This window comes from Arthrobacter liuii (assembly GCF_014639275.1).
GTDB classification, from domain to species: Bacteria; Actinomycetota; Actinomycetes; order Actinomycetales; family Micrococcaceae; genus Arthrobacter; species Arthrobacter liuii.
In genome coordinates this window covers 113,124-338,718 of sequence record NZ_BMFW01000002.1, presented here as the reverse complement: position 1 = coordinate 338,718, position 225,595 = coordinate 113,124, and the positions used below count along the sequence as shown (strand labels likewise).

217 protein-coding genes, 5 pseudogenes and 1 riboswitch (1 of these 223 running past the window's edge) are annotated in these 225,595 nt (G+C 65.2%); of the genes and pseudogenes, 117 read left to right on the top strand and 105 right to left on the bottom strand.

Annotated elements, in window-relative coordinates:
• Positions 1-29 carry the 5' portion of an MFS transporter gene (locus IEW19_RS03570; protein WP_229748301.1) on the bottom strand. It extends 1,240 nt beyond the left edge of the window, so 29 of the gene's 1,269 nt are visible here — the first part of the coding sequence; the start codon lies at positions 27-29; its stop codon lies beyond the left edge, outside the window.
• Positions 13-1,290 (bottom strand): putative lipid II flippase FtsW, encoded by a 1,278-nt coding sequence (gene ftsW / locus IEW19_RS03565; protein ID WP_229748300.1) that lies wholly within the window; start codon positions 1,288-1,290, stop codon positions 13-15. The genes IEW19_RS03570 and ftsW (IEW19_RS03565) overlap by 17 nt, the downstream gene beginning before the upstream one ends.
• Positions 1,291-1,491: 201 nt before the next feature.
• Here ftsW (IEW19_RS03565) and IEW19_RS03560 point away from each other — a divergent pair, with 201 nt between their 5' ends.
• Positions 1,492-3,030 (top strand): LCP family protein, encoded by a 1,539-nt coding sequence (locus IEW19_RS03560; RefSeq protein ID WP_188570296.1) that lies wholly within the window; start codon positions 1,492-1,494, stop codon positions 3,028-3,030.
• Between the two features lie 54 nt (positions 3,031-3,084).
• Here IEW19_RS03560 and IEW19_RS03555 read toward each other — a convergent pair whose 3' ends face one another.
• Positions 3,085-4,239, bottom strand: coding sequence for an acyltransferase family protein (locus tag IEW19_RS03555; RefSeq protein ID WP_229748299.1), 1,155 nt, complete (start codon positions 4,237-4,239; stop codon positions 3,085-3,087).
• Positions 4,240-4,406: 167 nt separating this feature from the next.
• Here IEW19_RS03555 and IEW19_RS03550 point away from each other — a divergent pair, with 167 nt between their 5' ends.
• The 3 genes and pseudogenes from IEW19_RS03550 to IEW19_RS24170 all read left to right on the top strand — a co-directional run.
• Positions 4,407-5,144, top strand: coding sequence for a GAF and ANTAR domain-containing protein (locus IEW19_RS03550; protein ID WP_188570294.1), 738 nt, complete (start codon positions 4,407-4,409; stop codon positions 5,142-5,144).
• Positions 5,145-5,808: 664 nt separating this feature from the next.
• Positions 5,809-6,366, top strand: a complete 558-nt coding sequence (locus IEW19_RS03545; protein ID WP_188570293.1) for an ABC transporter substrate-binding protein — start codon at positions 5,809-5,811, stop codon at positions 6,364-6,366.
• Between the two features lie 61 nt (positions 6,367-6,427).
• Positions 6,428-6,505: pseudogene (locus IEW19_RS24170) on the top strand (VOC family protein); the annotation flags it as partial.
• A 20-nt stretch (positions 6,506-6,525) separates the two neighbouring features.
• Here IEW19_RS24170 and IEW19_RS03540 read toward each other — a convergent pair.
• The 3 genes from IEW19_RS03540 to IEW19_RS03530 form a co-directional block, all read right to left on the bottom strand.
• Complete coding sequence (locus IEW19_RS03540) at positions 6,526-7,977, bottom strand: FAD-dependent monooxygenase (protein WP_188570292.1); 1,452 nt, start codon at positions 7,975-7,977, stop codon at positions 6,526-6,528.
• 355 nt (positions 7,978-8,332) lie between these two features.
• Entirely contained in the window at positions 8,333-9,937 is a 1,605-nt protein-coding gene (locus IEW19_RS03535) for an MDR family MFS transporter (protein ID WP_188570291.1), read from the bottom strand.
• On the bottom strand, positions 9,934-10,560 hold the full coding sequence (locus IEW19_RS03530) for a TetR/AcrR family transcriptional regulator (protein ID WP_188570290.1): 627 nt from the start codon (positions 10,558-10,560) through the stop codon (positions 9,934-9,936). Before IEW19_RS03530 ends, IEW19_RS03535 begins: the two co-directional genes overlap by 4 nt.
• 129 nt (positions 10,561-10,689) lie before the next feature.
• Here IEW19_RS03530 and IEW19_RS03525 point away from each other — a divergent pair, with 129 nt between their 5' ends.
• From IEW19_RS03525 to IEW19_RS03500, 6 genes are all read left to right on the top strand, one after another.
• Complete coding sequence (locus IEW19_RS03525; RefSeq protein ID WP_188570289.1) at positions 10,690-11,226, top strand: SRPBCC family protein; 537 nt, start codon at positions 10,690-10,692, stop codon at positions 11,224-11,226.
• Positions 11,227-11,237: 11 nt separating this feature from the next.
• Complete coding sequence (locus IEW19_RS03520; RefSeq protein ID WP_188570392.1) at positions 11,238-15,200, top strand: Pls/PosA family non-ribosomal peptide synthetase; 3,963 nt, start codon at positions 11,238-11,240, stop codon at positions 15,198-15,200.
• Entirely contained in the window at positions 15,197-16,618 is a 1,422-nt protein-coding gene (locus IEW19_RS03515; RefSeq protein WP_373283555.1) for a M1 family metallopeptidase, read from the top strand. Before IEW19_RS03520 ends, IEW19_RS03515 begins: the two co-directional genes overlap by 4 nt.
• Positions 16,582-17,322: a 4'-phosphopantetheinyl transferase family protein gene (locus IEW19_RS03510; protein WP_188570287.1), complete on the top strand. Its 741-nt coding sequence runs from the start codon at positions 16,582-16,584 to the stop codon at positions 17,320-17,322. The genes IEW19_RS03515 and IEW19_RS03510 overlap by 37 nt, the downstream gene beginning before the upstream one ends.
• An 87-nt stretch (positions 17,323-17,409) precedes the next feature.
• Positions 17,410-17,811: a GntR family transcriptional regulator gene (locus IEW19_RS03505; RefSeq protein WP_229748298.1), complete on the top strand. Its 402-nt coding sequence runs from the start codon at positions 17,410-17,412 to the stop codon at positions 17,809-17,811.
• On the top strand, positions 17,808-18,890 hold the full coding sequence (locus tag IEW19_RS03500; RefSeq protein ID WP_188570286.1) for a DUF1648 domain-containing protein: 1,083 nt from the start codon (positions 17,808-17,810) through the stop codon (positions 18,888-18,890). Before IEW19_RS03505 ends, IEW19_RS03500 begins: the two co-directional genes overlap by 4 nt.
• A gap of 17 nt (positions 18,891-18,907) precedes the next feature.
• Here IEW19_RS03500 and IEW19_RS03495 read toward each other — a convergent pair whose 3' ends face one another.
• From IEW19_RS03495 to IEW19_RS03485, 3 genes are read right to left on the bottom strand one after another with little or no spacing between them, the layout of a single operon-like run.
• On the bottom strand, positions 18,908-20,461 hold the full coding sequence (locus IEW19_RS03495; RefSeq protein WP_188570285.1) for a dihydrolipoamide acetyltransferase family protein: 1,554 nt from the start codon (positions 20,459-20,461) through the stop codon (positions 18,908-18,910).
• A 4-nt stretch (positions 20,462-20,465) separates the two neighbouring features.
• Positions 20,466-21,587: an alpha-ketoacid dehydrogenase subunit beta gene (locus IEW19_RS03490; protein ID WP_188570284.1), complete on the bottom strand. Its 1,122-nt coding sequence runs from the start codon at positions 21,585-21,587 to the stop codon at positions 20,466-20,468.
• Positions 21,584-22,813 (bottom strand): thiamine pyrophosphate-dependent dehydrogenase E1 component subunit alpha, encoded by a 1,230-nt coding sequence (locus tag IEW19_RS03485; protein ID WP_188570283.1) that lies wholly within the window; start codon positions 22,811-22,813, stop codon positions 21,584-21,586. The genes IEW19_RS03490 and IEW19_RS03485 overlap by 4 nt, the downstream gene beginning before the upstream one ends.
• Before the next feature lie 160 nt (positions 22,814-22,973).
• Here IEW19_RS03485 and IEW19_RS03480 point away from each other — a divergent pair, with 160 nt between their 5' ends.
• Positions 22,974-23,435 (top strand): Lrp/AsnC family transcriptional regulator, encoded by a 462-nt coding sequence (locus tag IEW19_RS03480; protein WP_188570390.1) that lies wholly within the window; start codon positions 22,974-22,976, stop codon positions 23,433-23,435.
• 152 nt (positions 23,436-23,587) lie between these two features.
• Here the strand turns inward: IEW19_RS03480 and IEW19_RS24080 are convergent, their stop codons facing one another.
• Together IEW19_RS24080 and IEW19_RS03470 are read right to left on the bottom strand one after the other, a co-directional pair.
• Entirely contained in the window at positions 23,588-25,423 is a 1,836-nt protein-coding gene (locus IEW19_RS24080) for a PKD domain-containing protein (protein WP_188570282.1), read from the bottom strand.
• A 469-nt stretch (positions 25,424-25,892) separates the two neighbouring features.
• Complete coding sequence (locus tag IEW19_RS03470; protein ID WP_229748297.1) at positions 25,893-26,831, bottom strand: alkaline phosphatase family protein; 939 nt, start codon at positions 26,829-26,831, stop codon at positions 25,893-25,895.
• A gap of 1,630 nt (positions 26,832-28,461) precedes the next feature.
• Here IEW19_RS03470 and IEW19_RS03465 point away from each other — a divergent pair.
• From IEW19_RS03465 to IEW19_RS03420, 10 genes and pseudogenes are all read left to right on the top strand, one after another.
• A pseudogene (locus tag IEW19_RS03465) lies at positions 28,462-28,614 on the top strand (Lrp/AsnC ligand binding domain-containing protein); the annotation flags it as partial.
• A gap of 137 nt (positions 28,615-28,751) precedes the next feature.
• Positions 28,752-29,570 (top strand): DUF2382 domain-containing protein, encoded by an 819-nt coding sequence (locus tag IEW19_RS03460; RefSeq protein ID WP_188570280.1) that lies wholly within the window; start codon positions 28,752-28,754, stop codon positions 29,568-29,570.
• Between the two features lie 863 nt (positions 29,571-30,433).
• Positions 30,434-30,877 carry a hypothetical protein gene (locus IEW19_RS03455; RefSeq protein ID WP_308419969.1) on the top strand — a complete coding sequence of 148 codons (444 nt, stop codon included), beginning with the start codon at positions 30,434-30,436 and terminating at the stop codon, positions 30,875-30,877.
• A gap of 78 nt (positions 30,878-30,955) precedes the next feature.
• Positions 30,956-32,092, top strand: a complete 1,137-nt coding sequence (locus tag IEW19_RS03450) for a COG1470 family protein (protein ID WP_188570278.1) — start codon at positions 30,956-30,958, stop codon at positions 32,090-32,092.
• 1 nt (position 32,093) lies between these two features.
• The gene (locus IEW19_RS03445; protein WP_188570277.1) at positions 32,094-32,597 is read left to right on the top strand and encodes a hypothetical protein; all 504 of its coding nucleotides are present in this window, start codon (positions 32,094-32,096) and stop codon (positions 32,595-32,597) included.
• A complete protein-coding gene (locus tag IEW19_RS03440; protein ID WP_188570276.1) occupies positions 32,594-34,690 on the top strand; it encodes a beta strand repeat-containing protein in 2,097 nt (698 codons plus the stop codon). The genes IEW19_RS03445 and IEW19_RS03440 overlap by 4 nt, the downstream gene beginning before the upstream one ends.
• Positions 34,691-34,845: 155 nt before the next feature.
• On the top strand, positions 34,846-35,244 hold the full coding sequence (locus tag IEW19_RS03435) for a nuclear transport factor 2 family protein (RefSeq protein ID WP_188570275.1): 399 nt from the start codon (positions 34,846-34,848) through the stop codon (positions 35,242-35,244).
• Between the two features lie 168 nt (positions 35,245-35,412).
• Positions 35,413-35,619, top strand: a complete 207-nt coding sequence (locus IEW19_RS03430) for a hypothetical protein (RefSeq protein WP_188570274.1) — start codon at positions 35,413-35,415, stop codon at positions 35,617-35,619.
• A 155-nt stretch (positions 35,620-35,774) separates the two neighbouring features.
• The gene (locus tag IEW19_RS03425) at positions 35,775-36,542 is read left to right on the top strand and encodes a VOC family protein (RefSeq protein ID WP_188570273.1); all 768 of its coding nucleotides are present in this window, start codon (positions 35,775-35,777) and stop codon (positions 36,540-36,542) included.
• Positions 36,543-36,652: 110 nt separating this feature from the next.
• On the top strand, positions 36,653-37,567 hold the full coding sequence (locus IEW19_RS03420; RefSeq protein WP_188570272.1) for a DMT family transporter: 915 nt from the start codon (positions 36,653-36,655) through the stop codon (positions 37,565-37,567).
• Positions 37,568-37,592: 25 nt separating this feature from the next.
• On the opposite strand, the gene IEW19_RS03415 is transcribed toward IEW19_RS03420, so the two are convergent.
• The gene (locus IEW19_RS03415) at positions 37,593-38,105 is read right to left on the bottom strand and encodes a hemerythrin domain-containing protein (protein ID WP_188570271.1); all 513 of its coding nucleotides are present in this window, start codon (positions 38,103-38,105) and stop codon (positions 37,593-37,595) included.
• A gap of 298 nt (positions 38,106-38,403) precedes the next feature.
• On the opposite strand from IEW19_RS03415, the gene IEW19_RS03410 reads away from it, so the two are divergent.
• The 3 genes from IEW19_RS03410 to IEW19_RS03400 all read left to right on the top strand — a co-directional run bounded on the left by IEW19_RS03410 (position 38,404) and on the right by IEW19_RS03400 (position 40,640).
• Positions 38,404-39,171: a mechanosensitive ion channel family protein gene (locus IEW19_RS03410; protein ID WP_229748296.1), complete on the top strand. Its 768-nt coding sequence runs from the start codon at positions 38,404-38,406 to the stop codon at positions 39,169-39,171.
• A 342-nt stretch (positions 39,172-39,513) separates the two neighbouring features.
• Positions 39,514-40,188, top strand: a complete 675-nt coding sequence (locus IEW19_RS03405; RefSeq protein WP_188570270.1) for a DUF1345 domain-containing protein — start codon at positions 39,514-39,516, stop codon at positions 40,186-40,188.
• Positions 40,189-40,271: 83 nt separating this feature from the next.
• Positions 40,272-40,640 (top strand): twin-arginine translocase TatA/TatE family subunit, encoded by a 369-nt coding sequence (locus IEW19_RS03400; RefSeq protein WP_188570269.1) that lies wholly within the window; start codon positions 40,272-40,274, stop codon positions 40,638-40,640.
• A 28-nt stretch (positions 40,641-40,668) separates the two neighbouring features.
• Here the strand turns inward: IEW19_RS03400 and ftsW (IEW19_RS03395) are convergent, their stop codons facing one another.
• Positions 40,669-41,925: a putative lipid II flippase FtsW gene (gene ftsW / locus IEW19_RS03395; RefSeq protein ID WP_188570268.1), complete on the bottom strand. Its 1,257-nt coding sequence runs from the start codon at positions 41,923-41,925 to the stop codon at positions 40,669-40,671.
• Between the two features lie 307 nt (positions 41,926-42,232).
• Between ftsW (IEW19_RS03395) and IEW19_RS03390 the strand changes: the two genes are divergently transcribed.
• From IEW19_RS03390 to IEW19_RS03380, 3 genes are all read left to right on the top strand, one after another.
• On the top strand, positions 42,233-43,603 hold the full coding sequence (locus tag IEW19_RS03390; protein WP_188570267.1) for an FtsW/RodA/SpoVE family cell cycle protein: 1,371 nt from the start codon (positions 42,233-42,235) through the stop codon (positions 43,601-43,603).
• A gap of 190 nt (positions 43,604-43,793) precedes the next feature.
• Positions 43,794-43,963, top strand: a riboswitch (M-box (ykoK) riboswitch).
• 239 nt (positions 43,964-44,202) lie between these two features.
• A complete protein-coding gene (locus IEW19_RS03385) occupies positions 44,203-45,849 on the top strand; it encodes an Nramp family divalent metal transporter (protein ID WP_188570266.1) in 1,647 nt (548 codons plus the stop codon).
• Positions 45,850-45,921: 72 nt separating this feature from the next.
• The gene (locus IEW19_RS03380; RefSeq protein ID WP_188570265.1) at positions 45,922-47,220 is read left to right on the top strand and encodes a magnesium transporter MgtE N-terminal domain-containing protein; all 1,299 of its coding nucleotides are present in this window, start codon (positions 45,922-45,924) and stop codon (positions 47,218-47,220) included.
• Between the two features lie 70 nt (positions 47,221-47,290).
• Here IEW19_RS03380 and IEW19_RS03375 read toward each other — a convergent pair whose 3' ends face one another.
• On the bottom strand, positions 47,291-48,565 hold the full coding sequence (locus IEW19_RS03375) for a PKD domain-containing protein (RefSeq protein WP_229748295.1): 1,275 nt from the start codon (positions 48,563-48,565) through the stop codon (positions 47,291-47,293).
• Positions 48,566-49,366: 801 nt separating this feature from the next.
• On the opposite strand from IEW19_RS03375, the gene IEW19_RS03370 reads away from it, so the two are divergent.
• The 4 genes and pseudogenes from IEW19_RS03370 to IEW19_RS03355 all read left to right on the top strand — a co-directional run bounded on the left by IEW19_RS03370 (position 49,367) and on the right by IEW19_RS03355 (position 52,700).
• Positions 49,367-50,431, top strand: a complete 1,065-nt coding sequence (locus tag IEW19_RS03370; protein WP_188570263.1) for a sodium:calcium antiporter — start codon at positions 49,367-49,369, stop codon at positions 50,429-50,431.
• Positions 50,432-50,689: 258 nt separating this feature from the next.
• Positions 50,690-50,986 (top strand): annotated as a pseudogene (locus IEW19_RS23335) (FtsW/RodA/SpoVE family cell cycle protein); the annotation flags it as partial.
• A gap of 172 nt (positions 50,987-51,158) precedes the next feature.
• Positions 51,159-51,650 (top strand): ElyC/SanA/YdcF family protein, encoded by a 492-nt coding sequence (locus tag IEW19_RS03360; RefSeq protein WP_188570262.1) that lies wholly within the window; start codon positions 51,159-51,161, stop codon positions 51,648-51,650.
• Between the two features lie 126 nt (positions 51,651-51,776).
• Positions 51,777-52,700, top strand: a complete 924-nt coding sequence (locus IEW19_RS03355; protein ID WP_188570388.1) for an undecaprenyl-diphosphate phosphatase — start codon at positions 51,777-51,779, stop codon at positions 52,698-52,700.
• Between the two features lie 13 nt (positions 52,701-52,713).
• Here the strand turns inward: IEW19_RS03355 and IEW19_RS03350 are convergent, their stop codons facing one another.
• Positions 52,714-53,232, bottom strand: a complete 519-nt coding sequence (locus IEW19_RS03350; protein ID WP_188570261.1) for a hypothetical protein — start codon at positions 53,230-53,232, stop codon at positions 52,714-52,716.
• Between the two features lie 176 nt (positions 53,233-53,408).
• Between IEW19_RS03350 and IEW19_RS03345 the strand changes: the two genes are divergently transcribed.
• Positions 53,409-54,119 carry a response regulator transcription factor gene (locus IEW19_RS03345; RefSeq protein ID WP_188570260.1) on the top strand — a complete coding sequence of 237 codons (711 nt, stop codon included), beginning with the start codon at positions 53,409-53,411 and terminating at the stop codon, positions 54,117-54,119.
• Positions 54,116-55,621 carry a sensor histidine kinase gene (locus IEW19_RS03340; protein ID WP_188570259.1) on the top strand — a complete coding sequence of 502 codons (1,506 nt, stop codon included), beginning with the start codon at positions 54,116-54,118 and terminating at the stop codon, positions 55,619-55,621. The genes IEW19_RS03345 and IEW19_RS03340 overlap by 4 nt, the downstream gene beginning before the upstream one ends.
• A gap of 10 nt (positions 55,622-55,631) precedes the next feature.
• On the opposite strand, the gene IEW19_RS03335 is transcribed toward IEW19_RS03340, so the two are convergent.
• Entirely contained in the window at positions 55,632-56,156 is a 525-nt protein-coding gene (locus tag IEW19_RS03335; RefSeq protein WP_188570258.1) for a DUF2127 domain-containing protein, read from the bottom strand.
• 52 nt (positions 56,157-56,208) lie between these two features.
• On the bottom strand, positions 56,209-58,419 hold the full coding sequence (locus IEW19_RS03330) for a transglycosylase domain-containing protein (RefSeq protein WP_188570257.1): 2,211 nt from the start codon (positions 58,417-58,419) through the stop codon (positions 56,209-56,211).
• A gap of 207 nt (positions 58,420-58,626) precedes the next feature.
• Here IEW19_RS03330 and IEW19_RS03325 point away from each other — a divergent pair, with 207 nt between their 5' ends.
• A complete protein-coding gene (locus IEW19_RS03325) occupies positions 58,627-59,352 on the top strand; it encodes a hypothetical protein (protein ID WP_188570256.1) in 726 nt (241 codons plus the stop codon).
• A 493-nt stretch (positions 59,353-59,845) separates the two neighbouring features.
• Here the strand turns inward: IEW19_RS03325 and IEW19_RS03320 are convergent, their stop codons facing one another.
• The 4 genes from IEW19_RS03320 to IEW19_RS03305 all read right to left on the bottom strand — a co-directional run bounded on the left by IEW19_RS03320 (position 59,846) and on the right by IEW19_RS03305 (position 63,055).
• On the bottom strand, positions 59,846-60,715 hold the full coding sequence (locus IEW19_RS03320; protein ID WP_188570255.1) for a class II glutamine amidotransferase: 870 nt from the start codon (positions 60,713-60,715) through the stop codon (positions 59,846-59,848).
• Between the two features lie 17 nt (positions 60,716-60,732).
• Positions 60,733-62,133 (bottom strand): glutamate decarboxylase, encoded by a 1,401-nt coding sequence (gad, locus tag IEW19_RS03315; RefSeq protein ID WP_188570254.1) that lies wholly within the window; start codon positions 62,131-62,133, stop codon positions 60,733-60,735.
• 269 nt (positions 62,134-62,402) lie between these two features.
• Positions 62,403-62,543: a hypothetical protein gene (locus IEW19_RS03310; RefSeq protein WP_188570253.1), complete on the bottom strand. Its 141-nt coding sequence runs from the start codon at positions 62,541-62,543 to the stop codon at positions 62,403-62,405.
• Between the two features lie 146 nt (positions 62,544-62,689).
• Entirely contained in the window at positions 62,690-63,055 is a 366-nt protein-coding gene (locus tag IEW19_RS03305; RefSeq protein WP_229748294.1) for a hypothetical protein, read from the bottom strand.
• 174 nt (positions 63,056-63,229) lie between these two features.
• On the opposite strand from IEW19_RS03305, the gene IEW19_RS03300 reads away from it, so the two are divergent.
• From IEW19_RS03300 to IEW19_RS03275, 6 genes are all read left to right on the top strand, one after another.
• The gene (locus tag IEW19_RS03300) at positions 63,230-63,919 is read left to right on the top strand and encodes a TetR/AcrR family transcriptional regulator C-terminal domain-containing protein (protein ID WP_188570252.1); all 690 of its coding nucleotides are present in this window, start codon (positions 63,230-63,232) and stop codon (positions 63,917-63,919) included.
• 244 nt (positions 63,920-64,163) lie between these two features.
• Positions 64,164-64,805, top strand: a complete 642-nt coding sequence (locus IEW19_RS03295) for a TetR/AcrR family transcriptional regulator (protein ID WP_188570251.1) — start codon at positions 64,164-64,166, stop codon at positions 64,803-64,805.
• Positions 64,806-64,904: 99 nt separating this feature from the next.
• Positions 64,905-65,186, top strand: coding sequence for a hypothetical protein (locus IEW19_RS03290; protein ID WP_188570250.1), 282 nt, complete (start codon positions 64,905-64,907; stop codon positions 65,184-65,186).
• Positions 65,187-65,298: 112 nt separating this feature from the next.
• Entirely contained in the window at positions 65,299-65,499 is a 201-nt protein-coding gene (locus IEW19_RS03285) for a hypothetical protein (protein WP_188570249.1), read from the top strand.
• Positions 65,500-65,630: 131 nt separating this feature from the next.
• On the top strand, positions 65,631-66,080 hold the full coding sequence (locus IEW19_RS03280) for a MarR family winged helix-turn-helix transcriptional regulator (RefSeq protein WP_308419968.1): 450 nt from the start codon (positions 65,631-65,633) through the stop codon (positions 66,078-66,080).
• A 143-nt stretch (positions 66,081-66,223) separates the two neighbouring features.
• Positions 66,224-66,460: a hypothetical protein gene (locus IEW19_RS03275; RefSeq protein WP_229748293.1), complete on the top strand. Its 237-nt coding sequence runs from the start codon at positions 66,224-66,226 to the stop codon at positions 66,458-66,460.
• Positions 66,461-66,552: 92 nt separating this feature from the next.
• Here the strand turns inward: IEW19_RS03275 and IEW19_RS03270 are convergent, their stop codons facing one another.
• Positions 66,553-67,110 carry a hypothetical protein gene (locus tag IEW19_RS03270; protein ID WP_229748292.1) on the bottom strand — a complete coding sequence of 186 codons (558 nt, stop codon included), beginning with the start codon at positions 67,108-67,110 and terminating at the stop codon, positions 66,553-66,555.
• Between the two features lie 240 nt (positions 67,111-67,350).
• On the opposite strand from IEW19_RS03270, the gene IEW19_RS03265 reads away from it, so the two are divergent.
• Positions 67,351-68,190, top strand: a complete 840-nt coding sequence (locus IEW19_RS03265) for a COG4705 family protein (RefSeq protein WP_188570247.1) — start codon at positions 67,351-67,353, stop codon at positions 68,188-68,190.
• A gap of 224 nt (positions 68,191-68,414) precedes the next feature.
• Here IEW19_RS03265 and IEW19_RS03260 read toward each other — a convergent pair whose 3' ends face one another.
• The gene (locus IEW19_RS03260) at positions 68,415-68,858 is read right to left on the bottom strand and encodes a hypothetical protein (RefSeq protein ID WP_229748291.1); all 444 of its coding nucleotides are present in this window, start codon (positions 68,856-68,858) and stop codon (positions 68,415-68,417) included.
• A 303-nt stretch (positions 68,859-69,161) separates the two neighbouring features.
• On the opposite strand from IEW19_RS03260, the gene IEW19_RS03255 reads away from it, so the two are divergent.
• From IEW19_RS03255 to IEW19_RS03225, 7 genes are all read left to right on the top strand, one after another.
• The gene (locus tag IEW19_RS03255; protein ID WP_188570245.1) at positions 69,162-69,767 is read left to right on the top strand and encodes a TasA family protein; all 606 of its coding nucleotides are present in this window, start codon (positions 69,162-69,164) and stop codon (positions 69,765-69,767) included.
• 45 nt (positions 69,768-69,812) lie between these two features.
• Entirely contained in the window at positions 69,813-70,454 is a 642-nt protein-coding gene (locus tag IEW19_RS03250; RefSeq protein WP_188570244.1) for a signal peptidase I, read from the top strand.
• On the top strand, positions 70,451-70,798 hold the full coding sequence (locus IEW19_RS03245; RefSeq protein ID WP_188570243.1) for an Hpt domain-containing protein: 348 nt from the start codon (positions 70,451-70,453) through the stop codon (positions 70,796-70,798). The genes IEW19_RS03250 and IEW19_RS03245 overlap by 4 nt, the downstream gene beginning before the upstream one ends.
• A 126-nt stretch (positions 70,799-70,924) precedes the next feature.
• Entirely contained in the window at positions 70,925-71,641 is a 717-nt protein-coding gene (locus IEW19_RS03240; RefSeq protein WP_188570242.1) for a DUF4397 domain-containing protein, read from the top strand.
• Positions 71,642-71,829: 188 nt separating this feature from the next.
• Positions 71,830-72,402: an RNA polymerase sigma factor gene (locus IEW19_RS03235; protein WP_188570241.1), complete on the top strand. Its 573-nt coding sequence runs from the start codon at positions 71,830-71,832 to the stop codon at positions 72,400-72,402.
• Complete coding sequence (locus IEW19_RS03230) at positions 72,389-73,204, top strand: anti-sigma factor (RefSeq protein ID WP_188570240.1); 816 nt, start codon at positions 72,389-72,391, stop codon at positions 73,202-73,204. The genes IEW19_RS03235 and IEW19_RS03230 overlap by 14 nt, the downstream gene beginning before the upstream one ends.
• Before the next feature lie 39 nt (positions 73,205-73,243).
• Positions 73,244-73,891, top strand: coding sequence for an alpha-hydroxy acid oxidase (locus IEW19_RS03225; RefSeq protein ID WP_188570239.1), 648 nt, complete (start codon positions 73,244-73,246; stop codon positions 73,889-73,891).
• A gap of 116 nt (positions 73,892-74,007) precedes the next feature.
• Here the strand turns inward: IEW19_RS03225 and IEW19_RS03220 are convergent, their stop codons facing one another.
• The 7 genes from IEW19_RS03220 to IEW19_RS03190 all read right to left on the bottom strand — a co-directional run bounded on the left by IEW19_RS03220 (position 74,008) and on the right by IEW19_RS03190 (position 78,783).
• Positions 74,008-74,214, bottom strand: a complete 207-nt coding sequence (locus IEW19_RS03220; RefSeq protein WP_229748290.1) for a hypothetical protein — start codon at positions 74,212-74,214, stop codon at positions 74,008-74,010.
• A gap of 87 nt (positions 74,215-74,301) precedes the next feature.
• Entirely contained in the window at positions 74,302-75,558 is a 1,257-nt protein-coding gene (locus IEW19_RS03215) for a MinD/ParA family ATP-binding protein (protein WP_229748289.1), read from the bottom strand.
• A 343-nt stretch (positions 75,559-75,901) separates the two neighbouring features.
• The gene (locus IEW19_RS03210) at positions 75,902-76,054 is read right to left on the bottom strand and encodes a hypothetical protein (RefSeq protein ID WP_188570237.1); all 153 of its coding nucleotides are present in this window, start codon (positions 76,052-76,054) and stop codon (positions 75,902-75,904) included.
• A gap of 528 nt (positions 76,055-76,582) precedes the next feature.
• Positions 76,583-77,269 (bottom strand): hypothetical protein, encoded by a 687-nt coding sequence (locus IEW19_RS03205; protein ID WP_188570236.1) that lies wholly within the window; start codon positions 77,267-77,269, stop codon positions 76,583-76,585.
• Positions 77,247-77,630: a hypothetical protein gene (locus tag IEW19_RS03200; RefSeq protein ID WP_188570235.1), complete on the bottom strand. Its 384-nt coding sequence runs from the start codon at positions 77,628-77,630 to the stop codon at positions 77,247-77,249. The genes IEW19_RS03205 and IEW19_RS03200 overlap by 23 nt, the downstream gene beginning before the upstream one ends.
• A 131-nt stretch (positions 77,631-77,761) precedes the next feature.
• The gene (locus IEW19_RS03195) at positions 77,762-77,905 is read right to left on the bottom strand and encodes a hypothetical protein (RefSeq protein ID WP_188570234.1); all 144 of its coding nucleotides are present in this window, start codon (positions 77,903-77,905) and stop codon (positions 77,762-77,764) included.
• A gap of 50 nt (positions 77,906-77,955) precedes the next feature.
• On the bottom strand, positions 77,956-78,783 hold the full coding sequence (locus IEW19_RS03190) for an MBL fold metallo-hydrolase (RefSeq protein ID WP_188570233.1): 828 nt from the start codon (positions 78,781-78,783) through the stop codon (positions 77,956-77,958).
• A 1,415-nt stretch (positions 78,784-80,198) separates the two neighbouring features.
• Here IEW19_RS03190 and IEW19_RS03185 point away from each other — a divergent pair.
• A complete protein-coding gene (locus IEW19_RS03185) occupies positions 80,199-81,710 on the top strand; it encodes a tyrosine-protein kinase domain-containing protein (RefSeq protein WP_444541729.1) in 1,512 nt (503 codons plus the stop codon).
• Between the two features lie 242 nt (positions 81,711-81,952).
• Here IEW19_RS03185 and IEW19_RS24380 read toward each other — a convergent pair.
• From IEW19_RS24380 to IEW19_RS03145, 8 genes and pseudogenes are all read right to left on the bottom strand, one after another.
• Positions 81,953-83,246 (bottom strand): annotated as a pseudogene (locus IEW19_RS24380) (ISL3 family transposase).
• Between the two features lie 477 nt (positions 83,247-83,723).
• Positions 83,724-84,665: a glycosyltransferase gene (locus IEW19_RS03175; RefSeq protein ID WP_188570231.1), complete on the bottom strand. Its 942-nt coding sequence runs from the start codon at positions 84,663-84,665 to the stop codon at positions 83,724-83,726.
• Positions 84,662-85,945 carry an O-antigen ligase family protein gene (locus tag IEW19_RS03170; RefSeq protein WP_188570230.1) on the bottom strand — a complete coding sequence of 428 codons (1,284 nt, stop codon included), beginning with the start codon at positions 85,943-85,945 and terminating at the stop codon, positions 84,662-84,664. The genes IEW19_RS03175 and IEW19_RS03170 overlap by 4 nt, the downstream gene beginning before the upstream one ends.
• A 62-nt stretch (positions 85,946-86,007) precedes the next feature.
• Entirely contained in the window at positions 86,008-87,393 is a 1,386-nt protein-coding gene (locus IEW19_RS03165; RefSeq protein WP_188570229.1) for a glycosyltransferase, read from the bottom strand.
• The gene (locus IEW19_RS03160; RefSeq protein WP_188570228.1) at positions 87,390-88,340 is read right to left on the bottom strand and encodes a glycosyltransferase family 2 protein; all 951 of its coding nucleotides are present in this window, start codon (positions 88,338-88,340) and stop codon (positions 87,390-87,392) included. The genes IEW19_RS03165 and IEW19_RS03160 overlap by 4 nt, the downstream gene beginning before the upstream one ends.
• A complete protein-coding gene (locus tag IEW19_RS24075; RefSeq protein ID WP_308419967.1) occupies positions 88,327-89,028 on the bottom strand; it encodes an acyltransferase in 702 nt (233 codons plus the stop codon). Before IEW19_RS24075 ends, IEW19_RS03160 begins: the two co-directional genes overlap by 14 nt.
• Complete coding sequence (locus IEW19_RS03150; protein WP_188570227.1) at positions 89,029-90,138, bottom strand: glycosyltransferase family 4 protein; 1,110 nt, start codon at positions 90,136-90,138, stop codon at positions 89,029-89,031.
• Positions 90,135-91,244 (bottom strand): glycosyltransferase, encoded by a 1,110-nt coding sequence (locus IEW19_RS03145; RefSeq protein ID WP_188570226.1) that lies wholly within the window; start codon positions 91,242-91,244, stop codon positions 90,135-90,137. The genes IEW19_RS03150 and IEW19_RS03145 overlap by 4 nt, the downstream gene beginning before the upstream one ends.
• Before the next feature lie 1,934 nt (positions 91,245-93,178).
• On the opposite strand from IEW19_RS03145, the gene IEW19_RS03140 reads away from it, so the two are divergent.
• The 4 genes from IEW19_RS03140 to IEW19_RS03125 all read left to right on the top strand — a co-directional run bounded on the left by IEW19_RS03140 (position 93,179) and on the right by IEW19_RS03125 (position 97,952).
• Positions 93,179-94,564, top strand: a complete 1,386-nt coding sequence (locus IEW19_RS03140) for a sugar transferase (protein ID WP_188570225.1) — start codon at positions 93,179-93,181, stop codon at positions 94,562-94,564.
• Between the two features lie 49 nt (positions 94,565-94,613).
• A complete protein-coding gene (locus IEW19_RS03135; protein WP_188570224.1) occupies positions 94,614-96,494 on the top strand; it encodes a DUF4012 domain-containing protein in 1,881 nt (626 codons plus the stop codon).
• Between the two features lie 173 nt (positions 96,495-96,667).
• Positions 96,668-97,246 carry an LPXTG cell wall anchor domain-containing protein gene (locus IEW19_RS03130; protein WP_188570223.1) on the top strand — a complete coding sequence of 193 codons (579 nt, stop codon included), beginning with the start codon at positions 96,668-96,670 and terminating at the stop codon, positions 97,244-97,246.
• A gap of 304 nt (positions 97,247-97,550) precedes the next feature.
• Positions 97,551-97,952: a VanZ family protein gene (locus IEW19_RS03125; protein WP_229748287.1), complete on the top strand. Its 402-nt coding sequence runs from the start codon at positions 97,551-97,553 to the stop codon at positions 97,950-97,952.
• Between the two features lie 10 nt (positions 97,953-97,962).
• On the opposite strand, the gene galU is transcribed toward IEW19_RS03125, so the two are convergent.
• The 8 genes from galU to IEW19_RS03085 all read right to left on the bottom strand — a co-directional run bounded on the left by galU (position 97,963) and on the right by IEW19_RS03085 (position 104,066).
• A complete protein-coding gene (gene galU / locus IEW19_RS03120; protein WP_188570221.1) occupies positions 97,963-98,853 on the bottom strand; it encodes a UTP--glucose-1-phosphate uridylyltransferase GalU in 891 nt (296 codons plus the stop codon).
• Between the two features lie 9 nt (positions 98,854-98,862).
• Positions 98,863-99,672: an enoyl-CoA hydratase/isomerase family protein gene (locus tag IEW19_RS03115; RefSeq protein WP_188570220.1), complete on the bottom strand. Its 810-nt coding sequence runs from the start codon at positions 99,670-99,672 to the stop codon at positions 98,863-98,865.
• A 30-nt stretch (positions 99,673-99,702) separates the two neighbouring features.
• Positions 99,703-100,929, bottom strand: coding sequence for a 1,2-phenylacetyl-CoA epoxidase subunit PaaE (gene paaE / locus IEW19_RS03110; RefSeq protein ID WP_188570219.1), 1,227 nt, complete (start codon positions 100,927-100,929; stop codon positions 99,703-99,705).
• Between the two features lie 9 nt (positions 100,930-100,938).
• Entirely contained in the window at positions 100,939-101,472 is a 534-nt protein-coding gene (gene paaD / locus IEW19_RS03105; RefSeq protein ID WP_308419966.1) for a 1,2-phenylacetyl-CoA epoxidase subunit PaaD, read from the bottom strand.
• Positions 101,469-102,329, bottom strand: coding sequence for a 1,2-phenylacetyl-CoA epoxidase subunit PaaC (gene paaC / locus IEW19_RS03100; RefSeq protein WP_188570218.1), 861 nt, complete (start codon positions 102,327-102,329; stop codon positions 101,469-101,471). Before paaC ends, paaD begins: the two co-directional genes overlap by 4 nt.
• On the bottom strand, positions 102,326-102,634 hold the full coding sequence (gene paaB, locus IEW19_RS03095; RefSeq protein WP_188570217.1) for a 1,2-phenylacetyl-CoA epoxidase subunit PaaB: 309 nt from the start codon (positions 102,632-102,634) through the stop codon (positions 102,326-102,328). Before paaB ends, paaC begins: the two co-directional genes overlap by 4 nt.
• On the bottom strand, positions 102,631-103,626 hold the full coding sequence (gene paaA, locus IEW19_RS03090) for a 1,2-phenylacetyl-CoA epoxidase subunit PaaA (protein ID WP_188570216.1): 996 nt from the start codon (positions 103,624-103,626) through the stop codon (positions 102,631-102,633). Before paaA ends, paaB begins: the two co-directional genes overlap by 4 nt.
• Positions 103,627-103,829: 203 nt before the next feature.
• Positions 103,830-104,066 carry a hypothetical protein gene (locus IEW19_RS03085; RefSeq protein WP_188570215.1) on the bottom strand — a complete coding sequence of 79 codons (237 nt, stop codon included), beginning with the start codon at positions 104,064-104,066 and terminating at the stop codon, positions 103,830-103,832.
• A gap of 138 nt (positions 104,067-104,204) precedes the next feature.
• Here IEW19_RS03085 and IEW19_RS03080 point away from each other — a divergent pair, with 138 nt between their 5' ends.
• From IEW19_RS03080 to IEW19_RS03030, 11 genes are all read left to right on the top strand, one after another.
• Positions 104,205-104,420, top strand: coding sequence for a hypothetical protein (locus IEW19_RS03080; protein WP_188570214.1), 216 nt, complete (start codon positions 104,205-104,207; stop codon positions 104,418-104,420).
• Between the two features lie 81 nt (positions 104,421-104,501).
• Positions 104,502-105,263 (top strand): phosphatase PAP2 family protein, encoded by a 762-nt coding sequence (locus IEW19_RS03075; protein WP_188570213.1) that lies wholly within the window; start codon positions 104,502-104,504, stop codon positions 105,261-105,263.
• Positions 105,264-105,274: 11 nt separating this feature from the next.
• A complete protein-coding gene (locus IEW19_RS03070) occupies positions 105,275-106,069 on the top strand; it encodes a DedA family protein (RefSeq protein WP_188570212.1) in 795 nt (264 codons plus the stop codon).
• 5 nt (positions 106,070-106,074) lie between these two features.
• Complete coding sequence (locus IEW19_RS03065; RefSeq protein WP_188570211.1) at positions 106,075-106,749, top strand: response regulator transcription factor; 675 nt, start codon at positions 106,075-106,077, stop codon at positions 106,747-106,749.
• Entirely contained in the window at positions 106,746-107,756 is a 1,011-nt protein-coding gene (locus IEW19_RS03060; protein ID WP_188570210.1) for a sensor histidine kinase, read from the top strand. The genes IEW19_RS03065 and IEW19_RS03060 overlap by 4 nt, the downstream gene beginning before the upstream one ends.
• A 133-nt stretch (positions 107,757-107,889) precedes the next feature.
• Complete coding sequence (locus IEW19_RS03055; RefSeq protein ID WP_188570381.1) at positions 107,890-108,324, top strand: VOC family protein; 435 nt, start codon at positions 107,890-107,892, stop codon at positions 108,322-108,324.
• 5 nt (positions 108,325-108,329) lie between these two features.
• Entirely contained in the window at positions 108,330-108,971 is a 642-nt protein-coding gene (locus IEW19_RS03050; RefSeq protein ID WP_188570209.1) for a winged helix-turn-helix transcriptional regulator, read from the top strand.
• Positions 108,972-109,034: 63 nt separating this feature from the next.
• Entirely contained in the window at positions 109,035-109,850 is an 816-nt protein-coding gene (locus tag IEW19_RS03045; protein ID WP_188570208.1) for an alpha/beta fold hydrolase, read from the top strand.
• 220 nt (positions 109,851-110,070) lie between these two features.
• On the top strand, positions 110,071-111,204 hold the full coding sequence (locus IEW19_RS03040) for an alkaline phosphatase family protein (RefSeq protein ID WP_188570207.1): 1,134 nt from the start codon (positions 110,071-110,073) through the stop codon (positions 111,202-111,204).
• Positions 111,205-111,235: 31 nt separating this feature from the next.
• On the top strand, positions 111,236-112,816 hold the full coding sequence (locus IEW19_RS03035; RefSeq protein WP_188570206.1) for a S53 family peptidase: 1,581 nt from the start codon (positions 111,236-111,238) through the stop codon (positions 112,814-112,816).
• A 141-nt stretch (positions 112,817-112,957) separates the two neighbouring features.
• Entirely contained in the window at positions 112,958-113,329 is a 372-nt protein-coding gene (locus IEW19_RS03030) for a DUF7793 family protein (protein WP_188570205.1), read from the top strand.
• 34 nt (positions 113,330-113,363) lie between these two features.
• Here the strand turns inward: IEW19_RS03030 and IEW19_RS03025 are convergent, their stop codons facing one another.
• Positions 113,364-114,242, bottom strand: coding sequence for a helix-turn-helix transcriptional regulator (locus IEW19_RS03025; protein WP_188570204.1), 879 nt, complete (start codon positions 114,240-114,242; stop codon positions 113,364-113,366).
• Between the two features lie 92 nt (positions 114,243-114,334).
• On the opposite strand from IEW19_RS03025, the gene IEW19_RS03020 reads away from it, so the two are divergent.
• Genes IEW19_RS03020 through IEW19_RS03010 form a run of 3 tightly spaced genes read left to right on the top strand, consistent with a single transcriptional unit; the run spans position 114,335 to position 117,130 of the window.
• Positions 114,335-115,216, top strand: coding sequence for an aldo/keto reductase (locus IEW19_RS03020; protein WP_188570380.1), 882 nt, complete (start codon positions 114,335-114,337; stop codon positions 115,214-115,216).
• Positions 115,217-115,227: 11 nt separating this feature from the next.
• On the top strand, positions 115,228-116,256 hold the full coding sequence (locus tag IEW19_RS03015; protein WP_188570203.1) for an aldo/keto reductase: 1,029 nt from the start codon (positions 115,228-115,230) through the stop codon (positions 116,254-116,256).
• 43 nt (positions 116,257-116,299) lie between these two features.
• Positions 116,300-117,130, top strand: a complete 831-nt coding sequence (locus IEW19_RS03010) for an oxidoreductase (protein ID WP_188570202.1) — start codon at positions 116,300-116,302, stop codon at positions 117,128-117,130.
• A gap of 131 nt (positions 117,131-117,261) precedes the next feature.
• On the opposite strand, the gene IEW19_RS03005 is transcribed toward IEW19_RS03010, so the two are convergent.
• Entirely contained in the window at positions 117,262-120,162 is a 2,901-nt protein-coding gene (locus IEW19_RS03005) for an alkaline phosphatase family protein (RefSeq protein ID WP_229748286.1), read from the bottom strand.
• 221 nt (positions 120,163-120,383) lie between these two features.
• On the opposite strand from IEW19_RS03005, the gene IEW19_RS03000 reads away from it, so the two are divergent.
• Together IEW19_RS03000 and map are read left to right on the top strand one after the other, a co-directional pair.
• Complete coding sequence (locus IEW19_RS03000) at positions 120,384-120,815, top strand: hypothetical protein (protein WP_188570201.1); 432 nt, start codon at positions 120,384-120,386, stop codon at positions 120,813-120,815.
• A gap of 209 nt (positions 120,816-121,024) precedes the next feature.
• A complete protein-coding gene (gene map / locus IEW19_RS02995) occupies positions 121,025-121,798 on the top strand; it encodes a type I methionyl aminopeptidase (protein ID WP_188570200.1) in 774 nt (257 codons plus the stop codon).
• A gap of 28 nt (positions 121,799-121,826) precedes the next feature.
• On the opposite strand, the gene IEW19_RS02990 is transcribed toward map, so the two are convergent.
• Together IEW19_RS02990 and IEW19_RS02985 are read right to left on the bottom strand one after the other, a co-directional pair.
• The gene (locus tag IEW19_RS02990; RefSeq protein ID WP_188570199.1) at positions 121,827-122,195 is read right to left on the bottom strand and encodes a hypothetical protein; all 369 of its coding nucleotides are present in this window, start codon (positions 122,193-122,195) and stop codon (positions 121,827-121,829) included.
• 87 nt (positions 122,196-122,282) lie between these two features.
• Positions 122,283-122,801, bottom strand: a complete 519-nt coding sequence (locus IEW19_RS02985) for a GNAT family N-acetyltransferase (protein WP_188570198.1) — start codon at positions 122,799-122,801, stop codon at positions 122,283-122,285.
• Positions 122,802-123,040: 239 nt separating this feature from the next.
• On the opposite strand from IEW19_RS02985, the gene IEW19_RS02980 reads away from it, so the two are divergent.
• Entirely contained in the window at positions 123,041-123,436 is a 396-nt protein-coding gene (locus IEW19_RS02980) for a hypothetical protein (RefSeq protein ID WP_188570197.1), read from the top strand.
• On the opposite strand, the gene IEW19_RS02975 is transcribed toward IEW19_RS02980, so the two are convergent.
• From IEW19_RS02975 to IEW19_RS02940, 8 genes are all read right to left on the bottom strand, one after another.
• A complete protein-coding gene (locus IEW19_RS02975; RefSeq protein ID WP_188570196.1) occupies positions 123,405-125,381 on the bottom strand; it encodes an APC family permease in 1,977 nt (658 codons plus the stop codon). The two genes, IEW19_RS02980 and IEW19_RS02975, sit on opposite strands and share 32 nt — an antisense overlap.
• A 142-nt stretch (positions 125,382-125,523) precedes the next feature.
• The gene (locus IEW19_RS02970) at positions 125,524-126,207 is read right to left on the bottom strand and encodes a response regulator (protein WP_188570195.1); all 684 of its coding nucleotides are present in this window, start codon (positions 126,205-126,207) and stop codon (positions 125,524-125,526) included.
• Complete coding sequence (locus tag IEW19_RS02965) at positions 126,204-128,771, bottom strand: DUF4118 domain-containing protein (RefSeq protein WP_188570194.1); 2,568 nt, start codon at positions 128,769-128,771, stop codon at positions 126,204-126,206. Before IEW19_RS02965 ends, IEW19_RS02970 begins: the two co-directional genes overlap by 4 nt.
• Before the next feature lie 130 nt (positions 128,772-128,901).
• Complete coding sequence (locus IEW19_RS02960; RefSeq protein ID WP_188570193.1) at positions 128,902-129,336, bottom strand: arsenate-mycothiol transferase ArsC; 435 nt, start codon at positions 129,334-129,336, stop codon at positions 128,902-128,904.
• Between the two features lie 22 nt (positions 129,337-129,358).
• Positions 129,359-130,765 (bottom strand): FAD-dependent oxidoreductase, encoded by a 1,407-nt coding sequence (locus IEW19_RS02955; protein WP_188570192.1) that lies wholly within the window; start codon positions 130,763-130,765, stop codon positions 129,359-129,361.
• Between the two features lie 21 nt (positions 130,766-130,786).
• Positions 130,787-131,764, bottom strand: a complete 978-nt coding sequence (gene trxB / locus IEW19_RS02950; protein WP_188570191.1) for a thioredoxin-disulfide reductase — start codon at positions 131,762-131,764, stop codon at positions 130,787-130,789.
• A gap of 23 nt (positions 131,765-131,787) precedes the next feature.
• The gene (locus IEW19_RS02945; protein WP_188570190.1) at positions 131,788-132,222 is read right to left on the bottom strand and encodes an arsenate reductase ArsC; all 435 of its coding nucleotides are present in this window, start codon (positions 132,220-132,222) and stop codon (positions 131,788-131,790) included.
• 207 nt (positions 132,223-132,429) lie between these two features.
• Positions 132,430-133,101 (bottom strand): arsenate reductase/protein-tyrosine-phosphatase family protein, encoded by a 672-nt coding sequence (locus IEW19_RS02940; protein WP_188570189.1) that lies wholly within the window; start codon positions 133,099-133,101, stop codon positions 132,430-132,432.
• A 46-nt stretch (positions 133,102-133,147) separates the two neighbouring features.
• On the opposite strand from IEW19_RS02940, the gene IEW19_RS02935 reads away from it, so the two are divergent.
• From IEW19_RS02935 to IEW19_RS02925, 3 genes are all read left to right on the top strand, one after another.
• Positions 133,148-133,888, top strand: coding sequence for an aquaporin (locus IEW19_RS02935; RefSeq protein ID WP_188570188.1), 741 nt, complete (start codon positions 133,148-133,150; stop codon positions 133,886-133,888).
• A 57-nt stretch (positions 133,889-133,945) separates the two neighbouring features.
• On the top strand, positions 133,946-134,296 hold the full coding sequence (locus IEW19_RS02930; RefSeq protein ID WP_188570187.1) for an ArsR/SmtB family transcription factor: 351 nt from the start codon (positions 133,946-133,948) through the stop codon (positions 134,294-134,296).
• Between the two features lie 80 nt (positions 134,297-134,376).
• Positions 134,377-135,123, top strand: coding sequence for an ABC transporter permease (locus IEW19_RS02925; protein ID WP_188570186.1), 747 nt, complete (start codon positions 134,377-134,379; stop codon positions 135,121-135,123).
• Positions 135,124-135,151: 28 nt separating this feature from the next.
• Here the strand turns inward: IEW19_RS02925 and IEW19_RS02920 are convergent, their stop codons facing one another.
• Complete coding sequence (locus tag IEW19_RS02920) at positions 135,152-135,697, bottom strand: YceI family protein (RefSeq protein WP_188570185.1); 546 nt, start codon at positions 135,695-135,697, stop codon at positions 135,152-135,154.
• A 160-nt stretch (positions 135,698-135,857) separates the two neighbouring features.
• On the opposite strand from IEW19_RS02920, the gene IEW19_RS02915 reads away from it, so the two are divergent.
• Together IEW19_RS02915 and IEW19_RS02910 are read left to right on the top strand one after the other, a co-directional pair.
• On the top strand, positions 135,858-136,286 hold the full coding sequence (locus IEW19_RS02915; protein WP_229748285.1) for a hypothetical protein: 429 nt from the start codon (positions 135,858-135,860) through the stop codon (positions 136,284-136,286).
• 43 nt (positions 136,287-136,329) lie between these two features.
• Entirely contained in the window at positions 136,330-137,076 is a 747-nt protein-coding gene (locus IEW19_RS02910) for a CDP-alcohol phosphatidyltransferase family protein (RefSeq protein ID WP_188570184.1), read from the top strand.
• Between the two features lie 60 nt (positions 137,077-137,136).
• On the opposite strand, the gene IEW19_RS02905 is transcribed toward IEW19_RS02910, so the two are convergent.
• The 5 genes from IEW19_RS02905 to IEW19_RS02885 form a co-directional block, all read right to left on the bottom strand.
• A complete protein-coding gene (locus IEW19_RS02905; protein ID WP_188570183.1) occupies positions 137,137-138,534 on the bottom strand; it encodes a DUF2252 domain-containing protein in 1,398 nt (465 codons plus the stop codon).
• 227 nt (positions 138,535-138,761) lie between these two features.
• Positions 138,762-139,439: a haloacid dehalogenase type II gene (locus tag IEW19_RS02900; protein WP_188570182.1), complete on the bottom strand. Its 678-nt coding sequence runs from the start codon at positions 139,437-139,439 to the stop codon at positions 138,762-138,764.
• Between the two features lie 47 nt (positions 139,440-139,486).
• Complete coding sequence (locus IEW19_RS02895) at positions 139,487-140,095, bottom strand: flavodoxin family protein (protein ID WP_188570181.1); 609 nt, start codon at positions 140,093-140,095, stop codon at positions 139,487-139,489.
• Positions 140,096-140,272: 177 nt separating this feature from the next.
• Complete coding sequence (locus IEW19_RS02890) at positions 140,273-140,674, bottom strand: DUF302 domain-containing protein (RefSeq protein ID WP_188570180.1); 402 nt, start codon at positions 140,672-140,674, stop codon at positions 140,273-140,275.
• Between the two features lie 37 nt (positions 140,675-140,711).
• The gene (locus IEW19_RS02885) at positions 140,712-140,969 is read right to left on the bottom strand and encodes a metal-sensitive transcriptional regulator (protein ID WP_043452296.1); all 258 of its coding nucleotides are present in this window, start codon (positions 140,967-140,969) and stop codon (positions 140,712-140,714) included.
• Positions 140,970-141,094: 125 nt separating this feature from the next.
• On the opposite strand from IEW19_RS02885, the gene IEW19_RS02880 reads away from it, so the two are divergent.
• The 8 genes from IEW19_RS02880 to IEW19_RS02845 all read left to right on the top strand — a co-directional run bounded on the left by IEW19_RS02880 (position 141,095) and on the right by IEW19_RS02845 (position 146,879).
• Positions 141,095-141,703 (top strand): rhodanese-like domain-containing protein, encoded by a 609-nt coding sequence (locus IEW19_RS02880; protein WP_188570179.1) that lies wholly within the window; start codon positions 141,095-141,097, stop codon positions 141,701-141,703.
• A complete protein-coding gene (locus tag IEW19_RS02875; RefSeq protein WP_188570178.1) occupies positions 141,700-142,458 on the top strand; it encodes a sulfite exporter TauE/SafE family protein in 759 nt (252 codons plus the stop codon). Before IEW19_RS02880 ends, IEW19_RS02875 begins: the two co-directional genes overlap by 4 nt.
• A 20-nt stretch (positions 142,459-142,478) precedes the next feature.
• Positions 142,479-142,820, top strand: a complete 342-nt coding sequence (locus IEW19_RS02870; protein WP_188570177.1) for a rhodanese-like domain-containing protein — start codon at positions 142,479-142,481, stop codon at positions 142,818-142,820.
• 45 nt (positions 142,821-142,865) lie between these two features.
• The gene (locus IEW19_RS02865; protein WP_188570176.1) at positions 142,866-143,162 is read left to right on the top strand and encodes a rhodanese-like domain-containing protein; all 297 of its coding nucleotides are present in this window, start codon (positions 142,866-142,868) and stop codon (positions 143,160-143,162) included.
• A gap of 51 nt (positions 143,163-143,213) precedes the next feature.
• Positions 143,214-143,576 (top strand): thioredoxin, encoded by a 363-nt coding sequence (gene trxA / locus IEW19_RS02860; protein WP_188570175.1) that lies wholly within the window; start codon positions 143,214-143,216, stop codon positions 143,574-143,576.
• 4 nt (positions 143,577-143,580) lie between these two features.
• Positions 143,581-143,994 (top strand): rhodanese-like domain-containing protein, encoded by a 414-nt coding sequence (locus tag IEW19_RS02855; RefSeq protein WP_188570174.1) that lies wholly within the window; start codon positions 143,581-143,583, stop codon positions 143,992-143,994.
• A gap of 90 nt (positions 143,995-144,084) precedes the next feature.
• Entirely contained in the window at positions 144,085-145,485 is a 1,401-nt protein-coding gene (locus tag IEW19_RS02850) for an MBL fold metallo-hydrolase (protein WP_188570173.1), read from the top strand.
• A 116-nt stretch (positions 145,486-145,601) separates the two neighbouring features.
• Complete coding sequence (locus tag IEW19_RS02845; RefSeq protein ID WP_188570172.1) at positions 145,602-146,879, top strand: MFS transporter; 1,278 nt, start codon at positions 145,602-145,604, stop codon at positions 146,877-146,879.
• A gap of 17 nt (positions 146,880-146,896) precedes the next feature.
• On the opposite strand, the gene IEW19_RS23310 is transcribed toward IEW19_RS02845, so the two are convergent.
• From IEW19_RS23310 to IEW19_RS02795, 10 genes are read right to left on the bottom strand one after another with little or no spacing between them, the layout of a single operon-like run.
• On the bottom strand, positions 146,897-147,106 hold the full coding sequence (locus tag IEW19_RS23310; RefSeq protein WP_229748283.1) for a hypothetical protein: 210 nt from the start codon (positions 147,104-147,106) through the stop codon (positions 146,897-146,899).
• Entirely contained in the window at positions 147,103-147,345 is a 243-nt protein-coding gene (locus IEW19_RS02835) for an acyl carrier protein (protein ID WP_188570171.1), read from the bottom strand. Before IEW19_RS02835 ends, IEW19_RS23310 begins: the two co-directional genes overlap by 4 nt.
• A gap of 25 nt (positions 147,346-147,370) precedes the next feature.
• Positions 147,371-148,852, bottom strand: coding sequence for a dihydrolipoamide acetyltransferase family protein (locus IEW19_RS02830; protein ID WP_188570170.1), 1,482 nt, complete (start codon positions 148,850-148,852; stop codon positions 147,371-147,373).
• Positions 148,845-149,837: an alpha-ketoacid dehydrogenase subunit beta gene (locus tag IEW19_RS02825; protein WP_188570169.1), complete on the bottom strand. Its 993-nt coding sequence runs from the start codon at positions 149,835-149,837 to the stop codon at positions 148,845-148,847. Before IEW19_RS02825 ends, IEW19_RS02830 begins: the two co-directional genes overlap by 8 nt.
• Positions 149,834-150,898 (bottom strand): pyruvate dehydrogenase (acetyl-transferring) E1 component subunit alpha, encoded by a 1,065-nt coding sequence (gene pdhA / locus IEW19_RS02820; protein ID WP_229748282.1) that lies wholly within the window; start codon positions 150,896-150,898, stop codon positions 149,834-149,836. Before pdhA ends, IEW19_RS02825 begins: the two co-directional genes overlap by 4 nt.
• The gene (gene acsA / locus IEW19_RS02815; RefSeq protein ID WP_188570168.1) at positions 150,895-152,748 is read right to left on the bottom strand and encodes an acetate--CoA ligase; all 1,854 of its coding nucleotides are present in this window, start codon (positions 152,746-152,748) and stop codon (positions 150,895-150,897) included. The genes pdhA and acsA overlap by 4 nt, the downstream gene beginning before the upstream one ends.
• Before the next feature lie 19 nt (positions 152,749-152,767).
• Positions 152,768-154,111 carry an erythromycin esterase family protein gene (locus IEW19_RS02810; RefSeq protein ID WP_229748281.1) on the bottom strand — a complete coding sequence of 448 codons (1,344 nt, stop codon included), beginning with the start codon at positions 154,109-154,111 and terminating at the stop codon, positions 152,768-152,770.
• The gene (locus IEW19_RS02805; RefSeq protein ID WP_188570167.1) at positions 154,108-155,448 is read right to left on the bottom strand and encodes a phosphoribosyltransferase family protein; all 1,341 of its coding nucleotides are present in this window, start codon (positions 155,446-155,448) and stop codon (positions 154,108-154,110) included. The genes IEW19_RS02810 and IEW19_RS02805 overlap by 4 nt, the downstream gene beginning before the upstream one ends.
• Positions 155,449-155,453: 5 nt before the next feature.
• Positions 155,454-155,801, bottom strand: a complete 348-nt coding sequence (locus tag IEW19_RS02800; protein ID WP_188570166.1) for a CU044_2847 family protein — start codon at positions 155,799-155,801, stop codon at positions 155,454-155,456.
• Positions 155,802-155,816: 15 nt separating this feature from the next.
• On the bottom strand, positions 155,817-156,173 hold the full coding sequence (locus IEW19_RS02795; protein WP_188570165.1) for an SPW repeat domain-containing protein: 357 nt from the start codon (positions 156,171-156,173) through the stop codon (positions 155,817-155,819).
• Positions 156,174-156,637: 464 nt separating this feature from the next.
• Between IEW19_RS02795 and IEW19_RS02790 the strand changes: the two genes are divergently transcribed.
• A complete protein-coding gene (locus IEW19_RS02790) occupies positions 156,638-157,405 on the top strand; it encodes an alkaline phosphatase family protein (RefSeq protein WP_229748280.1) in 768 nt (255 codons plus the stop codon).
• A gap of 1 nt (position 157,406) precedes the next feature.
• The gene (locus tag IEW19_RS02785; RefSeq protein ID WP_188570164.1) at positions 157,407-159,131 is read left to right on the top strand and encodes an alkaline phosphatase family protein; all 1,725 of its coding nucleotides are present in this window, start codon (positions 157,407-157,409) and stop codon (positions 159,129-159,131) included.
• Between the two features lie 63 nt (positions 159,132-159,194).
• On the opposite strand, the gene IEW19_RS02780 is transcribed toward IEW19_RS02785, so the two are convergent.
• Positions 159,195-160,703 carry an FAD-binding oxidoreductase gene (locus tag IEW19_RS02780; RefSeq protein WP_188570163.1) on the bottom strand — a complete coding sequence of 503 codons (1,509 nt, stop codon included), beginning with the start codon at positions 160,701-160,703 and terminating at the stop codon, positions 159,195-159,197.
• Positions 160,704-160,836: 133 nt separating this feature from the next.
• Positions 160,837-161,988, bottom strand: coding sequence for a carboxylate-amine ligase (locus tag IEW19_RS02775; RefSeq protein WP_188570162.1), 1,152 nt, complete (start codon positions 161,986-161,988; stop codon positions 160,837-160,839).
• Between the two features lie 279 nt (positions 161,989-162,267).
• Here IEW19_RS02775 and IEW19_RS02770 point away from each other — a divergent pair, with 279 nt between their 5' ends.
• On the top strand, positions 162,268-162,525 hold the full coding sequence (locus IEW19_RS02770; protein WP_188570161.1) for a hypothetical protein: 258 nt from the start codon (positions 162,268-162,270) through the stop codon (positions 162,523-162,525).
• A gap of 140 nt (positions 162,526-162,665) precedes the next feature.
• Here the strand turns inward: IEW19_RS02770 and IEW19_RS02765 are convergent, their stop codons facing one another.
• The 5 genes from IEW19_RS02765 to IEW19_RS02745 all read right to left on the bottom strand — a co-directional run bounded on the left by IEW19_RS02765 (position 162,666) and on the right by IEW19_RS02745 (position 169,196).
• On the bottom strand, positions 162,666-164,786 hold the full coding sequence (locus IEW19_RS02765) for a beta-galactosidase (RefSeq protein ID WP_188570160.1): 2,121 nt from the start codon (positions 164,784-164,786) through the stop codon (positions 162,666-162,668).
• A 34-nt stretch (positions 164,787-164,820) separates the two neighbouring features.
• Complete coding sequence (locus IEW19_RS02760) at positions 164,821-165,729, bottom strand: carbohydrate ABC transporter permease (RefSeq protein WP_229748279.1); 909 nt, start codon at positions 165,727-165,729, stop codon at positions 164,821-164,823.
• Positions 165,726-166,664: a carbohydrate ABC transporter permease gene (locus IEW19_RS02755; RefSeq protein WP_229748278.1), complete on the bottom strand. Its 939-nt coding sequence runs from the start codon at positions 166,662-166,664 to the stop codon at positions 165,726-165,728. The genes IEW19_RS02760 and IEW19_RS02755 overlap by 4 nt, the downstream gene beginning before the upstream one ends.
• Positions 166,654-167,874 carry an ABC transporter substrate-binding protein gene (locus IEW19_RS02750; protein ID WP_229748277.1) on the bottom strand — a complete coding sequence of 407 codons (1,221 nt, stop codon included), beginning with the start codon at positions 167,872-167,874 and terminating at the stop codon, positions 166,654-166,656. The genes IEW19_RS02755 and IEW19_RS02750 overlap by 11 nt, the downstream gene beginning before the upstream one ends.
• 260 nt (positions 167,875-168,134) lie before the next feature.
• The gene (locus IEW19_RS02745; protein ID WP_188570158.1) at positions 168,135-169,196 is read right to left on the bottom strand and encodes a LacI family DNA-binding transcriptional regulator; all 1,062 of its coding nucleotides are present in this window, start codon (positions 169,194-169,196) and stop codon (positions 168,135-168,137) included.
• Positions 169,197-169,498: 302 nt separating this feature from the next.
• On the opposite strand from IEW19_RS02745, the gene IEW19_RS02740 reads away from it, so the two are divergent.
• The 7 genes from IEW19_RS02740 (at position 169,499) to IEW19_RS02710 (ending at position 177,479) form a co-directional block, all read left to right on the top strand.
• Complete coding sequence (locus IEW19_RS02740; RefSeq protein ID WP_188570157.1) at positions 169,499-170,221, top strand: VIT1/CCC1 transporter family protein; 723 nt, start codon at positions 169,499-169,501, stop codon at positions 170,219-170,221.
• A 225-nt stretch (positions 170,222-170,446) separates the two neighbouring features.
• Positions 170,447-171,304, top strand: coding sequence for an aa3-type cytochrome oxidase subunit II (ctaC, locus tag IEW19_RS02735; RefSeq protein ID WP_188570156.1), 858 nt, complete (start codon positions 170,447-170,449; stop codon positions 171,302-171,304).
• A gap of 14 nt (positions 171,305-171,318) precedes the next feature.
• On the top strand, positions 171,319-173,073 hold the full coding sequence (gene ctaD / locus IEW19_RS02730; protein ID WP_229748276.1) for an aa3-type cytochrome oxidase subunit I: 1,755 nt from the start codon (positions 171,319-171,321) through the stop codon (positions 173,071-173,073).
• A gap of 229 nt (positions 173,074-173,302) precedes the next feature.
• Positions 173,303-174,358, top strand: coding sequence for an iron ABC transporter substrate-binding protein (locus IEW19_RS02725; protein WP_188570155.1), 1,056 nt, complete (start codon positions 173,303-173,305; stop codon positions 174,356-174,358).
• 4 nt (positions 174,359-174,362) lie between these two features.
• Positions 174,363-175,952, top strand: coding sequence for an ABC transporter permease (locus IEW19_RS02720; RefSeq protein WP_188570154.1), 1,590 nt, complete (start codon positions 174,363-174,365; stop codon positions 175,950-175,952).
• Complete coding sequence (locus IEW19_RS02715; RefSeq protein WP_188570153.1) at positions 175,949-177,106, top strand: ABC transporter ATP-binding protein; 1,158 nt, start codon at positions 175,949-175,951, stop codon at positions 177,104-177,106. Before IEW19_RS02720 ends, IEW19_RS02715 begins: the two co-directional genes overlap by 4 nt.
• A gap of 109 nt (positions 177,107-177,215) precedes the next feature.
• On the top strand, positions 177,216-177,479 hold the full coding sequence (locus IEW19_RS02710; RefSeq protein WP_188570152.1) for a hypothetical protein: 264 nt from the start codon (positions 177,216-177,218) through the stop codon (positions 177,477-177,479).
• A gap of 18 nt (positions 177,480-177,497) precedes the next feature.
• Here the strand turns inward: IEW19_RS02710 and nhaA are convergent, their stop codons facing one another.
• Positions 177,498-178,850 (bottom strand): Na+/H+ antiporter NhaA, encoded by a 1,353-nt coding sequence (gene nhaA, locus IEW19_RS02705; protein ID WP_188570151.1) that lies wholly within the window; start codon positions 178,848-178,850, stop codon positions 177,498-177,500.
• Between the two features lie 229 nt (positions 178,851-179,079).
• Between nhaA and IEW19_RS02700 the strand changes: the two genes are divergently transcribed.
• Genes IEW19_RS02700 through IEW19_RS02690 form a run of 3 tightly spaced genes read left to right on the top strand, consistent with a single transcriptional unit; the run spans position 179,080 to position 181,278 of the window.
• Positions 179,080-179,853 carry a CHRD domain-containing protein gene (locus IEW19_RS02700; protein ID WP_188570150.1) on the top strand — a complete coding sequence of 258 codons (774 nt, stop codon included), beginning with the start codon at positions 179,080-179,082 and terminating at the stop codon, positions 179,851-179,853.
• Between the two features lie 25 nt (positions 179,854-179,878).
• Positions 179,879-180,595, top strand: a complete 717-nt coding sequence (locus IEW19_RS02695) for a class F sortase (RefSeq protein WP_188570149.1) — start codon at positions 179,879-179,881, stop codon at positions 180,593-180,595.
• Between the two features lie 53 nt (positions 180,596-180,648).
• Positions 180,649-181,278: a hypothetical protein gene (locus IEW19_RS02690; protein ID WP_188570148.1), complete on the top strand. Its 630-nt coding sequence runs from the start codon at positions 180,649-180,651 to the stop codon at positions 181,276-181,278.
• 6 nt (positions 181,279-181,284) lie between these two features.
• Here IEW19_RS02690 and IEW19_RS02685 read toward each other — a convergent pair whose 3' ends face one another.
• Positions 181,285-181,962, bottom strand: coding sequence for a PAS and ANTAR domain-containing protein (locus IEW19_RS02685; protein ID WP_188570147.1), 678 nt, complete (start codon positions 181,960-181,962; stop codon positions 181,285-181,287).
• A gap of 435 nt (positions 181,963-182,397) precedes the next feature.
• Here IEW19_RS02685 and IEW19_RS02680 point away from each other — a divergent pair, with 435 nt between their 5' ends.
• The 7 genes from IEW19_RS02680 (at position 182,398) to IEW19_RS02650 (ending at position 189,675) form a co-directional block, all read left to right on the top strand.
• Positions 182,398-184,545: a heavy metal translocating P-type ATPase gene (locus IEW19_RS02680; protein WP_188570146.1), complete on the top strand. Its 2,148-nt coding sequence runs from the start codon at positions 182,398-182,400 to the stop codon at positions 184,543-184,545.
• A 32-nt stretch (positions 184,546-184,577) separates the two neighbouring features.
• Positions 184,578-185,045 carry a hypothetical protein gene (locus IEW19_RS02675; protein WP_188570145.1) on the top strand — a complete coding sequence of 156 codons (468 nt, stop codon included), beginning with the start codon at positions 184,578-184,580 and terminating at the stop codon, positions 185,043-185,045.
• Between the two features lie 55 nt (positions 185,046-185,100).
• Positions 185,101-185,715 (top strand): DUF305 domain-containing protein, encoded by a 615-nt coding sequence (locus tag IEW19_RS02670; RefSeq protein WP_188570144.1) that lies wholly within the window; start codon positions 185,101-185,103, stop codon positions 185,713-185,715.
• A 141-nt stretch (positions 185,716-185,856) separates the two neighbouring features.
• Positions 185,857-186,552 (top strand): arsenate reductase/protein-tyrosine-phosphatase family protein, encoded by a 696-nt coding sequence (locus IEW19_RS02665; protein WP_188570143.1) that lies wholly within the window; start codon positions 185,857-185,859, stop codon positions 186,550-186,552.
• Positions 186,553-186,689: 137 nt separating this feature from the next.
• Positions 186,690-187,805: an LCP family protein gene (locus tag IEW19_RS02660; protein WP_188570142.1), complete on the top strand. Its 1,116-nt coding sequence runs from the start codon at positions 186,690-186,692 to the stop codon at positions 187,803-187,805.
• Between the two features lie 144 nt (positions 187,806-187,949).
• Positions 187,950-188,756, top strand: coding sequence for a histidine phosphatase family protein (locus IEW19_RS02655; protein ID WP_229748275.1), 807 nt, complete (start codon positions 187,950-187,952; stop codon positions 188,754-188,756).
• Positions 188,725-189,675, top strand: a complete 951-nt coding sequence (locus IEW19_RS02650) for an ADP-dependent NAD(P)H-hydrate dehydratase (protein ID WP_188570141.1) — start codon at positions 188,725-188,727, stop codon at positions 189,673-189,675. The genes IEW19_RS02655 and IEW19_RS02650 overlap by 32 nt, the downstream gene beginning before the upstream one ends.
• A gap of 201 nt (positions 189,676-189,876) precedes the next feature.
• On the opposite strand, the gene IEW19_RS02645 is transcribed toward IEW19_RS02650, so the two are convergent.
• From IEW19_RS02645 to IEW19_RS02630, 4 genes are all read right to left on the bottom strand, one after another.
• Complete coding sequence (locus IEW19_RS02645) at positions 189,877-190,299, bottom strand: Hsp20/alpha crystallin family protein (protein ID WP_188570140.1); 423 nt, start codon at positions 190,297-190,299, stop codon at positions 189,877-189,879.
• Positions 190,300-190,538: 239 nt separating this feature from the next.
• Complete coding sequence (locus tag IEW19_RS02640) at positions 190,539-190,736, bottom strand: hypothetical protein (protein ID WP_188570139.1); 198 nt, start codon at positions 190,734-190,736, stop codon at positions 190,539-190,541.
• A 92-nt stretch (positions 190,737-190,828) separates the two neighbouring features.
• The gene (locus IEW19_RS02635; RefSeq protein ID WP_188570138.1) at positions 190,829-192,439 is read right to left on the bottom strand and encodes an FAD-dependent monooxygenase; all 1,611 of its coding nucleotides are present in this window, start codon (positions 192,437-192,439) and stop codon (positions 190,829-190,831) included.
• A 13-nt stretch (positions 192,440-192,452) separates the two neighbouring features.
• Complete coding sequence (locus IEW19_RS02630) at positions 192,453-193,016, bottom strand: hypothetical protein (RefSeq protein ID WP_188570137.1); 564 nt, start codon at positions 193,014-193,016, stop codon at positions 192,453-192,455.
• 146 nt (positions 193,017-193,162) lie between these two features.
• Between IEW19_RS02630 and IEW19_RS02625 the strand changes: the two genes are divergently transcribed.
• Both IEW19_RS02625 and IEW19_RS24165 read left to right on the top strand, forming a co-directional pair.
• The gene (locus tag IEW19_RS02625) at positions 193,163-195,379 is read left to right on the top strand and encodes a S9 family peptidase (protein ID WP_188570136.1); all 2,217 of its coding nucleotides are present in this window, start codon (positions 193,163-193,165) and stop codon (positions 195,377-195,379) included.
• Positions 195,295-195,552 (top strand): annotated as a pseudogene (locus IEW19_RS24165) (alpha/beta fold hydrolase); the annotation flags it as partial. The gene IEW19_RS02625 and the pseudogene IEW19_RS24165, both read left to right, overlap by 85 nt.
• A 76-nt stretch (positions 195,553-195,628) precedes the next feature.
• On the opposite strand, the gene IEW19_RS23305 reads toward IEW19_RS24165, so the two are convergent.
• Entirely contained in the window at positions 195,629-195,775 is a 147-nt protein-coding gene (locus IEW19_RS23305) for a hypothetical protein (protein ID WP_229748274.1), read from the bottom strand.
• Positions 195,776-195,834: 59 nt separating this feature from the next.
• Here IEW19_RS23305 and IEW19_RS02615 point away from each other — a divergent pair, with 59 nt between their 5' ends.
• Positions 195,835-196,041, top strand: coding sequence for a hypervirulence associated TUDOR domain-containing protein (locus tag IEW19_RS02615; protein WP_188570135.1), 207 nt, complete (start codon positions 195,835-195,837; stop codon positions 196,039-196,041).
• A 4-nt stretch (positions 196,042-196,045) separates the two neighbouring features.
• A complete protein-coding gene (locus IEW19_RS02610) occupies positions 196,046-197,242 on the top strand; it encodes an NAD(P)/FAD-dependent oxidoreductase (RefSeq protein WP_188570134.1) in 1,197 nt (398 codons plus the stop codon).
• Positions 197,243-197,244: 2 nt separating this feature from the next.
• Here IEW19_RS02610 and IEW19_RS02605 read toward each other — a convergent pair whose 3' ends face one another.
• Both IEW19_RS02605 and IEW19_RS02600 read right to left on the bottom strand, forming a co-directional pair.
• Positions 197,245-197,805, bottom strand: coding sequence for a GNAT family N-acetyltransferase (locus IEW19_RS02605; RefSeq protein ID WP_188570133.1), 561 nt, complete (start codon positions 197,803-197,805; stop codon positions 197,245-197,247).
• 5 nt (positions 197,806-197,810) lie between these two features.
• Positions 197,811-198,971, bottom strand: coding sequence for an acetate kinase (locus IEW19_RS02600; protein ID WP_188570132.1), 1,161 nt, complete (start codon positions 198,969-198,971; stop codon positions 197,811-197,813).
• 138 nt (positions 198,972-199,109) lie between these two features.
• On the opposite strand from IEW19_RS02600, the gene IEW19_RS02595 reads away from it, so the two are divergent.
• On the top strand, positions 199,110-199,400 hold the full coding sequence (locus IEW19_RS02595; RefSeq protein WP_188570131.1) for a hypothetical protein: 291 nt from the start codon (positions 199,110-199,112) through the stop codon (positions 199,398-199,400).
• Positions 199,401-199,462: 62 nt separating this feature from the next.
• Here the strand turns inward: IEW19_RS02595 and IEW19_RS02590 are convergent, their stop codons facing one another.
• The 4 genes from IEW19_RS02590 to IEW19_RS02575 form a co-directional block, all read right to left on the bottom strand.
• The gene (locus tag IEW19_RS02590; protein WP_188570130.1) at positions 199,463-200,677 is read right to left on the bottom strand and encodes a fumarylacetoacetate hydrolase family protein; all 1,215 of its coding nucleotides are present in this window, start codon (positions 200,675-200,677) and stop codon (positions 199,463-199,465) included.
• On the bottom strand, positions 200,674-202,179 hold the full coding sequence (locus IEW19_RS02585) for an aldehyde dehydrogenase (NADP(+)) (protein WP_188570129.1): 1,506 nt from the start codon (positions 202,177-202,179) through the stop codon (positions 200,674-200,676). The genes IEW19_RS02590 and IEW19_RS02585 overlap by 4 nt, the downstream gene beginning before the upstream one ends.
• Positions 202,176-203,522, bottom strand: a complete 1,347-nt coding sequence (locus IEW19_RS02580) for an L-fuconate dehydratase (protein ID WP_188570128.1) — start codon at positions 203,520-203,522, stop codon at positions 202,176-202,178. The genes IEW19_RS02585 and IEW19_RS02580 overlap by 4 nt, the downstream gene beginning before the upstream one ends.
• Before the next feature lie 170 nt (positions 203,523-203,692).
• A complete protein-coding gene (locus IEW19_RS02575) occupies positions 203,693-204,418 on the bottom strand; it encodes a GntR family transcriptional regulator (RefSeq protein ID WP_229748273.1) in 726 nt (241 codons plus the stop codon).
• A gap of 254 nt (positions 204,419-204,672) precedes the next feature.
• On the opposite strand from IEW19_RS02575, the gene IEW19_RS02570 reads away from it, so the two are divergent.
• Positions 204,673-206,004 carry an MFS transporter gene (locus tag IEW19_RS02570; RefSeq protein WP_188570127.1) on the top strand — a complete coding sequence of 444 codons (1,332 nt, stop codon included), beginning with the start codon at positions 204,673-204,675 and terminating at the stop codon, positions 206,002-206,004.
• An 80-nt stretch (positions 206,005-206,084) separates the two neighbouring features.
• Here the strand turns inward: IEW19_RS02570 and pta are convergent, their stop codons facing one another.
• Complete coding sequence (gene pta, locus IEW19_RS02565) at positions 206,085-208,214, bottom strand: phosphate acetyltransferase (protein WP_188570126.1); 2,130 nt, start codon at positions 208,212-208,214, stop codon at positions 206,085-206,087.
• Between the two features lie 339 nt (positions 208,215-208,553).
• Here pta and IEW19_RS02560 point away from each other — a divergent pair, with 339 nt between their 5' ends.
• The 4 genes from IEW19_RS02560 to IEW19_RS02545 all read left to right on the top strand — a co-directional run bounded on the left by IEW19_RS02560 (position 208,554) and on the right by IEW19_RS02545 (position 211,537).
• Entirely contained in the window at positions 208,554-209,024 is a 471-nt protein-coding gene (locus tag IEW19_RS02560; RefSeq protein ID WP_188570125.1) for a hotdog fold thioesterase, read from the top strand.
• Between the two features lie 7 nt (positions 209,025-209,031).
• The gene (gene paaK, locus IEW19_RS02555; protein WP_188570124.1) at positions 209,032-210,384 is read left to right on the top strand and encodes a phenylacetate--CoA ligase PaaK; all 1,353 of its coding nucleotides are present in this window, start codon (positions 209,032-209,034) and stop codon (positions 210,382-210,384) included.
• 137 nt (positions 210,385-210,521) lie between these two features.
• A complete protein-coding gene (locus IEW19_RS02550; protein ID WP_188570123.1) occupies positions 210,522-211,127 on the top strand; it encodes a TetR/AcrR family transcriptional regulator in 606 nt (201 codons plus the stop codon).
• Between the two features lie 104 nt (positions 211,128-211,231).
• Positions 211,232-211,537, top strand: a complete 306-nt coding sequence (locus IEW19_RS02545; RefSeq protein ID WP_188570122.1) for a hypothetical protein — start codon at positions 211,232-211,234, stop codon at positions 211,535-211,537.
• Positions 211,538-211,646: 109 nt separating this feature from the next.
• On the opposite strand, the gene IEW19_RS02540 is transcribed toward IEW19_RS02545, so the two are convergent.
• Both IEW19_RS02540 and paaZ read right to left on the bottom strand, forming a co-directional pair.
• The gene (locus tag IEW19_RS02540; RefSeq protein WP_229748272.1) at positions 211,647-212,042 is read right to left on the bottom strand and encodes a VOC family protein; all 396 of its coding nucleotides are present in this window, start codon (positions 212,040-212,042) and stop codon (positions 211,647-211,649) included.
• 211 nt (positions 212,043-212,253) lie between these two features.
• The gene (gene paaZ / locus IEW19_RS02535) at positions 212,254-214,365 is read right to left on the bottom strand and encodes a phenylacetic acid degradation bifunctional protein PaaZ (RefSeq protein WP_188570120.1); all 2,112 of its coding nucleotides are present in this window, start codon (positions 214,363-214,365) and stop codon (positions 212,254-212,256) included.
• Between the two features lie 144 nt (positions 214,366-214,509).
• On the opposite strand from paaZ, the gene IEW19_RS02530 reads away from it, so the two are divergent.
• On the top strand, positions 214,510-214,953 hold the full coding sequence (locus tag IEW19_RS02530) for a PaaI family thioesterase (RefSeq protein WP_188570119.1): 444 nt from the start codon (positions 214,510-214,512) through the stop codon (positions 214,951-214,953).
• A gap of 3 nt (positions 214,954-214,956) precedes the next feature.
• Here IEW19_RS02530 and IEW19_RS02525 read toward each other — a convergent pair whose 3' ends face one another.
• Positions 214,957-217,566 carry a S1 family peptidase gene (locus tag IEW19_RS02525; protein ID WP_229748271.1) on the bottom strand — a complete coding sequence of 870 codons (2,610 nt, stop codon included), beginning with the start codon at positions 217,564-217,566 and terminating at the stop codon, positions 214,957-214,959.
• Positions 217,567-217,622: 56 nt separating this feature from the next.
• Positions 217,623-218,354 carry a tyrosine-protein phosphatase gene (locus IEW19_RS02520; protein ID WP_188570118.1) on the bottom strand — a complete coding sequence of 244 codons (732 nt, stop codon included), beginning with the start codon at positions 218,352-218,354 and terminating at the stop codon, positions 217,623-217,625.
• A gap of 147 nt (positions 218,355-218,501) precedes the next feature.
• Here IEW19_RS02520 and IEW19_RS02515 point away from each other — a divergent pair, with 147 nt between their 5' ends.
• Positions 218,502-219,356 carry an SGNH/GDSL hydrolase family protein gene (locus IEW19_RS02515; RefSeq protein WP_188570117.1) on the top strand — a complete coding sequence of 285 codons (855 nt, stop codon included), beginning with the start codon at positions 218,502-218,504 and terminating at the stop codon, positions 219,354-219,356.
• Position 219,357: 1 nt separating this feature from the next.
• Here IEW19_RS02515 and IEW19_RS02510 read toward each other — a convergent pair whose 3' ends face one another.
• On the bottom strand, positions 219,358-219,975 hold the full coding sequence (locus tag IEW19_RS02510) for a GNAT family N-acetyltransferase (protein WP_188570116.1): 618 nt from the start codon (positions 219,973-219,975) through the stop codon (positions 219,358-219,360).
• Between the two features lie 74 nt (positions 219,976-220,049).
• Here IEW19_RS02510 and IEW19_RS02505 point away from each other — a divergent pair, with 74 nt between their 5' ends.
• Positions 220,050-220,283 (top strand): DUF6480 family protein, encoded by a 234-nt coding sequence (locus IEW19_RS02505; RefSeq protein ID WP_188570115.1) that lies wholly within the window; start codon positions 220,050-220,052, stop codon positions 220,281-220,283.
• Between the two features lie 6 nt (positions 220,284-220,289).
• Here the strand turns inward: IEW19_RS02505 and IEW19_RS02500 are convergent, their stop codons facing one another.
• From IEW19_RS02500 to IEW19_RS02485, 4 genes are all read right to left on the bottom strand, one after another.
• Positions 220,290-221,165: a 3-hydroxyacyl-CoA dehydrogenase family protein gene (locus IEW19_RS02500; RefSeq protein ID WP_188570114.1), complete on the bottom strand. Its 876-nt coding sequence runs from the start codon at positions 221,163-221,165 to the stop codon at positions 220,290-220,292.
• A gap of 3 nt (positions 221,166-221,168) precedes the next feature.
• On the bottom strand, positions 221,169-221,978 hold the full coding sequence (locus tag IEW19_RS02495; RefSeq protein WP_188570113.1) for an enoyl-CoA hydratase/isomerase family protein: 810 nt from the start codon (positions 221,976-221,978) through the stop codon (positions 221,169-221,171).
• On the bottom strand, positions 221,978-223,204 hold the full coding sequence (locus IEW19_RS02490; RefSeq protein ID WP_188570112.1) for a thiolase family protein: 1,227 nt from the start codon (positions 223,202-223,204) through the stop codon (positions 221,978-221,980). Before IEW19_RS02490 ends, IEW19_RS02495 begins: the two co-directional genes overlap by 1 nt.
• Positions 223,205-223,323: 119 nt before the next feature.
• A complete protein-coding gene (locus tag IEW19_RS02485) occupies positions 223,324-223,998 on the bottom strand; it encodes a pentapeptide repeat-containing protein (protein ID WP_188570111.1) in 675 nt (224 codons plus the stop codon).
• A 131-nt stretch (positions 223,999-224,129) separates the two neighbouring features.
• Between IEW19_RS02485 and IEW19_RS02480 the strand changes: the two genes are divergently transcribed.
• Positions 224,130-224,306, top strand: a complete 177-nt coding sequence (locus IEW19_RS02480; protein ID WP_188570110.1) for a CsbD family protein — start codon at positions 224,130-224,132, stop codon at positions 224,304-224,306.
• A 181-nt stretch (positions 224,307-224,487) separates the two neighbouring features.
• Here the strand turns inward: IEW19_RS02480 and IEW19_RS02475 are convergent, their stop codons facing one another.
• Positions 224,488-225,501 (bottom strand): DNA polymerase IV, encoded by a 1,014-nt coding sequence (locus IEW19_RS02475; protein ID WP_444541730.1) that lies wholly within the window; start codon positions 225,499-225,501, stop codon positions 224,488-224,490.
• Between the last annotated feature and the right edge of the window lie 94 nt (positions 225,502-225,595).

The window sequence follows — 225,595 nt, the reverse complement described above, 5'->3', positions numbered from 1 at the left end:
GCCCCGCCGGAGCTACCGCTGGTTCGCATACTCCGGGACCTGCTTCACACCGGGAGAAGGGCGGCCTTTGGCACGGAACCGGGAGGCGCCACGGGAGCGGACCGGCTCCGGGATCAGCCCCTCGGGACGCGTCACCGCCAGGATCACCCCGATGCCGGCCAGGGAGGAGACCATGGCCGAGCCGCCATAGGAGATGAACGGCAGCGGCACGCCGATCACCGGCAGCAGTCCGCTGACCATGGCGATGTTGATGAACGCCTGCCCCAGGATCCAGGTGATCACGCTGCAGGCCACGATCCGCGAGAAGGTGTCCGTGGTGCGGGCGATGGTCTTGAACACTGCAATGGCCAGGATGGCGAACAAGCCCAGCACCAGCAGCGAGCCGGCCAGGCCGAGTTCCTCGCCGAGGATGGAAAAGATGAAGTCGTTATGGGCTTCCGGGATCCAGTTCCACTTCTGCCGGCTCTGCCCCAGACCCACGCCGAACCAGCCGCCGGAGGCCAGGGCGTAGGCGCCGTGCTGCGCCTGGTACCCCATGCCCTGCGCATCCTCGTCCGACCCCATGCCCAGCCAGGAGAAGATCCGCCCCATCCGGTTGCCGCTGGTGGCCGCGAGCAGCAGGGCCGCCACCACGCAGATCAGCCCCGCCACGGAGAACACCTTCATCCGCACGCCGCCGTAGAACATGGTGGCCGCAACGATCATCATGATGATCATGGTGGTGCCAAGGTCGTGGCCCAGCGCCACGATGAGCATGATCAGGCCGCCGGCGGGCCCCAGCGGGACCACCGCATGCTTCCACTTCCCCAGGAGGGCCTGTTTCCGGTCCAGGATGGCGGCGGCCCAGACAATCAGCGCGAGTTTGGCGAACTCGGACGGCTGCGCGGTGAAACCACCCACGCTCAGCCAGTTCCGGTTGCCGTTCACGGACATTCCCAGCGGCGTGAACACCAGCACCAGGGCAACCAGGGAGCCGATCAGCAGCGGCCAGCCCAGCCACCGGATGCGCCGCACTGGCATCCGCGCCAGCACCAGCATGATCACCACGCCTGCCACGGTCCACATGGCCTGCTTCAGGGGAAGATCGTACGGATTGTTTCCCGCCGCGATGGACTCCACGGACGACGCCGAGGCCACCTCCACGAGTCCGATCGCCGAGAGCGTGAGCACCACCGCCAGGATCAGCGGCCGGAGGCTGCCCGGGGGGTCATCCTCCAGCCATACCGCCAGTTTGGCCAACCCGCGCCGGCCAGGACGGCCCGTCCCGCGCTGCTTTTGTCCTGTATCCATCTGTCCATTCCTCAGCCTGCGCACCGGGGGTTTCCCAGGTCCGGGCCCGTCTCCGGGACGGGTTCCGCCGAGAAGAAAGAGTACGCCCCCGCACGCCGTCGCGGACGATGGCCGGGCCGTAGACACGGCGGTTCAAGGCGAATTGCCAGCTTGGGCCTGTAGCGTAGCGGGGACCTGTCCCCTTCCGAAGGTTATTTTGTCGTGTTCGGTTCCAAAAAATTCCGCGGCCCGGAACAGGAAGCTTCCAACTCCGCTGCGTACCCCGGCCAGGGCGAGCTGTACGCCGCCAGTTCGCGCCGCCGTCGGCCTTTCCGCAGCGCCCCGCGCTGGATGAAAGCAGCGGTTGCCGTTGTCGCAGTCCTTCTCCTTGGCGTCCTGGCGTTCGGCGGCTATTGGGCCTGGCGCCTCCAGTCCAACATCAGCACCGCGGCGCTGAGTGCGGGTGGTGAGCGGACCGAGGGTGCGGTCAATGACAGCACAGACCGGTTGCAGATCCTGGTGCTGGGCTCGGACACCAGGAGCGGTAACAACGGCCAGTACGGCAGCGCGGACGATTCCTCCGGCTACGGACAGTCGGATGTGATGATGCTGGTAGACATCTCGGCGGACAACAAGCACGTCAACGTGGTGAGCTTGCCCCGTGACCTCCTGGTGAATATTCCGGCCTGCACCGACTCGAAGACCGGGCAGAAGTTTCCCGCGCAACAGGGTGCCATGATCAACAGTGCCATGGCCCAGGCAGGGATTGGTTGTGCAGTGGATACCGTTAACAAGCTCACTGGCCTGGAGGTCGACCACTTCATGATGGCCGATTTCAACGCCGTCAAGGAATTGTCAAACGCAGTGGGCGGGGTGGATGTTTGCGTCAGCGACGCTGTTAACGATCCCGACTCCGGGCTGCACCTGCCCGCCGGCACCTCCCAGGTGCAGGGCGAACAAGCGCTGGCGTTCCTGCGCACCCGGCATGGTTTCGCCAACGGCGGGGACCTGGGCCGGATCAAGGCCCAGCAGGGGTTCCTCGCCTCGCTGACCCGCAAACTCAAGTCGGAGGGAACCCTCGGCAACCCGCAGAAGGTACTGACCATCGCCGATACGGTCACCAAGAACCTGACCGTGGATTCGGGGCTGTCCTCCGTACCGTCGCTGCTGACCATTGCCAACCGGCTGAAGAACATCGATCCGGCGAGCGTCAACTTCATCACCACTCCCACCGTCCCGGCACCGCAGGACCCCAACAGGCTGGTCCTGGACGAGCCGGCGGCGTCCAACTTCTTCGCTGCACTGCGCAGCAACCCGGACCTGAGCCAGCCGGCCACCGCAGCCCCCACCCAGGCACCCGCGACACCCGCGGCGCCGGCCTATGACAAGGCGCTGCAGCCGGTATCCATTGCCAACGGCACCGGCGTGACGGGCCGCAGCAACGCCATCGCAGGCCTGCTCTCCGACGCGGGCTTCACCAAGGTGACCAAGCTGCAGGCCCAGGCACAGAGCCAGACCATGGTGTACTACTCCGCCGGGTTCCAGGACGTCGCCGCGGACGTGGCCGCCCTGTTCGGCCTGCCCGCCGCCAGTGTCCAGAAAGTGGCGAACATCCAGGGCGTGCAGCTGTACGCCGGCGCGGACTTTGCCACCGGCACCAAGCCCGCCGCGCCGCCGTCGTCCGCTGACTCCTCAGGGAGCGTGGTGGCCCAGACCGGCAGCGACCAGACCTGCGAGGCCACCAACACGGCCGGGCGCTAGCGCTCACGGCTTCTGGTGGGCATCACTCTGCCGCACTGGTGATCGCAGGCACTTTTAGCCCGCTGAAGCCGATACCTGCGCCGTTGACCGTTCCTGAGCTGAAGGCACGACGGCGGGCTCCAGCTTCCTGTTCGCCCATTGCCGGAGCGGCCGCTCAACAAAGCGGAAGGACGCGTACGCGAGCACGACGGTGAGGGCTGCGGCCAACGCGATGCGGAGCGGCAGTGCCGGGACCAGGGGCATCAGCAGCAGATAGACCGGCAGGTGCCAGAGGTACATGCCGTAGGACAGGTCGCGGCCCGGGCGGGCCAGCCACGGGTGGCTGAGGATGCGTGACAGGAACCCGGCAGGCTGGAGGACCAGCGAGCCGATGAGCACGGCGGCCAGCAGCGCGAGCGCGGTGGGGCCCGCCGTCCAGAACGTGTTGAACCAGGCCCCGGGAGTGTCTGGCTCCTTCAGGAGGAACAGCGCCACCGCCAACGCGATGCCGGCAAGCGGTGCGCCCCACCGGGCGACCGACACCAGAGCATTGTGCAGCCGTGAGCCCTGGCGCACCGCGGTAAACAGCAGGGCGAGCGCGCAGCCGATCAGCAGTTCATCGGCCCGGGTGTCCGGCCCATTGTAGATCCGGTCCAGCGGTTCGCCCGCGGTGACCAGCAGGAACCGGTTCAGCACGAAGGCGGCGGCCAAGGCAACGGTGGCGAAGGCTGCCGTGCGGACCTTCCAGAACCGGAGCATCACCAGCAGGAGCAGCGGCCACACCAGGTAGAACTGTTCCTCCACGGCCAGGGTCCAGGTGGGGCCGAGGGTTTCGCCGGCGATCGAGTCGCCGAACATGCCAAAGTGCGCCAGGTTCATCACGTAGGCGGCGGCGGGAAGGACGAAGCCCGCCTGGCCGCCCCAGCCTGAGGCAGGGAAGAAGAGGCCGACGGCGACGATCACCGCGCAGAGCGCCAGGAGGCCCGGCCAGAGCCGGGCCAGGCGCTTGGCGTAGAAGATGCCCAAGTGGAGCCTGCCGGTGGCAATCCGTTCCTTCATGATCAGCAGCGTGATCACGAAGCCGCTCAGCGTGAAGAACACGTCCACGCCAATGGAGCCGCCCGGCATCGACTCGGTGGCCGTATGGAAGAAGAACACACCCGCCACGGCGATGGTCCGGAGCCCGTCCAAGGCGTGCTTGCGTCCGGCGATGAGCCCTGTTCCCGGCACTGCCGGGCCTCCTGGCGCTGACAAATTTTCACTGCTTGACCTCAAAACCACTAAGCAAGCATATATAACGTTTCCATAACTGCGCTGGGTGGAAGCTGGGCTAAGGCTGGCAGCGGGGCAAATAATCACGCCTTGTGGCTGGCTGCCTCCGCTTCTAGATTGAACACATGGTGGACCAAGACACGACAGAGGACTTTGAAAAGATTGTCGACCTGATCGCCGGCACCCAGGACATCAAATCCGTGCTGGACGGCCTCACCGAGTTTGCGGCTGAGGCCATGACCGGCGCCACCGGAGTCCCGATTGAGTGTGCGGTGACGCTGCACCGCCGCAAGCGCACGGCCACCATCGGCGGCAGCAGCGGCAGGGCCGTGGTGCTGGACCGGATTGAACAAACCTTGGGCGACGGCCCTTGTGTAGAGGCGCTGGAAAGCGGCGTTCCCGTCCTACTCGGGGACGTGTCATCCGACCGGCGATGGCCGGAATACCGCAACGCCCTCACGGCTGCAGGCATCGCGGGCGCCCTGGGCATCCCCATGAAATTGGATGACGACGCCGGCGCGGTCCTGGATTTCTTCGCTCCCCTCAGCGGACGCTTCAACGAGCAGGCCGTGTCCGACGGGGTCAGGTTCGCCGAAATGGCCGGAAAGGCGCTGCGGCTCGCCGTCCGGATCGCGTCAGCGGAACAGCGCGCCGAGGACCTGAGGGCTGCGATGGACACCAGGACAGTGATTGACCTGGCTTGCGGGATCATCATGGCCCAGAACAATTGCAGCAAGGACGCCGCTTTCGCACTGCTCCGCAGTGCCTCCAACACCCGGAACCAAAAGCTCAACGAGATTGCCGAAGCGTTGGTGAACCGCTTTTCAGGGCCTGGGGACGCCGCGGCCCACTTCGAAGACTGACGATCGAAGACCGGCCCGGGAGCCAGCCACGCTGCTGGCTCCCGGAGGATAAGACGGGGATGTGGCCCACCCCCAAACTGATCTACCCAGGCCACATCCTCGTCAGCATTGAGGACGGTTGCCTGCCCAGGAATGGCTCACCATAGGCCCGGCCTTAGCGGCGGAGCGGGGGAATTTGGGTCGGTTCCTTAGACAGCAACAGAGGGGCCGTCTGCCTGACCACGGACCAGCATAACAAACCCCCGCCGCCGGCAATAGGGGCTAATTCCGCAATCTTTGCCCAGACTCCCCTGATTAATGCATCCGTGGCGGCAGATGCATTAATTATCAAGTGGCCGGAACGCGTTGCTGCGACCTTTGTCCCCTTGATGGCAGCCATGCCGCGATGAACTTCCGGGACATAATTTACCTGACTTCCCATTGACCATCAGTATGCTTATCAATATCGTGGGGGTGGACAGGAAACAGTGCCGAGGCTGGTGCTGGGGGTTTCCTGGACAGGCGCAAAACGCCGTAAGAAGGAGTGCCTTTCCGGCCCCCTCGGGCTCTTCGCCCCTTTCGCGGGCGACAACCACATATCCAACAGAACACTGTGCCCTTTCAATGGTGGAGGGCAAGCCCGCTCCCACAACAGCTGGGGTCGGGCCGCTTCAGGAGGAAATAAATGCGTACAAAAATCACTGCATCCTTGGCAACCTTGGCCCTTTCCGGGGCTTTTCTGGCCGGAGTTGCGGCTCCATCCAATGCCGCAACACCGACGGCCGCTCCCACAGCCGCTGCCACCCAGGCACCGAGGGCTACCGTTTCACCGGTCACCATCAACCAGGTCCTGAGCAATGGGAGCACCCTGGCTGGTACCTTCACCCCCACCAGCTTTGTTAATCAGAACGGTACCCTGACAGCCCTTGGAACCTTCACCGGTACGCTGACGTCCGCGACGGGTACCGTCACCCAAATCACCAATGCAGCCACTTCTGCGGGTATCACCCAAGCCGCGGCGAACGGGTCATGCAAGATCCTTGACCTGACACTTGGGCCGCTGCATCTGGACCTGCTTGGCCTCGTTGTTGACCTGAACCAAGTGCATCTGACCGTCACCGCCCAGCAGGGCCCCGGGAACCTCCTCGGAAACCTGCTCTGCAGCGTTGCCAACCTCCTCAACAATGGCGTTCCCGGACTGAACGGCCTCGCCAACCTCCTCAACCAGCTTCTGGGCCTCTAGACACAGGACGCAGAGTCCGGAACCCCCGCAGGTCCGCCGCCCTGTCCAATGGGCGGCGGACCTCTCCCTCAGCGGCGACGACGAAGCCGAACTGCGGGGCTACTGGGACAAGCTGTCCGACGGCGGCACCGCGGCGGTCCGGCCACGCTCAGCGAGTATTTACCGGCCGGCCCCGCCGCACCAGGTCTCGAGGGCTCCGGCAAGCCCGTCGGCTGTGCCTTCACCGACCCATGCGACGTAGCCGTCGGGCCGGACCAGGGCTGCCGTCGGTGCAGCAACCCGGCCCAGCACGGGAAGCTGCCACGCGCCGTCGTACGTTGCCGCGACATGCCGCACCCGGGCGGCCCACGCACGGACGTCCAGCGCCGCACCACCGAATTCCAGGAGAATGGGCCGCGCCTGGTGCAGTAGCTCGTACACCCGCGCCGGGCCATCAGCACCCATGATGTCCAGGTCCGGCATGCGCCGTCCCAGGAGCGGATGCCCCGTGCCGAGCGGGTAGGCGACGTCCAGCCCGGTGACCAGCCCCGCTATGGGCGCACCCGCACCGTCGACGCGGAGCACCTCGTCCAGCAGGTCGCGCAGTGCCTCCTGGCGGGGGTCTGCCTTCTGGAAGAGGGACTGCGCCATGGTGTACTTGAGCGCCCGCTCCCCCGCCGGGTGGCGCTCGGCGTGGTAGGTGTCCAGCAGGTCCTCCCCGGAGATGCCCCGCACCACCTGCCCCAGCTTCCAGCCCAGGTTGACGGCATCCTGCACCCCGAGCCCGATGCCAAGCCCGCCCGTGGGTGAGTGGACATGCGCGGCGTCACCGGCCAGCAGCACCCGTCCCTTCCGGTAGGTCTCCGCCTGCCGTGTGGCGTTGGTGAAACGCGACAGCCAGATGGGGCTGTGCACGCCGAAGTCCGTCCCGAACACGTCGGCCAAAGCCTGCCGCAGGTCCTCTAGGGTGGGCTCCTTGGCAGGGCCCAGGGAGGCTTCGGTCACCACCACCCGGACCACGCCGTCGCCCATCGGGTACAGCCCGTGGATGCCGCGCGCATCCACCTTCCCCTGTTGGACGGGCTCCCCCGCCACCTTCACTTCAGCGATCAGGCTGCTGCGGGTCGCGTCCGGGCCCACCATCGGGATGCCGGCCGAGCGCCGCACCACGCTGCGCCCGCCGTCGGCGCCCACGAGGTACCTGGCCCGCACTGGACCGCCGGACGCGAGCTGAACGTCCACGCCGCCGTCGTCCGCTGAAACGCCGGTGACCTCCACGCCGCGCCGGATCTTCACATCCAGCTCCTCCACCCATTCAAGCAGCAGCTGCTCGATGTGGTTCTGGAACAGCGCCAGCGTGTACGGATGGCGTGTGGGCAGGCTGCCCAGGTCCAGCTGGGTGCTGCCGAACGATGCCGTCTGCAGCGTCTTTCCCTCGGCGAGGAACCGTTCAGCAATACCCCTCTGGTCCAGCAGCTCGATGGTGCGTGAATGGATTCCGCCGCCGCGCGAGCCCGCCAGCTCCTGCGACTCCCGCCGCTCAAGGACCACGGCGTCCACCCCCGCCAGCCGCAACTCCCCCGCCAGCACCAGCCCGGTGGGCCCGCTCCCCACAATCACCACATCATGCATACCTACCCGCTCCCCTTCCTCTTCGAGCGCCAGTATGCGGTACCCCCGGGGCATTGCCGCAAGGCCCGGGCTGCGCGGTAACTTGGAAATGGAAGGAATGCCTGAAGTGCAGGGATTTCGGGCGACGCTTCCGAGGCGCAAAGGGGAAGCCCCTCCTAGGAGGGGCTTTCAACGTAGTGGTCAATTGTCTTCTGGTAACGGTCAGTGGTGATGCACTCCCCCTTCCCGGACGCCCCCCGGCGCCCATCCGGACTATGACACGAATCACTTTAATGACTCGAGCCCGCACAGTAAAGGGCAATTTACAAAAATTGACAACGTGACGGCGGCACGGGGCCGCCGTCGCACCTGCGGGCTACCGGGATGCGGCCGGCGCCTCGTCGTCGGCAGCGATGAGGATGTTGCCTTCGCTGATGGACTCGGACAGGACATCGTGCTCCACGGCGGTGGCCAGCGGCTTCTCCTTGACGAAGAACAGCACCGCGGCGGCGATCAGCGCCAGCGGGACCATCCAGATGAAGATGGGGGTCAGGGCGTCGTTGTAGGAGGAGATGATGATGTCCTTGATCTGCGCGGGCAGCTTGTTGACCAGGGCCGGCGTCAGCGAGTTGGACCCGCCCTGCGCGCCCCCGCCGGTGGCGGCGGCAGGCATGCGCTCGGTGAGCAGCTGGGCAAGGCGGCTGGCGAACAGGCTTCCCACCACGGCCGAGCCCAGGGTGGCGCCGATCTGGCGGAAGAAGTTGTTGGACGCCGTCGCCGTGCCCACTTCACGCAGCGGGAAGGAGTTCTGCACCACCAGCACCAGGATCTGCATGCTGAGGCCCAGCCCCAGGCCCATGACCGCGAGGTACGCGCAGATCTCCCACAGCGGCTGGCCGGGCTTCAGGGTGGAGAGCAGCACCAGGGCCACCGCCACCAGCAGCGATCCGGCAATCGGCATCCACTTGTAGCGGCCGGTGCGGCTGACCAGCTGGCCGGAGCCCACGGAGGCCACCAGGAGGGCGCCCATCATGGGGATCATCAGCAGACCGGATTCGGTGGCGTTCACGCTGAAGGCCATCTGCAGGTACGTGGGCAGGTAGCCGATGGCACCGAACATGGCCACGCCGATCAGCAGGCCCGCGAACGTGGACAGATTGAAGTTCAGGTCCTTGAACAGGTGCAGCGGGATGATGGGCTCGGCGGTGCGGCGCTCCACCAGGACGAAGGCCACGGCGCTCACCACGGTGCCCGCGATCAGCGCAATGATGATCGGGTCGGACCACTCGTACTTGCTGCCGCCCCAGGTGGCGAAGAGCACCAGGCAGGTGGTGGCGACGGCCATCAGCACCATGCCGCCCAGGTCCAGCTTGGGCTTGCCGGCGTGCTTGGGGAGCTTGAGGAAGAATGCAGCACCGGCAAGGGCCAGCAGCCCCAGCGGGATGTTGATCCAGAAGACCCAGCGCCAGCCGGGGCCTTCGGTGAACCAGCCACCCAGGAGCGGGCCGGCCACGGAGGCGATGGCGAAGACGCCGCCCATCATGCCCATGTATTTGCCGCGCTCCCGGGGCGGGACGACGTCGGCAATGACTGCCTGCGACAGGATCATCAGGCCGCCGCCGCCCAGGCCCTGGATGACGCGGGCGGCGATCAGGACGCCCATGTCGTTGGCGAGCGCGCCCACCACGGAGCCGGCCATGAACAGCAGGATCGCTGCGATCAGCAGGGATTTACGCCCCATCAGGTCACCAAGCTTGCCGTAGATGGGCATGCTGATGGTGGAGGTGAGGATGAACGCGGTGATCACCCAGAGCATGTCGCTGACGCCGTGGAGTTCACCCACGATGGTGGGCAGCGCAGTGCTGAGGACCGTCTGGTTCAGGGCGGAGAGGAGCATCGAGAGCATCAGGCCCACGAAAAGAAGCACGATGTGCTGCTTCTGCGGGGCCTGCGCCGTTTCGGGCGAAGGGGCCGTGGTCATGAGAGTTTCCTTTGCAAGTGATGAAAAAGCGCCACAGCGGGCGCGAGGTCTTCGGGGGTCATGCCCGATGCGGGGTCGAAATCTGCGGCCTGCGCCGTGAACTTGGCGGGCACCGATGCGAGCATCACCAGCATCCGCGCGGTCTCCTCGGCGCTGAAGCCTTCAGCACTGGAAGCCCAGTACGGATCAGCGGCGAGATGGTCAACCACGGCCTGGCGCACCAGCGCTTCGGCCTTCACCATGACCTCCAGCTGGCGCGCGAACAGGTGCGGATACCGCTTCAGGAGCTGGCGGCGCCTGGCCGTGTTTGTCCCGCCCAGGGCGGAACGGGCGACGGCGACAAGCAGCAGGGTGGCCTGCCCCAGGAGATCTTCCGCGCCAGTGAGCTTCGCGGCCTCACTGGGGTCAAGCACCGGTTCGTGGAGGCCCAGGACGGCGTCCTCCTTGGCGGGGAAATAGTTGAAGAACGTCCGGGGCGAAACCCCTGCACTCTCGGCGATTGCTTCCACCGTGGCGTGCTCAAGGCCGCGCTGCTGCGCAAGGGACGCAGCAGCCTCATGGATGGCGGACCAGGTTTCGGCCTTTTTGCGCTCGCGCAGCGAAGGCGAAGAAGTGGGGGGCATGTGTAATATTTTTGCACAGCTGCACACTTTGCACAACTGCAGATTTGTCATCCCGCATGGGCGAAGATCACAGGTCCCGGGAGCCCATTTAAAGTGACGCCTCCCTCGCCTACGCAATAACCTGAGAGTATGCATTCTTTCGAGGCGGAGGCCCTCATCCTTGCCGGGACACCCACGGTGTGGGACATCCTGACCGACGCCGGCAACTATGCGGTGTGGGAGTCCGGGATTGTTGCTGCCCACGGCGACATGGTCTCCGGCGGAAGGATCCGCGTCCAAACGCGGGAACGCAGCAGGAAGAGCCTTTCCGTCCTGGTCGGATTGAGCGAAGGGAAGTCCATGACCTGGACCTACGGGCTGCCGCTGCGACTGGCACGGGTGGTCCGGACGTTCACGCTCACCGACTACTCAGGGGTCACATACCTGGCGGTCAAGGAAAAGGTCACCGGTCCCTTGCGGCGGCTGGTTCACAAATCCGGACCCGACGCCAGTGAAGCCCTGGCTGATTTCGTGGAGGCCGTCAGGTTCCGTGCGGAGTTGCTCAGCTTTCATCTCGACGGCGGAGTTTTTCCTGCCGCGGCACCCACTGGCACAAGCCAACGGCACGGCCGGCAAGCGCCGCCGTTCACCGTCCGTTCACTGCAGCAGAGTAACTTCGGCCGGTGAATGTTTCTGATCTGCCGGAATCGGCTGCAAAAGAGGAAACCGTCGCGGTAGGCCCCAGCGGGGAGCACCTCCCCCAGCTGGCAGGTGCCGCGAAGGCAGCCCCGCCGCGTACCTTGGTGCAGGTCTTTGAGGAAACGGCCCGGCAGTTCCCTGACGCTTCCGCCCTCGACGACGGCAGGGTGTCCCTGAGCTATGCCGACCTGCACGCCGCGGCCAAGGAGTATGCCCGCCGCCTGCACAGGGACGGGATCGGGGCCGGTGACAAGGTGGGGATCCGCATCCCGTCCGGCACCAATGAGCTCTATATCGCCATCCTCGCCACGCTGCTGGTGGGGGCAGCCTACGTGCCGGTTGATGCGGACGACCCGGAAGAGCGGGCCAGCCTGGTCTTCGAAGAAGCCGGCGTCGCGGCCATTCTCCGCGCCGGGGAAATCGCCACCCTTCCAGGCAGGACCGCGCCCTTCCCAAGCCCCCGGCAGCCCGGCGTCGACGATGATGCGTGGGTGATTTTCACCTCCGGTTCCACCGGCAAGCCCAAGGGCGTGGCGGTGACGCACCGGTCGGCCGCCGCGTTCGTGGACGCCGAGGCGCGGTTGTTCCTTCCGGCGAATCCGGTGAACACGTCGGACCGGGTCCTGGCCGGCCTGTCCGTGGCATTCGATGCCTCATGTGAGGAGATGTGGCTGGCCTGGCGGAACGGCGCATGCCTGGTGCCCGCTCCGCGGTCGCTGGTCCGGACCGGCATGGACCTGGGACCGTGGCTGATCACGAACGGGATCACGGTGGTCTCCACCGTTCCCACCCTGGCCGGGCTGTGGCCCGCCGAATCGCTGGAGGCGGTCAGGCTGCTGATCTTCGGCGGCGAAGCCTGCCCGCCCGAGCTGGCAGCACGGCTCGCCGTGGACGAACGCGAAGTCTGGAACACCTACGGCCCCACCGAGGCGACCGTCGTTGCCTGCGCCGCCCGGATGGACGGAACCGGGCCGGTGCGGATCGGACTGCCCCTGGACGGGTGGGACCTCGCCGTCGTCGATGCTGCGGGAATCCCCGTGGACGAAGGGCAGGTGGGGGAGCTGATCATCGGCGGTGTTGGCCTCGCCAGGTACCTGGACCCAGCCAAGGACGCAGAAAAGTACGCGCCCATGGACACCCTGGGCTGGGACCGCGCCTACCGCAGCGGTGACCTGGTGCGCTACGAGCTCGAAGGCCTGCTCTTCATGGGCCGCGCCGATGAGCAGGTGAAACTCGGCGGGCGGCGGATCGAGCTCGGCGAAATCGACGCAGCCCTGCAGTCCCTGCCCGGCATCCAGGGCGCGGCTGCCGCAGTCCAGGGCGCCGCCGGCGGGAACCAGGTCCTGGTGGGCTACCTGGTGCCCGCACCCGGGACCTCCCCCGACCTGGACAAGGCGCGGAACCTGCTGGCAGCCCAACTCCCCGCGGCCCTCATTCCACTCCTGACCGTCCTGGACGGCCTTCCGGTGAAGACCAGCGGCAAGGTGGACAGGCATGCCCTGCCGTGGCCGCTGGCGCCCGCGGACACAGGCGAATCCGTGGTGCCGGACCTGGACGTCCAGTCTACGTGGATCGTCCAGCAGTGGGCGGACGTCCTGGGCACTCCCCCGGACAGCCTGGACGCCGATTTCTTCGCCTACGGCGGCAGCAGCCTGGCCGCGGCCCGGCTGGTATCGGCCCTCCGGGTGCGCTACCCCACCATCACCGTGGCGGACGTCTACGCACGTCCGCGGGTGGCCGCCCTGATCGAACTCGCCAAACTTTCAGCGCCCGACGGCGGCGCGGCGGCTTCCGCGCCCACGGAACGTTCCGTGCGCCCGACGGCCCGCAAATCCCAGGTCTTCCAGATCCTCGCCGGCCTGCCGCTGCACGTGCTGGTGGCCATGCGCTGGCTGACCTACCTCATGGCCATCAACAACCTCCTGGCCGCCTGGGGTGTGCTGAGCTCCGCCCCCACCGTTTCCTGGTGGTGGGTGCTGGCGTCCTGGCTCGTGTTCGTCAGCCCGCTGGGCCGGATGGCAATCTCCGTCGCGGCGGCGCGCCTGCTGCTCCGGAGGGTTGTGCCGGGCAGCTATCCACGCTCCGGGAGGGTGCACCTGCGGCTGTGGCTGTCGGAACAGATCGCTGACCTTTCCGGGGCCATCAGCCTTGCCGGAGCACCCTGGGTTCCCTACTACGCGCGGGCCTTGGGCGCCAAGGTGGGCAAGGACGTTGACCTTCACTCCGTCCCGCCCGTGACCGGCATGCTCAGCCTGGGCAGCGGCTGCTCAGTTGAACCCGAGGTGGATCTTTCGGGCTGGTGGGTGGATGGCGACCTGGTCCATATCGGCCACGTCCGGGTGGGCGCGGGCGCCACTGTCGGTTCCCGCAGCACCCTGATGCCGGGCGCGAGGATCGGTGCCGGGGCAGAGGTGTTGCCCGGTTCGGCGGTCCTGGGGAAGGTCAAGGCGAACCAGCGTTTCGCGGGCTCACCTGCCGAGCGCCTGGGCAAAGCCCAGCAGGACTGGCCGGCCAGGCCGCCGGCGGGCCTGAAGGCGGTGCTGTCCTTTGGCCTCTACGCGCTGGCCGCGGCCTTGCTGTCGCTGATCCCCTTCGTGTCCGCCGCACTTGGCGCCCTGCCCGTGATCGCCGCCGTACGGGGACACGGGTCCCTGTCCTCGGGCGGCGTGTCGCTGCTGTGGGCGGTGCCGGCCGCGGCCGCGCTCTGGTTCCTGTCCAACATGGTCCTGACGGCCGCCGTCGTGCGCCTGCTCGGTCTGGGACTCAAGGAAGGCCACTACCGCGTGCGCAGCTTTACCGGCTGGCGGGTGTGGGCCACGGAACGGGTCCTGGATATGGCCCGGGACCTGCTCTTTCCCCTGTACGCGAGCCTGTTCACCCCTGTCTGGCTGCGGCTGCTGGGCGCCAAGGTTGGCCGGAACGTGGAGGCGTCCACCGTTCTGCTGCTGCCCTCCATGACCACGGTGGGGGACGGGGCGTTCCTGGCCGATGACACCATGATTGCCTCGTACGAGCTCGGGGGCGGGTGGATGAGGATCGCACCCGCGAAGATCGGCAAGCGGGCGTTTTTGGGCAACTCAGGCATGACGGGGGCGGGCCGCAGCGTGCCCAAGAACTCCCTGGTTGCCGTCCTATCGGCCACCCCGGCGAAGGCGAAGTCCGGGACGTCCTGGCTGGGGAGCCCGCCGGTGCGGCTCCGCCGTGCCCGCATGGAGGTGGACCAGAGCCTGACGTACAAGCCTCCCCTGCGGCTCAAGATCTACCGCGCCTGCTGGGAATTGTGCCGGGCGGTACCCGTCGTGCTCACGGCGGCCATCGCCGTCGGCATCCTCGTGGCCCTTGACTGGATAGCCAGCTACGCCGGGTACGGCATCGCCGCCCTGCTCGGGGCGCCCGTGCTCCTGGCGGCAGGCGGCGTGGCGGCCGCAAGTTCCGTGGCGGCCAAGTGGCTGCTCGTGGGGAAGATCGATGCCAGCGAACACCCCCTGTGGAGTTCATTCATCTGGCGCAATGAGGTGGTGGACACGTTCATTGAAATGGTCACCGCACCCTGGTTCGCCCGGGCAGCCGCGGGGACCCCCGCCCTCGTCTGGTGGCTTCGGGGCCTCGGCGCCAAGATCGGCTCGGGCACCTGGTGCGAAAGTTACTGGCTGCCCGAGGCGGACCTGGTCACGCTCGGCGAAAACTCAACTGTCAACCGGGGCTGCGTGGTCCAGACCCATCTGTTCCACGACCGGGTGATGAGCATCGACACGGTTACGCTTGAAGCGGGGGCAACCATGGGCCCGCATGGAGTGATCCTGCCCGCAGCACGTATCGGGGCCGGCGGCACGGTAGGGCCCGCATCCCTGGTGATGCGCGGCGAAACCGTTCCGGCGGCCAGCTACTGGATCGGAAACCCGGTCAGCCCATGGGCGTCCCCGGCCGCAGCCGTTCCCGCCCGAGAGGCCCAGCTACAGTGACCGCACCCCAGGAGCACCTGCCAGTAGCAATCGCCGGCTCCGGTGCCGCACGTGCCTCCCGCTCCTTGCCGGATCCCTACACCCCGGGCCACGGGTCCGCGGAATACGAGGTGTCCCGCTACGAGCTCTACCTGGACTACCGTGTGTCCTCAAACAGGCTCTCCGGGCATGCGGCCATCACCGCACGCTCCAACGTAAACCTGGGCACGGTGACCCTGAACCTGGCGGGGCTGCGCGTATCGAAAGTCCAGGTGGATGGGCAGCGTGCAGTGAGGTTCAGCCAGCGCGGGAACCTGCTGTTCATCACGCCCGCGCGTCCGCTGCCGGCCGGTACGGAGTTCAACCTGGACATCCGGTACAGCGGTGCGCCCGGTCCCCTGCGCGGCAACTGGGGCGAGGTGGGCTGGGAAGAGCTCACCGACGGGGTCCTCGTGGCAGGTCAGCCCACGGGGGCGCCGTCGTGGTTTCCCTGCAACGACCATCCCAGCCAGAAGGCCAGCTTCGGCTTCACCATCACCACCGAGGCCAATTACAGGGTGGTCTGCAACGGCGTGCTGGTCTCCCGCCACGCCAAGGCCAGCCGCGAAACCTGGGTGTTCGAACAATCCGAACCCATGGCAACCTACCTGGCCACCGTGCAGATCGGCCGCTACGACCTCCGGCCGATCGCCCTCCAGCACCATTCCCCGTCCCACCGCGCGGAAGTCCGGGACGACGGCGGACCCCGCCTGGTCCCGCAGTACGTCGCGGCGCCGCCGGCCCTGATGGTGCCCGCCGCTGCGGCCCTCAACCGCCAGGAGCAAATGATGGAAACCTTCCAGACCTGCTTCGGCCCCTATCCGTTCGCCGGCTACACGGTGGTGGTGGCCGATGATGATCTGGAAATCCCGTTGGAAGCACAGTCCCTTTCCGTTTTCGGCCCCAACCACCTCACCCAGCAGTGGGAGGACCAGCGGCTCATTGCCCATGAACTGGCCCATCAGTGGTTCGGAAATTCCCTGACCGTCACGACCTGGGCCGATATTTGGTTGCAGGAAGGCTTCGCCTGCTATGCCGAATGGATCTGGTCCGAGGCTTCCGGCAGTGCCACCGCCGCGGCCCGGGCCAGGAGCGCCTGGCGCGGACTCTCGGTGCAGCCGCAGGACCTGGTGGTGGGCGATCCCTCGCCGGAATTGATGTTCGATGACCGGGTCTACAAACGGGGTGCCCTGGCCCTCCATGCCCTGCGGCAGGCGGCCGGCGATGAGCTGTTTTTCACTGTCCTGAGAACGTGGACGCACAGCTACCGCTATGGCGGCGTCACCACGGCTGACCTCGTCGTTACCGCCAACGGGATCTGCGCCGGGCTCCCCGGATTCAATGCCGGCACCATCCTGGCCCCATGGCTCTACCAAACCGCGCTCCCGCCGCTGCCCTGATGCCGGCAGAACCCGTGCCGTCGCTGGACGCCATCCGGTTGTCCGGCGTCGACCTCGGCCTGGCGCACCTCCTGGACGCGGCCGAGCTGGACCGGGCCGCAACCTTCCGTTCCCCCGCCCTGCAAAACAGGTTCCTGGCCGGCCGGATTGCACTGCGGCTCCACATCAGCGCGCTGACCGGGGAAGACCCGGGGTCCCTGATTGCGGATTACGCCTGTCCGTCCTGCCGGAACCACGGCGACACGGGACACGGCATCCCCCAATACCGGCTCCCGTCGCATCCCGGCCGCCTCCGCGCCAGCCTCAGCCGGTCCGGGGACTGGTGCCTGCTGGCGGCCAGCCTTGACCAGGACGTCGAGGGTATTGGGGTGGACATCGAAGACGGAACAGCAGCGGACTTTGCCGAGTTCCAGTCCCTGGCGCTGACCGCCAACGAGCGGCGCGAGCTTCACAACGCCCCTCCTGCGCTGGGCGTCAGGCTCCAGACCGGCCTTTGGGTCCGCAAGGAGGCCGTCCTCAAGGCACTCGGCACGGGGCTGGCGCAGGATCCAGTCCTCGTTGATGTGTCCGGCTCCCAACCCGCAGTGCTTGGCCAGCCACCCTTGCCCGGGCTATGGAACCTCGAAGACATCAACCCGGCCAGCGTCGGGCTTCCCGATAACTTCATAGCTTCCCGTGCCGTTCGACGGGCCGCCCGGCTGTAGCGCCCGTGCGGCGGGCGGCGATGCCGCTCCAAACAGCCCTCTTGGCAGGCGCGTTGGTTTGTTCTATAACTAATAGAACAAAGGGAGGTGCGCGCGTTGATCCTCAATGTGGACTTGGCCGGAGCAGTGCCGATCTACCAGCAGATCCGGGACCAGATCGTGGAAGCGATCGCCCACGGCGAATTGGTCGACGGCAGTTCCTTGCCGCCCACCCGCACCCTTGCCGCCGACTTCGGCATCAACTTCCACACTGTCAACAAGGCCTACGACCTCCTCCGCCAGGAAGGCCTGATCCGCCTGAACCGCAAGACCGGGGCCGTGGTGACCGCGGCTGCAGGGGACCAGGGACCCACCGCGGAATGGACCGCCAGGGCCCGCACTCTTCTGGCTGAGGCCGTGGCACGGGGAATACCCGCTGACGACGTGCTGCAGACCTGCCGCACGTTACTCGATTCATTTGGCGCCACGCAGCAGGAGGACATGCCATGACCATTGCCATCATTCTGAGTTTCGTGCTGCTGGGGCTGGTCCTCCTGCTGGCGTTGGTGCTTCCCTCGGTCACGAGCCCCACGGTGCCGTTCGGGGTCCGGGTACCGGCCCGGCATGCGGCCGATCCCGTGGTGCGCGAACAGGCCCGCCTGTACCGGCGGAGGGTCCTGGTTGGCGGGTCCGTCGTCGCCGTGGCCGGCGTGGCCAGCGACGCGCTGACCGGCGAACCGTTGCTGCTGCCCTTGTCTGTACTGGTGCTCGTCGGCCTCTGGTACGGCTGCTTCTTCCTTGCCCACCAGGAAATCCGGGAGGCAAAGACGGCAGGGGGCTGGTTCGAGGGCCTGCACCAGGGCATCGCCGTGGACACCGAGCTGCGGACCAATCCCCCGCGGTTCCCCTGGCTTTGGTTAACGCCGGCGCTGGTCATCATCGCCGCAACGGTGGTTGCTGGAATCCTGATGTACCCAACCATGCCCCAAAACCTCGCCGTGCATTATGGAGCCAGCGGCGCCCCGAACAGGATGGCGGCGAAATCGGTGGGCACTGCTTTCTCACTGGTTTTCGTACAGCTGGGCTTCACGGCCCTGCTCGCGGGGATGGCCGCTGCAATCGTCCACAGCAGGCCGGACATTGACCCGGCGCGCCCAGTGGGCTCGGCGCGCTGGGGGCGGCACTACCTGTTGCTGGGCGCCAAAGTGCTGCTTGGCCTGGTTGCGCTGATCGATCTGGGGATGCTGGGATCGTCGCTGTTGATGTGGACCGGTACCACGACGCGCTGGGCGCCGCTGGTGGTGGTGCTCCCGGTCCTCACTGGCGTAGTGGCAGCCGTCGCGGTCCTGGCCAGGAACAACAGGGACCGCGGCGGGAACGGCGAGGACACCGGCCTGACGCACCGGGACGATGACAAGTACTGGCGCGGCGGCCTGTTCTACATCAACCGGGACGACCCCGCCCTGCTGGTTCCCCGGAGGTTCGGCATTGGTTGGACCCTGAACTTCGGGGACCCGAGGGCAGCGATGCTGCTGGCCGGCGTCGTGGCCCTAATCGGATTGGTGGTCATCCTCCGCTTCGGCGGCTGACCGGTCCACGGGCGGGGCTAGATATCCGCCAGGAGGGCCGTTGGGTTTTCGATGGCGTCCGCCACGAACCGGAGGAAGCCGCCGGCCGTGCCGCCGTCGCAGACCCGGTGGTCGAACGTGAGGGTGAGCTCGGTGACCTTCCGCACTGCCAGTTCGCCGTTGACCACCCACGGCCTGTCGATGATCCGGCCCACCCCCAGGATGGCAACCTCCGGATGGTTGATGATCGCCGCGGAGCCGTCCACGCCGAACACGCCGTAGTTGTTCAGGGTGAACGTGCCGCTGCCCAGCTCCGTGGGGGTCGCCTTTCCTTCGCGTACGACGGCGGTGAGCCGCTTGATCTCCGCATCCAATTCGCGCGCAGAGAGTTTCTCGGCGCCACGGACGGAGGGCACCACCAGGCCGCGGTCGGTCTGCGCGGCGAAGCCCAGGTTGATACCGTCAAACGCGACGATCTCCTGTGACCCGTCCTCAGCCGTTTCAATCCGCGTATTCAGCTCCGGGTACTTCCTCAGGCCGGCCGTGACGAACCGGGCGATGAACGCGAGCAGGCCCGGCACCTCGGCGCCGTTGGCCTTGAGCCCCTCGCGCAGCTCCATCAGCGCGGTGGCATCCACGTCCACCCACACCGTTGCTTCCGGGATCTCCGAGCGGCTGCGGGCCATGTTTGCGGCAACGGCCTTGCGGACGCCGCGGACAGGAGTGCGGGCGGCGATGCCCAGGCCGGTGCGGGAGTCGGTGGTTGCGCCTGCAAGGGTTTCAACCGACGGGCGCTCCGGCGCTTCCACCGAATTGGCTTCGGGTTCCGCCGGAGGTGCTGCCGTCTTCAGCGCAGCCTCCACGTCGCGGCGCATGATCAGTCCGCTGTCGCCGGAGCCGGAGATGTCCCCCAGGTCCACGCCATGCTCGCGCGCCATGCGCCGGACCAGCGGGGAAATCACGGCCCCGAGCTTGCCGGGCACACGCGTGCGCAGGAGGGCCAGGTCGTCCTCGGTCGGCTTGGCCTCGGCAGGGTCAGCCAGGGCGACGGCGGCCTTCGGGACGCGGGTGCGCCGGGCAACGCCATGCCCACCTGGAGTGCCATAACCAATCAAGACGTTTCCAGATCCGGCCTTCTCCTCCTCACGGTACGCTTCCGCCTCAGCCGACGCGGATGATGCCGCCCCGGGAGTGGCATCTAAGGAACCGGACGAGGGACCCGATGCGAGCTTGCGAGCATTGGGAAGTCCGGGGCCGCTGTCGGAGCCGGACGGCATGCTGCTTGCAGCATTGCCGTCCGGCGAAGGGGCGGGGGCGGCATCATCCGCGCCGGCACCGACCCCAGGAGAAAGGGGCGTCACCGAGATCAGCGGGTTCCCCACGTCCAGCGTCTCCCCGGGCTTCCCGTGCAGTTCGGCAACGATGCCGGCATAGGGGGACGGCACCTCCACCGCGGATTTGGCGGTTTCCACCTCGGCGATCGGCTGATCCACCTCAATCGAATCCCCAACAGAGACATGCCAGGATACCAACTCGGCTTCAGTGAGGCCCTCGCCCAGGTCCGGCAACAAAAACACGCGCGTCTCGTTCATAAAATCAGTTCTCCCACTGAAGGTCGTCAACGGCGTCGAGGATGCGGTCCACGCCGGGCAGGTAGTACTTCTCGAGTTTGGGTGCGGGGTACGGGACGTCGAACCCGGTCACGCGGCGGATGGGGGCGGCCAGGTAGTGGAAGCAGCGCTCCTGCACCCTGGCTACGATCTCGGAGGACACGGACGCAAAGCCGTGCGCCTCGGCGATCACCACGGCCCGCCCGGTCTTGCGGACCGACTCGCACACCGTCGCATCATCAAAGGGAACAATGGTCCGCACATCGATGACCTCCAGCGAGCGCCCTTCCAACGCAGCAGCCTCGGCGGCAGCCAAAGCGGTCGGCACGGACGGACCGTAGGCAATCAGCGTCGCGTCGGTCCCGGGACGCGCGACGGCGGCCCGCCCCTCGGAGCCAAGGCCCGCCGTCGTGCCTTCCCCCTGAGCGTCGTGAAGGCGGCGCAGCTCGCCAAGGTCCACCGAGTCCTTGGTCCAGTACATCTTCTTGGGCTCCATGAAGACCACAGGGTCGTCCGAGTCAATGGCCTCGCGGAGCATCCGGTAGCCGTCCGCCACGGTGGCCGGGGTGTAGACCTTCAGGCCGGCGGTATGGGCGTAGTAGGACTCGGAGGAATCGCAGTGGTGCTCCACTCCCCCGATGCCGCCGCCGTACGGGATGCGGATCACCAGGGGCAGCTTCACGGTCCCGCGGGTGCGGTTGTGCATCTTGGCCACGTGGCTGACGATCTGTTCGAACGCCGGGTAGGCGAACGCGTCGAACTGCATCTCGATCACCGGACGCATCCCGTTGATGGCCATGCCCACGGCCATGCCCACGATCCCGGATTCGGCCAGCGGGGTGTCGAAGCAGCGCTGGTCGCCGAAGGTGGCGGTGAGCCCGTCGGTGATGCGGAAGACGCCGCCCAGCATGCCCACGTCCTCGCCGAAGACCAGGACGGAGGAATCGGCCCGCATGGCATCAAACAACGCACTGTTCAACGCCTTGGCCATGGTGACCGGCGGCGGGCCGGCGGCTTCGGCGGATGCTGCGGCGGAGGCGGCGGCCCGGGCGGTGGCGGCGGAAACGTTGCCGTTGGCCTCGGACGAGGTGGTGATGGTGGGGCTCACTTGCCTGCCTCCTTCGAGTCGGTAGATGCTGCGTCACGGGCCAGCTCATCAGCTAAAAACGCCGACTGTTCCCTCAGTTGCGGCGTCGGCGAAGAGAAGACGTGGCGGAAGAGTTCCTGCGGGTCCACCGGCACGTCCTCGCTGAGGCCCTTGCGCAGCTGCGCGGCAACCAACTCGGCGTGCGCAGCGATCCGCGCCTCGCCGTCGTCGTCCAACAACCCCCGGCCGGTGAGATACGTGCGCATCCGGTTGACGGGGTCCTTGGCCCGCCACTCGGCAACCTCGGCGCTTTCCCGGTAGCGGGTGTCGTCGTCGGCGTTGGTGTGGGCCTGCATGCGGTAGGTGTTGGCCTCCACCAGCAGGGGGCCGGAGCCGCCCCGGGCGAGCGCAACGGCGCGGTCCAGGACGGCGAGGAGCGCCACCACGTCGTTGCCGTCCACGCGTTCGCCCGCCATGCCGTAGCCCACGGCCTTGTGCGCCAGCGACGGCGCCACGGACTGGTGCGCCAGCGGCACCGAGATGGCGTACTTGTTGTTCTGGACGAAGAAGATGACGGGCAGGTGGAAGACGGCGGCGAAGTTGAGGGCTTCGTGGAAGTCGCCTTCGCTGGTGGCGCCGTCGCCGCACATGGCCAGCACCACGGTGTCCTCGCCGCGGAGCTTGGCGGCGTGGGCAACACCGACGGCGTGCAGCAGCTGGGTGGTCAGCGGGGTGCACTGGATGCCCACCTTGGCTTCGAGGGGGTCGTAGCCGCCGTGCCAGTCGCCGCGGAAGATGGTCATCACCTGGACGGGGTCCACGCCGCGGGTCATCACGGCGACGGCGTCGCGGTAGGTGGGGAACATCCAGTCGCCGTCGGAGAGGCACAGGGCGGCGGCCACCTGGCAGGCTTCCTGGCCGTGGCTGGAGGGGTAGACGGCCATGCGGCCCTGCCGGACCAGGGCGGAGTTCTGGTCGTTGACGCGGCGGCCGACGACGAGCTGTTCGTACGCAGCCAGCAGTTCCCTGTCGCCGGGCACAGGATATTCGTGGCCGGGCTGGGTGCCCTGCTCGCCCCGGGGCTTGAGCCTGCCTTCCGGGTCCACCATCTGGATCTGGTGCCGGGCGGGGAGCATGTAATCCTCCACCGTGATGCCGAAGTTCTTCACAGCCTCGTTGAGCGCGTTGTCCGGCGCTTCCTGCGGGCTGGTGGTGTCCGGCGCGGTGTGGTCTGCGGAGATCGTCATTGGTCCGTCCTTCGGTAGCCACTATTCGCTCCCAGTATCGTCCTGCAGCAGGTTTCGTATCTACCGGGTGCGCAAATGGTGGAGAAGCCGCTTCAAACTGCCTACTATGGGAGACGATTTGCAACTGTGACGTGGATTACCGATAGGGGCCGTGGACAAAATGCCGGGCAAGGATGCTGCTGCCGAGGTTCCGCTGGACGAGATTGACCGGCGCATCATTGCCGAACTCACGAGGGACGGCCGGATGTCGGTCACCCAGGTGGCCGAGAATGTGCACATCTCCCGGGCGCATGCCTACTCGAGGATCGCGCGGCTGACGGGCGACGGGGTGCTGACCCGGTTCACGGCCTTGGTGGACCCGATCAAGGCCGGCTTGAAGTCCTCGGCCTACGTGACGTTGAAGCTGAAGCAGGATTCCTGGCGCGAACTCCGCGACCAGCTGGGCGCCATCCCGGAGGTGCACCACATCGCACTGGTGGGCGGGGACTTCGACGTGATTCTGCTGGTCCGGGCCGTGGACAACATCGACCTGCGCCGGGTCATCTTCGACCAGCTGCAGTCCATGCCGGGCGTGCTGGATACGCAGACGTTCCTGGTGTTTGAGGATGTGGATACGCGGTAGCCCGGCTGGCCAAGTCTCGAGGTCCTGTCGCCACACCTGGTGACACAGCTAAGGCCGGTTCGCAGTGGTCGGGTTTAGACCAAGCGAACCGGCCGTTAGCCGCGCTGAAGGGGCCTTAAGGTCCGTCAGTGCGTGCTAATCAGAGAGCAGGATTACTTCTGGGTGTATGTGACGGTCGTAGTTCCATTGATGTTGGTGATGCGACCGCCTTGGAAGTCCTGCGCTGTTCCATTGGGCACCGAGTAGACCTCGCTGGTCGGGTAGCCCAGGGCGCCCGTCTCGAAGCCGGTGGACATCCACGCCGCACGGATGGCGCCGTAGGACTCGTGGGTGCCGGACGTCGGTGATGAAACGATGGCACCGCCCTGGTAGTTCTGGTACGAGCCGCCGTTCACCAGACCCGTGACCACTCCGGTGGTCGGGTAGCCCAGGATGCCGCGTTCGAAGCCCAACGCCTGCCACTCGGTTCGGATCGAGCCAACCGACTCATGCGTCCCCGAAGCCGGCGAGGACACAATCGCCCCGCCCTGGTAGTTCTGGTACGAGCCGCCGTTCACAAGGCCCGTAACCACTTCGCTGGTTGGGTATGCGAGAACGCCGCCCTCGAAGCCGAGCTGTGCCCAAACCTGGCGGATGGGTCCAACCGACTCATGCGTACCGGAAGCCGGCGAGGACACAATCGCCCCGCCCTGGTAGTTCTGGTACGAGCCGCCGTTCACCAAACCCTTGACCACTCCGGTCGACGGGTAGCCCAGGATGCCGCGTTCGAAGCCCAACGCCTGCCACTCGGTTCGGATCGAGCCAACCGACTCATGCGTACCGGAAGCCGGCGAGGACACAATCGCCCCGCCCTGGTAGTTCTGGTACGAGCCGCCGTTCACCAGACCCGTGACCACTTCGCTGGTTGGGTATGCGAGAACGCCGCCCTCGAAGCCGAGCTGTGCCCAGACCTGGCGGATGGGACCGAAGGACTCGTGGGCGCCTGTGGCGGGGGCCCAGATGATGGCGCCGCCATCGTAGTTCTGGTACACGCCACCGTTCACCAGGCCACCGACTTCGTCGGTTGCCGGATAGCCCATCAGGCCGTTTTCAAAGGCTAGCGCAGCCCATTCATTGCGGATGGCGCCGCGGGAGACAAACAAGCTGTGCGCCGGCGTCGAGATAATGGCGCCGGACTGGTAGTTGCGGTAATAGCCGCCGTTACGGATCGGCGTCACGTCGCTGGTGGCAGTCCCAAGACCCCACTGGGCGGCCTTGGCGTCCATCGCCAGGGCCAGTGTCTGAACTGTAATGGTCGAGCTCGCGGACTTCGTTGAACCATTGCTGTAAGTAGCGGTCAAGGTGGCGGTGTAAGTCCCGCCGGTGGAGTACGTGTGGGTCGGATTCTGCACCGTGGAGGTCGTGCCGTCGCCGAAGTTCCAGGACCACGAGACCGGAGCGCCCGTTGAGGTGTCCTTGAATGTCACAGACAGCGGCGGGGTTCCCGAGGACGGGGTTGCCGTGAACGAGGCTGCTGCCGCACTCGCCACGCTCTTGACGATCAGGTCGTCAATGTACTCGTCACCCATTTGCTGGTAGTGCTCAGCGCCATTTTGTACCCGCGTCACGGCGGTCGCCGTTATGTTCACCTGAGAATTGGAATAGACCTGAGCCCCGTCAACCCACACCTCTACTGTTGACGTGGCACCGTTGGGGATGAAATGTGTCGCGACGTGGTGCCAGGAATTCAAAGCCACCGTAGAACTCATCAGGCGGGTGGAGTTGTATGTCCCGTCGGGGGCAAGAACCCGCAACCACAGCAGTCCCGAGGCATTGTCGCGATAGATATCAACGTAACGCGTGTTCCCATCGAAGAAACGGAAATATGGGACGTTGTTACCGGAGACACCCTCCACGGTGATGTTGAACCAGCCGTCAGCGTACACCTGCTGGGTTGCTGCCGGCAGCGCGGTTGAAAAGTTTGCCAGGGAACCCGAATCCGCGGTCACGTGCAGATAAGCCGAGCATGCTCCACTGTGAGCCTGCGCGGAGGAAACTGACGCTGTTCCCGTCCCGCTCGTGTTAACAACAAAGCCGTTCAGCGTCCCCGATTCGAAATTGTTGGCCATCACCACGTCGCCGGGAAAGGTGTTGGTTGGGGTGGCCGTTCCGGTCTGGCAAGTGACCGCCTGGGCCGGTGCCGCCAAAACTGAAGAGACCGCAATCAGTGGAACAGCGAACGTTACTGCAGCCCCCAGCGTGCGTATTCTTTTCACTACGAACCTCCGAAAGGTTGCCCTCGAAAGGCGAGATTTCACCCCCGGGGAATTGGATTGTACCGGCCATGCTACGGAGGGCCGCGGTTCGAAGACCCGAGTAGCCACTACCCGAATAAAGGGGTACCGAAGGAGGCCGGCGGGCAGGTGTACTCAGAATTGGCATAAGGTATGCGGCCATCGGGACCCAAAGAGAACCCAATTATGCACCAGAATTGAAGACATCGTTGCCGAAGCAATTTACTCCAGGGGCTCCTGCGTAGCCGAGGCGTGGCAGGGAGAATATGTCTTCGATGCTGGCCAGAAGACTGTAATGGTTATAGGGCGTGGCGGAGGTGGTTCCGCCTTTTGTAAAGGGCGACAGTGTAAGGGCTCCGATCCGGCCCCCGGCAGTTCCACCCACCACGTTTGAGGGCCCGGCGGCGTTGCCCTCGGCTTCATCGAACGTGATGACGAGCATGCCGTCCTGCTGGTACGCCGGGGAGCTCAGGATGACAGGGACCTGTTGCTGGAGCCAAGCGTCAGCGCTTTCGAGGCCACCCGGGCTCCCGTCCACACACGGGGCGTCATGGCCGTCATTGCAGAGATTAGGGCTGATGTAGGAGAGGTTCGGCGTGGTGGCGATGGACGTCAGGTCACTGGCCAGGTTGGAAAAGTTGACCACGTTCTTCCTGCAGTCCGGCGATGACGTGATTGCCTCAAAGTACACGAAGGGGTTATGGCGTGTGGCGTATTGGTCTCCGACTTTGGCACCCTGGTGGTCATCCTTGGAGTCAAGGGCAGGATGTTGGCATGGTGTCCCCATGTCTTCCATGTAGCCTTTCCACGTCTTCCCGGCCGCTGTGAGCTGCCCCGCGACGGTAGGCACGGCCGCGGGGTAGACGCACCCGTTGCCCTGGACCTGCCCGTGTTCTGCCGTTCCCGTCTGCCGGAACGGGGCGTATGTCGGGCAGTCGTGTCGTGTCATGTCGTTCGACGCCTGGCCTGAAATTTGGGCAATGTAATCCGCGGCGGAGTTGTGGGCGGTCCCGTAGTACTCCGAGAGGAGCACGCCCTGGGCACGCAGCGTTTTGGACAGGTACGGCGCTGAAGAGTTGGGTCCCCAGACCTTGTCGTAGCCCTTGTTCTCAAGGTTAATCACAAACACGTGCCCGGGCCTCTTCGAGGCCCCCATCTCCGATGGGGGATGAGAAGTCGGGGAGGCACCGGGTTCGGGAGCCGCAGTGGACGTGCCCGGGCCAGCGGAAGTGCCGGCCCCATCGGACGGTCCAGGACCAGGATTCGGGGATTGACACCCCGTTGCTGCCAGGCTGAGGGCCACGGCCAAATTAAGCCAAAGTACTCCCCGCGTGAAGTGCCGACTCTGAGCGCTTGCGATTTTTCGGCTCATTTTCGTTCCGGCTTTCTCTGTGTCTGGTCCGTCCGATTGTAAAACTGAACCATAGTGCAAGCAGGATTTCCCTGCTGGCCTCCTATGAGTTCTCTGTGGAAGTCCTGGCACTCCCTCTACGGCACCTTAGGCAACCTTTTTGTACGTCGTTGGGGGTTTTGCCAAACTTGCATCGTGGCCTGTTTCGCAGAATTTGCCTCACGAGGTTCAGACAAACACAGGTCAACGGTTCACAGCGCAGAGCACGAAGTCATCCAGCAGATGGTGTCCTCTTTCTCGTTCATGGACGCCTGCAGGACCGAAGCGCAGCGACCTGACCGCGGCCCAACGCGCGGGCAGCAACCGCCCGCGTGGTAGCTTGCTTTCTTCGCGGCCATGCAGCCCCGCAATGGGCTGTCCATGACTTTGATCCCCTTGCACGCGCCGGTCCGTTCACGAACCCACTCAGAGGTTCTTTTCACAAGTCAAGGCGGGCGAATGAGTAGCCTGTGCTCAAATTCCGTCTGGATCTGCTGGATGACGGTGGTGATTGTATTCATCTTCGGCGCTGTGGCCCCGTGGTGATCGGCCTGCCGTAGGCGGCGTCGGCATTGTCTTTGTGACTGTACTTTCGGTACTCTTCGTCATTTGGATCCGGACCGAAAAGACGCTGTACATCCACACCGTGCACACTCGGCGCCGTTAGGTGTTCGACTGGGCGGGTGTGCTGACCACCTTGGCAGTGGGCACTGCCACCCGTCGCCTCACCGCACACGGCCTCGATCTTGGCTATCCTCCGTCGGGAAGCTTATGCGCAGCGGTCACCGCCGTCGCTGCCGTGGCATTTCGGCGGCACCTGTCCGCCTCTATCCCATCATTCTGCTTCGCCTATCCTTACCCGCCTGCTTAAGCGTCCTTCCCGGTTTGGGTGGCCGTGGGCTCCAGACCGCGGCCACATGCGGCAGGGGACCTGGTCAGGTCGGCGTGGGCCTCGCCCTTTGCCTGTCCGTCGTCGTTGCCAGCCAGTCAATCCGGCCCGGAAAGCTCTAACTCCCCAGAGGAGCCAACGGTAGGCTGGGAGCCTCAGTAGTCTTCCCGCGGGGAACGCCTGAATTCGTGATCCCCCGCCTGAACGTCATTTGTCGGCAGCTTGCCACCAGCGTCATCCGTGTCAACCTGTTCACTGCTCACCAAGGGTCGGGAAACCAGTGGAACCACGGACTAATGGCCAGGACTCAACTGTCATCGGAAGATCGACACCACTCCTAGGTAGCGCCCTACGCAGCGTTATTTGTGCTCGTGGACGTAAGAGCGGCGCGTGCCAGGTGTAAGCCAGGAACCCGTCCTTGCAAATTCACATCACCCTTGACACTCAAAGCGCTCGTCCGCCACCTTGGCATGCGCGCTGGTAGGCGGCGACTTCGACACGATCCTGCTGGTCCGTGCAGTGGACAGCATCAGCCTGCGGCGAGTCATCTTCGACCAGCTGCAGACCATGCCCGGCGTGCTGGACACCCAAACGTTCCTGGTGTTCGAGGACGTGGACACGCGATAGTCCGAGGGCGCCGATTCTCCGAGGCCCTCACCTATAGGGGTCCCCAAAGTAGTAAGTATGCTTGCGAATTCATTTGCCTTGTGGTTTAGATGGGTTGGTGGGCATGTTCCAGCGTCGAGAATCCACAAGGAGTACTCATGATCAGCAACGAGCACATCGACCGCCTGCTGTCTGCGCGAGGCCACGTCATCGGCACCAATGGGGAAAAGATCGGCAGCGTCGGCCAGGTCTACACCGACGACGAGACCGGGCAGCCCAACTGGGTCACCGTCAAGACAGGACTTTTCGGCACCCGCGAATCATTCGTGCCGATCCAGGAGGCCAGGGTTGAAGGCGAGGACCTGGCAGTTCCATACACCAAGGACCACGTGAAGGACGCCCCGGGCATCGACCCGGATGGGCATCTGGACCCAGCTGAAGAGGACCGGCTTTACGAGCACTACCGGCTCCACGGCGGCCGCACCTACACCGAAGCCACCACCGGAACGGCTGGCCAAGCCGCCAGCGGAACCGGAACCGGAACCGACTACGACACCACCGGCCGCGGAACTGTCGGCCATGACACGTCCGGCCCCACGACCGACGACGCCATGACACGTTCCGAGGAGCAGTTGAACGTCGGCAAGGAGAGGCAGGAAACCAGCAGGGCCCGGCTGCGCAAGTACGTCACCACTGAAAATGTCACCAAGACCATCACGGTGGAGCGTGAAGAAGTCCGCGTGGAGCGCGAGCCTATCACCGACGCCAACCGCGGCGCCGCCCTCGACGGACCTGCCATCAGCGAAGAGGAACACGAGGTGGTCCTCCACGAAGAGCGCCCCGTGGTGGAAAAGGAAGCCGTCCCGGTGGAGCGGGTCCGGCTGGACAAGGAAACTGTCCGCTACGAGCAGATCGTCAATGAAGAAGTGCGCAAGGAGCACATCGACACCGGCGGAGCAGACGACACCCGCCGCTAGCCCCCGGAAGCAGGCCAAAAGGCCGCCGACGCTACGAACCCCGCCCCCGGAAGTGACCCGCTCCTTCCGGGGGCGTTTCGTGGGAGGACCGGAAGAAAGAATGAATTCAAGCAACTTCACCACCCCTGACGTGCCTGATCCGGCAACTGCGGGCAGCCCTGACAACTACCCCGACGGCCCGGGGCGTGCGCCTGCTCCGGGTCCACGGTGACGGGGCCGCCCGCGGAAAAGCACACGGGGAGGAGTTCCAGGAGCTCATCGGCGCGGCAATGCACCGGTGGCGGCAAGCCCTGGCCCTTCGAGAGAACATTCCGCCGGAAAGGTATATCACGGAGTTCCTGTCCTCCACCGGCTTTGCGGCCAGCGCCAAGGAGTTAAGCCCCGATCTCTTCGCTGGGGTGGAAGGAATATGTGGGTATTGAATCACAGATTAGTACGACGGCGGCGCGCACTTGGGGAACTTTCGGCACCTGTTCCCCGAGGGCAAGAGACGGGGAAAATTCGGCTTCTTGACGTTGCGGATACTCGAAAGCCGGTCGATGTGAGCGCGGCCAAGAGGCTGTCCCAGCAGCGTTTCCCCACCCGTGGGCGCACCACTTGTTTGGTGTAGTGGGGCCTGGATTCCCGCGTGTTCGGTGTATCCCTGCAGGTCAGGCGCCATCGAACGGAACGAGTAGTGGGGCGCTTATCCAGGTGGTCAATTTTTCGAGGCGCCACAAATTCGGGTACCGCTACGTGTTGTTGCGCCCATTTCCGTCCAGCGAATATTGGGCCATCGATCCACCGAAAGGCACCTGGATGGAGCCACCAATGGGGGAACGGGTTCTCACAACACATTCATTAGGAGTCTTTCCATGCGCAAAATGACCAAGAAAAACAAGATCGCCGCTGTCGCCGCTTCCGCCGCTCTGGTCGCAGTCGGCGGCGGCGCGGCTTACGCCTACTGGAGCACGACGGGTTCGGGTAGCGGAGGTGCGGCAGCTGGCACGACGTCCCCTATCACCATCAATGTCACCGTGGCCCCGGGTGTCGCTCCGGGCAGCCCCGTGAACATCAACTACACGGCCACAAACCCTAACACCAGCAGCACGCCAGTGACGCTGGCAAAGCCCGTGGTTACCACCAGCAACGCAAACTGCCTGCCCGGCTGGTTTGTCGCCACCGCTCCCACCGGCACCGCCACCGTTGCTGGAAATGCTGTCAAGACTGACCTGGGCAACGGCACGCTGACTCTCAACGATGACACCGCCGTCGACCAGAACGCCTGCAAGAACGCCACCATCACGGTGACCGTAGCCAGCAACTAGCCAAACGAGCGGGCCGGGGGCGGTGCGAGTCCGTCCCCGGTTTGCCGTCATTTGCACCAAAGAACAAGGGGGCACAAGGTGCACAACCAAGACGGACATCCGCGGCGTCGTACGTGGACCGGCATCAAGGCAGCGGTTGCGGCACTGTTGCTGATGCTGCTGGGCGCGGGGTCGCTGATCGCGGCGGCGAACAATCCGAAACCGGGCATAGCGGTGCAGGTTTCCCCTGCCAGCCAGTCCGTCCAGCAGGGCCAGTCAGCCTCCTACACGGTGGCTGTTACCTCCACCGGCGGCTTCAGCGGGGCCGTCAACCTGGCCACCGCGGGACTGCCGGGAGGAGCAAGCGGTACCTTCACGCCGTCGTCCGTCATCCTCAACCCCGGGTCCACTGCAACCGCCACCCTAAACGCCAGCACCAGCGTGGGCACACCGGCGGGGACCAGTTCACTGACCATCACGGGCACCAGCGGCAAGGTCTCCGGCAGCACCACCGCCGGCCTCACCGTGAACTACAAGATCTCCACCTCCTTTTCGGTAAGCGCCACCCCGGACTCCGTGACCATCCCGCCGGGCGCCACCGCCGTCTACACGCTGCAGCTGAGCCGCAACAACCTCAGTGGCCCCGTCAACTTCAGCGTCATGGGCGGACTGCCGGCCGGTGCCACAGCGTCATTCTCGCCCAGCGCCACCACCGGCAACTCCACCACCCTCCAGGTAGCCACCACCGACGGATCCCCCAAAGGAACATCCAGCCTGTACCTGATGGCAACAGGAAAGGACCCGTCCGGGACGGCACAGTACGCCTACGCGAACGTCCAACTGGTCCTGGATCCCACCATCAAGCAGTTCGCCCTCTCCGGCAACGTCCCCGGCACCCTGTCCCCCGGCACCTCTGCCGGCCTGGATCTGCAGATCAGCAACCCCACCGGTAAGCCACTCTCCCTGACCAACCTGTCCGCAGCCATCGCGGGGGTTACCAGGAGCGCGGACGCCGTGGCCAGGAATCTGCCCTGCTCGTCTGCGGATTTCGCGGTCACCCAGTACCGGGGCTCCTACCCCCTCGCCGTTCCCACCGGGACCAGCTCACTCTCCGGGCTCGGTGTGGCACAGCAGGCCTGGCCGCGGGTGGGCATGCTGGACAGCTCCGCCAACCAGGACGGCTGCAAAGGCGCAGCCCTCCAGCTCACGTATTCAGGATCAGGACAGGGGAACTGAGATGACCACCACCGCAAGGACCTCCCGGCGCGGCCGCGGCATCAAGGCTGCGGCACTGGCAGGGCTCCTGGCCAGCGCCGGCGCCGGAACCGCGTACGCCTACTGGACGGGATCAGGCAGCGGCACCGGGTCCGCAGCCGCCGGCACCATGCAAACCGTCACCATCGACGCCCTGGTTGCCAGCGACAACCTGAAGACAGTCCTCATTCCCGGCGGCAGCGCCGACGTCGTACTCCGCCTGACCAACCCCAACCCCTACCCGGTGCAGGTGTACAGCGTCACCGCCAACGGCTCCGCCACGGCCGACGCCGCACATCCAGGCTGCACCACCACAGGTGTCAGCTTCCGGGGAACCTCAGCCCCGCTGTCCCCCGCAACCTACGTTTCCGCCAACTCGTCAGCACTCATTACCCTCCCGGGAGCGGCCGCCATGGATACCACCTCGCTCGCAGCCTGCCAGGGCGCAACCTTCAGCCTTCCCGTGACGGCGGAGGTCCGGAAATGAGCCTCATGTTCCTGCGCCCATCCCGACGGCTGCCGTGGATTGTCACCGCCCTGTTGCTCCTGCTCGGCACCGGCACCGCCGCGTACGCGTTCTGGGCCGCCACCACCAGCAGCAGCAATGCGGCCGCCGCCGCTGACACGCTCTCGCCCGGTTCCAGGCCTGCGGTCACGGCCGCCAATTCCGGGATGACCGTCAGTTGGGCCGGCGGAACCACTGTGAACGGTCGCTCCGCGACCGGCTACACGGTCACCCGCTATTCCGCGGCCACGGGCGGCACTGGCACTGCGGCCACCGGCGGCTGCGCCGGGACGGTCACCACGCTCGCCTGCACGGAACAGGCTGTGCCCGGCGGCATCTGGTACTACACCGTCACCCCGGCCATCGCTCTCTGGACCGGCACGGAAAGCCCGCGCAGCAGCGGCACCAGCAATGATGCGAGTGCCCCCGTAGCCACCGTTTCGGGTATCTCGCCCGCCCCCAACACCGCGGGCTGGAACAACACCAGCCCGGTTACGGTGACCATCACGGCCGACGACGGCACGTCCGGTTCCGGCGTCGCCTCCATTTCCTACACGGTCGACGGCGGCGGGCAGCAGACGGTGAACGCGGCCGTCGCCACCGTCCCGGTCAGCGGCGACGGAACGCACACAGTGTCCTACTTCGCGACGGACAAGGTGGGCAACGCCGGGTCGCCCCAGAGCCAGACGGTGCGGATTGATACCCAAGCGCCGGCTGCTCCCGCCTTCACAACCGTTCCGACCTATGTAACCCTGGCCACCGTTTCCGGGGTAGCGATCAGCGGCACCGCCGAAGCCGGGACGACGGTTAGCCTGGTGGCCAGCGACAGTGCCGGGCATTCTGTCCCGGCGACCGCTAGCGCCTCCGGAACCGGTGCCTGGTCCGCTACCTTCAACCTCAGCAGTCTGAACGAGGGGACCGTGACGTTCTCTGCCACTGCCACGGACGCCGCCAGCAACGTGGGCGCCGCAAAGACGGCGACGAGCACCAAGGACACTGTGGCTCCGGCCGCGGCGTCTGCCTGGAGCGTGCCGACCTACGTGAACAGCGCCACCGCGGCTTCCATCCGTATCTCCGGGAACGCTGAAGCCGGGGCTACTGTGGCGGTTTCCGCCATGAGCCCGGGGTCCGCCACCGCTGTCACAGGCACGGCCGCTGCCAACGGCGGCTCCTGGTCACTGAACCTGGACCTCAGGTCCCTCAAAGATGGCACGGTCACCTACACGGCCACTGTTACAGATGCGGCGGGCAACACCAGCTCAGCCGCTACTGCCTCAGACACGAAGGACACTACGGCGCCGATCCTGAGCATCACGGCACCGATGTACGCCAGCGGCAGCAGCAAAGTCACTGGCACCACTGAGGCCGGGACTGTAGTGAGCGTGACCGTCCGTGATTCCGCCCTCAACACGGTAACGACTCAGGTAAACCCCACCGGGACGTCGTGGTCAACAACCATGGATATCTCAAGCCTGCGCGACGGCGCCCTGACCTATACGGCGTCCGCTGCCGACGCCGCGGGTAACACCGGAACGGTCACTGCGGGTGGCACCACCACCAAGGACACCACGCTTCCCAGCGTCGTCGATGTGACTGGGCAAAATGGCGTTGGCTCGACTTCCAACTCCCTCGACAAGGGCGACTTTGTCACCATCGAGTTCTCCGAAGCCATGGATCCAGCCAAGTTTTGCGCGGGGTGGTCAGGGGCAGAGCTAAGCGGAACTGCTACGATCGCGGACGGGGGCAACAACGACACCATCAGTTTTACTGCCGGCACCTGTGTGGTACCCGCCGGAAATCTCTACCTGGGTGCGAACTATGTGGGAACCACCCCTGCAGTCTTCGCTGCCAATGGCAACGGCAACGGGGGCACTCCCTCGATCCTGACGCTGGATGCTACGGGCAAGATCCTCACTATTAAGCTGGGTACCTACAGATCGAACTCGGGAAATTTGAGCACGCCTGTCACTCAAGGAATTCCCTCGTATCGCACGGCGGCTGGACCTGCTGACATGGCCGGAAACGCCCTTCCCGCAGGAGTTACCACCAGCGGGAAGACGAAAACCAATTTCTAGGTTCCGGAGATAAGACGCACCCCCACGATGAATCGTCGGGGTGCGTCTTCATTCGCGGAAATGCTGCGTAATGGGCCTCGGGCCCGAACAGGGGAAACATCGAATCGGCAATCCCGGTCTCGCCGCAGGAGGATGGCCAGGACCATACTGTTGACATGGGCGATCGCGACGATTTCCTGGCCTGGGTGCGGACCGAGCTCTGCGCCGCAGAACTGGCCCTCCACAACGGTGATGCCGCCCCGCGCAGGGCGCTCTGGTCCCGCAGGGAACCAGTGAGTGTCTTGGGCGCATGGCGCAGTGCCTTCGGGCAGGAGGAACTGGACGAACTGTTCACGAGCCTTGCCAAGCAGTTCTCCAACTGCACCTCGTACCGGCTCGAGCTTCTTGTCTGCGACGTGGTGGGCGACATGGCATATACGGCCGCGCTGGAACATACCTCAGTGTCGGTCGATGGCGAACCACGCACCTATGTGCTTCGCGCAACACAGGTTTTCCGGCGCGAGGACGGTGCATGGCGGGTTGCCCACCGCCACGGCGATACAGTGGCCGGCTGACTCGTCCAGCGGTCCGTCCTCCGCCAGCCCCCGGTGCCAAGCTGCGCCCACGGCAAAGCAGTTACGGGTCACCGCATCAAAACCAACGCGGAATATCGGCTGGCGTGGTTGAATGGCGAATGTGCCCCACGTCACAATGACGCCCCAAACGAGCACCAGGAGGACAGTATGGCTGGAATCAACTCGAAGTTCGACAAGGAATACATCGACAAGGGCATCGACGACCTCGCGAATGCGCCGGTGGAGGCGCTGAAGGGACTTTCCGAAAGCGACGCCCAGAAGCTCAAGGAAGCCCTAAACATCAAGACGGTCAAGGATCTGGGCACCAACAAGTTTTTCATCTGGGCGCACTCGGTCGCCAAGCTCGCGGAGTAGCCGGCACAGCAGCATGGTGTGGCGTGGTGTCCTCGGACAGCCACCCCATCGAGGGAACCTTCAATTTTGGCCGTGCCGGCGCTGCTCGGCTTTCAGGGCGTGCAGCGTCATGGTGGGCCTTGCCCGGTCCACACCCGCAAACATCAGGAGTTCTCATGCCAAAGCCCGTTATCGCCCCCGGTGATCCCTGCTGGATTGACCTAATGACTTCCGACCCTGGAAAGTCACGGGAATTTTACTCCCGCCTGTTCGGATGGACCTACGAAGAGGGCGACCAGGAGAAATACGGAGGCTACGTTATGGCCTTCGCCAACGGCGCACCCGTAGCAGGAATGATGAAGAACGACGGCCAGTCCGGATATCCGGATGCGTGGACTACGTATCTGCGTGTCGAGGACATCCAGGCAACGGCGGATGCGGCCCTGGCTGCCGGCGGACAGATCCTCATGCCGCCCATGGAAGTTCCGGAGCAGGGCCACATGGCGATGCTCGGGGACGCAGGCGGCGCAGCTGTTGGCGCCTGGCAGTTCGGCGGCCACACCGGATTCCAGGCGAAGGGTGAACCTGGGACCCCCTACTGGCATGAACTCCATACCCGCAGCTACGCGCCGTCCGTAAAGTTCTATCAGGACGTCTTCGGCTGGGATACCGCCGTCATGAGCGATACCGAGGACTTCCGGTACACCACGCTCGGGTCCGGGGATGACGCCCGGGCCGGCATCATGGACGCCTCCTCTTACTTGCCGGAAGGAGTGCCGTCCAACTGGCAGACCTATTTCGCGGTCGAAAACACCGATTCGACCGTTGACATTGCTACGTCCATGGGAGCCCTCGTGGTCCAACCTGCAGAGGACACCCCGTTTGGACGCATCGCAACCCTGACCGATCCCACCGGGGTACTGTTCAAGATCGCACAGCGGTAAGTTCCGGGTCCACGCCCCTGGCGGTGAACGCCAGGGGCGTTCCGGCTTCTTGGCCAGAAACTGGCCCCGTTCCATCGTGGCTTCGGATTCCTGTTGGGTAAGGTCGGAGCATGATCCAGGCCGCCGCCGTGTCCGCTTTGACGTCCTATCACTGGCTGGGTATTCCCATCGCCGCCGTCGGTGCCGTCCTGCTTGCCCTCGGAACCCTGTTCCAGCACCGGGCCGTGGAGGACCAGCCTGCCGCATCCGGGCGCGCCTCCGGCAGCATGGGCGGCGGGCGCCTCCAGGCCCTCCTGCGGAAACCGGTGTGGCTGGCGGGGACCGGAATGCTCGGTGCTGCGATCCTGCTCCAGCTCACCAGCCTCCGGTTCTCGCCCCTGATTGTTGTCCAGCCCATCGGGGCGATCGCCCTGGTTGTCACGACGCTGGTGACCGCGCGAATGACGCGTAGGCCACCGGGACGCCGTGTCCTCACCGCGGTGGGGCTCTGCGTTGGCGGGGTGGGTCTTTTCGTTACCGTGGCGGCGCTGTCCGCGCAGGACGTTGAGATCAGCGACCGGCACCTGGTCACCATCCTCCTCGTGCTCGCCGCCGTGCTGGCCTGCGTTGCCGTGGCCTTTGCCTTATGGCGGCACGGAGCTGGCGCGGTGTTCTTCACGGCCGGCGCCGGCATCCTTTTCGGGTTCGTCGCAGCCCTGGCCAAGACCGTGATCGCCCGGCTGTTCCAGGGCGACTTCGAGTGGCTGTCCCTGACCTGCCTGGCGGGGCTGCTCATCGCGGCCCTGTCCGGCAGCTTCCTGGTCCAGAACGCCCACACCCGCGGGACACCCGAACTCGTGGTGGCCGGCCTGACCGTCATCGACCCACTGGTCGCCGTCACCATCGGGATTACCATCCTGGGCGAGGCCGACTCCGCACCCGCACTGGCAATCGTCCTGTTCCTCGTGTCAGGAGCCATTGCCGTCGCCGGCGTCTTCCTGCTCGCCGGGGTGAAGAAACCGGTGGAGCCAGGGATCGCACGCTGACCCCTGGCTCCATCAGGCCCGGCCCTTATTCGTGCTCGCGGACGTACTCTTCCGGGCTGATGTCCTGGGGCTTGATGCCGTCGGCGTGGGATGACTCGAAAACGGCGAACGACAGGCCCAGGCGGTGGCGCAGCTCCAGGGAAGCGTGCTGACGGAAGTCGGTCAGGCCTTCACGTTCTTCCTCTGCCATGTGATCGCCGTTGGCTTCATTCAGCTTTGTCATCGCCTCCCACCACTCCGGTGAACCTGCCGGGTGTTGCGCAACTTCACCGATGGCGTCCCGGATTTCGTTGTGGTCGTGGATCGCGTCCTCGGTTTCATCCCCCGCGGAATCCTTGCCGCCCGCCCCCGTCCCCAATTCCATCAGCGCCGGGTAGAAGAGTTCCTCTTCTGCTTTGGCGTGCACTTCCAGCAGGATGCGCAGCTGCTTCCACACAGCTTCCAGGTCGGACGGCCCGCACCCGTGCATCTCGTCGAGCAGGGCGAACCGGCGCCGCTGCTCGTGGTGGTCACTCAAAATCACTTCAACGATGTCCATGGTGGTCCTCTCGGCAGGGTAGCTACCCGTCAACACTGGCCCTCAACAGCCCGATTCGCCACCCGGGCAGCCGGGGAGGCCCCGATTCCCAGCGTGTTCCCAGCAGGCACCCGCGGTTGCGCCCGTCGATGGGTGCCGCCCGGATGCTGCCGGTAGCAACGAACTCTCCGTAAAGAATTAGTAAGTACGCTTGCCAAAATAACAGAAGACATGCCTAGAGTTGACCCAGTTGAGGCCGCGCAGGAAGGTCCCAACCGGCGGGCTCCTCTCCCGGTTCCCATATTGAAAGGTTCACACCTTGGACATTCTCGACTCGCTTAAAGCCGGCCTGACAGTGGTGGCAACGTTCATCCCGGCGTTCCTGCTGTTCCTGGTCATCCTCATCGTGGGACTCCTGATTGCCAAAGCGATCTCCAAGGCCCTTTCCAAGGTGTTGCACAAGGTCGGCTTTGACCGCCTGGTCGAACGCGGTGCGCTTAAGAACGCCATGGCGAAATCCTCGCTCGATGCCAGCGACATCATCTCCAAGATCGTTTACTACGCCCTGGTGCTGTTTGTGCTGCAGTTCGCCTTCGGCGTCTTTGGCCCTAACCCGGTCAGCGTGCTGCTGGCTGCCATCATCGCATTCCTGCCGAAGATCGTGGTTGCAATCATCATCGTCATCATCAGCGCCGCGATCGCCGCGGCCGTGAAGACCCTGATCCAAGGCTCCCTCGGCGGCCTTTCCTACGGCAAGGTCCTGGCCAATATCGCCAGCATCTTCATCCTGGGCATCGGCATCATCGCCGCGCTGAACCAAGTGGATATTGCCACCACTGTCACCACCCCGATCCTCATTGCCGTCCTTGCAGCCATTGTCGGCGTCGTGGTGGTTGGTGTGGGCGGCGGCCTTATCAAGCCGATGTCCGCCCGCTGGGAGCAGTACCTGAACCGTGCCGAAGAGGAAGCCCCCAAAATAAAGGCGCACGCACAGTCCGCACCCCCTGCCGCTGAACAGATCAAGGACGCCGCCGGGCAGTACCTCCCCTCGGATGAAACCCACCAGTCCGGCGCACACCAGATCTAACCCAAACGCGCCGGGCTCTGCCTGCTTGATCTTCATCCATTGCCGGCCCGGCACGCCCCGTCCCTGACGGAGCAGGATCGGCACCATCGGCCTAAATCCTCGCCGACGACGAGACCGGCCAGCTTGACCGAGTAACCGTCAAAACCGGCCTGTTCGGGGCCCCGGAATCCGTTGTACCGCTCCAAGGGACGCTGGCCCTTTCGAGCAACTGGGCTCCCGCCCATGGCCTTTGAGTGCCAGGCAACAGCAATCACGGAACAATCTGTTGGACCGGCTTCGAGACCCGGTCAGCGCTGCATACTTCATCCCGTGATGGCGTAATTATCGTGGAAAGATCGTGCTATGGATCCGAATGCTCTACCGGAAGAAAAAGCCGCAGACTACAACTCCCGCTCCCATCATTCCCGTCTGAGGTTGCTGGCGATGCTCTGCATTGGCTTGGTAGTTGCGGCGCTGGTGGGTTCAACCGGGCATTGGGCCTACGCGCCCGCACTGGGCTGGGCTGCGGCCTCGGCTACGTATTTGGCCTGGGTATGGAGCGTCATAGGCCGCATGGGTCCCGACGATACAGCAGCTCACGCCCGCAGAGAGGACCCGGGCCGGGTGTTCTCGGACGTTCTGGTCCTCACGGCAACTGTGGCAAGCTTCGCCGGGGTAGTGCTGATCCTGGTGGACGCCTCTAACGCCCAGGGTTCGGCTAAGGACGCCATCGTCGCCATGGCATTGGGCAGCATCGCCCTGTCCTGGTTCCTGGTCCACACCCTCTACACCCTTAGGTACGCCTCCATCTACTACCGTGACGGAACGGGCGTGGACTTCAACGAAAAGGCCCCGCCCCGGTACGCCGATTTCGCCTACTTGGCCTTCACCGTCGGGATGACCTTCCAAGTCTCCGACACCGACCTGAAAACCGATGCGATCCGCACCACGGCGCTGCGCCAGGCGCTCCTGTCCTACCTCCTCGGCGCCATAGTCCTGGCCACCACCATCAATCTCGTTTCCGGCCTGATCCACTAACCGGGATTCCCGGCGATAAGCGGCGCGGTTGATGACGTAAAACTCCCTGCCAACCACAGCCCCGCCCGCAGTAAAATAATGTGATGTTCGGTATCGACGCCGAAAAACTATTCGTGCTCCTCATCATCGGGGCCCTGGTGCTGGGCCCGGACAAACTGCCTGAATACGCTGCCAAATTTGGCCATCTCGTCCGGGAACTGCGCCGTATGGCCACCGGCGCCCAAGAGCAGCTCCGCCAGGAACTCGGCCCTGAGTTCGAGGACATCGACTGGAACAGGCTCGACCCGCGCCAGTATGATCCCCGCCGGATCATCCGTGACGCGCTTTTGGATGACCCTGCCGACGTCCAGCGGAGTCCCGCCACGAAGAAGACCGCTGCGATGGAGGTTCCGTCCCCGCCGCAGGGGCTTTTGCCTGGGCAAGGCGTCCCCTTTGACTCGGAGGCAACCTAGGAAAACCAGGCTGCCCTTCTTTAGTGTGTCAGCGCTGGGTTCCGGACTTGGCCCGGTTGGGCGAGCGCAGTCGGAATCGCTTGGGTTGGGGAGCGGTTGCCGACGGCGGGGATACCGGCGGCCGGGTGACGGCGAGGATGACGCCCATTCCGGCCAGGGTGGAAACCATGGCGGAGCCGCCGTAGGAGATGAAGGGCAACGGAACACCAATGACCGGTAATAGTCCACTAACCATGGACATGTTGAGGACGGCCTGTCCGATGATCCAGGCAATGATGCTACTGGCCACGATCCGGGAGAACGTGTCCGTATTGCCGGCAATCGTCTTGAAGACGGCGATCGCCAAGACCGCGAACAGTGCGAGGACCAGCAGGGTGCCGGCCAGGCCAAGCTCCTCCCCCAAAATAGTGAAGATGAAGTCGTTGTGCGCCTCTGGTATCCAGTTCCATTTCTGCCGGCTTTGGCCCAGTCCGACGCCAAACCAGCCGCCGGAGGCCAGCGCATAGAGCCCATTTGTGGCCTGGTACCCCACACCCTGGGCATCGTCGCCTGAGCCGGCGCCCAGCCAGCTAAAAATGCGGCCCATGCGGTTGCCGCTGCTGGCGGCCAGCAGCACCGCCGCCACCGCGCAAATAAGTGCTGCCACGGAGAAGACCTTCATCCGTACTCCCCCGAAAAATAAGGTGGCGGCCAGGATCATCATGATGACGAGCGTGGTTCCGAGGTCGTGGCCCAAGGCCACCACTGCCATAATCAAGGCGCCCGCAGGCAGCAGCGGGATCGCTGCGTGCTTCCACTGGCCCAGCAGAACTTGCTTGCGTTCCAGGATTCCCGCTGCCCAGACGATCAGCGCGAGCTTGGCAAACTCGGAGGGCTGGGCGGTGAAGCCACCTACGCCGATCCAGTTCCGGTTGCCATTAACGGTCATGCCAAGCGGGGTGAACACCAGTATCAGGGCGATGACCGCTCCGATGAGCATCGGCCAGCCCAGCTTCCGGATGCGCTCCACCGGGAACCGGGCCAGCACCAGCATGATCACCACACCGGCAATGGTCCACATGCCCTGCTTTATCGGCAGGTCATAGGGATTGATTCCGGCGGCTACAGATTCTACGGACGACGCCGATGCCACCTCTACCAGGCCGATGGCGGACAGGCTTAGGACAGCGGCCAGGATCAGCGGCCGCAGCCGGCCCGGGGAATCGTCCTCAAGCCAGAGGGCCAGCTTCCCCAGGCCCCGCCTGCCGCTCCGGTCCCAGAGAGGCCGCTTCCGCCGAACGTTCATAGTGTCATTCCTCAAACGCGAAGATTTCGGTTCCCCCTGAGCCCTCCCCTTCAGGAGGAACACCGACCCACCGGCCACGGTACGCGGAAGCGCTCACGTGCCCGCGACACCACGCAGAGCTGGCCGGGATTAACAGGCTGCTTGCAGCTTATTTCAGGTATCTACACAGACTGCGCCGGTGAAGTGGATAATGGGTTCTTCCCTGCGGCGCGGCCGTCGCCGGCGGGAACCGCCAGCGCATGCCGGTGCCGCCATCACGTCAACGCATGCTGGTGCCGCCATCACGTCAATACGAAAAGAGCATGCCATGAACGGCGCGCAAACCGGGTTCGCAATCCGGGACCGGAATCTGGAAGCGCTTCTTCTGGTATTGGCGCTGATGACTGGGGCGGGCGCCAGCGCAGTGGTTGCGCTGGACAGGAACCAGCCGCTGAGTCAGGACTTTTGGGTCCAGACCGCCACCCAGACCGTCCTCGCGGCGGCCTTTCACATAGTCCTGCGGCTGCGCGCCCGGTACGCGGACCCGCTGATCCTTCCCATCGTGGTGGCCTTGAACGGGGTTGGAATTGCCGTCATCCAAAGCCTTGACCAGGCCACCGGGAGCGACGCCGGCACGAACCAACTCCGGTGGACCGGGCTTTCGATGCTTCTCGCCGCCGTCGTCCTGTGGTTCCTGAAGGATCACAGGAAACTGGCCCGCTACACCTTCATTTCCCTGGCTGTGAGCGCCATCTTGTTGGTGTTGCCCTTAGTGCCAGGCATTTCTGCTGGCGACATAAACGGTGCCAACGTGTGGATCCGCTTCGGCCCCATGACTTTCCAGCCCGGGGAAATCGCGAAGATCACGCTGGCGGTTTTCTTTGCCGGCTACCTGTCCAGCCACCGGGACCTGATTCTGCTCGCCGGCCGGAAGATTGGCCCTCTGCAGTTCCCGCGGGTGAAGGACCTGGGGCCTATGGTGACCGCGTGGGCCGCCGCTGTGGGACTGTTGGTCTTCCAGCACGATCTCGGCATGTCCATCCTGTTCTTCGGATTGTTCATGGTCATGATCTACGTTGCAACCAGTCGCGTCACGTGGCTCGGCCTCGGTCTGGTCCTGATGGCCGTCGGCATGTATTTCGCCGCCAAAATCTTCCCGCACGTCGCCTTGCGAATCGATGCTTGGCAAAACGCATTCGATCCCGACGTGTACGGGCGTTTCCCCGGCGGAAGCTCCCAGATTGTCCAAGGCCTGTTCGGGATGGCCTCAGGCGGCCTCGTCGGGGAAGGGCTGGGCCTTGGACGACCGGATTTGGTGCCGTTTGCGAACAGCGACATGATCGTGGCCTCATTGGGGGAAGGTCTGGGCTTGATCGGGCTTTTCGCCATCGTGCTGCTGTACCTGATGCTATTCACGCGCGGGTTCCGTGCCGCCCTGGGAACCAGGGACGCGTTCGGAAAACTGCTCGCATGCGGGCTGTCCTTCGGCTTGGCCCTGCAGTGCTTCGTCATCACCGCGGGCGTGACCCGCCTGATTCCGCTCACTGGCCTGACCACTCCTTTTCTCTCGGCCGGAGGGTCATCCCTGCTGGCCAACTGGATTATCGTGGCAGTACTACTGGGCATCAGCCACTCCGCGCGCAGGCCCGAGCCCATAAAGACAAACTCGGGAATCATGGCGGAAACGCCCGCCATGTAACCCTGTCATCGCGGCAATAAATTCCCGCGATTCCGAACGGTAACTGGTGAAGCGATTCTCATGGTCCCTCAATTCCCAGTTGATCCTGGTTCCAGGGGACCGCGGAGCCGGTTACTTTGGTGGTCGCAGTAGTGCGGGACCGGGTTGTTTTGGCGGTTCGGCGCCGGGAGGGTTTATAGTCGTTGTGCAAGGTGCCGTTTGTTAGCTGAGGCTCCTTCACGGATACATGCCAACGACCCCTCCCGTCGAGAGACGCCCCGGGTCAGGACAGGTTTCCCCGGCCTAAGGGGATACCCCGATTGGCTCCCGGTTTTCGGGTTTACGACGTGGAGTGCCAAAGGTCTTACGAGGAGGGGTGCCCGCGGGGTTTTCATCCCCGCGCTCCCTTGCGGCACAGGTTCAGCGCCTGGGAGGTGAGAGCTTGTCATGACAGATAGTCATCATTGTTCCCTCCATTCCACGATTTCTTTCTGATTTCCCCGGGATTCTCGGTCCCCCTCCCCATCTCTTTTCACGCTTCGTGTCCGGTTTCGGTTTATGCCGGGCGCGTTTCCTGTGACTTCTGTGCGCCCGGTAGCCCGGGCAGAAAGCCGGCGACCATGATCAAGCACCATGAGACCAGTAGCAGTGCCCCGCCGGGCGGGGCAGCGTTGGATTCGGCCCATGTGGGCGATATCCACGGCGCATTCGGTTCGATCCGGCTGCACGAGGAGAACGCGCCCAGCGGCTGGCGGGCCCGCGCTAAGACGCTCCTGGCCATTATCGGGCCGGGGCTGATTGTGATGGTCGGGGACAATGATGCCGGCGCATTCGGGACGTATACAGAGGCGGGACAGAACTACGGCACGTCATTGCTGTGGACGCTTCTGCTGCTGGTTCCGGTGCTGTACGTGAACCAGGAAATGGTCCTGCGCCTCGGGGTCGTTTCCGGTGTGGGACACGCCCGGTTGATCCTGGAACGGTTCGGTAAGTTCTGGGGCGCATTCAGCGTCATCGACCTGTTCATCCTCAACGCCCTGACCATTGTGACCGAGTTCATTGGCATCAGCCTGGGCCTTGACTATCTGGGCATCCCCAAGGCCGCGGGCGTGCTCGTGGCCGCCGTGGTGATCATCGGCGCGGCATCCACGGGGTCGTTCAAACGGTTCGAGCGGGTGTGCATGACGCTGGTGGCGGGGTCGTTGGTGCTGGTGCCGGTTATCGTCATGGTCCACCCGGACCTGGGACAGGTTGCCCATGATTTCTTCATTCCGGGCCTGCCCGCGGGGTCGGAGCTGTCGACGGTCACGCTGCTGATCATCGGCATCGTGGGGACGACGATTGCCCCATGGCAGTTGTTCTTCCAGCAGTCCTACGTCATCGACAAACGCATCACCCCCCGGTACATGAAGTACGAGAAAGTCGATCTGTGGCTCGGGATCGTCATCGTGATCATCAGTGCCGGCGCCATCGTGGGCTTCACCGCGGCCACGTTCGCCGGACAACCTGAATTCGGGAACTTCACCGACGCCGGCGGGGTGGCCGACGGCCTGGAAAAGTACGTGGGGAAGGCAGCCGGGGTGCTGTTCGCCGTGGCGTTGATTGACGCCTCCATCATCGGTGCAGCCGCCGTCGGGCTCTCCACCTCCTACGCACTGGGGGACGTGCTTGGGCTGAAGCATTCCCTGCACCGGAAGATCTCCGATGCGAAGGGCTTCTACGCCGTGTTCGCCGGGATCCTGGTCATCTCGGCGGTCATCGTCCTGATCCCGGGGGCTCCGCTGGGGCTTCTGACCGTCGGCGTCCAGGTACTCGCCGGTGTGCTCCTGCCCTCGGCCACGGTGTTCCTGCTGCTGTTGTGCAATGACAAGCAGGTCCTGGGTCCCTGGGTGAACGGCAGGGCCACGAACGTTTTTACCGCGCTCATCATCGCCGTCCTGGTGATCCTCTCCATCGTCCTGACCGCCGGGGTTCTCTTCCCCGATATGGGCGCCGATGTGATCGTGGGTATCCTGGCCACCGGGGCCGGAGCCTGCGTGGTGGGCGGGGCCGGATACCTGCTCTATGCCAGGGCCCGCCCCGGCCGCAACGCAGCACCGGTCGACCGCACCGGGAAACAGGACTGGCGCATGCCTCCCCTGGCACTGCTGACCGCCCCCAAACTCTCCACCGCCCGCCGTTGGGGCCTGACCGTGTTGCGGACCTACCTGCTGATCGCAATGATCCTGGTGATCGTCCGGGTGGTCCAGCTCGCCCTTGGCGGCTGAGCCGCTACAGCGTAAATTCCCCTTACGACGGAATTATCCCCCATCTCGTTTTCCTGAAAGGCACCGCCAAAGATGAGCACGCCCGGCACTACTGGCACCACCGCACCCACGGGAGGACCGGCCCTCAGGCTCTCGGCCCTGCTGCGCCGCCCCGTCCTGGACACCAAAGGCAACCAGATCGGGACCCTGGCCGACGCCATCGTCCGGCTACAGGACGGCGGCTACCCGCGGCTGGCCGGCCTGGTCCTCGCCGTCGGATCAAACCGGGTCTTCGCCCCGCTGGACAACCTCTCCGGGATCGACGTGGACGGGATCCGCCTGCGCACAGCAACACTGGACCTGCGCCCCTTCACCCGGCGCGAGGGCGAGGTCCTGCTCAAGGAAGACGTCCTGGGCCACCGGCTCATCGATACCGACCACACCGCCATGGTCAAGGCGTACGACGTTGAACTGAACATCACGGCCACGGGATGGAGCGCGACGGGCCTGGACGTGCACAAACCGCGCTGGTTCAGCCTCAACCGGGCTCACGACACCCACCCGTTCCTGGACTGGAACCGGTTCCTTCCCCTGATCGGCCACGAAGAATCCAGCAAGACACGCGCCCTCTCCGCCCGGTTCGCCCAACTCAAACCGGCCCAGATCGCGGACCTGATCGAGGACTCCTCAGACAAGGAACAGGATGAACTCCTCGCCCGGGTCCACACCGACCCAGAACTCGAAGCCGACGTGTTCGAAGAACTCGATGAGGACCGCCAGTCAAAAATCCTCAAAGACCGCACTGACGCCGAAGTCGCGGACGTCCTCTCCCACATGAGAGCCGACGACGCCGCGGACGCCGTCATGGACCTCCCGCAGGAACGACGTACGGGCATCCTCACACTCCTCCCCGCCGCGCAGCAGACCAAGGTCATGACACTGCTCGGCTACCATGACGCCACCGCCGGGGGCCTCATGGGCACCGACTTCCTCGCCCTCCCCGGCACCGCCACCATCGCCGAGGCCCTCCAGAGAGTCCGCACCGCCACCACCGAACAACCCGAAGCCCTCACCACCATCTACAGCCTCAACCCGGACGGAACCCTCGCCGGGGTCATCGGCCTGGTCCAGGCACTGCAGGCCGATCCCACGGCCCTGCTCGGGGATACAGCCGACCCGGAACCGGTCAGCGCAACCACCGGGGACGACATCATCGACGTCACCACCACCATGGCCGACTACAACCTCCTCGCGCTCCCCGTCCTGGACGACCACGGCCACATCCTGGGCGTCATCACCGTCGATGACGCCCTCGAAGCCGCCATCCCCCCGGACTGGGCACACCGGGAACCCAACCGAAACACAACCAGCCACCGCTCACCGGAAGACTGAAACGGGAACAAACAATGAAGCCATGCCGCTCAGGCTCAGTGGCGATCTGAGCTCGCCCCATTCGCTGACGTTAGTTCGAAATTTCCACCCGGTCCGCGGCGGCGTAGGTGCCGGTCGCCGAAGGATTCTTGGTTCCTGTTATCCGCACCTTTAGCGTGTGCGTGCCGCTGACCAGAGTGGGGCTGGTGTACAACAGGTTCTGCTCTGACCGTGACGAGGCGTAGGGATCGACCATGGTCTCGGCACCGCCGTCGATGGACACACCCACGATTCCCAGGGCCGAGCTTTTTTCGGCAAAAATTTTGGCCTGCGTGCCACTGCACTGCACTTGGTAACTGGCATTGGTGGCGTTAGCGAAATGGTTGTCGGACTGGTAGGCAGCCGCCGGGTTGCTGACGCTCCAGGAGCCGCTGTAATTGAACTGGTTCAACCCCGTACCAACGGTGGCGTCATTCAGCTCAAGCGGCGTGGACGTGGTGGCTGTCGTGACCGTGACCGTGCCGGTGGCCGACCCTGAACCGGTGCTGTTCGTCGCGGTGAGCTTGGCGGTGTAGGTCCCCGGCGCGGCGTAGCTGTACGTGGGATTCTGGACCGTAGAGGTCCCGCCGTCACCGAAGTCCCACGCCCAGGACGTCGGGGTCCCCGTGGAGGTATCAGTAAAAGAAACGCTCAATGGCGCCGTACCCGACGTCGGGGTAGCCGTGAACGACGCCACCGGAGCAGGGCTGGCCGGTCCAAGTGGCCGGTCCGAGAACCAGTAGGTCTTGGCGACGTCGTCGCTGGCCAGCACCACCAAGCCGGAAGTGCCGTTGACGCCCTGTTTGGTGGTGGTCACGCCGGTGGTGGAGATCGTGGACTGGGTAAAGGCCCCGGTCCCGGGTTTAAACACGAGCAGCAAGTGTTGGGGCAGGGTGGGATCCGAGGACGTGTCGTTAAGGCTGGTCTTTACGGCGGCGAAGACCCGGCCGCTGGGATCAGCCTGCAGCGACTTGAGGTTGAGATGGTCATCGGCCTGCCCTTTGCCACGGATGGCTGGTTGGAAGTTCCACGAGGAAGTTGCCGTCGGAGTGGTGCCGTCATTGTGTGTGGCCCACCAGACGGATCCGGTGAGCTGGTCGCTCCACATGATCCCGATTTTGCTCTTGCTGAAGGCGACAACTGCGGAGATGTCGTCGGGGGCGGGGTGCGGATTGGAGACCGGGATGACGAACGGGCTGGCCCAACTGGTGCCTCCGGGCGCCGAGTCGTTCACATACACGGTGTTGGTAAAGCCACTGGTGGAGTTGCCGGCGACTTGGGTCCACGTGGCCCAGAGGGCGCCAGTGCTGTCTTCGTCAATGGTCATCGATTCACTGCTGTTATTAGTTATGACCGTGGGAAAGCCCGCGTCGAGTGTGTACTTGCCCCCGGCATAGCTGTACCGGTAAAGGTAAGCGGGCTGGCTTGGAGTTAGTCGAGACGCCAACGACGTGGGAAGCAATATACAAATGAGTGCCGTCCCAAAGCGCATCGGCCAGGGTGTTTCCGCGCGCATCGTTCAGTGTTCCGGTATCCACCCAGGTATGCGTTCCCCGGTCGAGCCGGTAAATGTGCCAGCCGCTGCCGGTGGTCCACATATCCGCCCACCAAGAGCCGTCATTCCACCAAAGCTTGCTCTGGGGTTTATCCGAAGTAGGCGGATTTGCAACCCCGGAGTAGGAGATGCTTTGCGTACCGTAGACGGGATCAGCTGAGGCCACGGGGGACCACGCCAAGAACGACCCTGCAACAACCAGGACCGCAAGAACGGACTGGGCTAACCATGTTAGAGAACGCTTAATTTTCACGGAAAGGCTCCTGGGCGCCAACGCCTTGCAAGTTATTTCGTGCTCTTATGCGCGGCACCCAGTCACGCATGCTGATTGCGGTTGTAATGAAGGCCGGCAGGAAGGCCTCATGCCCAGCTGCTTCCACACTGTCCATGATGGTCCTCCCGGCAGGGTAGCTACCCGTCAACGCCGGCCCTCAACAGCCCGATTCGCCATCCGGGCAGACCGGGAGGCCTTGATTCCCAGCGTGTTCCCAGCGTCTGGTCACCGTTTCCACTGAGTCGATGGGTACGTGCTTTCGTAGACGCGGGTGACCACCACCCACGGAAGGGAGAGCCATGGAGTCACTGCCCGTAGCGGTTCTGCTGCTGATTTTCGCCGGAGCCGCAGCGGTGATCTGGGTGGCGGGAATCCACCTCTCAAAACAGACGGACGTCCTTGATGACCGGCTGCACCTGGGGTCGTCCCTGGGCGGCCTGATCCTGCTGGCCATCGCCACCAACCTGCCGGAGATAGCCATCACGGTCAGCGCAGCCGCTTCCAACAACATCGGAGTGGCCGTCGGAAACATCCTGGGCGGCATCGCCATCCAGACGGTGGTGCTGGCCATCCTCGATGTGTTTGGAACCAGGGGCACCGATCCGCTCAGCTACAAGGCAGCCTCGCTGACCCTGGTCATTGAAGCCGTCACTGTCATCGCAGTCCTGGGCGTGGTGATCGCGGGCAGCCAAATGCCGAACTCGCTCGTGGCCTTCCGCCTGACTCCCGCTGCAGTTCTGATTGCGGTGATCTGGGTCCTCGGAATGATCCTCGTCCAACGCTCCCAGAAGGGCCTTCCCTGGCATCAGCAAGGCGATGCCCCGGGCGGCCAGGACCAGCCCCAGGGACACTCCAAGAAGAAAACCGGCGAAAAGACCCGGCACGTCAGCACGGCCAAGTCGGCCCTGATCTTCACCGCCGCGGCCCTTGCAACCTTGGGCGCCGGCGTCGTCCTTGAACGCAGCGGCGACGCGATCGCCGGGCATATCGGCCTGTCCGGGGTCCTCTTCGGCGCCACCTTCCTGGCCCTGGCCACATCCCTGCCCGAAATTTCCACCGGGTTGGCCTCGGTGAAGCAGGGCGACTACAAATTGGCCTTCAGCGACATCTTCGGCGGCAACGCGTTCCTGCCCGTCCTGTTCCTGGTGGCAGTCCTCATCACCGGCAAGCCGGTCCTGCCCCAGGCCCAGGCCACGGACATCTACCTCACCGCCCTGGCCATCCTGCTGACCCTGACCTACCTCCTGGGCCTTCTTTTCCGGCCAAAAAAGAAGCGCCTCGGCATGGGGGCAGACTCGTTGGCGGTGCTGATTCTCTACCTGGTTGGCGTCGCTGGCCTTTTCGCCGTGGCCACCACGTCCTGACGGCGACACGGACCATCAACAGGGTGCCCTCATGGGATTCCGGGTTTTTTTCACAGGTTCCCGGAAGGAGTGGGGAATTGGCCCTTCCCGAGTCCAGGACCAAGTGGGCCGGAGGCCCGGTACCGAGTCGCGACACGAAAAGAGCATTCCATGGGCGGCCAAGTTGGGACCGCACCCGTGAACGGAACGCGGAGGCCCTGCTTCTGGTGCCGGCCCTGGTGATTGGTGGAGGCGCCAGCGTGTGGATCCGGCTCGGTCACCTGGCAGAACGCTTTCGATCCCGGGGTGTACGGGCGTTTCCCCGGAGGAAGCGCCCAGATTGTCCAAGGCCTGTTCGGAATGGCCGCGGGCGGCCTGGTGGGTGAAGGGCTTGGCGCGATCGGGCTTTTCGCCATCGTGTCGCTGTACCTGATTCTGTTCACCCGCGGGTTCCGCGCCGCACTGGGGACCAGGGACGCGTTCGGAAAGCTGCTGGCGTGCGGACTATCGTTCGTCATGGCCGTGCAATGCTTCATCATCATGCCGGAATCCCCTGCGGCCGGGCTGGCCGCCCCGCGGAAGAATGTGTAGCCTCGCATCGGGACCTCACCCGTCAAGGCATACGGAGGCCAACACCATGCACTCGCGGGCGGACGCATTGTCAGAAGGCCCACTGCACCCTCCAGGCCCGGCTGAACGGAAAGGCCTGCAGGCGTTGGGAGGCGCCGCGGTGGTCGGCGCGGCTCTGATGGTTATTTGGATCATGGCCGGGCTCTGGCTCTTTGTCGTTCCCCCTGCCGACCATGCCCGGCGTGCTGACGTGTTGCTGGTCCTCGGGCCGCCTGATGACCGCATGGACTACGCCGAGCAGCTGATGCAACATGGCGATGCTGGAACTTTGGCGGTGTCCTCGCCCGTGGACAATGCCGGGCAATTCACCGCACCCATCTGTAAGGCCGCCACCGCCTACCCCGTCATATGCTTCCACCCCGAGCCGTTCACCACCCAGGGCGAAGCGCGGTCACTCCAGGCGCTTGCCCAGCAGCACAGCTGGCACAGCGCCAATGTGCTCACGGCCCAGTTCCACATCACCAGGGCCCGGGTGATCGTCGCTCGCTGCTACACGGGCGATTTACGGATGCTTGATTACAGCCCGCAGCTGTCGTTGGGGGCATGGGCGTACCAATATGCCTACCAGTCGGCCGCATTCCTGAAGGTCGCAGTGCACCCGGGGTGCTGATACCGCCATCCCACGGGCTCATAGCGGCCGGAATCGGATCAGCCCATCTGGGCAGAAACTGGCCCCAGTTCGCCCTACGTTTTCCTTCCCGCTACCGACACCGGGTAAGGTCACCCCGTGATTAACATGATCCAGGCAGCAATCCTGGGCTTCCTCCAGGGCCTCACCGAGCTTTTTCCCATCTCCAGCCTCGGCCACAGTGTCATACTGCCAAAGTTGTTCGGGTGGAATCTCGACCAGAACTCGGGTGACTTCCTTACGTTCCTCATCGCCACCCACCTGGCCACCGCCATTGTCCTGTTCATCTTCTTCCTCAAAGACTGGATCGAGATTTTCAAGGGACTCGCCCGGTCCGTGCGCGCGAGAAAAATCAGCCCGACGGACACGTACGCAAAGCTCGGCTGGCTCCTCATCGTCGGCACCATCCCGGCCGGAATCCTGGGCCTCGTCCTGGAAAAACCCATCCGTGCGCTGTTCGCCTCCCCCCTCACGGCAGCTGCCTTCCTGGTGGTGAACGGTCTTGTCCTGTTCACCGCCGAACGGCTTCGGCGTCGGGAAACGCAACGGGTTGAGCCGCTCTCAGTTTCGGCGCGCACCAGCCCGCACGGCGCACAGGAACCGCGGGAACCGGCAGCAAACGCTGAAGATTCGGATGCCGGGATCGCGACTGTGCTGTCCTGGAAGCAGGCCCTGGGCATTGGCGCGGCACAGGCAGCGGCACTCGTGCCAGGCATCTCCAGGTCCGGCTCGTCCATGGTTGGAGGCCTGTTGTCCGGGCTGAACAATGAGAACGCGGCCAGGTTCAGTTTCCTGCTCGCTACTCCTGTCATCGGCGCAGCAGCGGTCCTTAAGCTCCCCGAATTGTTCAGCCCGGCGATGGCCGATCAGCGGGGCGTTTTCCTCGTCGGAGCGTTGTGCTCCGCTGTCGCCGCTTGGTTCGCCACCAAGTTCCTCCTCAGGTTCTTCGAGACCAGGACCTTGACGCCGTTCGCCATCTATTGCGTGGTTGGCGGTGGCATCTACTTCGTGGCCATGTTGGTCATGGGATAACCATGCTTACCGGTCAGGGCTTCGCGGGTGTCTGGGCGCCCTTGGCCTGGATGGCTTTCGCTTCCTTTTGGATCTTGTCCCCGTAGCCGCCGTTAAGGGCGTTGTCCTTGATTTTCGCTGCATCGCCGTCGCGGTCGGAGGCCGCCGCTGCTTCCAGGGTCTTCAGGTCCGTCTGCAGGTTTGCGGGGAGCTTGGCGAAAGCCGTGGCGTGGTGAATCAGGACGTAGGCGATCTGGTGGGCCTTGTCTCCGAATCCGTCCCCGGCCTGGATGTCGACCCGGAGCTCGGTTCGGAGGGCGCGGACAAACGGATGAGCGGCAGGGTGCTTCCCGTTGCTGGTTCCGGGAGCTGCCGTCGTACCCGGTGCGGATGCATTGCCGGCGGACGGGGACGGGCTTGGGCTGGCTGCCGATGCTGCCGTTGCCCCAAGGACCGCTCCCCCTGCCAGGACAGCTCCTGCGGCGGCAGCGCCTGCGCGGACCCGCCAGGGACGGGCGCTGCGGTTCCGGGGTGCGGCGGGGGTCGTGTTCATAGTTTTTCTCCTCAAGATTCCGTGCCCCTGGAACGCTTCGAACCAGGGCCTGCACTGTTTTGCTGTTCCTAACTGTCGCCCGGGGAGGTCAGTGCCGTGTTCGGGGAATGTAAGGGGACGGTAAAGTCCCGGCGCCGTCCCGCCGGGCCGGCGCTGCGGTAGCGTTCAATGGATACATGGAACAACCAACGCCTCCCGCTGCGCTGCCGGCCCGCGGGCTGGTGCTGGTGGTTGAGGACGAGCGCGCGATCGCGGACGTGCAGCGGCTCTATCTGAGCAGGGCGGGCTTCGGTGTGCACGTCGAAACGACGGGCGAAGGCGGCCTGGAGCGGGTCCGGAGCCTCAGGCCAGTCGCGATCGTGCTCGACGTCGGGCTTCCGGGCATCGATGGGATCGAATTCTGTCAGCGGCTGCGTGCCCGGAACGACTGGACACCGATCATCTTCGTCACCGCCCGGGACGAGGAAGTGGACATGCTGCTGGGGTTGGAACTGGGTGCCGATGACTACATGACCAAGCCGTTTTCGCCGCGGGAACTGGTCATACGCCTCAAGACGGTTCTCCGCCGCAGCGGCGGAGTCCCGGGCAGCGGCACCCTGCGGGTCGGCTCGGTGGCCCTGGACCCGGAGAACCGCACCGCCAGCGTGGAAGGCGCGCCCGTGGAGTTGACCGCCAGGGAATTCGATGTGCTCGCCTACCTGTTGGCAAGCCCCGGCCGGGTCTTCAGCCGCGAGCAGCTCCTCTCCGCCGTGTGGGGGCAGGCTGACTACTCGGCCGGGCGGACCGTAGACGTGCATATCGCCCAACTGCGGTCCAAGCTCGGCCCGGGCAACCCGATCCGGACCTTGCGCGGCGTCGGATATTCCGCCGACAGTGACCGGGCGTGAAGGCCGGGCCCCTTGAAACGGGCGCGCACCAGGGGCGCACGCGGCGGGAGCCGGGTCAGGCCCTGGTGCTCTGGCTGCGCTCACTGGCTGGACGCATCACCCTGGTCACTGCCGGCGTCGCCATTTTGGCCGTCCTGGTCACCGGAAGCGTCGCTTTTCCGCTGATCCGTTCCGCCGCCGCCACCCAGGCCAGGGAACAACTTTCCCGCCAAGCCGATGCCTTCAGCGCCGCCCCGGTTGCTGCCCAGGCGCTGGACCTGCGCGAACGCCACCTCCTTGGACCGGACAATTACGACCTCTCCACCATCACGCCCGCCGGCGCCGTGACGGGGGCGGCGGCGGTCATCCTCGGTCCGGACGAGGTACACCAAGTGTTCTCCGGGCAAAAGATCTCCCGCACCCTTACCCGGGGAGGCGTCCAGTTCCTGGTGGAAGGCAGGCCCCTCACCCGGGGCGGCGGGATCGTCCTGACCCGGTCGTTGGCGGACGTTAACGCCGCATCAGCCCAGCTCCTTCAACCGACGCTCCTGGCGTTGGCGGCCGGGCTCCTGATCGCCGGGGTGGCCGGGACGCTGCTTGCCCGGCGGCTCTCGGGGCCGCTCGTCAGGACAGCAGCCGCAGCACGGCGGATGGCTGATGGTGAACGGACCGTCCCCCTTGACCCTGCCGGGGTTACCGAGGTCCGCGCCGTGGGAGAAGCCATCAACACCCTGGACCGTGCCTTGCTCGCCAGCGAAAGCAGGCAACGTGAATTCCTGCTCTCCATATCCCATGAGATCCGCACCCCGCTTACCGCGCTGGGCGGATACGCCGAAGCCCTGCAGGACGGACTGATCCCGCCCGAAGACATGGTCCGTGTGGGGCAGACCCTGTCCGACGAAACGGAGCGGCTGGACGGGTTTGTCCGTGACCTGCTGGCACTGGCGCGGCTGGAGGCAGACGATTTCACACTGGATGTCCAACCCGTCGATGTCCCCGCGCTCCTGGAACAGGCACAACGGGCATGGCAGCCGGCAGCGGTGCAGGCCGGCGTGGATCTCATGCTTCAGCTGCCCGCTCCGGCAACCCGGGAACCTTTGTTGGCCACCACCGACGCGCAAAGGCTGCGCCAAATCATCGACGGGCTCATCGGCAACGCCCTGCGCGTCACCCCGTCCGGGACGCCCCTGGTCCTCCGCGTGATCGTCGAAGATCCCGTCCCCTTGCCCGAAGAAGCGCATGGCACCGCCCAGCAGGCCAGTCTGAACAGCATCGTCGCGATCCAGGTGCGGGACAGTGGCCCCGGCCTCACCGCGGAGGACGCCGCCGTCGCCTTCGACCGCGGTGCCCTGGCACGCCGGTACAACGGACAACGCCCCACGGGCAGTGGACTCGGCCTGTCCATAGCAGACCGGCTTGCCCAGCGCATGAACCTCGAGCTCACAGTGGAACCCACCAGCCCAGGCGAAAACGGCGCCTGCTTCTGCATCCGGCTGCCCCGCGCAGCCAGCGTCCGTCCCTGACCCCGCACCCTCAGCGGGAAGACGGGGGCGCCCCCACATCATCCTTCGGCGCACTGCGCTGGGACCGCCGGATCCGGTACTCACGCCACGTAATCCACACGATGAAGATGTCGAATGCGGTGAGGAGCACCATGCCCCAGGTGATGGACACCGAGATCCGGTACAGCTGGTAGGCGATAAAGACGAGCAGGAATGCAATCATCCACGGGTAGGCCCACAGCTTTTCCTTCAGGACCGCCCAGACCAGGACGATTTTCACCACGCCATGCAGCAGGAGATAGACAGCGCCGAACAACGACGCCGACCCCGAAAGGTTGGAGGTCAGGTGCAGCAGGCTGTTGGCCACGAGGTCCCGGGGGTCCTGGGCGAGTTCATGCTGGGTGAGAAAGCGGCCCACCTCGCCGATCTGCGCCGGGGTGACCACCAAAAGGAGGAAGCCGCCGATGAGTTCCAGGACTCCGTCCAGCCCCTTGAGGAGCAGGGAGATACGGAATGTCCTGTCGAGCAGGGCCGTTCCCGATCGCGTCTTTTCCATGGTCATTTCCCTTCCGGACCCTTGCCGTCCCAGCAGTTCGTAGCGCCCTTTATCAGTTGCTCTTGGTCCGTTGCCCGGCGGGGTCGCTGATGAGGTTCTGTGGCGGGGCGTCGAAGTTCCCGTGGTCGTAGAGGCCTACTGCGCCCTGCATGTACTGCGCCCACTGCGGACCGGCGATGAAGGCCCCGTCCACCGCGGGGTAGAACTTGCCGTTGACGGTGACGTTGCGTCCCAACCGGCTCGGGCCGCCATTGAACGGGTCACCGAAGAAGGATGCCGTCGACAGGCCTTTGGTGTAGCCCACCACCCAGGTCTGGTTGTTGTACTCGTTGGTTCCGGTCTTGGCTGCATCCGGGACTCCGAGTTTCTGCGGAATCAGCAGCCCGGAGCCCTTGGTAAGGACGTCCTGCAGGACATTGGTGACGGCCTTGGCGACGTCCGGTTTCAGGGCGCCGTTCTGGCAGGAGGACGTTTGTCCGCCGATCTTCTTGCCCTGGGCGTCGTCCACTTCCGCGATGGCGATGGGAGCACAGTAGGTGCCGTTGGCCGCGAACGTCGCGAACGCGTTCGCCATGGTCAGGGGTGCCACGTTCTGGCTGCCCAGGATGTTTCCCAGCGTTGAGAAGTCGATCTTTTCGTCCTTTCCGCTGCCCAGGTGCAGGCCCATGGCATCTCCGGCGCGCTGGACGTCGCAGAAATCGTTGAGCCCGGCAAGCGAAGCGAAGGTGGCCGTGTTGATCGACTGGTAGATGCCTTCCCGGACCGTCATGGGCCGGTACCAGTTGGGCTCATCGTTCTGCAGGTCCGAGGACTGCGGGACGGTGCTGTCGAACCAGCCCTGGACGGGATGGCATGTTGTTTTCCAGGGGTAGTTGATGCCGTAGCGCCGCTTGGATGCGTCGACGATCTGGTTGGTCGATTTACCCTCGCCAAGCCAGGCCGCGAGGGTGACCGGCTTCATGGTGGAACCGGGCTGCATGCCTCCCACGCCACCAAGGGCGTTCCCGGCCGCGTCACTGCCGTCCACGTTGAAGTTGTAGTCAGAGACGAATCCGGAACCTTCGCCGGGCAGCTTCCGCGAATTCTGTGCCATGGCCAGGACTTTTCCGGTGCCAGGTTCGATGGTTACCAGCGAGGCCCCCCACTTGTCCGGGTTCGCGCCGGCAGTGGCGTCCACCTGGGCCTGGGCTGGTCCCTGCAGGCGCGGGTCCAGGGTGGTCTTGATGGTCAGGCCGCCGGCCATGATCTTCTGGTCACGCTCGTCCTGCGTGGCGCCATAGGCAGGGTCGTTCTCGATCTGATGGATGACGTAGTCGCAAAAGTACTGCGCCTGGGGAGCGTAGGCGCAGCCTTGCTTGGGCGGGTTGACCTTGAGCTGGATGGGGGTTTTCACGGCGTCGTCGTGTTGCTGCTGGTCGATGTAGCCGTGCTGCAGCATCGCATCGAGCACCAGGTCGCGCCGGGTTTTGGCGGCTTCGGGGTGGACGGTGGGATCGTAGAGCGAAGGTCCATTGACAAGGCCGGCGAGCAGCGCACCCTGCGGCAAGGTGAGGTCCTTGGCATCAACGGAGAAGAAGTACTGGCTCGCGGCCTGGATGCCGTACGCGTTGGTGTTGAAACCCACCACGTTCAGGTATCCGGCAAGGATCTGGTCCTTCGAGTATTTCTCTTCCAGGCCGATGGCGAGCTTCATCTCCTGGATCTTCTGGTTCAGGCCCTTCTGTCCGTTAAGCACCACCTGGGCGTCCTTGCCCTGGGCGATCAGGTTTTCGTTGAGCATGTTGGTGACGTACTGCTGGGTCAGCGTCGACGCGCCCTGGTGGCCGCCGGCGGCGTCGGCGGCCAGGGCCCGGAAGATGCCTTCGGGATCAATGCCGCCGTGCTGGTAAAACCGGTAGTCCTCAATGGCAACGATCGCATTCTTGATGTTGGGCGACATCTGGTCAAGGGAAATCCGCGTGCGGTTCTCGTTGAAGAGGGTGGCGATCTGGGACCCATCCGCTGCCAGCACCCGCGTCATTTGCGCCGGGGGCGCGGAGAATACGTCGTTGGGGAGGTTGGTGGTCAGCGCGGTGGATCCGCCCGCCACCACCGTCTCGGTCACGGCTGCCGCCGGCATGATCAGGCCCGCAACAAGGGCCCCGCACACTGCACTGGCGGCAATGAAGCCGGTGAACCTGCCCAGCGTAATTCCCAGTGCACGGAACAGGTTCAGGACACGGGACGCGGTGGATGTGGGTCGGAAAGGAACTTCCTTGGACATGCGCGTGTCTCCGGTTCTGCGTTGTGTACCAGCAGCGGTTGCCTGCCGGGCCAGCCTACTCTTCCGGCGCCGCGCACCACGGGTCGGCACAGCGGGACGAGCATGATTATGGGGCGGCATTCAGCATTTCCCCAGCCTGCGCTCCTAAACTTGACCTGCGCCGGTTCCTGGGTTCGGCGTGCACGCAAACATTTGGAAGGACACAACGTGGCGAAGCCAGCGATTCCGTCAATGAAGACCCGCATCGGCGTCGGAGCGGCAGCCGTCCTGGCCGCCGGTGCCATGGCCGCCGTCGGAGTCGGTGCAGCTTCCGCAACTCCCGGCGCAGCCCCGGCGTCTGCAACCTCAACTGCAGCGGCCGCTAATGCCAAGGCAGCCAAGGGCTCCGGCGGCCTGGAGGCCTTCCTGAGCCTGAAGGCCGACAGCCCGCAGGCGGCAGGGGACCGTGCGGCGAAGGCAGCCACCGCCCTGGTGGACCACCCGCAGCTGTTCGCCAAGCTCCCCGCAAACCTCCAAACGGACGTGACCGCCCTTAAGGATGCCGCCCCGGCTGACCGGGTGAAGGACGCCTACAAGATCAACACGACGGCACTGTCCGGCGGGTACGGCGCCGATATCCAGAAGCGTGCCGACGCGGCGGAGAAGGCCGCCACCAGCCTGGCCGGCCTGCGCCAGGAGCTGCGCACCGCGTTCAGCTCGGGCAACCCCGGGGCCGGGCTCCAGCAGGTGGCCAGCCAGCTGATCGGCCACCCCAAGGTGTTCGGCACGCTCCCGGCAAGCCTCCAGGCGGACCTGACGGCCCTCAAGAACGCCGCCCCGGCTGACCTTGATGCCCAGGCGAACAAGATCAAGGACACCGCGGTCAACGGCGGGTACGGCGCCATGGTCCAGAAGATGGCCCAGGCGCTGGAAAAGAAAGCGCCGGCCGCCTAAGAGGACCAGCTGTTGCGGAACCTGCGGCGACCTTGATGCATTCTTGATCGAATCCGGGCCCGTTCTTGAGGTCCTATCTGCAAAGTGATGCACAAGGGACGGGAACGCAGCCTTAATGCACCTGGGTACTGGGACCCAGTTAACCGCGCCCACGTCGGATAAAACCGATGGTCTCAGACGCCTGGCGGCACCAGCAATGGCGCCGCCAGGCACCTATTCCACATTCCCCACAGACCAGGGGCCGGCGGCGGGGGCCACGGATCAGCGTCGATCCGAAAAAAGCCGCCGGCCCCCACACACGTCAGGAACGGCGGACGACGGCGGCACGCGGCCGCCGCCGAACCCGCCAAGTCGTTCCGTCGTCGCCCATCGCCCCGCTACCCGTCGAGCCGCGTACCCGCATTGATCACCAGGGTAACGGAGTCCGCGTCGTGGGCAGCCTTCATGGGGACCATCCTAGAGAGCTGTCAGGTTCCCATCCGGATGCACGCCCTCAGGACATCTGCGACGCCGCCGCTGACGGTTCCAGGTCGGCCAGCGTAAGGGGGTGGGCGGGTTGGTCCGGGAACGGGAAGGTGCAGGTCACCGCCAGGTCCGGACCGACGTGCACCAGCTCCCCCGGCGCCAGGGGACGCCAACCGGGGTTGTGGTTCATCGGTTCGGTGGCAAACAGGACCGAAGGAAAGACTGACAGTTCGGTGCTTCGGGAGTGGATCCGGTGGCTCCTGGCGTCCAGGGGAGCTGCCGGAGCGGGCTCGGCCGAGGGGTCCCTTTCCAACAGGTACAGCGGGTGGGTTGCCGGGTAGCGGAGCGCCCAGAGGTCCGTCGCCGTCGTCACAATGAGGTTCAGGGCCAGGACGGGCAGCTCGGCGGCGACCCAGCCCACCGCGCGGGCGATCCCCTCCGCCACGTCCCCGCCGGCCCTCCGGCTCTCGGCCGTGATGAGGGCGAAGAGGCGTTCGCTGTCGGTCTGGCCGTGCACCAGTCCCGCCACGCCAAGCTCCTCAAGGCGCCCGTCCAGCCGGTCCAGGCCATGGAAGGCGCCGTTGTGGGCAAACAGCCGGCCGTCCTGCTCGAAGGGGTGGGTGTTCACCAGTGTGTGGGCACCCGTGCTGGCATACCGGACGTGGGCCAGGAAGGTGGTGCTCACCAGCTGCCGCGCTTCGCGGGCGAAGGCGTGGTCCTCCCATGCGGCGAGCGGCCGTTTGGTGACCCGTGCGCCGCCGTCGTCATCAAAGGTCCCGATCCCCGCGCCGTCGGGCTCCCGCCGGCTCTGCTGGGACAGGCTGTACGGGGCGTCCAGCAGCCAGAAGGTGGCGCGGACGGGCCGGGACCCCGCGTGGAGCCCGAACAAGCGGCACATAACGCTCCTAAAAGAGGCTAGTGGTGGAACGCTTCCTTGTGCTTCCCGTCGGGCATGGGCGCCGTCAGGGCGTCCAGGTAGGCAACTTCCTTTTTGAGGTCGGTCAGGAAGCTGGAGGCGAGGTCGCGGGTGAAGCCGTTGCGGACCACGATCCGCTGCACCGTGATCCCGCTGAGCCCTTCCGGCAGGGGGTAGGCCGGGACCAGCCAGCCGTTCATGCGCAGCCGTTCGGAGAGGTGGTGCAGGTCCCAGTTTTGGCTGTGGCCGTCGGTGAGCTGCCAGGCGAAGACGGGGATGTCGGACCCGTCGCTCCAGAGGGTGAAGGCGTCCATGGCGCCGATTTCGTGGGAGAGGTACAGGGCCACGTCGCGGGAGCTTGCCTGCACGGACCTGTAGCCGGCGAAGCCCAGCCGGAGGAACAGGTAGTACTGCAGCAGCACCTGGGCGCCGGGCCGGGAGAAGTTCAGGGCGAAGGTGGGCATGTCCCCGCCCAGGTAGCTGACGTGGAACACCAGGTCCTCCGGCAGGGCTTTTGCGTCCCGCCACACGATCCAACCCAGGCCCGGATACACCAGCCCGTATTTGTGGCCGGACGTGTTGATGGAGGCCACCCTGGGGAGCCGGAAGTCCCACACCAGGTCCGGCTGCAGGAACGGCGCCACCATGGCCCCGGAGGCGCCGTCCACGTGGATGGGGATGTCCAGGCCCGTGCCGTCCTGGATGCGGTCCAGTGCGGCGGAGATCAGCTCCACGGGTTCATAGGCCCCGGTGTAGGTGACGCCCATGATGGCCACCACGCCGATGGTGTTCTCGTCCACGTAGCGCTCCAGCTCATGGCCGTCCAGCGTGGGATGCTCCACTGACACCGGAACGTACCGGGCTTCCACTTCCCAGTAGTTGCAGAACTTCTCCCAGCACACCTGCACGGCGGAACTGAGGACGATGTTGGGCGCGTCCGTAGGCTTCTTGTCAGCCCGACGGCGGTGTTGCCACCGGCGCTTCAGGGCCAGGCCGGCCAGCATGCACGCCTCGGAGGAGCCGATGGTGGAAGTGCCGACGGCCGCCGCCGGGTCCGGGGCGTTCCACAGGTCCGCGAGCATCCGCCAGCAGCGGGTCTCGATCAGCGCGGTCTGCGGGTATTCGTCCTTGTCGATCATGTTCTTGTCGAACGTTTCCGCATAGAGCTGGGAGGCTTCCCGTTCCATCCAGGTCCCCACGAACGTGGCCAGGTTCAGGCGCGAGTTGCCGTCCAGCATTACCTCGTCGTGGACCACCTGGTAGGCGGTGCCCGGCAGGGACTCCCCGTCCGGGATGGTGAAGCGCGGAAAGATGGTGGACTCCCCCGGCCGGCTGAACAACGGGTTCAGCTCCACGTTCGTCTCGGGCTCATGCCGTACGCTCCGGTGTGACCTCGTCATGTCCAGCTCCTTCGCCCGCCGTCGTCCGCAGGCACGCGCCTGCCGCTGCACTTCCGCTGTTCCCAGCACTCCGTATTATTCATGCACAACCTGTACACGGCACCCAGACACGGTAATACGTGGAACACGTTCCGGGGGCGCATCAGCGATCAAGGCCCGGACCGCGGCCCTCAACCAGATCAGAGCCTTCCTCGTATCGGCCCCAGACAAAATCCGAGCGAAATACCGGGCGCTGGCCAGCTCCGCGCCAATGGTGCGGAGATGGTCGTTTAGCTGTTTCCGGTATGGACAAGATTTTCCTGGTCCTCTTCATGGGCCGGGGCGTTAGCCAGGCCATCGGGGGTCAAGTCAAAATCATCAACACCGGTGTCGGTTGTGGCGTGGGCCGGGGTTGGGCTGGTGTCAGTCATGGTTACCCTGCCTTCAGTTCTGGGTGGGCACGGGCGGCGGTTTCCAACGAGGTCCGTATACTGCCCCAAACACCTGCGACACAACGCTTTATCAAAAACGAGGGGGGTCATGGGGCAAAGGCCGGGTAGCTGGCCGGTGCGATGTTTCAGACCAAGGCCGGGTAGCTGGCAAGGATGTAATCGGCGACTGCGGGACATTTCTTCATATGGAGGAATTCCCCTGCGCCGAGCCGCTCCCGCATCGCGGCCCAGAAGTCGTGTTCTGTCTGCGGCTCCTTGCCGGACACGCAGCACCAGCTGGTGTACAGGCCGTAGAGGGTGTCCCGGTCCAGGTGTTTTCCCGGCTCGCGGTCACGGTAGGTGGTTTCCTGAAGGAACTGGTCGAACGGTGTTTGTGCCATCGTGGCTCTTTTCAGCACGTGCAGTTGTCCACCATCAGGCTCGAGGCACCAGAACGCGCGGTCCGTGTGTGCGCGGCGCCCGAGGTGTTCGTTCAGGGTTGGAGCAGTCATCTGTTTCTCCCAAGGTTCACGTGAGCACCCGGACGGCTATGCAAACTTTGGTCCCTTGGCTGACACCATGTCGACAACTAGTCTACAATGTAGACTTTAGGCGTAGAATAGGCCGTAAGCAAGCTTCCATACGGTTTGCCTCCAAGCCTGGTGCAATGAACAGGATGATTTTGCATGGCCAACCCCAAAGGCATTTCCAATAGTCCAAGCTCCAGGAAAGTGCCCCTGAACAGGGACGTCGTTCTTTCCACCGCCCTCGAACTCGTGGACACCGAAGGTTTGGACGGCCTCACCATGCGCAGGCTCGGCCAGGAACTCGAGCGGGACCCTATGAGCCTCTACCGCTACGCCGCCAACCGGGCCGCCCTGCTGGACGGGATCACCGAGTTGGTTCTGAACGAACTCGCCATCTTCGCCGATGATCCAGACTGGCAGGCCCAGCTGCGCCGGATAGCTCACGACCTGCGGCTACTGGCCCTCCGACACCCCAACGTTGTACCCCTGCTGGTCACCAGGCCCCTGTCCACACCTCTGGGCCTGCGCCCGCTGGGCACGCTGCGCCCCCTCGAACAAATCTTGGGACTCTTGATAGGCGCGGGGTTCTCCCCTGCCGACGCTCTTCATGTCTACCGGGCCTACTACGGCTTCCTCTACGGCCACATCCTCAACGAACTCCAGGAATACATCGTTGACCCGGAGGAAAACGTGGCACTCCTCCGGCTCGGACTGCACCGTCTGCCTGTAACGGAATTCCCGACCCTCCGCGCGCTGGGCCCAGTCCTGGCAGACTACGACGGCGACGCTGAGCTTGACCAGGGACTCACCCTCTTGCTCTCAGGCCTCGCCGCGCAGCTCGCCGGGTAAGATCGCTGACGCTGTACCACGGGACTGGGCCGTTATGTGTGCCTACTTCAGCACCCTGATCGGCGGTGGCTTGCATGCCCTGCCACAGCCGAGGCCCCTTCCTTCACTGCACCTTTCCCGGACCCGACCCCTCCGTCTGGCGTGACGGACGGGGTTGACGCGATAGTTCGCAATTTTTTAGTAAGTATCCTTCTATTTCCTGCACCGACTGGTCTGTCTGATTTTCCTGTAGTGTCTGCTTGTGATGGCCCACACATATGACTTGCCGCCCGCCGTCGACGCTGGCGCCTCTGCTCCCGCACGCCTGGTCTCCGGTGGTGCCAGGGAGCGCATCCTGAGTGCCGCCTACGAGCTGTTCCTGCACCGGGGCATCCGCGATGTCGGCATCAATGAGTTGATCTCACGGGCCGGGGTCGCCAAAGCAACCTTCTACGCGCACTTCACGTCAAAGGATGAGCTGGTCGCTGCCTACTTGGAGCGCTGCCACCAGGACATGACAGTCGAAGGGCTAATCGCCGAAACCGGAAGGCGGACCGGGAACCCCACGGGCCGGATAACGGCTATCTTCGATGTCCTGGACGGGTGGTTCCGCCAGGATGACTTCCAAGCCTGCGCCTTCGTCAGCGCCATGCTGGAAATGGGTCCCGCCCACCCCCTCGGTATCGCATCAATCGAGTATCTGGCGCAGGTCCGGGCCTTCATACGGGGCCTGGCCGTGGAGGCCGGCCTTGAACAACCCGACATTTTTGCCCGCTCCTGCCACATCCTGACAAAGGGATCGATCATTTCAGCGGTCGAGGGAGACCGCCAGGCGGCCGTCTTCGCCAAACGCATGGCCGCTTCCCTCATCCGGGACCACGGAGGTGACGCCCCCATGGGCCCCTGACGCATCATCGCCCGCGCACAGTGTTCTCCGATCCCTTGGTTCCAAGATGCTGCGGCCCGCCTATCCACAATTTCGTACAAGGAGCTGGAGCCGTTGCAAATGGAAACCCCGGACTACGCCCGTTTTGTCCAGGAAAGCATTGCCGCCGATACGGTTGATGACCACATACTCACTGAAGACCAGTTCTACGGCGTGTACTTGAGCTGGTGCGCACTGCAAGCACAGGCCCCCGGAGCCTGCGCTTCGTTTTGGGCAGCGATGTCCCAGCAAGGCATCCACGAACGGGGCGCGAACGACCACGGGCGCCTACGGCCGGGGCTTCGAATGATCGGCCCGGCTGCCGTGGACTACATCCTCGCCAGCCAACCAAGCCTGCTCTGACTGAGGGCCCCTGCCACCTCAGGAGCGTGAACCTGACGGGCTCGAGGCCGACTAGAATACTCTCGTTGCGGGTGTCCGATGAAACGGAGTGCCGCCAGTGAAAGGGACACCGATGTCAAACAATCTGCGGATCACCCCTGCCGACCCGTTTCCCGAAGATCTGGAAACACTGAAAGACGAGAAGCTGCAGGTTCTCGACAGCCAAGTCCAACGCCAACTCGACCACGAAATCGTGGCCGACGGTGAGTCTCACCCGGAGACCGACTTCCGCCACCACGAGCTTGATACCGAGTTTGAGCAGCGCGAGAAATAAGCCGCTGCTCGCAGCCCCCGAAGGTCCGATTTATACCGCGGTTTCACAGTTGTCGCAGGGCCCGGTACGTCGGCCCTCCAACGGGCCACCACGTCCAGGCCGCGTGTAGGCCGAAGGTCTATACTCCGCTCATGCCCGACATGAATTCCTGGCCCACCGGCCGCCTCCTATCAACAGCGGCCAGACTCGTGGAACATTCCTGGAATGCGAAACTGGCCGACGCCGGGCTCACCCACGCCGGAGTGATAGCTCTCGATGTTCTATCCAGAGCCGAGGAGCCCATGAGCCAGGCGAAAATTGCCCAAGGGGTCCGTGTTCAGAACCAGACAATGGGAAAGACCTTATCCCGCCTGGAGGCATGGGCCTACATCCGCCGACAGCCCAGCCCGTCTGACCGCAGAAGCCAGGTCGTCTCCATCACCGACCTCGGCGCGCAGGTGATTAGCGAAGCCCGTGAAGTGGACCGCACAATATTGACACGTGCGGCAGGGGACGGAGACAAGCTCCGCAAGGAACTACAAACCATCGTTCACCTGCTCGCCATCGACACCAAGCAAAAACCCGGCAACAGATCTTCCTGAAGGCCCGCCGCTCCCGTACGGAACTTCGCCCATACCAGTGCAGACATCGTTTTACGTCTACGGACCGGACAGCTATCGCAGATATGGTTGTGCTGACGAAGAGTTACCGCACGTCCAACACAAGGAAGCCAAGAGGTGCATGTGTGAACGAGTACGAGGCTTCGCTGGTCATCAAGTCGGGAGCGGAACTGCTCTCCTCGGCTTCATCCGACCCCCGCTCGGATGAAGGCTACGAGGCGGTAAAAGCCAATCTCTCGGAAGCATTGGAGCGGATAGCGGAAGCTCTTGGCAACTTTGAAGCAAGTTCGGGAACGCCGGGCCGTTCAACCGGGTGGGTCCAGGACCTTCGCCGCGTAGCAGACGACTTAGTAAACCGATAGGCCGACATCCTTCTCTCTTGCCCCAACAACGGCAAACGAGGCCGTCGGCCGTGCGCGCGATCAAATCCGAAAATGGGCGCCAACATCATCGATCACGGATGTAGAGCAGCACGGATTGAGGGACGCCGGCCAGACCGGTACGCAGATGCGATGACGGGTTCGAGTTCGTCGATGACGGTTCGGTTACCGGGGAGAACAACATGGGCGAGAAATTCCGATTCGAGCGTGGCAACACCCGCTGTGGCCGCTGCAAGCTTGGCGTCTGTTGCCAGGGCGAAGGCGTGCCAGAACCTGCGGGCGTTCAGTTCCAGTGCTTTGGCTGTAACTTCATGCCCTTGAACCTGTTCAGGTTCACCCCCGGTAGCTGCACTTCCCTGGGACTGCAGCACCGAGACGACAATGCGGAACTGTCTTCCACAGGCCCTGAACGCGAGGGCGTTGAGGTCCCCGCGCTGGCTGAAACGAACCTCCGTCGCACCAAAACCCACAAGCGCACGCTCGATATGTTCGCGTGAAGCTCCAACGCTGAAGGAGTCGCCACGCGTGTAAAAACTCCGGGAATCAATTGCCGTCATCATCCAACTATGCGCCTTCGCACCGTCCCGGTAAGCCTTCAGCGCTTTGTTCACCGACCACTGGCCCTTGGCCAAGGTCACAATGCAAAGAAATCAACACCTGCACAAACGTCGCGGCGTCCGCCAGCCCAGACCTCGCTGGATCAATACCTACCGAGCAGCTTCAATCAGCGGCCCTGATAGACACGGTGCGGGCAGCTGCCGGCGCATCAGCAAGCCGCGTGGCGTCCACCAGCACGTCAAAGTACGACGACGGCGGGCACCGATGGCGCGCTTCTTCAGGTTTCTGCCGGGTGCGTAAGGGACAATCACCGCATGACCGAACCACCACAACAGAACATCGAACCCCACGGCGCCACGTCGGCGGTACTGGACGGCGGCAGCACGACACCGGGGACAAGCACACGGACGGCCGCGCCGGAGCGAACGGCCCTGGCCAAGGTCCCGGAAATCACCGCCTGGTTCTGGGTGGCCAAGGTGCTCACCACCGGGATGGGCGAGACCGCCTCCGATTTCCTGGTCCACCAACTGGACCCGGCCGTGGCGCTGGCCCTCGGGGCCGCCGGCCTGGCCGCTGCACTGGTCCTGCAGTTTGCCGTGCGCCGCTACGTCGCCTGGATCTACTGGCTGGCGGTGGTGATGGTCAGCGTGTTCGGCACCATGGCGGCCGACGCCGTGCATGTGGTCCTGGGCGTGCCGTACGTGGCGTCGGCGGTGTTCTTCCTGGCCGTACTCTCTGCGGTCTTCTTCATCTGGTTCCGGACCGAGAAGACGCTGTCCATTCACAGCGTGGACACCCGGCGCCGTGAGATGTTCTATTGGGCGGCTGTGCTGACCACGTTCGCGCTGGGGACCGCCACCGGCGACATGACCGCGTACAGCCTGGACCTGGGCTACTTCGCGTCAGGGCTCATTTTCGCGGCGGTGATTGGCGTGGCAGCGCTGGCTTACTGGCGCGGCTGGATCGCTGCCATCCCGGCGTTCTGGTTCGCCTACATCCTGACCCGCCCGCTGGGCGCGTCCTTCGCTGACTGGACGGCCGTGGGCGCCGACCGCGGCGGCCTGGGCTGGGGAACGGGACTGGTCACCGTGGGACTTGGGGTCTGCATCGCGGCCGTGACTGCCAGGGAAGCCCTCGGGGGCCGGAAAGCCTGACCGTCAGGCGGCGATACTCCCGGCCAGGGAAATAAGACGTGCCGCCGCCTCATTATTGGGGGGTATGAGGCGGCGGCACTTCAACCAAGGTACCCGTGCAGCACGCTGGATAAGCCGGTAACCGATAGTCAAGCCCCAAACCTTGACGAATTCTTTACACCGGGACACTAAGTGGTCTGCGAGCACTTGGGTTTCGACCAGGGTGAGCGCCTGCCATCTCCCTCTCAGCAAACAACAGTCAAGGGATTGGCGGTGTTGCTCTTCCAGACGTTCGTGGTGCCAGGAACCCGGTACTGGGCCTGAACGTAGTACTTCCAGGTGCCAAGCGCGGGTGACTGGTTGGAGTACCCGGAACTGGCGGGGTCGACGGTGTAACTCGTGCCAGAGGGGTCGGTCACGATAAGTACATAGGCGTTGGCCCGGGGTACCGAGCCAACACTCGACACAGCGATATTCAGCCGGTTTTTGCCCTTACCGCTGCCGCCGCCGGCGCAGCTTGCGGTGATTGATGCGACCGGGGGCTGCAGGACGAGGGCGCTAACCCGGAAACCGGACTGGCCCGATGCCGTAAACGCTGCGTGTGCCGCCGGGACGCCGACGAAAAGCGAAGACAACAGAAGCACCAGCAGCGCGCTGGCTCCCCCTGCATGGTTCCTGCCGGCCCCCACGATGTCCTTTCACCGATCCTGAAGGCCCATGGCCAACACTGCTTTCTACCCTCGCCTATGAATATCAAGAAAGTCTCAAGACCCCGTCTGGTTCGTATCAATCCCCGCGCAAACTCACGGTGATGCGCATCACAATACGGCCCTGACCTGCGCAGATCTTCATTCTTGACTAAATCTTGAGCCTATGCGGGGACACGTCTTGAGGCTCGCCCTGAATGGTGATGCGAGGTCAGGCCAAGCAGTGTGCCTGACCTTCCGCGGCCGGCCCATGTGGTGGGCCTTCACAGAAATGGACCTAAGCAAATGGGCATCATGAAGACCACTTCCGGCAAGATCCTCGCCTCCATCGCACTGGTTGGCACCGCTGCCGCGGTGGCCGGCATGGGCACCTACGGTGGGTTCACCGCCACCACTTCGGCCAGCCAGTCCGTCACCGCCGGCACCGTAAAGATCACCCTCGGCCAGACCACAGCTGACACCCTCAGCCTTCCCGTCGCGGGTCTGCTCCCCGGCGACACCGTCGAAAAGCTCGTTACCCTGACCAACACCGGCAACTCCGACCTTGGCACCGTCACCCTCACCACGGCAGACACCGCAACTCCTGTTTCCGCACTGTCCACCGACGGAACCAACGGCCTGAAGCTGCTCATTGAGAACTGCAGCACAGGCTGGACCGGAGCCGCCGCGCCCTACACCTGCTCCGGCAGCAAGACCACGGTCCTTGGCTCCTCCCCGATCATTGGGGCCAACCGTGCGCTGACCAACCTGACCGCACTCACCAACGGTAAGAACGACAACCTTAAGGTCACCACCACCTTGCCGTCCGCGGCTCCGGATGCTTTCCAGGGCGCCGCCAGCACCATCAGCTTCACCTTCGACGCCACCCAGCGGGCTGCGACGGTCAGGTAAAGAGCCGGCCGCCTGGAACTACTCCCTCAGACCTGAACGCGTGCCATGACTGCACCGCCCATCGCCCGTAAGCCCCATGGTCCGGCCGTCGAGGTCCAGGAAAGCAGTACAGCGTCCGGCTCCGGGCGGCTGGTCCACCTCCTCAGACGGTCCCTGACCGTCATCACGACCACCTTGTTCACCCTGGCTCTGGCCGCATTCCTGGCCCTGGCCATCGGGCCACGCATTTTCGGCTACCACACGCTAACCATGCTTACGGGGTCCATGTCCCCGCTGATCAATCCGGGCGACGTCGTGGTCACCAAGCCGGTTCCGGCCAGCGAGATCAAGGTCGGCGACATAATCACGTACCACATCCCGGTCGAGGACCAGCGGGTCGAAACCCACCGGGTCACCCAGGTGAGCACCAGCCCGGATGGGTCCATCGTCGTGCAGACCAAGGGTGACGCGAACAACGGCATCGACCCGTGGCTGGCCACCCTCAACGCCCCCACGGTGGACCGGCATGCCTTCACCATCCCCTACGTGGGGAACGCCATCCGGGCCATCCGCGAGCCAGTCATCCTGAACACACTCATGTATGGGGCTCCTGCCATCCTGGTCATCGGGGTGCTGAGGAACATCTGGGGCAAGGACCCATGGGCCAAGAAGCCTGAGCAGGCGGAAGCAGGTACACAAAAGGCATGATCGACGGCGTCGACCCCCAGATCATCCAGGACCTTGGCCGGGAGCTGAACAGTCCTCAGCTCGCACTGCGGTTTCTTACAGACTTCCTCGCCATGCTGCCGCCGCGGTTCACCCGCATCCAAACTGCTGTCGCCGCGCAGGACCGCGAGGATGCCATGGACGCCGTCCTCAGCCTCAAAATCACGGCGGCCATGACCGGTGCTTCTGAAATCGAAGCCAGCTGCCTGGCTTTGCAGGCTTCCATTAAGAACGAGGACTTCGCCGTCGCACAGGTGCAGACCCGGCAGTTGGGAGACATCGTGGCACGCCTGAACCAGGCTGCGCGGCCCTTTTCCACGATGTAGGGGTATCCCGCGTTGGGGCCGGTTCAAAAAATTTTGCGCCAGGCTGCATCCGGGCAGGGCATTCGGCCGGTAGTAGGGGTGTAAGCACAACGGCGGCCCCAAGGGGGCCCGAAAAAGGAGTTGGAAATGCGCAAGACACTCACTGCAGCCGCCGGAGCAACCACGCTGCTGGCAGCATTGGCCCTGGCCGCCCCGGCCCAGGCATCAACCTGGCATCACAGCCACGACGAGACGGCAAAACTCTCCGTCCTCCACGGCGTCCCTGGCCTGACCGTGGACGTCTGGGTGGATGGAAAGCTCACCCTGGACAATTTCAAGCCGGGCACCCTGGCCGGCCCTCTGACCGTTCCGGACGGAGACCATAAAATTGCCATCACCGGCGCGGACGCCACCAGCGCCGACAACCCGGTGATCGGCCCCGTTACCGTGGACCTTGAAGCCGGCGGGGACTACACGGCCGTCGCGCACCTGGCCGCTGACGGAACCCCCACGGCCACACTGTTCACCAACGACACAACACCCAGTCCTGACGGAAAGGGAAAGCTGACCGTCCGGCACGTCGCAGCCGCCCCGGCCGTCGACATCCTGGCCGGCGGGACCGCCGTCGTCAAGGACCTCACCAACCCCGACGAGAAGACCCTCACCCTCAAGCAGGGAAGCATCTCCGCCTCGGTGGCAGCGGCGGGAACCACCGCCCCGCTCATCGGGCCCGCCGACGTTAACGTCGCCGAGGGAAAGAACACCATCGTCTACGCCTGGGGCAGCCTGGCTGACAAGACCCTCGGGCTTGCCGTGCAGGTGGTGGACTCCGCCGCACGCGGGCACGACTGCGATGATGACTAATCCCCGGAAGCCCTGAAGAAATCCAGTCCCATCGATTTGTCCCCGGCGAAGCCGTTCAGAGCCCAGCCTCGCCGGGGACAATCACCGGGAACTCCCGCGTCCCTTGGCACCAGCCGACCCTAGCGGACCACATCGGGCAGCGGCATAATAGGCCTCAATCAGGCCTGTTGCCGCTCAAGGAGCACCCGATGGAGGCTGCCGCCAACCACGACTGGGACCCCGGCTTCGACCAGGCGTTTGCGGGCGGGGACGAGGGCGCCCTCGCCGAAGCGTACCGGAGGCTGGGCCCGCTGGTGTACACCCTGGCGCTCAGATCCCTGGGAGACCGAAGCGCCGCGGATGACGTCACCCAGGAAGTCTTCATCCGCGCCTGGAAGTCACGCACCACCTACCGGCCGGAAGCTGCACGGCTGCCCGCCTGGCTGGTGGGGATCACCCGAAATGCCATCAACGACGCACTGTCCGAACGCGCCCGCCAACGCCACCTGGAACAAGCCGCTCTCCATCTGCTCCCGGAGCCGTCCGTGGAACCGGAAGAAGGAAGTGTGGAGGCAGTGGCCGACCGCCTGATCCTTGACGATGAACTGGAACATTTAGGAGACCCGCAACAGTCAATACTGAGGCTGGCGTTCTACGATGACCTGACCCACGATCAGATCTCGTCACGCCTGAACCTGCCGCTCGGAACGGTCAAAAGCCATATCCGGCGCAGCCTCATCCGCTTGCGCACCCGCCTGGAGGTGGAACATGGAACACCTTGACGCGGAACTCCTGAGCCTGATGGCGCTCGGTGAGACAGCAGGCACGGACGCCGACGCAGACCACCTCGCCAACTGCCAGGAATGCGCCGAAACCCTGCGGGGCCTCCAACTGGTCCGGGACATCGCCACCCTCGAGCCCGCCGGCATCAAACTTGAGCAGCCCGGCCCCCAGACCTGGGCGGCGATCCATCAGGCCCTCGGGCTGTCGCCTGCCCTTGCACCGGATCCACTGACCCGGCCGGAGAGCCCAGGCATCAGGCTGGCTGCGGTGGAAACGCCCCCGCAGCCCGGCAACGAACCGGACGCCGCACCCCCTTTCCTGCGGCCTGCAACCAGAGACCGGCGCCGTCCCCGTCCCGGACTCTGGCTGGCGGCCGCCGCCGGCATCCTCCTGGGCACGGCCGCCGGCTGGACCGCGGCCGGCATCACGGGGCAACCGGGCACCCCTGTCCCCGGCCCCACCTCCATCGTCCTCGCCCAAACACCGCTGACCCCATTGCCCGCACACACAGGCAGCGGAGAGGCACAGGTGAGGCAGCTGCCCGACGGAACCCGCCAACTCACCATCCGTCTCAGCGCCGATAAGACCACGGGCTACCAGCAGGTATGGGTCGGCACCAGCGACCTCACCGGAATGGTCAGCCTGGGTGTCCTGGCCGACGGGACCGGCACCTTTACCATCCCCGCCGGGATCGACCTGGCCCAATATCCCATCGTGGACATCTCCGATCAGGCGTACAACGGGAATCCTGCACACTCCGACGACAGCGTCGCCAGGGGAAGGCTCAACTCCAAAACCTGAGGGTCCGGGCAGGCGGCACCAGCAACGCACGGGCTGTCCATGCCGCCGTGCCCGCCGGTGGCGGACTACTTCAACGCCGCCACCCGCCCGGGCTGGCTATGGCGGTGGCTCACCGGCCGGAAGATGACGTACGGGAACTACCAGATCAACGGCCGCCCGCTGCGCATGGACGGGATGAACAACTGGATGGCGTCCAACAAGAACCCGGGCGCCAACTGGGAGGACTTCGCCAAGCTCCGCGCTGAGTGGAAGGGGAACCTGGTGATCAAGGGCATCATGGACGCCGAGGACGCGGCCCGGGCGGTGAACGAGGGGGCGGACGGCATTTTCGTTTCCAACCACGGCGGCCGGCAGTTCGACTCCCAGCCGGCCACCATCGACGTCCTGCCGTCCATCGTCGAGGCTGTGGGCGGCCGGGCGGAGATTTACCTCGACGGCGGCATCCGGCGTGGGCACGACATCGTCAAGGCAGTGGCGCTGGGCGCCAAGGCGACGCTGGCCGGGCATCCCTTCGCGTACGCACTCGCCACCGGAGGGGAGCCGGCGGTTGATCGAGTGATCAGCATCCTCCAGGAGGAGTTGAAGGGAGCCATGGGCTTCGTCGGCAAGTCCGCCGTCGCGGGCCTGGACGCAAGCATTTTCGCGGGGGATGCCCAGACTGCGCCGGCTGAGAGCGTGCCCCTATAAGTCTTCGCAACCACTGTCCAGTAGGAAAGACGCCCGCCCCATTCAGTCAGGGGTGGGCATCTTTTGTCGAGCAATCTCCGGAAGTACGACGGCGGCACGCCCCGGAGCGTGAAACGCTAGTTGATGAGGTAAGAGTCCTCAGGCTCGATCGGACCGGCATGCTTCCTGACGAACGGCAGGGCACCCACCACGGCCTTGACCCCGATCGCAGGGAGCAGCACCGCTGCGGCGGCCACTGACAGGGCTGTGAAGCCAATAATCTCCAACGTCTCGCGCTTCGGCAGGCGGCGAGGTCGGGGCGCACCGTCCATGAGTTCCATCATGGTGACGAGGTTAGGGTTCCGCAGCAGGGATTACCCCGGTATCGGCTACCTGTCTTTGAACCCGGTCACTACTGGGAGAAGGAAAACCTACCGGTACCCGTCCACAATCGCAGCGGCGATCTCCTTGTAGGCACGCCGCGTCTCGGGCTTTAGCGCGTCCAGGGTCACCAGGTCGCCGTCGGCAACGCCACGGTCATGCGGCACGGCGATGAGTTCGCGGCAGATCCCCGCCAGGTGCTCCTCGATCGCGTCCTTGTCCACACGAGAGGACACCTCGTCCTTGTCCGTGATGACTACAACCGCGTTGCGGGCCAGGTCCTCGTAGCCGTGGCTGGCCAGCCAATGAAGTGTGCTGCGGGCCCGCTTGGCACCGGACACCGCATAGCCGGCGGCGATCACCAGGTTGTCGGCCGACTGCAGGATCCCGCTCATCGCGTTGTGGGTCACGCCGGTGCCGCAGTCCGTCAGCACCACCGAGTAGTAGCTGGAGATCAGTCTGCGGATCCTCAGGTACTCTTCGGCCGTCAGCGAGTCAGAGACCTCAGGGTCCTGCTCTCCCGCGATCAGGTGGAGCCGGCCTGCGTGGTGCATGTAACGGGCCAGCGAAGTCAGGGAGTTGATGGACTCGATGTTTTCCAGCAGGTCCGTGATGGTCCGGGGGCTGGACTGCTGGTAGATGCCTTCACCCAAGGCACGCTCCACCAGGTCACCGGAGTCCGGGTTGGCGTCGATGGCACATGGAGCATCGCCACGGTATTCGGCCAAAGTCAGGCCTACGCCCACCGTGGTGGAGGTTTTGCCGATCCCGCCCTTGAGGCTCAGGACGGCCGTGTTGTAGCTGCCCTGGAGCTGGCGTGAGATTCGGCGGCCCAGCTCGTCCTCCTGACGCTGCTTCGGCCCGGGGCCCAGGTTCCACGCGCCGCCGCTCATGTTGTAGAGGGCGCCGCGGATGCCGCCCCGGGGACGCGGCTTCTGCTCCTTGACGAACAAGCCGGGCGAGCCGATGAAGTCCGGCATGGGGCTTTCGTCGATTTCGTCGGCCACGGTGGGCCGACTTCGGCGGAACGCGGGGCCGTCCGGCGGCGGTGCGACGGCTTCCGGGGCATGTCCGCCGGAGGGGCCGCCCGGTACAGGAGCCGGCGCAGCGGCAGGTTCGGAAGCGATGGGCGCCGGTGAAGGATCGGCAGGAGGAGCGAAAGGCTGATGCGGGGGCTGCGCGGGGGAAGGCGCGCGGGAGGGCTTGGTGGCGTCGGCGGCAGCAGCCGCTTCCGCCCAGGAGGAGCGGCGTGATACCGGCTTCCCGGCGTCGCTGGAACTAGATGTATCGGGGGCAACGGCTGGCATGGTTCCTGTCCAGGCATCCTGAACTGAGCCGTCGGCACGACGAAGGTCGCGGCGTCGGCGCAGTTGCGGCTGCCCTGCATCCTCTGCTGGGTCGCCTGCATTCTGATCCGCCGGATGTGGCATGTCTGTCCCCCCGGACGTTCTCGGCAAGCGGTTGTGCGGCACTGGTTCAATCAGTAAGTCTAGGGGGTTCGGTACCAGGCGCTGCCCAGCAGGTCTGGTCAGTGGTGGATGAGGGCGGCTGAAACCACGGCCGCGGTGATCACCAGGAGGACGGCAAGAATGGCGTAGCCCACCCACTTGGGACGGCCTTTATGGGGGTTAATATCGACATACGGCATGGTCAGCGTTGATTGCCTCTGGGTGCGGGCGCGGTAGGGACGGGGATCCGGAGCGCGCGGCGCTTGAGCCTCAGCAGCTGGTACATGATGGCAAAGGGAACCAGCAGGGTACTCAGTAGAGCGGTCAGTGCGAGGGCATAGTCCGAAAACGTCACAGAAGCCTCCATTGGTAAGTAGTCTTTCCGTTCCCCATTTCAATGAACTCAATCACGCGTCAACGCATTTGACAAACGTGTCAACGAATCGGAGGTAACTGTGCCAACCCAGATGCGGGGCCGAACATCCACGATTGCTGCCCATATTGACAGGGGTGGTGCGCCTGAAGGTGCCGAAACAGCCACTCCAAACGGGACTAAAGCCGCAGGTCAAAGCCGATTTAGCCGATTCTCCGCGACAGGCTGGTGCACACGGTGTCAAGCGACGTGACAACGTAGTGACGGAGACCGGCCGCCCCATTGGCTGGCCCGGACCCCTCACACCCGGATCAGGGCTGAAGGAGGCCGCTGGCGACGTCGGGTGCCGACGCCCGGGTCAGAACGCTAGGGGCAGTACGCTGCCCCGCCCCTGGGGAAGCGTTCGAAGCCGGGGTTGATGGAGTTGCCGGTGGAGTCCCAGGTGTTCCGCGGGAAGCAGGTCGGCAGGGCCGGAACAGTCCCCGGCGCCCGGGGCGTCTGAGGTGATGTTCAAGGTGTCGCCGTCATGGGTTTGGGAGCCGAGCAGGTAATCGTTCCAGGGACGGAGAGCGCAGCCTGCCCGTGGTGGGGTGGCGGAGTGGGTGCCGCGAAGCTGGAGGCTGATGGGAGAGAGGGGTCCGCCGAGCTGGGACTGGTTGACGCCCAGGTAGGTTTCCTGGGATCCGTAGCCGGCCAGCCGGATGGCCTGGGCGCCCCGGTCCGTGAAGTTTGTTCGGGCCCGGCGGCGGGGACGGTGGCGGTCATGCCGGTGACGGTGGCGCCGTCCGCCAGGGTGGATTTGGTGTCGGCCAGGGCGCGTGGCGCGGTGCGGAGCCCCTGGCCGGTGCCGGTGGTGGTGAGGGCGGGGCGGCCGGCCTGGGTGCCGAGCGTGGTGCTGGCGGCGCCGTGCGTGCTGCTGATGCTGATGATGCGGGAGCCGGCGGGGAGGGCGGCGGCCTGGGCGTCCACGTCCGACGGCGGCACTAGCTTGAGTGCGGCGTCCGGGTAGCGGTGGGCCAGGTCGGCCGGGACGGGGATGAGGATGGCGGGCACGGAGGGGGCCAGGAATTCGGCCACGGTGGTGGGCGCGGTTTCGGCGCCCTGGGTGGTGAGGCTGATGCTGCTGAGCGTGGCGGTGGACTGGGTGGCGGTGCAGACGTCCCGGACGGCGGGGTCATATTCGAGGGCCAGGACCAACTGGTGGTCGGTGAGGTCTGCCGCGCTGAGGGGGGGCGTCCAGGACGATGGTTCCCTTGGCGGGTGCTTCGAGAAGGGTGCGGCCTTGGGCGCTGACGCGGATGGTGCCGGTGATGCGCGCGGGCTGCAGGCCCTGGGCGACCGGAACGGCGAGCTGTTGGCCTGACTGGCCGGGCATGGCCGAGACGGAGCCCAGGCCGGCGGAGGCGGTGGCCGGGCTGGTGTGGGACGCGGCGGCGTTGTCCGCAGGTACTGCGGCGGGCGCGGCGGCCGCGGCCGTGGCGGTGGCGGGCTGGAATTGGACGGCGGCAAGCAGGGCGCAGGTGAGAACAACGCTCCCTGCCCGGAGACGTGAGAGCATGCCTCCACCTTGGCGGGGCGAACTCAATTTATCCTGCGGTGCGCCCTCAAGGTTGACTCAAGAATGGGTGTTTATGCAGGTCAGGACTGATTTTCGACGCTGTGAGCGCGTTCTGTGGGCGGGTGGCGCGCTCAGCGCTCCACCGCCATCAGGACCACCCCTATGGTGGCAACGGCCAGAGCCGCCAGTGCCACATAAGAGATGTACCGCAGCCTGCGCTGCCGTGCATCCCGCTTCGAATAGCAAACGTCGTAACTTCCCCCGTGCCGGCTCATGCGCTGACCATAAGGAGCAAACCTCAAGATTGCCCGGGAACTGCCGTTTGTTACGAGGCTTCGTGGCTGCTGCGCCGGTTCTCCTGGAGCCGCTTGATGAACCACCGGGACTGCTCAGGGCCGTAGGGCAGGACGGGAATCGCTTTGGTGGCGTCGTTGGGGGTGTCGCGGATGGACTGGCGGGCCTGGCGGACGGCGGTGGTCATGGTGTTGGCCATAGTTTTGACGAACTGGTCGCTGCACGGCCTGCCGTGGCCGGGGATCAGGAATTCGTAACGGTGGCGCAGGGCGGAGATGTGCCGGAGTGCGTCGGCCCATTCCTCGGGGTACGAGTCTTCGAACGAAGGGTGGGCGCCCTGTTCCACCAGGTCACCGACGTAGAGAGTGGTGGCCGTTCCCGCCAGGAGATCACCGTCCGTGTGGCCGCGGCCCAGATAGAAGAGCGTTGCCGTGAGGCCGCCAAGGTCCACCCATACAGGCTGGTCCTTGACGATGGCGTTGGGAACCACGAGTTCGACGTTCTCGCCCTCACCGGCGGCCATCTCAGGCTCAAGCGTTCCAACGTGCCGACGCTGCACGTCACCACGCTGGTCAATCTCGCTTGCACAGTTCTGGTGCGCCCAGAATTCGGTGACGCCGGCTTCGGCGAAGACGGCGTTGCCGAAGAAGTGGTCGTAGTGGGCGTGGGTGTTGACGACCACGAGCGGCAGGTCTGTCTTCTCCCTGACCGCGTCCAGGATCTGGCGTCCCTGGCGGGGTCCGCATCCGGTGTCGATGACCATGGCGCGTTCAGAGCCGACAATCAGGCCCGTGTTCAGCAGGGATCCTTCAGTGACCAGTACATAGTTGTCCATGCCGACTTCGAGCCATTCCGACATTATTTTCGTACCTCCGGCAAAGCAGTGTGCGTCCGTCTGGTGACCGATTGTACCCACTCCGCATAATCCATGCGGAACTGCAAGAGCGATTACGCGGGATTTGCGTCACCCCTGCCTTCGAGATGGAGCCGTCCCGACAACAGGGTCTCCCGATGCCTTCACACGTGCAAAATCCTGCGGACTTGGCAGTTCGAATAGCCATTTGACCGGGATGAATCGACGGAAGGAAGATAGGACAAACCCGACCAGCATAGCCGCCAAGAATACAGCAGGGATCAAGAGATTTATGCCGGTCGTCCCATGAGTTGCACGGACTATTGCCAAGATTATTGGGAAGTGCGCCACATAAAATACAATCGAATTTACGCCCATGAATAGCAGCGGACTCAGAAAGCTCTAATTCGCAATCCTGTTTGCGACTCCAGAAATCCCCACTATACCGCAGATGACAAGGGGAGCATATTGGCCTCGGTGCTCAACGCCAATGCTAATGGAAAGCATTCCCACGACAGTAGACGCAACAAGACAAACCGAAACCACCCACACATTTCCTATAAGGCGTTCAAAAATGCCTTTAGAATGTGCGGCCAAATTCCCCAAGAAAAAATGCGCCCATGTAGAGAAACCGCCTGGTCAAACCATCAGCTTGTGTGTCCACGGAATCGAAGCAAGCAGCATTAATATTGTAAGAATCCAATGAGGCAACTTCCTAAATACCGGCGCTATACAATAGTAACAACCGATAAAGAAGAGGAACCATAGGTAATCGGTGGCTATCCAGGAGCGGGGATTCAGCATTGCCTGGATCCCAGAAAATACGCCTAGAAAAATGGCAGCCCAAATTACGTAGGGCCATCCCACATAACGCAGCTTTCCCACGTAATACCCGTAACGTCCCCTTAGTAAGGGATCGCGGGAGTAGCATCCCAGAAAGGAACATCAGGGTTGGCATGCGAAAGGGCAGGAAGAAAGTGTTCAACTCTGCTATCCATCTCGGCACCCGTAACCGTTCAACGCGGGTATAGCTTGAGCATGCCAAGCAATGACCAACACAATGGCCAGCCCTCGGACAAGGTCCATCCACAGGTATCCGCGGCCGCTTTTCGCATCACGCATGAACTTCCCCCACGGCAAATAGCAGTTAGTTGATCCTACCCGCTGCACGTCCGCCAGCTCGATTGTTGCGTCTGACGCGCTCATCACCTGAACAGATTTGGCGAGTACCCGGCGCATGGGCTTGCGCCCAAGTGCGGCTGCCGGAGCGGGCCCTCCAAGGCCAACCCGAAAGAAACCAGCCTGCCCCCCGCCGGAGTTGGGTGTAACACCCCGTACAATTGTGCCGTCGGCGCCCTACGCGCCCACGTTGCGGGCGATAAGAGCCCATATAGGCTGCTTCAGGGGGCATCGATTTGGATTTGCATGAGTTCTTCCGTATTCTCCAGCGGAACTGGATGCTACTCGTCGGCGGGACTCTTGTTGGGCTGATCGCCGGAGCCGGCGCGTCCGTATTGACTACGCCTACTTACACGTCAAGCACCCAGCTCTTCGTTGCGATACAAAATTCCGGCAGTGTTCAGGAGCTTCAGCAGGGTAACACCTTCAGCCAGGCGCGCGTTCAGTCATATGTCAAAACCATCGCTTCGCCTATGGTCCTGCAGCCAGCCATCGACGAACTTGGTCTCAGCGAGACACCTGAACAGTTAGCAGCGCGTGTAACCGCAGGCACTGACCTCAACACGGTACTTATCAACATATCTGTGAGTGACACGTCACCAAGCAGGGCCGCTGCGATAGCCCGCGCCATTGCGGACAGCCTAGTTCGCGCTGTCGAGAAGCTCGAAAGCCCGAAAGCTGGTGGCGCTTCACCGGTCGGACTCTCAATCATCAAGCCAGCAACGGCAGCATCGAGCCCGTCGGCTCCAAATACAAGACTCAATATAGCGGCCGGACTCGTCGTCGGCCTTGCACTCGGTCTAGGACTCAGCTTCCTGCGAACAACCCTCGATAATAGAATTCGGGGCGAAGAGGATTTCCGGCGGATCAGCCCGATCCCTGTTCTAGGTGGAATCTCATTTGATCAAGAGGCTTCACGCCGGCCCCTTCTGACGCAAGCAGCAGCTCAAAGTCCCAGGGCAGAATCCTTCAGACAACTTAGGACTAACCTTCAGTTTGCCAATGTGTCTGGCCAGGCTCGTACAGTCCTTGTAACATCCTCCCTCCCCGGAGAAGGTAAAAGCACAACCGCCACGAATCTCGCTATTGCATTGGCCCAGTCTGGACAGTCGGTATGCATCGTTGACGCGGACTTGCGTCGACCAATGGTGGCTGAGTACCTAGGTTTGGAACGAAGCGCGGGGCTGACAACGGCGCTTCTCGGTCAAGCCGACGTAGATGACCTGCTTCAGCCATGGGGCGATGACAGCCTTTACGTCCTAACTTCCGGCGTCACTCCCCCTAATCCCAGCGAATTGCTTGGTTCGCAGGCTATGAAGGCGACACTTGCTCGTTTGGAGGGACACTTCGATACTGTCGTTATTGACGCCCCACCTTTGTTGCCGGTTACGGACGCGGCAGTTCTAGCACAATATGTCGGTGGGGTTGTCTTGGTAGTTGGGTCAAAAAAGCTACGAAAGAATGAACTCGAGAAGGCTTTCAAAGCGTTAGAGTTGGTCGACGCAAACCTTCTCGGGGCTGTCCTAAACCGACTGCCCGCAAAAGGTCCAGACGCCTACCGCTACGACTACTACCGCACTGATGCACCCAAACAGAAAAAAAAGTCGTCTGGCCGCCGCACGGTCAACAACTCTAATTTCAGGGACGAGTACATCGATAAGATTGATCACGACGCGTTGCCCGAATTAGAAGATCGTCGGCCCCCGAGCTCATTTCCAAATCGAATCTCGGCCTCAGATCGCTCTCAAAGCTGATAAAGCTTTTACAGTACAATCGGTTGAACGTCATGGATGCGTTTAACCGATTGTGATGTTTTTGACAAGGTTTCCCGTCTGCGGTCGCTCATAGCCGTATGTAACAAGTTCGACTCTATCTACTCCTGCCCCACGCTACTAGGACAGCCGCCCGACACCGTTCCGTCGGGGATCGAAGCATATCGTTGTGCCCCGAAGGGGCTCTTCGCTGTTTGTGGTGAATGGTCTGCTGTGATGAATGTTCATGCCGCTGTTTTGGCGGCACTGCGCAACAGGATAGGCATTTTGTAGTTGCGTGCGTTGGTGAATCCCAGGCCTGTCCTTTTGATGTACTTGATCGCGGTGTTGATGGCTTCCACTTTCGCCGTTGTCGCGCCGGTGACAATCAGGACTTCGATCTCTTTCCACCATCGGCAGATTGTGCGTCAGAGCCGGCTGGTTTCCCGCTGTGCGGATTATTCTGCCAAGGCCTGGAGTCGGTCTTTCGCGGCGGCCGCATCGGCGAGGGATCCGCTAGCGAGCAGGGTCCGCAGCTGTTCTTTGACCAGCCAGGCGGCCTGCAGTTTCCCAGTGGCATCGTCGGTGGCGAACACTGTGCTTAGCCTGTTCCGGGCCCGGTCCGATAGCGTGTCCCCGGCCCGCAGGAGCAGTCGCCGGTTGGCCCAGACCGGATCGATGGAGCGTCCTCGCCGGCCATGCACCTGCTGGGTGAGGCGTTGCCGGACCACGGTGAGCATGTCGTTGCCGAGCTTGACCAGATGAAACGTGTCGACCGAGACCGCGGTGCGTGGCAGCCACATCCGCAGTGCCTTGCGGAAGCCCGCTGACGGGTCGATCACGACGACCTGCACGCCCAGACGCCACTGCAGTGGCCGGGCGAACAGCCATTCTGCGACGCCCTCGCTGTCGCGGCCGTCAACGATCCCGAGCACTTGTCCGGTGTTCAGATCGACAATGGTGGTCATCCAGGGATCGTAGCGCTTCCAGGCCTTCGTGGCCGGGTCACGGAAAACCGCACAGACCGGTAGCGGTGTTCGTCGATCCCGAGCATCCGGGGAGCCAAGGCGAAGAGCCACATTGGGCAGAGTCAGTGCTGCGGAATCCAAGGCCCGCTGCACCAGCCACCAGGAGACACCCGAACGAGGAAGCCGCTTCCGCCGCGGCCCGTCCGGATCCGATGACGGCGGCCACCAGGATGTCGCGGAGTCGGCGGGTGGACCGTGCCCGGCGCGGGATCTGGGCTGTTTCCTGCACGAACGTCCGCCGCGGGCAGAGGTACTCATCGCAGAAGAATCTCCGCTTGGCCCAGACCACTTCGACCGGGCCAGCGATAGGGATGTCGCGCAGACGTTGTGGCCGGCGTGAATGCACCCGAGCGCTGATCACTCCGCAGGACGGGCAGCCGGCCTCGGCCGTGGCTTCGATATTGACCCGCCACTGTCCTAAAGTGAGGACATCAGTATCGGTGGCGCGGCAATCGGGCAGGTTGAAAATGGCGGTGGCAGCATCGGGGTGCGGGGAAGTAGGCTCGATCAAGGCTCGTAGCTCCTGACTCTTGATGAATGCGTAGAGAACATTCATCACAGCAGGGCTACGAGCCCTTCAGCTTTCAAGACACAGAATCCGTTTCACCACGAACCACGGAGAGCCCCTTCACCCACCTCCCGGTAGCGGCGGGATCATAGTACCGCCATCGGCACAGAGACACCGAACCGCTCAGCATCCCGACGCTGCGGTCACCACAATGTACCGGACCACCTGCAGATGCCCTCAATAGGCCGAACACGCTTTAAGGTGGGACACGAGGACCTCCTGGTTTGTGTTGGCTCTCGACAAGCACCACACAACCCACGGAGGTCCTCTTATTGCATCAAATCAATCCGCCTGTCGCTAATCTGCCAAGACGGTATAGTAAGACGCTAATCCGGACCCTGTTCACCTGTTTAAGCGCCAAAGCAGAACAGACAAGCAGAAGCTCTGACGACGAGCCAAAAATTTTGGGTCAAGCAACCTTTACGGATCCAGTGGTCCTCTTAAACCTCTGATTCCATGCCAGATGCCAAGAACCTGGTAGGGTAACTTGCGCCATGAATGGAAATTAGAAAGGTCCCGTGCTAGGCTCCGCATCAGACGAAGCAATAGGGCAACTTTTTTGAGAGCCGCTAACTCTACGTCTCCGAGAAGAAGTAATAAGTTGCGTGATTGGTAAAAACCACGCTTGTGGCTCGCATGAGAATAGACGAAAGTATTTCCCCGACCAGCACTGGCCACTGTGTCGCCCAGTGAGTGCGTCATAAAAGCAGCCGGAATAACAAAACTTTCATAGCCTCGAGCAGCGGCGCGCAAACCCCACTCCAAATCAACGTGATCTATAAAATAATCAGCACGCATTAGTCCGATCTCATTCAATCTCTCAAAGCTCGTCAACGAACCAGAGCTCAACATGAAGGCCACCTCGATCGGAGAATCCCCGACAGGAAGAGAATACTGTCGGAGACGCGACCCTTGCCATCTGAAGATGAGAGACTCCTGAGAACGGGCGTCTGTGATTACCGGCCCAACAGCCGCTACAAGGCGCCCCGAAGCAGATATGGAGACAAAACTATTCAGAAGTGTAGAAATTGCCTCGACACTAATAGCGCTGTCATCATCCAGGAAAAGCGCATACTCATGCCCTTGCTCCCTCGCGCGGAGTATCGCGCGATTCTGCGCTTCACCGATGCCAACATTCCCGTTATTGTATTCGTAAAAAAAACTAAGGTCCTGAGCGAGAGACGTCAGCGACGAGCGAACTTCCATGTCCGTACTATTGTCGGAAACAAATACTGATATCCATGACCGATCCTTGAAAGCTTCGAGGCTGGACCTTAACTTTGAAATTTCCGAGTTGAATGTGACAACAATGATAGCCACACGACTATTTACAGCCGACGGCTCTACACGAATGCTGCTCATCCGAGGACGTCCTTTGGACTAATAGGGTACCGAAATCTCTCTAACGGCTTATGCCCGTCACTTAAACCATGGGATAACGCAGCCTCGCGCCCCGCACTCGATTCTCTCAGCCCGATAAGTCCCCAGTAAAGCCACGGGTAAGCAAACCATATGAGATTTGTCGTCGAAGCGCAAACGAGGACAACAACGTACACCGCCAGAGCGCCAATTTTTCGCTCGGCACCGACGAAGCCGACCAAAAGGATGGCGACAAAAAAGATGAGCCCAATGATTCCAACATCGTACAAAAGAGCCCACCAAACAGAGCTCAGATATGCCGCGCCAACATTTGTTGGATCAACGAGATTATGCTGCGAAAAAGTGTTCATTCCCGAGCCAAAAAACCATCTCCCCGATGCATTTATGTCAGAATAGGCAAGATCATATATCTGAAGACGATAGGCGCCGGTACCCGATTCGGTGTCCATGAGGCTAAAAAATCGATCCACCAGGGGAAGCTGATTATAAACACCAGTCGCTGGCGTGTAGAAACTCAAATACAATCCAGCCGCGGCGATTGGAAAAATTGCGAATATAGTGGCCATCGGACGACCTTTGTATCCGGTCACTACCCACAATGCGAACAGTATAATTAGCGCAATCCAAGCAGCACGTGTACCAGCGAGAATGACGGCCACAACAAGGACTACGGAAGCTTTTCGCGTCCATCTCGGTAGGTCATCACGCCAGTAGTAGAGTACCGCAAGCCATCCGATAATTTGGCTCGCAAAAATGTTGGGTTCAAAAGACACTCCGACAAGTCTTAGATCACTGGAGACACCTATTACCGACTTCGAGGGAAGGCCAGCAAAGACGACTAGACAGAAGCTCAACACACTTACAATACAAAGCAGCATCAAAAACTTGGTTCCAATTAACACTAGTTCAATCTTGATGCTATTCGAAACTGGGCGCACTAAAAGAAATCCCAAGATGCCAGTAGAAATCTGTACCAATACCCAAATACTTTTGTTCGCTTCGGGGGCACGGACAACTGTGACGACAAGCGCGAGAAGAACCCAAGTCACGCTTAGAAGAACGATCATTGCCATAGGGGGCTTAGGCAGCCGTGTTTCACTAGGAAGAATAGGACTCGTAAGCAAACGAACGGTGAGAAAAACTAGTAGCGGTAGACATAGATGCTCCAGACGCACCGAAGCTGGTCCCACCATGAATATCACACCAGTTAGAGACATTCCGGCAAAGTACAGTAACCACAGGCCCTTGAGCTGCTTCGACATCTGGGAACCCTTCCGCGTCGTTTGCCGTGGTCTGCCACTTTTGGCGGTTTCGAGCAAGAAATTCAAGGCTGAGACCACAAACTGTCAGCCAACGCGTTGACCTCTTGGTTTGCGTAGTTCGTTGTAGCAGCACGGACATCACCTTGTCGCACCGCATAGTCCACCAAGGCCAGTTCCAGATCATCAAATCGGGCAGCAGACCAATCGGCGGCACTACCTCGGCCCAGCCTTGCCGCCTGGTGAATTGCCGACGCAAATTCAGTCAGTGGATCAGGGGAGGAAGCATCAACCAGGACACCATGGCCGCCGGCGGCTCGAAGAACTAACGCTGCGCCAGTTCCTTCGAAACACACAACCGGGATGCCTGCAACGGTTGCCTCACCAATTACTCCCACCGCCCCCTCCCGACCAGATGGATGTACGAGCACATCGGACTTACACATGAAGTCCAGGATCACGGAGCGGTCGACAGCTCCATGAAAAACTACCCTGTCAGAAAGACCGAGTCGCCGAACCATATCTCGAAGCGTACGGTCATCTCCCCCAGTTGCGCCCCCAAATACGTTGAGACGAGCTTTGGAAAGAGCAGGTTCACACAGAGCTGCGATGGCCAACTCCGGTCTCTTACGGGGTATCAAATGACCAACGAGCATCAGTTCAAGAATGTCACTCGGCCCGTTTCTCCTGGCTGCGTGGCGCGCGGATAGGATCGTGTCGCGAAGTTCCTCGGGGAGAATGAGGTTAGGAAAGGTGAGTGCTCTAATATTGTGATCGACCAAGTTTTTGCTAAGTTTCCCCTGCTGACTCGTTATCACTAGATCGACACTGGAAGCTAAAACTGGCGCCACGATTGCAGACAATTTATCTCGTAGAGCTTGGATCCAGAACTCCCGGCCTGTACCACGTACGGTTGGATGAACCCTATAAACATCGGCTGCACCATCTGAGCCTACAGGTCCCCAAACCTTAAACGACCCTTTTCCAGCTGCCGTGATTGGCGTTGGCAACATTTCCGTTGCAAAGGTAACGTGGTGCGCAAGTAAAATTTGGGTTCTACGCGCCATTGCGCCAATTGATCTTTTAGCATAGAGAAACCAAAGTAAGTACTCGATCCGGGCCAGAAAATTAATACGAGGCCGCTCTAGCCATCGCAGCCACTGCGGTAATCCTACGGCAGCAACCTCTAGATTCCCATTAAGTTCCAAGGGGAAAGCTCTGCAAATTGCCTGCGCAGACCGACGATTCGTAACCACAACTACTTTTACTTCTCGTCCCGAAACTGCCCTCATTGCGCTGCGGATAAACGTCCACCCGATGGTTGGTTCACTAGGAATATTGGGATCGGCAGCATATGCGCATATTAGGACAACCGGCGGGTTGTCATAATTCTGAACCTTGCGCTGCGACATAATAGATAAGAACGCTTGCCCGAGATTCGTAAAGATCATTTTGACTTAGCCTTCGCGAGAGAAACAGAAAACTTGGCGAAGCGTCTTGATTCATAACTCCAATCATAAGAGTCCGACTCTTTCCTGACTGCCATTCCTTTTATTAGATAGGCCCCGGATCTAGCCATTAGACCTGAGCAAACCACCATCTTCCATGCAACACGTGCAAAGACATTACTAGTAACCGATGAACAGTAGAAATCGAAAAGATTCACAATCCAGTCAGAACGCGTAGAGCGGAGGTGACCGGAACTTCCTCCTACGAGGTGCGTGGCGGCGATATCACGCGCCATCAACACATCTAGACCATTGTTCTTGGCCCTCCAGCAGAACTCAACGTCCTCCGCGTACATGAACCAGCGCTCAGTAAGGCCATTCAGCCTACGCCATTGCGCTGTTGGAATGATCCAAACGGCACCCGTCACCCAATCGACAGACTCGAGAGCATCCAGCTGGTGCTCTAGTAGATAGTGTCCCTCAAAGCGCGGAGAATCAATAATCCGAGAAATGGCAAAATAATGACATAACATTCGCCATACTGTTGGAAAGTGACCTCCGGAACTGATCAGTAGGCGACCCTGGGGTTGGATAATTCGAGGAGCAATGATCGAGGGCGTAGCCCTTGAATCCTGAATTTTCAAAAGCTGTCGCAGCGCAGTCGAGGAAACTATCGCGTCTGGATTCACCAGGGCTAGATTATCACTGCCTGACATAGAAGCCCCAAGATTTACTGCTTTCGCGAAACCAACATTTTCAGAGTTCTGAATGAGGCGAACCTCAGGATAGTTCAAACGAACGAAATCGGCCGTGTCATCCGCAGAGGCATTATCTACAACAATTATTTCAAGTTCCAGGTCCTCGACGGGAGCTAGGGCCTGTAGACATGCCCCAATGACGTCAGCGCTATTATACGTGACAATGACTATGGCTAAGCTAAAGACGGTCACTAGCAGCTCCTGTGCGCATTTTAATAATTTTGGCAGGAACACCGCCGGCTACGGCAAACGCTGGAACGGAGCGTGTGACCACGGATCCTGCCGCAATGATAGCCCCGGTTCCTATTATGACTCCAGGTAGGATCGTACTGCCGGCGCCAACCCAGACATCGTCCTCTATAAAGACGGCCAATCGCGATTCACCCTGCAAACGAATTGGTCTCGCAACATCCTCAAAATTGTGATTTTCAGAGAATATCGAAACGTTGGGACCGAGAAGACAATTGGCTCCAATCTTGACACCCCCACCACCGTGTATGAAGTTATAGGCCCCGATTGAGCTGTTCTCACCTACTACAATGCCTACACCGAGGTTTCGAAGGACACCCGATGCCCGCAGTATTGCGTGGTTATCAAGTGTTACATTCGAGTTGAGGACGATTCCATCAGTTGAGGCCGCGTTTATAGCGACATTGTCAGCAAGGGCGACCCCCGTACCGATCTGCAAAAGTCCGCGCGCGACAATTTTTACACCCGTTCCTTGGAAAGCGCCAGGACGTCCATGCAAAATGGAACGACCCCTTTGGACTAACTTCGACGCGACAAACGCAAAAACAATTGAAAGGTTCAGTCGCGGATCAAGACCCTCACTTGTGCCACGAAGTTTTTTGTAATAGTTATTGATTGCCGTCAATAGCATCTACGAACTCTCTTTCAATTCAGTAAGAATGCGATTCCGTAAGTGGGAAACAACTGCTGTCCACGACCGCAACTTGCTCGCATCGTAAGGAACTCCGCCCTCAGGCGATTTATCCACTAAGCGCTCCATGGCCAGCTTTATTGATTCGATGTTTTCTGGGTTAAAGTATTGACTTGCAACTCCGACCTCTCGAAACGGCGCAATGTCGCTGGCTGCTATCGGGATGCCAAAATACGCAGCCTCAATTATGGGGAGACCAAATCCCTCGTCTAGAGAAGGGAAGATGAAGGCAGTCGCGTGCTCGTATAACCATCGGAGTTGATCATCTTTTACCGCGGTAAGAAAATTTACACCGGGGTGCTGACGAGCGATTTTGCCCGCTAAGCCGTTCGGTTCGCCGATCACGTAGAGATCAAATTCGTCTGAGATTGGGCTGTTTGAGTACGCCTCTATAAGCCGTGCCAAGTTTTTCCTAATATTAAGGCGTCCCACCGTCATCAAATACGGGCGACTAAACATCGGAAGTGCGTTGGGTTCAGAGGCTGTTGCTTCAACTAGCGCATACGGGACAGCAAGACCAATTGCTTCCACTTTACCGTCCAGAGACGGCCACAGAGTTTCTATCCGCTTTTTCTCAGAAGCGGAGGAAGTGAAGATTGCACGGCTTCGAAAGAGCGAAGGTTTTATGAGGCATAAATATAGGCGTTCAAGCATCGAAAACCATTGAGGTTGTGCTTTGTAAATGCCATCATGGAGAAATGTAAACTTTGGCGTAGAGCCAAGTATCCCGCCAAAGTTTTGCGACAAGTATGCATCAAAATGATCTTCATGTGCTTTTGTCGTCAAGACACTCAACGCGTGATTTTTCCCCGATAGGGGCCCACTACGTTGGATGCTCAAATTCTCAACGAAATGCGGCAAGGGTCCGGCGGGCAGCCTGATCGTCAATTCATCTTGAGGGAACGCCTCAGTCCACGCGCGAATGATTCCTTCAAGAACGTTCTTCCCGGAGGGTGGCCCGTCTATTAACCAATGCCCGTCGATGAGAACGCAAAGGCCGCCAAGAGTTTGCACTTCATCGTCCGTTTCTATAAAGCAATTTTCACTCATGACCGCCATCCCTTGAGCGCTGTAATTAGGGATTCCTCGTACTTGGCTAGGACCCCTTCCCATGAGTAATAGTCAATAGCGCGTTCTGCGGTTAGCTTTGAAAGGCGCTCCCTTTCTGAATCATCATTCAGAAGGCGCATTATCGCGCTCGCAATCTCATGCGGATCGCTAGAAGTAAACTGCCCAGTGTCACCCAGAACTTCCCTGTTATAGATCGTGTCAAGCGCCAACGTGGGTGCACCACACATCATCGCCTGCACTAGCGCGGGATTTGTCCCCCCTACACTGTGTCCGTGAAAATATACGCCAGCATTTTGCCACAAGCCGAATAGACGAGCATCGTCACTGACATGTCCTTCCCATCGGACGTTGGGTCGTTCATCGACCAGGGCTTGGGTCTGATTTTCGAGTTCGCCCCCGTAGCCAGAAGAACCTACGATGACAACCTGTACCTCATCTGGCAACAGCTCTACAGCTTTCAAGAACTGAGGTACTGTATTTTCAGGTACGAATCTGGCTACCAAAAGAACGTACTGCCGCTTGAGTAGGCCGTCTCCGGGATCAACGGATGCGGCCTTCGTTCCACCGTACGGGATAAAATCACCGCCTCGATGAAAGTCTCTTTCCCAACGCTCAGAGATCGCTATCGCATCATATACGAGGCGGGTCGCGAAACGCGCGGTGAAGGCCGCGCCGGCTTTGAATACGTTTTTAGCGACACGACCCCATTTTTGTCTATCCCATTCGATCCCGTCAACATTTACAACACTGGGAATACCACGAATCCAAAGCAGGGGTAGCCAGAATCCATTGGCTACATTCATTATCAGCGCAACGTCGTGCTTTCTAACGATTGCATCGACAGTGGCAGTCAGCCCGTGAGACATTGTGCTCAGGGATTTGGTTTCGAGTCCCGGCGTATTTCTGCTTGTAACGAGTTTTTCGCGTGTGGGATCGTCTAAGCGCACAGCACCCGCACGCCCGTATACAGTCACATCCCATCCGTTTCGAGCCAGGTACGGCGCTAGGTGACGAACGGCGGTCTCGAAGCCACCGTAATAACTGGGATAACCCCTCGTGCCAATGATTGCTACTGAACGCCGCATCCGCTTTTCCTTACTCTTCCAATTGCGCGCTTTGAGCACATATTAGGAGAATATCCATGTCGTGACTCCTGAATACAGTGGGTAAAATTCCTGCTCACGTATAGCGCTTCGACTCTTTGACGGTTGTATCTATTTGTTTTTGTAGTAGCCCGCGTTTCGACGGGCATGTCTCATGACCGGCATGGCGGCTTGCCTATTGGTTCGACCTCTACCGGTTATGAGAAAAGTTAGTAGAGCTACTATTTGATATAGAAGTACAGTGACTTCGGCCATAGCCATAGCCATGGCCGCCCCAATGGCCCCCATTGGGGGCACAAGCACGCCCAAGGCAAGCACGCACGTCCCGGCTCCAACAAAAGAACTGATAGCTACGGATTTTGCATCGTTCAAGGCGATAAGACACGCTCCACCTGTACAGCGCGACACGGTCGTAGCTGCAATTGCGACTGCTACTCCTGCGATGAGCATGCTGTCCAGGGAAATGGTTCCGCCGCCCAGCAGGCGTCCCAACACAGGGCCCAGCAGATATAACGCTATGCCAGCGCCTCCGCCAACTGTTATCGCTGCCAAGATAGCGGCGCGAATACGCTGATTGATTGATGAGGAGTCCCGGGCCGCCGGAACCCAACCCTGCATCCAGTTGTGGAGGGGAGTAACAGCCATAGTTACGTAGCGACCCAGTCGCTCGGCGAGTGCATAGACTCCCACCCCTGCGGGAGCGAGCCAAGCGACAGCAAGCGTGGGCAGCGCACCGTACACTGAAGTCGCGATTGCTGTGGCTGACGGGAGCAGTTGCTGTCGGATGGTCAGCAGAGACCATCGAAGAGACCAGACCCAATTAGTCCCGTCGCCGCACCTCCCTGCAGAAGCACGAATCGATATAGCAACGGCCCCGCAACTGAAAAGAAGCTGCACGGCCGCAAACAGTTCCAGAGATCGAGTAGCCCACAGAAGACCCCCGGCAAGGATGCTTCCCAATGCTCTCGGGAGGGTATCCAGAATGAACAGTTGCCTTGGCGACCCGACTCCTACGAAATACCAAACTAGGCCTAACCCAACCGTTGCAACATTTGTCGCCGCCAAAAGCGCGGAAACGGGATACAGTGGCGTCGATATCCAGGCAACGATCGCCGCTACAGGCAAGACCAGGGCGCTTAACCAGAGGCGTGACACGACCGAGTCTGCGACTAATTGCGCCCGTTCGTCCGGCAGAGCTCTGGCTATCAGGGCCGGTCCCGTAATGCCCCACCCCAAGGCTATGAGAACTGCTGCTATCGACCCCACTGACTGTCCTACGGCTATAGCCGACCATCCACCAGCCCCCGACGTTGAGATAACGATGGGTATAACTGCCACGCTCACAGCGGCGGACGTGACCACCGTCGCCGAGTAGCCAGATACCGCGGCGAGAAATCGGCTAGCCCGAGTACGCCGAAAAGACGTGTAAAGAGCCATAGGTCCCCCCTCCTACCTTCCGTCGAGCCAGGATTTGTGCCTGGTGCACGAACCCCAAGCACCAGAGCCTGTTTGACGGTGGTCCCTCACCGGCGAACATCTAGTGCGTTCGTAGGTAGCGTCCAGCAGTTTGAAAGGTGAGAGACCGTGGCCAGAGGCGGCACTGTGCTTTCTGGAAACACGTAGCACCAATGCGAGCCTCTAATAAGATACCTGAATCTGGAGCGCGGACACGCACGGGTGCGCCAGAATGGTCGGAAGCTGGTGGTTCACACTTCGTCCTATGTGCCGTGCCGCAACGTGAAGGCAATAAGATCGGTGCAGTCGCACGTTTTAGTGGCTGTGTCAGTACCTGCCGCCGCCCCCTGTAATCTATGACGCGGGGGTGTCCCTGACAGAAGAACAACTAGGACTGCTTGGGGTAAACATTGGGGATCGGTCCGGAGTGGCGTGCTCGCAGATCAAGAACACTCCGCGTTGTGGACGGGTTTGTTATTGCGTGGGCAATTACTGGGGCGTACGTTTTGAGGTTTGGCTTCGTCACCGACACGGCCGTGCGTGGTGACGAAACAACCTATATCGGGTTGTCCGTAATTCTAGCCATCGCGTGGTGGTCCATGCTTGGTGCTTGGAACAGTAGGGAGAGCAGGATTCTGGGCGCCGGCCCCGATGAGTATAAGAGAGTCGCTGCGGCGTCTCTTTGGCTCTTTGGCTTGATTGCCATATTCTCCTATGTACTGCGCTTCGACACCGCCAGAGGCTACGTTGGAATTGCCCTTCCTGTCGGCCTTAGTGGACTTCTACTGGCCCGGTGGCTCTTCCGTCAGCACATTAATGTTGACCGCGAAACGGGAGGCAGTACCCTGCGTCTCCTAATAGTCGGCGGTCCAGGCGCGATTGCACATTTAGCGGATTCGTTGCACCGGGCCCGGTATTCAGGCTACCTCCCTGTGGCCGGCTATTCTCCTGGAGCTCCCGAAGGTTTCACGGTGGAGGCGCAGTCTGGCCTGGAGATACTAGGCAGACGCCCGGACTCCGAATCTATTCTTGAAGCTATAGACGCCTGCGCGGCCGACGCGGTAGCTGTTTCGGCAGGTGTTCAACTACACCCCCAAATTTTGCGCCACCTCGGATGGGAGCTAGCTGCAAGAAATGTTGGCCTCATAATGGCCCCCGCCCTAACAGACATTGCAGGGCCTCGGATCCATACCCAGCAAGTCGCCGGACTGCCGCTCATTCACGTAACCACGCCGTCACTCGAAGGTGGTCAGCGCGTTGCAAAGCGCCTCTTCGATGTCGTCACTGCCGGACTCTTGGTGGTCGCAACACTTCCTTTGATGGCTCTCATAGCACTTCTGGTGAAATGTAACGATGGGGGACCCGCACTCTTTCGTCAAGAAAGGGTGGGCATAGAGGGCAAGCAATTTAACATGCTCAAGTTCAGGTCAATGGTGGTAGATGCTGAACAACGACTATCGGATCTGAGGGAGCAGAATGAAGCCGCCGGTGTACTGTTCAAGATAAAGAGCGATCCGCGGGTTACGTCTGTGGGTAAAATACTGAGGAAATTCAGCCTGGACGAACTACCCCAACTTTTTAACGTACTGGCAGGATCGATGAGCCTTGTTGGGCCTAGACCGCCTCTCCCGAGCGAGGTCGCCGGGTATGAGAAGGATGTTCGCCGGCGACTCATGGTAAAGCCTGGGTTGACTGGCCTCTGGCAGGTCAGTGGACGCTCTAACCTGTCTTGGCAAGACTCAGTACGATTAGACCTTTATTACGTAGAGAACTGGTCCCTGGCCGGAGACCTACTTATTCTGCTCAAAACGGGCAGGGCTGTAATAAGAAGCACCGGGGCGTATTAGAGACCTTGCTCATGGTTCAAAGTATTGCTCATTAGGGAAGGAACACCTCATGGCGGAATCCGCCCCCCCAAAAGAGAATGATGGGAAGGAAATTAGGGCCGAGATATCCGTCATTAAGATTCCTTCTCGAAAGCGGCGAACCCTAGTAAGTTTATGCTTAGGAATCTTGGTCGTTGGCTCATGCGCGGCCGCCGCAGCCCTGCTTGTCGCTACGGCATCTTCCATCAAGTCAGACTTGCAAGCCGCTGCTGAGATCGTCCCCACGCTGAAGGATGAACTGGTAAGTAACAGGTCTTCTGATGCAACTGCATCCGCGGAATTGCTTCGTATGCATACTTCAGCTGCAAAGGACAAAACCGAGAACCCGCTCTGGATTTTGGCCTCCTCGCTGCCGGGCCTAGGTGAAAACCTCAGTGCGGTTTCAGAAATGGCGAGATCGGCTGACGATGTCGCTAGTTTAGGCCTACTGCCCATAGTCAGAACATTCAACACTCTCGACTGGACCAGCTTGATCCCCGGTGATTCGGGGACGAACCTGCATCAGATCAGGGCTGCCTCATCTAGCGTGTCTTCCGCCTCGGAGACGGTCAGGCTTTCGGCTGAACGCCTCAGCCGGATAGATACCACCAATCTGCTACCTCAAATCGCGCAACCGCTAGAACAAGCCCGGGGCCAACTCAATGACGTGACCAAAACCTTGGGTGTGGCAGCGGACGCAGCTGACCTGGCGCCGGATATGCTCGGCGCTGACGGGGCGAGAAGCTACCTTCTTATGATTCAGAATAATGCAGAAGCTCGAGCATCTGGCGGTATTCCCGGCGCGCTAGCGATCATGACGGTGGATGACGGAAAGCTATCACTTGGAGCTCAAAGTAGTGGAGGCGACGTTGGAATCATGACACCGCCAATCTCTGTGGATCCGCAACAGCAACAAATTTATTCCACCCGCCTGGGTAAGTACATGCAGGATGTAAACCTCACACCCGACTTCCCAACCGCAGCTGCTACCGCTCAAACAATGTGGCAGAGGAAAACTGGGCAGCGAGTTGATGGGGTTATTTCGATTGACCCTGTCGTCCTTAGCTACATCATTCAGTCCACGGGTCCTGTGGCAGTAAATGGCCCAGAGTTGGCATCGGTGAAAGCAGCCGGTCTACCCACTGACCTGACCGGTGACAACGTTGTGCCAACGCTGCTCTCAGACGTGTACGCAAAAATTAGGCAACCACAGCTCCAAGACGCATACTTTGCTGGCGTGGCGAAAGAAGTCTTCTCAGCACTTTCCAGTGGAAAGGGCGAAGCCAAGGGCCTTATCAGCGGCATCACCCGGGGAGCAGAAGAAGGGCGGGTCTTGGTATGGTCAGCCAAAGCATCCGAACAGTCCGTCGTTTCAAAATATGCCATAAGCGGCTCCATCTCGGGCCCAAGTGTGTCTCCCGCCCAGTTTGGCGTCTATTTCAACGACGGGACGGGCGCCAAGATGGACTACTACGTGAAGCGCACCGTCAAGCTCATCAAAGAGTGTCCAGCAGGCGGCTACGAACAGACGACGCTTCGAGTGACCAGCACCAATACGGCGCCCAGCGATGCTGCCATTTCCCTTCCGGCCTATGTCACAGGTGCAGGTGCCTTCGGAGTCGCACCGGGTACGGTACAAACAAATGTCGTCGCCTACGGCCCTGCACAAGCAAACGTGGAATCAGCCACCGTTGACGGCCAGAAGACTCCTTTCGCTCCTTACATCCATGCGAATAGGCCAGTCGGTGTCGTTGCCCAGCAGCTTGCTCCAGGCGAAAGCAAAACGGTGGAGTTCACTTTCGGAAAAATCGTTCAGCACACAGAACCTAACGTGGTTGTTACACCCGGTGTCCAGCCTGTAAAGGACGTTATCCTTCCGACTAAGAACGCGTCCTGCGACCAGGGCCAATGACGGCCACGTTAACACTAAGTAAACCGGCTGGATTGAGGTTGGTTACAAGCGGTAAGGGATGATATGTTCTGTCCGGGATATCTATCCGTAGTTCTGCACTCGGTCTCATGCAGAGGGGACATCTCCCCAAAATCGGGTAATCAAAACTTATAACGTCTCCGGGGGGACAAAACATGAAAAAAACACTCGCTGCGCTTGCGCTTGCAGGCTCTATCGCACTTATCGGTTCCGCGCCTGCCATGGCCACAACCTACCCGGCACTTCCGCCGGCAGCGGGCGTCTCTAACGGCACGGTTGCACCGGGCCAGACCTTCATTTTCACAGCTCAGGGCTTCCTGCCCGGTGAATCCGTCACCATAAGCATCACCCTTGTAACGACTGGTGCTGCAAACACTGGCGGCACCGCTGTCTCGGCCAAGATCCCTGTATTTCAGGCTCCGCAGACTCTGAACGCAACGGCTGACGCCCAGGGCAAGATCTCTGTGCCACTGACCATAAATGAAGCCGGAACCTACTCCATAACCGCCACCGGCAACACTTCCGGTATCAGTGTAGGTCCCGTAGTCGTCAAGGTTGCTGCTTCACTGGCCAACACGGGCAGCGCTCCGCTGGCTAACACGGGCGGCCTGGCTAGCACCGGCGTCGACTCCGGCTTGGTTCTGTGGACCCTGGTAGGCGCTGGCGCACTGGCCGCAGGTGCAACCTCCGTCGTGGTGGTTCGCCGCCGCGCCAAGGCTGAGGTCGCCGCCTAACCGCAGCCCTTCCCAGCACCAACAAAGGTGGGTGCGTCTCCTGAAACGGAGATGCACCCACCTTTTGTATTGCATTATGTGCTAACTAGTAGGGCTACGGGGGGACATTGGCGCAGAACACCACGGGAGTACGACTTTTCGGTTCTCCTCCCCCAGCCACAGGTGCTGGGCTACGCCCTCCTTGTTCTCCTCGCAGCCTGTGCCTTCGCCGTAGCCGTATCTGCCCTTCTGCCGATCTCTTGAGGCCTTTTTGAGATTCCTTTACAATCACCGCCTATGGCAACTTATTCTCACGGCCATAGCAGTGCCTTTGGCTTTTGTCGCCTTCTGGCCGACACCAGTGGACCAGCCGTTCGGCGAACAGCTAGCAAAAGCGCTCAATTTCCTCCAGTTCCATGGGATTCCCCAATGGTTTAACTATAATTTTGTGGAGAAGTCCGCCAACATCGGCCTATTCCTCCCTGTTGGATTCGTAGCGGCCCTAGCCTTTCCAAATACACGATGGTGGCAAATCGGCGCCTTCGGGATGCTCATTTCCGGGTTTATAGAGCTGGGGCAGCTCCTGTTTCTTCACAGCCGCGTTGCAAGCCCGTCAGATGTCATGACGAACACGTCAGGCGCTGTCATCGGGGCGCTCCTGGCAGTCCTGGCCACGCAAAAAGGGAGGCCCGCCGCCTTCCGGCAACGAGCCTCCCAAGAGCAGTAGAGCGTCAGGACTACCCGACGAAGCCCTTCATCCAGGTCTTCAGGTCCTCACCGAACTCCACGCGCTCGGAAGCAAGTGTGATAACAGCCTTGAGGTAGCTCAGCTTGTCTCCGGTGTCATAGCGCCGGCCCTTGAAGACCACACCGTACACGCCGGAGCCTTCGCCCTCGCCGGCTGCAAGGGTCTGCAGGGCGTCGGTCAGCTGGATCTCGTTGCCACGGCCCGGAGCGGTGTTCTCCAGGACGCCGAACACCGAGTGGTGCAGCACGTAGCGGCCAATCACGGCCAGGTTGGACGGTGCGTCAGCGACGGCCGGCTTCTCGACCAGGCTGTTGACGCGGACATAGTCCTCGCCCTCAACCACCGCGATGTCCGCGCAGCCATAGGCGCTGATCTGCGAAGGGTCAACCTCGATCAGGGCGATCACCGAACCGCCGGTCTTCTGCTGCACCTCCATCATGGTGCCCAGCAGGTTCTCGGCCTCATCGATGAGGTCGTCACCCAGGAGCACGGCGAAGGGCTCGTCTCCCACGTGCTGCTGGGCGCAGAGCACAGCGTGGCCCAGGCCCTTGGCCTCACCCTGGCGGACGTAGTGGATGGGGCCCAGGTTGGAAGCGTACTCCACCAGGCCCAGCTTGTCCTTGTCCCCCTTGGCCTCCAGCGCAGCCTCAAGGCCGGGCTCGCGGTCAAAGTGGTCCTCCAGGGCGCGCTTGTTACGGCCCGTGATCATCAGCAGGTCCGAGAGGCCAGCGTCAATCGCTTCCTCCACCACATACTGGATGGCCGGGCGATCAACAACCGGCAACATTTCCTTCGGCATTGCCTTGGTGGCGGGCAGGAAGCGTGTTCCCAATCCGGCAGCAGGAATGACGGCTTTGGTAATAGCTTTCCCCTTAGTCATAGCTGAACCTTACAAATCAGCAGCGGACAAAGGCAATTTTCCGCCCGCGAACTTCGGCTCGCGCTTCTCCTGGAAAGCCCGGAAACCCTCCGCGTAGTCCTCGGTCTTGCAGAGCCGTGCCTGTTCCTCGTTCTCCTCCTGCATGGCCTGCCACAGGCCTAGCCGCTGGTCACGGATGTGCGCCACCAGCTCCTTCGAGGCCACAAAAGCACCCGTGGCGCCGGCAGCAACGCGACCAACAATGGCCCGCGACGACTCCAGCAACGAGTCGGCAGGCATCGCCCGGCTGAACATCCCCTGCGCCACCGCCTCGGCGCCGGAGATCAGGTCCGCCGTGTAGATCAGGTCCAGCGTCCGGTGCATCCCCAGGCGCTCCGTGAAGTACCAGTGCCCGCCCGAATCCAGCGTGGCCCCCAGCTTGGCGAACGGCGAGCCGAACTTCGCGTTCTCCGCCACGTACACCACGTCCGTTGCCAATAGCAGCCCCAGCCCCACGCCCAGGCACGCGCCCTGCGCCGCGGCAAACGTCGGCGCGGGAAAAGAAGCCATCTTCTTCAGCAGCGGCTCCACCAGCCCGCCCAGGTACGCTGCGGCGTCGTCATTCTCCGGGATGACCCCGGCGATGTCCCGGCCCGCGCAGAAGGCCCGGCCCTCTCCCCTCAGCAGCAGCGCCCGGACCTCACCGCGTGAGGCGGCGGCAGCAGCGTCGTCGTACGCCTGGGTTAAATCCCGCAGCGCCTGCTCATCCAGCGAGTTCAGCTTTTGCGGCGCGTCCAGTACGACCTCTGCGACGCCGTTGCTGATGGAAAGGGAAATCATGGGGCTCCTTGGGTGAAGGCCAATAAAGGCTTAGACGTCGAAGTCGACTGTGACTTCCTTGCTGGTGGGGTGGCTCTGGCACGTCAGCACGTAGCCCTTGTCCAGCTCATCCTGCTCCAGCGCGTAGTTCTCGTCCATGGTCACGCTGCCCGTGACCACCTTGGCCCGGCACGTGCCGCACACTCCCCCGGCGCACGCGAACGGCACATCCGGGCGCACCCGCAGCGCCGCGTTGAGGATCGACTCGCGCGCGTGGGTGGGGCTGGCCACCTCGCCCTGCAGGCCGTCCAGCTTGAACGTGATCTTGTACGTCTCCTGGGACTCGTCCACCAGCACGGGACGGCCGGCATGCCCCTCCGGGCGGTCCGGCTTGCCGGACGTGAACAGCTCGAACCGGACGTTCTCCGGCTTCACCCCGCGCTCGGCCAGGGTGTCCCGGCACAGCTGCACCAGCTCGAACGGCCCGCACAGGAACCATTCGTCCACATCGTCAGCGTGCAGGGCGGTGCCCAGCAGCTGCTGCAGCTTCTCCGCATCGATCCTGCCGGACAGCAGCGGCGCGATCCGCTGCTCGCGGCTGAGCACGTGGTGGATGGCCAGCCGCTGCGGGTACTTGTCCTTCAGGTCCGCCAGCTCCTCCAGGAACATCACGTCCATGGCGGCCTTGTTGGCGTAGATCAGGTCGAACCGGGTGTCCGGGTTGGCGGCCAGCAGCGTCTGGGCGATGGCGATCACCGGGGTGATGCCGGACCCCGCCGCGATGGCCACGAAGTTCCCCGCCTCCCCGGCCAGGTCCTCCGGGTGGTTCATGGAGTTCATGACGTTCTGGTCCACGGCCACGCCGTCGCGGCCGTGCTTGGACACGAACGCGCCCATGGGGCTCATCACGTCCAGGGTGTCCCCCGCCTTCAGCCCGGCGTTGGCCCACGTGGAGAACAGCCCGCCCAGGTCCTTCTTGATGGCCACACGGATCTCGCTGGTGCCGTCCGCGAAGCTGCGCGGCTCGGCGCAGATGGAGTAGCTGCGGCGGATCTCCTTCGGCTCGCCGTCCTCATCCGGCAGCGTGGTGCGCAGGGCCACGTACTGGCCGGGCAGGTAGTCGAACTTGCCGGCGAGCTCGGCCGGCACATGGAAGCCGACCTCGATGGCATCGTCGGTGAGCCGGCGCACCTCCTTCACCGCAAGGGAATGGAAGGATGGACGACGGCGGCCGGTCACCTCAGCCTCTTCGGCGGCGGTCTGGCGGACAACAGGCATGGGGCTTCCTTACAGGACTTTGAAATAGTCGAACGGTTCCTTGCAGTCCCGGCACACATACAGCGCCTTGCAGGACGTGGAACCGAAGCGGGTGAGTTCCTTGGTGTTCAGGCTGTTGCACTGCGGGCACTTCACGGCCAGGCTCAGCCTTACTGGGCCGGAGTGGCCGCCGGCCTTGGAGTGTCCGCTGGGCGGGGCGATGCCGTACTGCTGCAGCTTCTGCTTGCCAGCGTCCGTCATCCAGTCAGTGGTCCAGGCCGGCGACAGCACCAGGTCCACGTGCACGTCCGCGTAGCCCTTCTTGGCGAAGGCCGTGTAGACGTCGTCGCGGATGGCGTCCATGGCCGGGCAGCCCGAGTACGTGGGGGTGATGGTGACTTTCACTTGTCCTGTCTCTGTCACCTGCGCGTCCCGCAGGATGCCCAGGTCCGCGATGGTGAGCACCGGGATCTCCGGGTCCACCACGGTGGCCGCGATGTCCCACGCATCCTGCTGCGGGGTGCGGGTCCGGGTTTCGAAGTCCGAGATGTACACGGCAGTCACCAGCTGGCCCCGGGATGCTCGCGGGCCAGCACCTGCATCTCCGCGAGGATGTAGCCCAGGTACTCCGAGTGCTTGCCCTCCCGGCCGCCGCCCGGAGCTGCGGGCACGTCCGGGACCTCCAGCTCGGCCTCGTTCAAGACCTCAGCGGTGAGTCGGTCAAAGTCTTCCTTGAGCGTGGAAGGCGCGACGGCGGCACCCGCCTGGGCGAGCCTTTCGGTCAGTTCGTCGTCGCGGAACAGTTCGGCGACGTACGGCCACATGGTGCGCAGGCCGTGGATCATCCGCTTGCGGGATTCGTCCGTGCCGCCGGCCAGGCGCAGGACCCACTGGGCGCTGTGGTCCCTGTGGTAGTCCACTTCCTTCACGGCCTTGGCAGCGATGGCGGCCAGGGTGGCATCGGTGGATTCGGTGAGGCGGCGGTAGAGCTCGTACTGGTAGTAGCTCACCACGAACTGGCGGGCGATGGTGGCCGCGAAGTCGCCGTTGGGCTGCTCGAACAGCTGGACACTGCGGAATTCGTGCTCGCGGCGGAAGTAGGCCAGGTCATCCTCGGTCTTGGCCGTGCCGTCCTGGTTGGGCACGCCGGCGCCGGCGTAGGTGAGGAAGCTGCGGGCGTGGCCCAGCTGGTCCAGGGCGATGTTGCCCAGGGCGATGTCCTCCTCCAGCTCCGGTGCGCGGGAGATCCAGTGGCCCAGGCGCTGGGCGAGGATCAGGGCGTCGTCGCCCAGCCTCAGGGCGTACTCGGCGACGTCCTCTGTTGGCTTGGCCAGGCCGGTGCGGACCTCGAGCGCGATGTCCTCCGGGCGGAGGGCGTTGCCGGGGGTGATTCTTGTTGCACTTGCGTTGGCTTCGCTCACAGGTGCTTCACCCCTTCGCTCTTGGTGTAGTACGTGGCGTGGCGGTAGTCCTTGCCCTGCGGGGACTCGAAGAAGGAGCCCTTGGAGTCGGGGTCGCTCGCGGCGATGGCGTCGGCCGGGACAACCCAGATGGAGACGCCCTCGTTGCGGCGGGTGTAGAGGTCCCGTGCATTGCGGAGGGCCATGGCGGCGTCCGGTGCGTGCAGGGACCCGGCGTGGACGTGGCTCAGGCCGCGGCTGGAGCGGACGAAGACCTCCCACAGGCCCCAGGTGTTTCCAGTGGGCTCGGCTGTTGACTCGCTCATGCTGCGTATTCCTTCTGCTGCTTGGCTGACTGTTTTGCTGCATAAGCCGCAGCTGCTTCGCGGACCCAGGCGCCGTCGTCGTGCGCTGCCCTCCGCCGCTCAAGGCGCTGGGCGTTGCAGGGACCGCGGCCGGCCAGGACTTCGTGGAACTCGTCCCAGTCCAGAGGCCCGTGCTCCCACTTCTTGGTGTCCTCGTTGAAGCGGACCTGGTCATCGGGGAGGGTGAGGCCCAGGACCTTGACCTGCTCCACCATCATGCCCACGAAGCGGCTGCGGAGCTCGTCATTGCTGAAGCGCTTGATGTTCCAGGCCATGGACTGCTTGGAGTTGGGCGAATCGTCGTCCGGCGGCCCGAACATCATCAGGGCCGGGGCGTACCAGCGGTTCACGGCGTCCTGGGCCATCTGCTTCTGCGCTTCGGTGCCGTAGGAAAGTTCAAGGAGGATCTCGAATCCCTGGCGCTGGTGGAAGGACTCTTCCTTGCAGACGCGCACCATGGCGCGGCCGTAGGGGCCGTACGATGCCCGGCACAGCGGGACCTGGTTGCAGATGGCCGCGCCGTCCACAAGCCAGCCGATGGCGCCCATGTCCGCCCAGGTGCGGGCCGGGTAGTTGAAGATGCTGGAGTAGCGGGCCTTGCCGGCGATGAGGTCGTCCATCATCTTGTCCCGGGACTGGCCCAGGGTCTCGGCTGCGGAGTAAAGGTAGAGGCCGTGGCCGGCCTCGTCCTGGACCTTGGCCATCAGGATGGCCTTGCGCTTCAGGCTGGGGGCGCGGCTGATCCAGTTGGCCTCCGGCTGCATGCCGATGATCTCGGAGTGCGCGTGCTGGGAGACCTGGCGCAGGAGGGTCTTGCGGTAGGCGGCCGGCATCCAGTCGCGGGGCTCGATGCGCGAGTCCTCGGCGATGATCCGGTCAAAGTGCGCCTGGCCTGCGGCGTCCTCTTCCGGGGTTAGCTCAGCCGGCACTGACTGCAAGTTCTGCGCTGCCATGGTTGCTCCTATGCAAAGACCTTCTGGGACGTCCGGAATTATTTACCGACCGTTCGTTCAGGATATGCGGGAGCGCGCGCGGGCGTCAAGCGTGGCGCCCCTCTTTCGACGCGCCATCACGTTTGGCAGCCTTTCCCCCGACGCCCCATCACGTTCTGCAGCGTTTCCACCAACGCCCCATCAGCAAGCCACGGCTTCCGGGGTCATTTCTTCCAGGCCCGCCCCGGGGTCTTGGACAGGCTGGCGGACACCGCCAGGGCACCGGCCACCTGTGCCACCCCAAGGGCCCTGGTCAGGCCCGGGCGCTGCTTGAACCAGCCCATGAGCGGAGCCCAGGGCCCGAACTCCCACCGCGCGCAATGCTCCACCGGGAACAACGCGGTGAGCACCCCGTCCCCGATCTCCGCCATGACCAGTGACTCCACGACCCGAACGTCCATGAGATTTCCTCCCGCGCCTTGTCCGATCCTTGCTGATCGGCCGCTTGGAAACAGTCTGCGGCGGGCAACCACGGCAGCTTAGGGCTGAAAGCCCTGAATGGGGTCTGACTTCGCGATGGCAGGCAAGGAGTGCACTTTTTGGGCTCCATGACGCGTGGCCTGGTCGACGGCGGCCGGGTGGGCGTTGTCCGCAAGTTTGCCCGAGGCCTTAGGCGCCAGGGACCGACCCTGCTCATGTACAAAGCCGCTGCCGGATGGGACCCGTGCACCGGCCTGGGCAGCCCGGACGGAACGGCACTCCTGCATGCGCTGGCGTCCGGCCGGTCTCCTGCCGGCGCCGAAGGCATTTCTTAAGCCTTTCTTAAAGCCTCCGGGGGAGAGTGGAACTACGGGCCGAACAACAACGCCCCCAGGCCACGACTCCCCAAGGAAGTAATGCACGGATCAACCCACGATGACCGCCTGAACCAGCACACAGCGCCCACGGCACCCCCGGCCGTCGGCACCCGGTTCAGGGCACTCCCCCAGCCCCGGCACTGGCTGCCGGTGGGCATCCTGCTGTGCGCCGCCGTCGTCGTCCTGGGCCTCACCGTGCAACTGGTCCCCGGCGACACAACCGCAGAACTGGGCGTTGACCAAAACCTCAGCCAGCACCACGTGGCAGCGCTGACCGCGGTCGCGATGGTGATCAACCTGGTATTCGGCCCGGTAGTCGGCCTGCTGCTCATCGCTGTCGCAGCCCTGGCCATCTGGCTGTTCCGGCGCGACCTGGTGACCGCCGTCGCGTTCGGGCTCACCGCGTGCTCGGGCTGGGTGGCCAGCGAGGCCTTCAAGCTCATGTTCGCCCGGCAGCGGCCCAACCCCGCCCTGCTCTTCGACCCCCTGGCCCCGGAAACCGGATCCAACAGCTTCCCCAGCGGGCACGTGTCGTTCGCCGTGGCCCTGGCCTTCGCGCTGTACTTCCTGGTCCGCGGGACCCGCTGGTCCCGGCCCGTGGCCATAGCTGGTGCAGCCATGGCCGTGATTGTTGCGTGGTCGAGGGTATATGTAGGGGTGCACTACCCCACCGATGTGATTGCCTCCTTCCTGGCGGCCAGCGCCGCGGTGGTCCTGCTCGCCGGACTCTGGAACCGCTTCGCTCCACGGTTCCTGGACCGCCTGCCCGCAGCGCTCTCCGCCCCTGCAAGCCGACGCTAAGGATCCCCACCGTGCACAGCATCATCGCCCCCGCCGCGATCTCCGGCCTGGCCGGCGCCAGCGGAACGCCCTCCCTGCTGGACCCCGCAAGCCTGCTGGGCGGGCTGGGACCGGCAGCCCTCGGCGTCATCGCCGCGATGGTCTTCATCGAATCCGGGGTCCTGTTCCCGTTCCTGCCCGGCGATTCGCTGCTGTTCACCGCCGGGCTCCTGCACCAGCAGCTGAACCTGTCACTGCCCGTCCTGATCGGCGTGGTCACGGCAGCCGCAGTGGCCGGCGACCAGGTGGGCTTCCTCCTGGGCCGCAAATACGGCCGGCGGTGGTTCAAGGACGACGCCAAGGTGCTGAAGACGGCCCACCTCACCGCCACCGAGAATTTCTTCCACCGGCACGGCGGCGCCGCCGTGGTCCTGGCCCGCTTTGTGCCCATCATCCGGACCTTCGCGCCCCTGACCGCCGGGACCGCCCGGTACGGGCACAAGGCCTTCACGCTGTGGAACATCGTGGGCGCGTTGGCGTGGGCCACGTCCGTGATCCTGCTGGGCACCTGGCTGGGACACTACGAGATCATCGCCAAGAACATCGACGTCATCGCCATCCTCATGGTCCTGGTGTCCGTGGTGCCGTGGGGCATCGAGTACCTCAAGCACCGCCGCAGGAACCGCCGCGCTGCCGGCGCTGCCGCCAAGGATGCTGCCGGCGAACAGACCGTTGACGACGACGGCACGGACTTTGCTGCCAACGCCCGCCCGGAGCTCGACACGGCAGCCCGCACCTCCGGCCGGGACGGCAGCACGAAAGAATAGGCGGCATGACAACCGCCCCTGACCGGCTCTCCCTGCTGCTCGCCGAGGACGACCCCGCCCTGGGCCCGCTGATCACCGAATTGCTGGAACCGGATTACCGGGTCCGGCTGGCCGTCAGCGGGCAGGAGGCCCTGCATCTGGGGCTGACGCAGCCCTGGGACGTGATGGTCATTGACCGGGGACTGCCCATCATGGACGGGATGGGCGTCATCGCGGCCCTGCGGTCCAAAGGCATCGCCACCCCCATCCTGATCCTCACGGCCCTGGGCGACACCGGCGAAAAGGTCCGCGGGCTGGACGCGGGCGCCAATGACTACATGGCAAAACCGTTCGACGCCGGCGAGCTGGCTGCGCGCCTGCGCGCGCTGACCCGGACCTTCAGTACGCCCGCGGGCCCGGTGGGGATCGGCACCTGGGAGCTCGACCCGGCGTCGCGCTCCCTCCGCTCCCCGTACGGGGACCTGGTGACACTGACGGCCAAGGAAGCTGAACTCCTGGCGGCGCTGGCGGCAGAGCCCGGCAGGGTGTTCACCCGCGATGAACTGCTCGCCGCCCACTTCCAGTCCACGGACCAGCCGGGCGTCATCGACACCTACGTCCACCACCTTCGCCGCAAGATTTCCCGGACCGTGATCCGCACCGTCCACGGCGTGGGCTACCAGATCGGCGACCCCTCATGACCCCAGCCCCTGCCCCTGCCCCTGCCCCTGCCCCCGGCGATCCTGACCGGGACATCCTTCGCCGCGCATCGCTCAAGGTGGCCCTGCGGATCAGCGCCGGGGTGGCCGTCCTGGTGGTGCTCCTGCTCGCCGCCGCCACCGTGTTCCTGATGAACAAGCTGGCGCATCCCTCGCTGCCGGAGGCCACGGCGGGCAAGGCCTACACCTACCTCGATTCCAAGGACCTGATTGAGGGGATGATCCTGGCCGGCCTGGCGGGCATTGTGCTGGCCGGCGTGGTGGGGTGGGTCAGCGCGCGCAGCGCCATCCGGCCGCTGGGAGAGGCCCTGGCCCGGCAGCGCCGCTTTGTCCAGGATGCCAGCCACGAGCTCCGCACCCCCCTTGCCATCCTGGATACCCGGATCCAGCTGGCCCAGCGCAAAGCGGAGCCCGGATCCGAACCGGCACAGGCCCTGGCCAGGATCCGGGAGGACACCGCCACCCTGACGGGGATCGTCAACGAACTGCTGCTGGCCGCCACGGCCTCCGCGCCCCGGGCCGCGTTGGAGCCCGTGGATGTGGCAGCGGCGGCGGAATCCGTCGGCGCCAGCCTGCAGGACCTTGCCCGGCAACAGGGCGTCCAGCTGCTGTTCTCCGGGGGCGGCCCGGCGTTGGTCCGGATTGACCCCAGCTCACTGCGGCGCGCCGTGCTGGCCCTGGCGGACAACGCCCTGGCCCATACGCCCGACGGCGGCCGCATCACCATCAGCGCCGCCGCCGAAGGTTCCCGGGCGGTGATCGTGGTGTCTGACACGGGATCCGGCATCACCGGGGTGGACCCCGGGCAGATCTTTGACCGCTTTGTCCGCGCCCCGGGGCTGGACAGGGACGGGGGGCGCCGAAGCTTCGGGATTGGCCTGGCGCTGGTCCGGGACATCGCGACGGCGGCCGGCGGGACCGTGGAGGTGGCCCGCACCGGACCGGAGGGGACCACCATGCGGCTGGCGCTTCCCCTGGCCCGGGGCTGACCCGGGGCTGACCGCTGTGGTGCGTGCCGCCGTCGTGCTTTGCGTTGCGTTGGCGGGTAGCCGGGGTATTGACGGTTGACTTGTTTTTTGCAAGTATCAGAGCTGTCAGCACCTTTCTGGAAAAGAGACCATGATGACCGCAATGTTCGTCAACCTGCCGGTGACCGACCTGGAGCGCGCCAAGGCGTTCTACACGGCGGTAGGGTTCACCATCAACCCGCTCTTCACGGACCACAACGCGGCCTGCGTGGTGGTGGAGGAAGACCACAGTTACTTCATGCTCCTGGTCCGCGAGTACTTCCAGACCTTCAGCGAGCGTCCCATCGGCGACCCCTCGGCGACAGTTTCAGCCACCACCGCGGTCTTCCTGGACAGCCGGGATGCCGTGGACGCCAGCATGGCCAGCGGCCTCGCGGCCGGCGGCTCGGAGGCGCAGCCCACTTCCGATTACGGCTTCATGTACCAGCGCCAGCTCACGGACCCCGACGGCAACATCCTGGAGTTCGGATTCATGGACCCCACGGCCGCCCAACAGGGACCCGAAGCCTTCATGAACCAGCAGGCCTGAGGTTCATGGCCGCACGCGACTACGGGCAGTACTCCGGTATTACGCAGGCCATGGAGATCGTGGGCGAGCGGTGGGCCCTCCTGATTGTCCGTGACCTGCTGGTGGGGCCGCGCCGCTACGGGGAGCTCGCCGCCGGGCTCCCCCGCATCCCGAGCAACATCCTGGCCGCGCGGCTCAAGGAACTGCAGGCCGCCGGGGTCATCAGGCGGGCGCCCCGCTCCCGCGTGATCGTCTACGAACTGACGCCCTACGGCCGCGAGCTGGAACCCGTCATCCTCGCGCTGGGTGCCTGGGGCTTCAAAACGATGGGCGATCCCCGCGACGAACAGATCATCACCCCTGATTCGATGACCATGGACCTGCGCACCACCTTCCGGCCCGACGTGGCCGCAAGCCTGCCAGCCACCGCCTACGCGGCGCACTTCGGTTCCACTGAACTCCTGATCCGGGTGGATGGCACCCGCCTGGACGTCAGGCGCGGCGACGGCGTGGCCGACCTCGCCTTCGCCAGCGGGCCGGGCATCCGCCGGCTCATCGCCGGCGAAATCGCCCCCGACTGCGCCATCGAAACCGGCGTGGTCCAGGTGCTGAGCGGCCGGGGGAACCTCCTCCACCGCTTCGCGGACACGTTCCATCTGGCAGCCTGACCCGCTAGCCTGACCCGAAACCCTGATCTGCCCACGCGACCCGCCACTGAATGGAGCAATGCGATGACAAAAACCCAGGAAACCGGCACCGTCTTCAACGTGGTGGCGCCGGACGGCACCTCCCTCAGCGTCGAGCGGATGGGGACCGGACCCAGCCTGGTCCTGGTGGATGGAGCCTTCTGCGGCCGGAACTTCGGGCCCTCACGTGCTCTGGCGAATGAACTGAAGGATGCCTTCACGGTGTACTTCTACGACCGCCGCGGGCGCGGTGACAGCGGTGAGACCATGCCCTACGCCACCGAACGCGAGATCGAGGATCTCCAGGCAGTGCTGACTGAGGCGGGCGGCAGCCCGTACGTTTACGGGATCTCCTCCGGCGCCGCCCTGGCCCTTGAGGCTGCCGCAGCGGGAGTCCCCATGCGGGGCCTTGCCACCTACGAGGCACCCTACACCGGCGTCCAGGGCTCGGACGGGACTCCGGGGAGCCACCGCGAGCACCTGGAAGCCCTCCTTCGGGAAGGCAAGCGCGGCAGCGCTGTGTCCTATTTCCTGGTCAAAATGGTGGGAGCGCCGGCCTTCCTCCCCTACCTCCTGCGCCTCATGCCCGGCGTGTGGAAGAAGCAGATCGCGGCGGCCAACACCCTGCCCTACGAAACCCGGGTGACCAACAACTTCGTGGCCCCGCTGGAGCGGCTCCGCACCATCACCGCGCCTACCCTGGTCATGGTCGGAGGAAAAGCCGGCGCCCCCATGGCCCAGGGGCAAAAGGCGATCGCGGGAGCCGTCGCCGGCAGCGAACACCGAGTCCTCGAAGGCCAAACCCACCAGGTCTCCGCCGCTGCCATCGCCACCCAGCTCAGGGGCTTCTTCACCGCCTGAGCCAGCCCGTGGGGACAGCGACCCGGGTTGTGGAAGGGGATGCGTTGAGAGCCTGAACGAGGGCATGCACAGTCAGCCGGTGCGCGCTCATGAAGGCGGGGGTGAAGGTTAATTCTTCCTTAAAGGCAGCCATGGTCCCCCTGCAGACGCCAGCTTTGGGCATAGGGTCGGTGGTAATCGATCAGGTGTCCGGTGTTCGGGCCGAGGAAACGGGGATGTCATGGCTGGCAGCAGAATCAAGCGCGTGGTGCTGATGATTCAGGAAAACCATACAACCGACAACTATTTCCGGGGCCTGGCCCCGTATGGGGCCAACGTGTCGTCCGACTGGCCGATTCAGGCCAACCCGCCTGCATCCGATCAGCCCCACGACCGGCATGCCTACTACCGGTGGCTCACAGGTCAGCACAAGGCAACCCGCACCCAGTTCGACACCGCGACCGTCGTCCCGTTCTACGCGTACTTGGCACTGACGGGGGCCTTCCTGGAAAACCACTGCAGTGGCTTCGGCACCAATTCCACACCAAACCATCTGTTGATCGTCGGGGGTCAGTCGCCGACCCTGCGCAATCCGTCCAGGACCCAGCCACCGCCCCTGTGGGACATGCCCTCCGTCCCTGGGCTCGCGGCCGACGCCGGAATCGGCTGGGCCTGCTACACCGGCACCAATAACTACCCGGCCGGCTTCTACAAGCAACTCAACGGCTCGAAGAACCTCATTCCCAATGCGCATTTCGTCGCTGACGCTGCCGCCGGGAAACTGCCGCCGCTGACATACCTGTGGCACAACTCGCCCGAAGACGAACATCCGACCGCCGACGTTACCATCGGGATGAACAAAATCTGGGAGTCCGTGGACGCGGTTGTCAAAGCCGGCGGCTGGGACGATACGGTGTTCCTGCTCACTTGGGATGACTGGGGCGGCTGGGATGATCACGTTGCCACCCCGAACGTCGAACACACCCCGGACGGGGTACAGCTCGCGTATGGTCCGCGCGTCCCGCTGATCATGTTCGGCGGGGCGGTCAAGCCGGGCATCGACAGCCGCTGGTCCAATCACGCCGGCATCCCGAAAACGGTGATGCAGCTGCTCGGACTGCCGAAGCTGGGTGTGGACCGCGTTGACAACGATCCTGGTCTCGCAGACCTGGTTGACCCCGCACTGCACAACCCCGCACCCCCCGCCTACGGTGCGAAAATCACCCTTCCTGGCCCTCCCCAGCCTCCCCGCAATTCCAAACCGCTGCCGGCACCGCCCGTGGCGACATCAACTCCGGTGACCCCGGTGATGTTACGCGGCGGCGGCACGCTCCCGCCGCCCAATGACGTTCCCCTGACTACAACGAAGCCCTGAACGATGACCGTCTTACGGATGGAGCATTTCCATGTCTGAAGAAAACACCACCCCGAACCGCGTTCCGCTTGCCGGTTCCGACCGTCCGGCAGCGGCACGCATCCAAGCCGCGCACGGGCCCGTTGATCCTTCGCGCAGGATTGAGGTGACGGTGATCCTGCGCCGCCAGGAACCGTTGACGGAGATGCCTGCCGAACCGATGACCAAGGAGGAGCTGACGGCCCGGCACGGGGCCTCCGCCGCCGACGTGAACCTTGCCATCGAGACGTTCACACGGCTGGGAGCCGACATCATCCATGCCGACCCAGCCTCCCGCCGCCTCAGGCTGGGAGGAACCGTGAAACAGCTGAGCACAATCTTCGGCACCAGCTTGGAGGAGGTGACCAGCAGTGGGCCGCACGGCCACGACATCACCCATCGGCACCGGACCGGAGGCCTGCAGATCCCGGCGGAACTGGACGGGATCGTCACCGCCGTCCTGGGCCTTGACGACCGGCCCCAGGCCCGGGCGCAATTCCGGGCGATCCCGAACGCTGCAGCAGGCACCAGCTACACACCGCCGGAACTTGCCAAGATATACAACTTCCCTGCAGGCACCGACGGCAGCGGCCAGGTTGTGGCCATCATCGAACTCGGCGGCGGCTTCGGGCAGGCAGACCTGGACGCCTATTTCTCGGCTCTGGGGATCACGGGCCCGAAGGTCACCGCAGTGGGCGTTGACGGCGCCGCCAACCAGCCCGGACAGGATCCGACCGGCGCAGACGGTGAAGTGCTGCTCGACATCGAAGTGGTCGGCGCGCTGGCGCCCAGGGCAGAGATCCTCGTGTACTTCGCACCGAACACCGACGCCGGGTTCCTTGACGCGGTTATCAACGCCTCCCACGCAACCCCGGCACCGGCGTCGATCAGCATCAGCTGGGGCCAGAATGAGGACGAATGGACCGCGCAGGCGCGGACCGCAATGGACCAGGCCCTCGCAGACGCCTCCGCGCTGGGCGTGACGGTCACCGCGGCGGCAGGAGACAACGGCAGCGCCGACGGGGCCACTGACGGCAAAGACCACGCGGACTTTCCAGCCGCAAGCCCACACGTACTGGCGTGCGGCGGCACCCGCCTCGATGCCGACTCGGCCACAGGAACCATCAGATCAGAAACCGTCTGGAACGACGGGCCACACTCAGCCACAGGCGGCGGCTACAGCGACGCCTTCCCCGCCCCGGCCTGGCAAAAGCACCTCCCCTCCCACAACCGGCACCACCCGCCGGCTCCAAAACCCACAGCCGCAGGCCACGGCCGCGGCGTCCCGGACGTCAGCGGCGTCGCCGACCCACAGACCGGATACAGGGTCAGAGTCGACGGCAAAGACATGGTCATCGGCGGGACAAGCGCCGTCGCTCCACTCTGGGCAGCACTGATCGCCCTCCTCGCCCAAGACACGGGCAAACGATTCGGACAAATCCAGCCACTGCTCTACAGCCTGAGGAATGGGTTCCACGACGTCACCGCCGGAAACAACGGCACATATCAGGCGGCCGCCGGCTGGGACCCCTGCACCGGACTCGGCAGCCCCGACGGGACAGCCCTGCTCACAGCAATCAAATCCGGGATATAGACCCTGCGCCGAGTCAGAGACTTCCACGGCTGAGTCCTCCCGTGTATGCCCGGCGGCCCTATCCTTTTGGTGCGGGCCGCCGTCGTGCTTTCCGCTTCCCCTTTTTGGCGTGTCCGCGCGATCAGCAGCACAGTAGAAGGCATGACAGACCAAGGCGATGACGACGTCACCGGAACCATCGAGCTCGAGGGGGAATTGCTGCACCTGAAGTGGGCGCCCGGGGATGTGGTGACGGAACGCGACGCCAGGGCATTGATGAAGCGCGCCCAGGTCCTCAGCGCCGGCCGGACCCTTCCGCTGCTTGCCGAGATCACGGGCGTGGCGTGGATCGATCAAGGAGCCCTGAAAGCTTTTGCCGGAACCTGGCCGCTGGCACGTGCGGCAGTAGTGGGCGCATCCCCCGTGGACCAGACCCTGGCCGACTTCTACACGGGGCGGCACAAGCCGGTGCACCCCACACGATTCTTCACCTCGATGGACGAGGCGATGGCGTGGCTGAGGGCGGAACACTGATCTGGCCGTGCCGTGCCGTGTCGCGGGAATAGGCTCAGTTCTTCTCCTGGACCGGCACCCCGGCGGCCTGCTGCGTGGCCGCCCAGCTGGCCAGGACCTTGAGGGCGTCCCCGGACGGCGAGCCGGGTTCGGCGGTGTAAATGTTGATGCGCAGGCCCGGATCCGCGGGGAGCTCGAGCGCCTCGTAAGTGAGGTCCAGGTCCCCCACCACGGAATGGTGGAGGCGTTTGCGGCCGGTGCGGTGGTACTTCACATCGTGCCGCGCCCACCGGGCGCGGAACTCCTCGCTGCGCGTTGACAGCTCGCCGATCAAATCGGACAGATCCTTGTCGTACGGGTTCTTCCCTGCCGTTGACCGCAGGACAGCCACGATGTCGTCCGCCGCCCGCTCCCAGTCGGCAAAGAACTCCCGCGACTTCGGGCTCAGGAAGGTAAACCGGGCACTGTTGGGCGGGGTGCCGCCGTCGGCCATCATCTCCAGATACAGCGCCCGGCCCAGCTCGTTGGACGCCAGCACATCGCCGCGGTCGTTCCGGACCCAGGCCGGCGCCGCGGTAATCGCATCGATGACACGCTGCACGCTGGGCCGGACCGCCCGCGGGCTCCGCTTGCGGCGCGCCCGCGGAGCCGCGGAGGCCGCGCGGGCCAGGTCGAAAAGGTGGGCCGTCTCGGCGTCGTCCAGCTGCAACGCGCGCGCCAACGCCTCGAGGACGCTGTCCGACGCACCTGAAAGGTTCCCGCGCTCCAGCCGGATGTAGTAGTCGATGCTCATCCCGGCGAGCATGGCCACCTCCTCGCGGCGCAGCCCCGCCACCCGCCGGTTGCCGCCGTACGCGGGCAGCCCGGCGTCCTCCGGGGTGAGCCGCGCGCGGCGGGAAGCCAGGAATTTCCGCACGTCATCGCTGTTGGTCATGGCTCCAACGGTACGCCCGCCCGAAAAAGTGAAGGAGGGACTGGCAAGCCCTCCCACAAACCCGCGGACCCAAATAGCGTGAAGGCATGGTTATGGAACTCAAGCTCAACAATGGAATCACAATGCCCGCCCTCGGCCTGGGCGTCTTCCAAAGTCCCCCGGAAGAGACGACGGCGGCCGTCCAGACAGCGCTCGAGGTGGGCTACCGGCACATCGACACCGCCGCCGCGTACGGCAATGAGCGGGAGGTGGGCGAAGGGATCCGCCGGTCCGGACTGGCCAGGTCCGACGTCTTCTTGGAGACGAAAGTCTGGGTCAGCGACTACGGCTACGACGAGGCGCTGCATGCCTGGGACAAGGCAGTCGGCAAGCTCGGCGTGGACCAGCTGGACCTGCTCATCCTGCACCAGCCCGCCCCCGACCGGTTCGAGAAGACCATCGCCGCGTACAGGGCGCTGGAAACCCTGCTCAAGGACGGGCGCGTGCGGGCCATCGGCGTCAGCAACTTCATGCCGCACCACCTGCAGCAGCTGCTGGCGGAAACCGAGGTGGTTCCCGCCGTCAACCAGATCGAGCTGCACCCCTACTTCGCGCAGCGGAACGTCCAGGCCGCGGACGCGGAACACGGCATCCTTACCCAGGCATGGTCGCCGATCGGCGGCATCACCTTCTACCCGGGCTGGGGCGAGAACCGGAAGAACGTCATGCGGGACCCGGCGATTGCCGCCGTCGCGCAGGCCCACGGCAAGACCCCCGCCCAGGTGATGCTGCGCTGGCACCTGCAGCAGGGCCGCTCAGCCATCCCCAAGTCCACCAACCCGGCCCGCATCGCGGAGAACTTCGACGTGTTCGGCTTCGAGCTGTCCGCGGAGGAGCTTGCGGCCATCGACGCGCTGGACACCGGCGTCCGCAGCGGCCCGGACCCGGATGTGGCCCGCCCGGAGCGGTTCGCCATGGTCATCCCGGAAGCCTAAGGAGAAAAGCAATGGAATACCGCCCGCTTGGCCGCACCGGAGTGCAGGTCAGCCCCTTCTGCCTCGGCGCAATGATGTTCGGCCCGTGGGGCAACGACGACCGTGCCGACGCCACCCGCATCATCCACCGGGCCCTGGACGCCGGCATCAACTTCATCGACACCGCGGACGTCTACTCGGGCGGGGCATCGGAGGAGATCGTTGGGGAAGCGCTGGAGGGCCGCCGCGACGATGTCTTCCTGGCCACGAAGTTCTTCATGCCGATGGATGAAAAGGACCCCAACCAGCGCGGCGGCTCCCGCCGCTGGATCATGCGGGAGGTGGAGAACTCGCTCCGGCGGCTGAACACCGACTACATCGACCTCTACCAGGTGCACCGGCCCAGCCCGGACACCGACGTGGAGGAGACCCTGGGCGCGCTCACCGACCTGGTCCGCCAGGGCAAGGTCCGCTACATCGGGTCCTCGTCCTACTCGGGCTCGCAGATCGTGGAGGCGCAGTGGGCGTCCCGCGAGCGCAACCTGGAGCGGTTCGTCACCGAGCAGCCGCCCTACTCCATCCTGGTCCGCGGCATCGAGGAGGACGTCCTCCCTACGGTCCAGCGGCATGGCATGGGCACCCTCACGTACAGCCCGCTGGCCGGCGGCTGGCTCTCCGGCCGGTGGCGGAAGGACTCCGCGTCCCGGCCCACCTCAAGCGCCCGCCCCAGCGCCCGGTTCGACATGACCCAGCCGGCCAACCAGCGCAAGCTGGACATCGTGGAGGAACTGGCCCAGGTGGCCGAATGGGCCGGCGTCACGCTCATCGAGCTGGCCATCGCGTTCGTGATCCACCACCCCGGCGTCACCTCCGCCATCGTGGGCCCACGCACCATGGAACAGCTCGAGTCCTACCTGCCGGCCGCCGACACCAGGCTCGCCCCCGAGGTGCTGGACCGGATCGACCAGCTGGTGGCCCCCGGCGTCACCGTCAATCCCGAGGACAACAGCTACGGCGCCCACGAACTCACCGCACAGGCACGACGGCGGCACCAGCCTTAAGTGCCCGCCCCACCCAACGCAAGAACCAACGAAAGGAAAACCCATGGCAACATGGCTCATCACAGGCTGCTCCACCGGACTCGGCCGGGCACTCGCGGAAGCCGTCCTCGCGTCCGGGCACAACGCCGCGGTCACCGCCCGCAACGTTGACGCGGTGCAGGACATCACGGCCGGCTTCCCCGACACCGCGCTCCCCCTTGCCCTCGACGTCACCGATAAGGCCCAGATCAGCGCGGCCGTGAAGCAGGCCGAGGAGAAGTTCGGGAGCATCGACGTGCTGGTCAACAATGCCGGCTACGGCTACCGGGCGGCCGTGGAGGAAGCGGACGACGCCGACATCCGGCGTTTGTTCGACACGAACTTTTTCGGGGCGGTGGACATGGTCAAGGCAGTTTTGCCGGGGATGCGCGCCAACAAGGCCGGGTCCATCCTGAACATTTCCTCCATCGGCGCGCGGATCACGCCTGCGGGTTCGGGCTACTACGCCGCCACCAAGGCGGCGCTGGAAGGCATGTCCGGATCGCTCCGCAACGAGCTGAAGCCGCTCGGCATCAACGTCACGGCGATCGAGCCGGGTGGCTTCCGCACGGACTTCGCGGGCCGCTCCCTGACCCAGTCCGCAACCGCCATCGGGGACTACGCGGACACCGCCGGCAAGCGCCGCAAGGAACACGACACTGCGCACGGCAACCAGCCCGGGGACCCGGACAAGGCCGCCCGGGCGATCATCGCCGTCGTCGAATCCCCCAACCCGCCGGGCCTCCTGGTGCTGGGCACGGACGCGTTCGGCGCCTTCGGCATGGTGGCCGATGCCCAGCGCGCGGAACTGGACCAGTGGCAGGAGCTGAGCACCGGCACGGACATCACGGACTGAGCCCTGCGCGCGCACGACCGGTCCTGACCCGGCCTTCGGATGCCATTAAAAGAGCGGGCTGGGCGCTTTCCGCCCAGCCCGCTCTTGTGGGATGTCAGCGACTGGCGCTGGACTTCCCCGTCAAGGAGTTATCAGTCGTCCTCGTGGTTCGTTGAACCGGCCGGGATGCCGGGAACCTCGTCAGGGCCGTAGATCTTCTCGTCACCGGGGTAGGGGCTCTCCCACTTGTGGGCCTGGTACCAGGTCCAGCGGTTGAACAGGTTGGGGTTTGCGTAGTCTTCCTTCGCGCCGTTGCCTGTCAGGTGCTGTTTCTCGGACCAGTCATCCCACTTTTCGGCGGTTTCCTTCATCGGGGCAGGAACAGCGGTGGCTTTGGCTGCGGCGTCGTTGACTGCCGCGGCGGCCGCTCCGGTCTGGCCCAGGGTGTCCGGGCCGCAGGCGGGGGCGGTCTTGACGCCCTCGGTGAGCGGTACCTGGTTCGGGACCGCGGCGTACGGTGCCAGGTCGGCCTTGTTGGTGAAGGCATCGAACATCGGGGTGGCCGCGGCGACCTTCTGGTTCAGCGGTTCGGCGCCCAGGATCTGCTCGATGGTGCGGACCATGTTGATCTGTGAGTAGAAGGTGCTGACGGTCTTACCGTGCGCCGCGTAGGGGCTGATGACCTGGACGGGGGCGCGGTGGCCGTCGACGTGGTCGGTGCCGTTTTGGCTGTCGTCCTCGGCGATGAAGATCGCGGAGTCCTTCCAGTACTCGGAGTGCGAGATCTCATCGACGATCTTGCCCACGGCGAGGTCGTTGTCGGCAACCTGGGCCTCGGGGTCAGCGGTGCCGCCGGTGTGGTCACTGGAGAGCCACGTCATCTGGAAATTCTTCGGGCCGTTCTTCTCAAAGTCCTGTTTCCAGGTCTCATAGCGGTAGATGTCCGGTACGGCGGTGTCGAACGGGGCCGCGTTCGGGTCCGTGATGTCGTTGAGTGACGGGATGGCGGAGCTGGCGTGCATCTGCAGGGCCGGGGTGAAGAGCTGGGCCGGGTTGCCGCCGGCCATGGTGCTCGTGGCGGCGCAGTAGTACTGCTGCCAGGTCGCACCCGCCGGCTTGCCCTCCACGGAGTCGAACTCGCCGTAATTCCTGGCGGTCTTGCCTGCAGCCTTGATCGCGGTCCAGAGGAAGCCGGAACGCTGGTGGCCCAGGACGTCGTCTTCGGTGTCGTAGGAGCGCTTGTATTCACCGGCGCTGGTTTCGGTGTAGGCCGGGTCATCGCCCTGCATCATCCAGTTGTGGCCCTCGGCGGAGTTGGTGCCGATGTCGTAAGTGTTGTCATACAGGCCAAACTGGCTGGCCAGGGCGTGCTGGTTCGGGGTGACCTTCGCACCGAACTGGGCCAGGGAGGCGTCACCGCTGCCCTGCTTCATGTCGCCGTACACCTGGTCGTACGTGCGGTTTTCCTTCACGATCAGGAACACGTGCTTGATGGTGGACGGTTCGCCGATCCGCTTGGGGACTGCCGCGGCCGGAACGTTGCCCGCTTGGGCTGCCGTCGCTTCCTTGACCGAGCTGCCGTCCCAGCCGTTCTGCTCGAAGACCGTTTCGGTGTTCTTCTGGATCTCTTCATCGCTGGGCAGGGTGAATTTGGTGAGCGAGGCCGTGGTGGAGTGCGTGCCGTGGCCGGTCGCAGCCGTGGTGTTCGGGCCCTCGTTGATGGTCACCTCCGGGCCGCGCGCATCGATGCCGCGGATATTGGTAACCACGATCTGTCCGTTCACCGCGGTGACGTTGCCGGGGTAGTAGTCCGTGGGCAGCAGGCCGATGTAGCTGGCGGGGTCTTTCGGGTCCTGCTTGTTGACCTTGTAGACGGCGACCGCGTTGGCGCGGCCGAGCGAGATCAGCAGGTGGTCGCCCTGCATGGTGATGGCGGTGGGTTCGTAGCCCACCTGGGATGAGGCCCACGGCTGGGTGGCGATGGTTTGGAGGACCTTGTTGCTGGCCGTGTCCACCACCGAGACTGTGTCGCTGTTGGTGTTCGCCACGTACAGGGTGGCCCCGTCCAGGAACATTGCGGTCGGGTGCAGCTGGACGTCGAGGGAGGAAACCGGCGCGGCGGCGTTGGCGGTGTCGATGATGCTGAGCGTGCCGGTCGTGGAGGTGCCGAGGTTTGTATCGGCCGGGACGTCGGTGCCGTAGGAGTTCATGGTCGGCTCGCCCGGGAGTGCCTGCCGGCCTCCTTCGTTGGAGACGTACAGCCGGGTGCCGACGAACTTCAGCTGGCGCGGGGCGATACCGGTACTGAAGGTCTGTTTGATGGTTCCGGCGACCGGGTCGATCGCGACGACAGCGTTCTGGCCGTTCACGGCCGCGTACAGCGTCGAGCCGTCGGGAGAAAATGCCATGCCGGCGGTCAGTGCCTGCTTGTCGCCCGCGGTCGGGATGTTGATCTTCGTGCCCGTGCCCAGCGAGCCGTCGGCATTGAAGGGGTAGCGGACGATGCCGGTGGCGACCGGCTCGTACAGGAACTTGCCGTCGGGTGAAAAGACGGGGCCGTCCTGGCCCACCGAGCCGTCGGTGATGTGCTGGTACGCCATGTTCGCGTAGCCGGCATTGCCTGCCGCTGTGGCAAAAGCGGTAGCGGCTTGGGTGCCGGCCGCAGCGACAGGCTTGTACGTGCTGAGGTCGAAGACCTGCAGGTCCACCGAGCGGTCAGCGCTGGTGCCAACGAGGTAGCGGCCGTCCGGGCTGACGGTCGAGCCCATGATTTTGCCGAACGGGGTCATCAGGCGGTCGCCGATGGGCTTGATCATCTGGTTCGAGGAGACCTGCTCGCCCTCGTCGGTCTGGGAGCCGACCTGCTGCTGGCCGAACGGGATGGTTGAGGCGGCCGCGATCCCGGCGCCACCCAGGATGGCGAGGGTGCAGCTCGCGGCAACGATTGCCAGCGGCTTCTGGCGACGCACGAAGGCGGCCACGTTTCCCATCCGGGAGGGGTTTTCTTCGTGTTCGGGGGCTGAACTACGGACAATTTTTGGGGGTGTTTTCACATCCAAAAACTTAGGTAACCGAGCTTAAATGCACGTGACAATTTTGGTTATTTGAGGCAACGATTTGGTTATCGCAGGCAACCTTGCGTCGCCGCACCCCGGATACAGACAGCGCGGCCGCCGTATGGCTCCAAAATCGGGTAGTAAGTACCCATGACAGGGCGCGTACCTGGTGCGAGCATATTTGCTAACGCTTCATCGCTTCACAAGAGGGACCAACCATGGCAGCAAAACGACGTCGCTCACGTAGCAAGGGCGGCTCTATCGGGTGTGCCCCCTTCCTCATCCTGATCTTCATAGCCCTCATCATAAAATTCTGGTGGGTCATTCTGATCAGCCTGGGCGTGGTGGCAATTTCGGTGGCGCTCGTCCGCTCCGCGAAGGCCCCGGCACGTCCGGCCAGGGTGCCCCCGCCCAAGCCGCATCCCGCCGTGGCCCCGCCCCGACCGGTTATGGCCGGTGATGAGCTGACAGCCCACATGCGCGCCCAAAAGCGGACCGGCCGGGAACGGGACATGCAGGAGTGGGACTATGAGTGGATCCGGTTGGCCAATCCGGGGAAGAGCGTCCGCGAAGTCAATGAGATCGCCAATGCGCATTTGGCCCGGGGCCGTTCCATCGGCATCAACTGGGGCGACCCCTCCGTTTCATGAGGCCGGTCCAGCGGAGGGAGCTGGGCACTACTACTGGCGTCACCGAATAGCCGGCGGCCATTCGGCGCCCTGCTGCGTGACCGCACCAGCAAGGGCCAGGTAGGGGAACCCGCACAATTCCCGCCGATTTGATTCTTCCCTTGCCGCGCTCCGAGGAGGGGCAAATAGGATGGCCATTGGATTTACCGGCCGGAGACGAAGGGCGCCCCATGATCGAGATCCTGAACCCCGCCGAAGTGGCCCGCGCCCGGGAGACCGGCGCCCTGGTGGCGGACATCCTGCAGGCGATGAAAAGCCGTGCCGCCGTGGGCACCAACCTCCTGGACATCGACCAGTGGACCAAGGAGATGATCACCGATGCCGGGGCCGAGTCCTGCTACGTGGACTACGCGCCCTCGTTTGGCCGCGGGCCGTTCGGGCACTACATCTGCACGGGCGTCAACGATGCCGTGCTGCACGGGCTGCCCCACAACTACCAGCTGGCCGACGGCGACCTGCTGACGCTGGACCTCGCCGTCGTCAAGAACGGGATGGCGGCCGACGCAGCCGTCAGCTTCGTTGTGGGCGATTCGCAGCCGGCGGAGAGCGTGGCGATGATCGAGGTGACCGAGCGGGCACTGGCGGCCGGGATAGCGGCCGCCCGGCCGGGGGGCAAGATCGGTGACATCTCCTACGCAATCGGCCGCGTGCTCGGCGATGCGGGCTACCCGGTGAACACCCAGTTCGGCGGCCACGGCATCGGCTCCACCATGCACCAGGACCCGCACGTGCCCAACACCGGCCGCCCCGGCCGCGGTTACAAGCTGCGGCCGGGGCTGCTCCTGGCCCTGGAGCCGTGGATCATGGCGGACACGGCGGAGCTGGTGACGGACGACGACGGGTGGACGCTTCGGAGCGCAACCGGCTGCAGGACGGCCCACACCGAGCACACCATCGCCATCACGGACCACGGCGCCGAGATCCTGACCGTGCCCTCGCGGTGAGGGCGCAGGGCCGGTACACGGAGCAGGTTCAGTACAGGTAGACGTCCACAACCAGCGCGGCCAGCGCGGCGATGGCCGTTGTTGCTCCCACATTGCCCGCCGGATCACGCCTGCAAGGGCCTGCCATGAGGGCGATGCCGGCGCCGGCGAGGGTGAACACCCCTGACCCCGTGTCCTGCCAGCTGATCGGAAACAGCGGGAACGGCAGGTCATGGGAGAACAAGCCAATCGCCCCGGTCCAGTTCAGGATCGAGTTCCAGGCCATGGGCATGATGAGCGCCGACGCTGCGGCCGTGGCCACCACGCCGGGCCGCCGTTCCCGGCGCACCAGCACCAGAAGAACCAGGGCAACCACGGCGGACAACAGGGCGCCGAAGAACATGGCTTGAAGGCTCATCTAACGCCCCAGGTGTGCGACACCGGTAATCATGCGTCCAGTGTAGGCGCCGGTTCCAGGCATTGACCCTGCCTTGCTGGGGTGCGGCTATCCAGTCCCGGCGACGGCGCTCCGGCGTTCCAGCAGCAGCGTGTCCTGCCAGTGCCCGGCCTTGGGACCGTGGCTGATCCGGGCGATCCGTTCCCTGGTCCCCACCACCCGGAAGCCAAGCTTTTGGTGCAGGGCGAGGCTTGCCGTGTTGTCCGGGAAGATGCTGGACTGGATGGTCCAGATCCCCGCGGCTTCGGTGGAATCGATCAGTGCCCCCAGAAGCAGCCGGCCCACACCCCGGCCGTGCGTCTCCGGCCCAACGTAGATGGAGTGTTCCACGACGCCCCGGTAGACCTCCCGCGACGAAACAGGCGAGACCGCGGCCCATCCCACAACCCGGCCCGCATCCTCGGCGATGAGCCGGTGCCCAGGCAACCGGCCGCCGTCGAACGCTTCCCACGTGGGCGGCTCGCTCTCGAAGGTGGCCTCCCCTGTGGCGATGCCGGCGGCGTAAATCGCGTGGACGGCGTCCCAGTCCCCTGGGCACAGTGGGCGGATGGTCACGGAACTGCGCATGGATCCCATTATGGTGCGTCGGCTCCGGTCCCGGCGGCGTGTGGAGTGAGCGGGCGTCCTCCGAAAACCTGCCAAAGGTGAGCGGGCGTCCTCCGAAAACCTGCCAAACGTGAGCGGGCGTCGCGGGGGCGGGACGGCGTGTAAAAAATCCGTCAAGAAAACGGCCGGGCCGCCCCGCTTCTGCCTGCGTTGACCTTTGATGGAGGCGTAGGCAGCATGTGGGGAGGCGGCGGGCGCAGATGCGTTGGGATGAGGACTCTGAAGACCGTGGCAGGGTCAAGTTTGCCGCGGCAGCCGGGGCCGTGGAAGGCTACGGCGGCCGTGCACTGAACGGCCGCGCGCTCCATCCTGCCGCCGGGTACCTGTTCCCCGACCAGGACGGTGAGGGTTGGTGGGTCATTTTCCAGCCCTGGCCCTCACCCGGTGCGCACGGGAACAAGGTTCCCGGCGACATCCTCGCCTGCAACGATTCCTACGGCGACATGGTGCACGTTGTGGTGCTGGCCGCCGGCGTGTGGGAGGACGACGCCGAGGCCGCGTTCCGCACTAAGGTCCCGTCGAGCCTGGCGGACGCCGCCCGGGTCGCCGCCGGGGTGGCGCATATCAGCCGACGTGAACCCATGGGCGCTGGGTAACGTCCGGGACGGCCTCGCGCAGCACCTCCCTGGTCACCGGCGCGATTTCGCCCTCACCCAGGAACAGGAACCGTATGAGGTTGGTGATGGGGTTGCCCTCGGTCCAGCGGAAGTAGATGTGCGGCATGAGCCCGGTGACGTCCCTGATGTGAAGCAGCACGGAGGCAATGGTGTTCGGCACCACCGGGCCGTGGACCTCAAGGATGTGGTACCCGTGGCGGTCCACTCCACGGACGTACAGTTCAGTCTCGAAGTCCGAGGAGTCGTCAACGGTGACCTCGAGGAACAGGACGTCGCCCGCCAGCGGGAGGTGGCTGACCTCAATCGCTGACTCGAGTTTGTCCCGGTAGGCCTCCGCGGACATGCGGAGCGGCTCGTGCGCGATGATGGCGATGGGCCCGTCGACGGTGCTGGACATGAACTCCAGGGCCTGCTGGTCCAGATGCACCCGGGTCGCATGAAGCTCAAAGGAGCGCCGCACCCTGGACAGCAGGGAGATGACGATGATGCCGAGGATGAAGATGGCGGCGATCCTAATGCCCTCGGGCCGTTCAAAGACGTTGGCCACCGTGGTGTACGCGAACACCACGGAGATTGCACCGAAGCCCACGGTCAGGTTCCGCTGCCCGCGCCGGCGCGCCGACAGCGTGACAGCCACGGCGGCGGAGGTCATCAGCACCAGGACGCCGGTGGCGTACGCGCCGCCCTGGGCATCGACGTCGGCGTTGAAGATGAAGGTGATCAGGAACCCGATGAGGGTGAAGACCAGCACCAGGGGCCGGACGGCCTTGGCCCAGGCGGGGGCCATGCCGTAGCGCGGCAGGTACCGGGGCACCAGGTTCAGCAGGCCGGCCATGGCCGACGCGCCGGCGAACCAGAGGATGCCGATGGTGCTGATGTCATAGACGCTGCCGAAGCCCACGCCGAGGTATTCGTGCGCCAGGTAGGCCAGGGCACGGCCGTTCGCCTGCCCGCCGGGCTGGAATTCCTGTTCCGGGATCAGGACCACGGTGATGAAGCTGGTGGTCAGGAGGAAGACGCTCATGATCACCGCGGCGGTGGTGAGCATGCGGCGGGCCCCCTGGATGCGGCCCTTGGGGTTCTCCTCCGTATCGTCCGCGGCACCCTTGACCTGGGGCATCACGGCAACGCCGGTTTCGAACCCTGACAGGCCCAGGGCCAGCTTGGGGAATACCAGCAGCGCGATGGCCACGGCCATCACCGGGTTTCCGTGCGACACCCACAGGTGGGTCCACCAGTCCCCCATGGCCGTGGGGTGCGTGAGCACCTGCGCGAGGGTGGCAACCACCACTATCGCGTTCAGGCCCAGGTAGAGGACCACCAGGACGACGGCGACGCCGATGGCTTCCTTGAAGCCCCGCAGGAACACGGCTGCCAGCAAGGCAAGCAGGAAGAGCGTGACGGGAACGTTCTGGTTCTGGAGCCAGCCGGGAGCCACGGGATTGCCCAGCAGGTGGGCGGTGGCATCTGCTGCCGAAAGGGTCATGGTGATCATGAAGTCAGTGGCCGCGAACCCCAGCAGGACCAGCACCAGGAGCTTGCCGCCCCAGCGGGGCAGCAGCCGCTCCAGCATGGCGATGGAGCCTTCACCGCGGGGGCTTTCACCGGCAACCCTGCGGTACACCGGCAGCGCACCCAGCAGGGTCACCAACACCAGCACCAGGGTGGCCAGCGGCGAGATGACCCCTGCGGCGAGCGCGGCGATGGCCGGCTGGTAGCCCAGGGTGGAGAAGTAGTCCACACCGGTCAGGCACATGACCTGCCACCACGAGTGCTTCTTTTCGTGCTGCGTCGGCACACCGCCGGGGCCCTGGTGGGCGCCCTTGCTGTCCTGCAGCCCGAACAGCAGCCATTCCCGGAGCGCCTTCCTGCCGCGCACGTGGGGCGCGGAGGGATCCGCCGGGGGCCTGCTCAACGTGGTCATGTCTGCCTTTCCGCGCTGCCCGTTGCACCGCGACCACTGCGAAGCTAACACCGGCGAAAACGGCTGGCCTGCGAAAAAGGGATTTCTTAATGATTCCTTTACGGTCCATTCACGACGGCGGCAGCGGCCTTTCCGCGGCGCGTTACGGCTCGAAGCGGTAACCCATGCCTGCTTCCGTGAGCAAGTGCCGGGGCCGGGCCGGGTCTGCTTCGAGCTTGCGGCGCAGCTGGCCCATGTAGACGCGCAGGTAGTGGGTCTCGTTGTCGTAGCCGGGACCCCACACCTTCGCCAGCATCTGCTGCTGCGTTATGAGCCGGCCGGGGTTGCGCACCAGCAGTTCCAGGATGGCCCACTCGCGCGGGGTGAGCCGGACGGCCTCCCCCGATCGGGTCACCTTCCGGTTTGCCAGGTCCACCTCGAAATCGCCCACGTCAACAGCGGCCCCTTGGTCCGCCGCCTCCGGCAGGCCGCTCCGGCGGCCGGCGACGCGCAGCCGGGCCAGGAGTTCATCCAGTCCGAACGGCTTGGTCACATAATCGTCCGCGCCGGCATCCAGGGCACGGACCTTGTCCACCGACCCGTGCCGGGCAGAAAGCACGATGATGGGGATGCTGCTGGTGCGGCGGATCCTGGTGATCACGTCTACGCCGTTGATATCCGGCAGCCCGAGGTCCAGCACCACAACGTCGGCATGGCCGTCCTCCGCGTGCTTCAGGGCAGACGTTCCATCCAGGGCAGTGAGTACCCGGTATCCCTCCGCCTCCAAATTGACCTGCAGGGCCCGGAGGAGCTGCGGCTCATCATCAACCACCAGGACGGTTCTCATGAGGTGGCGGACCCTGCTTCCGTGTGGCGCGGGGACATTCGCGGTCCCGTGGATAACGGCAGGCGAATGACCATGGTCAGTCCTCCGCCGGGGGTTGGTTCAGCCAGGAGCCGGCCGCCCATGGCCTCGGTGAAGCCTTTTGCGACGGCCAGGCCAAGTCCGATGCCGAGGCCCTCGGGGGCGTCATCGAGCCGCTGGAACGGCTGGAACATGGCCACGACGGCGGCAGGGGGCACACCCTGCCCGTGGTCGACGATGCGCAACTCGCCAAAGGGCGTGCCGCCGTCGTCCGCTGCATCCGGCACCCAGGGGACGCCGACGATCACCACGTCCGAACCCGGAGCATACTTGAGTGCATTTTCCACGATGTTGGCGATCACCCGCTCCAGCATCCCCAGGTCCGCGTCAACGGCGGGCATGTTGGGGGTGAGATCGATCCGGATGCGGTCCGCGGGGATGCCCCGCAGCGCGTCTTCGATCGCGTCGCGCCACGCGACCGGCGCCGTGAGCGGCGCTGCCGATCCGCTGGAAATCCGGGACATGTCCAGGAGGTTGGAAATGAGGACACCAAGTCTCTCGGCATAGGACTCAATGGTGGAAAGCATCTCGGCCTGGACGTCCTCCGGCAGTTTCCGGTTCTGGCGCTGAAGGGCAGTTACCGCCAGTTTGATCCCGGCCAGCGGCGTGCGGAGGTCGTGGCTGACGGCCCGCAGGATGGAGGTACGCACGCTGTTGCCCTCGGCCAGTTTGGCGGTGTTTTGCAGCCGGCGCTGGAGGGCATGGCGTTGCCGCAGCAGTTGGAGGTGTGCCCCGTGGGCGGCAAGCAGGAGCCGCTCGCCGGCCGCCAGGGTCCGGCCGGAAAGCACCAGTGCGGTCCGTGGGTCGGGAAGTTCCACGCTGTCCGCCGCCCCTGCGGCATCCGGCGGCGGCGCGGTGTCGCCTGCCAGGACCTGGAGTTCCCACCCAGCGCTTTCTGCTGCCCGGGTGTACAGCGCCGCCGCCCGGACCTGGAAGGTTTCCCGGACCTTGCCCAGGAACGCCGCGACGGTGTCGTCCTCCAGGAGGGCATCGCGTGCGAGGTCCGCCAGTGTGGCCGCTTCGGCACGGGCACGGATCGCCTCCCGGGCCCGCCGCGCCGAAAGGCCCACCACAAGGGACACAGCCACCGCGGCACTCAGGAAAACGAGCAGTGCAAAAACGTTCTGGGGGTCACTGATGTTGAACGTGCCCACGGGGGCCGTCTCGAAATAGTTGAGCAGCAGCGAATCCAGGACCGCTGCCAGCACGGCCGGCCACAGTCCGCCGATGAACGCCACTGCCATCACGCCCGTGAGGTGGACCAGGGTTTGGGTGGCAAGGTTCAGGTCCGGGGAGACGGAGAGCAAGGCAGTTATCGCCGCCGGGAGGACTGCGGCCAGGATAAAGCCCGTTGTGGTGCGCGCGCGGCCCAGGGCTGCCGGGGCAGGCCTTGCCAGGCCACGGCCGGCTCCCGGGTGGGAGACCATGTGCACGTCAATGTCTCCCGAGTCCCGCACCACCCGGTTTCCGGTGCCGGCGCCCAGGAGGCGGCTCCAAAAGTGCCCCGGGGAGGCACCGATGACGATTTGCGTTGCATTGACACTGCGGGCGAATTCCAGGAGGGACTGCGCTGCGTCATCCCCGGAGACCGTGTGAGAGGTCCCGCCCAGGTCCGCAACGAGCTGCCGCTGTGCGTCCAGCAGCTTCTCCGACGTCGCCGGCCGTTCCTCCGCGCTTCGCACGTGCACGGCCACAAGCTCCCCGCCGCTGGCCCTGGACAAAATCCGCGACGCCCGCCGGATGAGCACCTCACCCTCGGCGCCACCGGCAAGTCCCACCACCACGCGCTCGCGAACCGGCCAGGTGGTGGTGATGCCGTGGCTTGCCCGGTATGCCGCAAGGCTTTCGTCCACCTGGTCCGCGAGCCAGATCAGGGCTGTCTCGCGCAGGGCGAAGAGGTTGCCCAGCCGGAATTCGTTGGCCAGCGCTGAGTCGATCATGTCCTTCGGGTAGATCTTGCCGTCGGCAACCCTTTGCCGCAGCAGTTCCGGGGAGATGTCCACCAGTTCAACGTGGTCGGCCTTCCGGACGACGTCGTCCGGGACGGTCTCCCTGCCGGGCTGGTCAGTGACCGCCGCAATAACGTCCGTCAGCGACGCCAGGTGCTGGATCCTGAGGGTGGAGAGCACATCAATGCCTGCTGCCAGCAGCTCCTCAATGTCCTGCCGCCGGAGTTCATTCCTGCTCCCCGGGGTGTTGGCGTGGGCATATTCGTCGACGACGGCCACGTCCGGCCTCCGGTCCAGCACCGCCGCCAGGTCCAGCTCGGGTACCTCCGCGCCCTTGCCGTCCTGCAGAAGGCGCGCCGCAACGGCGTCGAGCCCGTCCAGGAGCTGCCTGGTTTCCTGCCTGCCGTGGTCCGCTGCGATGCCGACGGCCACGTCCCTACCGCAGTCTGCGAGGCGGTGTGCTTCCCGCAGCATGGAGAATGTGGTGCCGGCCCCTTCCGCCGCCCCCAGGAAGATCCGAAGTGTTCCCCGTGCCATACGGACAGTCTTATCCCCAGGGGCCACCGTGGCCAACTCCCAGCGCCCCCACAGAGCGGCCTATGCGTCCGGCGTGCGGCGTCGGACGGCGGGCTGCGGCGATGATGGCCGCCGTGGTGGAGGGCCGCGGCTACTTCCCGGTCAGCTCCGCGTGCAGTTTCCGGACCCGCGCATTGATGTCATCCCGGACCAGGCGCATGCGCTCCATCCCTTCGATGCCGCGCTCGGAGGGTTCGTCCGTTTCCCAGATCTCGAACCTTTTCCCGGCCGGGGCCTCAAGCTTTGCTTCGGTACCCAGGATGATGACGGCGTCAACAGTGTCCAGGACCTCGTCCGTGACGGGCTTGGGGTGTTCACCGTTGATGTCGATGCCGAGTTCGGCCAGGGACTCTACCGCCTGCGGGTTCAGCGAGTTTCCGGGTTTGGTGCCTGCCGAGTAGACGGCCACGCCACCCTGGGCCAGCTGGTTCATCAGGCCGGCGGCGAGCTGGGACTTCCCGCCGTTCTTGCTGCAGACAAAGAGCACGGCCGGTGCCTTCTGCGTGCCGGGCGTTTCCTGGGTCATGAGTGCGTCGTCTCCTTTTGGGTCAGTTGATGCCGGCGCGGCCGCGTGCCAGGCCCGTGGGGTAGCCGACCAGCACGGGTTCCGGCGTGCCGCAGCAGCCGCCTGCGGTGGAGGACGACGGCGGGACGGCACCCGCCGCCGTCGTCATTCCAGCCGGCGCGGGGACATCGCAGCTGGTGCCGGCATCGGACGAACAGACGCCGGTCTCCGGAAGTTCGAGGTGCACGGTGTCGGCTGCTTCGTGGTCACCGGCGAGGGCGGCGACCACGGAGCGGACCTGTTCGTAACCGGTGGCCAGCAGGAAGGTGGGTGCGCGGCCGTACGATTTCATGCCCACGATGTAGAAGTCCTTGTCCGGGTGGGCCAGGAGCTTCGCCCCATGCGGGGGGACAGTGCCGCAGGAGTGGAATTCGGGGTCGATCAGGGGGCCGAGCTCCAAAGGTGCTTCGACAGCCGGGTCCAGGTTGAGCCGGAGCTCGCGCAGGATGTCCAGGTCGGGGCGGAAGCCGGTGCACGGCACGACGACGTCGGTGTCCAGGGTGCGGCCGTCAACCGCGCCAACGGCCACGCCGGAATCCAGGGCCTTGATCGAGGAGATTCCGAAGCCGGTGTGCAGCTCGATTTTGCCGGCCTCCACGAGCCGCCGGAGCCGGCCGCCCAGCTGGCCACGCGCGGGCAGCCCGTCCAAGTCGCCGCCGCCGTACACCTTCGCCGCGGACGCGCCCCGGACGGCCCACATGATGACGGTGTCCGGCTCTTCCTTGGCCAGGTCCGCCAGGTTGATCAGGGTGTTGGCGGCCGAATGCCCGGCGCCGACCACCAGGACACGGCGGCCGGCGAAGGACGCGCGGTCCCGGCCAAGGACGTCGGGAAGCGCCGTGGAGATCCGGTCCGCTGCGGCGTCCTCACCAATGGCGGGCAGGCCGGAGGTACCCAGCGGGTTGCGGCTGGACCAAGTGCCCGAGGCGTCGATGACCGCCGCGACGGTGTGGTCGCGGGTTTCGCCGTCCGCGTGTTCGACACGGACCGTGAAGGACGTGGTGTCGCGGTCCTTCACGTGGGTTTTGTCCAGGCCCTGCCGGGTCACGGCCACCACCCGGGAGCCGGTCTGCAGCCGCGAGGCGATCTGGGGAAGCGCGGCCAGCGGCGCCAGGTAGCGGTCGATGAGTTCGCCGCCGTACGGGAGCGCTGTGGGCCGGGGCGATTCCCAGCCGGACGCCTCGAGCAGGCGGAGGGCGGCGGCGTCCATGTTGAACCGCCACGGTGAGAACAGCCGGATGTGGCGCCATTGCCCGATGGCGGCGGCCGCCGTAGGGCCTGCTTCGAAGATGACCGGCTCCATGCCGCGTTCCAGCAGGTGTGCCGCCGCGGCCAGCCCCACGGGGCCGGCGCCGATCACGGCAACGGGAAGGCTCTTGCTCGAATCCATGCTGTCTTCTTTCGTAGGGTCTTAGGCGTGGGTTGGTTCTTCGACCAGGGCGGTGGCGATGCTGTCGGCATCCTCCAGGGCAGCGAGGTAGCGCTCGGCGTCCAGGGCCGCGGCGCAGCCCGTGCCGGCGGCGGTTATGGCCTGGCGGTAGCGGTGGTCCACGGCGTCACCGCAGGCGAAGACCCCGGCGAGGTTGGTTACCGTGGTGGGCGCATCCACCTTGATGTAGCCCTCCCCGTCCAGGTCCACCTGCCCGGCCACGAGTTCGGTGCGCGGCAGGTGGCCGATGGCCACGAAAATGCCGGTGGCGTCCTGGTGCCGGGTCTCACCGGTGACGGTGTCCGTCAGAGTGACGCCGGTGACCTTGGAATCGCCGTGAATGGCGGTGACGGCGGAGTTCCAGGCGAAGCGGATCTTGGGGTTGTCCTTGGCGCGCTGGGCCATGATGCGGGAGGCGCGCAGTTCGTCCTTGCGCACCACCAAGGTGACGGTCTTCCCGAAACGGGTCAGGAAAGTTGCTTCCTCCATCGCGGAATCGCCGCCGCCCACGACGATGATGTCCTGGTCGCGGAAGAAGAACCCGTCGCAGGTGGCGCACCAGGAGACGCCGTGGCCGCTGAACTTCTTCTCCTCGGGCAGCCCGAGTTCCTTGTACGCGGACCCGGTGGCCAGGATGATCGCCGGGGCCTCGTAGGTCTCCCCGCCGCCGGTGACCACGCGCTTGAGGTGGCCCTGCAGCTGGACGTCGGTGACGTCGTCGAACTGGACCTTGGCGCCGAACTTTTCCGCCTGCTGCTGCAACCCGTCCATCAGCTCCGGGCCCTGGATGCCGCCGGGGAACCCGGGAAAGTTTTCCACCTCGGTGGTGTTCAAGAGGGCACCTCCGGCGGTGATGGAGCCGGCCAGGACCAGCGGCGCCAGGCCGGCGCGGGCGGCGTAGATGGCGGCCGTGTACCCGGCGGGGCCGGACCCGATAATGATCAACTGTTCTTTACTCATGAATGTGTCCTTTGCTGGCGGTGCTACTGGGCGTCCGCGTGCTGCGCGGGCAGGAGTTCGGTGATCAGCTGTTCGATGCGGGCCTTGATCTCATCGCGGATGGGGCGGACGGCGTCGACGCCCTGGCCGGCCGGGTCCTCCAACTCCCAGTCCTCGTAGCGCTTGCCGGGGAAGATGGGGCAGGTGTCGCCGCAGCCCATGGTGATCACCACGTCCGATTCCTTCACAGCCTCCGTGGTGAGGACCTTGGGAATCTCCGCGGACATGTCGATGCCAAGTTCGGCCATGGCCTCGACGGCGGCGGGGTTGACCTTGTCGGCGGGCTGGGATCCGGCGGAGCGGACCTCCACAGCGCCGTTGGACAGGGTGGTGAGGAACGCGGCGGCCATCTGCGAGCGGCCGGCGTTGTGGACGCAGACGAACAGGACGGAGGGCTTCTTGGCGGTTTCGGTGCTCACTGGTATCTCCTGGGATCAGTTTGGGTGATGGGTGGAACAGTCTCTGCTGGGATCATCGCCCGGCACCTCATGCATCGCTCACAGGATATTGATGTTGATCGATATATGGAGTATCGGACGATAAATAGATGATTGTCAATATTTCGGAATGGCCGCCGTGCGATCAGGCTTTCCGATCCGCCTTCCCGGAACCGGGACGCCCGCGGCTCAGGCGGCGGTCAGCCTGGGTGCGAGGTCGTTGACGCGGTGGGTGATGTCGCTGAAGGCATCCTCAAAGGCTTTCTCGGTATTTCCGCGCAGGGGGTCCGGGACGGACCAGTGGATGCCGCGGAGGCCACTTAGTTCCTCGTGGGCGTTGTCGCAGACGGTGACGATAAAGTCCCCTTCCCCGGCCACCTGGTCGAGCTTCCGCGGGCGGCCCGAGAGGTCCAGGCCATGCCGGCGGGCGACGTCGACCGCCCCCTGGGCGATGCGCTCGGCCGGGTGCGTGCCCGCCGACGCCGCGGGGATCCCACTGACCTGCCGCCAGAGGGCGGTGGCCAGCTGGGACCGGGCGCTGTTGCGGGTGCAGACGAACAGGACGCGCACGGCCGGAAGCCCGGCACCGGGGGCGAGGCCGTCGAGGGCGCCTGCGGCGAGGCGGATATAGCTGCGCCTCCGGTCAGCTTCGGAGCGTCGGCGCGTTGCCAGCCCCGCGCCCTCCAGGGTCCGCAAGTGGTGTGCCAGCAGGTTGGAGGCCATGCCCAACTCCCCCTGCAGTTCCGTGGGGGAGAAATCGCCGAGGGTGAGCAGATCAACAATGCGCAGCCGCGCGGGGTCGGCAAGGGCTGCGTGCTTCGCCACCCTTGCCTGGAAGACGGCAGCTGGATCAGTTTTCATTGACTCAATTTTGACTGAGGTAACTTTGTGGGTCAAGCTTGGATTCATGATTTCGAACCAGCCACCCTTGTGGCGCCGTGCCGTCGCTGAGTTCCTCGGGACCAGCCTGCTCGTCATGATCGTCGTCGGCTCCGGGATTGCCGCGCAGCAGCTCTCCCCGAACGACGTGGGCCTGCAGCTGCTGCAGAACAGCACCGCCACCGTGCTGGGCTTGACGGTACTGATCCTCGTGTTCGGACCGATCAGCGGCGCCCACTTCAACCCGGCGGTCTCCCTTGTGGACTGGGTGCTGGGCCGGCGCAGCGGCACCGGCCTGACCCTGGCCGGGCTCGGCACCTACGCCGTCTCGCAGACGCTTGGCGCGATCAGCGGCAGCGTCTACGCGAACGCCATGTTCGAGGTGGGCACCTCCATCTCCACCAAGGACCGCGCCAGCAGTGGCCATCTGCTCGGCGAGGTGGTTGCGACCGCCGGGCTGGTCCTGCTGATCTTCACCCTGGCCGCCACCCAGCGGGGCGTCCTGGCCGCACCCGCCGTTGGTGCCTATATCGGCGCCGCCTACTGGTTCACGTCCTCGACGTCGTTTGCGAACCCCGCCGTGACCATTGGCCGCATTTTCAGCGACACCTTCGCCGGCATCGCACCGGGTTCCGTACCAGCCTTCATACTGGCGCAACTCGTCGGTGCAGCGGTGGGCGTGGGGCTGCTCCTTCTCTTGTTCCCGTCCGCGGGCCGCACCGCCGACGACGTCGTACTCCCGCATGAAGCCGGAAGGGTTGCCTCGTAGCGCCCGCAGCGGGCAGCCCTACATTGATGAATGTCAATATAGGCGCATAATGGGTACATGAAGCTGCTGCCCGTCCTCGAGCCCGTCACCGACGAATCGTGCTGCGTGCCGGCAGGAGCCCCCGTCCTGGGCGCCGATGAAGCAAGGCAGCAGGCCGTCGTCTTCAAGGCCTTGGCCGACCCCAACCGGCTTCGCCTGCTCTCCATCCTCAAAGCGGCATCCCCCGGCGCCACCTGCGTCTGTGACCTCACCGAACCGCTGGACCTGAGCCAGCCCACAGTGTCCCACCACCTGAAAATCCTGCTCGAAGCCGGACTGCTGCACCGGGAAAAGCGCGGCACCTGGGCCTACTTCTCGTTAATTCCCGGAGCTCTGGACAACGTAGCCGGCGTCCTGGCCGACCTTTGACCCGCTAACGTCAGGGAATCACCCGCCAAAGGTGAGCGGGCGTCGCGGCGGGAGGACGGGGGGCTCAGTAAGCTGGCAGCATGCCCGACCTTGCCGCCCTCGTGCCCACCCTCGTGGCCATCGCCATCCTGGCGGCAATCACGGTGGGCATCCTCTGGGGCTCGCGGACGCCGTCGTACCTCTCCCCTGCCCTTGCGGTCCTGCGCGGCGCGGCACAGCTGGCGCTCATCAGCCTGGTGCTGGGCGGCGTCATCTCCAACCCGGGATGGGTGGCGGTGGCCCTGCTGGTCATGTTCAGTGTGGCATCCGTGACGGCAACGCGGAGGCTCACATGGTCCTGGCGTCGCTTTGCCCTGGTGGCCGCCACCATGGCCGTCGGCATCCTGGTGACGGTGGCCATCATTTTTGGCACCGGTGCCATCGAGTTCGCCCCGCGGTACGTGCTGGCGGTGGGCGGGATCGTGATCGGCAATTCCATGACCATCGCCACCCTGGCCGGCCGCCGGTTTTTTGAAGCGGTGGTGGAACAGTGGGACCAGGTGGAGGGCTGGCTGGCCTTGGGCGCCACTCCGCGCCAGGCAACGCTGCTCCAGGCCCGGCAGGCGGTGCACTCGGCCTTGATCCCCTCCACCGACCAGACCAAGACCACCGGCCTGGTCACCCTGCCGGGCGCGTTCGTGGGCGCCATCTTCGGCGGCGCGTCACCCCTGGAGGCGGGCCGGTTCCAGGTGGTGGTGCTTGCCTCCATCATGGCGGCCGGGGCCATCACCGCCGTGGCGCTGATCCGGTCGCTGGGCAGCGTGAAGGTGCGTCCCGCGGCGCCCTGAGAACCCCGGGCGCCGCGAAAACCGCCGGTCAGCCCTGCTTGACCAGCGCCGCCTCGAGGTTGATCTTCACCTTGTCGCTGACCAGCACGCCGCCGGCCTTCAGGGCAGCATTCCAGGTCAGTCCGAACTCCTTGCGGCTGATCTCGGTCTCGGCGGAGAAGCCCGCCCGGGTGGCGCCGAAGGGATCCACGGCCACGCCGGTGAACTCCACCTCAAGCTCCACGGGCCGGGTCACGCCCTTGATGGTCAGGTCGCCGGTCAGGGTGTATTCCTCGCCGTCCCCTTCGATTTGGGTGCCGCGGAAGGCCATCTCCGGAAAGTGCTCCACGTCGAAGAAGTCAGCACCGCGCACGTGCCCGTCCCGGTTGGCGTCGCCGGAGTCGAAGCTGGCAGTGGATACCGTGGCGTGCACGGACGAGTCCGCCAGGGACTCCCCCACGCGCGCCTCCGCCTGGGCCTCCGTGAAGCGGCCCCGGACCTTGCTGATCCCGGCGTGGCGGACGCTGAAGCCGATCTCGCTGTGGGCCATGTCCAGGGTCCATGTCCCGGACGTAAGTTCCTGAGGAAGGGTCATTGTCATTCTCCTTGCTGGTAGGGCCTGGTTCTGGCAGGATGGCGGGCTCTGCTGCCCGCTACCGGCGCAAGCTATCGCGCCTCCTAAATATTCCCCATAAAACCCACATAAGTAACAGGGCCGGGTGAACCGGAAGGGAACTTCCGGCGTATACATAAGCGTGGCACTACGACTACTTACGGCACTGGCGTTGTTCATCGACGCCGGCGTTCATTTCTTCATGGCCCCGGGATACCAGTATGCGCAGCCGGGCACCATCAGCCAGGGCACCCTGTTCCTGCTCGAGGCGGCTGCGGCACTGGTGGCCGGCATCTACGTCCTGGTCCGCGGCAGCAGGGCTGCCTACGCACTGGCCCTGCTGGTCGCATTCAGCGCGTTCGCCGCCGTCATGCTGTACCGGTATGTGGATATCCCCGCAATCGGCCCCATCCCCGCCATGTACGATCCCGTCTGGTTCTTCTCGAAAACCCTCAGCGCCGTGGCCGAGGGCGCCGGAACCCTGCTGGCACTCGCAGGCCTGGTCCGCACAGGCCTCACCGCAAAGTACGACGCCGGCACCACGCTTCCAGCCGGGCGTCGCCGGCGGTGAGGATCACCGCAGCCGTTGTTAGCATGCGAGGGGAGGTGGGCGCATGACGGGCCGGGCAGCCGAACGGGTAGTGCCGGACGCAGTGGCCACCCTCGCCGGTTATGGGCTGGCGGCACTGTGGCTGCTGTCCCTGGCTCCGGCCCTCCTGGTTTCCCAACTGGCCGGGCTGGGCGCGGGTGCCGTTGTGGCCGGGGCCGCCGCCGGGTCCCTCCTGCGGCGCATCCCGCGCTTCTCAACACCGGCGGACCGCGTCACGCTGCTGCGGGCCGTCCTCATTGCGCTCTGCGCCGCACTGGCGGTGCCGCAACTGTTCACGGGGCCACGCGCGGACCTGCTCCTGCCAATCCTGGGCGGCGCCGCGTTCCTCCTGGACGGGCTCGATGGTGCTGTGGCACGGCGCACCGGTACGTCGTCGCCGGAAGGAGCCCGTTTCGACAGTGCCACCGACGCCGCCCTGGCCCTGGTCCTGTCCGTCGCGGCAGCCCCCGTCACTGGCCCGTGGACCCTGGCCATCGGAGGCATGTACTACACGTTCGTGGCCGCGGGATTCTTCCTGCCGCATCTCCGCGCTGCGCTGCCCGCGAGTGCTTCCCGCAAGGCGATCGGGGCGTTCCAGCCGTTCGCCCTGCTGGTGGCGCTGCTGCCCGGGATCCCGCTCGCCGCGGCAGTTGCAGCCCCGGCATCAGCCCTGGCGCTTCTTGTGTTTTCCTTCGCACGCGACGTGGTCCAGCTGGAAAGCCGCCACCGGGCAGTGCCCGCGGATGCGGAAGCCGGACTTAGCGCCCTGTAGCCACGTTCACTGCAGCCAGGTGCTCCAGGATGGCCGTGGCCACGGAACCGGGCCACTGGATCACACGCCCCGCTCGGCGGCCAGCCGCCCGGATTTTACCGCCTCCCCCAGCGCCGCGTGATCGGCTTCGGTTTGGTCCGCATAGGCCCTGGCCCAGTCCGCCATCGCATCGTCAAATTCCTCGCTGCGTCCCACGTACCCGAGGATGAAGGCGCTGTCAGTGCTCTGGGAGTGGGCCCGCGCCAGCAGCCAGCCGCACAAAACCCCGTAGTCCAGAGTCTCTTGGGCATTCATTTCCGCGAGCGTGAAGGAACCTTTCATGTCGCGAAACTGTCGGATGTAGAAGTCCCGCAGCTGGCCGTCGTCGCCCTTCACATCCTTAATCCAGCCCAGGAATGGATCGGACTGCGCCTGCAGAATCCGCTGCGCCCCGACCACTCGGAATCCTTGTCCGCGGGTGATCAGGTTCTTCTCTACAGGCGCCGGCGGGTGACGCAGGCGGCCGTGGGTTTCCAGGACTGACTTTCCGGCTTCCTTGGCCTGCAAAAACAGCGGCTCTCCCGCCGGACCTTCAAACAGGAGTACCCAGCTCCGGGTCCCCACGCTGCCGACACCCACGATCCGCCGCGCAAAGTCCACCAGACGGTACTGGCTCAGCAACAACGACGTATCGGGCCGGAGGGTGCCCCGATAGAGTTCGACAAGGTTCTCCAACAGTGCCGGATCTATCCCTGAGTGGCGGACTATCGGCGGTTGGTCAACAATCCTGGGTTCGCCTGACTCTGTGCTTGACGTCAGTTTGGCGAGGACCTGTTCAGAGGTTCGCTGGCGGGCCTTTCTCTCCTCCGTCCTGATTCGTTTGCGTGCCGCCGTCTGCTGCGCCGCGAGAAGTTCCGCGTCCGCTTGGAAGTAGTAGCGTTCGGTCGCGGTGTGGCTGTAGAGGGTCTTAAGCGCCTGGCGATAGCTGCGTATGCAGGACGTGACCGCCGTTCGACATTGTTCCTCCGTGTGGGAGCTGTTTCGCCCGTTCAACCAGATGCTCGCGGCGAGGCGTTTTACGTCCCATTCCCAGGGCGCCGGGTAGGCTTCATCAAAGTCGTTGAGGTCGAAGATGAGCCGCCGTTCAGGGCTGGCAAACAGACCGAAATTGGCCAGATGGGCGTCGCCGCAAGCGATCAGGCTGTGGCCGGTGACAGGGGAATCAGCCAAATCGTGCGCCATGACCGCTGCGGCGCCCCGGTAGAAGGAAAACGGCGTCTCCAGCATCCGCCCCACGCGGACCGGAATAAGGTCCGGGACTCGGGTGGCGTGCTGACCTTCAAGGATTCCGACGGGGTCCCGCTCCGGCAACCGGAGTGTCCCGAACTCCCGGCGCGGCAGGGCGGCCCGGGCCTCCCGCCCGGCGGCCTGGGCTCGGGCGATCGATTCCTTGTGAGCGGAGCCTGGCGGGGTCTTCACGGCCGGCCTGCGTTCCTGGGAAGCGGATGCCGGGCGCGGCGATCACAAGGGGTGGACAATTTCGAAATGTCTGTGGCGCGCATACCCGAATCGTCACACAGTCGCCGCCCCTCCGATAGGTCATTTGGACCTGATTAGGCCCGGCTTTCTGCGCACTGAACGGGGCTGGGCCACGGCTGGTCTCCGTTTCGAGTTGGGGCGGGGCTTCCGCCCGGCAGGGTACTTGGCTACGCCCGGGCGGCGAGGACTGCCGGCAGTTCGGGGAGGGCCGAAATGGTGACGTCCGGGGACTGGAAATACGACGGGTAACGGGCGCCGGTCCGGTTGATCCACGCTGTCCGCAGCCCGGCTTTAGCCGCCCCATGGATGTCCCAGGGGTGTACGGCGACCAGCAGCATCCCGGACGGATCCCCTCCGGATGATGTTGCTGCATACTCATACGCGGCCTTGGCCGGCTTCCAGGCAGGGGCGTCCTCCACGGAGAGGAGCAGCTCGAAGTTGCCCCTTATGCCGCCGGCAGCCAGCAGCCTGTCCGTATTGGCCGCCGCGCCGTTGGTCAGGGTGACCAGCCGGTGCCCGGCTGCGGCCAGGGCCCGGATGCCGTCCGGGACGTCCGGGTGAAGGGAAAGATTCTGCATGGCAGCCATGACGCGTTCGACGGCGGTGTCCAGGCTTCCGGAAATCCCTTCGGCTGCCAGCACGGTGCGGAGGGCATCGGCGCCGATGGCGGCGAAGGACTCCTTGCCGCCGCTGGCGGTGAGGGCGAATCCGTCCCGCAGGAGCGTGGCGAACCAAAGTTTGGCCAGCTCGCGGGGTGCCCCGACCTGCACAAATGCTTCGCCGAGCGGGCCCATGTCGGACAGGGTTTCGTTGACGTCAAAAACAATGACCAGCGGTTCGGACATGATGTTTCCTTCCTGTTCAGGCTGCCAGCTCCCGGCGGGGCTGTGCGTTACTTGGCCGGGTACTTGTCGGACCGCAGGAACCGGGCCAGGTGCACGGCGTTGCGGGCAAGCCCTGCGTTGGTGGAGGCCACCGGCTCCGGCACCTTCTCAAGGTCCTTGAAGTCCACGGTCTGCATGGCCTCGCCCACCCAGTAGGTGCCGCCCTGGGCCGGGAGGCTGAAGCCGACGTCGTTCAGTCCCTGCATCAGGTCGGCAATGGTCTTGTGGGCCCCGTCCTCGTTTCCCACGACGGCAACCGTGGCGACCTTGCCGTACATGACTGGCCGGCCGTCGTCGTCCGTTTCCGACAGGTCGGCGTCCAGGCGCTCCATGACCTGCTGGGCAACACTGCAGGGATGGCCCATCCAGATGGGGGTGGAGATCACCAGGATGTCCGCGGCCAGGATCTTGGCGTGGATGGCGGGCCACTCATCGCCGTTGCCCATGTCCACCTGCACGCCGCGCTTGACGTCGTGGTCCACGATCCGCAGTGACTCCGTGGCCACCCCGTGGGTTTCCAGCTCCGCCAGGATGTGCTGGGCCATCAATTCGCTGCTGGACGGTGCCGGGGAGGGCGTGAGGGTACAGATCAGGGCAAGAGCGGACAATGCGGACATCAGCGGGGGCTCCCTTGGTTTTCTCTACGAAAATAGTCAGTCTACTTACTAGTAGCCCAGAACGGTACAGGCGGGAACGAATGGGAGGCTGCCGGGCCCGGAAGCCTCCCGACAAAAGCAACGCGGGGCCCCGCCTTTCCGGCGCGGCCCCGCGTTGTGGCTTGGCGGGCGTACTGCCTACTTCGTTGCGTCGCCCAAACTGGCCAGCGCCTTGCGAAGGCGCGTGCCGGCGTCGTCCGCCACCTCGTTGACCGCAGCGGCATCGCTGAGCTGCACCATGGTCTGCGGGTCGATGGCCTCCACGGTGGTTGCATCCGCACCCTTGTTCCGGCGGACCACCACGTTGCACGGCAGCAGCGCACCCATTTCGGGCTCGGCGGCCAGGGCGGGGTTGCAGGCGCCGAGGATGGTGTAATCCCCGACGGCGTCCGCGGCTTCGGGGCCAAGCTTGGCTTCGAAGGTGGACCGGACGTTGATCTCCGTGAGGATGCCGAACCCCTGGGCAGCCAGGGCCTCGCGGGTGCGCTCCAGCGCTTCCGCCCACGGGAGGGAAACAGTTGTGGCCAGCGTGTATGTCATGGTTCTCCTCGAGGTTGGGCGGGTGGGGCGTTAGGCGTTAGGCCAGGGAGAGGAACAGCTTTTCCAGGTCTTTGCGGTCCATGGTTTCGTCCTTCTGGACAATGCACTGCTCCAGCCCGGTGGCGATGATGGCGAATCCGGCCCGGTCAAGCGCCTTGGATACGGCCGCAAGCTGCGTGACCACGTCCTTGCAGTCCCGGCCTTCTTCAAGCATCCGGGTGACGGCGGCAAGCTGGCCCTGGGCGCGCTTGAGGCGGTTGATCACTGGCGTCAGTTCGGTTGGGTTCAGTTCCATGGGAGGCCTTCGTAGTTAGGGTCGATTGCCCTCAACTATATACCCCCATGGGTGTTTTGACTACCCCCAGGGGTATCTGCAATACTCGGTGGGGTATCCACCCGACCCCTTCCGAGAGGCCACTCATGACTTCCCCTTCCGCCGTTACCGCACTCGCCCCTCAAGCCCTCCAGTCCTGGTTCAAAGAGCACCAGGACCTCATGGTGATCGATGTGCGGTCCGCCGCTGAATTCGAATCCATGCACATCCGCGGCTCCTACAACGTGCCGCTCCCCCTGCTCTCCGAGCACACCGGAGACCTCGCTGCCCGGCTTGGTTCCCGCGTGGTGCTGGTATGCCAGTCCGGCGTTCGTGCCGAGCAGGCGCGCCAGCGCATGGCAACCGCCGGACTTGACACCGCCTACGTGCTGACCGGCGGCGTTCCCGGCTTCGCTGCCGCCGGCGGCGACGTGGTCAAGGGCAAGGGCCGCTGGGACCTGGAGCGCCAGGTCCGCCTGGTCGCCGGATCCCTGGTGATGCTGGGCCTGGCCGGGGGCAAGTTCGTCTCCCCCAACCTGCGCATGCTGGCCGGCGCCATCGGCACCGGGCTGACGTTCTCGGCTGCCACCAACACCTGCGCCATGGGCAAGGCGCTCTCCGCCATGCCGTGGAACAAGGCTGCCAAGGAACCCACCCGCGAAAGCGCCATCCTGCAGCTTCCCGTCACGGCAGCTGAAGAGGACGCCGCGGCATGATTCCCGCCCTGGGCCTGGGGCTCGTCGTCGGAATCGTCCTGGGCGTCGTGGGCGGCGGCGGCTCCATCATCGCCGTTCCAGCCCTGGTGTACGGGGTGGGCATGAGCCCGGCCCAGGCAATTCCCACGTCGCTGCTGGTGGTTGGCGTATCCTCGCTGGCCGCCCTGCTGCCCCGGGTCCGGGAGGGCCTGAACTGGCCCGTCATCGCCCTGGTGGGAGGCGCCGGAATCCCGGCAGCCTGGGCCGGTGCGGCGGTGGGAAAGATGCTCGACCCGAACATCCTGATGCTGGCATTCGCCGCAATCATGGTGGCCGCCGGCATCCGGATGCTCATGAAGCCCAAGGAAACCGAGGGGTCCTGCAGCACGGGGCCGCACCGGGCGTTCCGGTCCTGCGCCCCCAAGGCCGTAGGGGTGGGACTGCTCGTGGGGTTCCTCACCGGACTCCTCGGCGTGGGCGGCGGCTTCCTCATCACGCCCGCGCTCACCATCTTCCTGGGGCTGCGCATGAAGCAGGCAGTGGGAACCTCCCTGGCGATCATCGTCGTCAACTCCGCCGCCGGGTTCAGCGCCCACGCCGCCGGCTACACCATCGACTGGGCCACCACCCTGGCATTCGCCGTTCCCGCCATCCTGGGATCCGTCGTCGCCGCCCGGCTGGCCCGCCGCCTGCAGGACAAGCACATCCGCATCTCGTTCGCGGTACTGATCTTCGCCGTCGCGGCGTGGGTCACCGCCGGCACGGTCACCGCCTGACCCACCAAGAGGAGCACACCATGGGACTGATCAATTCCCTCAAGCAGGCCTTCAGCAAGCCCTACAAAACAATATCCGTTGCACAGGCCAAGGACCTCCTGGGCTCCGGTGCCACGCTCATCGATGTCAGGTCCGCCCAGGAATGGCGGACCGGCCGGGCGCCGCAGGCAAAGCACGTCCCCCTGGACCGGCTGCAGGCCAGCACCGCAGGGATCCAGAAGGCACGCCCCGTCATCGCCGTCTGCGCCTCCGGGGTGCGGTCCGCTTCCGCAGCCCGCCTGCTCGCCGCCCAGGGCTACGACGCCTACTCGGTGCGCGGCGGCATGGCCGCCTGGCGCCAGGCCGGCGAACCCGTCCGCTAGCAACTGCCCAACCACACCCGACCAACCACTTCGAAGGAGAAAACCATGGCTGAGATCACCATCACCGAAACCGAACAGCGCCGCTCCACCGCCCGCATCCTGGATGTCCGCGAGGACTTCGAGGTTGCCGAAGGCATGATCCCCGGCGCCCTGCACATCCCCATGGGACAGCTGCAGGCGCGCCTGGGAGAACTGGACCCGGCCGTCCCCGTCATCGCCGTGTGCCGCAGCGGCAACCGCAGCGCCGCCGTCGCCGAGGCCCTTACCGGCGTCGGCTACAAGGCAGACACCATGGCCGGCGGCATGACCGCCTGGACCCGCGCCGGCCTGCCCACCATCTAAGCCGCGCCGCAGCGCAACCACACCCACCCTCCCGAAAGGACACGAAAGACCATGGCAACCATCGACATCACCCAGCAAACCTTCGCCCAGACCCTGGAGGACAGCAACATCGTCTTCGTCGACTTCTGGGCGGCCTGGTGCGGCCCCTGCCGCATGTTCGCCCCCACGTACGGCGCCGCCGCTGAACGACACCCGGACATCACCTTCGCCAAGGTGGACACCGAAGCCGAACAGGCCCTCGCCGCCGCAGCGAACATCACCTCCATCCCCACCCTGATGGCCTTCAAGGACAAGACCCTCGTCTTCGCCCAGCCCGGGGCGCTCAACGCCACCGGACTCGAAGAAGTCATCCGGGACGTCAAGAACCTGGACATGGACAAGCTCCGCGCCGAGGCCGGGCACCAGCACGCCTGACACAGTGCCGGGCACGCAGCAGTTCAGCACGGTCACGGCCGATGAACTGGCGGCAGTATGGCCATGCGCCACCCTGGTGGACGTCCGGAGCCGGGAAGAGCATGCCACCGCGCACGTACCGGGCAGCCTCAACATCCCCTTGGACGAGTTGCCCTCCCGGCTCGCGAACCTGCCCAACAGCACGGTTGTTTACCTGCTGTGCGGGTCGGGAAAACGCAGCAGCCAGGCCGCACGTATCCTCACAGACCTCGGATACCACGCCGTCAACGTGGCCGGCGGGATCACCGAGTGGTACCGCTCAGGCCATCCGGTCACCTACGGGCAACCGCAAGCAGAGCCACCCCCGAAGGGAAATGGCCGCGCGCTTACCAACCTTTTGAACCTGTTCCGCAAGGGACGCCGCACGAAATTGCCCTAGCCGCAGTCCACTTGCGATATACCCCCGGGGGTATCTATACTGGACTCAGCTAACCCTCCCAATCCCCTTTCAACCGAAGGAGCGCACCAGATGCTTATCGAGCGCATTTACGACGAAGACCTTGCCCAGGCCAGCTACCTGATCGGCTGCCAGGCCAAGGGCGAAGCGATCGTGGTGGACGGCCGCCGCGACGTCGCCGTCTACCAGGAGCTTGCCGCCAAGAACGGCATGAAGATCGTTGCCGTCACCGAAACCCACATCCACGCCGACTACCTCTCCGGCACCCGCGAACTGGCAGCCGCCACCGGCGCCAAGATCTATGTCTCCGGCGAGGGCGGGCCGGACTGGCAGTACGGATTCGACGGCGAGCGGCTTTACGACGGCGACACCATCGCCTTGGGCAACATCAGCATCAAGGCGGTCCACACCCCGGGCCACACTCCTGAGCACCTGTCCTTCCTGGTAACCGACGGCGCGTTCAGCGACAAGCCCGGCTACCTGCTCTCCGGGGACTTCGTCTTCTCCGGCGACCTGGGCCGCCCCGACCTGCTGGATGAAGCAGCAGGCGGCGTGTATACCCGCTTCGCTGGTGCCAAGCAGCTCTTCGCCAGCCTGCGGGACAAGTTCCTCACGCTGCCGGACTACGTCCAGGTCCACCCGGCCCACGGCGCAGGCAGTGCCTGCGGCAAGGCACTGGGCGCCATCCCGTCCTCCACGGTGGGCTACGAGCGCCTCTACGCCTGGTGGGGCCCCTACCTGGCCGCCAACGACGAGCAGGGCTTCATCGACGAACTCCTGGACGGCCAGCCCGACGCCCATGCCTACTTCGGCCGCATGAAGCGCGAAAACCGTGAAGGCCCGGCTGTCATGGGCGAACGCACCCCGCTGCCCGAGCTCTCCACCGACATCGTTGCTGCAGGCCTGGCGGAAGACACCCTGACCTTCATTGACACCCGCTCCAACGGCGAGGTCCACGAAGGCACCGTGGCACGGTCCCTGAACGTTCCCGCCGGCAAGTCCGTGGCCAGCTACGGCGCCTGGGTGGTCAACCCGGAGACCGACAAGAACCCGCTGGTGCTCCTGGCCAAAGACCAGGAACAGGCCCAGGACATGTGGGACCACCTGGTCCGCGTGGGCATCGACAACGTGGCCGGCTACCTCACCGGCATCGAGGGGCTGCCCACCTTCACCCCCAAGCTGATCCAGCCGGAGGAACTCGACGGTTTCGACGCCGCCATGGTCCTGGACGTCCGCAACAAGACCGAGCACACGGCCGGGCACGTCCCGGGCTCGTACCAGCTCAGCGGCGGCCGGGTCATGTGGCACCTGGATGAACTCCCCGCCGGCGGCACCATCGTGTCCTACTGCCAGTCGGGCGTACGGAACTCCGTAGCTGCCAGCGCCCTGCGCCGTGCCGGGTACGACGTCGTCGAACTCGATGGCAGCTACGCCGCGTGGAACTCCTGGCAGAACAGCGTCCCCGCTGCCTAACCAGGCCTGACCACCCCAAGACCGCCCGGGCATGACCCCCCTCCTGCCCGGGCACCCCGGCCCGGGCGCGCCCCCACGCGCCCGGGCCACCTCACGCCTACCGAAAGAAGCACCTAATGCGGCCCAACACTTCAACCCCCAGGACCGCCAGTCCCGCCGGTCCAGTGCTGGGACTGCGGCAGAACCTGGCCCAGTTCATGCTGCTGGTGGCCGTCAACGCCCTGGTGGGCGGGACCCTGGGCCAGGAACGCACCGTCCTGCCCCTGCTCGCGTCCCAGACCTTCCACCTTGACCTCTACACGGGCGCACTCACGTACATCCTCGCTTTCGGCCTGTCCAAGGCCGCGATGAACTATTTCGCCGGCACGCTCTCTGACCGGTACGGCCGGAAACCGGTCCTCATCGCGGGCTGGCTGGCGGCGGTGCCCGTCCCGCTGATGCTGATCTTCGGCCCGTCCTGGGGCTGGATCGTTGCGGCCAACGTGCTGCTGGGCATCAGCCAGGGGCTGACCTGGTCCACCGCGGTGATCATGAAAATGGACCTCGTGGGCCCCAAGCAGCGCGGCCTGGCCATGGGCTTCAATGAGGCCGCCGGTTACCTGGGCGTGGCCGTCACGGCGCTGGCCACCGGCTACCTCGCCACGGCCTACGGCCTCCGCCCTGCCCCCTTCCTCCTGGGCGCCGCGTACATCGCACTCGGCCTGGGCCTGACGGTCCTGGCCGTCCGGGAGACCCACCACCATGCCAAGACCGAGGCGTCCCGGCACGCCGCCGCCCACGACGGCGCGCACGCCGGCCTCACCACCGGCCAGGTGTTCACCCTCACCAGCTTCAAGGACCGCTCCCTCTCGGCCGCCAGCCAGGCCGGCCTGGTGAACAACCTCAACGACGGCCTGGCCTGGGGCCTCTTCCCGGTCCTGTTCGCCGCTGGCGGGCTGAGCCTTGGCCAGATCGGCATCCTGGCCGCCGCCTACCCTGCGGCATGGGGTGCCGCCCAACTGGTCACCGGCGCTGCGTCCGACCGGTGGGGCCGCAAGTGGTTCATTACGGCCGGCATGCTGGTCCAGGCCGTGGCACTGGCAGTCGTGGCCTCGGTCCACAGCTTCGGGCCATGGCTTGCCGCCGCCATCCTCCTGGGCCTGGGTACCGCCATGGTCTACCCCACCCTGCTGGCCGCCATCGGCGACGTGGCCCACCCGGCCTGGCGGGCCCGTTCGGTGGGCGTTTACCGGCTGTGGCGCGACGGCGGATTCGCCGTGGGTGCCCTGCTGTCGGGAGTGCTCGCGGACCTCTACGGCATTCCCGCCGCCATCGCCGCCGTCGCAGTTCTCACCGCGGCCTCCGGCGCCGTCGTTGCCGTGCGGATGCGCGCCAGCGACCACGCGGCGCAATAGGGTCGGGGCACCCTGCGTTACCCTCCCGGGGCAACGAACCGCCGGATCTCCTCTGCCATCCGCCTGGACTGGGTCCAGTGCAGGTAATGCCCGCCCTCCAGCGGCACCACCTGATGCCGGGCGACGTTCTTCAGCAGGCCCGGCGCCAGCGTGGCCACCTCAAGGACCACCAGCGCCGCGATGCCAAGGCGGCGCGGCCAGCGCCTTGGTCCCCTGCGGGGTTTCACCCGTGCCCGGCGACGTACGTGACCAGCCCGTCAACCGTTGCCACCGCGGGGTAGTCGGCCTCCGGGATGTCCACGCCGGTGGTTTCCGCGATGACCTGCACCAGGCGGAGGAAATCCAGCGAGTCCAGCTCCAGGTCCTGGCGCAGCCTGGCGCCGCCTTCCAGGTCTTCGGGTTCGACGTCGGGCGCGACTTTGCCGATCGCCGCCCCCACCGCCTGGCGTGCGTCCTGATCGTTCACGGTTCCTCCTAGGCCCTGGCAGGTTTCACAGATTTTCGGGTGCCTGCAGCAGTTCGTCGATGCGGGCCAGGAAGCGTCCCCCGCGCAGCCCGTCGCTCACGCGGTGGTCCGCCGACAGAGTGGCGGTGGCGGCGTGCCGGATTCCGAGCATTCCGTTGTGCGCCCATGGTTGTTCCAGGACCTTGCCGAAGCCCACCATGGCCACCTGCGGCGGGTAGATCACCCCGTACACGCTTTCCACGCCGAGGTCGCCCAGGTTGGTCACGGTGATAGTGGGATCGGCCATCTCGGCACGCTGCAGCCGGCCTGCCCTGGCGCGGCCCACCAGGTCGCGCAACTGGTCCATGAGCTCGTCCAGCGTCAGGGTGTCGGCGTCGTGCAGGGCCGGGGCCACGAGTCCGCCGTGCCGCAGGGCCACCGCCACGCCCAGGTGCACCCCGCTGCTGGGCTGGAAGGCGCCCTTGGTGAAGAAGCCGTTCATGTCCGGCACCTCCTTCGCCGCGAGCGCCGTGGCCTTCAGCAGCAGGGCAGACGGCACCAGCCGCGACGACACCGGCCGCTGCTGGTTCGCCGCCTGCATCCACGCCATCGCCGCTGCCAGGTCAAGGGTGGTGGACAGGTAGTAGTGGGGAATCTCCTTCTTGGACCGGGACATCAGCGCCCCGATCGCCTGCCGCAGGCTTTCCGCCTTGCCGCCAACCGCCGTCGGCCGCTGGCGCTTGGGCGCTTCCTCCAGAGGGACCCCGGGTTCCGGTGTGTGAGCATCCGACGGCGGTGCTTCCGCCGCTTCGTCCGTCTGCGGCTTCTTTGGCGGGACGCCGGACAGTACGTCCTCCTCGGTCACCGCTCCGCCGGGGCCGGTGCCCGCAAGGCCCGACAGGTCCACGCCGAGTTCAGCGGCCAGCCGCCGGGCCAGCGGCGATGACCGCACCCGGCGGGCCTCGGCAGGTGGGGACGGCACTTCGGTCGCCCGCGCTTCGACATGCCGCTCCCCGGCGCCGGACGCTTCAGCGGCGCGTTCGACGTCGTCCCTGGTCACTTCGCCGTCATCGCCGCTTCCGCTGATGCGTCCGACGTCGACCCCCAACGTGTGCGCCAGGTGCCGGACCGGCGGTGAGATCTTCGCCGACGGCTCCGCATGGCCGCCCTCCGCGCCCAGGTGAGCGGGCGTTGGCGCTTCGGTTGCCAAAGGTGAGCGGGCGTCGGGGGAAAGGGTGCCGGAAGTGAGCGGGGGTGCAGGGGGTTGGGGTTGGGATGGCGGGAGTTCGGCGGGGGTGGCGGTGATCCGGGCAATCGGCGTGCCCACGTCCACGGTGTCGCCGATGTCCACCAGGAATTCGGCCACCACGCCTTCCTGGAACGACTCGATGTCCATCACGGTCTTGTCGGTGTCCACGGCCGCCACCAGGTCGCCCTTGTGGACGTAGTCCCCCGGCTTGACCAGCCATTCCACCACCTTGCCGTGCTCCATGTCCGCGCCCAGGGACGGCATCCGAAAGTCAGCCATTGGCCCCCACGGCCCTTCGCGCGGCGGCCATGACCCGCCCGACGGACGGCAGCGCGGCCTCTTCCAGGTGTTTGGCGTACGGAACGGGCACCTCCAGGCTGCACACCCGTTCCACGGGGGCGTCGAGGTCGAAGAAGGCCAGTTCACAGATCCTGGCCGCGATTTCCGCGGAGATGCTGCCGCTGCGCCAGCCTTCGTCCACCACCACCGCCCGGTGCGTGCCGGCCACGCTGTCCAGGATGGTGTGCGTGTCCAGCGGACGGAGGGTGCGGAGGTCGATGACGTCGGTGTCGATGCCCTCTTCGGCCAGCTGGTCCGCGGCGGCCAGCACCAGGGGCAGGGTGCCGCCGTAGGTGATGAGTGTCAGGGACTCCCCGGTTCCGTCCGCGTGGCGGAGGAGTGCTGCCTTGTCGACGTCGACGGGCCCGGCGTCGTCGTCGAGGTCCCCTGCCATGTTGTACAGCGAGCCGTGCTCGAAAATCAGCACCGGGTCAGGGTCCTGCAGCGCGGTCCACAGCATGCCGCGGGCGTCGGCCAGGGTGGCAGGGGTCAGGATCCGCAGCCCCGGTATGTGCGCGTACCAGCCTTCGAGGCTGTGCGAGTGCTGGGCGCCCAGCTGCCGACCGGCGCCGGTGGTCATCCGGATCACGATGGGGACGTTGAACTGGCCGCCGGACATGTGCAGCAAGGTGGCGGCGTTGTTGATGATCTGGTCCAGCGCCAAAAGGCTGAAGTTCACGGTCATGATTTCCACGACGGGCCGCATGCCGCCCAGCGCCGCCCCGATCCCGGCGCCCACGAACCCTGATTCGGAGAGCGGCGTGTCGCGGATCCGGTCCGGTCCGAATTCCTCCAGCAGGCCCAGGCTGACGGCGAAGCTGCCGCCGTACCGGCCCACGTCCTCGCCCATGAGGAAGACCCGCTCGTCGCGCTGCATGGCGTCGCGGAGGGCCGCGCGCATGGCTTCACGGTACGTTGTTTTCATCCTTCGGCCCCGCCTTTCCCTGATCTCGTATCCCGCTCCGCCGTGCCGCCGTCGCCCGTGTAGCCGCCGTCTTCCGCCCGGTCGCTGTAAACGAACCGGCTGAGTTCTGACACCGGTTCCGGCGTCCCGTTTTCGGCGAATCCGACCGCGGTGCTGATTTCCGCGTCCACGTCCGCCTGCAGTGCTGCCCAATCCTCCTCCGGCAGCTGCCCAGCCTCCTGCATGGCGCCCTGCAGGAGACTGATGGGATCCCGTTCCATCCACTGGGCCACCTCGGATTTCTCCCGGTACAGCTCGGGATCGAACATGGAGTGGGCGCGGAACCGGTACGTGCGCAGCTCCAGGAAGTGCGGCCCGCCGCCGGACCGCACGGCGTCCACGGCCCGGCCGGCGGCTTGCTCGACGGCGAGCACGTCCATGCCGTCCACCGCCCACGCCGAGATCTCGTAGGCGGCGGCCTTGAGGGCAATGTCCGTCTGGGATTCGGAACGGCCCAGGGCGGTACCCATGGCGTAGAGGTTGTTTTCGCAGCAGAAGAGGACCGGCAGCTGCCACAGCGCGGCCAGGTTCATGCTTTCGTGGAACTCGCCTTCGGCCACCGCGCCTTCGCCGAAGAAACAGACGGTCACCCGCTGGCGCCCGGCCATCCGGTCCGCGAGCGCCAGGCCGACGGCGAGTGGCAGCCCGCCTGCCACGATGGCGTTTCCGCCGTAGAAGCGGGTGGCGGCGTCGAAGAGGTGCATGGAACCGCCGCGGCCCCGGCAGCAGCCCTCGGCGTGGCCGTACATTTCGGCGAGGATGGCACCTGCGGAGACGCGGCGCAAAAGGGCGTGCCCGTGTTCCCGGTAGGTGGCCACCACCGCGTCCTCCGGCGCCAGGGCTTCCATCACTCCGGCGGCCACGGCCTCCTCGCCGATGTAGACGTGCAGGAAGCCGCGGATCTTGGCGGCGCTGTAGAGCTCGATGCATTTTTCCTCGAGCCGGCGCACCCTCAGCATCTGCCGCAGCAGGTGGCCGGCGTGCTCCGCGTCCGTGACGCCCTGGTTCTTGAGGGTGCTCATGGCCTGTCCTGCAGCGCCACGGCAGGTCCTGCCGGGGATTCCAGTGTTGAGGTATCGCCTTCCGGCAGCCCGAGTTCGCGGGATTTCAGGAGCCGGCGCAGGATCTTGCCGCTGCGCGTCTTGGGGAGGGTGGAGGTGAAGTCGAGCAGCCTGGGCGCGACGGCGGCGCCCAGCCGTTTCCGGGCGAAGCCGATGATCTCCAGCTGGAGGTCCTCCGTGGGCTGATGGCCGGGCTTGAGTTCCACGAAGGCCTTGACCACTTCGCCGGCCACCGGGTCCGGCACACCGATCACGCCCGCTTCGGCCACTGCCGGGTGCTCCATGAGGCAGCTTTCCACTTCGAAGGGGCCGATCAGGTGGCCGGAGGACTTGATCACGTCGTCGCCGCGGCCAACGAACCAGAAGTAGCCGTCGCCGTCGCGCTTTGCCAGGTCCCCCGTGAGGTACCAGCCGCCGGCGAAGCAGCGCCGGTAGCGCTCCTCCTCGTTGAGGTAGCCGCGGAACATGGACGGCCAGCCGGGGCGCAGCGCCAGCTCGCCCATGGCGTCGGGCTCGGTGACCAGGACCGCCTGGCCGTCCTTCACGACGGGTTTGCCGTCGGCGTCCCTGGCCACGAGGGCCGCCTCGATGCCGGGCAGCGGCCGGCCCATTGAGCCGGGGCGGATGTCCATGGCGGGGTAGTTGGCGATCATGATTCCGCCCGTCTCGGTCTGCCACCAGTTGTCGTGCACCGGCAGGCCCAGCACGTCCTGTCCCCACACCACCGCTTCCGGGTTCAGCGGCTCCCCCACGCTGGCGATGAAGCGCAGCGCGGAAAGGTCGTGCCCGGCGGCTCGTTCGGCGCCTGCCTTCATGAGCATCCGCAGTGCCGTGGGGGCGGTGTACCAGACCGTGACGTGCTGCTGCGCGAGGATCCGGTACCAGCGGTCCGCGTCCAGTTCCTCCTCATCCACGATGGCGGTGACACCGTGCACCAGCGGCGCGATGATGCCGTAGGACGTGCCGGTCACCCAGCCGGGGTCGGCGGTGCACCAGTAGACGTCATCGGGGTGCAGGTCCAGCGCGAAGCGGCCGGTGGCGTAATGGGCGGCGACGGCGTCATGGACGTGGATGGCACCCTTCGGCGCGCCCGTGGTGCCGCTGGTGAAATGCAGCAGGGCCATGTCCTCCGGCTGCGTGTCAGCGATGTCATGCCCCGGTGGCGCGTGGCCTTGCTGGGGAGCCTGCGCCAGGAGCTCTGCCAGGTCCAGGGTTCCGGGCTCCGGGTTGCCGCCGGCGTCCACCAGCAGGACGTAGCGGAGTTCGGGCAGGGAGTCCCGCACCGGTGCCACCTTTTTGCGGTAGAGCGCCTTGGTGGTCACCAGCACCCGGCCGGCCCCAAGGTGCAGCCGCTGCCGCACGGGTTCGGGGCCAAAGGCTGAAAAGAGCGGGCAGAAGACGCTGCCGTTCCTGAAGGTGCCCAGCACCGCGACATACAGTTCGGGGCTGCGGCCCAGGAGTGAAAAGACCCGCTCGCCGCGCCCCACTCCCAGGTTCTTGAGCACTGCCGCGAACCTGCTGGTTTGGCCGGCAAGGTCGACGTAGCTCAGGGACCGGGTGCCGCCGTCGGCCTTGACAAACCGCAGGGCCTCCTTGCCACCGTGGCCTTCCGCCACGTGGCGGTCCACGGCCTCGTAGGCGATGTTCAGGCCCCGGCCGCCGGGCAACCCGGCCAGCTCCTGCCGTGCCTGGTCCCAGCTGAAGTCCCGCCGGGCGGCGCCGTAATCCAGCAGGTTGGGCTGCACCGGGAAGGCGGCCACGTCCTTGGTGATGGCAGGCCAGCGGGTGGAACCCTCAACTCCGGTGGTCATGGTGCTCCTCTGGTAGTGGCTAGAACCCCGTGGGCTCGGTCTCAAGCTCGGGTTCGCCGGGCTGGTACTCATGGTGCAGCGGGCGCAGCGCCTCGGTCCGCGGATGCCAGAACAGTGCGTCGTAGCGTTCCCCCATCCGGGTGGGCACGTAGTTGCCCCTCTCCCGGTGCGGGTTGTACACCACCCCGATGGCCCGGTGCCCGCGCCAGGACGTGAGCCAGGGGCCGGTGCGGTCTGCCCCGAAGACCATCACCGCCGGCTCCCCCAGCGCCTCGTTGAGAAGGTCCTCGTGGCTCCCGTGCACTGCGGCCGGAACCTCCATGACCCATTCCGGCGAGCCCCAGGATTCGGCGGCGGTGACGGAACCGGCGAAGGACGCGAACCCGGCCAGCACCACTTCGCCGGGGTGGCGCTGGCGGACCAGCTGCCCGATGTTGAGCATGCCGTCATGGGCCATGTCCGTGGCCCGTGCATCACCCACGTGCGTGTTGTGCGCCCACACAAGGCCCCTGGATCCGGGCCCGTGGTGGCGCGCGATGCGTTCGATGGTGTCGCTCATATGCTGGTCGCGGATGTTCCAGGACTGCTGGTCGCCGCGGACCATCGTCCTGTAGTAGCGTTCCGCGTTGGTGGCCACGATCGCGTTCTGGATGGCGTCAAAGGCTGCCGGATCATCTTGCATCCGGCCCAGCGTCCGCCGTCGGACTTCCGCCAGCAGGGCCACCACGTCCGCTTCGCAGGACTGCGGAACCAGGCGGTTGCTCAAGGCGTACCGCTGCGGGTCCTCGCGGAACGGAATGAAGCAGTGCCACGCATGCAGTGCCGCCGGGAGGGCCTCGCTGGCGTTGGCCTCAAGCCAGGCGAAGATTTCACGCAGCGAATCCCACAGCGAGTACACGTCCAGGCCGTAGAAGCCGGTCCGCTGGTGTTCGGGCAGGCGCAGGTTCCATTCGCGCAGCCAGGTGAGGAACCCAGCCACCTCGTGGTTGGCCCACATCCAGGTGGGCCAGCGTTCAAAGCCAGCCAGCAGCTGGCGGGCGTCCATCTCCTGCCCGGCCTCGCCCCTGACCCAGCGGTTGATGCGCCAGCAGTCCGGCCAGTCGCCCTCCACGCCGATCCAGGTGAAGCCGTACTCTTCGATCAGCCGGCGGCTCAGCAGCGCCCGCCAGTGGTAGTACTCCTGGGTGCCGTGGGATGCCTCCCCCAGGCAGACGAAGCGGGCGGGGGCGGCGAGGCGGACCAGCGGTTCGAGGTCGTCGGCAGTGGCCAGGGAGTGGGCCAGGCTGCGGATCTGGGCGGTTTCCGCCCCGCGTTCCGCACCCCGCTCCGCCCAGGGGCCGGCGCCGGTGCCTGCCGCGGTCATTCCCTGGCCTCCGGCATGGACCGGCCCACCGGTGATGGCAGGAGGTACTGCCGGAACCAGTCCGCGGCCAGCGTGGCCGCCGTGGCAAGGGTGCCGGGTTCCTCGAAGAGATGGGTGGCTCCCGGGACGATCTCCAGCCGGGTGGGGGCCTGCATGCGCGCCATGGCCTGGCGGTTGAGGGCCAGCACCTGGGTATCGGCGCCGCCAACAATCAGGAGGGTGGGTGCTTTTACGGCGGCCAGCCGCGGGCTGGCCAGGTCCGGCCGGCCGCCCCGGGAGACGACGGCGGCAACCTGGGCGCCGGGCTCGGCTGCGGCCCACAGTGCAGCGCCCGCCCCGGTGCTTGCCCCGAAGTACCCGATCCGGCCGGCGGAGCCGTCGTGCCGCGCTTCCAGCCAATGGGTGGCGGAGGAAAGACGCCGGGCCAGCAGGCCGATGTCGAAGACGTTGGCCCGGTTGACTTCCTCCTCCGGTGTCAACAGGTCAAGGAGCAGCGTGCCCAGGCCCGCCCCGTGCAGTACGGAGGCCACGAAGCGGTTGCGGGGGCTGTGCCGGCTGCTGCCGCTGCCGTGGGCGAAGAGGACCGTGCCGTCGCACCTGGCCGGCAGGTAAAGGCTGCCGGGCAGGACAACCCTTCCGTCGGAGATTTCGACGTCGTCCTCCAGGCTGCCGTCTCCCCCTTGCACCCCGCGCTGGTACGGCGGGGATGCGGCGGCGTCCAGCAGCTGCACCACCTCGCCATCCTCGGTGGGTGAGAAGTCGTGGTAGTAGTAGCCCACGGCCTGGAAGTCCTGGGGCGAGAGGAGGCACACGATGTCGTCCGGTTCCTTGAGCTCCACGATGGCACGGGCGGGGGCAACGGGGACGGCAAGGATGACTTTTGCCGCACCTTGCCGCCGGGCCACCTGGCAGGCAACCCTGGCCGTGGAGCCGGTGGCGATCCCGTCGTCAACGATAACCGCCGTGCGCCCGGCCAAGTCGACGCGCCGTCGCCCCTGGCGGAAGCGTGCCACCCTGCTTTCGAGCAATGCGCGTTCCTGCCGCTCCACCTGTTGCAAGTCTTCCTGGGAGATCCGGGCCATGGAGATGGTGCGCTGATCCAGGACGCGCACGTTCCCTTCCCCGATGGCTCCCATGGCCACCTCGGGTTGGAACGGAACCCCCAGTTTCCGCACCACGATCACGTCCAAGGGCGCTTCCAGGGCCTTGGCCACCTCGAACGCCACGGGGACGCCGCCCCGCGGCAGGCCCAGCACCACAACATCCCCGCCGCGCAGGGGGGCCAGCCGCTTGCCCAGCCGACGCCCGGCGTCGGGCCTGTCATGAAAAGCAACCATCGTCGTCACCCGCCATGCGTGATTTCTTCCCCGGGCAACGCGGCCGCGGAGGGGGTCCATGACATCCGGAGGACAAAGTGGGCGTCGGAACTGCTCCTGGCAATCACCGCCCCGGCGTCCCCCGCGAGCTTCACTCCGAACTCGATCTGAATCTGTTCGGGGGTGAGTTCCGCCATGGCCTCCAGTGCTGCGCGGGCTGCCGGGCGAACGCTGGCAAGCGCATCTTCCAGGCGCCTGCCCGTGTCCAGGATCCCCTGTTCGTTGCGCGCAGGATGGTCCACGCCGAAGCTGTTGTCCGCAGCCTCAACGAGCACGGTCCCGGAGCCCACTTCGTAGCGCAGCACCTCAGTCATGGCGGATTCCTCTTGCTAGTGCGAGACCCGGTAGGTGTGGCGGACGTCGGTGCTGGGCTTGATTGCCGCCGCTGTTACCACCAGTGCCACTGCCCCCGCGATCCATGACGTCCAGGCTGCCCCCGTCGCCCCCGTGTACGACCCAAGCCATGGCGAGAGGACCAGTCCTGCTGCGAGGATGGCCTGCACGTATTCCATGGCCGGAGTTCCCGGCATGGCCAGGTTGATGATGCCGCTGACCACCAGGAGGCCGCCGAAGATGAGCATGAGGGTGGTGGACATGCTTTGCTGCCGCGTGAACAGGACTGCCACCGCGGCGAAGAGTCCGGCGGCAGCTGCAACATAGTCCTGCCACCGATACCACTTTTTCACTGAACTTTCCTTTCCTTTCAGGGCGGGAACGCCCTGTGCGCTTCCGCCCCGGCGGGCCTTTGTTTCCCGCGATTTAAGTCAACGCCTGCCGCCCGCGCGCTTCTAGGGCAGAAAGACCTAGGGCCGGGGCCCGCCGCGCGCGCACCGGGATTCACTGCCAACTCACAGGAACTGTCCGTAGGAAACGCGGTTCCGGTGTGCAGGAGTGTGGCCAACGCTGGCGCGTAAAACTTCGATATCGGACAGCAGGGGCCGCACGTGAACCCAAGCCAGCCCGCCGATCCGCAGGAGGCAACCACGTCGCCGGGCGCCGGGGCGTCCCAAAGCCCCATGCCCGGCGCAGGCACCGCAACCAAGCCTGCGGACGCAGCAAAGCCCGCCGGCACCCCCAAGCACATTTTCGTGATCAACCTGGAGAACAAGGGGTATTCCAGCGTCTGGGGGGACGGCCCAACGACAGCACCATGGCGGACTGCCACACCTACACCGAGTTCAACGCCACCGGCACTGATTCGGAGGGCACGCTGCAGGGCGACGGCTGCGTCTACCCCCAGGACACCCAGACCGTTGCCGGGCAGCTGTCCGCCCAAGGCAAAACGTGGAAGGGCTACATGGAGGACATGCAGCAGCCGTGCGAACACCCCGTGCTGGGCGAGGCTGACAACCACGTCAAGGCCACCCCGGACGGGCAGTACTCCACGCACCACAACCCCTTTGTCTACTTCCGCTCCATCACCTCGTCCCCGGACTGCACCGGGAACGTGGTCAACTTCTCCACGCTCAAGGACGACCTGAAATCCGTGGACACCACCCCGAACCTGGCCTACATCACGCCCAATCTGTGCCATGACGGGCATGACGCCACCTGCGTCGACGGTTCCGGGGGCGGCCTCGCGGCGGCGGACAATTGGCTCAAGGAACAGGTGCCGGCCATCCTGTCGTCGCCGGCATACAAGCAGGACGGGATGCTCGTGATCACTTTCGACGAGGCAGAGGGCGACACGGCCGGCCCCACGGACTCCGATGCCCCGGCCGGAGGTGCCGCCGGAGGCAAGGTGGGGGCGCTGGTCATCTCCCCGTTCAGCCCCGCGGGGACGTCATCGGACCGGGCCTACAACCATTACAGCCTGCTGGCCAGCATCGAGGACTTCTTCCACCTCCCCCGCCTCGGGCTGGCCGGCAACCCCGGCGTCAGGACCTTCGGCGACGACGTCTACCGGAACGAGTCCTGACATGGCAGTTTCAGGAAACGGGGCGGGGCGCCCGGGGAACGGACGACGCCGGGCCATGCTGGCAGGTGCCGGCGTGCTGGCTTTGGTGATCCTCGCCGTCGTCCTTTCCATGGCTTTGCGCGCCGGCCCGCCTGCCCCGGACGCAACCGCCTCAAACCCCGCCTCCGGTTCTCCGGCCTCTGTGGCCGGTCCGGCACCTGCTGCGGCGGCCCCCGACGGGATCTCCAAGATCAAGCACGTGGTGATCATCACCCAGGAGAACAGGTCCTTCGACAGCTACTTCGGAACCTACCCGGGGGCTGACGGGATTCCCATGAAGGACGGCAAACCCACGGCATGCGTCCCGGACCCTGCTGACGGCGGTTGCACGCGGCCGTTCTACAACTCTGCTGACAGCAACGCCGGCGGCCCGCACAGCCATGCCGACGCCACTGCGGACATCAACGGCGGGGCCATGGACGGGTTTGTGGGCCAGGCGGAGAAGGGCCTGTCCGGCTGCGGCGCCACCAGCACCAAGTGCCAGTACAGCAACAACATGCCCAACGATGTCATGGGCTACCACGACGGGCGGGACCTGCCCACGTACTGGGCCTACGCCCAGAACTTCACGCTCCAGGACCACCTGTTCGCCTCCGCCGCCTCCTGGAGCCTGCCGGCGCACCTGTACCTGGTCTCGGAATGGTCCGCCAAATGCAGCAAGGCCGGGGACCCGACGTCGTGCGTGGATGCGCTGCAGGACCCGGACCCCGAACCCGAGCCGCAGATGATCAAGGACACCCTGATTGGCAAGTGCCAGGCCGGAATGGACCTGGACCCGTGCCGGGAGGCGCTGGAAGCCGCCGGCATTGACCCCGGCCTGGCCGCGCAGATCGACGCTCTGATCGGCGCCAGCTGCAAGCCCACCGATTCCTACGCCGTCTGCCAGGCGGCGGTGGATGCTGCCCCCGTCTCCGACGGCCTGAAGAAGAAGCTGACCGACGCTGCCAAGAAGCTGGAACTGCCGGACTACGCCTGGACGGACCTGACGTTCCTGCTGCACAAGCACCAGGTGCCCTGGGCCTACTACGTGTTCCAAGGCACCGAACCGGACTGCCGCAACGATGCCGCCACCTGCGATCCCGTAAAGCAGGACGCGAAAACCCCGGGCCTGTGGAACCCGCTGCTGTACTTCGACACCGTGAAGGAGGACGGCGAGCAGGGCAACATCAAGCCGCTGAGCGGTTTCTACGACGCCGCCAGGACGGGAACACTGCCGGCCGTCACCTGGGTGGCGCCTACGGACAAGGTCAGCGAGCATGGGCCGGCCAAGATCAGCACCGGGCAGGCCTACGTGGCCGGGCTGGTCAACGCGGTGATGAGCGGGCCGGACTGGGACAGCACCGCCATCTTCCTCACCTGGGATGACTGGGGCGGGTTCTACGACCACGAAACCCCGCCGGTGGTGGACAACAACGGCTACGGCCTGCGCGTCCCCGGCCTGGTGATCAGCCCCTACGCGAAGAAGGGATACATCGACCACCAGGTCCTCAGCCACGACGCCTACTTCAAATTCATCGAGGACGACTTCCTGGGCGGCGAGCGCATCGACCCCACCACCGACGGCAGGCCGGACGCCCGCCCCGATGTCCGCGAGAACAACCCGCAGCTCGGCGACCTGGCCAAGTCCTTCGACTTCAACCAGGCGCCGCTGCCGCCGCTCATCGTGCCCAACGCGACGACGTACTGACGTCCGCTCCGGCGTCCGCTCCGGACCGGGTTCCCGGCCTGGCGTTGCGCCTGGCGGGCCTTGCTAGGTTGCGGCCCCCTCGGCTGGATTCGCATCCGGTGGCGCAGCTTCCCGTTGCCGTGCTTCCTCCGGCACAGCTTCGGCCTGCAGCACGGCCGGCTGCTGTACGGGGACGGCGGCCTGCGCGGCCCCGGCTACGGCGGGCTTGATGTTCTGGTTGACGTGGAAGAAATTGTCGGGGTCGTACTTGGCCTTGAGTTCGGCAAGCCGCGCATAGTTTGACCCCAGGGTGTCCTCGATCCGGGACTGGTCATCGGCGTCCTGGAAGTTCAGGTAGCCGCCGGGCTCGGAAAACTCGTGGAGTGCGCCCCAGTAGTCGCGGACCCAGGCGATGTTCTTTTCGTTCTCCGACGGCTCGGGCCACTGGCCGGCGATGACAGGCGAGAAGTTCACGTCACGGTAGGCGAAGGCGGTCGCTTCGGGTGCCACCCGCTGGACGGCCCCGTCGATCGGATAGAAGTGGTTGGCGGAGTGCACGCCGGGAATACCCGGAGCGTAGTGGACTGCGGTGCGGAGCGCGTCATCGCTGAGGGTGCGAAGGAAGTCCGCCTTCCAGTAGCCCTGCAGCCCGGGGATGCCGCTCAGCCCGTCGAACATGATGTTGAGCGCCGGGTACGGCATCGGTGCAAAGAAGCTTCCCAGCACAGGTCCGGCGTCCAGCATGGCCTGCCAGTGGGCGGGGCCGGCGTCGAGATCGCCCGTCCACATGCCGGCAATCACGGCTACGGGCTTCCCATGCCATTCCTCGGGGAGGAAAGGAACCGGAGGGCCTCGATGGAATCCCAGGAAGGCGCCCATTTCCTCGGGTTCGGCGGCAATCCATTCGCGGTAGGCCGCACCCACCTGGGCTCCGAGCGTGGCGTCGAAGAATATGATCCCGATGTGGACCATGTCCACCGGGTGCAGGCGGAATTCCATCGACGTGACCACACCGAAGTTCCCGCTTCCGCCGCGGAGCGCCCAGAAGAGGTCGACATTTTCTGCTTCGCTCGCCGTAACAAAGGTTCCGTCGGCAAGGACCACGTCAGCTGACACGAGGTTGTCGCACGCCAGCCCGTACTTCCGGGACAGGTATCCGATGCCGCCGCCCAGGGTGAGTCCGGCAACACCGGTCGAGCCGACGATACCGCCCGTGCTGGCCAGCCCGAACGCGTGGGTGGCGTGGTTGTAGTCTGCCCACGTGGCGCCAGGCTCCACTCGGGCCAACCTTGCCGCGGGGTCGACGCGCACTCCCCGGCGGGCCGAGAAATCAAGGACCAGGCCGCCGTCCACCGTTCCAAACCCCGGGGCGCTGTGCCCGCCGCCGCGCAAAGCGACCTCGATGTCCAGGCCACGGGCAAACCGGACGGCGGCCATGACGTCGGCCACCTGGGAGACCCGCAGCACTGCAGCGGGATGACGGTTGATCATCCCGTTAAACACAAGCCGAGCGGCGTCGTACTCGGCGTCGTCCTCTTCGATAACCTGTCCGCGGACCTGTTCGCGGAGTACGTCAAAGCGATCGCTACCCATCACAACTCCAGATTTTTTTGCTTCGAAGACCAGAGTGCGTGCCAGCTCCATACAGGGCCCAGCGGGGGCCAGCATGATGATTCTTTCGGTATACGCCCAGGCTTTAAGAGGGTCAAGGGGCCCGCGGTTGGTACTACAGCCGGTACGTGGAGAGCGTGCAGTTTGCCGCGTCCTCCACCACCGCCTCCAGGTCCCCGGTCCGGTGCAGCACCTCCATCTGCCGGACGGCGCCGGTGCCCTCCGCGAGCAGCCCGTCCAGCAGTTCCTCCACCCGGCGCAGGTCCCCGCTGTCCTCCAGTGCGCCACGGACGTGGTTCAGCAGCGAATTCACGACGGCGAGCGCGGGCGCCGGGCGGTGCGTTTGCGGATCCAGCAGCTCGCCCCGCAGACCCCAGCGGCTGGCCTTCCAACCGGCCAGCCGGAGCAGCGCCGACGGGACAGCCACCGGCTCGGTGCCTTCCCGCCATTCACGGGCAGCCGTTTCCACCAGAGCCCTGGCAAGTCCGGCCAGCAGCACCGTGTTCCCCGGCCGCAGGCACACATCGGCAAGGCGGATCTCGACGGTGGGATAGTGCCGTGAGAGGCGGGCGTCAAAATAGATCATGCCCTCGTCCATGGCGACGCCGGTGCTCACCATGTCGTGGACCAGCTGGTGGTACGCGTCCGGGGTACCCAGGATTTCCAGCGGGCCCGCGGAGGGCCAGCGGTTCCACACCTGGGAGCGGTAGCTGGCGTAGCCGCTGTCCTCGCCGTGCCAGAACGGGGAGTTGGCACTGAGCGCGATGAGTACCGGCAGCCAGTTCCGCGTCCGGTCCAGCACGGCAACGGCTTCAGCCGGTGACTCCACCGAGACGTGGATGTGGCAGCCGCAGGTGAGCTGTTCCCTGGCGGTCAGCCCGTATTCCTCCGTCATCGCCCGGAACCTTCGGAGCTGCACGGGGTGTGGATCGGCAGGAAGCGGCGAGGTGCCCAGCGCGGCCACCCTGACGCCGACGTCCTCGGCTGCCTGTCGGGCGATGGCCCGGCCGGCCATGATGTCCCGCTCAAGCCGTGCCAGGGTGGCGTGCGGCGGGGTGACCACCTCGATCATTTCCTGCTGGAACTCAGCTGCCAGGACGGGGCCGGTGCCGGCTTCCAATGGGCGGACGTACAGGTCCAAAAGGGCACCTGCCAGCGGTACGGCTTCACCTGTTCCGGGATCCACCAGGAGCAGCTCCTCTTCGATGCCGAACGTCCGCCTGCCCGCACCCGCGCCACCGGTGCCGTCATTGCCGTAAGTGTCCATCGCCGTCGTCCCCAATCCCCTTGCCTCGCTGCAAGTTCTGCCCGATCACTGCGCGCGTTGGCCGCCGCCGAAGGGGAACATTATGATAGGCGGCCTTATCAATCCGTGTGAAGGGGTAGCGGCGAGCATTCCGGCTGTACTTGGCGGTTGCCCACGCGTAGATTGGAAACCGTGACGGGAATCATGGCCCGCCCTCCCCGGAACTTCTGCGCAGGGCCGGTAAGAGCAGCTGCTGTCGTCCACCGGCGGCAAATTATGCAGAAGCGGAAAAGACACGCAATGGCGTCCTCGCAGTTCCAACAATTCCTTGATGAAGCAACCACTTCCGATCCTTCCAGTGATTTCCCCCTTGGTCCCGACTGCCTCTACGGCCTCTATGTCAGCTGGGCGGCACTGCACGGGCTGACACCGAAGCCAGACCAGGCGTTCCGTGCCGGGATGCTGCGCTGCGGCGTGGACGTCCGGAACTCCAGGCTCCGGATGACCGGCCCCGCCGCCGCCGACTACATCCTCAGCAGCTACCCCGCCGTCGCCTGACCACCCCCTGCCCGGGCGCGCTGCTGTCCTGGAGCGGCGCGGTGCTTGATGTGGCCCGCATGTTTTATGGCGGCCCATCCTTCCCCGGCGCCATGTCGGGGCCGGGGAAGGGTTTCTTCCCGCCGCAGCGGGCGGCAGGATCAGGAGTCGACGGGTTGCCTTCCCTTGCCTTCCCGCAGAACTCGTACATCCCACGGCCCGAGTTCGATTTTTTCCAAGTTGCCAACGTCCGGATCGAGCAGGTCCTGCATGGGCGCCGGGGCCGCCGTCGTCACCGGGTCCCAACCCCAGTTGTGAAGGAAGTGGATCCGTGAGCCGTCAGCCGCGGTCGCTGAATTCGCAGTAACGCCCGCGGGCAGCTCGCCCCAAAAGGTTGTTGCGTTGTCGGGGGCCAGCCAGCGGATGAGGTCGGCGGCCAGTGTGTCGTCGGGCAGGGTCCCGACCGTGATGATCCGTCCAGCTCCAGTTGCAGCTGTGGTGACGGCGGCATACTGCCCGAACTGCGGATGGGTGTAACGGGCAAGTACCCTGGCCTCTCCGGGCTGGAGGTAGTCGACCCAGCGGGTGGCGCGGGCCTCGGAGGAGAGTGGGAGCTCTCCGGACGCTTCGACTTCCAGCGGCAGCTGGATCTGGGAGAACTCCTGGTAGGTGACACCCGCGTCCAACCTTGCGGGTTTGACGTCGAGGCGTGCCCTTGCCTCCTGGTCGGCATAGGCGGTGCGCATTCCGAGCACGAGGTGTCCGCCGGCTCGGGCATAGGCGTTCAGCCATTCGAGCAGGGTGTCATCAGCGATGTAGAGCCCGGCGGCGATGATCACGGGCAACTCCTTCGCTACCTGAGCCGGGTCGAGGAGGTTGCCTTGCGGGCCGCTGATCTGGGTGTCATGGAGGATCCGAACCGGCACCCCGGCGTTATGGGCACCGCGGTAGAAGGCTTCGAAGATCTTCTGGTAAGAGCGTTCGTCTCCTGTCATGGGAGGTTCCAGGAGGAAGCAAGGCTGGCCGGCGAGGGCCCACTTGGAGTCGTTGGAGTAGATCATTCCGATGCGGGCATCCGGGGTGAGTCCGGTCAGTGCGCTCCCTGCTGCTTGCAGTTCCTCGCCCAGTTGCGCGAGTTCATGGTAGACCCGTCCCGGTTTCTGGTCGTGAGGGAGGACGCCAATCCAGTAGGTTTCGGTGCCGTAATGGTTGGTGGCCCAATGCCAGTACTCGATCATTTCTGCGCCACGTGAGATGAATGCGTAAGCTGCCTGCCGCCATTGCCCGTCGAATGCGGGGTACTGCATTGCGGATCCCCCGATGGCGCCGGCGTTGGTTTCAGTGACCAGGAAGGGGGCCTGCTTTGAGGAGTACATCCGGTCCCCGCTCTGAAACAGGGTCCAGGCGCCGGAAGTAGCCCAGCCCTGCGGCGGGTCGCTGCTGTGAGGGACTGCGAGGGCGTCCTGCATGGCGTAGTACGGGTTGCCTGCCGTGATGTCGAAGGACCGGGTCATGTCCTCGTCATGCTGGGAGGGCCGGTCGTAGGCGATGCAGGTGGTCACGAACTGCTCCGGCGTGGCGTATTCACGCACGATGGATGCCTGCCAGGTGAGGTATTCGGTGGTTAGCTTTGCCTGGAATTGCCGCCAAGCGAGGTCGTACTGGGGTTGGGCGTTGTTGTCGGGCGTCCACAGGTCAGCCCAGGTGGAAAGCTGGTGGGACCAGTAGACCAGGCCCCACTCCTTGTTGAGGTTCTCCACCGTTCCGTATCGTTGCCTGAGTTCGTCGGTGAACCGCTGGAAGACGCCCCGGTTGTGGAATGAGAGCAGGCCGGGCTCGTTGTCGACCTGGTAGCCGATGATGGCCGGGTGCGAGGCGAACCGCCCTATGATTTTGCGGATAACGCGTTCGGCGTGGAACTTGAAGGCGGGGTGGGTGTAGTCCACTTCCTGGCGTGCCCCCCAGCCCAGGGGCTGTCCGGTGCGGGTTTCCGCGGCGATCTCTGGGTAGCGGCGGGCGAGCCACATGGGCACCGCGTAGGTTGGGGTGCCCAGGATGATGGAGATGCCGCGCTGGTGGGCGCCGTCAAGGACGGGGGTCATCCACTCCAGGTCAAACCGGCCGTCCTCGGGCTCCCATTGGGACCAGGTGGATTCACCGACTCGGATGACGGTCATGTGGGCTGCAGCCATGAGGTCCAGGTCCTCCTCCAGGCGGGGGGACGGCTGGTATTCGTGGTAGTACGCCGCACCGAAGAGCACTTTATTGGGTCGTTCAGACATGGATTAGTTCTTTCGTTCAGGAGAGGGGAAGGGGTCAGGCTTTGACGGCGCCGCTGCCCAGGCCGGACTGCCAGTAGCGCTGAAGGAACAGGAAGGCGGCCATGAGCGGCAACACCGAAACCAGGGACCCTGTGATGACGGTGGAGAAAAGCGCCTGGGAACCTGATCCGGCCGCAGAGGCCGCCTGCCACTGGGCCAGTCCCACCGGGAGCGGGAACAGCTCGGGGCTGTTGAGCATGATCAGGGGCAGGAAATAGTTGTTCCAGCTGGCCACGAGTGTGAAGAGCAGCACCGTGATGGAGCCGGGTACAAGGAGCCGCAGGACGATCTGCAGGAAGATCCGCATTTCCCCGGCGCCGTCAACGCGTGCCGCTTCGATGAGTGAATCCGGGACAGCGTCGGCGGCGTAGACCCGCATGAGATAGACGCCAAACGGGCTCACCAGCGAAGGCAGGATCACAGCCCACACGGTGTTGGTCAGGTTCGCACCTGCAAAGAGCAGGTAGGTGGGGATGGCCAGCGCCGTCATCGGGATCATTACGGCCCCGAGCACGATGGTGAACATCGCGTTCCCTCCGGGGAACCTGTACTTCGCGAAGGCGTATCCGGCAGCAGTGGCCAGTGCTGACGCACCAAAGCCACTGGCGATCGCGTACATCAGGCTGTTGATCATCCAGTGGCCGAAGACTCCGTCCTGGAAGGTGAAGACGTTGTGCAGGTTCTCGGCCAGGTTCATATTGGAGAACCAGAGGCCGAAACTGCTGAACAGGTCCTCGTTCGCCTTCGTCGAGGCAACCACAAGCCAGAAGATGGGCAGCAGGAAATACACCAGGCACAACAGCATGACGACGGTCAGGAGCGTGCTCTTGCCCGACCGCCGGCGCCGCTGCGGGCTCCCCGCATTGCTTCGCGCCGCCACCTGGTCAGCGAGTGTGGCGGTCAAGAGGCCCTCTCCTTCCTGTTGGCAGTCAGTTGGACCACGTAGCTGACCGCCATGATCACTATCCCCAGGAGGAAAGCAATTGCGGCGGCATAGTTCGAATCCTGGTTCACGAAGGACAGCTGAAAGGCGTACATATTCGGCGTGTAGTCCTGTCCGATCGCCGCCGGCGCGATGACGCGCAGGAGATTGGGTTCATTGAAAAGTTGGAACGACCCGATGACGGAGAAGATCGTGGTCAGCAGCAATGCGCCCCGGATGGCGGGTATCTTGATCGACCATGCCAGTCTCCATTCGCTGGCGCCGTCCACGCGAGCGGCTTCGTACAGTTCAGCGGGAATGGACCTGAGGGCGGCGTACATGACGATCATGTTGTACCCGACGAATCCCCAGGTGACGATGTTCATGATCGAGAACAGGACGTTGCCCCCGGCGAGGAAATCCGGCGCCGGAAGCCCCAACGCCTTGGCCAGTTGCGCAAACGGTCCGAAGTCTTTCCCGTACAGGTAGCCCCACATCAAGGTCGCAATCACGCTGGGAATGGCGTAGGGCAGAAAGACGCCGAGCCGGATGAACCGTTGCAGGCGCAGCATTCCGCTGTCCAGGATGAGGGCGAAGAGCAGGGAAAGGCCAAGCATGATCGGGACCTGGATGACAAGGAACAACGCCATGCGCCCCACGCCGCCCAGGAAGGACGGGTCGGTCAGGGCACGGACGTAGTTGTCCATGCCCACGAATGAAACACCGCCGATGAGCTGTTTCTTGAAGAAGGAAAGATATCCGGCGTAGAACAGGGGGACGGCGATCATCAACGCGAACATGACCATGAACGGCATCGACAAAGCGTAGGCGGCCGCGTATTGGCGCCGCTTCGCGATGTTCACCTTCTTCTTATGCTGGCGCAGCGGCGCTTCCTGGGTTAAGGTTTCAGCTCGCAACGGTGAATCCCTGACCCTTGGCGTACTGCACCAGGTCGTCCTGCCAAGCGGACAATGCTGCATTCAGGTCGCCCCGGTCGCCGATCGCCTTCCCCATGGTCTTGTCGTAGCTGGAGGCGGCGTAGTCGTTGAAGGGCAGGAATTGGAACCCCTCCTGGACAGTCGCGGAAATGTCTGTGAACTGCTTATTGACTTTCTGGCCACCATAGAAGCTGGCAGAAGCGTCAGCGAAGGCGGGGTTGTTGAGGGTTTTGGTTGATGGCGGGAAGAGGAACTGTTCATTGGCCAGGGTCAGCGCCGCTTTTTCGTCCGTATTTACGAATCGGGCGAGCATGGCCGCAGCAATAGGGTTCTGGCTGGACTTCAGAACCGCGTCGGTGGAACCACCGTAGTTGCCGCTCGCCGGGCTGGAGGAGTCCCACTGCGGCAACGGCGCCACACGCCACTTGCCCGCCGTGCTCTTTGCAGTTCCCTGCAGGAAGACCGGGCCCCAAGCTCCTGTAAGCCAGGCAGCGTACTTTCCGTTGTTCAGCCCTTGATACCAAGCATCGGCGAAGTCAGGTTCATTGCCGATGTTGCCGGATTTGAAGAGATCGTTCCAGTATGCGGTGACCTTCTTGCAGGCGGCATCTCCGGTGAGGTTGATCTTGACGTTCTTTGCGCCATCGAAGGAGAAGGGGCGCCCCCCGGCCTGCCAAAAGAGGGCCAGCATGTTCGCTTCAGAGCTCGGCGCCCAGTTGGTGAGCATGCTCGATGCGTTCTTACCGCGGTAGGCCGTTACTGCCGCCGCGAACTCGTCCCACGTCTTGGGCACCGTGAGTCCGGCGGCAGTGAATAGGTCTTCGCGGTACAGCATTCCCATGGGGCCGGTGTCCTGGGGTACGCCATAAATTCCCTTGCCGCCAGGGGTAACACCACCCCAGACCCAGCCTGGGTAGTCAGACTTCAGTTCTCCGATCCCGTAAGGCGTGAGGTCCAGGAGACTGTCGGTCAGTGTGAATGAAGGCAGTTTGTCGAACTCCATCTGCACAACGTCAGGGGCACCCTTCCCCGCTTGGATTGCCGCCCGAAGCTTCTGGTAGTGGGCCCCACCCTGCCCGACATTGACTACTTCGACCTTCACCGCCGGGTATTTCGCCTGGAACAGATCCACTTCCTTCTGTATATCCGGCACCCAGGTCCAGAAGGCCAGTTTCGTATCCTTCTTCATTGCGGCGTCAATGTCCGCCTGTGAGACCGGGGCCCCGGCAGCCGCCGACCCACCACCACCGCTGCAGGCAGTGAGAGCGCTAACACCAAGGGCAGCAAGAGGAATTGCGGCAAGGATCGAACGACGTGAAACTTCTCGTGTCATGATTTCAACTTTCTTCGAAGCGGTGTGATGGTGCGCGGCATTTGCCTGCGGGGTCGGGGCGCCGCTGCCCCCGGGAACACGCGGTGATGTTCCTTCCAGCAGGAATATGTGGGGTTTCAGGCAGTATCCAAGGCAATGACAGAGGCTGTTGAGTCCCGGACGATGAGCTCTGTGGGTAGGTAGATGCTGGTGGTCTCGATAGGTTGGTTTTCAATCAGCTGGACAAGTTCGCGGACAGAACGTTCGGCGCCGGCCACGAAGTCCTGGCGGACCGTCGTAAGGGGCACCATCTGATAGGCGGCCTCGGGAACGTCATCGAAGCCGACTACTGACATGTCGCCCGGCACCTGGATGCCCTTCTCGGTGAATGCGCGAATGGCCCCCATGGCCATATGGTCGTTTGCGACGAATACCGCGGTCACTTCGGCTCGATCAAGTGAGAAGGCTGCCTCGTGTCCGGATTTTGCTGACCAATCACCCTCGACGACCGGGCCCGGCTCAAGGCCCGCGTCCTTCATTCCCCGGAGCCACCCGTCGCGGCGCTGGACGGCCGCATGCCAACTGAGCGGGCCTGCAATGTGGGCAATCCGCCTGTGACCCAAGTCGTACAGGTGACGCACCGCAGCCCTTGCGCCCATGGACTGGTCCGTGTCGACAACCACGTGATTAGGTGCCGCGTCGGAAACAGGACTGGTACTGACAACAGGCATGCCGGCGAGTGCCGACGGTGCCAAGTGGAGGACCCCGGTGGCGCCGGAAATGATCACACCCTCCACGCCTCGCGCCAGCAGGTACCGGATCGCTTCTGCAAGTTCGCCCTCGGACGGCTCCCGGACGGTTGTGAGCGTCAGGGCATAACCGGCTTTCCATGCCGCCTGTTCCAGGCTGAAAAGTCCCGCAGTGGGACCATACAGGGAACTCGCCGTCGTGATAAGCCCGATCTGGTGGGTACGCTGCGTCACGAGTGCGCGCGCCGCTGCGTTCGGGCGGTACCCCAGGGTCACGACTGAAAGCATGACCCGCTCGCGAACCTGGGGTCGAACGTTCGGTTCATTGTTTACTACCCGCGAGACCGTCTTGGTCGAGACACCCGCGTGGGCTGCGACGTCGGACAGGCGGGCAGTGGCCGGCGGAAGAGCGCCCGCCCGCGATCCGATTTCGACAACGCTGTCATTCATGACTGTGATCTAACTCTCAGTCTGACAACGCTGTCAACCCGATAAAGCGCCTTCGTAACCCCTTTGTTATGTGGAGGGTCGGGAGAGGCGAGTTGTGCCCCCGTGCTTCCCCTGCCCCACCGGGACCCCCGGCCCCACCTGTGTACCTCCCACGGACCAGTGCGTCGTCCCGGCGGGCAACTGGCGCTCCTGCAGTTCAAAGTCTCTGCCGCTTGAGGACGGCCCTATCCCTCGCCGCGACGCCGTGTTAGGGGATGCAAACCTTCGTGGCACCGGGATCCGGGCGGTGGTTTACTGCCAACATGTCTGAAACCCTCAAACTGAGCCACAACGAACCCCACGACAGCAGCGTGGCCGCGCGCCTGAACTGGCTGCGCGCGGGTGTCCTCGGCGCCAACGACGGCATCGTCTCCGTCGCGGCAACCGTGGTGGGCGTCGCTGGCGTAACCAACGACCTGTCGCCGATCCTCGTGGCAGGCACCGCGGCGGTAGTGGGCGGAGCCGTCTCCATGGCCTTGGGCGAATATGTCTCCGTGAGCAGCCAGAGTGACAGCCAGCGGGCGCTGATCGAGAAGGAACGCCAGGAGCTCCGGGACGATCCCGACGGCGAACTGGCAGAACTGGCCCACATCTACCAGGCCAAGGGACTCAGCGAAGCCACCGCGCGGACCGTTGCCGAGGAGCTGACGGCAAAGGACGCATTGAAGGCCCACCTGTCCGCTGAACTGAACATTGACGAGGAGGAGGTGGCCAGCCCCTGGCACGCTGCCTTTGCCTCGGCCATCGCCTTCACCGTCGGGGCCGTGCTGCCCATGCTGGCGATCATTTTCCCGCCTGAACAAGTTCGTATCCCGGTCACGTTCGCTGCGGTCATCCTGGCGCTCGCCCTGACCGGCAGCGTCAGCGCCAAGATCGGTGGAAGCTCCAAGCGCAAGGCAACCATCCGGCTGGTGGTGGGCGGGGCATTGGCCATGGCCTTCACGTTCGCGGTGGGAAGCCTGCTGGGCACCACCGGCATCGCCTAGCAGCCCCTACCCGGGGCCGCCCACTTCGGTGGCCTGTGCGGACTCCTGGAATCCGTTCCCGGCGCCTTCCCGGCCGCGGCAAAACCTCTTCCATCAGCGTCCTCCCGGGCGTAGGGTGGGCTCACAACTGCTGGCTTACGGGCTGGTGGCGGGCTCATGCAGTTGGGCTCCTGAAGCATGCCGGAGGGACCGCGGGTGGGTAAGAAACCATTGAGAAACCACAGCATGCGGCGCTTCGCAGCGCTGGCCGCAGGCGTTCTTGCCCTGCCGGCACTGGCCTCATGCTCCGCCGAAGTCTCCCGCGGCTTCCTTCCGGGAAACCGCGACACCACGAACAACACCCAATTGATCACGGACCTGTGGGTCAACTCCTGGATCGCCGCGCTGGTGGTGGGCATCATCACCTGGGGACTGATGATCTGGGTCATCGTGGCGTACCGGCGCAGGAAGAACACCGTGGGGTTCCCCCCGCAATTGAGCTACAACCTCCCCCTTGAAGTTTTCTACCTGGCCATCCCGCTGATCGTTATCGGCGTCCTGTTCGTCTTCACGGACCGGGAACAGCGGGCCATCGATGAGCGCTACGCCAACCCGGACGTCGTGATCGACGTCTTCGGCAAACAGTGGTCCTGGGATTTCAACTACGTCAAGGAACAGGTTCACGAGGATGCCGGGCAGCAGGCCCACCTGACCGGCGACTGGGGCACCCCGGACCGGCTGCCCACGCTCTACCTTCCGGTGGGGAAAAAGGTGGAACTACACCTCCAGTCCCGTGACGTGCAGCATTCCTTCTGGGTGGTGGATTTCCTGCAGAAGCGCGACCTGTATCCGGGCCACGAACAGTACAACCCATACATCAGCATCACCCCAAACCGCGTGGGCGAATACATGGGCAAGTGCGCAGAACTGTGCGGCGAGTACCACTCCGAGATGCTTTTCAAGGTCCGGGTGGTGAGCCAGCAGGATTACGACAGCCACATGGCGGACCTGAAGGCAAAGGGCAACACCGGCAACCTGGGCGAGGACTACGTCAGGAACCCGCAATCGGCCCCGGCCCCCCAGGCCCTGGAACCAGCAGAGTAAAGGACGGCACCGCAATGACCACCACAGGCCAGAGAATGGGTGGAGCCGCGGCCACCGCGGCGCCGGCAGTGGTCCGGCGCCCCAAAGGCACCATGGTGGTCAACTGGATCACCTCCACCGACCACAAAACCATCGGCTACATGTACCTGATTGCGTCGTTCGTGTTCTTCTGCCTGGGCGGTGTGATGGCGCTGCTGATCCGCGCCGAACTGTTTGAGCCCGGCATGCAGATCCTGCAGACCAAGGAACAGTACAACCAGCTCTTCACCATGCACGGCACCATCATGCTGCTGATGTTCGCCACCCCGCTGTTCGCCGGGTTCGCCAACGTGATCATGCCGCTGCAGATCGGCGCCCCGGACGTGGCGTTCCCCCGACTTAACGCCCTGGCGTTCTGGTTCTTCCTGTTCGGTTCCACCATCGCGGTGTCCGGCTTCATCACCCCGCAGGGCGCGGCGTCCTTTGGCTGGTTTGCCTACGCGCCGCTGTCCAACACCACATTCACCCCCGGCATCGGCGGTGACCTGTGGGTCTTCGGCCTGGCGCTGTCCGGCTTCGGTACCATCCTCGGCTCGGTCAACTTCATCACCACCATCATCTGCATGCGCGCTCCGGGGCTCACCATGTGGCGGATGCCCATCTTCACCTGGAACACCCTGGTCACCGCCATCCTGGTGCTCATGGCGTTCCCGCCGCTGGCCGCCGCCCTGTTCGCCCTTGGCGCGGACCGCAAGTTCGGTGCCCATATCTTCGATCCAGCCAACGGCGGAGCGATTCTCTGGCAGCACCTGTTCTGGTTCTTCGGCCACCCGGAGGTGTACATCATTGCGCTGCCGTTCTTCGGCATCGTCTCCGAGATTTTCCCGGTGTTCAGCCGCAAACCCCTGTTCGGCTACAAAGGCATTGTGTACGCCACCATCGCCATTGCGGCCCTTTCGGTGACGGTGTGGGCCCACCACATGTACGTCACGGGTGCAATTTTCCTGCCGTTCTTCGCCTTCATGACCATGCTCATCGCGGTGCCCACCGGCGTGAAGTTCTTCAACTGGATCGGCACCATGTGGGGCGGATCGCTGACCTTCGAAACCCCCATGCTGTGGAGCATGGGATTCCTTGCCACCTTCCTCTTCGGTGGCCTCACCGGCATCATCCTGGCCTCGCCGCCCATGGACTTCCACGTTTCGGACTCCTACTTCGTGGTGGCGCACTTCCACTACGTGGTGTTCGGCACCGTGGTGTTCGCCATGTTCGCCGGGTTCTACTTCTGGTGGCCCAAGTTCACCGGCACCATGCTCAACGAGCGCCTGGGCAAGATCCACTTCTGGATGCTCTTCCTGGGCTTCCACGCCACGTTCCTGATCCAGCACTGGCTGGGCGTCCTGGGCATGCCGCGGCGGTACGCGGACTACATGCCGGAGGACAACTTCACCTTCATGAACCAGTTCTCCACTGTTGGCTCATATCTGCTGGGCGCTTCCCTGATCCCGTTCTTCTGGAACGTCTTCATCACGTGGCGTGCCGGGAAGAAGGTCACCGTGGACGACCCCTGGGGCTTCGGCGCCTCGCTGGAGTGGGCCACGTCCTGCCCGCCGCCGCGCCACAACTTCACGTCCCTGCCCCGGATCCGTTCAGAACGGCCCGCACTGGACCTGCACCATCCCGAACTGAGCGTCCGACTCCATCCGTCGGAAGCTGCCCCTGCGGAAAGCGTCCTGGGCGCGGCTGACATCGGGGAGCACGACGTCCACGACCCCAACCCGAACAAGTAGCGACACCACATCACTGCTCGGGGCGATCACTCCAGGCCCATGGCCTCCGATCGGACCGAATTACGTCACGCCATGTTTGCGTAATTGATGTGAACCTTGTCACTTAAACCGCTTTTTGGCTTGGAGCTTAGGTTTGCCTACCCTACAGTTTCCTGACATAGGCAACGTTTACGTTTCCTATTAGGACTTTAGGTTCAAGCAGACTTTTTCCCCACCGAAAGCAGCCTCAATGAAGATCCGCAACAGCGCGCTGGCAGGCATCGCACTCGCCGCCACCGCAGCTCTCGGCCTGACCGCCTGCGGCGGCGCCACCCCTGCCGGTAACGGCTCGTCCGCCGCATCCGGGGGCGCCGCCTCGGGCGAGATCACGGTCTACAACGCCCAGCACGAGAGCCTCACCAAGGAATGGGTGGATGCCTTCACCGCCGAAACCGGCATCAAGGTAACCGTGCGCCAGGGCGATGACACTGAGATGTCCAACCAGATCATCCAGGAAGGCCAGGCGTCCCCCGCGGACGTGTTCCTCACCGAGAACTCCCCCGCCATGACGCAGGTGGAGAACGCCGGGCTGTTCGCGGACGTGGACAAGGACACCCTGGCCCAGGTCCCCTCCCAGTTCTCGCCGTCCACCGGCAAATGGACGGGCATCGCCGCCCGCTCCACCGTCCTGGTGTACAACAAGACCAAACTCACCGCGGACCAGCTGCCCAAGTCCATGCTTGACCTGGCCAAGCCGGAGTGGAAGGGCCGCTGGGCCGCGTCGCCCACCGGCGCCGACTTCCAGGCCATCGTTTCCGCCCTGCTGGAACTCAAGGGTGAAAGCGCCACCGAGGACTGGCTCAAGGCCATGAAGGACAACTCCAAGGCCTACAAGGGCAACAGCACGGCCATGAAGGCAGTCAACGCCGGCGAAGTGGATGCCGCGCTGATCTACCACTACTACTACTACGGCGACCAGGCCAAGACCGGCGAGAACTCCAACAACGTCACGCCGTACTACTTCAAGAATGAAGACCCGGGCGCCTTCCTGTCCGTTTCCGGCGGTGGCGTGCTTAAGTCCTCCAAGAACGCTGCCGCAGCGCAGCAGTTCCTGAAGTTCATCACCGGCAAGAAGGGCCAGGAAGTCCTCAAGAACGGAACGTCCTTCGAATACGCCATCGGCTCCGACGTGCCTGCCAACGACAAACTGGTTCCCATCAAGGACCTGCAGGCACCCAAGGTCGACGCCGCGAAGCTCAATTCCCAGAAGGTCAGCGACCTGATGACCCAGGCCGGACTACTGTAATTCCGTGACCACCGATCTATCGGCTCCCCCCAGGCGGAGCACGACGACGGCGGGCCGGGGCACAAGCCCCCGCCCGCCTTTCGGCGTTTCCGCGGTGTCCGTCCTGGCGGTGCTGATCGCCCTCTTCTCCCTCGTCCCGTTGGGGTACGTGGCGTACATGACGGTGGCAACCGGGTGGGACACCGCCGTCGGCCTCATCCTGCGCCCCCGCGTGGGCGAACTGCTGTTGAACACCCTGCTCCTGATGGCCGCCACCATCCCGCTGTGCCTGCTGCTTGGCGTGGCGGGGGCGTGGCTGGTGGAACGGACCAAGCTCCGCGGCCGCCGGATCTGGGCCGTGCTGCTGGCCGCGCCGCTGGCCGTTCCGGCGTTCGTGAACAGCTACGCCTGGGTCTCGGCCATCCCGTCGCTGGGCGGCCTGGGCTCGGGGATCCTGATTTCCACCTTGTCCTACTTCCCCTTGGTGTACATCCCGGCGGCAGCCACCCTAAGCCGGCTGGACCCGGCCATCGAGCAGTCCGCCGCCGCGCTGGGGCTGGGCGCTTGGCGGGCATTCTTCAGGGTTGTGCTCCCCCAGCTGCGGATTGCCCTGACGGGCGGTGCGCTGCTGGTGGGGCTGCACCTGCTGGCCGAATACGGCGCTTTCGCCATGATCCGGTTCGATACCTTCACCACCGCGATCATGACCCAGTACCGCTCCACCTTCAACGGGGCCGCGGGGAACATGCTGGCCAGCGTGCTGGTGTTCTTCTGCCTGCTCCTGCTGATGGCCGAGGTCCGCAGCCGCGGCACGGCCCGCTATGCCCGGATCGGGTCCGGCGTGCAGGGTAAGGCGCTGCGGCTCCCGCTGCACGCCTACCAGGGCCCGGCCCAGCTCTTCCTGCTGGCGCTGACCGCCCTGGCGTTCGGCCTGCCGCTCTTCTACGTGCTGAAATGGATCCTGGCCGGCGGTGCGGACATCTGGACCGCATCCGAATTCCTTCCTGCCCTCCTTGCCACCTTCTGGTACGGCCTGGTCGGCGCCGGAGCCACCATCGTGGTCGCCTTCCCCATGGCGTACCTCGCGGTCCGGAAGCCCGGCTGGTTCAGCAAGTCCCTGGAACTGTCCAACTATGTCACCAGCTCCATGCCCGGGATCGTGGTGGCCCTGGCATTCGTCACGGTCAGCATCCGCATAGTGCCGGGGATCTACCAGACAACGGGAGTACTGGTGGCCGCGTACGTGCTCCTGTTCCTTCCGCGGGCGCTGGTGAACCTCCGGGCCGGGCTGGCCCAGGCCCCCAAGGAACTCGATGAGGCAGCCCAGGCCCTGGGCAAGCCGCCGCTGCTGGCCTTCATCCGCGTCACCCTGCGGCTCACCGCCCCGGCCGCCGCCGGCGGTGCAGCCCTGGTGTTCCTTGCCATCGCCAATGAGCTCACCGCGACCTTGCTCCTGTCCCCCAACGGCACCAAGACCCTGGCCACCGAGTTCTGGAGCAAGAGCAGCGAAATCGACTACGCGGGCGCTGCGCCCTATGCGCTGCTGATGATCCTGCTCTCCGCGCCCATGACCTATCTCCTCTTCCAACAGTCCAAGAAAGTAGCCGGACAGTGACAGCACCATCAACCCGGAGGCTGCCCGAGCCTCGGGTGGCGCCCTCCGTGGCAGCAACCACCAACAGCCACCTGCAGATCACGGACGTCACCAAGAACTTCGGATCGCAGGCAGTGCTGAAGGGCGTCAACCTGTCCGTGGCCAAGGGAGGCACCACCGCCATCGTGGGCCCGTCCGGGTCCGGCAAGACCACGCTCCTGCGCCTCATCGCAGGGTTCGAGCACCCGGACACTGGCACCATTTCGCTGAACGGGACCACCGTTGCCGGTGACGGCGCCTGGCTTCCCGCGCATAAGCGGCAAATCGGGTACGTGGCCCAGGACGGTGCCCTCTTCCCGCACCTCACCGTTGGCCAGAATGTTGCCTTCGGCCTCAACCCGGCCAAGTTGGAGGGCGGCCGCCGCGCCGTTGCTGCCCGCGTGGCAGAACTCCTGGAAATGGTGTCCCTGGACGCGGCCATGGCCAAGCGCCGCCCGCACCAGCTCTCCGGCGGCCAGCAGCAGCGCGTCGCCCTGGCCCGGGCGCTGGCCCGCGAACCGGAGCTGATGCTCCTGGACGAACCGTTCTCCGCCCTGGATGCAGGGCTGCGCGTGGCCACCCGCCGCGCCGTGGCCAAGGTCCTGGCCGAGGCCGGCGTCACCACCATCCTGGTCACCCACGACCAGGCCGAGGCGCTCTCCTTCGCCGACCAGGTGGCCGTAATGCGCGGCGGCAAGCTGGCCCAGATCGGCAACCCCTTTGTGGTGTACACCCGCCCCGCGGACCGGGCCACCGCCGAGTTCCTGGGTGACGCCGTCATCCTGGACGCCTGGCTGGAGGGATCCCTGGCCACCTGTTCGCTGGGCGGCATCCCGGTGCGGCGGCCGCCGGCGCAGGGTCGGGTCCAGCTGATGCTCCGCCCCGAACAGATCCGCATCGCCGAGGACGGCCCCATCCGCGGCGTGGTGGTGGACACGGACTACTTTGGCCCCGAAACCACGGTGCGGCTGAAGCTGAACGTGCCCAAGGAAGTGGCCGAGCACGCCGACCACCGTTACCCCGGCGGGGGCGAAGTGATCACCATCCGGCACTGGAACGCATCAATCGCCCGGCCCGGCATGGAACTGTGCCTGCGGGTTGTGGGCGAAGCCGTGGCATTCCCGATGGACGAGTAGGCGCCATCAGCCACACGCGATACAGAAAAAACACCGGGCAGAAACACTCCGGCAACCTGCCCACGGCAAGCTATGGCTTACGGGGACACAACAGCAGGAGGCAGCCCGCATGGAGGCACAAGGAGTACGTACCGCCCAGCTCCGCATTGGGGACCAGATAGAGGCGTGGCACAGGGGCAAGCTCTTCCACAAGGGCAAGGTGACCGACGTCGTCCCGGCCCTTGAGCTCTTCTGGATCCTGGACGCACGGACCGGCGCGCGCAAGCTGCTGGACCCGGAAGCCCTGGAGATCCGCCACGTGGACCCGGCCCGGGCCGGCCTGGACGCCCCACCCAAGCCCCAGGCCCCGGCCAAGCCGCTCGCCACCGCCTGACCCCCTCCAACCAAGGAGTCAGGTGCGTTCCTGATAGACGTCCGGGACGCCGTCGTGGTCTGAATTCACCTTCTCCAGCTCTTCGGTGGCCCGGTATTGGCGGTTGCGGGTGCGCAGAACGGCCGTGGCCAGCAGCGCGGCGATCAGTGATGCGGCCAGGATGCCCACCTTGGCGTGGTCGTCGTGCAGGCTGCCGTTGCCGAAGCTGAGCTCTGCCACCAGCAGGGAAACGGTGAAGCCGATCCCCGCCAGCAGCGCAACTCCGAACACGTCGATCCATTTGAAGGAGCTGTCCAGGCTGGCCCTGGTGGCTTTGGTCAGGACCCAGGTGGTGCCCATGATGCCAATCGGCTTGCCCAGGACAAGGCCCAGGATGATGCCCAGCGCTACCGGGTCCGCCAGTGCCGAGCCCAGGCCTTCCCATCCGCCGACCGCGACTCCCGCAGAGAAGAACGCGAAGATGGGAACGGCCATACCCGCGGAAAAGGGCCGGAACCGGTGCTCGAAGATCTCAGCCAGGCCGGGACCGGCCCCGGGTCCGCCGGACGCCTGCGACCGAATGACGGGGATGGCGAAGCCCAGCAGCACGCCGGCGACGGTGGCGTGGATGCCGGACGCGTGCACCAGCGCCCAGGTCACGGCGCCCAGCGGCAGCAGGATCAGCCACGCGGCCGCCGCATGGCGCCCGAAGAACCGCCGGTACTTCTGCGCCAGGAACGTGTAGAGGGCCAGCGGGATAAGCGCCAGGAGGAGCGGGGCGGCCTGGATGTCGCTGGAGTAGAAGAAGGCGATGATGGTGATGGCAATCAGGTCGTCCACCACTGCCAGCGTCAGCAGGAAAATCCGCAGGGCGCTGGGCAGATGGGACCCGATGATCGCCAGGACAGCCACGGCGAAGGCGATGTCGGTGGCCGTGGGAATGGCCCAGCCACGGAGTGTTTCCGGACTGGAAAGATTGACGAGGGCGTAGATCACCGCCGGGAGGGCCACGCCTCCCACGGCGGCCGCCACCGGCACGACTGATTTGCTGGGCTGGCGCAGGTCACCGGCCACGAATTCGCGTTTGAGTTCCAGGCCCACGAGGAAAAAGAAGATGGCCAGCAGTCCATCAGCCGCCCAGGCCCCCATGCTCAGGTCCAGGTGCCACGGCTCATAGCCCACCGTGAAGTCGCGGAGGGCAAAGTAGCTGTCCGACGCCGGGGAGTTGGCCCAGACCAGGGCGATCACCGCCGCGATGACCAGGAGTGCGCCGCCCACCGTTTCCTTGCGGAGGATTTCCCCGATCCGGAGTGCTTCGGCGTAACTTCCGCGGGCGAAAACGGTGGAGCCGAAAAACTTGTTACGGCCGGGAGGAGGCGGGGTGGGGTTCATGCAGGCGTCCTTAAATCCGGGTTCGACAAAGCCATGCCGACCAGACTTCCCGGCGCACCTCCACCCATCCTACGGGCCCGGCATGTGCCGAAGAAGCCCGCAACGGAGCAGCCGTGCAGCAAATTGTGGGCCATTTCACGTAAAGCCCCATCCGGCCGGGCTCCGGCACCGAACCGCTTGTGTCCCTCATCTGGGACGAACGTCACTTGTATGAGGAGATTGCTTTCCGATGAACAAGACACTTCGCTTCCTTGCAGTACCTACCCTCGCGTTAGGCGCCCTCGCCCTCTCGGGCGCTCCCGCCATGGCTGCCGACACCACCTACCAGTCAACGCTGACCCGCATCAACGGCAGTTCCGCCTCCGGTACCATCACGGTTGACGTGACCGGCAACCAGGCCCACGCCGTCCTGAAGGTCTCAGGCCTGGCCCCGACCTTCAACAACGCGCCGTACCCGCACGTCCAGCACATCCACGGCGGCGCCCAGGGAACCTGTCCGGCACCCTCGGCCGACAAGGACGGCGACGGGGTGATCTCCACTACGGAGGGCGCGCCCAGCTACGGTGGCATCGTCACCACATTGTCCACCAGCGGCGACACGAGCCCCGCCGCCGGCCTGGACCTCAAGGTGGCCGGCCAGGGCGCTAGCTACACCATCGACCGCACCTTCGAGCTGAACGCCGACACCAAGGCCGCCCTGCAAGCAGGCACCGCAGTCGTGGTAGTCCACGGGTTGGATCCCGCCACGCTCAGCGCTGCCGGGCAGGCGGCCAAGTCCGATCTCGTCCCCAGCCTCCCGCTTGCCGCCACCTCCCCCGCCCTTTGCGGCACGCTCAAAGCCGGCCAGATGAAGATGCCGGCCGGCAGCGCTGACACTGGCGTGGCGCAGCAGGCCGCTGGCACGGACGCCGGTGCCCTCGCCCTGGGCGGCGGCCTGGCCATGGCAGCAGTCGCCGGCGGGGCCTACCTCATCCGCCGCCGCAGCTCCGGATCCGAGGCGTAGGCGCCGGGCTGACCGGACCATCACCATGACTCCATCAAGTTCCGGCCGCTACGGGGGCCTTCGGGCCGCCGCAGCGGCCGGGCTTCTGTTGCTGCTCGCCGGCTGCGGCAACGCCACCGCGTCCGACGCCGGCTCCTCACCTCCGGTTCCCGCGTCACAGCAAACTGCAGGTACTGCGGCTGAGGGCCCGGCAGCCGGGAGCGGGATCCCGTCCAGCCCTGCCGCTGCAAGCCCGCCGCCGCCCAACACGCCCGCGCCCGCACCGGCTGCCGAACCGCCAGTGCTTGCCCGCTCCCAGCCGGTGGCCATGGAAGTCCCATCGATAGGGCTGCGCACCGAACTCCTTAGCCTTGGCCTGCGCCCCGACGGTTCCTTGGAGGTCCCGCAGGATACGGGCAATGGTGCCCCCGCCGGCTGGTACAGCGGTTCACCGACCCCCGGCGAGCGGGGCCCCGCGGTGGTGCTGGGCCATGTGAATGCACTCGGGGGCCATAAGGGGGTCTTCGCTGATCTGCGCCGCCTGGCACCCGGCGCGGAAGTGTCCGTTGCCCGGGCCGATGGCAGTACGGCCGTCTTCGTGATAGATCACGGCGCCACCTACAGCAAGGAAAACTTTCCCACTGTCGAGGTCTATGGCAACACCGCCGGGTCCGAATTGCGGCTTATCACCTGCGACGGGTACGACCCCACGACGGGCCTGTTTGAGGACAACTTCGTGATTTACGCCAGGCTCAAAGCCTGACCGCGCTGACAAGCGGCCACCGGAAACGACCCGGAGGCCGGGATGGACGAACCATGAAGAACCCTGTTCCCCTGCCGGCCTACCTGGCGCTGTGTCTCCTCCTGCTCTCCGGCTGCGCGGCAGCGGCGGGCTCCCCAGGCAGCGCAGGACCGCCGTCCAGCGCCTCGTCCTCTGTTGCGTCCCCGCCCGGGGGCGCGCATGCCGCCCACCACGGAACCGAGACTGGAAGTCCCGCGCCCGCCCCTGCCGGGCCGAGCGAAGCCGCCAGGATGGTATGCGGAGACCAGCCCATGGACAGGCTCACTGCCATCCTGGAACTCAAAGAGAAACCCCACACCGTGAGCAACTGGGCCGACAGCACGTTCACATGCACCTACCATCTGGCCGAAGGGACCCTGAGAATTTCGGTTCAGCAGGCGCCCGATGAGGCTTCAGCCCGGAAATATTTTGATGCCATGCAGGCACTGGCCAAGGACGCCAAGCCCATCGAAGGCCTGGCCAACCTGGGCTTCCCCGCCTACGAGACCGCGGATGGGTCAGCAGTCTTCCAGAAAGACAGTTTCGTTCTGCACGTGGACGCATCAGCCCTTCCAGCGGTTGCGGGTCCCAATGCCATCACCCGCAACGCCCTGGCCTATCAGCTGTCCACCACCATCCTCGCGTGCTGGGTGGAACATCATTAACGGGCATCAGCCCGCGCGGCGACCCCCGGTATGGTCCGGCCGCGCATGCAGCTGAATGGCCCGCACGGCCCGGTCCAGGTAATTCCGGGCTTCGGGGGAATTGGCCAGCTGCACCAGCTCCGCCGCCACCACCACCAGCTTGACGTTGCGGCGGCTGCTGGCGCTCACCAGCATCTGGAACGCGTCATCGGAACCGAGTTTCAGCTGGCCCATGAGGATGCCGCGGGCCTGGTCGATCACCGTGCGGGTTGCCGTGGCACCGGCAACGGCTTCCCGTGCCGTTTGTTCGGTTTCGCGCTGCAGCGTACGGCTGAGGTCTACCATCACGCCCTCGAGGGCAACCACTGATCCATCGGTCCCCAGGATCCCCTCACCGGAGGTCAGCACCCGCCGGGTCCGGCCGCGGGCATCGACCACCCGGTGGTACATGCAGAAGAATCCGCCGGACTTTGCAACCTGCACCACGATCTCTTCGCACCGCTCCCGGTCATCGGGATGTTTGTGGGCGAAGACCAGTTCCAAGGTAGGGACAACGTCGCCGCGCTGGTACCCGTGCAGCCGGAACATCCCGTCCGACCAATGAACGCCCGGCGCGGGTTCCATCTCCACCTTGAAGATCCCGGCGTCGCTTTCACTGTCCCCGAGCGCACTCGAATACGTGTACAGATCGCTGAGCTCCGCCACAGGTCCACCTCCCGTGCATAGGCCAGCCCCCAAGCGGGCAGGCTCTGTCCTCGCTCCCCTCAGTATGGCCGCCCCGGGCAACGGAAGGTAGTGCGGGAGGGCCTATGGAACTCAATGGGAAAATGCGCTACACCTCTTGACCTCAAATACCCCTAGGGGGTATGTTGGCCGTGTTGTCAGTGAAGTGGTATGTCCCGGCTGGTGCGCTGTACCGGCCTTCACAGCCGTTCAACCCCAGCACCCATTGATCCCCTCAACGGATTGGAACTGACATGAACAACGAAAACCGGCCACAGCTCCCCCTCGCTTCCTCCGCGACGCCCGCCCACCTTTCGCGGATTTCCGGCTAACGCCCGCCCACCTTTCGCGGCTTTTCAGGCGACGCCCGCCCACCTTCCGCAGCATTCCGGGCGGCCATCCTCACAGGAGGACCCCATGCAGGACCATAGCGACATGCACCACCAGAAGGACCCGCACGACCACCACCGGCCCGCGGGCGGCACCCTTACCCAGCCGGCCGCGCACACCGACGGACATGCGCACGCCGGGCATGCGCAGCACGGCCAGCACGACGACGACCACACCGTCCACACCCACGGGCAGCATGCCGGGCATAGCACCGCCATGTTCAAGAACCGGTTCTGGCTGACGCTGGCCCTTGCCGTTCCGGTGGTCTACTTCAGCCCCATGATGGCCCACCTCCTGGGCTATATGCCACCGGAGTTCCCCTGTTCCGCCTGGATTCCGCCGATCCTTGGCACCGTGATTTTCCTCTACGGCGGCCAGCCCTTCCTCAAAGGCGGACTGCAGGAGCTCAAAGACCGTACGCCGGGAATGATGCTGCTGATCGCCATGGCCATCACAGTGGCGTTCGCCGCATCCTGGGTCACCAGCCTGGGCATCGGCGGTTTCGACCTGGACTTCTGGTGGGAGCTGGCGTTGCTGGTGGCCATCATGTTGCTGGGGCACTGGATCGAGATGCGGGCGCTGGGGTCCGCGCAGGGCGCCCTTGACGCCCTCGCCGCGCTGCTGCCGGATGAGGCCGAACGCATCACGGACAGCGGGACCGAGACCGTACCCGTGTCCGAACTCAGCCCCGGCGACCTGGTCCTGGTCCGTCCCGGTGCCCGCATGCCTGCCGATGGAAACGTGGTGGACGGGCAGGCCGAGTTCGACGAATCCATGATCACCGGTGAATCAAAAACCGTGGCACGCGGGGCCGGTGACCCGGTGGTGGCCGGAACCGTGGCAACCGACAGCAGCGTCCGGGTGCGGGTCACCGCAGTCGGCGACCAGACCGCCCTGGCCGGGATCCAGCGGCTGGTGGAGGAAGCCCAGGCCTCGTCTTCACGCGCCCAGGCCCTGGCTGACCGCGCCGCTGCGTTCCTCTTCTACTTCGCCGCCGGCGCCGGAGTCCTGACGTTCATCGCCTGGACGTTGCTGGGAAGCGTTCCGGACGCCGTCACCCGAACCGTCACCGTGCTGGTGATCGCGTGCCCGCACGCCCTTGGCCTGGCCATTCCGCTGGTGATCGCCATCTCCACGGAGCAGGCCGCGCGGGCCGGGGTGCTGATCAAGAACCGGATGGCGCTGGAGCGGATGCGCACCATCGACGTGGTCCTGTTCGACAAGACCGGCACCCTGACCACCGGCGAGCCGGAACTGAAGGATGTTGCCGTCGCCGAAGGGGCGGACGCCGATGCCGTGCTGGCCCTTGCCGCCGCCGTCGAATCCGACAGCGAGCACCCCGTGGCGCGGGCCATCGTGCGGGCTGCCAGGGCACGGAACCTGACGCTGCCCGAAGCCACCGGCTTCACGTCGCTGCCGGGCCGGGGCGTCCGGGCCAGCGTGGACGGCCGTACAGTGCACGTGGGCGGACCCGCGCTCCTGCGCGAACTCGGCGTCGCCGAATCCGCCACACTGGCCGGCAGCACCCGGGCGTGGATGGACCGCGGAGCCGCCGTGCTCCACGTGGTCGACGCCGGCAACATCCTGGGTGCCGTGAGCATGGAGGATGCGGTACGGCCGGAGTCGCGGCAGGCAGTGTCAGCCCTGCAGCGGCGCGGCGTGAAGGTGGCCATGGTCACCGGCGATGCGCACCAGGTGGCCCGGGCCGTGGCTGCGGACCTGGACATCGATGAGGTGTTCGCCGAGGTCCTGCCGGCGGACAAGGACAAGAAAGTGGCGGAACTGCAGGCCCGCGGACTGAAGGTGGCCATGGTGGGCGACGGGGTCAACGACTCGCCCGCGCTGGCCCGCGCGGAGGTGGGCATCGCCATCGGGGCCGGAACCGACGTCGCGGTGGAATCCGCCGGCGTGGTGCTGGCCGGGAACGATCCTCGGGCCGTGCTGTCCATGGTGGACCTGTCCCGCGCCAGCTACCGGAAGATGTGGCAGAACCTGGTCTGGGCCACCGGCTACAACATCCTCTCCGTGCCGCTGGCAGCAGGTGTCCTGGCGTTCGCCGGGGTGGTCTTGTCCCCCGCGGCCGGGGCGGTGCTGATGTCCGCCTCCACCATCGTGGTGGCGCTGAACGCCCAGCTCCTCCGGCGCCTGAAACTGAACCCGTCAGAGGTACGTTGATATCCACAGACCGATTGGAAGGAGGGACCGCCGTGACCACCCGCGCCGTGGCGTCCCTCCTCCGCATGGCCTGGCTGCTCGCCGGCACCCTTGCAGTCATCGCCGGACTCCTGGGCATGCATGTGATGGCCTCGAGCCACGCCTCGCACGGGGCCGTGCAACATGGGTCAGTGTCATTTGGCGCGCCCGCCGGGCACACCGCCGTCGCGCATTCTGCTGCCGGCGACCATGCCGGCGGCCACGCCGGGCACCTGCCCGCGGCCTCCGCCATGGACGCGCCGGCCCTTGCGCCCGCCGGCTGCGGCGACACCTGCCCGGGGGCCAAGGAGTCGGGGGCGCCCTGCATCCCTTCGGCGCCCAGCGGCCCTGTCACGGTCGTCCCGCCGCAGGCCACCCTGGAAACCCTTCCGGAGCTACGCGCAGGCGGCAGCCCCGCCGATGCGTACGACTACCTCCCGCCCAGCCCAACGCCCTGCGACCTGTCCATCAGCCGGACGTAAACCGGACTGCGCCACCACCCGAGGCCCAGTCCGACTACATCCCTGAAAGACAACCATGAACACCACTGTCAAGACCCTGTCCATTGCCGCTGCCCTGGCCGCCTCGCTCGGCCTCGCCGGCTGCGCCGCCAATGCCGGCTCCGGCACCAGCATGCCCAGGGACCACGGCAGCTCCAGCACAATGCCGAGCGCCGGCACCAGCGCCAACGCCGACCACAACCCGGCCGACATCATGTTCGCGCAGATGATGATCCCGCACCACGCCCAGGCCGTGGAGATGAGCGGCATCGTCCTGGGCAAGCCGGACATGCCGGCGGAGGTGACCGCCCTGGCCACCAAAATCAAAGCGGCCCAGGCGCCGGAGATCGAACAGATGACCGGCTGGCTCACCGGCTGGAACGTGCCCACCATGATGAGCGACCACACCGGGCACGGGATGACCGGCATGGTGGACGACGCTGGCATCGACAAGCTCAAGTCGGCCACCGGCACCGACGCTGCACGGCTGTTCCTTGAGCAGATGACCGGCCATCACGAGGGCGCCATCGACATGGCACAGCAGGAGATCGGCGCCGGAAAGTTCCCGGACGCCGTGAAGCTGGGCCATGACATCGTGGCCGCGCAGCAGGCAGAGATCACGCAGATGAAGCAGCTGCTGGCCACGCTCTAGCCTGCACCCCGGCCCGCCCGGGACATGCGAACGGCGCGCGGCGGCACCCAGCCCGGGAGCCGCCGTCGCGCCGTTGCGTGTTAAGTTGAAAGGCACGGGCCAGAACGGATCCGTCACCAGCTGGGAAAAGAGAACATCTCCTTGGACACTTCCGAACCAGTACGAATCCTGACCGTCTGCACCGGCAACATCTGCCGGTCGCCCGTGGCCGAACGGCTGCTGCAGGCAGGACTCGACCAGGCGGTGCCGGGCGGTTTCCTCGTGGCCAGCGCCGGCACCCGCGCCTTGGTGGGCGAGCCGATGCAGCGCGCCTCGGCTGACATCGTGCGGACCTTCGGCGGAAATCCCGAAGGGTTCGCGGCCCGGCAGCTCACGCCCAGGATCCTGCGCGGCGTGGACCTGGTGCTCACCATGACCTCCGGGCACCGCGGCGAGGTCCTGCAGCTCGATGCCTCCCTGCTCAAGCGGACGTTCACCATCCGCGAGTTTGCCCGAATGCTCGACGTCCTGGACCAGCGGGCCGCCGCCGCTGCTGACGGCCAGCCAGCCGCCGTCGTATCTTCGCAGGACACACCTCCTGCCAGCAACGCGTCCGACGACGACGCCCGCCTGGCTGCCAACGGCGCCTTTTGGCGGGGCTTGCCGGCGCGGGCCGCCGGGGTGCGGCACCTCTCGCTGCCTGGCGACCCCGCAGCCAACGACATCGTGGACCCGTACCGCCGCGCACCCGAGGTCTACCGGGAGATGGAGGACCAACTGGCCCCCGCGATCGTGTCCATCCTGCGCCACGCCCGCCTCAACTCCCCGGTCCCCGGGAGCGCAACCGGTTCGCCGTAACGGAACGGTGTCCCCGGCAGCTCTCCGGCGAGCCGGCGGACCGTGCTCAGGTGACAGTTTGGATACTCCTGTAGCCAACAACGGCACCACCGGCGGACACTGATCCCACCCGCAACACGATGAGGTGGAGGCAGAGCATGAGCACGCCTGATCCAACCGGACCTGCCACCGGCCCGTCCGGCTCCCACCGTCCCGCCTGGCTGGCTTCGCTGGGCCGCCGCCGCTGGATCGCCGCACTGCTGGCGCTGGTTCTTGTGGTGGCGGCCGTAATCGCCATCTTCAGCCTGAACCGGGCCGGCAAGGATGCCGAACCGGCAGCCACCCAGACGCAGTCGCCCAGCGCAACACCCACGCCAACGCCCTCCGAAACCCCGCCCCCTGTTCCGCCGCCCCCGCCCCCGCCCCCGCCCCCGCCGCAGCCGATCCCCGAACTACCGCCCGCGGCCATGAACGTGCTGGTCATCGGCAGCGACAGCCGCGGCAACGCCCGCGACGAGGCCGCCCACACTGCGGCCACGGGTGAGGCGTCGGACCAGCGGTCGGACTCCTTGATGCTGGTCCACGTACCTGCGGACCGCCACACCCTGTACATCATCTCGATCATGCGCGACCTGTGGGTGGACGTCCCCGATGTGGGGGGCTCCAAGATCAACGCGGCCCTGCAGTACGGCGGCATCGACCTGGCAACCCAGGCCGTGCAGCAACTGCTGGGGATCACCATCGACCACACGCTGATGCTCGACTTCAACGGCTTCAAGGCGCTCACGGACGGTCTTGGCGGTATTGACGTCAACGTCCCCTTCGCCTTCCAGTCCACCATCGAAACCCAGCACTCCTTCAGCCAGGGGATCAACCATCTTGACGGGCAGGCGGCCCTGGAGTTCAGCCGCGAGCGCTACGCGTTCACCGACGGCGACTACCAGCGGGTCCAGAACCAGCGCACCATGCTCCGTGCCATCCTGGCCAGGCTCACCGGCGGCGGCGCCCTCAATGACGTGAACGCGGTCCGGTCGCTGGTGGACTACGCCGCCTGCTGCCTCACGGTGGACAAAGGCTTTGATCCCGTCCAGGCCGCCATTCTTGCCTACAGCCTGCGCAACCTGGATGTGAACGCGATCGGCACCATGACGCTGCCCACCGCCGGGACGGGCATGGTCGCCGGCCAGTCCGTGGTGTTCCCCGACTACGGGGGCATCGCCGCTGTGGGGGCTGCGCTGCGGGAGGGCAGGATCGCGGACTTCGCCGCCCCGTAACGCCAGGCGCCCGACCGGGCCGGCGATGGTCGGCCGGGGCACCCATGGTGCGCCGCCGCCCTCGTCCGTTATTTTCCGCGGGGCCGTGGGTACGCCGTTGGTAGTGTTCCTGCATTCGGCACGGCGAACGGACGGGGTGATGATGTGAAGGACGATTCTTCCACCAGGGATTCGGCGAACGACGACGGCCTGACGGCTGCCGTCCAGGAGGCCGGGGCGGTGGAGCTGCTGCTGATCCGGCACGGTGAGAGCGAAGGCAACGTTGCTGCCACCGAAGCCCGTGAGGCCGGGGTGGAGGTCATCGAGGTTCCCGCGCGCGACGCGGACGTGGACCTTTCCGGAACCGGCAGGGACCAGGCCAAGGCGCTGGGTATTGCGCTGGGACGGACCGCCGACGCGTTCCGCCCGGACACGGTGGTGTCCTCCCCCTATGCGCGTGCCCGCCAGACGGCCGAGATTACGGTTGAAACAGCTGGCTGGCCGCTGCAGGTCCGCCTGGACGAGCGGCTCCGGGACCGCGAGCTCGGCATCCTGGACCGGCTCACCCGCCTGGGCGTGGAGACCCGCTATCCCGGGGAATCCGAGCGCCGGGACTGGCTGGGCAAGCTGTACTACCGGCCGCCGGGAGGGGAATCCTGGGCGGACGTGGCACTTCGGCTGCGGTCGGTCCTGGCCGAGCTGAACAACCTGGGCATGGGCCAGCGGGTGATGCTGGTGTGCCACGATGCCGTGATCATGCTGTTCCGGTACGTGCTGGAAGGGCTCAGCGAAAAGGAACTGCTGGATCTCGCGGCGAGGGAGGCCATCCTCAACGCCTCGGTGACCCGGTTCGTCCGGCCCTCCGGCGTGGGTCCGTGGACGCTGGAGAGCTTCAATGTGGCCGACCACCTGGCCGAGCAAGGCGTCGCCGTCACCGAGCATGCGGGAGACACCAGTGTCCGGCCGCGGTGATTCCGCAGGCGCCACCTTGGTGACGCCATCGCTCCTGCGGGAGTGGCCGCTGCCGGCGCCGGGCGAAGACAAGTATTCCCGCGGGTCCGTGCTGGTGGTGGGCGGCGCCCGGTCCACCCCCGGCGCCGCACTGCTGGCCGGAGTGTCGGCCCTGCGGGCCGGGGCCGGGAAACTCACATTGGCGGTAGCGGAGTCGGTGGCCGTGCAGCTGGGGGTGGCGATGCCCGAGTGCGGTTCCATCGGGCTCCCCGAAACTCCCGAAGGCTCCGTCATGCCGGACCTGGACAGGATTTCCTCCTACCTGGACGGTGCGGACACCCTCCTGGTGGGACCCGGGCTCGACGACCCGGACCTGGCCGGTGAACTGATGGCGGCGATGCTCACGCGCGAGGCCGGCAACGACGATGGTTCGGGTGGTGGCCGTGGCGGGGCGGGAGGTCCCGCCGTCGTCCTCGACGCCTACGCCCTGGGCGCGCTGGTGCCGCTGGAGGACCAGCTGGGCCCCTGGCGCGGCCGGCTCATCCTCACCCCGAACGCCACGGAGGCAGCGATCCTGCTCGAGCGGGACGTGGACAACCTCGGAAAAGACCTCGCCGAGATCTCTGCCAGGTTCGATGCCGTCGTAAGCTGCCAGGGGCTGATCAGCCAGCCGCCCGGACTGGACCCTGACGTGCCGGAACTGTGGGAGATCACCACCGGGCACGGCGGGCTGGGGACCTCCGGCAGCGGGGATGTGCTGGCCGGAGCCATTGCCGGGCTCCGCGCCCGGGGAACCAGCAGCACCCAGGCGGCCTGCTGGGGCACGCACATGCATGCAGCCGCGGCGGACCGGCTGGCCAGCAGGCTGGGGCCGCTGGGGTTCCTGGCCCGCGAACTTGCCGACGAACTGCCCGCGCTGATGCTGGAACTGGGCACCTGACCCTCTTGCAGCCGTCCAGTACCCAACGCGTGGATGGCCCCCGGCCGAAGCCGGGGGCCACCGTGTCGGGAGGTTAAGGCCTAAGCTGCCGATGCGCTGTCTGGCGCTGTGGCGTGCACAGAATGGCGATTCGCCCCTATAGGCAGTCAACAGATTTGCCCGCCTCCCGAGCCTGCCGGACCCCTGCGCGGGATCCTGCTCCTAGGCGGAAATCTCCTGCCGTGCCCCCTTCGTTTCAATCTCGATTTTGCGCGGCTTGGCCTTTTCGGCAACCGGGATCCGCAACGTCAGGACGCCGGCGTCGTAGCTGGCCTTCACGTGATCGGTATCCAATGTGTCGCCAAGGATCAACTGGCGGCTGAAGACCCCGCACGGCCGCTCAGCGGCAATCAGTTCGGTATCCCTGCCCACGGGGTCGGGTCGTTCGGCCCGCACCGTCAGGACATTCCGCTCAACATCAAGCTCCACCGAGTCCACCGTGACGCCGGGCAAGTCAAAGGCCACAACGAATTCCTGGCCCTCACGCCACGCGTCCATTGGCATCGCCGCCGGGCGCGCAGGCGTTCCGAGGACCTGCTGGGCCAGCCTGTCCAGCTCGCGGAACGGATCGGTTCGCATCAACATGGCTTGCCTCCTCCTAAGAAGTGCTCCACTCACCACCACAGCCGATCTGTATTGGCTGATATAGATTTCTTAGCACCGAAGAGGGAGGTCTTCAAGGGTCTCCGGTACGGTTTTCCGGAACCTTTTGAGGCTTTTCCACCCGCGGTTTCCCGCGGCGCACCGGCGCAGGAAAGGGGCCCCTCCGGCACGGCTTCCGACCGTGCGTGGGGCCCCTTCCGGAGTCTTTCCTGGCGCTGTGGTCAGTCCCTGGTGGGGTCGGGACGAAGCGGTGCGGGGCCGGGGTCCGGGACGGGCAGCGGGCCCGGCGGCGTGGGTGCGGGGAAGGGGTTCGGCGACGGCGGCCCCGGCGGACGCGGCTGGGTAGGGTCCGGGGAGGTGGGCTCGGGCCCGGGTTGGGGCGGAAACGGCTCAGGTTCGTGGATTGGCGGGATGGTCATGGAACTTCCCCTCTCACACTGGGCGGATGTGCCTTGAACTGAACAGGATACGCCTGCAGTCCTCCGGCAACTACCCTCGGCTTCCGGACCGTTCAGTCCCGGACTGCGCCCACCAGCCGCAGCCAGTCGCGCAGCCCGGCGGGGTCTTCCCCGCTGGAGCGGAAACCCACGTACCCATCCGGGCGGACCGCAACCACACCCCGGCCGGGATGGCTGGTGAGACGGTGGACATGGAGCAGCGGACCCTGATTGGCCAGGGCGGGACCGGCACCCACGGCGCCCGTGCCGGCGTCGCGCTCCAGCAAAAGGTGGATCCCTGGTGCGGCAGTCAGTTCGTGGAGGCGGGCCGCCCGTCCGTCGACGGCAACCGGCGCATCCGGCAGCCGCTCCCCGGGCCGCGGCCACTTCCCGGCCCTGGGCGGGCAGTCACGGGAAATGGCACTGTCCCGGTACCGCACGAACGGCTGGGCCAGCAGCCTGATGCCCTTGGAGGTGAGCCACTGCCGGCGGAGCAGCAGCGGGAGGACCGGGGCAACCGCGGGCAAGACGTTCCGGGCCAGGCGGGCCGCCGGATGCGGTGAAGCTTCGCCGAAGAAGATGACGTGCGTCAGCGCAAGCACCTGCCGGGCCGCGGGTCGCCGCTCCTGCCCGTAACTTTCCAGCAGTTCGGGGAGGCGCCTGCCTGCCGTCGAGGCAAAGCCGAGCTTCCAGCCCAGGTTGAGGGCGTCGAGGACGCCGTTGTTCATGCCCTGTCCGCCGGCGGGAGAGTGGGCGTGGGCGGCGTCACCGGCCAGGAAGACGGGATCGCTCCCGAAGGTACTGGCCACGCGGTGCTGCAGGGGGACCTGCGCGGACCAGCGCACCTCCCGGACAGCAGCGTCCAGCCCGGCCTCCGTCAGCAGGCGCGCCACCTCCTCCGGCGGAACGGAGGGGCCCAGCTGGCCGAAGCGGGCGCCGGGGTGCGGCACCGCCGGGCGGGTGGCCAGCATGCGCCAGGTAGCCCCCTCACCCAGCGCGAAGAGGAAGGCCAGCCCCGTGCCACCGACCGCGACGTGCAGCAGGCCGGGGTCGAGTGTTCCATCCAGTTCAACGTCGGCCAGGACCGTCTCCACCCGGTAGGGCCCGCCGCGCCACTGTGCGCCGGTGAAGCCGCGAACCGTGCTGGCCTGGCCGTCGCAGCCGACCAGGAACCGGGACACGTGGAGCCCATGTCCACTGCTGCTTGCGTGCAGCTCCGCGTGGACCAGGCCCCCGTGGAGTCCTGGCGATCCGCTGGCTTCCGTTCCGAGCCCGCGGAACTCCACGCCCCAGTCCACCGGCACCCCCTTGGCCTGCAGTTCCTGCCAGAGCACGTCCTCGACGTCGGCCTGCCGGACCAGGGTCAGATGCGGGAAGGCGGTGTCCGGGAGGATTGCGTGGCCCAGCCGGGCTTCAACCACCCGCGGGCCCAGGTGGATCCGCGCTTGGGGAGTTGTGTCGGCACGGTCCAGCAGTTCGTCGGTCACGCCAAGCGGGCGGAGGCCCTCCAGGGCCCGTGCGTGCAGCATCATGGCACGGGACGGTCGGATCCGTTGCCCGCGCCGGTCCACCACCCGGACGGTGGCGCCATGCGCATGGGCCTGGAGGGCGGTGGTGAGCCCTGCGGGACCTGCGCCCACCACCAAAACGTCGGTGTCCGCCGTCGTACCTTGCCCGCCTGCCATTCCCGCTATGCCGTCAGGCCTCGGCGAGGAGCCGCCACCAGGCGTGGTCGGGCTGGGCTGCTGCCTGCATCCTGGCAGGGTTGGCGAGCACCTCGTCGCGGCGCAGCCCGGGAAGTACCTTGTAGCTGATCGAACCGGGGACGCTGACCAGTTCCAGGATCCGCCAGAGGGCTGCAGCGTACGTGCGGGCCCGTTCGGCGCCGTCCCACTCATACAGGCCGCGGTAGGCACCGAAGGTGTCATGGGCACACCAGAGCTTGGAAACAAAGCCCGGGAAACCCACGAACAGCGGAGTGTTCAGCAGGCTTTCCACCTCGAAAAGGCGGTGTGCCCTGCCCCGCACCAAGCGCAGCGTGAACGCCACCACCAGGACGCAGGGTTCGCCTGCTTGGCGGTCGACGGCGGTCTCCCGATAGACCCGCGACGTGCTTCCGTCGGCGAAGCGCAGCACCCGGCCCACGTTCCCCTTCGGAAGGTGCACCTGCCTGCGGGCAAGCATGGCGCAGGACGTTCCCACGCACCTGGCCACCGCCAGCCATGCCTTGGCCCGGGGAGCCGGTCCTGGTTCGAGGGTCATGGCTTCTCCTTTTCCTTGCAGTGCCCTTCCAGCCTGCCGGGGGCCGCGGGCAGGACCCAGAGTCTTTGGCCCCTTTCCGGATGTCCTTTCTCCCCCGGTAGCGAACGCCCTGCCGACTTGTCTGCGGTGGTCGATATATTGAATCCATGACCTCCACTTCCCTGCAGGATTCCACCGGCACCGCTGTCCCGGCGCCCCCGGTTGCCAAGAAGATCCCCACCGAACGCACCCACCACGGGGAGACGTTCGTGGACAACTACGAATGGCTGCGGGACAAGGAATCGCCCGAGGTCGTGGCGCACCTGCGCGCCGAAAACGCGTACCAGGAAGCCGTCACTGCGCACCAGGAGCCCCTCCGCGAAGCCATTTTCCAGGAGATCAAGGGGCGCACCCAGGAAACCGACCTGTCCGTCCCGCACCGCAAGGACGGCTGGTGGTACTTCAGCCGTTCGGCCGAGGGCAAGGAGTACGGCATCCACTGCCGGGTCAAGGCGCAGGACAGCGGGAGCACAGTGGCCGACTGGACTCCGCCGGCCGTGGAGCCCGGGGTGGGGATCCCCGGCGAGGAGATCCTGCTGGACGGCAACATGGAGGCTGAAGGCAAGCCGTTCTTTTCCGTGGGCGGCACCGCAGTCACCGTTGACGGCCGCCTCTACGCCTATGCCGTGGACAACTCCGGCGACGAACGCTTCACGCTCCGGATCAAGGACCTCCGCGCCGGGGAACTGCTGCCGGACGTCATCGAGAACATCTTCTACGGCGTTGCGTTCTCCCCGGACGGCACGCGCCTGTTCTACACGGTGGTGGACGAGTCCTGGCGCCCCTACCAGGTGAAGGCGCATGTCCTGGGCACACCCGTGGCCGACGACGTGGTGTTGTACCAGGAGGACGACGCCGCCATGTGGCTGGGTTTCGAACTCTCCGCCGACCGTCGCCACCTGGTGCTGGGCATCGGATGTTCCGAGTACAGCGAAACCAGGCTGCTGCGCTTCGACGACCCCGCGCAAGCGTTGACCACGGTGATCTCCCGCAACGAGCGGGTCCTATACGAGGCAGAGCCCTTCCTGCTCGGGGGCAAGGAGAAAATCCTGCTCACTCACAACCGGGCCGCCATCAACTCCATGGTCTCCCTGGCGGACCCGGCCGAGCTGGAAAAGCCGCAGGCCCAGCAAACCTGGCAGACCGTCGTCGAACATTCCGACGACGTCCGGGTCAACGGCGCAGGCGTCACCGCCACGCACCTGATCGTGTCCATCCGCAAGGACACCATCGAACGTGTCCAGGTGCTCGGGCTGGCCGGATTGGGCACGCCCGCGCAGCAGGCCCCCGTTGAACCGGCGTTCGACGAGGAGCTGTACACGGCCGGTGTGGGCGGCTCCGACTACGAAGCCCCCGTGATCCGGCTGGGCTACACGTCCTACTTCACGCCGTCGCGCATCTACGACTTTGTCCTGCCCACTCCGGAACAACCCGCCGGCGAGCTGCTGCTGCGCAAGGAAAGCCCGGTGCTGGGCGGCTACGACGGCAGCGACTACGTCGCCACCAGGGAATGGGCCACCGCCGGCGACGGCACGCGCATCCCGCTTTCGGTCCTGCGGCACAAGGCTGTCAGGCAGGATTCGACGGCGGCGGGCCTGGTGTACGGGTACGGCTCCTATGAGATGAGCATGGATCCGGGCTTTGGCATCGCGCGGCTGTCACTGCTGGACCGTGGCGTGGTGTTCGTGATCGCCCACATCCGCGGCGGCGGCGAACTGGGCCGGCACTGGTACGAGGACGGCAAGAAACTCACCAAGAAGAACACCTTCACCGACTTCGTCGACGCCACTGACTGGCTTGCGAAGTCCGGGTGGGTGGATCCAGACCGCATCGCGGCCCTGGGCGGCTCTGCCGGCGGACTCCTGATGGGCGCCGTGGCCAACATGGCGCCGGAGAAGTACGCGGCCATTGTGGCGCAGGTGCCGTTCGTGGACCCGCTCACCAGCATCCTGGACCCGGACCTGCCCTTGTCCGCCCTGGAATGGGAGGAGTGGGGCAACCCCATCACGGACCCCCAGGCCTACGCCTACATGAAGTCCTACTCCCCCTACGAGAACGTCCGGCAGGTGGCGTACCCCAAGATCGCCGCCGTAACGTCCTTCAACGACACCCGGGTCCTGTACGTGGAGCCGGCCAAGTGGGTGCAGGAACTCCGGAACAAGACCGCCGGAACCGAACCGATCGTCATGAAGATCGAGATGGACGGCGGCCACGGCGGTGCGTCCGGGCGTTACGTGCAGTGGCGCGAACGGGCCTGGGACTACGCGTTCATCGCCGATGCCCTGGGCGCCGCCGAGCTGCTTCCCGGCGCCGGCCTGAAGTAAGGGACGGCACCGCGCGTGGCGGGGCCTGCCGGTGCGACAACCTCGCCGAACGTCTTGAGTCGCTGCGGCTGGACCTGGGCCAGGAGCGCCTCGGCGTGCTCGGGCACTCTGCGGGAGCGAACATCGTGCTCCGGTATGCCGAGCGCTACCTTCGAAACGTTGCCAGGCTCGTGCCCGTCGCACCAAGTACCCGCGCCGTCGGGATCGAGATCGCGGGACCAGGCCCGTTCCGCCGTCGCCCGATCCAGGTCAGGGGAATTCCTGGTACCCGCCGGCAGCCCAGGCGTGGGCCAACTGCGCCTTCAATTCACCCGCCAGCCGGGCAGTCCTTTCCACGCTGCAGGCACCGGTGGCGGTCCTGGCCGGGCCGGCCCAGTACCCGGGAAAGCTAACCATGCTTACCATTGCCATTGGGGGGCACTTGTTTTCCGGCACGGGACACCAGAGGAGCAGGCATGTCATTGAGCAAGGGAACGCACGTGGAGTGGAACACTTCGCAGGGCAAGACAAGCGGCAAAATCGTGGATAAGAAGACCAGCGACTTCGAACTCGACGGCAACACGCACCGGGCCAGTGGGGATGAGCCGCAGTACGTGGTGGAATCGGACAAGACCGGCGCCCGTGCAGCGCACAAGGCATCCGCTCTGACCGAGAAGAAGTAGCGCCGTGGCTGCCCAGCACGAGGTGCTGATCATCGGCGGCGGCAATGCCGGCATCTCCCTGGCTGCAAGGCTGCAGCGCTATGGCGTCAAGGACGTGGCCGTGATCGAGCCCAGGGACCACCACCTCTACCAGCCGCTGTTTTCGCATATCGCCGGCGGCCGGGCGGAGGCCCGGGAGGCTATCCGGCCGCAGCAGTCGGTCATACCGCCGGGCGTCACCTGGATCCGGGATGCCGCCGCAGGCGTGGACGCGAACGCCAACACCGTCACCCTGGAATCCGGGGCCACCGTAGCCTACGGCCAACTGGTGGTGTGCCCGGGGCTGCAGTATGACTGGGACGCGGTGCCGGGCCTTGCGGAAGCCGTGCATTCGCCTTACGGCGGGTCCCATTACGAGTTCGACCTGGCCCCCAAAGCCTGGACGCTGCTCAGCGCCATGACCTCCGGAACCGCCGTATTCACTATGCCGGCGGGGCCCATAAAGTGCGGCGGCGCCGCTCAGAAACCTATGTATCTGGCCTGCGACTATTGGCGCGGACAAGGGGTCCTGGACAAGATCAGGGTGGTGATGGTCCAGCCCTACCCCACGGTGTTCGGGGTCCCGGAAGTGGACCGGGAACTGGACCGGAAGATCGCCGAGTACGGCATCGAGCTGCGGACCAACAGCGAACTGGTGGCTGTGAGCCCTTCCGGCCGCAGGGCCACCGTCCGGGACAACGCCGCGCACACCACCGAGGACCTGACCTACGACGTCCTCAATGCCGTCCCGCCGCAGTCGGCCCCGGACTGGCTCAAGGCCACGGACCTGCCGGCTGCCGGGGACGCTGGCGGGTTCGTTGAGGTGGACCGGCAGACGCTGCGGCATCTCCGGTACCCCAACGTCTGGTCCCTGGGCGACGCCGCCGGCACCACCAACTCGAAGTCCGGCGGGTCCCTGCGAAAGCAGACCAAGGTCGTGGCGAAGAACCTGGTGGCGGCCCGGAAAGGAAAGCCGCTGCGCGCCAAGTATGACGGTTACTCGGTGTGCCCGTTCACCGTGTCGCGGAACACCGTGGTGTTCGCCGAATTCGACGACCGGTACCGGCCCATGCCCACCATTCCGCGGGTGCCCACCTGGAACGAGAGCAAGCTGTCCTGGGTGGTGGACCGGGACCTGTTTCCAAAGATCTACTGGAACCTGATCCTCAAGGGCAGGGCGTAAGGCTACCCACCGGAACCGATGCGCCATGCAGGGGCGAGGATGGCGTAGACAAGCTCTGTGGCCCACTGGCCCTTGTAATGCCATTTGTCGATGTGCCGTGCCTCCAGCCGCATGCCGAGCCGGCTGCACAGTGACGCGGACGCAGTGTTGAGCTCGTCCAGCCGGGCTTCAATCCGGTGCATCCCCAGCTCCTCGAAGCCCAGGCGCAGCACGGCGGCGGCAGCCTCCGTGGCGTAGCCCTTCCTGCGGGCTCCGGGCGCCAGCGTCCATCCCACTTCGCCCTGCCCGCGTCCCGGCAGCCATTTGAGCACCACTTCGCCCTGCAGCCCGGGCAAGCCCGCTGCCTCGATGGCGAGGGCCAGCCAGTCCCCCTCCTTCTCGAACGCGAAGTTGGCGTACCGGCCCACCCGCTCCATCGACTGCGTATAGGACTTGGCCGGGCCGGGAAGGAACCGCGCGGTTTCCGGCAACGAGTGGTAGGCTTGGAACGCGTCGAGGTCGCCGGCCTCAAACCGGCGAAGGACCAGCCGTTCAGTCCGGATGGGCAGGGAGATGGCTGGCATGCCCGTCAGCGGCTGGAGGAGACGACGGCGGCCGTCGCCTCCGCGATGGCGCGTTCCTCATCCGTGGGAACCACCAGGACGGGGATCGCGGAGGAAGGCGTGGAAATGACGCGGGGTTCCTTTGACCGCCCGCGGTTCAGGCCGCCGTCGAGCTCGATGCCCAGCGCACCCAGCCGGTCCGCTACCTGGGTCCGGAACTGGTGGGAGTTCTCGCCGATCCCGGCGGTGAACACCAGGGCTCTGGCCCCGCCGACGGCCACGTGGTAACCGCCGATGTACTTGGCCAGCCGGTAGGAGGCCACCGCGAGCGCCATCGTGGCCTTGTCGTCGCCGGATTCGGAGGCCTCCACCACGGAGCGCATGTCGTTGTTTCCGGCGAGGCCTTTCAACCCCGATTCCCGGTTCAGCATGGTGTCGATGTCCTCCGGCGACCACCCGGCCCGGCCGAGGAAGACCAGGATGGAGGGGTCCAGGTCGCCGGAGCGGGTGCCCATCACCAGGCCCTCGAGGGGGGTGAATCCCATGGACGTGTCCACGGAGCGCCCGCCGCGGATGGCCGTCACGGACGCACCGTTACCCAGGTGGGCGATGACGCCGTCGAACTCCTCGACAGGGAGGTCCAGCAACGCGGCCGACCGGCGCGCCACGTACTCGTTGGAGGTGCCGTGGAAGCCGTAGCGGCGGATGCCGTGGTTGGTGTAGAGCTCGTCCGGGACGGCGTAGCGCCATGCGTGCTCGGGCAAGGTCCGGTGGAAGGCCGTGTCAAACACGGCCACCTGCGGCATCTTGGGCCACTTCCTGGTAATCGCCCGGATGCCCAGGACGTTGGCGGGGTTGTGCAGCGGCGCCAGCGGGTTGAGGCGTTCGATGGCCCGAGTGATTTCGTTGTCCACCAGGACGGGCTCGGCGAAACGCTCGCCGCCGTGGACCACCCGGTGCCCCACTGCGCCCAGCTCCCGGTCTCCCAACTCTGCGTGGATGGCTGCATCCACCTGCTCCAGCGCCTCGGCATGGTCCCGCGGGCCTTCGATCTCGCCATCCCCACCGCCGCCGTTGCCCATGCCGATCTTCTCGATCAGCCCGTCGGTGAGGACCGTCCCGGCGGCCACGTCACGCACCTGGTACTTCAGCGACGACGAACCGGAGTTGATGACGAGCACGAGCATGCGGGGCCTCCTCAGCCTGGCGTCTGCAGTTCAACCCCCACTATATGTGGCCCCCCTCCCCTGCCGTTCCTTGCGGATCAGGGCCGGCTGTGCCTATGGTCGGCGGACAAGGCTGGACCACGCCGAGAGGACAATTCCATGACGAACGAGCCCAATTCGATCGACGAGAACGACCCCACCAACACGGGATCCAGCAGCACCGCCCCGCTTAACGCGCAGCCTGATTCCGGCAGCAAAGACGATCCAACCGGGGTGGAGGGTGCCAACCCGGCCCTGGACGACACCGGCCACCTCAAGGCCGGCGAGACCGGCGAGGCGCCTGAGGCTCCCGAGAACCGGGAGGACCTGGACCTCACCCCGCAGGGCCTCTCCGATGAGCCAGCCAAGCAGGAGGACCCGGAGAGCCTGGCCAAGCCGGACAACAGCTGACTGTTCCCGGAACACAAGGGCGACGCCGGCACCCACCAGGGTGCCGGCGTCGCCCTTCTGCGTTAGGCGGCCGGGGCGGAGCCGGACTCCATGCGCTGCCCCTGGTTCGCCAGGTAATTGAGGAGCTGGCGAAGGCCGAAGGTCCACTCCGGCAGTTCCTCGCAGGGACCCACCCGGTTGACCAGGGCACCAAGGTGGCGGCTGCGGATGGTCACCACGTCGCCGTGCTTGTGGGTGAACCCTTGTCCCGGTTCGTCCCGGTCCTGTGCGGGGGCGAACAGGGTTCCGGTGAACAGCGCGAAGCCGTCCGGATACTGGTGGTGCTTCCCGTGAGTGGCCGCCACGAGTTCTTCGAAGGGCCTGCTGATCCGGGACACACTGTTCCGGCCCTCCAGCAGGTAGCCGTCCGGCCCTTCCACACGCAGCAGGATTTCCTCGCCGCGCAGCGTCTCCAGGGTGAATGTCCCGTCAAACAGCCGGATCAGGGGCCCCAGCGCGCTGGAGGCGTTGTTGTCCTTGGCCTTGCCCAGCAGGAGGGCGCTTCTGCCTTCCACGTCGCGCAAATTGACGTCGTTGCCAAGCGTGGCGCCCACCACCTGGCCGCCAGCGGTGGCGATCAGGACGAGTTCCGGTTCCGGGTTGTTCCAGGAAGAAAACGAGGGAATACCGATGTCCTCTCCCAGCCCTACCGATGACAGGACGGGCGCCTTGGTGAAGACCTCCGGATCCGGGCCGATTCCCACCTCCAGGTACTGCGACCACAGCCCCTCGGCGATCAGGACCCGCTTGGCTTCTGCGGCCTCGGGCGAGCCGGGCCGCAGGTCGGCGAGGCTGCCGCCCAGCGCGCGGCCCACCAGTTCCCGCACTTCGGCCGCCCGCGCGGCATCACCGGCGCAGCGCTCCTCGATGACCCGTTCAATCATGCTGTCCACGAAGGTGACGCCGCATGCCTTGACGACCTGCAGGTCGATGGGGGCCAGCAGCCTGGGCCGGGTGCGGTCCCCTGCCAGGGAGGCGTCGACGACGTCGGCCGTCGCCCAGCGGGGTTGGGCCAGGTCCGGATCCGGCAGGGCGGTGCGGACCGCAGCGGCCGGGTCCGGCAGTTCCATCAGGTCAGCGACGGTTCCGGCGAGGCGGTGCAGGTCGAAGACGGTGTCCCCGCTGACAGCCACGACGCGCGGGCCGCCGGTTTCCGGGTCCCAGACGCGCCCAATGAGCAGCGCCTGGTCCGCGTCCTCGGGCAGGACGGAACGTGCGGCCTCGGACAGTGCGCTCACCGGAGCCCCTCCTTACCGGCAGCCGGTGGCCGCTGCCAGACGCCGTCCACCCTTTGCGGGACCCGCCACGGATTGCTGTCCCGCAAAGGTTCGGGCAGCCGCGAAGCTGGGAAGGACTGGTACGCCACGGGCCGCAGGAAGCGCCGGATGGCCGCCGTCCCCACCGATGTGGTGTTCGAGGTGGTGGCCGGGTACGGGCCGCCGTGGTGCTGGGCATAGCTCACCGTGACGCCCGTCGGCCAGCCGTTCCAAAGGACCCGGCCGCTGATGTCCGCCAGCCTGGCAGCGAGCGCTGAGACGTCGTCGTCGTCCTCCGCCTGGACTGTGGTGGTCAGCTGCCCTTCCAGCAGCCCGGCCAGCCCGGGAAGCTCCGTCTGGTCCTGGTACTCCACCACGAGGCTGGCGGGGCCGAACATCTCCTGCCGGAGCAGGTCCGGGTTTCTCCGGACATCCGCCGCAGTGGTGCGGAGGACGGTAGGCGCCGGCTCCTCGGCGAAGTCCCCTTCCAGCAGGACCCCCACGCCGCCGCTGTCCCGGAGTGTGGCAACAGCCTCCGTGTAGCCGCCATGCAACCGGCCGCTGAGCAGGCGTGAGGGAGCAAACCCTGCCAGGGCCTCCCCCAGTTGGCGGCGCATGGCCTCAGCGTCCCCGGCAGGGACGAACAACAGCCCGGGCTTGGTACAGAACTGTCCCATGCCCAGGGTGAAGGAGCCGGCGTAGCCGTTGAGGATCTCGGCGCGACGTGCTGCCCATGCTGCAGGCGTGACGAAGACCGCGTTGATGCCGCCCAGCTCGCCGAAAAACGGAATGGGTTCGGGGCGTGCAGCGATGCGGTTGAGCAGGGCGCGGCCGCCCGCGGTGGAGCCGGTGAAGCCAACGGCCTTGACCAGGGGGTGGTCCACCAGCGCCTCGCCGGCCTGCCGGCCGGTCACCATGGAGAACAGGCCCGACGGCGCCCCGGCAGCATCCAGGGCACGGGTCACCGTTTGTGCGGTGCGGGCAGCCAGTTCCCGGTGCGCGTCGTGTGCCTTATGGACGACAGCGCATCCGGCTGCCAGGGCGGAGGCGCTGTCTCCGCCCATCACGCTGAACGCGAAGGGGAAGTTCGAGGCGCCAAAGACCCCCACCACACCGAGGGGCACATTGCAGCGCCGCAGGTCCGGGCGTGGCCCCATGCCCCAGATGGGATCCTCGTGGTCGATGGTGGCGTCCAAGTGCTCACCGAGGCGGATCTCCTCCGCGAAGAGCCGCAGCTGGAACACGGTGCGCTTCAGCTCGCCCTCCAGCCGGGCTGCACCGAGATGTGTTTCCCGGACCGCACTCGCCACAAGTGCGGCAGCGTCCTGCTCCAGGCCCGCAGCGATTGCTTCGAGCCAGCCGGCGCGGGTGCCGGGGTCCTCAAGGCGGCCCTGTTCGAAGGCTGACTGCGCGGCTTGGACGGCGGCGTCGAGTTCTTCGACTGTGCTGGGACCGGCGACGGCGGCACCCGCCCCGGCGCTCATCGGGCGGCCCCCGCAGGGCTCGGGGCGCCCCCGGTAACGGCGGCGCGGGTGCCCACTTCCTGCCAGCCTCCCCCGTTGGGGAATTCCCAGCGGGTGCGGGAGGCGCTGAGCATCTCTGCGCCCGTGCCGGGCAGTTCCGGTGCCGCATAACGGCCGTCGATGATCCTGACCGGCTCGGCGAAGTGCTCGTGCAGGTGGTCCACGAATTCGATCATGCGGTTTTCCTGGCTGCGTCCCACCACGGCGTAGTCGAAGAAGGAGAAGTGCTGGACCAGCTCGCACAGGCCCACGCCCCCCGCATGCGGGCAGACGGGAACCCCGAATTTGGCGGCCAGCAACAGGATGGCGATGTTCTCGTTTACACCGGCCACGCGGGTGGAGTCCAACTGCAGCACGTCGATGGCGCCGGCCTGGAGAAGCTGCTTGAAGACGATGCGGCTGGCCACGGCTTCTCCGGTGGCGACGCGGACCGGTGCCACACCCTTGCGGATGTCGGCGTGGCCCAGGACGTCGTCGGTGCTGGTAGGTTCCTCGATCCAGTAGGGATTGAATTCGGCCAATTCGTTGACCCAGTCGATGGCTTCGGACACTTCCCAGCGCTGATTGGCGTCGATGGCTATGGGCAGGTCGCCTACAGCTTCGCGGGCCAGGGCCATGCGGCGGCGGTCATCGTTGATATCGCCGCCCACCTTGAGCTTGATCATGGAAAAGCCGTCGGCCGCGGCTTCCTTGCTCAGCCGGACCAGTTTCTCGTCGCTGTAGCCCAGCCAGCCCGGAGAGGTGGTGTAGGCGGGGAAACCGCCGGTCTTGAGTTCGGCGATCCGCTGGTCCTTGCCTTCCTGGCCGGCGCGGAGCATCTCAAGGGCTTGCTCGGGGCTGAGGGCGTCGCGGATGTGGGTGAAGTCCACCACGCTCACCAGTTCCTCCGGCGTCATCTCGGCAAGGAGGAGCCAGAGCGGCTTGTTTTCGCGGCGGGCACGGATGTCCCAGAGGGCACTGACCAGGGCGCCGCAGGCCATCTGGGTAACGCCCTTCTCGGGTCCCAGCCAACGGAGCTGTGAGTCGTGAACCAGGAGCCTGGAGGCCCCGCCAAGGTCATGGATCAGTTCGTCGATGTCCCGGCCCACCAGCAGGCGTGCGTAGGCGTCGATCGCGGCGGTCAGGATTTCATTGCCGCGGCCGCAGCTGAAGACGAAGCCGTGGCCCTCGTCGCCCGCATCGGTGCGGATGACCACGTACGCGGCGGAGTAATCAGGGTCGACGTTGACCGCATCGGAACCGTCAAGTTCAAGGGACGTGGGGAAACGTACGTCCTGGGTCTTGATGGACGTGATGGAAGGCATGGATCTCAACTTTCGGTTTTCAACTGAGGGGAAGGGAAAGATTCGATTCCTATACGAATTTCTAAAATCATATATGACAGGTGATCCGGGTCAAGTCCTGGCTGCGCCGTTCCGTTGCCCGGGTGCAAAAAAGCCCCGGCCTTGTGGAGCCGGGGCTGCGCCACCTTGGGCTAGCCGGTAACAATCCGCCTGCGGGGCGGACCGCCATCCTCCAGGGGAGCAAGTTCGCCTTCGAAGGCCTGGGCAAACCTGTCGAAGGAGTTGCGGATATGGGTGGTCATGGCCGCCTCGGCCCGCTCCGGATCGCAGGCTTCGATTGCCTCACGCACGGCCGTATGCTCAGCCACGGTGATGGCACCGTCCACATCCGCAGGGTAGAGCCTGAAGGTGTGGAGGTGGCAGTGCGTCTGGGCAAAGGCGTGCCGGACCACCGGATTCCCGGAGGCGGCCAGGATGGCGTCATGGAAGCGGGTGTCATGGGCCACCAGGTCCTGCCTCAAATCCTTGCTGCGCTTCATGGTGTTCCGGAAACCCGCCAGTTCCTTTTCCAGCGCCCCGGCAGGATTGGCAAGGCGGTCCACCGCAGCCGCCCGCGCCGCCCAGGGCTCCACAAGGAGCCTGAACTCGAACAAGGCGCGCAGTTCAGGCAGGCCCAGGAGCGGAGTGGTGCTGTAGCCGCGGCCGGGGTTGTACACCACAAGGTTGTCACCCTCGAGCCGCTGGAGCACCTCCCGGACCGGGGTCTGCGACACCCCAAGGCTGCGGGCCACGGCATCAATGTTGATGCGGGCACCCGGAGCAATCCCGCCCTCCAGGATGGAGGCGCGCATGGCCGTATAGACGTCGGGAACGGCTGCTTTGCCGCGCGAAACTTCAGATGGTTGACGTGGGGGCACGCAATTACCTCTTGCACTGGGTTGGACCGGGCACCCGGCTGGACGGGCACGGATTGCACTGGAGCTGCTGGGGGAATCATAAGCCACCCGCCGCCAGCGGCTTCTTTGCGGGCTTTCAAAAGCAACACTTGATCTGGATCACAAAATCTATATGATTAACCCGATTCCTATATGATTTTGGCGCAGATACCTTCCGCGCCCCTCCCCTCCGTGCTCACCGCACCCGAAGCCATGTATATGTCGAAGGAGACCGCATGACTACGCTCGGAAGTAAGACAGGCATCACCAATCCATCCCGGCAGCCACGCCTGATGACCCGCAAACGCTGGGTGATCATCTGGCTTGCCTTCCTGGGCCTCAGCATCAACTACCTGGACCGTTCCAGCCTCAGCGTTGCACTGCCGTTCATGGGCAAGGATTTCGAACTCAGCGCCACCCAGCAGGGCCTGATCTTCGCAGCATTCTTCTGGGCCTACGACTTCTTCCAGCTCGCCGCCGGCTGGTACGTGGACAAGGTCGGCCCGCGCCGCTCGTTCTCACTGGCCGCAGTGTGGTGGTCCGTCTTCACCATGGTCACCGCAGCCGCCTCCAGTTTCTGGTCCCTTTTCGCGGCACGCTTCCTCCTGGGGGTGGGCGAAAGCCCAGCCCCCAGCACTGCCGCCAAGGTGGTGGCCACCTGGTTCCCGGTCCGGGAACGCGCCTTTGCCACCAGCATCTGGGACTCGGGCTCGCGCGTCGGAGCAGTGATTGCGCTGCCGATCGTCACCCTCCTCGTGGGGTTCACTTCCTGGCACGCCGTCTTCATCATTATCGGCGTCCTTGGAATCATCTGGGCCGCCGCCTGGTGGAAGTACTACCGCAGCCCCGGGGAGCACAGCGGCGCGAACGCAGCCGAGGTCAGCTACATCCAGGAAGGCGGCGCCCGCGGCGCGGCGAGCGATGACGAAAGCGCCGCCAAGCTCCCCTGGCGTTCGCTCTTCAAGTACCGGACCATCCTCAGCATGATGTTCGGCTTCTTCTGCCTGAACAGCGCCATCTACTTCTTCATCACGTTCTTCCCCAGCTACCTGGTCAAGGAACGTGGCTTCGATCTCCTCAAGCTGGGCTTCTTCGGCGCCATCCCCGGCATCTGCGCGGTCCTCTTCGGCTGGCTTGGCGGCTACCTGGCAGACCGTGCCGTGCGGGCAGGGTCGCCGGTCAGCAAGGTCCGCAAGACGGCCATCGCCGGCGGCCTGGCCGGAGGCTCGGTCATCATGTTTGCCGCGCTGGTCCCGGAAGCCTGGATGGCGCTGGCCCTGTTGTCGGTCGCCTACTCGAGCCTCACCGTGGCAGCCACCGGCATCTGGTCGCTGCCGGCCGACGTCGCCCCCAGCTCACGCCAGGTGGGCTCCATCGGTGGCCTGCAGAACTTCGCCTCCAACCTGGCCGGCATCTTCACGCCGATCCTCATCGGCGTGCTCGTCGACCAGACAGGTTCCTTCGTGGCGCCTCTTGCCGTAATCGGTGCAGTTTCCCTCATCGGCGCAGCCAACTACCTGTTCGTCATGGGCAAGATTGAACCGCTGAAGGTGGAGGCTGCTGCCTAGGTCCTTCCAAGTACCCCCAGGCAAAAGTACGACGCCGGCACTCAAGAAAGTGCCGGCGTCGTACTTTTGTGCATGGTGTCCTAGGAGGCCGGTGCCCCTGCCGGAGTGTGGGCTTGAGCCTGGCTTTCCGCTTGCGCTGGACCCTGGGCCTGCGCCTGGATTGCCGTGATGGCCACCGTGTTCACGATGTCCTCCACGGTGCAGCCGCGGGAGAGGTCGTTGACCGGCTTCCGCAGACCCTGCAGGACCGGGCCCACCGCCACGGCCCCGGAGCTCTGCTGCACCGCCTTGTACGTGTTGTTGCCAGTGTTCAGGTCCGGGAAGATGAACACGGTGGCCTGCCCGGCCACGGTGGAACCGGGCATCTTGGACGCGGCGATCGAGGCGTCCACGGCGGCGTCGTACTGGATGGGGCCCTCCACGGCGAGGTCGGGCCGGCGCTGGCGCACCAGCTCGGTGGCCTGCCGCACCTCGTCCACCGCCTCGCCGGAGCCGGAGCCGCCGGTGGAATAGGACAGCATGGCAACCCGTGGCTCCACCCCGAACTGGGCGGCGGTCCCGGCCGAGGCCAGGGCGATGTCCGCCAGCTGCTCCACGTTCGGATCCGGGTTCACGGCACAGTCGCCGTAGACCAGCACCCGGTCCGGCATCAGCATCAGGAATACCGAGGACACGATCTTCACCCCCTCGCGGGTTTTCACGAACTCCAGGGCCGGCCGGATGGTGTGGGCCGTGGTGTGGGCGGCGCCGGAGACCATTCCGTCCACGACGCCCAGCTGGACCATCATGGTTCCGAAGTAGCTCACGTCCTGCATGATTTCCAGGGCTTTGGGGAGGTCCACTCCCTTGTGCGCGCGCAGTTCGGCGTACTTCGCGGCGAACTTCAGCCGCAGGTCTGACGTGGCCGGATCGATGACGTTGATGCCGGACAGGTCGATGCCGTTGGCGCCGGCCAGTTCACGGACGTCGGATTCCGGTCCCAGCAGCGTCAGGTCGCAGACGTCGCGGCGGTGCAGGATCTCGGCCGCGCGCAGGATCCGGACATCCGTGCCCTCCGGCAGCACCACGTGGCGGCGCTGCGCCCGCGCGCGCTCGATGAGGTCGTGCAGGAACCGCAGCGGGGTCATCCGCTCGGGCCGCGGCAGGTGCAGGCGTTCCACCAACTCAGCTTCATCCACGCGACGCGACCACAGGCCCAGCGCGGAGGCCACCTTGCGGCGGTGCCCCGACCAGATCTCGCTGCGAACCTCGGAGACCCGGCGGGCGGTGTGATAGGTGTCCTCGTCCGCGGCGAACACGGGGAACGGCGCCTGGGCCAGGAGCGGGTAGATGTTGGCGTCCGGAGCCAGGCCGCCGGTGAGGATGAGCGCGGATGGCACGGGAAACTCGGGCGAGAAGGAGGACGCCAGGCAGGCCACCATCACGTCCGCCCGGTCCCCCGGAACGATCACCAGGGCGCCCTCGTCCAGCACGTTCAGGAAGTTGCCCACGTTCATGGCGGCCACCTTGATGTCCCTGACGTCGCGTTCCATGTCCGGGGTTCCCGCGATCTGCCGGACGCCCAGAGCTGCGGCCACCTCGCCGGTGGTGGGCCGGGCGATCTCCTCCAGCTCGGGCAGGATGTACACGGGCCGGCCGGAAGCACCCGGCTTCACGGCGGCGGCGATGGCATCCAGGTCCCTGGCGTCCGCCCGGTTGACCATGATGGCCAGCAGCGCGCACTTTTCGGCGGCGAGTTCCTTGCGGGCAACTTCGACGGCGGCAGCGGCTTCGCCCACTGTCCGGCCTTTGGCCCCCACCACCGCCACCACGGGCGTGGCGAGGTTGTTGGCCAGCCGTGCGTTGAGGTCGAACTCGACGGCGGAGTCCTGGCCCACCAGGTCCGTCCCCTCCACGATCACCACGTCGCAGTTGCGGGCGATGTCGGCGAAGATCTCCACGCACCGGGCGTCGATTTCCGCCCGGTTGCCTTCTGCCAGCAGGGTGCGGACCTCGTCATAGGTCAGCCCGCCGCGGCAGCGCTCGTCCTCCAGTGCAAAACGGGCTTTCATCAGCGCCACCATGGGATCGTCAGCCGGGGACCCGTGAACCACCGGCTTGAAGAATCCGATCCTGTCCGCGTGCCGGTGCAGGGTGTCCGCCAGACCCAAGGCCACGAGGGACTTGCCCGAGCCGGGTGTGGTTGCGCTGACGTAGATGCCTTTGGCCATGGTCCGCCCTTTGCTGTTCTTGCTGGTGCCGGTCCTCCCATCCTTGCACTTCCCTCCCCGCGAGTTGCCACCTAAGGGCAGTGTTCACCGCCGCGACTGCCGCCAAGTGCCGTCTCGCGGGGAGGGGTGCGGGCCGCCGTCGTGCATTCCAGCCCAGTTGCTTTTCCCTCCAGCCTGCGGCGCGCCGCGGACGACGGCGTGTCCCCGGCCTGACGCCCCGGGCCACCAAAGTAAGTGGGCAGGAAGGCCCCGCACCGGAAGGGCATCCCCCTTGACACCGGACCCCCTCATGGGATTACCTAATGAACATTCGGTAAATAAAGCTGGAGGCAATGACGCATGGCTGAGACCACCCTTTCCGGGGCCACCCACCCCATCCTGGAAAACGACTATGCCTCCGAATGGATGGGAATCGAGGTCCTCGCCCTCAGCGACGGACATGCCACCATCCGGATGACCCTCCGGCAGGAAATGCTCAACGGCTTCGGCATGGCCCACGGCGGAATGATCTTCGCCTTCGGCGATACCGCCTTCGCCCTGGCGTGCAACCCCATCCACCCTGCACCCGGCGAGGAAGGCACCATCACCGTTGCCTCCGGCGTGGACATCAATTTCCTGAAGCCGGCGTTCCGGGGCCAGGTGCTCACCGCCGTCGCGGACCGACGCTCCAGCGCCGGCCGCAGCGGCCTGTACGACATCCAGATCTTCGCCGCCGGCGCCGGTTCACCGGCTTCCAAATCACAGCCCAGTTCCCCGGGCGAGCTCATCGCCGAGTTCCGCGGACGCAGCCGCACCATCCCCAAGAAGTAGGAAAACCATGACCCTGCATGCCCCCGAAACCCCCGCCGCCGCCGGCATCGACCCTGGCCTGGACCGCGAGGAAACCATCTCCCGCGACGAGCTCGAAGCCCTCCAGCTCAGCCGCCTGCAGCACACCGTGGCCTACGCCTACGACCGGGTCCCGCTGTACAAGCGCAAGTTCGACGACGCCGGCATCCACCCCAACGACCTGCAGGAACTGGACGACCTCGGCAACTTCCCCTTCACCACCAAGGACGACCTGCGCGAGGAATACCCGTTCGGCATGTTCGCCGTCCCGCAGAGCGAAGTAGCCCGCGTGCACGCAAGCTCGGGCACCACGGGCCGGCCCACCGTCGTCGGCTACACCAAGCAGGACCTGGCCGACTGGGCCAAACTGGTGGCCCGCAGCTTCCGCGCCTCCGGCATCCGCCCCGGCATGAAGGTCCACAACGCCTACGGCTACGGCCTGTTCACCGGCGGCCTGGGCGCCCACGCCGGCGCCGAAGCCCTGGGCTGCACGGTCATCCCCATCTCCGGCGGCCAGACCGAACGCCAGATCCAGCTGATCCAGGACTTCAAGCCGGACGCCATCCTTGCGACCCCCACCTACCTGCTCACCATCGCCGACGCCATGGCGCACATGGGCATCGACCCCGCCTCCACTTCCCTGAAGTACGCCGTACTGGGCGCGGAGCCATGGACCGAGGAGATGCGGCACGAGCTCGAAGTCATGATGAACATCAAGGCCTGCGACATCTACGGCCTTTCCGAGGTGATGGGCCCGGGCGTCGCCGGCGAGGCAGTGGAAACGCAGGACGGCAGCCACATCTGGGAGGACCACTTCCGCCCAGAAATCATCGACCCGTTCAACCCGGTGGCCGGCAAGGAAAACGTCCTGCGCGACGGCGAACACGGCGAACTCGTGTTCACCTCCCTCACCAAGGAAGCCCTGCCGATCATCCGCTACCGCACCAAGGACCTCACCCGCCTGCTGCCCGGAACGGCACGGCCCGCGCACCGCCGGATGGGCCGCATCACCGGCCGCAGCGACGACATGATCATCCTGCGCGGCGTGAACCTCTTCCCGTCCCAGATCGAGGAAATTGCCCTCCGCATCCCCGAACTCAGCCCGCACTTCCAGCTCGAACTCACCCGTCCGACAGGCCAGCGGATGGACCAGCTGACCGTCCGGATCGAGCGCCGGGACACCGTCACCATCGAGCAGAGCACGACGGCGGCACGCACCTTGAAGGAACAGATCAAGATCCACGTGGGTTCTTCGTGCTCGGTGGACGTGGTGGAGCCGGGGTCGCTGGAGCGGTCCAACGGCAAGCTGCGGCGGATTTACGACCTGCGCCCGAAGGGCTAAGGCGCCCCCGGAACGCTGCCGCCCCGGGGCGGCAGCGTTTCCCTCTTCCCGCTGCCCGCAGGGCCGCATGTCCCCGGCCAACGGCTGGGGGCGCGCCGGTGCCAGAGTAACCGAACGTTCATGAGAAAATGGCGCGTATGCCCACAACTGATGCACCCACCAAGCGCGGCCGCCCCGGATACGACCAGCAGTCGGTGCTCCGCATCGCAGTGGACGTCTTCAACCGGCACGGCTACGACGCCACCTCGATGGGAATCCTCGCCGAGAACCTGGGCATCTCCAAGTCTGCGATCTACCACCACGTGCCGTCCAAGGGTGATCTCCTCAAACTCGCCCTGGACCATGCCCTGGGCGGCCTTGAGTCCATCCTGGAGCAGCCGGAGGCAACGTCGGGGGCGGCCGACGCCCGGCTTGAGTTCGTGCTCCGTCAGACAGTTGCGGTACTGGTGGACCGACTGCCCTTCGTTACCCTGCTGCTGCGCCTCCGCGGCAATACTGACATCGAGCGGGACGCCCTGGAACGGCGCCGCACTTTCGACCACAAGGTGGCCGGCCTGATTTCGGCCGCCCGCGACGAGGGGTCGCTTCGCGCGGACATCGACCCCCGCACCGTCTCACGGCTCCTGTTCGGCATGATCAACTCCATCGTGGAGTGGTACAAGCCGGGCGGTTCCCTCTCGCCGCAGCGGCTGGCCGACGACGTTATCACCATGGCGTTCGAGGGCCTGCACGCAGAAGCTTAAGTCCCCGCCGCCCGGGTACGCCGCAGAATGATAAGTGTGCTTGGTATTTTCCCTGTTTCCCGGCTACGGTGGTAGAAAGCCACCATCCGGAGGAAGGAAAGAAAATGAGCCACCACAAGGAAGAACCCGAGGCCGGATTCATCGTTCCGGACCCGTCCAAGCTCCGCGAAGACGTTCCCGGCGACGCGGGCGACGAAGCCAACGTGATTCGCTTCAGCGAGGAGCAGGCCCTGATCGAGGAACAGTCGCACGGCGTCCGCCCGGACACGTACAGCATCCCCTCCGGAGGCCCCACCATGGATGAAGCCCGTGGCAACATGGACCTCTCCGACCGCAGCGAAGACGGCCGCGGCACCGGCCCCGAGGATGACAGCAGCGACGACAGCCTGCATGGCGGCGCCGAAAGCTGACGCGCGCCGCCCAAAGACAAGCAGCAGGGGTGCCCCGATCCGACCGGGGCACCCCTGCTGCTTTGGTTTGCGGCCTGGCTGCGGCCCGCTTGCCTGCCTGCTTGCCTGCCTAAACCTGGTACTCCAGTTCGCCGCCAAGGTTCTGGTGGACGCACAGGATGTTGTGCTCGGTGTCCATGAACCACGCGCACTTTTCCGACCCGGTGGTACAAATGTGGTTTTCCGTCTTCAGGGTGGGCAGGTCGTAGTCCTGGAAGGTTACGCCCCTGGCCTCCATGTCGCGGACGGTTGCCTCGATGTCCGCGACCTCAAAACTCAGCGCGGTGTGTTCGGAGTGCCTGCCGTCGGAGACCGGCATCAGCTGCAGCATCGGGCCGCCGTCCGTGCCTAGTAATTCGCTTCCATCGTCCGTCTTTCCGCGGTGCGGCAGTCCGAGCTTTTCGGTGTAGAAGCTGCGGGCGCGCGCGGCATCATCGACTGGCAGGATGGTTGTGGCTGTGTTCATTCTCAGGGTCATTGGGCCACCTCCTACGGGCAGAATCTTACGCCCGCGTGACCCAAAAAGACCCGCCCCAACTCCCCACCTTCCCGCCCCAAATCCCCCAAACGCCCGCTCACCTTTGACTACCAAAAGCCAAACGCCCGCTCACTGTCCTAAGAAAAGTGAGCCGGCGTTTAGAGAAAGACTGCCAAAAGTGGGCGGGCGTCTGGTGGGGCTACTTCTCCACCAGGGTGAGGACGTCGTAGGTGGCCACGATTTCGTCGTCCTGGTTGGTGAGCACGGCGTCCCAGGCCACCTCGCCGAATTCGTCGGTTTCGCGCGGGGTGATCTTCTTGGCCGTGAGGGTTACCCGGATCGAATCACCTGCCGCAACAGGGGTGATGAAGCGCAGGTTCTCCAGGCCGTAGTTGGCAAGCACGGGGCCCGGGGCGGGCTCCACGAACAGCCCGGCGCCCCAAGCCAGCAGCAGGTAGCCGTGCGCCACGATGCCGGGGAAGAACGGGTTGGCTTCCGCCGCCTCATGGTTGGTGTGGGCGTAGAACGTGTCGCCGGTGGAGTTGGCGAACGCGTCGATGTCTTCGAGCGTCACCTGCCGCAGCTCCGAACGGACGGCATCACCGATCCGGAGGGTGGCAAGGGCCTTGCGGAACGGGTGCATCCCCTCGGTCTCCAGCGTGAAGTTGCGGTCAGCTCCCGCGTGCCACACACCAGTGACGGCGGTGAGCATGTTCGGGGAGCCCTGGATGGCGGTCCGCTGCATGTGGTGCAGCACGGAGCGGATGCCGCCCAGCTCCTCGCCGCCGCCGGCACGTCCCGGTCCGCCGTGGACCAGGTGGGGAACCGGCGAACCGTGGCCGGTGGACGAGCGGGCGTCCTCGCGGTTGAGCATCAGGACGCGGCCGTGGTGCGCGGCGATGCCGGTGACCAGTTCGCGGGCCACGCCGGGATCGTTGGTGCACACCGAGGCCACAAGGGAGCCGCCGCCGCGGGCCGCCAGCCGGACGGCGTCGGGCAGGTCCTTGTAGCCGATCACGGACGACACCGGCCCGAACGCTTCGAGCGAGTGGATGGCTTCGGCTTCCGGGTTGTCCCAGTTCAGGACAACGGGGGCCATGAACGCCCCGGCGGCCACTACCCCGGTGGTTCCGTCGGCGGAGGTGACCGACGGCGAATCGAGCGTTCCGTACGCAAGCTCACCGCCGGCGTCGAGCATGGACTGCACGGCCGCACGGACATCCTCAAGCTGTTCCACGGACGCAAGTGCGCCCATCGTGACGCCCTCCCCGCGGGGATCACCCAGGACAATGCGCTCCGATATGCGCTTGCCGATGGCCGCCGACACGGCGGGCACCAGTTCCTGGGGCACAATGGCGCGACGGATAGCGGTGCACTTCTGGCCGGCCTTGACGGTCATTTCGGTGACCACGGACTTGACGAAGGCATCGAACTCGGGGGTGCCCTCCACCGCATCCGGGCCCAGGATGGCGGCGTTCAGGGAGTCGGTCTCGGAGGTGAACCGGACGCCGCCCTCCACCACGTTCGGGTGGGACTTCAGCGACTTGGCAGTGGACGCGGAGCCGGTGAACGCCACCAGGTCGCGGTAGTCCAGCAAGTCCAGCAGGCCGCGGACAGAGCCGGAGACCAGCTGCAGGGAACCCTTGGGCAGGATGTTGGATTCCACGATGGCCTTGACCACCGCGGCGGCAACGTATCCCGTGGGGGTGGCGGGCTTGACGATGGTGGGGACGCCGGCGAGGAAAGCGGGGGCGAACTTTTCGAGCATGCCCCAGACCGGGAAGTTGAAGGCGTTGATCTGCACGGCGACGCCCGGAATGCGCGTATAGATGTGCTCGCCGGCAAACGACCCGTCCTTGGAGAGCACCTCCAAGGGCCCCTCCACCACCACCTGCGAATTGGGCAGTTCGCGCCGGCCCTTGGAACCGAACGTGAACAGGACGCCGATGCCGCCGTCGATGTCCACCATCGAGTCGATCTTGGTGGCGCCGGTCTGCGCGGAGAACGCGTAGAAGTGGTCGCGGCGGCCGTTCAGGTACTGCGCCAGCTCCTTGAGCTTGAGGGCCCGCTGGTGGAAGGTCAGCTTGCCCAGTTCAACCTGGCCGGTGGTGCGTCCGTATTCCACCACGCCTGCGAGGTCCAGCCCCTCCGTGCTTACCTTGGCCAGGATCTCCCCCGTGCTCGCGTCCCGGACGGGGACCGCGGAAGCCGACGAGTCGGCGTCGGGAGTCCACCAGGCATCCATGACGAAGCTGGGCACTGTCTCCACGGTGTCGACCGTGGCCTGGGGAGCTGTGGCTGTGGTGGTCATCGTTGACGGTCCTTCCAACAAGGGGGCAGGCAAACAGGACAGCCATTACTGACCGTCCGTTCGGTAATATATTCACCATACATGAAGTGCCGTGCTGCAGACTAGAAGGCCAGGACCGAATCTGGCCGCCTCAAAGGAGAACTTATGAACGCCCCGTCCCCCACGGATGCCGCCGGGAACCGGCCGTCCGCGCACGAACTCTGGAAAATCACCCTGGGTGAGCTGGACGAGAAGATGGGCGTGAAAATCCTGGAGGAGTCCGTGGAACGCGTCGTGGCCACCATGCCGGTGGAGGGCAACAGGCAATCGTTCGGGCTGCTGCACGGCGGCGCCTCCCTTGCCGTGGGCGAGGCCGTAGGGTCCTGGGCCGCGGTGATCCACGCCAGCACCATGGGCAAGACGGCGGTGGGCGTGGACGTTTCCGCCACCCACCACCGTTCGGCGCGGGAGGGCCAGGTGACCATCACGGCCACGCCCATCCACCTGGGCGGCACGCTGACCACGCATGAGGTGCTCATCACCAATGAGGCAGGCCAGCGGCTGTGCACGCTGCGCATCACCAACCTGCTGATGAAGCGCCACAAGTAGCGGCTACCGGGCCGAAGACCGCTTCCTGCGGCGGACCAGCACCATTAGCAGGGTTCCGACGGCGAGCGCGGCCACAGCGGCGGCCGCGGCGGCCATTACCCCGGCGGATCCGGTGGCGGCGAGAGCCCCATTTGTGATGTTCCCGGCCGGAAGAACCGGGGGCGGGGCGTCGACGGTGAACGTGAGGTCAGCGGGGCCGGACGCCACGCCGTCCACCGTCTGCGTCACCGACAATGTGTGGGGGCCGGCGCCCAGACCGGCGGGAAAGGGAACCTTCCAGGTTCCACCTGCCACCAGGACCAACGGTGCCAGGCCTGTCCCCACGGAGCGGGATCCCGTTGCGCCCCCGCCGACCGTGCCGGCTGCGGGCTTTCCGTCGATGGACACCGTGATGTCTGCGCCGTTCAGTCCGGTTCCGGCAATGCTCGCCGGCAGCGCGTCCTGCTTGAGGTGCTGCCCGTCGGTAAGGCTGGTCACGGCCGGGGGTGGCGGCGTGACGGAAAAAACAACCGTGGTGGCGGGGCTGTCGGGGAGGCCCGGGTATGACTGCACTGCGGTGGCGACTACCTTGCCGTACGGCGCCGGGGCCGGCAGTGAAACCGACCAGCGGCCATCGGTCCCGACCAGCACCGAGCCTGCGACGTCCCCGGACAGGGTGACTGTGGCGCCGGGCGTTCCCGTGCCTTCGATGGTCTTCAACCCGGGCAGCGGCTCGTTCGCTGGGGTGGTTATGGCCGGCGCGGGAAGGAACGATGGCGCAATGACGATGCTCAGTGATACGGGACCCGAGCGGCTGAAACCGTTCACGGTCTCAGCCGTAAAAGTAAATGGTCCCGGCGCTTCCGGTGCGGTGAAGGACCAGTTGCCGGCGGCATCCACGGGCACGTCGAACGGCTGCCGGCCGGAATAGGTGATTCGGACCTGCGAACCGGCGGCCACGGCGGAGGCCGGGGCGGCCGGGACCCGGCCCGTGATGCTGGCCCCTGCCTTGAACGTTTTGTCTGCCTGGGCCACGAGTTCGGGCTTATTGAGGAAGAGTTCCAGTTGGTACCCGGGAAGCACCTTCAGGGAGTCCTGGAGGGTGGCCGCCACGGCGATGTTTTGGGCACCGCCCGAGTTACCTGCGGAATGGGTGCCCACCGCGAAGTTTCCGCTGATCCAAGGGCCGCCCGAGTCACCACCCGCGGAATGGACGTCGTAGGAGAGGAACCCGTTGAACGCACGGATATCGTTATGCCTGGGATCGGAGGGGTTGTCGACATAGGTGGGGCCGCCCACCAGGAAGATCCCCACGGCACCGATGTGCCCGCAGGACCACCCCGTCCTCCACCCCGAGCGGCAGACCGGCATGCCCAGCACCGGGGAGGCCGTTCCGATGATCTTCACGTCCGGACCTGGCTCCGAAGGGTCCCCGTGGGTACTGGCGGCCGGCAGCGGGTCCAGGTCCTGCCGGATCGCACCGATGACGGCAATGTCGGTTCCAACGTTTCCCGGATCGGTGACCGCGGTGTAGTCCGGGCCCATGGGGGTTGTGGGGTTGAGCACCGGGGAGTTTCCAGGACCGCCAAACTGGCTGAACTGGAAGCTCCCCAGCCGGCCGGCCGGTGCTCCCCCAAGCAGCAGGTCAACCGTTTTCGCAGTACCGTCTTCTGCGCAGTGCCCGGCGGTAAGGACCGCAGGCAGTCCCGCCGGACCAAAGGCGGAGAAGCCTGTCGAACAGGTGAACCCGTTGTCGGACCTGTAGCCCACCCCGCCGGGGACGTCAGCTTCCGGTTTAAGGGGGGCAGCGCCGTCGAGCACTACGTTGGCGTACTTCGAGACGAATTCCGATGGCGAGATCTTTCCGGGGCTCGCCACGGCACCGGTTTGGTTCGGGGCGGCTGCCGCTGCACCGCCGTCAGGTGTCGACTGTGCCGCGGCGACTCCGCCTGTCCGGATGACGAATCTTCCCGCCTCGGAGACCACAGCCTGCAGCCCTGTTGTTCCGACATCCCGCAGATAGGCCTGGAAGAGTTGATCGGCGCTGACTGCGATCTGGCGGTCCCGGCCCGGGCCAGCAGTTGCAGCGGCGTGAGGCTGCGGCGCTGCAGCCGGCGCTGGTGTTGCCGGCGCTGGTGCTGGTACTGGTGCTTCCGGCGTTGCGGGTGCAACGAGCACGAACTTTGCCCCGCCGGACTTGTTCAGTTCGTCCACCCGCGCCTGCAGGGCAGAACCGGTGCCGCGCACCTGGATCATCCCGTTTCCAAGGCTGATCCCCGCATAGCCCGGAAGCACTTGCAGGGAATTCAAGGCCTGCACCGCCTGCCGCCCCAGCTCGCCTGCCGTGTTGAATTCCGCCATGGTCATGCCCAGGTCACGCAGCACGGCTTCAGGGAGTCCTGCACCGGAGGGAGCAGGCGAAGGCGAAGGATCTGCCTGCCCGCCGGACTGGGGGGTTCCGGGCCCGCCAGTGGGCGTTGGCGAAACTACAGGGTTGCCCGCCGCCGGGTCGCCCGGCGTGGAGCTCCCCGCAAAGGCTGCCGTTGGCCCGGCAGCAGCGCCCAGCGCAATAATGATCCCAGCCATCACGCCCCCGGCAAGAATCTTGTTCCTTGGTGCAACCGTCCCAGTCATCGAAGTCTCTCCGCCTACTAACGTAACGAAGGCATCATTCCCTTACGTCACATGCGTCACATGCGTCCCATTCTATGCGCACGGATTCCGGAGAGGGCCAGGACGGCCTCCAGCTCCGCCTCTTGCAGTCCGTTCGCGAGCAGGAAGCTTCGGACATCCAGGCCGCGGACGAACGCGACCACCGCCAGGCCACGTTCCTCCAGCAGGGGCGCCAGTTCCGCCTGGTCCAGGTACCGTTCGCGGCTGTGCGGCGGCCCGTGCGTGCGGTAGCGCTCGTTGATGCCGCGGGCGGCCCGCCGGTAGCCCTCGGCGATTGCCTCGTCTGGGTCACCCGACAGGTCCTGGATCATGGCAGCCACCAGGCCGCTGCGGTCGCGTCCGGCGGCGCAGTGCAGTACGACGTCTCCCTTGGGTGCGGCCAGGGCAATGGCCCGGAACACGCCCACCAGCTTTTCCGGGAACAGCCGGGCGTTCTCGGCGTAGTGCGCAGGATCGTTCAGGTAGGGCCCGGTAACGGCGGTGAACCGCGGATCGCCGGGATCCTCGGTGGGTGCCTGCACCACGTCGATACCCGCCAAGGCAGCCGCAGGCACCACAGGATCGGTGTCCCGGTGCCGCGCCTCCGCTGCGTTGCGCAGGTCCACAATGGTGCGGACGCCGTCGTCGAAAGCCTGCTTCCACCCTGCTTCAGTGAGCCACTCGCGCCGCCCCATCCGGTAGATGCCGCCCGAAACGTGCCAGGCGTTGACAGCGCCATCCCAATCCACGGACCTGCCCACGTCTTTCATCCGATCAGCTAATCACATTGGTCACTCAGCACCACGTCACAAAAGCACGGAACCGGAAGGGTACAAAGGCCTCAGACGCTCAACCTGCTGGGCCATACTGTTGCAACACCAGCTACTTCAAGTGACTAATGTTCAAAGGGGAACCCAGTGGGAAATGCAGCATTACGACGCCGAGTCCCGGCTTTCGCGGCCAGCCTCGCCAGCCTGGTGATGGCCGCCAGCCTCGCCGCGGCCCCGGCGCAGGCAGTGGACAAAACCAAATACATCGCGCTGGGAGACTCCTTTGCTGCCGGACAAGGGGCGGGACCCTACCTGGATGCCTGCTACCGCAGCGACAACGCCTATTCCGAGCTCGCTGACCAGAGCAAAGCCATCCAGTTGGTGGTTAACGCGGCCTGCAGCGGCAACACAACCTCGGACGTGGTCAACACCCAGCTCCGCCAGCTGAACAAAAGCACCGAACTGGTGACCATTACCGCCGGCGGCAATGACATCGGCTTCGGTTCCATCATCGGTGCCTGCGGCGTGGCGCTCATTAATGTCACACCAGGTCAGGATTGCTTGGACGCCACAACCACTGCCAACACGCTGATCCAGAGCAAAAAGCTCTACAACAATGTGCTTTCGATGATCAATAGCGTGCGGGCGGCAGCGCCCAACGCCAAGATTGTGGTGACCGGCTACCCCTACCTGATCGACCCCATCCCGGGGGGCATGACCAGTCCGGCGGCGCTGTTCATCTACCAGGCCACGCAACTGGCTGACGACCTAGATGGGTCGATTGCGGAAGCAGCAGCCTTCGCCGACGGGGCTACCGCCGGCGACCCCAAAGTGCAGTACGTCGATGTGCGCTTGAAGTTCCTCGGCCACGGAGCCTTGACGCCGGGTGACCCATGGATCAACGCTGCCACGGGCAATGCCGATAGCTTCCACCCAAACGCCAAGGGCTATCAGGCGTACTACTCAGCGCTCAACCAGGCTGGCGTTTACTCGGCTCCCTAGTTCAGGCACCTAACCCCCGCCGATACAGCCGGTACTCGAGCCCGGCGCGCACCGCCGGCCATTCATGGTCCAGGATGGAGAACACCACGGTGTCCCGCAGGTTCCCGTCACTGGTCCGTGAATGGCTGCGGAGCACCCCGTCCTGCTTGGCGCCCAGCCGGGCGATGGCCTCCCGAGACTGGTGGTTCAGCCAGTGCGTGCGGAACTCCACGGCCGGGCAGCCCAGCACCTCGAAGGCGTGCCGGAGCAGCAGGAGCTTGGAATCGGGGTTGGTTCCGGTCCCCTGCGTCGAGGCTGCGTTCCAGGTGGAGCCGATTTCCACCCGAGGTGTGGCGGCGTCGATGTTCATGTACGTGGTCATGCCGATGATGCGGCCCGGGCTGCCCGTGCCGGCGTCGATCAGCCGAGTGGTGAACGGGAGCATGGATCCCTGTTCCTGCAGTGCGAGCCGGCGGCGGATTTCCGCTGCCATCGCGCCGGGCGCGGGCACCGACGTGTACCAGAGCTTCCACAGCTCGCCGTCCATGGCAGCTTCCAGCAGTCCGTCGTGGTGCTCTTCGGCGAGCGGCTCCAGGATTACGTGGCGGCCGGTCAGGGTAAGGGGTTCAAGGAAAGTCACGGCACCAGCCTAGGCCGCCGGCAGGGCGGGTTACGCTGGGGACAGCACCACGACCTTTGAGCGAGGGAGTTATTGTGTCAGGAACCAACCCGGATCCCGAGGAAGACAAGATCACAGGACTGGAGCCGGGCGGCGGTGTTCCGCCCGGCGAAACCCCCCCGGGCGAGGCATCCACCGTCGGCCCCCAAGGCCGTGAGGAGCGGGGGCCGGGAAAGGGCACGCAGTTCCTCTGGATCGCCATCATCGGCGTCGTGGTCCTGCTCTGCCTCCTGTACTTCATCGGCTACATCGTGGGCTTTTTCGACTAGCCGGCGCTATTGGCTGGGCCAGTCGAAAAACCCCTTGCCGGTCTTGCGTCCCAGTTCCCCCCGGGCCACCTTGTCCTTGAGGATCTGCGGCGGCGCAAACCGCTCCCCAAGGGTGGAATGCAGGTACTCGGCAATGCCCAGGCGCACATCAAGGCCCACGATGTCAGTGGTTTTGAGCGGCCCGGTGGGGTGTTTGTAGCCCAGCACCATCGCGGCATCGATGTCCTCCGCCGAGGCGACGCCCTCCTCCACCATCCGCATGGCCTCCAGAGCGATGGCCACGCCAAGGCGTGAGGACGCGAATCCCGGGGCATCGTTGACGACGACGGCGGTCTTGCCGAGTCCCTCAACCCAGGATTTTGCCGCGGCAGCGAGTCCGGGAGACGTGCGCTCCCCCAGCACCACCTCAATGAGCGTGGATGCGGGCACCGGGTTGAAGAAGTGCAGGCCCAGGAACTTTTCCGGCCGCTTCAGTTCGCGGGCCAGGCCGTTGACTGACAGTGAGGACGTGTTCGAGGCGATGAACGCGTCCTCCGCCAGCCGCTCCTCGATGCCCCGCAGCGCCGTCACTTTGAGGTCCCAGCTTTCCGGAACCGCTTCCACCACCAGTTGGCGGCCGGCGAAGGCGTCGTAGTCGGTGCTTACGGTCAGCCGGGACGCCAGTTCCTCGAAGTTGGCGTCCACAGCCCCGCGCTCAATGCTCTTTAGCGCTGCCGACTCCACCCGTTCCCGCGCAGCCTCGGCGGAGACGTCGTCGCGCTCCACCACCAGCACGTGGGCACCCTTAATGAGGAAGGCGTGGGCGATGCCGGCGCCCATGCGGCCGCCTCCCAGCACTCCCACGAAGCGGGGAAGGCCGGCGGCTAGTTCAGTGTTGCTCATGGTCTACTTTCCGTCGGCGGAGGTGGCGGAGGCTGCGTTTGCCTTCCTCGCCGCATTGCGGTCGAGGAAGGCCTGCATCCGGTCGAACTTGGCCTGGGACTCGAAGAGGATGCCCTGGGCCAGCTGGTCGATAAGCGGGTGCGCTTCCGCAGGTGCGTGGAACACGGATTTGGTGATGCGGACGGCCAGCGGGTCCTGCCGTCCTATCCTGTTGGCCAGGCTGTGCGCGGCGTCCAGGAGGTCGGCGGGATCGTGGATTTCGGTGATGAGGTTGGCGGCGCGGGCTTCATCCGCTCCGAGGACCAGCCCGGCCAGGAGGATCTGCTTGGCCAGCGGCTCACCGACGAGCTCTTTGAGCCGCCAGCTGGCACCGGCGGCAGCCAGGATCCCCAGGCCGGTTTCCGGATTGCCGATGCGCACATTGGGGGTGCCGATCCGGAAGTCCGCGGCATATGCGAGCTCCGCGCCGCCGCCCAGGCAGTAGCCGTCCAGCGCGGCGATGACCGGCATGGGCAGCCTGGCGATCCGGACGAAAATTGTGGAGTTAATCCCCTGCAGGGCATCGTCCCGCCGCCGTTCGCGCAACTGGGCGATGTCAGCGCCGGAGGCAAAGACCCCGTCCACCCCGGCGATGATCAGCACTTTCGGGTTCTGTTCAAGCGCGGCGCAGACGGTATGGAGTTCGTCCACCATCTGCTGGTCGATTGCATTCTTCACCCCGGGCCGGTTGAGCAGCACCACCACGCGGTCGTCCCGCTCCTCCACCAGGAGGGCGGAGAAGTCTTCGGAGGCCAGGTCCACGGCGGCCGCCATCAGATTTTCTCCAGCAGCATCGCGGTGCCCTGGCCCACGCCGACGCACATGGTGGCGAGGCCGATTTTGGCGTCTTCGCGTTCCATCCGCCCCAGCAGGGTGATGGCGAGCCGCGACCCGCTGGAACCGAGCGGGTGCCCCAGGGCGATGGCGCCGCCGTCGCGGTTCACGATCTCCGGTTCCAGGCCCAGCCGCCGGATGCAGGCCAGGGACTGGGTGGCAAAGGCTTCATTGAGTTCGACGGCGGACAGGTCACCGATGCTGAGCCCGCTGCGCTTGAGCACTTTCTGCGTGGCGGGGACCGGGCCGATGCCCATGATCTCGGGTTCGCAGCCGGCGGAGGCGCCGTCGATGATGCGGGCGCGCGGTGTCAGGCCCAGGCGTTCGATGGCTGCTTCCGAGGCAACGATGATGGCCGAAGCGCCATCATTGAGGGACGAGGAGTTGCCGGCCGTGACCACGGATCCGCCGTGCGCCACCGGCCTCAGTTTGGCGAGAACGTCCAGGCTGGTACCGGGGCGCGGGCCTTCGTCCGTGTCCACCACGGTCTCCGACTTGCGGGTCCTGACCGTCACGGGCACGATCTCGTCCTTGAAACGGCCGGCCTCGATGGCGTCCAAGGCGAGCTGGTGGGAGCGGACCGCGAACGCGTCAGCGTCTTCCCGGGAAATACCGTCCACCCGCGCCACCTCCTCCGCCGTTTCGGGCATGGAGTATGTCATCTTCCCGTCGCGGGACAGGCCGCCGTGCTGGAAGTGCGGGTTGGTGAAGCGCCACCCGATCGATGTGTCGAAAATCTGGCCGGGCTTGGCGAACGCGGCGGCGGGCTTTTCCTGTACCCAGGGTGCGCGGCTCATGGACTCCACGCCGCCGGCGATGACGATGTCCGCGGCGCCGGCCTTGATCATGTGGCTTGCCTGGATGATGGCACTGAGGCCGGAGGCGCAGAGCCGGTTGACGGTGATCCCGGGGATGTGGAGCGGCAGCCCAGCCAGCAGGGTGGCCATCCGGGCTACGTTCCGGTTCTCCTCGCCCGCCCCGTTGGCATTGCCCAGGATTACCTCGTCAATGCCCTCCGGATCCAGCCCGGCGCGTTCCACTGCTTCGCGGACCACCAGCGCCGCAAGATCGTCCGGCCGCACGGAGGACAGCGCGCCTCCGTACCTGCCCACGGGCGTTCGGACCCCACCAACAAGGAAAGCCTGCGGACCTGCGGTTGCAGCCATGGAAACACCCTTCACGCGATAAACAGCACTGTCATCGGCGGCCGGCACAGCGGAATTCTCCACTTACCGACCGTTCGTTCTGTAAATGGTACACGGCACGGCCGCCGGTGCGCATCCGCTTACAGGACGGTGACGCCAAGGTGTGCGGCAATCAGGGGCGCCAGGAGGCCCAGTTGATACTCGTCAATGACGAGTCCGGACAGACTGCCCAGCCCGCTGATCTTGCGGAATGCCGTACCCCTGAGGTCGAAGTCCTTCAGCTTGGCTCCGGTCAGGTCCAGGGATCCGATGGTGCAGTCCTCCAGCTTTACGCGGGTTGCGCCCGCGGCGCCGAGGTCCAGTTCGTTGATGATGCACCCGCTGATCAACACGTCAGTGAGCTTGGAGCCGCGGAGGTTGATGAAGTCCACTTTGCCGCCGTCGATCCGCACGGACTGCCAGCCACTTTCGTACAGTTCGGCGGAGCCCAGGCGGGGATTCCGGAACTCAACCTCGCGCCAGGTGCTGCGGGCACCACGGAATACCGGCGCGTACAGTTCCGCCAGGACGCAGTCACGGAACGAGGCGCCGCGGAGCTGGGCCTCATGGAACGAAACCCCGTCGAACCGGCACTCGGCAAAGACAGCTCCCCCAAGGTCGAGCCCGTCCCCGGCGGCGCGGCTGAACCGGATGCCCTCATGCCGTTCGCTGCGCTGGAAAGCCGGGTCCGGCAGGTCTTCAAGGTCCTCCAGCTCCACTGGGGAGAGCCGGGGCGGAGCCACCTTGACAGCTCCCTTGCCACGCACTTTATCCATGACTCCGAGCCTAACGGCAGCGCCGCTGACGAGAAACAGGGAGGGTGCGGCGGGGACTTGAAATAGTAAGCAAGCTTTGTTTAGCCTTAAAGGGCACGGTTGATCGATGGAAACGAAAGGAGGCCGGAACCATGGGCCTCGGAGACAAGATCAGTAACGCGGCAGAGGACCTTGGCGGCAAGGCCAAGGAAGCTGCAGGCAACGCTACCGGCAACGACCGTCTCAAGGCAGAAGGCCAGGCCGACCAGGTCAAGGCGGATGCCAAGAAGGTTGGCGAAAGTGTGAAGGACGAGTTCAAGCGCAAGTAGTCATTGCTGATGCAGCCGCAGCGAACGGCATGCTGCACCAGTCCGACGGCGGCGGGTCCATCGGACCTGCCGCCGTTTCGCTGTCCACCACCATCGATTGCTGAGTAAATGCCGTTATGACGCTTCAAAACGGCATTTACGGAGCAATCGATCAGGATCGGTGGATGGGAAAGTTCCCGGGTCACCATCCGCTCCGGGTGGGAGTATGCCCCTGCCGTGAATCGTCCGGCATCGTCATTTCGGCCCTCAGGCCGAGCAGCCGGATAGGGCGTCCCGCCTCGATTTTCGCTACGAGATCGAGGGCATGCGCCAGTACTTCCGCGGGATCCGGCGTCTCGGGAATCTTCCGCGCATACGTCCTGGTGGTGAACGGGGCGTAGCGCACCTTCAACGTCAGCCCGACCACCGGCCTCCCCTCGGCAGCAACGTCCTCCATCACGCGCGCGGCCAACTCCCTGACGGCGTCGTCAACCTGCGACGGATCAGTCAGGTCGCGCTGGAAGGTGGTTTCCCGGCTGTGCCCGCGGGCCACCCAGGGCGTGTCGTCAACCACCCGCGCGCCGTCTCCCCGTCCCAGTTGGGCGTACCACGGACCCATCTTCGGCCCGAACTCAGGGACAAGGTGGTTGGGGTCCGCGGCCGCAAGTTCCGCAACGGTTTTTATGCCAAGGGTGGCAAGGCGGCGCGACACCTTGGTTCCCACGCCCCACAGCTCGATCGTGGGCAGCTTCCCCATGACGTCCAGCCAGTTGCTTTCCGTGAGCCGGAAGATGCCCGCCGGCTTGCCCAACGACGTCGCAACCTTGGCACGGACCAGCGTGTCCCCGATCCCGATGCTGCAGTGGAGCCGGGTTTCCGCCAGGACGGCCTGCTGGATTTGCCGGGCGAAGGCTTCCGGGTCCCTGGCCTCGATGCCAACAAACGCCTCGTCCCAACCGAGCACCTGAACGGTGGTTCCGGACTGCGACCGGAGCACCGCCATGACCTTCTCCGACGCCTCAAGGTAGGCCTCGTGGTCCACCGGCAGGATGACAGCGTCCGGTACTTTCCGTGCGGCGACGCGCAGCGGCATTCCGGAGCCGACGCCATAGGCCCGGGCCTCATAGGAAGCCGTGGACACAACTGCCCGCTCGGTGGGATCGCCGCGGCCTCCCACGATCACAGGCTTGCCCGCAAGCTCGGGGCGGCGCAGCATTTCAACGGCAGCGATGAACTGGTCCAGGTCCACATGCAGCACCCACTGTTCGCTCACATGCCCAAGTCTGCCGCGGCCACGCGGCGCAAGCCAC

Excerpts from the sequence above, each read along its gene's own strand:
- ftsW (WP_229748300.1), bottom strand. The coding sequence starts at position 1,290 with ATGGATACAGGACAAAAGCAGCGCGGGACGGGCCGTCCTGGCCGGCGC.
- IEW19_RS03550 (WP_188570294.1), top strand. The coding sequence starts at position 4,407 with ATGGTGGACCAAGACACGACAGAGGACTTTGAAAAGATTGTCGACCTG.
- IEW19_RS03545 (WP_188570293.1), top strand. The coding sequence starts at position 5,809 with ATGCGTACAAAAATCACTGCATCCTTGGCAACCTTGGCCCTTTCCGGG.
- IEW19_RS03540 (WP_188570292.1), bottom strand. The coding sequence starts at position 7,977 with ATGCATGATGTGGTGATTGTGGGGAGCGGGCCCACCGGGCTGGTGCTG.
- IEW19_RS03535 (WP_188570291.1), bottom strand. The coding sequence starts at position 9,937 with ATGACCACGGCCCCTTCGCCCGAAACGGCGCAGGCCCCGCAGAAGCAG.
- IEW19_RS03530 (WP_188570290.1), bottom strand. The coding sequence starts at position 10,560 with ATGCCCCCCACTTCTTCGCCTTCGCTGCGCGAGCGCAAAAAGGCCGAA.
- IEW19_RS03525 (WP_188570289.1), top strand. The coding sequence starts at position 10,690 with ATGCATTCTTTCGAGGCGGAGGCCCTCATCCTTGCCGGGACACCCACG.
- IEW19_RS03510 (WP_188570287.1), top strand. The coding sequence starts at position 16,582 with ATGGCTCTACCAAACCGCGCTCCCGCCGCTGCCCTGATGCCGGCAGAA.
- IEW19_RS03500 (WP_188570286.1), top strand. The coding sequence starts at position 17,808 with ATGACCATTGCCATCATTCTGAGTTTCGTGCTGCTGGGGCTGGTCCTC.
- IEW19_RS03495 (WP_188570285.1), bottom strand. The coding sequence starts at position 20,461 with ATGAACGAGACGCGCGTGTTTTTGTTGCCGGACCTGGGCGAGGGCCTC.
- IEW19_RS03485 (WP_188570283.1), bottom strand. The coding sequence starts at position 22,813 with ATGACGATCTCCGCAGACCACACCGCGCCGGACACCACCAGCCCGCAG.
- IEW19_RS03480 (WP_188570390.1), top strand. The coding sequence starts at position 22,974 with ATGCCGGGCAAGGATGCTGCTGCCGAGGTTCCGCTGGACGAGATTGAC.
- IEW19_RS03460 (WP_188570280.1), top strand. The coding sequence starts at position 28,752 with ATGATCAGCAACGAGCACATCGACCGCCTGCTGTCTGCGCGAGGCCAC.
- IEW19_RS03455 (WP_308419969.1), top strand. The coding sequence starts at position 30,434 with ATGACCAAGAAAAACAAGATCGCCGCTGTCGCCGCTTCCGCCGCTCTG.
- IEW19_RS03445 (WP_188570277.1), top strand. The coding sequence starts at position 32,094 with ATGACCACCACCGCAAGGACCTCCCGGCGCGGCCGCGGCATCAAGGCT.
- IEW19_RS03440 (WP_188570276.1), top strand. The coding sequence starts at position 32,594 with ATGAGCCTCATGTTCCTGCGCCCATCCCGACGGCTGCCGTGGATTGTC.
- IEW19_RS03435 (WP_188570275.1), top strand. The coding sequence starts at position 34,846 with ATGGGCGATCGCGACGATTTCCTGGCCTGGGTGCGGACCGAGCTCTGC.
- IEW19_RS03430 (WP_188570274.1), top strand. The coding sequence starts at position 35,413 with ATGGCTGGAATCAACTCGAAGTTCGACAAGGAATACATCGACAAGGGC.
- IEW19_RS03425 (WP_188570273.1), top strand. The coding sequence starts at position 35,775 with ATGCCAAAGCCCGTTATCGCCCCCGGTGATCCCTGCTGGATTGACCTA.
- IEW19_RS03420 (WP_188570272.1), top strand. The coding sequence starts at position 36,653 with ATGATCCAGGCCGCCGCCGTGTCCGCTTTGACGTCCTATCACTGGCTG.
- IEW19_RS03415 (WP_188570271.1), bottom strand. The coding sequence starts at position 38,105 with ATGGACATCGTTGAAGTGATTTTGAGTGACCACCACGAGCAGCGGCGC.
- IEW19_RS03405 (WP_188570270.1), top strand. The coding sequence starts at position 39,514 with ATGGATCCGAATGCTCTACCGGAAGAAAAAGCCGCAGACTACAACTCC.
- IEW19_RS03400 (WP_188570269.1), top strand. The coding sequence starts at position 40,272 with ATGTTCGGTATCGACGCCGAAAAACTATTCGTGCTCCTCATCATCGGG.
- ftsW (WP_188570268.1), bottom strand. The coding sequence starts at position 41,925 with ATGAACGTTCGGCGGAAGCGGCCTCTCTGGGACCGGAGCGGCAGGCGG.
- IEW19_RS03390 (WP_188570267.1), top strand. The coding sequence starts at position 42,233 with ATGAACGGCGCGCAAACCGGGTTCGCAATCCGGGACCGGAATCTGGAA.
- IEW19_RS03385 (WP_188570266.1), top strand. The coding sequence starts at position 44,203 with ATGATCAAGCACCATGAGACCAGTAGCAGTGCCCCGCCGGGCGGGGCA.
- IEW19_RS03380 (WP_188570265.1), top strand. The coding sequence starts at position 45,922 with ATGAGCACGCCCGGCACTACTGGCACCACCGCACCCACGGGAGGACCG.
- IEW19_RS03375 (WP_229748295.1), bottom strand. The coding sequence starts at position 48,565 with ATGACCATTGACGAAGACAGCACTGGCGCCCTCTGGGCCACGTGGACC.
- IEW19_RS03370 (WP_188570263.1), top strand. The coding sequence starts at position 49,367 with ATGGAGTCACTGCCCGTAGCGGTTCTGCTGCTGATTTTCGCCGGAGCC.
- IEW19_RS03360 (WP_188570262.1), top strand. The coding sequence starts at position 51,159 with ATGGTTATTTGGATCATGGCCGGGCTCTGGCTCTTTGTCGTTCCCCCT.
- IEW19_RS03355 (WP_188570388.1), top strand. The coding sequence starts at position 51,777 with ATGATCCAGGCAGCAATCCTGGGCTTCCTCCAGGGCCTCACCGAGCTT.
- IEW19_RS03350 (WP_188570261.1), bottom strand. The coding sequence starts at position 53,232 with ATGAACACGACCCCCGCCGCACCCCGGAACCGCAGCGCCCGTCCCTGG.
- IEW19_RS03345 (WP_188570260.1), top strand. The coding sequence starts at position 53,409 with ATGGAACAACCAACGCCTCCCGCTGCGCTGCCGGCCCGCGGGCTGGTG.
- IEW19_RS03335 (WP_188570258.1), bottom strand. The coding sequence starts at position 56,156 with ATGGAAAAGACGCGATCGGGAACGGCCCTGCTCGACAGGACATTCCGT.
- IEW19_RS03330 (WP_188570257.1), bottom strand. The coding sequence starts at position 58,419 with ATGTCCAAGGAAGTTCCTTTCCGACCCACATCCACCGCGTCCCGTGTC.
- IEW19_RS03320 (WP_188570255.1), bottom strand. The coding sequence starts at position 60,715 with ATGTGCCGCTTGTTCGGGCTCCACGCGGGGTCCCGGCCCGTCCGCGCC.
- gad (WP_188570254.1), bottom strand. The coding sequence starts at position 62,133 with ATGACGAGGTCACACCGGAGCGTACGGCATGAGCCCGAGACGAACGTG.
- IEW19_RS03310 (WP_188570253.1), bottom strand. The coding sequence starts at position 62,543 with ATGACTGACACCAGCCCAACCCCGGCCCACGCCACAACCGACACCGGT.
- IEW19_RS03305 (WP_229748294.1), bottom strand. The coding sequence starts at position 63,055 with ATGACTGCTCCAACCCTGAACGAACACCTCGGGCGCCGCGCACACACG.
- IEW19_RS03300 (WP_188570252.1), top strand. The coding sequence starts at position 63,230 with ATGGCCAACCCCAAAGGCATTTCCAATAGTCCAAGCTCCAGGAAAGTG.
- IEW19_RS03295 (WP_188570251.1), top strand. The coding sequence starts at position 64,164 with ATGGCCCACACATATGACTTGCCGCCCGCCGTCGACGCTGGCGCCTCT.
- IEW19_RS03290 (WP_188570250.1), top strand. The coding sequence starts at position 64,905 with ATGGAAACCCCGGACTACGCCCGTTTTGTCCAGGAAAGCATTGCCGCC.
- IEW19_RS03285 (WP_188570249.1), top strand. The coding sequence starts at position 65,299 with ATGTCAAACAATCTGCGGATCACCCCTGCCGACCCGTTTCCCGAAGAT.
- IEW19_RS03280 (WP_308419968.1), top strand. The coding sequence starts at position 65,631 with ATGCCCGACATGAATTCCTGGCCCACCGGCCGCCTCCTATCAACAGCG.
- IEW19_RS03265 (WP_188570247.1), top strand. The coding sequence starts at position 67,351 with ATGACCGAACCACCACAACAGAACATCGAACCCCACGGCGCCACGTCG.
- IEW19_RS03255 (WP_188570245.1), top strand. The coding sequence starts at position 69,162 with ATGGGCATCATGAAGACCACTTCCGGCAAGATCCTCGCCTCCATCGCA.
- IEW19_RS03250 (WP_188570244.1), top strand. The coding sequence starts at position 69,813 with ATGACTGCACCGCCCATCGCCCGTAAGCCCCATGGTCCGGCCGTCGAG.
- IEW19_RS03245 (WP_188570243.1), top strand. The coding sequence starts at position 70,451 with ATGATCGACGGCGTCGACCCCCAGATCATCCAGGACCTTGGCCGGGAG.
- IEW19_RS03240 (WP_188570242.1), top strand. The coding sequence starts at position 70,925 with ATGCGCAAGACACTCACTGCAGCCGCCGGAGCAACCACGCTGCTGGCA.
- IEW19_RS03235 (WP_188570241.1), top strand. The coding sequence starts at position 71,830 with ATGGAGGCTGCCGCCAACCACGACTGGGACCCCGGCTTCGACCAGGCG.
- IEW19_RS03230 (WP_188570240.1), top strand. The coding sequence starts at position 72,389 with ATGGAACACCTTGACGCGGAACTCCTGAGCCTGATGGCGCTCGGTGAG.
- IEW19_RS03225 (WP_188570239.1), top strand. The coding sequence starts at position 73,244 with ATGCCGCCGTGCCCGCCGGTGGCGGACTACTTCAACGCCGCCACCCGC.
- IEW19_RS03220 (WP_229748290.1), bottom strand. The coding sequence starts at position 74,214 with ATGATGGAACTCATGGACGGTGCGCCCCGACCTCGCCGCCTGCCGAAG.
- IEW19_RS03215 (WP_229748289.1), bottom strand. The coding sequence starts at position 75,558 with ATGCCAGCCGTTGCCCCCGATACATCTAGTTCCAGCGACGCCGGGAAG.
- IEW19_RS03200 (WP_188570235.1), bottom strand. The coding sequence starts at position 77,630 with ATGCTCTCACGTCTCCGGGCAGGGAGCGTTGTTCTCACCTGCGCCCTG.
- IEW19_RS03195 (WP_188570234.1), bottom strand. The coding sequence starts at position 77,905 with ATGAGCCGGCACGGGGGAAGTTACGACGTTTGCTATTCGAAGCGGGAT.
- IEW19_RS03190 (WP_188570233.1), bottom strand. The coding sequence starts at position 78,783 with ATGTCGGAATGGCTCGAAGTCGGCATGGACAACTATGTACTGGTCACT.
- IEW19_RS03175 (WP_188570231.1), bottom strand. The coding sequence starts at position 84,665 with ATGAGCAGCATTCGTGTAGAGCCGTCGGCTGTAAATAGTCGTGTGGCT.
- IEW19_RS03170 (WP_188570230.1), bottom strand. The coding sequence starts at position 85,945 with ATGTCGAAGCAGCTCAAGGGCCTGTGGTTACTGTACTTTGCCGGAATG.
- IEW19_RS03165 (WP_188570229.1), bottom strand. The coding sequence starts at position 87,393 with ATGATCTTTACGAATCTCGGGCAAGCGTTCTTATCTATTATGTCGCAG.
- IEW19_RS24075 (WP_308419967.1), bottom strand. The coding sequence starts at position 89,028 with ATGCTATTGACGGCAATCAATAACTATTACAAAAAACTTCGTGGCACA.
- IEW19_RS03150 (WP_188570227.1), bottom strand. The coding sequence starts at position 90,138 with ATGAGTGAAAATTGCTTTATAGAAACGGACGATGAAGTGCAAACTCTT.
- IEW19_RS03145 (WP_188570226.1), bottom strand. The coding sequence starts at position 91,244 with ATGCGGCGTTCAGTAGCAATCATTGGCACGAGGGGTTATCCCAGTTAT.
- IEW19_RS03135 (WP_188570224.1), top strand. The coding sequence starts at position 94,614 with ATGGCGGAATCCGCCCCCCCAAAAGAGAATGATGGGAAGGAAATTAGG.
- IEW19_RS03130 (WP_188570223.1), top strand. The coding sequence starts at position 96,668 with ATGAAAAAAACACTCGCTGCGCTTGCGCTTGCAGGCTCTATCGCACTT.
- galU (WP_188570221.1), bottom strand. The coding sequence starts at position 98,853 with ATGACTAAGGGGAAAGCTATTACCAAAGCCGTCATTCCTGCTGCCGGA.
- IEW19_RS03115 (WP_188570220.1), bottom strand. The coding sequence starts at position 99,672 with ATGATTTCCCTTTCCATCAGCAACGGCGTCGCAGAGGTCGTACTGGAC.
- paaE (WP_188570219.1), bottom strand. The coding sequence starts at position 100,929 with ATGCCTGTTGTCCGCCAGACCGCCGCCGAAGAGGCTGAGGTGACCGGC.
- paaB (WP_188570217.1), bottom strand. The coding sequence starts at position 102,634 with ATGAGCGAGTCAACAGCCGAGCCCACTGGAAACACCTGGGGCCTGTGG.
- paaA (WP_188570216.1), bottom strand. The coding sequence starts at position 103,626 with ATGGCAGCGCAGAACTTGCAGTCAGTGCCGGCTGAGCTAACCCCGGAA.
- IEW19_RS03085 (WP_188570215.1), bottom strand. The coding sequence starts at position 104,066 with ATGGACGTTCGGGTCGTGGAGTCACTGGTCATGGCGGAGATCGGGGAC.
- IEW19_RS03075 (WP_188570213.1), top strand. The coding sequence starts at position 104,502 with ATGCACGGATCAACCCACGATGACCGCCTGAACCAGCACACAGCGCCC.
- IEW19_RS03065 (WP_188570211.1), top strand. The coding sequence starts at position 106,075 with ATGACAACCGCCCCTGACCGGCTCTCCCTGCTGCTCGCCGAGGACGAC.
- IEW19_RS03060 (WP_188570210.1), top strand. The coding sequence starts at position 106,746 with ATGACCCCAGCCCCTGCCCCTGCCCCTGCCCCTGCCCCCGGCGATCCT.
- IEW19_RS03055 (WP_188570381.1), top strand. The coding sequence starts at position 107,890 with ATGACCGCAATGTTCGTCAACCTGCCGGTGACCGACCTGGAGCGCGCC.
- IEW19_RS03050 (WP_188570209.1), top strand. The coding sequence starts at position 108,330 with ATGGCCGCACGCGACTACGGGCAGTACTCCGGTATTACGCAGGCCATG.
- IEW19_RS03045 (WP_188570208.1), top strand. The coding sequence starts at position 109,035 with ATGACAAAAACCCAGGAAACCGGCACCGTCTTCAACGTGGTGGCGCCG.
- IEW19_RS03040 (WP_188570207.1), top strand. The coding sequence starts at position 110,071 with ATGGCTGGCAGCAGAATCAAGCGCGTGGTGCTGATGATTCAGGAAAAC.
- IEW19_RS03035 (WP_188570206.1), top strand. The coding sequence starts at position 111,236 with ATGTCTGAAGAAAACACCACCCCGAACCGCGTTCCGCTTGCCGGTTCC.
- IEW19_RS03030 (WP_188570205.1), top strand. The coding sequence starts at position 112,958 with ATGACAGACCAAGGCGATGACGACGTCACCGGAACCATCGAGCTCGAG.
- IEW19_RS03025 (WP_188570204.1), bottom strand. The coding sequence starts at position 114,242 with ATGACCAACAGCGATGACGTGCGGAAATTCCTGGCTTCCCGCCGCGCG.
- IEW19_RS03020 (WP_188570380.1), top strand. The coding sequence starts at position 114,335 with ATGGAACTCAAGCTCAACAATGGAATCACAATGCCCGCCCTCGGCCTG.
- IEW19_RS03015 (WP_188570203.1), top strand. The coding sequence starts at position 115,228 with ATGGAATACCGCCCGCTTGGCCGCACCGGAGTGCAGGTCAGCCCCTTC.
- IEW19_RS03010 (WP_188570202.1), top strand. The coding sequence starts at position 116,300 with ATGGCAACATGGCTCATCACAGGCTGCTCCACCGGACTCGGCCGGGCA.
- IEW19_RS03000 (WP_188570201.1), top strand. The coding sequence starts at position 120,384 with ATGGCAGCAAAACGACGTCGCTCACGTAGCAAGGGCGGCTCTATCGGG.
- map (WP_188570200.1), top strand. The coding sequence starts at position 121,025 with ATGATCGAGATCCTGAACCCCGCCGAAGTGGCCCGCGCCCGGGAGACC.
- IEW19_RS02990 (WP_188570199.1), bottom strand. The coding sequence starts at position 122,195 with ATGAGCCTTCAAGCCATGTTCTTCGGCGCCCTGTTGTCCGCCGTGGTT.
- IEW19_RS02985 (WP_188570198.1), bottom strand. The coding sequence starts at position 122,801 with ATGCGCAGTTCCGTGACCATCCGCCCACTGTGCCCAGGGGACTGGGAC.
- IEW19_RS02980 (WP_188570197.1), top strand. The coding sequence starts at position 123,041 with ATGCGTTGGGATGAGGACTCTGAAGACCGTGGCAGGGTCAAGTTTGCC.
- IEW19_RS02975 (WP_188570196.1), bottom strand. The coding sequence starts at position 125,381 with ATGACCACGTTGAGCAGGCCCCCGGCGGATCCCTCCGCGCCCCACGTG.
- IEW19_RS02970 (WP_188570195.1), bottom strand. The coding sequence starts at position 126,207 with ATGAGAACCGTCCTGGTGGTTGATGATGAGCCGCAGCTCCTCCGGGCC.
- IEW19_RS02965 (WP_188570194.1), bottom strand. The coding sequence starts at position 128,771 with ATGGCACGGGGAACACTTCGGATCTTCCTGGGGGCGGCGGAAGGGGCC.
- IEW19_RS02960 (WP_188570193.1), bottom strand. The coding sequence starts at position 129,336 with ATGACCCAGGAAACGCCCGGCACGCAGAAGGCACCGGCCGTGCTCTTT.
- IEW19_RS02955 (WP_188570192.1), bottom strand. The coding sequence starts at position 130,765 with ATGGATTCGAGCAAGAGCCTTCCCGTTGCCGTGATCGGCGCCGGCCCC.
- trxB (WP_188570191.1), bottom strand. The coding sequence starts at position 131,764 with ATGAGTAAAGAACAGTTGATCATTATCGGGTCCGGCCCCGCCGGGTAC.
- IEW19_RS02940 (WP_188570189.1), bottom strand. The coding sequence starts at position 133,101 with ATGAAAACTGATCCAGCTGCCGTCTTCCAGGCAAGGGTGGCGAAGCAC.
- IEW19_RS02935 (WP_188570188.1), top strand. The coding sequence starts at position 133,148 with ATGATTTCGAACCAGCCACCCTTGTGGCGCCGTGCCGTCGCTGAGTTC.
- IEW19_RS02930 (WP_188570187.1), top strand. The coding sequence starts at position 133,946 with ATGAAGCTGCTGCCCGTCCTCGAGCCCGTCACCGACGAATCGTGCTGC.
- IEW19_RS02925 (WP_188570186.1), top strand. The coding sequence starts at position 134,377 with ATGCCCGACCTTGCCGCCCTCGTGCCCACCCTCGTGGCCATCGCCATC.
- IEW19_RS02920 (WP_188570185.1), bottom strand. The coding sequence starts at position 135,697 with ATGACCCTTCCTCAGGAACTTACGTCCGGGACATGGACCCTGGACATG.
- IEW19_RS02910 (WP_188570184.1), top strand. The coding sequence starts at position 136,330 with ATGACGGGCCGGGCAGCCGAACGGGTAGTGCCGGACGCAGTGGCCACC.
- IEW19_RS02900 (WP_188570182.1), bottom strand. The coding sequence starts at position 139,439 with ATGTCCGAACCGCTGGTCATTGTTTTTGACGTCAACGAAACCCTGTCC.
- IEW19_RS02895 (WP_188570181.1), bottom strand. The coding sequence starts at position 140,095 with ATGTCCGCATTGTCCGCTCTTGCCCTGATCTGTACCCTCACGCCCTCC.
- IEW19_RS02890 (WP_188570180.1), bottom strand. The coding sequence starts at position 140,674 with ATGACATACACGCTGGCCACAACTGTTTCCCTCCCGTGGGCGGAAGCG.
- IEW19_RS02885 (WP_043452296.1), bottom strand. The coding sequence starts at position 140,969 with ATGGAACTGAACCCAACCGAACTGACGCCAGTGATCAACCGCCTCAAG.
- IEW19_RS02880 (WP_188570179.1), top strand. The coding sequence starts at position 141,095 with ATGACTTCCCCTTCCGCCGTTACCGCACTCGCCCCTCAAGCCCTCCAG.
- IEW19_RS02875 (WP_188570178.1), top strand. The coding sequence starts at position 141,700 with ATGATTCCCGCCCTGGGCCTGGGGCTCGTCGTCGGAATCGTCCTGGGC.
- IEW19_RS02870 (WP_188570177.1), top strand. The coding sequence starts at position 142,479 with ATGGGACTGATCAATTCCCTCAAGCAGGCCTTCAGCAAGCCCTACAAA.
- IEW19_RS02865 (WP_188570176.1), top strand. The coding sequence starts at position 142,866 with ATGGCTGAGATCACCATCACCGAAACCGAACAGCGCCGCTCCACCGCC.
- trxA (WP_188570175.1), top strand. The coding sequence starts at position 143,214 with ATGGCAACCATCGACATCACCCAGCAAACCTTCGCCCAGACCCTGGAG.
- IEW19_RS02850 (WP_188570173.1), top strand. The coding sequence starts at position 144,085 with ATGCTTATCGAGCGCATTTACGACGAAGACCTTGCCCAGGCCAGCTAC.
- IEW19_RS02845 (WP_188570172.1), top strand. The coding sequence starts at position 145,602 with ATGCGGCCCAACACTTCAACCCCCAGGACCGCCAGTCCCGCCGGTCCA.
- IEW19_RS02830 (WP_188570170.1), bottom strand. The coding sequence starts at position 148,852 with ATGGCTGACTTTCGGATGCCGTCCCTGGGCGCGGACATGGAGCACGGC.
- IEW19_RS02825 (WP_188570169.1), bottom strand. The coding sequence starts at position 149,837 with ATGAAAACAACGTACCGTGAAGCCATGCGCGCGGCCCTCCGCGACGCC.
- pdhA (WP_229748282.1), bottom strand. The coding sequence starts at position 150,898 with ATGAGCACCCTCAAGAACCAGGGCGTCACGGACGCGGAGCACGCCGGC.
- acsA (WP_188570168.1), bottom strand. The coding sequence starts at position 152,748 with ATGACCACCGGAGTTGAGGGTTCCACCCGCTGGCCTGCCATCACCAAG.
- IEW19_RS02810 (WP_229748281.1), bottom strand. The coding sequence starts at position 154,111 with ATGACCGCGGCAGGCACCGGCGCCGGCCCCTGGGCGGAGCGGGGTGCG.
- IEW19_RS02805 (WP_188570167.1), bottom strand. The coding sequence starts at position 155,448 with ATGGTTGCTTTTCATGACAGGCCCGACGCCGGGCGTCGGCTGGGCAAG.
- IEW19_RS02800 (WP_188570166.1), bottom strand. The coding sequence starts at position 155,801 with ATGACTGAGGTGCTGCGCTACGAAGTGGGCTCCGGGACCGTGCTCGTT.
- IEW19_RS02790 (WP_229748280.1), top strand. The coding sequence starts at position 156,638 with ATGGCGGACTGCCACACCTACACCGAGTTCAACGCCACCGGCACTGAT.
- IEW19_RS02785 (WP_188570164.1), top strand. The coding sequence starts at position 157,407 with ATGGCAGTTTCAGGAAACGGGGCGGGGCGCCCGGGGAACGGACGACGC.
- IEW19_RS02780 (WP_188570163.1), bottom strand. The coding sequence starts at position 160,703 with ATGGGTAGCGATCGCTTTGACGTACTCCGCGAACAGGTCCGCGGACAG.
- IEW19_RS02775 (WP_188570162.1), bottom strand. The coding sequence starts at position 161,988 with ATGGACACTTACGGCAATGACGGCACCGGTGGCGCGGGTGCGGGCAGG.
- IEW19_RS02770 (WP_188570161.1), top strand. The coding sequence starts at position 162,268 with ATGGCGTCCTCGCAGTTCCAACAATTCCTTGATGAAGCAACCACTTCC.
- IEW19_RS02765 (WP_188570160.1), bottom strand. The coding sequence starts at position 164,786 with ATGTCTGAACGACCCAATAAAGTGCTCTTCGGTGCGGCGTACTACCAC.
- IEW19_RS02750 (WP_229748277.1), bottom strand. The coding sequence starts at position 167,874 with ATGAAGAAGGATACGAAACTGGCCTTCTGGACCTGGGTGCCGGATATA.
- IEW19_RS02745 (WP_188570158.1), bottom strand. The coding sequence starts at position 169,196 with ATGAATGACAGCGTTGTCGAAATCGGATCGCGGGCGGGCGCTCTTCCG.
- IEW19_RS02740 (WP_188570157.1), top strand. The coding sequence starts at position 169,499 with ATGTCTGAAACCCTCAAACTGAGCCACAACGAACCCCACGACAGCAGC.
- ctaC (WP_188570156.1), top strand. The coding sequence starts at position 170,447 with ATGCGGCGCTTCGCAGCGCTGGCCGCAGGCGTTCTTGCCCTGCCGGCA.
- ctaD (WP_229748276.1), top strand. The coding sequence starts at position 171,319 with ATGACCACCACAGGCCAGAGAATGGGTGGAGCCGCGGCCACCGCGGCG.
- IEW19_RS02725 (WP_188570155.1), top strand. The coding sequence starts at position 173,303 with ATGAAGATCCGCAACAGCGCGCTGGCAGGCATCGCACTCGCCGCCACC.
- IEW19_RS02710 (WP_188570152.1), top strand. The coding sequence starts at position 177,216 with ATGGAGGCACAAGGAGTACGTACCGCCCAGCTCCGCATTGGGGACCAG.
- nhaA (WP_188570151.1), bottom strand. The coding sequence starts at position 178,850 with ATGAACCCCACCCCGCCTCCTCCCGGCCGTAACAAGTTTTTCGGCTCC.
- IEW19_RS02700 (WP_188570150.1), top strand. The coding sequence starts at position 179,080 with ATGAACAAGACACTTCGCTTCCTTGCAGTACCTACCCTCGCGTTAGGC.
- IEW19_RS02695 (WP_188570149.1), top strand. The coding sequence starts at position 179,879 with ATGACTCCATCAAGTTCCGGCCGCTACGGGGGCCTTCGGGCCGCCGCA.
- IEW19_RS02690 (WP_188570148.1), top strand. The coding sequence starts at position 180,649 with ATGAAGAACCCTGTTCCCCTGCCGGCCTACCTGGCGCTGTGTCTCCTC.
- IEW19_RS02680 (WP_188570146.1), top strand. The coding sequence starts at position 182,398 with ATGCAGGACCATAGCGACATGCACCACCAGAAGGACCCGCACGACCAC.
- IEW19_RS02670 (WP_188570144.1), top strand. The coding sequence starts at position 185,101 with ATGAACACCACTGTCAAGACCCTGTCCATTGCCGCTGCCCTGGCCGCC.
- IEW19_RS02660 (WP_188570142.1), top strand. The coding sequence starts at position 186,690 with ATGAGCACGCCTGATCCAACCGGACCTGCCACCGGCCCGTCCGGCTCC.
- IEW19_RS02650 (WP_188570141.1), top strand. The coding sequence starts at position 188,725 with ATGCGGGAGACACCAGTGTCCGGCCGCGGTGATTCCGCAGGCGCCACC.
- IEW19_RS02645 (WP_188570140.1), bottom strand. The coding sequence starts at position 190,299 with ATGTTGATGCGAACCGATCCGTTCCGCGAGCTGGACAGGCTGGCCCAG.
- IEW19_RS02640 (WP_188570139.1), bottom strand. The coding sequence starts at position 190,736 with ATGACCATCCCGCCAATCCACGAACCTGAGCCGTTTCCGCCCCAACCC.
- IEW19_RS02635 (WP_188570138.1), bottom strand. The coding sequence starts at position 192,439 with ATGGCAGGCGGGCAAGGTACGACGGCGGACACCGACGTTTTGGTGGTG.
- IEW19_RS02630 (WP_188570137.1), bottom strand. The coding sequence starts at position 193,016 with ATGACCCTCGAACCAGGACCGGCTCCCCGGGCCAAGGCATGGCTGGCG.
- IEW19_RS02625 (WP_188570136.1), top strand. The coding sequence starts at position 193,163 with ATGACCTCCACTTCCCTGCAGGATTCCACCGGCACCGCTGTCCCGGCG.
- IEW19_RS23305 (WP_229748274.1), bottom strand. The coding sequence starts at position 195,775 with ATGGTTAGCTTTCCCGGGTACTGGGCCGGCCCGGCCAGGACCGCCACC.
- IEW19_RS02615 (WP_188570135.1), top strand. The coding sequence starts at position 195,835 with ATGTCATTGAGCAAGGGAACGCACGTGGAGTGGAACACTTCGCAGGGC.
- IEW19_RS02605 (WP_188570133.1), bottom strand. The coding sequence starts at position 197,805 with ATGCCAGCCATCTCCCTGCCCATCCGGACTGAACGGCTGGTCCTTCGC.
- IEW19_RS02600 (WP_188570132.1), bottom strand. The coding sequence starts at position 198,971 with ATGCTCGTGCTCGTCATCAACTCCGGTTCGTCGTCGCTGAAGTACCAG.
- IEW19_RS02595 (WP_188570131.1), top strand. The coding sequence starts at position 199,110 with ATGACGAACGAGCCCAATTCGATCGACGAGAACGACCCCACCAACACG.
- IEW19_RS02585 (WP_188570129.1), bottom strand. The coding sequence starts at position 202,179 with ATGAGCGCCGGGGCGGGTGCCGCCGTCGCCGGTCCCAGCACAGTCGAA.
- IEW19_RS02580 (WP_188570128.1), bottom strand. The coding sequence starts at position 203,522 with ATGCCTTCCATCACGTCCATCAAGACCCAGGACGTACGTTTCCCCACG.
- IEW19_RS02570 (WP_188570127.1), top strand. The coding sequence starts at position 204,673 with ATGACTACGCTCGGAAGTAAGACAGGCATCACCAATCCATCCCGGCAG.
- pta (WP_188570126.1), bottom strand. The coding sequence starts at position 208,214 with ATGGCCAAAGGCATCTACGTCAGCGCAACCACACCCGGCTCGGGCAAG.
- IEW19_RS02560 (WP_188570125.1), top strand. The coding sequence starts at position 208,554 with ATGGCTGAGACCACCCTTTCCGGGGCCACCCACCCCATCCTGGAAAAC.
- paaK (WP_188570124.1), top strand. The coding sequence starts at position 209,032 with ATGACCCTGCATGCCCCCGAAACCCCCGCCGCCGCCGGCATCGACCCT.
- IEW19_RS02550 (WP_188570123.1), top strand. The coding sequence starts at position 210,522 with ATGCCCACAACTGATGCACCCACCAAGCGCGGCCGCCCCGGATACGAC.
- IEW19_RS02545 (WP_188570122.1), top strand. The coding sequence starts at position 211,232 with ATGAGCCACCACAAGGAAGAACCCGAGGCCGGATTCATCGTTCCGGAC.
- IEW19_RS02540 (WP_229748272.1), bottom strand. The coding sequence starts at position 212,042 with ATGAACACAGCCACAACCATCCTGCCAGTCGATGATGCCGCGCGCGCC.
- paaZ (WP_188570120.1), bottom strand. The coding sequence starts at position 214,365 with ATGACCACCACAGCCACAGCTCCCCAGGCCACGGTCGACACCGTGGAG.
- IEW19_RS02530 (WP_188570119.1), top strand. The coding sequence starts at position 214,510 with ATGAACGCCCCGTCCCCCACGGATGCCGCCGGGAACCGGCCGTCCGCG.
- IEW19_RS02525 (WP_229748271.1), bottom strand. The coding sequence starts at position 217,566 with ATGACTGGGACGGTTGCACCAAGGAACAAGATTCTTGCCGGGGGCGTG.
- IEW19_RS02520 (WP_188570118.1), bottom strand. The coding sequence starts at position 218,354 with ATGAAAGACGTGGGCAGGTCCGTGGATTGGGATGGCGCTGTCAACGCC.
- IEW19_RS02500 (WP_188570114.1), bottom strand. The coding sequence starts at position 221,165 with ATGAGCAACACTGAACTAGCCGCCGGCCTTCCCCGCTTCGTGGGAGTG.
- IEW19_RS02495 (WP_188570113.1), bottom strand. The coding sequence starts at position 221,978 with ATGGCGGCCGCCGTGGACCTGGCCTCCGAAGACTTCTCCGCCCTCCTG.
- IEW19_RS02490 (WP_188570112.1), bottom strand. The coding sequence starts at position 223,204 with ATGGCTGCAACCGCAGGTCCGCAGGCTTTCCTTGTTGGTGGGGTCCGA.
- IEW19_RS02485 (WP_188570111.1), bottom strand. The coding sequence starts at position 223,998 with ATGGATAAAGTGCGTGGCAAGGGAGCTGTCAAGGTGGCTCCGCCCCGG.
- IEW19_RS02480 (WP_188570110.1), top strand. The coding sequence starts at position 224,130 with ATGGGCCTCGGAGACAAGATCAGTAACGCGGCAGAGGACCTTGGCGGC.
- IEW19_RS02475 (WP_444541730.1), bottom strand. The coding sequence starts at position 225,501 with ATGCTGCGCCGCCCCGAGCTTGCGGGCAAGCCTGTGATCGTGGGAGGC.